At 60.6% G+C, this 229,943-nt stretch carries 203 protein-coding genes, 1 tRNA gene and 3 pseudogenes (2 of these 207 running past the window's edge); 122 read left to right on the plus strand and 85 right to left on the minus strand.

Translation table 11 applies throughout. The annotated features are described in order from the left end of the window. Positions 1-59, plus strand: the 3' end of a protein-coding gene (locus tag B0D71_RS07355; protein WP_103394201.1) for a helix-turn-helix transcriptional regulator. The gene continues 2,485 nt to the left of window position 1, outside the view; 59 of the gene's 2,544 nt are visible here — the last part of the coding sequence; its start codon lies beyond the left edge, outside the window; its stop codon occupies positions 57-59. 15 nt (positions 60-74) lie between these two features. On the opposite strand, the gene B0D71_RS07360 is transcribed toward B0D71_RS07355, so the two are convergent. Next, complete coding sequence (locus B0D71_RS07360; protein ID WP_103394202.1) at positions 75-872, minus strand: IclR family transcriptional regulator; 798 nt, start codon at positions 870-872, stop codon at positions 75-77. 162 nt (positions 873-1,034) lie between these two features. Here B0D71_RS07360 and hmgA point away from each other — a divergent pair, with 162 nt between their 5' ends. The 3 genes from hmgA to maiA are packed head-to-tail and all read left to right on the plus strand — an operon-like array spanning position 1,035 to position 4,295. Next, the gene (gene hmgA / locus B0D71_RS07365) at positions 1,035-2,339 is read left to right on the plus strand and encodes a homogentisate 1,2-dioxygenase (RefSeq protein ID WP_103394203.1); all 1,305 of its coding nucleotides are present in this window, start codon (positions 1,035-1,037) and stop codon (positions 2,337-2,339) included. Between the two features lie 3 nt (positions 2,340-2,342). Continuing rightward, a complete protein-coding gene (gene fahA / locus B0D71_RS07370; RefSeq protein WP_103394204.1) occupies positions 2,343-3,647 on the plus strand; it encodes a fumarylacetoacetase in 1,305 nt (434 codons plus the stop codon). Between the two features lie 12 nt (positions 3,648-3,659). Then, complete coding sequence (maiA, locus tag B0D71_RS07375) at positions 3,660-4,295, plus strand: maleylacetoacetate isomerase (protein ID WP_103394205.1); 636 nt, start codon at positions 3,660-3,662, stop codon at positions 4,293-4,295. Positions 4,296-4,411: 116 nt separating this feature from the next. On the opposite strand, the gene B0D71_RS07380 is transcribed toward maiA, so the two are convergent. Next, on the minus strand, positions 4,412-5,215 hold the full coding sequence (locus tag B0D71_RS07380) for a SirB1 family protein (protein WP_103394206.1): 804 nt from the start codon (positions 5,213-5,215) through the stop codon (positions 4,412-4,414). A gap of 182 nt (positions 5,216-5,397) precedes the next feature. On the opposite strand from B0D71_RS07380, the gene B0D71_RS07385 reads away from it, so the two are divergent. Beyond that, a complete protein-coding gene (locus B0D71_RS07385; protein WP_103394207.1) occupies positions 5,398-6,417 on the plus strand; it encodes a Glu/Leu/Phe/Val dehydrogenase family protein in 1,020 nt (339 codons plus the stop codon). Between the two features lie 186 nt (positions 6,418-6,603). Here B0D71_RS07385 and B0D71_RS07390 read toward each other — a convergent pair. Next, a pseudogene (locus tag B0D71_RS07390) lies at positions 6,604-6,843 on the minus strand (YebG family protein); the annotation flags it as partial. A gap of 275 nt (positions 6,844-7,118) precedes the next feature. Here B0D71_RS07390 and B0D71_RS07395 point away from each other — a divergent pair. After that, positions 7,119-7,619, plus strand: a complete 501-nt coding sequence (locus tag B0D71_RS07395; RefSeq protein ID WP_008000650.1) for a phosphate-starvation-inducible protein PsiE — start codon at positions 7,119-7,121, stop codon at positions 7,617-7,619. Here B0D71_RS07395 and B0D71_RS07400 read toward each other — a convergent pair. Both B0D71_RS07400 and B0D71_RS07405 read right to left on the minus strand, forming a co-directional pair. Next, a complete protein-coding gene (locus tag B0D71_RS07400; protein ID WP_103394209.1) occupies positions 7,616-7,933 on the minus strand; it encodes a DUF3509 domain-containing protein in 318 nt (105 codons plus the stop codon). The genes B0D71_RS07395 and B0D71_RS07400 overlap by 4 nt on opposite strands. A 310-nt stretch (positions 7,934-8,243) precedes the next feature. Continuing rightward, positions 8,244-9,620, minus strand: a complete 1,377-nt coding sequence (locus B0D71_RS07405; protein ID WP_103394210.1) for an L-serine ammonia-lyase — start codon at positions 9,618-9,620, stop codon at positions 8,244-8,246. A 135-nt stretch (positions 9,621-9,755) separates the two neighbouring features. Between B0D71_RS07405 and B0D71_RS07410 the strand changes: the two genes are divergently transcribed. Beyond that, complete coding sequence (locus B0D71_RS07410; RefSeq protein ID WP_103394211.1) at positions 9,756-10,703, plus strand: LysR substrate-binding domain-containing protein; 948 nt, start codon at positions 9,756-9,758, stop codon at positions 10,701-10,703. Between the two features lie 213 nt (positions 10,704-10,916). After that, positions 10,917-11,324, plus strand: coding sequence for an HPF/RaiA family ribosome-associated protein (locus tag B0D71_RS07415; RefSeq protein WP_007970346.1), 408 nt, complete (start codon positions 10,917-10,919; stop codon positions 11,322-11,324). 146 nt (positions 11,325-11,470) lie between these two features. Here B0D71_RS07415 and B0D71_RS32330 read toward each other — a convergent pair. Continuing rightward, positions 11,471-11,593: pseudogene (locus tag B0D71_RS32330) on the minus strand (hypothetical protein); the annotation flags it as partial. Further along, positions 11,592-11,711 (minus strand): annotated as a pseudogene (locus B0D71_RS07420) (sigma-70 family RNA polymerase sigma factor); the annotation flags it as partial. The pseudogenes B0D71_RS32330 and B0D71_RS07420, both read right to left, overlap by 2 nt. 137 nt (positions 11,712-11,848) lie before the next feature. Here B0D71_RS07420 and B0D71_RS07425 point away from each other — a divergent pair. The 6 genes from B0D71_RS07425 to B0D71_RS07450 all read left to right on the plus strand — a co-directional run bounded on the left by B0D71_RS07425 (position 11,849) and on the right by B0D71_RS07450 (position 18,289). Further along, positions 11,849-12,154, plus strand: a complete 306-nt coding sequence (locus B0D71_RS07425) for a DUF3649 domain-containing protein (protein ID WP_103394212.1) — start codon at positions 11,849-11,851, stop codon at positions 12,152-12,154. Further along, positions 12,151-13,731 carry a PepSY-associated TM helix domain-containing protein gene (locus B0D71_RS07430; RefSeq protein ID WP_103394213.1) on the plus strand — a complete coding sequence of 527 codons (1,581 nt, stop codon included), beginning with the start codon at positions 12,151-12,153 and terminating at the stop codon, positions 13,729-13,731. Before B0D71_RS07425 ends, B0D71_RS07430 begins: the two co-directional genes overlap by 4 nt. Next, positions 13,732-14,058: a DUF3325 domain-containing protein gene (locus tag B0D71_RS07435; RefSeq protein WP_103394214.1), complete on the plus strand. Its 327-nt coding sequence runs from the start codon at positions 13,732-13,734 to the stop codon at positions 14,056-14,058. It begins immediately after the preceding gene. A gap of 4 nt (positions 14,059-14,062) precedes the next feature. Continuing rightward, on the plus strand, positions 14,063-14,635 hold the full coding sequence (locus B0D71_RS07440; protein WP_103394215.1) for an RNA polymerase sigma factor: 573 nt from the start codon (positions 14,063-14,065) through the stop codon (positions 14,633-14,635). Continuing rightward, positions 14,632-15,621 (plus strand): FecR family protein, encoded by a 990-nt coding sequence (locus B0D71_RS07445; RefSeq protein WP_103394216.1) that lies wholly within the window; start codon positions 14,632-14,634, stop codon positions 15,619-15,621. Before B0D71_RS07440 ends, B0D71_RS07445 begins: the two co-directional genes overlap by 4 nt. A 238-nt stretch (positions 15,622-15,859) precedes the next feature. Then, on the plus strand, positions 15,860-18,289 hold the full coding sequence (locus B0D71_RS07450; protein WP_103394217.1) for a TonB-dependent siderophore receptor: 2,430 nt from the start codon (positions 15,860-15,862) through the stop codon (positions 18,287-18,289). A gap of 143 nt (positions 18,290-18,432) precedes the next feature. Here the strand turns inward: B0D71_RS07450 and B0D71_RS07455 are convergent, their stop codons facing one another. Then, on the minus strand, positions 18,433-19,308 hold the full coding sequence (locus B0D71_RS07455; RefSeq protein WP_103394218.1) for an AraC family transcriptional regulator: 876 nt from the start codon (positions 19,306-19,308) through the stop codon (positions 18,433-18,435). Positions 19,309-19,459: 151 nt separating this feature from the next. Between B0D71_RS07455 and B0D71_RS07460 the strand changes: the two genes are divergently transcribed. Continuing rightward, the gene (locus B0D71_RS07460; protein ID WP_103394219.1) at positions 19,460-20,362 is read left to right on the plus strand and encodes a DMT family transporter; all 903 of its coding nucleotides are present in this window, start codon (positions 19,460-19,462) and stop codon (positions 20,360-20,362) included. A gap of 12 nt (positions 20,363-20,374) precedes the next feature. Here B0D71_RS07460 and B0D71_RS07465 read toward each other — a convergent pair whose 3' ends face one another. Both B0D71_RS07465 and B0D71_RS07470 read right to left on the minus strand, forming a co-directional pair. After that, positions 20,375-20,884, minus strand: coding sequence for a DUF2165 family protein (locus B0D71_RS07465; RefSeq protein WP_103394657.1), 510 nt, complete (start codon positions 20,882-20,884; stop codon positions 20,375-20,377). Between the two features lie 192 nt (positions 20,885-21,076). Further along, positions 21,077-22,051, minus strand: a complete 975-nt coding sequence (locus tag B0D71_RS07470; protein WP_103394220.1) for a 2-hydroxyacid dehydrogenase — start codon at positions 22,049-22,051, stop codon at positions 21,077-21,079. 194 nt (positions 22,052-22,245) lie between these two features. On the opposite strand from B0D71_RS07470, the gene B0D71_RS07475 reads away from it, so the two are divergent. After that, positions 22,246-22,503, plus strand: coding sequence for a hypothetical protein (locus tag B0D71_RS07475; protein ID WP_103394221.1), 258 nt, complete (start codon positions 22,246-22,248; stop codon positions 22,501-22,503). A 148-nt stretch (positions 22,504-22,651) separates the two neighbouring features. On the opposite strand, the gene B0D71_RS07480 is transcribed toward B0D71_RS07475, so the two are convergent. The 5 genes from B0D71_RS07480 to norR all read right to left on the minus strand — a co-directional run bounded on the left by B0D71_RS07480 (position 22,652) and on the right by norR (position 27,152). Continuing rightward, entirely contained in the window at positions 22,652-23,401 is a 750-nt protein-coding gene (locus tag B0D71_RS07480) for a YkgJ family cysteine cluster protein (protein WP_103394222.1), read from the minus strand. A gap of 83 nt (positions 23,402-23,484) precedes the next feature. After that, positions 23,485-23,829 carry a hypothetical protein gene (locus tag B0D71_RS07485; protein ID WP_103394223.1) on the minus strand — a complete coding sequence of 115 codons (345 nt, stop codon included), beginning with the start codon at positions 23,827-23,829 and terminating at the stop codon, positions 23,485-23,487. A 145-nt stretch (positions 23,830-23,974) separates the two neighbouring features. Further along, positions 23,975-24,433 (minus strand): GNAT family N-acetyltransferase, encoded by a 459-nt coding sequence (locus B0D71_RS07490; RefSeq protein WP_103394658.1) that lies wholly within the window; start codon positions 24,431-24,433, stop codon positions 23,975-23,977. A 27-nt stretch (positions 24,434-24,460) separates the two neighbouring features. Beyond that, the gene (locus B0D71_RS07495) at positions 24,461-25,363 is read right to left on the minus strand and encodes a chemotaxis protein CheV (protein ID WP_103394224.1); all 903 of its coding nucleotides are present in this window, start codon (positions 25,361-25,363) and stop codon (positions 24,461-24,463) included. Positions 25,364-25,601: 238 nt separating this feature from the next. Continuing rightward, positions 25,602-27,152, minus strand: coding sequence for a nitric oxide reductase transcriptional regulator NorR (norR, locus tag B0D71_RS07500; RefSeq protein WP_103394225.1), 1,551 nt, complete (start codon positions 27,150-27,152; stop codon positions 25,602-25,604). A 156-nt stretch (positions 27,153-27,308) separates the two neighbouring features. Between norR and hmpA the strand changes: the two genes are divergently transcribed. Next, positions 27,309-28,490 carry an NO-inducible flavohemoprotein gene (hmpA, locus tag B0D71_RS07505; protein ID WP_103394226.1) on the plus strand — a complete coding sequence of 394 codons (1,182 nt, stop codon included), beginning with the start codon at positions 27,309-27,311 and terminating at the stop codon, positions 28,488-28,490. A 266-nt stretch (positions 28,491-28,756) separates the two neighbouring features. Then, complete coding sequence (locus B0D71_RS07510) at positions 28,757-29,266, plus strand: disulfide bond formation protein B (protein WP_103394659.1); 510 nt, start codon at positions 28,757-28,759, stop codon at positions 29,264-29,266. A 551-nt stretch (positions 29,267-29,817) separates the two neighbouring features. Here B0D71_RS07510 and B0D71_RS07515 read toward each other — a convergent pair. Continuing rightward, a complete protein-coding gene (locus B0D71_RS07515; protein WP_103394227.1) occupies positions 29,818-30,078 on the minus strand; it encodes a hypothetical protein in 261 nt (86 codons plus the stop codon). Positions 30,079-30,105: 27 nt separating this feature from the next. Between B0D71_RS07515 and cyoA the strand changes: the two genes are divergently transcribed. From cyoA to B0D71_RS07545, 6 genes are all read left to right on the plus strand, one after another. After that, a complete protein-coding gene (gene cyoA / locus B0D71_RS07520; RefSeq protein WP_103394228.1) occupies positions 30,106-31,041 on the plus strand; it encodes a ubiquinol oxidase subunit II in 936 nt (311 codons plus the stop codon). Positions 31,042-31,044: 3 nt separating this feature from the next. Then, entirely contained in the window at positions 31,045-33,075 is a 2,031-nt protein-coding gene (cyoB, locus tag B0D71_RS07525; RefSeq protein ID WP_103394229.1) for a cytochrome o ubiquinol oxidase subunit I, read from the plus strand. Between the two features lie 3 nt (positions 33,076-33,078). Continuing rightward, on the plus strand, positions 33,079-33,705 hold the full coding sequence (locus B0D71_RS07530) for a cytochrome o ubiquinol oxidase subunit III (RefSeq protein ID WP_056728483.1): 627 nt from the start codon (positions 33,079-33,081) through the stop codon (positions 33,703-33,705). After that, entirely contained in the window at positions 33,706-34,041 is a 336-nt protein-coding gene (gene cyoD, locus B0D71_RS07535; protein WP_008046747.1) for a cytochrome o ubiquinol oxidase subunit IV, read from the plus strand. Positions 34,042-34,052: 11 nt separating this feature from the next. After that, positions 34,053-34,940, plus strand: a complete 888-nt coding sequence (gene cyoE / locus B0D71_RS07540) for a heme o synthase (protein WP_103394230.1) — start codon at positions 34,053-34,055, stop codon at positions 34,938-34,940. 302 nt (positions 34,941-35,242) lie between these two features. Then, on the plus strand, positions 35,243-35,557 hold the full coding sequence (locus tag B0D71_RS07545) for a helix-turn-helix domain-containing protein (protein ID WP_103394231.1): 315 nt from the start codon (positions 35,243-35,245) through the stop codon (positions 35,555-35,557). Between the two features lie 59 nt (positions 35,558-35,616). Here the strand turns inward: B0D71_RS07545 and B0D71_RS07550 are convergent, their stop codons facing one another. Next, a complete protein-coding gene (locus B0D71_RS07550; protein ID WP_007970376.1) occupies positions 35,617-35,895 on the minus strand; it encodes a DUF3077 domain-containing protein in 279 nt (92 codons plus the stop codon). Between the two features lie 628 nt (positions 35,896-36,523). Further along, positions 36,524-37,942 (minus strand): aminotransferase-like domain-containing protein, encoded by a 1,419-nt coding sequence (locus B0D71_RS07555; protein WP_103394232.1) that lies wholly within the window; start codon positions 37,940-37,942, stop codon positions 36,524-36,526. A 148-nt stretch (positions 37,943-38,090) separates the two neighbouring features. On the opposite strand from B0D71_RS07555, the gene B0D71_RS07560 reads away from it, so the two are divergent. From B0D71_RS07560 to B0D71_RS07605, 10 genes are all read left to right on the plus strand, one after another. Beyond that, positions 38,091-39,191 carry an MFS transporter gene (locus tag B0D71_RS07560; RefSeq protein ID WP_103394233.1) on the plus strand — a complete coding sequence of 367 codons (1,101 nt, stop codon included), beginning with the start codon at positions 38,091-38,093 and terminating at the stop codon, positions 39,189-39,191. 42 nt (positions 39,192-39,233) lie between these two features. Further along, positions 39,234-40,514 carry an ATP-grasp domain-containing protein gene (locus B0D71_RS07565; protein WP_103394234.1) on the plus strand — a complete coding sequence of 427 codons (1,281 nt, stop codon included), beginning with the start codon at positions 39,234-39,236 and terminating at the stop codon, positions 40,512-40,514. 48 nt (positions 40,515-40,562) lie between these two features. Continuing rightward, positions 40,563-41,057: a RidA family protein gene (locus B0D71_RS07570; protein WP_102701083.1), complete on the plus strand. Its 495-nt coding sequence runs from the start codon at positions 40,563-40,565 to the stop codon at positions 41,055-41,057. A gap of 83 nt (positions 41,058-41,140) precedes the next feature. After that, positions 41,141-41,626 carry a cupin domain-containing protein gene (locus B0D71_RS07575; RefSeq protein WP_103394235.1) on the plus strand — a complete coding sequence of 162 codons (486 nt, stop codon included), beginning with the start codon at positions 41,141-41,143 and terminating at the stop codon, positions 41,624-41,626. Positions 41,627-41,915: 289 nt separating this feature from the next. Continuing rightward, positions 41,916-42,560, plus strand: coding sequence for a glutathione transferase (gene yfcF / locus B0D71_RS07580; RefSeq protein WP_103394236.1), 645 nt, complete (start codon positions 41,916-41,918; stop codon positions 42,558-42,560). 32 nt (positions 42,561-42,592) lie between these two features. Next, positions 42,593-43,933, plus strand: coding sequence for a KamA family radical SAM protein (locus B0D71_RS07585; RefSeq protein WP_103394237.1), 1,341 nt, complete (start codon positions 42,593-42,595; stop codon positions 43,931-43,933). 31 nt (positions 43,934-43,964) lie between these two features. After that, positions 43,965-44,837 (plus strand): branched-chain amino acid aminotransferase, encoded by an 873-nt coding sequence (locus B0D71_RS07590; protein ID WP_103394660.1) that lies wholly within the window; start codon positions 43,965-43,967, stop codon positions 44,835-44,837. A 21-nt stretch (positions 44,838-44,858) separates the two neighbouring features. Continuing rightward, positions 44,859-45,617 carry a TauD/TfdA family dioxygenase gene (locus tag B0D71_RS07595; RefSeq protein WP_103394238.1) on the plus strand — a complete coding sequence of 253 codons (759 nt, stop codon included), beginning with the start codon at positions 44,859-44,861 and terminating at the stop codon, positions 45,615-45,617. A 67-nt stretch (positions 45,618-45,684) separates the two neighbouring features. Next, positions 45,685-46,644, plus strand: a complete 960-nt coding sequence (locus B0D71_RS07600; protein WP_103394239.1) for a diiron oxygenase — start codon at positions 45,685-45,687, stop codon at positions 46,642-46,644. 14 nt (positions 46,645-46,658) lie between these two features. Beyond that, positions 46,659-47,459, plus strand: coding sequence for an N-acyl homoserine lactonase family protein (locus tag B0D71_RS07605; RefSeq protein WP_103394240.1), 801 nt, complete (start codon positions 46,659-46,661; stop codon positions 47,457-47,459). A gap of 107 nt (positions 47,460-47,566) precedes the next feature. On the opposite strand, the gene B0D71_RS07610 is transcribed toward B0D71_RS07605, so the two are convergent. From B0D71_RS07610 to B0D71_RS07640, 7 genes are all read right to left on the minus strand, one after another. Next, on the minus strand, positions 47,567-48,994 hold the full coding sequence (locus tag B0D71_RS07610) for an aminotransferase-like domain-containing protein (RefSeq protein ID WP_103394241.1): 1,428 nt from the start codon (positions 48,992-48,994) through the stop codon (positions 47,567-47,569). 383 nt (positions 48,995-49,377) lie between these two features. Beyond that, positions 49,378-50,082, minus strand: a complete 705-nt coding sequence (locus B0D71_RS07615; RefSeq protein WP_103394242.1) for a hypothetical protein — start codon at positions 50,080-50,082, stop codon at positions 49,378-49,380. Between the two features lie 238 nt (positions 50,083-50,320). Next, on the minus strand, positions 50,321-51,148 hold the full coding sequence (locus tag B0D71_RS07620; RefSeq protein ID WP_007984191.1) for an ABC transporter permease: 828 nt from the start codon (positions 51,146-51,148) through the stop codon (positions 50,321-50,323). Between the two features lie 7 nt (positions 51,149-51,155). Beyond that, positions 51,156-52,028: an ABC transporter permease gene (locus B0D71_RS07625; RefSeq protein ID WP_103394243.1), complete on the minus strand. Its 873-nt coding sequence runs from the start codon at positions 52,026-52,028 to the stop codon at positions 51,156-51,158. 10 nt (positions 52,029-52,038) lie between these two features. Further along, positions 52,039-53,151: an ABC transporter substrate-binding protein gene (locus tag B0D71_RS07630; protein ID WP_103394244.1), complete on the minus strand. Its 1,113-nt coding sequence runs from the start codon at positions 53,149-53,151 to the stop codon at positions 52,039-52,041. 89 nt (positions 53,152-53,240) lie between these two features. Beyond that, positions 53,241-54,332, minus strand: a complete 1,092-nt coding sequence (locus B0D71_RS07635) for an ABC transporter ATP-binding protein (RefSeq protein WP_103394245.1) — start codon at positions 54,330-54,332, stop codon at positions 53,241-53,243. A gap of 267 nt (positions 54,333-54,599) precedes the next feature. Beyond that, positions 54,600-55,505 carry a LysR substrate-binding domain-containing protein gene (locus tag B0D71_RS07640; RefSeq protein ID WP_103394246.1) on the minus strand — a complete coding sequence of 302 codons (906 nt, stop codon included), beginning with the start codon at positions 55,503-55,505 and terminating at the stop codon, positions 54,600-54,602. Between the two features lie 277 nt (positions 55,506-55,782). On the opposite strand from B0D71_RS07640, the gene B0D71_RS07645 reads away from it, so the two are divergent. The 4 genes from B0D71_RS07645 to B0D71_RS07660 all read left to right on the plus strand — a co-directional run bounded on the left by B0D71_RS07645 (position 55,783) and on the right by B0D71_RS07660 (position 60,910). Further along, complete coding sequence (locus B0D71_RS07645; protein ID WP_103394247.1) at positions 55,783-57,387, plus strand: 5-guanidino-2-oxopentanoate decarboxylase; 1,605 nt, start codon at positions 55,783-55,785, stop codon at positions 57,385-57,387. 81 nt (positions 57,388-57,468) lie between these two features. Next, positions 57,469-59,217, plus strand: a complete 1,749-nt coding sequence (locus tag B0D71_RS07650; RefSeq protein ID WP_103394248.1) for an amidohydrolase — start codon at positions 57,469-57,471, stop codon at positions 59,215-59,217. Continuing rightward, positions 59,214-60,158 carry a CobW family GTP-binding protein gene (locus tag B0D71_RS07655; RefSeq protein WP_103394249.1) on the plus strand — a complete coding sequence of 315 codons (945 nt, stop codon included), beginning with the start codon at positions 59,214-59,216 and terminating at the stop codon, positions 60,156-60,158. The genes B0D71_RS07650 and B0D71_RS07655 overlap by 4 nt, the downstream gene beginning before the upstream one ends. After that, positions 60,155-60,910 carry a class II aldolase/adducin family protein gene (locus B0D71_RS07660; protein WP_103394250.1) on the plus strand — a complete coding sequence of 252 codons (756 nt, stop codon included), beginning with the start codon at positions 60,155-60,157 and terminating at the stop codon, positions 60,908-60,910. Before B0D71_RS07655 ends, B0D71_RS07660 begins: the two co-directional genes overlap by 4 nt. 112 nt (positions 60,911-61,022) lie before the next feature. Here the strand turns inward: B0D71_RS07660 and B0D71_RS07665 are convergent, their stop codons facing one another. Further along, positions 61,023-62,543, minus strand: a complete 1,521-nt coding sequence (locus tag B0D71_RS07665; RefSeq protein WP_103394251.1) for a sensor histidine kinase — start codon at positions 62,541-62,543, stop codon at positions 61,023-61,025. Then, positions 62,540-63,259, minus strand: a complete 720-nt coding sequence (locus B0D71_RS07670; protein WP_103394252.1) for a response regulator transcription factor — start codon at positions 63,257-63,259, stop codon at positions 62,540-62,542. Before B0D71_RS07670 ends, B0D71_RS07665 begins: the two co-directional genes overlap by 4 nt. A gap of 272 nt (positions 63,260-63,531) precedes the next feature. On the opposite strand from B0D71_RS07670, the gene msrB reads away from it, so the two are divergent. Next, complete coding sequence (gene msrB, locus B0D71_RS07680) at positions 63,532-64,050, plus strand: peptide-methionine (R)-S-oxide reductase MsrB (protein WP_103394254.1); 519 nt, start codon at positions 63,532-63,534, stop codon at positions 64,048-64,050. A gap of 42 nt (positions 64,051-64,092) precedes the next feature. Further along, positions 64,093-64,800, plus strand: a complete 708-nt coding sequence (msrA, locus tag B0D71_RS07685) for a peptide-methionine (S)-S-oxide reductase MsrA (RefSeq protein WP_103394255.1) — start codon at positions 64,093-64,095, stop codon at positions 64,798-64,800. A 23-nt stretch (positions 64,801-64,823) separates the two neighbouring features. On the opposite strand, the gene B0D71_RS07690 is transcribed toward msrA, so the two are convergent. Beyond that, positions 64,824-65,741: a LysR family transcriptional regulator gene (locus tag B0D71_RS07690; protein WP_103394256.1), complete on the minus strand. Its 918-nt coding sequence runs from the start codon at positions 65,739-65,741 to the stop codon at positions 64,824-64,826. Between the two features lie 102 nt (positions 65,742-65,843). Between B0D71_RS07690 and B0D71_RS07695 the strand changes: the two genes are divergently transcribed. After that, positions 65,844-67,019 carry an aspartate aminotransferase family protein gene (locus tag B0D71_RS07695; protein WP_103394257.1) on the plus strand — a complete coding sequence of 392 codons (1,176 nt, stop codon included), beginning with the start codon at positions 65,844-65,846 and terminating at the stop codon, positions 67,017-67,019. 8 nt (positions 67,020-67,027) lie between these two features. Here the strand turns inward: B0D71_RS07695 and B0D71_RS07700 are convergent, their stop codons facing one another. The 3 genes from B0D71_RS07700 to B0D71_RS07710 form a co-directional block, all read right to left on the minus strand. Next, entirely contained in the window at positions 67,028-67,282 is a 255-nt protein-coding gene (locus tag B0D71_RS07700) for a Txe/YoeB family addiction module toxin (RefSeq protein ID WP_103394258.1), read from the minus strand. Further along, the gene (locus tag B0D71_RS07705; protein WP_103394259.1) at positions 67,279-67,533 is read right to left on the minus strand and encodes a type II toxin-antitoxin system prevent-host-death family antitoxin; all 255 of its coding nucleotides are present in this window, start codon (positions 67,531-67,533) and stop codon (positions 67,279-67,281) included. The genes B0D71_RS07700 and B0D71_RS07705 overlap by 4 nt, the downstream gene beginning before the upstream one ends. Positions 67,534-67,742: 209 nt before the next feature. Then, positions 67,743-68,225: a P-loop NTPase family protein gene (locus B0D71_RS07710; protein WP_103394661.1), complete on the minus strand. Its 483-nt coding sequence runs from the start codon at positions 68,223-68,225 to the stop codon at positions 67,743-67,745. Between the two features lie 95 nt (positions 68,226-68,320). On the opposite strand from B0D71_RS07710, the gene B0D71_RS07715 reads away from it, so the two are divergent. Beyond that, the gene (locus tag B0D71_RS07715; RefSeq protein WP_133160919.1) at positions 68,321-69,409 is read left to right on the plus strand and encodes a hypothetical protein; all 1,089 of its coding nucleotides are present in this window, start codon (positions 68,321-68,323) and stop codon (positions 69,407-69,409) included. Positions 69,410-69,411: 2 nt separating this feature from the next. Here the strand turns inward: B0D71_RS07715 and B0D71_RS07720 are convergent, their stop codons facing one another. Beyond that, entirely contained in the window at positions 69,412-71,328 is a 1,917-nt protein-coding gene (locus B0D71_RS07720; protein ID WP_103394261.1) for an alkaline phosphatase D family protein, read from the minus strand. 204 nt (positions 71,329-71,532) lie between these two features. On the opposite strand from B0D71_RS07720, the gene B0D71_RS07725 reads away from it, so the two are divergent. The 7 genes from B0D71_RS07725 to B0D71_RS07755 all read left to right on the plus strand — a co-directional run bounded on the left by B0D71_RS07725 (position 71,533) and on the right by B0D71_RS07755 (position 77,953). Further along, positions 71,533-72,513, plus strand: a complete 981-nt coding sequence (locus tag B0D71_RS07725; RefSeq protein WP_103394262.1) for a quinone oxidoreductase family protein — start codon at positions 71,533-71,535, stop codon at positions 72,511-72,513. Positions 72,514-72,526: 13 nt separating this feature from the next. Continuing rightward, complete coding sequence (locus B0D71_RS07730; protein ID WP_103394263.1) at positions 72,527-73,375, plus strand: TauD/TfdA dioxygenase family protein; 849 nt, start codon at positions 72,527-72,529, stop codon at positions 73,373-73,375. Positions 73,376-73,489: 114 nt separating this feature from the next. Continuing rightward, the gene (locus B0D71_RS07735) at positions 73,490-74,542 is read left to right on the plus strand and encodes a beta-keto acid cleavage family enzyme (protein WP_103394264.1); all 1,053 of its coding nucleotides are present in this window, start codon (positions 73,490-73,492) and stop codon (positions 74,540-74,542) included. 90 nt (positions 74,543-74,632) lie between these two features. Continuing rightward, positions 74,633-75,964 (plus strand): MFS transporter, encoded by a 1,332-nt coding sequence (locus B0D71_RS07740; RefSeq protein ID WP_103394265.1) that lies wholly within the window; start codon positions 74,633-74,635, stop codon positions 75,962-75,964. Beyond that, positions 75,961-76,623: a DsbA family oxidoreductase gene (locus B0D71_RS07745; RefSeq protein WP_103394266.1), complete on the plus strand. Its 663-nt coding sequence runs from the start codon at positions 75,961-75,963 to the stop codon at positions 76,621-76,623. Before B0D71_RS07740 ends, B0D71_RS07745 begins: the two co-directional genes overlap by 4 nt. After that, positions 76,620-76,946 (plus strand): Rieske (2Fe-2S) protein, encoded by a 327-nt coding sequence (locus B0D71_RS07750; protein WP_103394267.1) that lies wholly within the window; start codon positions 76,620-76,622, stop codon positions 76,944-76,946. Before B0D71_RS07745 ends, B0D71_RS07750 begins: the two co-directional genes overlap by 4 nt. Continuing rightward, on the plus strand, positions 76,943-77,953 hold the full coding sequence (locus tag B0D71_RS07755; RefSeq protein ID WP_103394268.1) for a YeiH family protein: 1,011 nt from the start codon (positions 76,943-76,945) through the stop codon (positions 77,951-77,953). The genes B0D71_RS07750 and B0D71_RS07755 overlap by 4 nt, the downstream gene beginning before the upstream one ends. A 335-nt stretch (positions 77,954-78,288) precedes the next feature. On the opposite strand, the gene B0D71_RS07760 is transcribed toward B0D71_RS07755, so the two are convergent. Beyond that, positions 78,289-79,323, minus strand: a complete 1,035-nt coding sequence (locus tag B0D71_RS07760) for an AraC family transcriptional regulator (protein WP_103394269.1) — start codon at positions 79,321-79,323, stop codon at positions 78,289-78,291. A gap of 356 nt (positions 79,324-79,679) precedes the next feature. Between B0D71_RS07760 and B0D71_RS07765 the strand changes: the two genes are divergently transcribed. The 8 genes from B0D71_RS07765 to B0D71_RS07800 all read left to right on the plus strand — a co-directional run bounded on the left by B0D71_RS07765 (position 79,680) and on the right by B0D71_RS07800 (position 91,701). Further along, a complete protein-coding gene (locus B0D71_RS07765; protein WP_103394662.1) occupies positions 79,680-80,246 on the plus strand; it encodes an RBBP9/YdeN family alpha/beta hydrolase in 567 nt (188 codons plus the stop codon). Between the two features lie 124 nt (positions 80,247-80,370). Continuing rightward, on the plus strand, positions 80,371-82,374 hold the full coding sequence (locus tag B0D71_RS07770; RefSeq protein ID WP_103394270.1) for a DUF1302 domain-containing protein: 2,004 nt from the start codon (positions 80,371-80,373) through the stop codon (positions 82,372-82,374). A 41-nt stretch (positions 82,375-82,415) separates the two neighbouring features. After that, positions 82,416-83,774: a DUF1329 domain-containing protein gene (locus B0D71_RS07775; protein WP_103394271.1), complete on the plus strand. Its 1,359-nt coding sequence runs from the start codon at positions 82,416-82,418 to the stop codon at positions 83,772-83,774. A gap of 167 nt (positions 83,775-83,941) precedes the next feature. After that, positions 83,942-85,033, plus strand: a complete 1,092-nt coding sequence (locus tag B0D71_RS07780) for a WD40/YVTN/BNR-like repeat-containing protein (RefSeq protein ID WP_103394272.1) — start codon at positions 83,942-83,944, stop codon at positions 85,031-85,033. Positions 85,034-85,049: 16 nt separating this feature from the next. Beyond that, entirely contained in the window at positions 85,050-87,569 is a 2,520-nt protein-coding gene (locus B0D71_RS07785; RefSeq protein WP_103394273.1) for an efflux RND transporter permease subunit, read from the plus strand. Positions 87,570-87,575: 6 nt separating this feature from the next. After that, complete coding sequence (locus B0D71_RS07790) at positions 87,576-89,354, plus strand: acyl-CoA dehydrogenase C-terminal domain-containing protein (RefSeq protein ID WP_103394274.1); 1,779 nt, start codon at positions 87,576-87,578, stop codon at positions 89,352-89,354. A 24-nt stretch (positions 89,355-89,378) separates the two neighbouring features. Further along, on the plus strand, positions 89,379-91,022 hold the full coding sequence (locus B0D71_RS07795; RefSeq protein WP_103394275.1) for a fatty acid--CoA ligase: 1,644 nt from the start codon (positions 89,379-89,381) through the stop codon (positions 91,020-91,022). Positions 91,023-91,353: 331 nt separating this feature from the next. Continuing rightward, positions 91,354-91,701 carry a potassium channel family protein gene (locus B0D71_RS07800; RefSeq protein WP_103394276.1) on the plus strand — a complete coding sequence of 116 codons (348 nt, stop codon included), beginning with the start codon at positions 91,354-91,356 and terminating at the stop codon, positions 91,699-91,701. Between the two features lie 47 nt (positions 91,702-91,748). Here the strand turns inward: B0D71_RS07800 and B0D71_RS07805 are convergent, their stop codons facing one another. The 7 genes from B0D71_RS07805 to B0D71_RS07835 all read right to left on the minus strand — a co-directional run bounded on the left by B0D71_RS07805 (position 91,749) and on the right by B0D71_RS07835 (position 99,078). Continuing rightward, positions 91,749-92,789 (minus strand): DMT family transporter, encoded by a 1,041-nt coding sequence (locus B0D71_RS07805; RefSeq protein WP_103394277.1) that lies wholly within the window; start codon positions 92,787-92,789, stop codon positions 91,749-91,751. A gap of 223 nt (positions 92,790-93,012) precedes the next feature. Further along, the gene (locus B0D71_RS07810; protein WP_007971952.1) at positions 93,013-93,234 is read right to left on the minus strand and encodes a formate dehydrogenase subunit delta; all 222 of its coding nucleotides are present in this window, start codon (positions 93,232-93,234) and stop codon (positions 93,013-93,015) included. Then, positions 93,231-96,107 carry a formate dehydrogenase subunit alpha gene (fdhF, locus tag B0D71_RS07815; protein WP_103394278.1) on the minus strand — a complete coding sequence of 959 codons (2,877 nt, stop codon included), beginning with the start codon at positions 96,105-96,107 and terminating at the stop codon, positions 93,231-93,233. The genes B0D71_RS07810 and fdhF overlap by 4 nt, the downstream gene beginning before the upstream one ends. Further along, a complete protein-coding gene (locus B0D71_RS07820) occupies positions 96,104-97,660 on the minus strand; it encodes a formate dehydrogenase beta subunit (RefSeq protein ID WP_103394279.1) in 1,557 nt (518 codons plus the stop codon). The genes fdhF and B0D71_RS07820 overlap by 4 nt, the downstream gene beginning before the upstream one ends. Next, complete coding sequence (locus tag B0D71_RS07825; protein WP_103394280.1) at positions 97,660-98,136, minus strand: formate dehydrogenase subunit gamma; 477 nt, start codon at positions 98,134-98,136, stop codon at positions 97,660-97,662. Before B0D71_RS07825 ends, B0D71_RS07820 begins: the two co-directional genes overlap by 1 nt. Positions 98,137-98,512: 376 nt before the next feature. Next, complete coding sequence (locus B0D71_RS07830; RefSeq protein ID WP_103394281.1) at positions 98,513-98,842, minus strand: hypothetical protein; 330 nt, start codon at positions 98,840-98,842, stop codon at positions 98,513-98,515. Between the two features lie 151 nt (positions 98,843-98,993). Continuing rightward, positions 98,994-99,078, minus strand: a tRNA-Leu gene (locus B0D71_RS07835). Between the two features lie 108 nt (positions 99,079-99,186). Between B0D71_RS07835 and queA the strand changes: the two genes are divergently transcribed. The 6 genes from queA (at position 99,187) to B0D71_RS07865 (ending at position 105,300) form a co-directional block, all read left to right on the plus strand. Then, on the plus strand, positions 99,187-100,251 hold the full coding sequence (queA, locus tag B0D71_RS07840) for a tRNA preQ1(34) S-adenosylmethionine ribosyltransferase-isomerase QueA (RefSeq protein WP_056721282.1): 1,065 nt from the start codon (positions 99,187-99,189) through the stop codon (positions 100,249-100,251). A gap of 14 nt (positions 100,252-100,265) precedes the next feature. Continuing rightward, entirely contained in the window at positions 100,266-101,381 is a 1,116-nt protein-coding gene (gene tgt / locus B0D71_RS07845) for a tRNA guanosine(34) transglycosylase Tgt (RefSeq protein ID WP_162488928.1), read from the plus strand. A gap of 43 nt (positions 101,382-101,424) precedes the next feature. Continuing rightward, complete coding sequence (gene yajC / locus B0D71_RS07850) at positions 101,425-101,760, plus strand: preprotein translocase subunit YajC (protein ID WP_007982729.1); 336 nt, start codon at positions 101,425-101,427, stop codon at positions 101,758-101,760. A 64-nt stretch (positions 101,761-101,824) separates the two neighbouring features. Then, a complete protein-coding gene (secD, locus tag B0D71_RS07855; protein ID WP_103394282.1) occupies positions 101,825-103,693 on the plus strand; it encodes a protein translocase subunit SecD in 1,869 nt (622 codons plus the stop codon). 9 nt (positions 103,694-103,702) lie between these two features. After that, positions 103,703-104,617, plus strand: coding sequence for a protein translocase subunit SecF (gene secF / locus B0D71_RS07860; RefSeq protein ID WP_103394283.1), 915 nt, complete (start codon positions 103,703-103,705; stop codon positions 104,615-104,617). A 134-nt stretch (positions 104,618-104,751) separates the two neighbouring features. Further along, positions 104,752-105,300 carry a glycine zipper 2TM domain-containing protein gene (locus B0D71_RS07865; protein ID WP_103394284.1) on the plus strand — a complete coding sequence of 183 codons (549 nt, stop codon included), beginning with the start codon at positions 104,752-104,754 and terminating at the stop codon, positions 105,298-105,300. Between the two features lie 329 nt (positions 105,301-105,629). Here B0D71_RS07865 and suhB read toward each other — a convergent pair whose 3' ends face one another. Further along, complete coding sequence (gene suhB, locus B0D71_RS07870) at positions 105,630-106,448, minus strand: type III secretion system regulator SuhB (protein ID WP_007982736.1); 819 nt, start codon at positions 106,446-106,448, stop codon at positions 105,630-105,632. Between the two features lie 146 nt (positions 106,449-106,594). Between suhB and trmJ the strand changes: the two genes are divergently transcribed. From trmJ to B0D71_RS07975, 21 genes are all read left to right on the plus strand, one after another. Then, positions 106,595-107,365, plus strand: a complete 771-nt coding sequence (gene trmJ / locus B0D71_RS07875; RefSeq protein WP_103394285.1) for a tRNA (cytosine(32)/uridine(32)-2'-O)-methyltransferase TrmJ — start codon at positions 106,595-106,597, stop codon at positions 107,363-107,365. Positions 107,366-107,367: 2 nt separating this feature from the next. Next, positions 107,368-108,144, plus strand: a complete 777-nt coding sequence (gene cysE, locus B0D71_RS07880; protein ID WP_103394286.1) for a serine O-acetyltransferase — start codon at positions 107,368-107,370, stop codon at positions 108,142-108,144. 254 nt (positions 108,145-108,398) lie between these two features. Continuing rightward, positions 108,399-108,890: a Fe-S cluster assembly transcriptional regulator IscR gene (gene iscR, locus B0D71_RS07885; RefSeq protein ID WP_003227911.1), complete on the plus strand. Its 492-nt coding sequence runs from the start codon at positions 108,399-108,401 to the stop codon at positions 108,888-108,890. A gap of 50 nt (positions 108,891-108,940) precedes the next feature. Further along, positions 108,941-110,155: an IscS subfamily cysteine desulfurase gene (locus B0D71_RS07890; RefSeq protein WP_008057730.1), complete on the plus strand. Its 1,215-nt coding sequence runs from the start codon at positions 108,941-108,943 to the stop codon at positions 110,153-110,155. 101 nt (positions 110,156-110,256) lie between these two features. Next, positions 110,257-110,643, plus strand: a complete 387-nt coding sequence (iscU, locus tag B0D71_RS07895; protein WP_007974006.1) for a Fe-S cluster assembly scaffold IscU — start codon at positions 110,257-110,259, stop codon at positions 110,641-110,643. A gap of 34 nt (positions 110,644-110,677) precedes the next feature. Then, positions 110,678-111,001 carry an iron-sulfur cluster assembly protein IscA gene (gene iscA / locus B0D71_RS07900; RefSeq protein WP_003227904.1) on the plus strand — a complete coding sequence of 108 codons (324 nt, stop codon included), beginning with the start codon at positions 110,678-110,680 and terminating at the stop codon, positions 110,999-111,001. An 8-nt stretch (positions 111,002-111,009) separates the two neighbouring features. Beyond that, complete coding sequence (gene hscB / locus B0D71_RS07905) at positions 111,010-111,531, plus strand: co-chaperone HscB (RefSeq protein ID WP_103394287.1); 522 nt, start codon at positions 111,010-111,012, stop codon at positions 111,529-111,531. 51 nt (positions 111,532-111,582) lie between these two features. After that, complete coding sequence (gene hscA / locus B0D71_RS07910; RefSeq protein ID WP_103394288.1) at positions 111,583-113,445, plus strand: Fe-S protein assembly chaperone HscA; 1,863 nt, start codon at positions 111,583-111,585, stop codon at positions 113,443-113,445. A gap of 2 nt (positions 113,446-113,447) precedes the next feature. After that, on the plus strand, positions 113,448-113,789 hold the full coding sequence (gene fdx, locus B0D71_RS07915) for an ISC system 2Fe-2S type ferredoxin (protein WP_060543107.1): 342 nt from the start codon (positions 113,448-113,450) through the stop codon (positions 113,787-113,789). 14 nt (positions 113,790-113,803) lie between these two features. Next, positions 113,804-114,004: a Fe-S cluster assembly protein IscX gene (gene iscX, locus B0D71_RS07920; RefSeq protein WP_007973999.1), complete on the plus strand. Its 201-nt coding sequence runs from the start codon at positions 113,804-113,806 to the stop codon at positions 114,002-114,004. Between the two features lie 88 nt (positions 114,005-114,092). Continuing rightward, positions 114,093-114,518 (plus strand): nucleoside-diphosphate kinase, encoded by a 426-nt coding sequence (gene ndk, locus B0D71_RS07925; RefSeq protein ID WP_007903599.1) that lies wholly within the window; start codon positions 114,093-114,095, stop codon positions 114,516-114,518. Positions 114,519-114,546: 28 nt separating this feature from the next. Then, on the plus strand, positions 114,547-115,695 hold the full coding sequence (gene rlmN / locus B0D71_RS07930; RefSeq protein WP_103394289.1) for a dual-specificity RNA methyltransferase RlmN: 1,149 nt from the start codon (positions 114,547-114,549) through the stop codon (positions 115,693-115,695). Between the two features lie 12 nt (positions 115,696-115,707). Beyond that, on the plus strand, positions 115,708-116,466 hold the full coding sequence (gene pilW, locus B0D71_RS07935; RefSeq protein ID WP_103394290.1) for a type IV pilus biogenesis/stability protein PilW: 759 nt from the start codon (positions 115,708-115,710) through the stop codon (positions 116,464-116,466). Beyond that, on the plus strand, positions 116,466-117,497 hold the full coding sequence (locus B0D71_RS07940; RefSeq protein ID WP_103394291.1) for a RodZ domain-containing protein: 1,032 nt from the start codon (positions 116,466-116,468) through the stop codon (positions 117,495-117,497). The genes pilW and B0D71_RS07940 overlap by 1 nt, the downstream gene beginning before the upstream one ends. 3 nt (positions 117,498-117,500) lie before the next feature. Then, entirely contained in the window at positions 117,501-118,610 is a 1,110-nt protein-coding gene (gene ispG / locus B0D71_RS07945; RefSeq protein ID WP_103394292.1) for a flavodoxin-dependent (E)-4-hydroxy-3-methylbut-2-enyl-diphosphate synthase, read from the plus strand. 37 nt (positions 118,611-118,647) lie between these two features. Further along, entirely contained in the window at positions 118,648-119,937 is a 1,290-nt protein-coding gene (gene hisS / locus B0D71_RS07950) for a histidine--tRNA ligase (protein ID WP_103394293.1), read from the plus strand. Positions 119,938-119,978: 41 nt separating this feature from the next. Next, on the plus strand, positions 119,979-120,620 hold the full coding sequence (locus tag B0D71_RS07955; RefSeq protein WP_103394294.1) for a YfgM family protein: 642 nt from the start codon (positions 119,979-119,981) through the stop codon (positions 120,618-120,620). Beyond that, positions 120,613-121,764, plus strand: a complete 1,152-nt coding sequence (bamB, locus tag B0D71_RS07960) for an outer membrane protein assembly factor BamB (RefSeq protein WP_103394295.1) — start codon at positions 120,613-120,615, stop codon at positions 121,762-121,764. The genes B0D71_RS07955 and bamB overlap by 8 nt, the downstream gene beginning before the upstream one ends. A 235-nt stretch (positions 121,765-121,999) precedes the next feature. Further along, positions 122,000-123,469, plus strand: a complete 1,470-nt coding sequence (der, locus tag B0D71_RS07965; protein ID WP_103394296.1) for a ribosome biogenesis GTPase Der — start codon at positions 122,000-122,002, stop codon at positions 123,467-123,469. Positions 123,470-123,591: 122 nt separating this feature from the next. Then, positions 123,592-124,740 carry a pyridoxal phosphate-dependent aminotransferase gene (locus B0D71_RS07970; protein ID WP_103394297.1) on the plus strand — a complete coding sequence of 383 codons (1,149 nt, stop codon included), beginning with the start codon at positions 123,592-123,594 and terminating at the stop codon, positions 124,738-124,740. Beyond that, positions 124,728-125,519 (plus strand): amidohydrolase, encoded by a 792-nt coding sequence (locus B0D71_RS07975; protein WP_103394663.1) that lies wholly within the window; start codon positions 124,728-124,730, stop codon positions 125,517-125,519. Before B0D71_RS07970 ends, B0D71_RS07975 begins: the two co-directional genes overlap by 13 nt. Positions 125,520-125,718: 199 nt before the next feature. Here the strand turns inward: B0D71_RS07975 and leuA are convergent, their stop codons facing one another. The 3 genes from leuA to xseA all read right to left on the minus strand — a co-directional run bounded on the left by leuA (position 125,719) and on the right by xseA (position 130,078). Further along, positions 125,719-127,398 (minus strand): 2-isopropylmalate synthase, encoded by a 1,680-nt coding sequence (gene leuA, locus B0D71_RS07980; protein WP_103394298.1) that lies wholly within the window; start codon positions 127,396-127,398, stop codon positions 125,719-125,721. A 475-nt stretch (positions 127,399-127,873) separates the two neighbouring features. Next, positions 127,874-128,695: a M23 family metallopeptidase gene (locus B0D71_RS07995; protein ID WP_103394300.1), complete on the minus strand. Its 822-nt coding sequence runs from the start codon at positions 128,693-128,695 to the stop codon at positions 127,874-127,876. 3 nt (positions 128,696-128,698) lie between these two features. Beyond that, positions 128,699-130,078 carry an exodeoxyribonuclease VII large subunit gene (xseA, locus tag B0D71_RS08000; protein ID WP_103394301.1) on the minus strand — a complete coding sequence of 460 codons (1,380 nt, stop codon included), beginning with the start codon at positions 130,076-130,078 and terminating at the stop codon, positions 128,699-128,701. A 193-nt stretch (positions 130,079-130,271) separates the two neighbouring features. Here xseA and B0D71_RS08005 point away from each other — a divergent pair, with 193 nt between their 5' ends. Further along, entirely contained in the window at positions 130,272-131,033 is a 762-nt protein-coding gene (locus B0D71_RS08005) for a sulfite exporter TauE/SafE family protein (protein ID WP_103394302.1), read from the plus strand. 112 nt (positions 131,034-131,145) lie between these two features. Here B0D71_RS08005 and B0D71_RS08010 read toward each other — a convergent pair whose 3' ends face one another. The 3 genes from B0D71_RS08010 to B0D71_RS08020 are packed head-to-tail and all read right to left on the minus strand — an operon-like array spanning position 131,146 to position 133,541. Next, positions 131,146-131,553, minus strand: a complete 408-nt coding sequence (locus tag B0D71_RS08010; RefSeq protein ID WP_103394303.1) for a DNA polymerase III subunit chi — start codon at positions 131,551-131,553, stop codon at positions 131,146-131,148. A gap of 8 nt (positions 131,554-131,561) precedes the next feature. Further along, positions 131,562-131,990 carry a DNA polymerase III subunit chi gene (locus B0D71_RS08015; protein ID WP_103394304.1) on the minus strand — a complete coding sequence of 143 codons (429 nt, stop codon included), beginning with the start codon at positions 131,988-131,990 and terminating at the stop codon, positions 131,562-131,564. 60 nt (positions 131,991-132,050) lie between these two features. Then, the gene (locus B0D71_RS08020) at positions 132,051-133,541 is read right to left on the minus strand and encodes a leucyl aminopeptidase (RefSeq protein ID WP_103394665.1); all 1,491 of its coding nucleotides are present in this window, start codon (positions 133,539-133,541) and stop codon (positions 132,051-132,053) included. A 404-nt stretch (positions 133,542-133,945) separates the two neighbouring features. Between B0D71_RS08020 and lptF the strand changes: the two genes are divergently transcribed. The 8 genes from lptF to pdxJ all read left to right on the plus strand — a co-directional run bounded on the left by lptF (position 133,946) and on the right by pdxJ (position 142,334). Further along, positions 133,946-135,064 (plus strand): LPS export ABC transporter permease LptF, encoded by a 1,119-nt coding sequence (lptF, locus tag B0D71_RS08030; protein ID WP_103394306.1) that lies wholly within the window; start codon positions 133,946-133,948, stop codon positions 135,062-135,064. Continuing rightward, entirely contained in the window at positions 135,057-136,118 is a 1,062-nt protein-coding gene (gene lptG / locus B0D71_RS08035; RefSeq protein ID WP_103394307.1) for an LPS export ABC transporter permease LptG, read from the plus strand. Before lptF ends, lptG begins: the two co-directional genes overlap by 8 nt. Positions 136,119-136,289: 171 nt before the next feature. Continuing rightward, entirely contained in the window at positions 136,290-138,089 is a 1,800-nt protein-coding gene (gene lepA / locus B0D71_RS08040) for a translation elongation factor 4 (protein WP_103394308.1), read from the plus strand. A gap of 5 nt (positions 138,090-138,094) precedes the next feature. Next, positions 138,095-138,949, plus strand: a complete 855-nt coding sequence (lepB, locus tag B0D71_RS08045; RefSeq protein WP_103394309.1) for a signal peptidase I — start codon at positions 138,095-138,097, stop codon at positions 138,947-138,949. Positions 138,950-139,133: 184 nt separating this feature from the next. Next, positions 139,134-139,823, plus strand: coding sequence for a ribonuclease III (gene rnc / locus B0D71_RS08050; RefSeq protein WP_007973960.1), 690 nt, complete (start codon positions 139,134-139,136; stop codon positions 139,821-139,823). Continuing rightward, positions 139,816-140,718 (plus strand): GTPase Era, encoded by a 903-nt coding sequence (gene era / locus B0D71_RS08055; protein ID WP_007973959.1) that lies wholly within the window; start codon positions 139,816-139,818, stop codon positions 140,716-140,718. Before rnc ends, era begins: the two co-directional genes overlap by 8 nt. A gap of 133 nt (positions 140,719-140,851) precedes the next feature. Further along, entirely contained in the window at positions 140,852-141,535 is a 684-nt protein-coding gene (recO, locus tag B0D71_RS08060) for a DNA repair protein RecO (protein WP_103394310.1), read from the plus strand. A 52-nt stretch (positions 141,536-141,587) separates the two neighbouring features. After that, complete coding sequence (gene pdxJ, locus B0D71_RS08065; protein ID WP_103394311.1) at positions 141,588-142,334, plus strand: pyridoxine 5'-phosphate synthase; 747 nt, start codon at positions 141,588-141,590, stop codon at positions 142,332-142,334. Between the two features lie 104 nt (positions 142,335-142,438). On the opposite strand, the gene mltF is transcribed toward pdxJ, so the two are convergent. Next, positions 142,439-143,899, minus strand: a complete 1,461-nt coding sequence (mltF, locus tag B0D71_RS08070; protein WP_103394312.1) for a membrane-bound lytic murein transglycosylase MltF — start codon at positions 143,897-143,899, stop codon at positions 142,439-142,441. A 285-nt stretch (positions 143,900-144,184) separates the two neighbouring features. On the opposite strand from mltF, the gene purL reads away from it, so the two are divergent. Continuing rightward, on the plus strand, positions 144,185-148,081 hold the full coding sequence (purL, locus tag B0D71_RS08075; RefSeq protein WP_103394313.1) for a phosphoribosylformylglycinamidine synthase: 3,897 nt from the start codon (positions 144,185-144,187) through the stop codon (positions 148,079-148,081). A 20-nt stretch (positions 148,082-148,101) separates the two neighbouring features. Further along, on the plus strand, positions 148,102-148,413 hold the full coding sequence (locus B0D71_RS08080) for a YqfO family protein (RefSeq protein ID WP_103394314.1): 312 nt from the start codon (positions 148,102-148,104) through the stop codon (positions 148,411-148,413). Between the two features lie 198 nt (positions 148,414-148,611). Here the strand turns inward: B0D71_RS08080 and nagE are convergent, their stop codons facing one another. The 7 genes from nagE to B0D71_RS08120 form a co-directional block, all read right to left on the minus strand. Further along, the gene (gene nagE, locus B0D71_RS08090) at positions 148,612-150,327 is read right to left on the minus strand and encodes an N-acetylglucosamine-specific PTS transporter subunit IIBC (protein WP_103394316.1); all 1,716 of its coding nucleotides are present in this window, start codon (positions 150,325-150,327) and stop codon (positions 148,612-148,614) included. Between the two features lie 29 nt (positions 150,328-150,356). Continuing rightward, positions 150,357-152,873 carry a phosphoenolpyruvate--protein phosphotransferase gene (gene ptsP / locus B0D71_RS08095; RefSeq protein WP_103394317.1) on the minus strand — a complete coding sequence of 839 codons (2,517 nt, stop codon included), beginning with the start codon at positions 152,871-152,873 and terminating at the stop codon, positions 150,357-150,359. Between the two features lie 153 nt (positions 152,874-153,026). Continuing rightward, the gene (locus B0D71_RS08100) at positions 153,027-154,049 is read right to left on the minus strand and encodes an SIS domain-containing protein (protein ID WP_103394318.1); all 1,023 of its coding nucleotides are present in this window, start codon (positions 154,047-154,049) and stop codon (positions 153,027-153,029) included. Continuing rightward, complete coding sequence (gene nagA / locus B0D71_RS08105; protein ID WP_103394319.1) at positions 154,030-155,136, minus strand: N-acetylglucosamine-6-phosphate deacetylase; 1,107 nt, start codon at positions 155,134-155,136, stop codon at positions 154,030-154,032. The genes B0D71_RS08100 and nagA overlap by 20 nt, the downstream gene beginning before the upstream one ends. 39 nt (positions 155,137-155,175) lie before the next feature. Further along, positions 155,176-155,907 (minus strand): GntR family transcriptional regulator, encoded by a 732-nt coding sequence (locus tag B0D71_RS08110; RefSeq protein WP_103394320.1) that lies wholly within the window; start codon positions 155,905-155,907, stop codon positions 155,176-155,178. 297 nt (positions 155,908-156,204) lie between these two features. After that, positions 156,205-156,708, minus strand: coding sequence for a L,D-transpeptidase family protein (locus B0D71_RS08115; protein ID WP_103394321.1), 504 nt, complete (start codon positions 156,706-156,708; stop codon positions 156,205-156,207). Positions 156,709-156,757: 49 nt separating this feature from the next. Further along, positions 156,758-157,306 (minus strand): NUDIX hydrolase, encoded by a 549-nt coding sequence (locus B0D71_RS08120; protein WP_103394322.1) that lies wholly within the window; start codon positions 157,304-157,306, stop codon positions 156,758-156,760. A gap of 147 nt (positions 157,307-157,453) precedes the next feature. Here B0D71_RS08120 and B0D71_RS08125 point away from each other — a divergent pair, with 147 nt between their 5' ends. From B0D71_RS08125 to tadA, 10 genes are all read left to right on the plus strand, one after another. Then, entirely contained in the window at positions 157,454-158,053 is a 600-nt protein-coding gene (locus tag B0D71_RS08125; protein WP_046040980.1) for a CoA pyrophosphatase, read from the plus strand. Positions 158,054-158,123: 70 nt separating this feature from the next. Then, positions 158,124-158,648, plus strand: coding sequence for a gamma carbonic anhydrase family protein (locus B0D71_RS08130; RefSeq protein WP_103394323.1), 525 nt, complete (start codon positions 158,124-158,126; stop codon positions 158,646-158,648). Then, a complete protein-coding gene (locus tag B0D71_RS08135) occupies positions 158,645-158,860 on the plus strand; it encodes a DUF1289 domain-containing protein (protein ID WP_103394324.1) in 216 nt (71 codons plus the stop codon). Before B0D71_RS08130 ends, B0D71_RS08135 begins: the two co-directional genes overlap by 4 nt. A gap of 132 nt (positions 158,861-158,992) precedes the next feature. Next, entirely contained in the window at positions 158,993-159,460 is a 468-nt protein-coding gene (locus B0D71_RS08140; protein WP_103394325.1) for a preQ0 transporter, read from the plus strand. A gap of 77 nt (positions 159,461-159,537) precedes the next feature. Then, the gene (gene purT, locus B0D71_RS08145) at positions 159,538-160,719 is read left to right on the plus strand and encodes a formate-dependent phosphoribosylglycinamide formyltransferase (protein ID WP_007982831.1); all 1,182 of its coding nucleotides are present in this window, start codon (positions 159,538-159,540) and stop codon (positions 160,717-160,719) included. A gap of 184 nt (positions 160,720-160,903) precedes the next feature. After that, positions 160,904-161,452 (plus strand): sugar ABC transporter ATPase, encoded by a 549-nt coding sequence (locus tag B0D71_RS08150; RefSeq protein ID WP_103394326.1) that lies wholly within the window; start codon positions 160,904-160,906, stop codon positions 161,450-161,452. Positions 161,453-161,682: 230 nt separating this feature from the next. Continuing rightward, positions 161,683-163,152, plus strand: coding sequence for an IMP dehydrogenase (gene guaB / locus B0D71_RS08155; RefSeq protein WP_102670162.1), 1,470 nt, complete (start codon positions 161,683-161,685; stop codon positions 163,150-163,152). 99 nt (positions 163,153-163,251) lie between these two features. Continuing rightward, positions 163,252-164,829 (plus strand): glutamine-hydrolyzing GMP synthase, encoded by a 1,578-nt coding sequence (gene guaA / locus B0D71_RS08160; RefSeq protein WP_008053207.1) that lies wholly within the window; start codon positions 163,252-163,254, stop codon positions 164,827-164,829. 200 nt (positions 164,830-165,029) lie between these two features. Continuing rightward, positions 165,030-166,406 carry a multicopper oxidase family protein gene (locus tag B0D71_RS08165; RefSeq protein WP_103394666.1) on the plus strand — a complete coding sequence of 459 codons (1,377 nt, stop codon included), beginning with the start codon at positions 165,030-165,032 and terminating at the stop codon, positions 166,404-166,406. After that, positions 166,406-166,903, plus strand: a complete 498-nt coding sequence (gene tadA / locus B0D71_RS08170; protein ID WP_103394327.1) for a tRNA adenosine(34) deaminase TadA — start codon at positions 166,406-166,408, stop codon at positions 166,901-166,903. Before B0D71_RS08165 ends, tadA begins: the two co-directional genes overlap by 1 nt. Before the next feature lie 131 nt (positions 166,904-167,034). Here the strand turns inward: tadA and cmoB are convergent, their stop codons facing one another. The 7 genes from cmoB to B0D71_RS08210 all read right to left on the minus strand — a co-directional run bounded on the left by cmoB (position 167,035) and on the right by B0D71_RS08210 (position 176,976). Next, the gene (gene cmoB, locus B0D71_RS08175; RefSeq protein ID WP_103394328.1) at positions 167,035-167,991 is read right to left on the minus strand and encodes a tRNA 5-methoxyuridine(34)/uridine 5-oxyacetic acid(34) synthase CmoB; all 957 of its coding nucleotides are present in this window, start codon (positions 167,989-167,991) and stop codon (positions 167,035-167,037) included. Further along, positions 167,988-168,731, minus strand: a complete 744-nt coding sequence (gene cmoA, locus B0D71_RS08180) for a carboxy-S-adenosyl-L-methionine synthase CmoA (protein WP_008053199.1) — start codon at positions 168,729-168,731, stop codon at positions 167,988-167,990. Before cmoA ends, cmoB begins: the two co-directional genes overlap by 4 nt. Positions 168,732-168,985: 254 nt before the next feature. Next, positions 168,986-169,621 (minus strand): lysoplasmalogenase, encoded by a 636-nt coding sequence (locus B0D71_RS08190; RefSeq protein ID WP_103394329.1) that lies wholly within the window; start codon positions 169,619-169,621, stop codon positions 168,986-168,988. Between the two features lie 2 nt (positions 169,622-169,623). Beyond that, positions 169,624-170,016 (minus strand): protease inhibitor I42 family protein, encoded by a 393-nt coding sequence (locus B0D71_RS08195; RefSeq protein ID WP_103394330.1) that lies wholly within the window; start codon positions 170,014-170,016, stop codon positions 169,624-169,626. Positions 170,017-170,232: 216 nt separating this feature from the next. Continuing rightward, positions 170,233-172,650 carry an endopeptidase La gene (lon, locus tag B0D71_RS08200; RefSeq protein WP_103394331.1) on the minus strand — a complete coding sequence of 806 codons (2,418 nt, stop codon included), beginning with the start codon at positions 172,648-172,650 and terminating at the stop codon, positions 170,233-170,235. A gap of 317 nt (positions 172,651-172,967) precedes the next feature. After that, the gene (locus tag B0D71_RS08205) at positions 172,968-175,379 is read right to left on the minus strand and encodes a glucose/quinate/shikimate family membrane-bound PQQ-dependent dehydrogenase (RefSeq protein WP_103394332.1); all 2,412 of its coding nucleotides are present in this window, start codon (positions 175,377-175,379) and stop codon (positions 172,968-172,970) included. Between the two features lie 214 nt (positions 175,380-175,593). Beyond that, a complete protein-coding gene (locus tag B0D71_RS08210) occupies positions 175,594-176,976 on the minus strand; it encodes a carbohydrate porin (RefSeq protein ID WP_103394333.1) in 1,383 nt (460 codons plus the stop codon). A gap of 362 nt (positions 176,977-177,338) precedes the next feature. Between B0D71_RS08210 and B0D71_RS08220 the strand changes: the two genes are divergently transcribed. Beyond that, the gene (locus tag B0D71_RS08220) at positions 177,339-177,569 is read left to right on the plus strand and encodes a VF530 family protein (protein ID WP_103394335.1); all 231 of its coding nucleotides are present in this window, start codon (positions 177,339-177,341) and stop codon (positions 177,567-177,569) included. A 2-nt stretch (positions 177,570-177,571) separates the two neighbouring features. Then, positions 177,572-178,213, plus strand: a complete 642-nt coding sequence (locus B0D71_RS08225; protein WP_103394336.1) for a Pr6Pr family membrane protein — start codon at positions 177,572-177,574, stop codon at positions 178,211-178,213. Positions 178,214-178,387: 174 nt separating this feature from the next. On the opposite strand, the gene B0D71_RS08235 is transcribed toward B0D71_RS08225, so the two are convergent. Further along, entirely contained in the window at positions 178,388-179,170 is a 783-nt protein-coding gene (locus B0D71_RS08235; RefSeq protein WP_103394338.1) for a siderophore-interacting protein, read from the minus strand. Beyond that, the gene (locus B0D71_RS08240) at positions 179,167-179,742 is read right to left on the minus strand and encodes a PadR family transcriptional regulator (protein ID WP_103394339.1); all 576 of its coding nucleotides are present in this window, start codon (positions 179,740-179,742) and stop codon (positions 179,167-179,169) included. Before B0D71_RS08240 ends, B0D71_RS08235 begins: the two co-directional genes overlap by 4 nt. Before the next feature lie 501 nt (positions 179,743-180,243). Here B0D71_RS08240 and B0D71_RS08245 point away from each other — a divergent pair. The 6 genes from B0D71_RS08245 to B0D71_RS08270 all read left to right on the plus strand — a co-directional run bounded on the left by B0D71_RS08245 (position 180,244) and on the right by B0D71_RS08270 (position 187,378). Beyond that, positions 180,244-180,732 carry a CS1 type fimbrial major subunit gene (locus tag B0D71_RS08245; RefSeq protein ID WP_103394340.1) on the plus strand — a complete coding sequence of 163 codons (489 nt, stop codon included), beginning with the start codon at positions 180,244-180,246 and terminating at the stop codon, positions 180,730-180,732. Between the two features lie 109 nt (positions 180,733-180,841). Next, positions 180,842-183,364, plus strand: a complete 2,523-nt coding sequence (locus tag B0D71_RS08250) for a CS1-pili formation C-terminal domain-containing protein (protein ID WP_103394341.1) — start codon at positions 180,842-180,844, stop codon at positions 183,362-183,364. 41 nt (positions 183,365-183,405) lie between these two features. Then, positions 183,406-184,668, plus strand: a complete 1,263-nt coding sequence (locus tag B0D71_RS08255; protein ID WP_103394342.1) for a hypothetical protein — start codon at positions 183,406-183,408, stop codon at positions 184,666-184,668. 59 nt (positions 184,669-184,727) lie between these two features. Continuing rightward, a complete protein-coding gene (locus tag B0D71_RS08260) occupies positions 184,728-185,471 on the plus strand; it encodes a pilus assembly protein (RefSeq protein ID WP_103394667.1) in 744 nt (247 codons plus the stop codon). Positions 185,472-185,534: 63 nt separating this feature from the next. Continuing rightward, a complete protein-coding gene (locus B0D71_RS08265) occupies positions 185,535-186,023 on the plus strand; it encodes a CS1 type fimbrial major subunit (RefSeq protein WP_103394343.1) in 489 nt (162 codons plus the stop codon). Positions 186,024-186,175: 152 nt separating this feature from the next. Continuing rightward, positions 186,176-187,378: a hypothetical protein gene (locus B0D71_RS08270; protein ID WP_240635684.1), complete on the plus strand. Its 1,203-nt coding sequence runs from the start codon at positions 186,176-186,178 to the stop codon at positions 187,376-187,378. A gap of 56 nt (positions 187,379-187,434) precedes the next feature. Here the strand turns inward: B0D71_RS08270 and B0D71_RS08275 are convergent, their stop codons facing one another. The 3 genes from B0D71_RS08275 to B0D71_RS08290 form a co-directional block, all read right to left on the minus strand. Next, complete coding sequence (locus B0D71_RS08275) at positions 187,435-192,096, minus strand: NEL-type E3 ubiquitin ligase domain-containing protein (RefSeq protein WP_103394345.1); 4,662 nt, start codon at positions 192,094-192,096, stop codon at positions 187,435-187,437. A gap of 169 nt (positions 192,097-192,265) precedes the next feature. Next, the gene (locus tag B0D71_RS08280; protein WP_103394346.1) at positions 192,266-195,388 is read right to left on the minus strand and encodes a transglycosylase domain-containing protein; all 3,123 of its coding nucleotides are present in this window, start codon (positions 195,386-195,388) and stop codon (positions 192,266-192,268) included. Positions 195,389-195,656: 268 nt separating this feature from the next. Next, positions 195,657-196,115, minus strand: a complete 459-nt coding sequence (locus B0D71_RS08290; protein WP_103394347.1) for an REP-associated tyrosine transposase — start codon at positions 196,113-196,115, stop codon at positions 195,657-195,659. Between the two features lie 428 nt (positions 196,116-196,543). Between B0D71_RS08290 and B0D71_RS08295 the strand changes: the two genes are divergently transcribed. Beyond that, entirely contained in the window at positions 196,544-197,965 is a 1,422-nt protein-coding gene (locus B0D71_RS08295; RefSeq protein ID WP_103394348.1) for an amino acid permease, read from the plus strand. Positions 197,966-198,114: 149 nt separating this feature from the next. Here B0D71_RS08295 and B0D71_RS08300 read toward each other — a convergent pair whose 3' ends face one another. Then, positions 198,115-199,239, minus strand: coding sequence for an OpgC family protein (locus tag B0D71_RS08300; RefSeq protein WP_103394349.1), 1,125 nt, complete (start codon positions 199,237-199,239; stop codon positions 198,115-198,117). Positions 199,240-199,484: 245 nt separating this feature from the next. On the opposite strand from B0D71_RS08300, the gene B0D71_RS08305 reads away from it, so the two are divergent. From B0D71_RS08305 to B0D71_RS08315, 3 genes are read left to right on the plus strand one after another with little or no spacing between them, the layout of a single operon-like run. After that, positions 199,485-199,859 (plus strand): GtrA family protein, encoded by a 375-nt coding sequence (locus B0D71_RS08305; RefSeq protein ID WP_103394350.1) that lies wholly within the window; start codon positions 199,485-199,487, stop codon positions 199,857-199,859. Continuing rightward, positions 199,856-200,797, plus strand: a complete 942-nt coding sequence (locus B0D71_RS08310; RefSeq protein ID WP_103394351.1) for a glycosyltransferase family 2 protein — start codon at positions 199,856-199,858, stop codon at positions 200,795-200,797. Before B0D71_RS08305 ends, B0D71_RS08310 begins: the two co-directional genes overlap by 4 nt. A 1-nt stretch (position 200,798) precedes the next feature. Then, complete coding sequence (locus B0D71_RS08315; RefSeq protein ID WP_103394352.1) at positions 200,799-202,307, plus strand: glucosyltransferase domain-containing protein; 1,509 nt, start codon at positions 200,799-200,801, stop codon at positions 202,305-202,307. A gap of 27 nt (positions 202,308-202,334) precedes the next feature. Here the strand turns inward: B0D71_RS08315 and B0D71_RS08320 are convergent, their stop codons facing one another. Beyond that, positions 202,335-203,954 carry an FMN-binding glutamate synthase family protein gene (locus tag B0D71_RS08320; RefSeq protein ID WP_103394353.1) on the minus strand — a complete coding sequence of 540 codons (1,620 nt, stop codon included), beginning with the start codon at positions 203,952-203,954 and terminating at the stop codon, positions 202,335-202,337. 60 nt (positions 203,955-204,014) lie between these two features. Then, the gene (locus B0D71_RS08325; protein WP_103394354.1) at positions 204,015-204,815 is read right to left on the minus strand and encodes a helix-turn-helix transcriptional regulator; all 801 of its coding nucleotides are present in this window, start codon (positions 204,813-204,815) and stop codon (positions 204,015-204,017) included. Positions 204,816-205,224: 409 nt separating this feature from the next. Between B0D71_RS08325 and B0D71_RS08330 the strand changes: the two genes are divergently transcribed. From B0D71_RS08330 to B0D71_RS08340, 3 genes are read left to right on the plus strand one after another with little or no spacing between them, the layout of a single operon-like run. Further along, positions 205,225-205,659: an NUDIX hydrolase gene (locus B0D71_RS08330; protein WP_103394355.1), complete on the plus strand. Its 435-nt coding sequence runs from the start codon at positions 205,225-205,227 to the stop codon at positions 205,657-205,659. 23 nt (positions 205,660-205,682) lie between these two features. Continuing rightward, positions 205,683-206,321 carry a LysE family translocator gene (locus tag B0D71_RS08335; protein WP_103394356.1) on the plus strand — a complete coding sequence of 213 codons (639 nt, stop codon included), beginning with the start codon at positions 205,683-205,685 and terminating at the stop codon, positions 206,319-206,321. Positions 206,322-206,323: 2 nt separating this feature from the next. Further along, complete coding sequence (locus tag B0D71_RS08340) at positions 206,324-206,821, plus strand: GNAT family N-acetyltransferase (protein WP_103394357.1); 498 nt, start codon at positions 206,324-206,326, stop codon at positions 206,819-206,821. Positions 206,822-206,997: 176 nt separating this feature from the next. Here the strand turns inward: B0D71_RS08340 and metR are convergent, their stop codons facing one another. Continuing rightward, positions 206,998-207,915: a transcriptional regulator MetR gene (metR, locus tag B0D71_RS08345; RefSeq protein WP_103394358.1), complete on the minus strand. Its 918-nt coding sequence runs from the start codon at positions 207,913-207,915 to the stop codon at positions 206,998-207,000. A gap of 117 nt (positions 207,916-208,032) precedes the next feature. Then, positions 208,033-213,267: a dermonecrotic toxin domain-containing protein gene (locus tag B0D71_RS08350; protein ID WP_103394359.1), complete on the minus strand. Its 5,235-nt coding sequence runs from the start codon at positions 213,265-213,267 to the stop codon at positions 208,033-208,035. Between the two features lie 218 nt (positions 213,268-213,485). Between B0D71_RS08350 and B0D71_RS08355 the strand changes: the two genes are divergently transcribed. Continuing rightward, the gene (locus tag B0D71_RS08355; RefSeq protein WP_103394360.1) at positions 213,486-214,520 is read left to right on the plus strand and encodes an alpha/beta fold hydrolase; all 1,035 of its coding nucleotides are present in this window, start codon (positions 213,486-213,488) and stop codon (positions 214,518-214,520) included. A 70-nt stretch (positions 214,521-214,590) separates the two neighbouring features. Here B0D71_RS08355 and aauR read toward each other — a convergent pair whose 3' ends face one another. The 7 genes from aauR to B0D71_RS08395 form a co-directional block, all read right to left on the minus strand. Beyond that, positions 214,591-215,919, minus strand: a complete 1,329-nt coding sequence (gene aauR, locus B0D71_RS08360) for a two-component response regulator AauR (RefSeq protein ID WP_103394361.1) — start codon at positions 215,917-215,919, stop codon at positions 214,591-214,593. After that, positions 215,916-217,817, minus strand: coding sequence for a two-component sensor histidine kinase AauS (gene aauS / locus B0D71_RS08365; protein ID WP_103394362.1), 1,902 nt, complete (start codon positions 217,815-217,817; stop codon positions 215,916-215,918). The genes aauR and aauS overlap by 4 nt, the downstream gene beginning before the upstream one ends. Before the next feature lie 221 nt (positions 217,818-218,038). Beyond that, complete coding sequence (locus tag B0D71_RS08375; protein ID WP_007975082.1) at positions 218,039-218,773, minus strand: amino acid ABC transporter ATP-binding protein; 735 nt, start codon at positions 218,771-218,773, stop codon at positions 218,039-218,041. Next, positions 218,770-219,441, minus strand: a complete 672-nt coding sequence (locus B0D71_RS08380) for an amino acid ABC transporter permease (RefSeq protein WP_103394363.1) — start codon at positions 219,439-219,441, stop codon at positions 218,770-218,772. The genes B0D71_RS08375 and B0D71_RS08380 overlap by 4 nt, the downstream gene beginning before the upstream one ends. Then, entirely contained in the window at positions 219,441-220,187 is a 747-nt protein-coding gene (locus B0D71_RS08385) for an amino acid ABC transporter permease (RefSeq protein ID WP_103394364.1), read from the minus strand. The genes B0D71_RS08380 and B0D71_RS08385 overlap by 1 nt, the downstream gene beginning before the upstream one ends. Before the next feature lie 195 nt (positions 220,188-220,382). After that, entirely contained in the window at positions 220,383-221,297 is a 915-nt protein-coding gene (locus tag B0D71_RS08390; RefSeq protein WP_103394668.1) for a glutamate/aspartate ABC transporter substrate-binding protein, read from the minus strand. Positions 221,298-221,651: 354 nt separating this feature from the next. Continuing rightward, positions 221,652-223,280, minus strand: a complete 1,629-nt coding sequence (locus B0D71_RS08395; protein WP_103394365.1) for a glucan biosynthesis protein D — start codon at positions 223,278-223,280, stop codon at positions 221,652-221,654. A 418-nt stretch (positions 223,281-223,698) separates the two neighbouring features. On the opposite strand from B0D71_RS08395, the gene B0D71_RS08400 reads away from it, so the two are divergent. Further along, positions 223,699-223,884 (plus strand): hypothetical protein, encoded by a 186-nt coding sequence (locus B0D71_RS08400; protein WP_103394366.1) that lies wholly within the window; start codon positions 223,699-223,701, stop codon positions 223,882-223,884. Positions 223,885-223,921: 37 nt separating this feature from the next. Here the strand turns inward: B0D71_RS08400 and B0D71_RS08405 are convergent, their stop codons facing one another. From B0D71_RS08405 to B0D71_RS08430, 6 genes are all read right to left on the minus strand, one after another. Then, complete coding sequence (locus B0D71_RS08405) at positions 223,922-224,212, minus strand: type II toxin-antitoxin system RelE/ParE family toxin (RefSeq protein WP_103394367.1); 291 nt, start codon at positions 224,210-224,212, stop codon at positions 223,922-223,924. Further along, on the minus strand, positions 224,190-224,438 hold the full coding sequence (locus B0D71_RS08410) for a CopG family ribbon-helix-helix protein (RefSeq protein WP_056721085.1): 249 nt from the start codon (positions 224,436-224,438) through the stop codon (positions 224,190-224,192). Before B0D71_RS08410 ends, B0D71_RS08405 begins: the two co-directional genes overlap by 23 nt. A 163-nt stretch (positions 224,439-224,601) precedes the next feature. Continuing rightward, positions 224,602-226,464, minus strand: a complete 1,863-nt coding sequence (locus tag B0D71_RS08415; RefSeq protein ID WP_103394368.1) for an NAD(P)-binding protein — start codon at positions 226,462-226,464, stop codon at positions 224,602-224,604. A 62-nt stretch (positions 226,465-226,526) separates the two neighbouring features. Continuing rightward, positions 226,527-228,011 (minus strand): APC family permease, encoded by a 1,485-nt coding sequence (locus B0D71_RS08420; protein WP_103394369.1) that lies wholly within the window; start codon positions 228,009-228,011, stop codon positions 226,527-226,529. A gap of 247 nt (positions 228,012-228,258) precedes the next feature. Then, positions 228,259-229,683, minus strand: a complete 1,425-nt coding sequence (locus B0D71_RS08425; RefSeq protein ID WP_103394370.1) for a gamma-aminobutyraldehyde dehydrogenase — start codon at positions 229,681-229,683, stop codon at positions 228,259-228,261. Between the two features lie 175 nt (positions 229,684-229,858). Continuing rightward, positions 229,859-229,943 carry the end of an ABC transporter permease gene (locus B0D71_RS08430; protein WP_102699051.1) on the minus strand. The gene runs 725 nt beyond the window's last position, so only the last 85 of its 810 coding nucleotides appear in the window; its start codon lies beyond the right edge, outside the window; its stop codon occupies positions 229,859-229,861.

Consider the following 229,943-nt stretch of genomic DNA (forward strand, 5'->3'; position numbering starts at 1 on the left):
AGCGTCGCACGCAAGCCGTGGCGATGGGCAAAAAACTGGGGTTGATCCTGCCTGCCTGATCGCCGCCGCTGCGTTCAGTTTGTCGATGCATCGGGCTCGAAGCCCATGCGCCAACTCACTGCCTGTGTGGCAGACAACAAACGCCGCGCCGCCGGGCCGTTTTCATCGGCGTGAAACAGCGACGTCGGCCCGACCACCGTCAGCACTGCCGCAACTTTGCCCATGGCGTTGAACACCGGTGCCGACAAGGCATCCACTCCAGGCATCAACAGCCCATGTACATGATGCAGGCCCCGTTGGCGGATCTGTTCGCACATCGTTGCGTAGGCCTGATCATCCGCCAAGGCGTGGGCGGTACCGCTTTGCAGTTCCTGTTCACGCAGGTCCATGGTTTCACGCGCAGGCAGATACGCACCGAAGACCAGTCCGGTCGAGGAGCTCAGCAGCGGCAACACCGAGCCCAGTTGTGTTACCACCGTCACCGCTCGCACCGCCGGTTCGATATGCACCACGGTCGCGCCCTGATTGCCCCACACCGCCAGAAAGCAGGTTTCATTCAGGTCATCGCGCAACTCGGCCAGGGGCAGGGCGGCCACTTTCAGCACGTCCATACTGTTGAGTGCCGCCAACCCCACGCGCAAGGCTTCGCGACCCAGGCCGTAGTGGTTGGTGGCGGCGTTCTGTTCGGCAAATCCGCTGGCGATCAGCGCCTGCAAATAGCGGTGAACCTTGCTCGCCGGCATCTGCACGTGTTCGGCCAGGCGCGACAGCGAAGTCGAGGGCGACAACTCGGCCAGAGCCTTGAGGATGTCAGTGCCAACCTCGGCCGAGCGGACTTTCTGTTTACCGTTGTTGTCGCTGGTTTTTTCCATGGTGGCTGGGATCCCGGGACGAATGGGCGTCTTTATAGCTTGACGGTCAATACCAATCAAATTACGTTATGCGTAATTGAATTACGATAAAAATAACCCGGGCAGGCCACGAACTCATCCAAAGAGTGACCGGCATTGCCGACTCCCTGTTCAGGAGGCTCCATGAACCCCGATTCAACGACGCCAGCGCTGGCTTACCTGTCAGGTTTCGGCAACGAATTCAGCAGCGAAGCGTTGCCCGGCGCACTGCCTGTCGGCCAGAACTCTCCACAAAAAGCCCCGTATGGTCTCTACACCGAACTGTTCTCCGGCACGGCTTTCACCATGGCGCGCAGTGAGGCGCGGCGGACCTGGATGTACCGCATTCAGCCGTCGGCCAATCACCCGGCATTCGTCAAACTGGACCGGCAACTAGCCGGCGGTCCGCTGGGTGAAGTGACCCCGAACCGTCTGCGCTGGAACCCGCTGGAAATTCCCGCCGAGCCGACCGATTTCATCGACGGTCTGGTGAGCATGGCCGCCAACTCGGGCGCGGAGAAACCGGCCGGAATCAGCATCTACAACTACCGCGCCAACCGTTCCATGGAGCGCGTGTTCTTCAATGCCGACGGTGAGCTGTTGCTGGTGCCTGAACTGGGGCGCCTGCGCATTGCCACTGAGCTCGGCGCGCTTGAACTGGAACCGCTGGAAATTGCCGTACTGCCACGCGGCCTCAAGTTCCGCATCGAACTGCTCGACCCGCAAGCCCGCGGTTATGTCGCCGAAAACCATGGCGCCCCATTGCGCCTGCCGGACCTGGGGCCGATTGGCAGCAATGGCCTGGCCAATCCGCGGGACTTCCTGACCCCGGTGGCGGCGTACGAGAACCTGCAACAACCCACCACGCTGGTGCAGAAATTCCTCGGTCAGTTGTGGGCGTGCGAGCTCAATCATTCGCCGCTCAACGTGGTCGCCTGGCACGGTAACAACGTGCCGTACAAATATGACCTGCGCCGTTTCAACACCATCGGCACCGTCAGTTTCGATCACCCCGATCCGTCGATCTTCACCGTGCTGACCTCGCCGACCAGCGTCCATGGCCTGGCCAACCTCGACTTCGTGATCTTTCCGCCGCGCTGGATGGTGGCCGAGAAAACCTTCCGTCCGCCGTGGTTCCATCGCAACCTGATGAACGAATTCATGGGATTGATCCAGGGCGAATACGACGCCAAGGCTGAAGGTTTCGTGCCCGGCGGTGCTTCGTTGCACAGCTGCATGAGCGCCCACGGTCCCGACGGAGAGACCTGCACCAAAGCGATCAACGCTGACCTCAAACCGGCGAAAATCGACAACACCATGGCGTTCATGTTCGAGACCAGCCAGGTGTTGCGCCCAAGCCGTTTCGCCCTCGATTGCCCGCAACTGCAAAACACTTACGATGCCTGCTGGGCTACGCTGCCCGCCACTTTCGACCCGACCCGGAGATAACCCATGACGCAGACTTCCATCACTCGCAGCTGGGTTGCTTCCGCCAACGGCCATGCGGATTTCCCCCTGCAAAACCTGCCGTTGGGCGTATTCAGCCGCAACGGCTTGGGACCGCGTAGCGGCGTGGCCATCGGCGAACACATCTTTGATCTGCAAGCGGCCCTGGAAGCCGGGTTGTTCGATGGCGCCGCGAAGGCTGCCGTCGAAGCGACCCGTGACGGCCAGTTGAATGCGTTCTTCGAACTGGGCCGCGAGGCTCGCGTCGCGTTGCGCGAGCGTTTGCTGGAACTGTTCGCCGAGCACAGCACCCTGCATGGCAAGATCGAAGCCCAGGGCGCGAAACTGCTGCCGCTGGCGGCGGATTGCGAGATGCACCTGCCAGCGAAAATCAACGATTACACCGACTTCTACGTCGGCATCGAGCACGCGCAGAACGTCGGCAAACTGTTCCGCCCCGACAACCCGCTGCTGCCGAACTACAAGTACGTGCCCATCGGCTACCACGGTCGTGCGTCGACCATTCGCCCGTCCGGTACCGATGTGCGCCGCCCGAAAGGCCAGACCTTGCCGGCCGGTCAGAGCGAACCGACGTTCGGTCCTTGCGCGCGCCTGGACTACGAACTGGAGCTGGGTATCTGGATCGGTCAGGGCAACGACATGGGTGACTCGATTGCCATTGGCAACGCCGCCGATCACATCGCCGGTTTCTGCCTGCTCAACGACTGGTCCGCTCGGGACATCCAGGCCTGGGAATACCAGCCGCTGGGGCCGTTCCTGTCGAAAAGCTTCATCACCAGCATCTCGCCGTGGGTCGTCACCGCCGAAGCGCTGGAGCCATTCCGTCGTGCCCAGCCTGCGCGTCCGCAAGGCGATCCGCAGCCGCTGCCATATCTGCTCGACAAGCGCGATCAGGCCGCTGGCGCATTCGACATCGAACTGGAAGTGCTGCTGCTCACCGAGGCCATGCGCGAGCAGAACCTGCCGGCCCATCGCCTGACATTGAGCAACACCCAGCACATGTACTGGACCGTGGCGCAAATGGTCGCGCATCACAGCGTCAACGGTTGCCAATTGCAGGCCGGTGATCTGTTCGGCTCAGGCACGCTGTCCGGGCCTGAGAACGGTCAGTTCGGCAGCCTGCTGGAAATTACCGAGGGCGGTAAAAAACCGATCGAGCTGGCCTCGGGCGAGGTGCGCAAGTTCCTGGAAGACGGCGACGAAATCATCCTGCGCGGACGTTGCCGCCGCGAGGGGTTCGCGTCCATCGGCTTCGGCGAATGCCGCGGCAAAGTGCTGCCGGCGCGCTGACAGGAGCAGGGCATGGAACTCTATACCTACTACCGCTCGACTTCATCGTACCGGGTGCGTATCGCGTTGGCGCTCAAGGGGCTGGATTATCAATCCTTGCCAGTCAACCTGATCGCGCCGCAGGGCGGCGAGCATCGGCAGTCGCCTTATCTGGGTATCAACCCGCAGGGCCGTGTGCCGGCCTTGCGCACCGATGAAGGCGAGTTACTGATCCAGTCTCCCGCGATCATCGAGTACCTGGAGGAGCGTTATCCACAGGTGCCACTGCTGTCCAGAGACCTGGCTGCCCGCGCTCACGAGCGCGGCGTGGCGGCGGTGATCGGCTGCGATGTGCACCCGCTGCACAACGTCAGCGTGCTCAATCGGCTGCGCCAGTCGGGCCACGACGAACCGCAGGTGGTGGAGTGGATCGGCCACTGGATCGGCCAAGGGTTGGCGACGGTGGAGCAGTTGATCGGCGATGACGGTTACTGCTTCGGCCCCGAGCCTGGGTTGGCGGACGTCTACTTGATCCCGCAGTTGTACGCGGCCGAGCGTTTCAACGTTTCCATGGAGGCTTACCCGCGAATCCGGCGAGTGGCGGCCTTGGCCGCAACGCATCCGGCATTCATCAAGGCGCATCCGGCGAATCAGCCAGACACCCCATAACGACTCACTCCGTCCCTATGTGGGAGCGGGCTTGCTCGAAAGCGGTCTGTCAGTCACATTGATTTGACTGACACTCCCTCTTCGCGAGCAGGCTCGCTCCCACACGGGTTTTGTGATCAGTGAACGATGGCGTTCGGCGGCAGATGCCCCAGCCGTTCCGTCAGGCGAATACGCTGGATCGGATCGTCGCTGAGCAGCAGCGCATGCTCAAGGTCGAAACGTTCGGCGTTCGGGCAGTCCAGCCGTTGGTACAGGCTGGCCCGGGCCAGATAGTCGGCAGCACTGGCGTTACCCAGTTCCAGGACGCGATCGGCGTCGATCAAGGCATTGATGAAATCGTCGTGGGACAGGTACAGCAGGCGCAGGTTGCGCGACAGCCGTTGCAGCATCTGCACTGGTTCGGCGGTTTCCAGGTGCTCGGCGCTGAGCTTCATGTTCGGGCCGTACTGGCGGTGCAACAATTCCCGGCAATCGTTCGGATAGAGGCGACGGCCGCCGCAGGGATCAAGCAAGTGGTCGGCGCCCGGCACCCGCAGCAGGAAATGCCCGGGGAAGTTGACCCCGACCATGGGAATCTCCAGGCCCCTGGCCAACTCCAGTGCAATCAGCCCCAGCGTCAAGGGTTGCCCTCGTCGACGTTCCAGTACTTTGTCGAGCAGCGCCACTTGCGGGCGCAAGGGGGTGAAGTCGTCCTGGGCGAAGCCAAGGTCGTTCATGCGCCGCAGCAGCGGCTGGGCCAGTTCGCTGACCGGCAACATCGGCAATCCGCCGCTGACCCTTTGTTGCAACGCCTGGAAATCGGCCAGCAGCGCCTGCGGCTTCACTTCGCTGTCATGTTCGACCGCAATCCACAGCGCCGCCTCGAACAGTGCGGGCGGTGAACGTTGCAAACAGGCAAAAAACGATTGGCGCGGGGTCATCAAAATCTCCGGGCAATGCCTCGTTTTAGCCCCCTCTCCGGCATTCGTCCAGTGCCGCGCAGGTCCAATACAGGATATTTCCGAAAGACTGTTTCGTGGCTGTGCTTATTCCTGTGCGCTTCTGCAATTTTTGGGCGCAGGCCTATACTGGCGTCTACAAGAAGTGATTCGGGAGCCTTACGATGTTCGCTCTCATGCAAAGCACTCGCCTTGAATCGCTGCATCTGAGCGTTGACTCGGTCACCGGGTTGAAGGCGGTCATTGCCATTCATAACAGCCGACTGGGGCCTGCCCTGGGGGGTTGTCGTTACCTTGCCTACCCCAGCGACGAGTCAGCGGTCGAGGACGCGGTGCGCCTGGCCCAAGGCATGAGCTACAAAGCCGCGCTGGCTGGCCTGGCCCAGGGCGGCGGTGTGGCGGTGATCGTGCGCCCGGCCCATGTGGAAAACCGCGCGGCACTGTTCGAAGCCTTCGGACGCTGCATTGAACAGCTCGAAGGTCGCTACATCACGGCCATCGACAGTGGCACTTCCGTGGCGGACATGGATTGCATCGCCCAACAGACCCAGCACGTCACCAGCACCACCTCGGCGGGGGACCCAGCGCCGCATGCGGCGATGGGTGTGTTCACCGGCATCCGCAGCACCGCCATGGCCCGGCTCGGCAGCGACAACCTCGAAGGTCTGCGCGTAGCTATCCAGGGCTTGGGCAATGTCGGCTATGCCTTGGCCGAACAGCTACACGCCGCCGGTGCCGAACTACTGGTCAGCGACATCGATCACGGCAAGGTGCAACTGGCCATGGAGCAACTCGGCGCGCACCCGATTGCCAACGATGCGCTGCTCAGCACACCGTGCGACATCCTCGCGCCTTGCGGGTTGGGCGGTGTACTCAACAGCCATTCCGTGTCGCAATTGCGCTGCTCGGCGGTGGCCGGTTCGGCGAACAATCAACTGACGCACCTGGACGTCGCCGACCAACTGGAGCGTCGCGGCATCCTCTACGCACCGGATTACGTCATTAACGCTGGCGGGCTGATCTACGTGTCGCTCAAGCACCGGGGTGAAGAACTGTCGACCATCACCGCGCACCTGTCGAAAATCAGCTCGCGCCTGACCGAGGTGTTCGCCCACGCCCAGGCGGAAAAGCGCTCCCCGGCACGAGTGGCCGATCAGTTGGCAGAGAAAGTGTTGTACCGGTGAGTCCGATGGGTTTTCCACAGGCATGAAAAAGGCCCTGAGCCATTCGACTCAGGGCCTGTTCAATTTGCGTTTTGCTTACTTGGCGGCTTTGGGAGCCTTGGCAGGTTTGGCCGGGGCAATTGGCTCAGCGGCTTCAACGACCTCGGTCACAGCGACGGGTTCTGCGACTTCTACCGGTGCGCTGAGCAGTTCGGACAGGGCGTCCGGCTGGCTCTTGAACGCCTTGGCGAATACATCGCGATTCTTCGCCATGTAGATCCCGGCTTCTTCCACTTGCTGCTCGGTCAGGGACGGAACGGCTTTTTGCAACACTTCAGCCAGCAATTCGGCCAGCTCGAGCATTTTGTCATGACGGTCAGCTTCGGCTTTATCCATGAACAAGCGCTCCAGATCTCGGCTGCTGCGGTATACCACTTCGACGGCCATTCACCACCTCACATGCCTTCACATTGGTTGTCGACTTCGACTACTGTATCTATATACAGCTAAAGGATAAGCGAAACCCTGTCTTTTGGGTAGTGGCTTTTTAATGTAGACCGGTTTCGGCATTTGTCAGGTGAGGCGCCACGAAGGTGCGACCAAACGCCACGGCGCGCAATCCAGAGCAGCTCGCCATCATGGGCTGGCCTTTTTTCTGCATGCAGAAAACCGTCACGTCAAACCCGCATCATCCGGTCGAATCGACCTAAGGAAGCATCATCGTGAAAATCAACTGGGCCGAAAAACTGCGGCAGAACGTGCATGAACTGGCCGAGTCACTGGGCAATCTGTTCGTCGAAACCTTTCACTACCTGGCGCTGTTCGCCATTGGTGCGGTGACCGCGTGGGCAGCGGTGATGGAGTTTCTCGGGATGATCGAAGAGGGGCACATCAAGATCGATGACATCTTGCTGCTGTTCATCTACCTGGAACTGGGGGCGATGGTCGGGATTTACTTCAAGACCAACCACATGCCCGTGCGCTTCCTGATCTACGTGGCGATCACCGCGCTGACGCGGCTGCTGATTTCCAACGTTTCGCACCACAACCCGCCGGACCTGGGGATCATCTACCTGTGCGGCGGGATTCTGCTGCTGGCGTTTGCGATTCTGGTGGTGCGTTACGCTTCGTCGCAGTTTCCTTCGGTGAAGATCGAGAACCCACACCGCAAAACAGGTGCGGGCTCCAGTGAACATCCGGAAGTCGAAAAGGGCGAGCTTTAAAGCCCCATGGCGGGTCGGGGGCGGCCTTTGGTTGGAGGTGGCGGCAGGCTGCGCGTGCCGCCATCGGTCATGGCTTCGAGGATGGCCACGGCGCTGTGGCCCTGTTCGATCGCAATGCCGAATTGAATGCTTTGAACCAGACGCTTGAGACGTTGCGGGTCATTGCGTTGTTCGGCGCTGATCATGCGTTTGGCCACTATGCGGCCACTGTTGGAAAGGGTCAGCATGATGTTGCCGTCCAGGCCCTGGATGCTCAGGTTGATCTGGTAATCCGCTGCAAAGGCATCGGTAATGAGCTGGAAAGGGTTGTCCATGATGCGTCACCGCCTGATTGAACGTGCAGTTGTTGACCGGCCGTGATCGGGTTGGTTCGCAATGCCAGACCACCGGCCATCTCGCCATCATTGTTCCAATCAGGATGTAGCAAGGGGCATGCCGACAAAATTGTCGGACAAAAAACACGTTCTGTAGGCGCGAGCCTGCTCGCGATGGTCGTCAACGATAACGCTTAAACCCAGACACCCCACGGTGCCTTCTGGTTTTTCGCGAGCAAGCTCGCTCCTACAGGGGGCCGCGTTTTCTGCACGTTTCAGGGCAATAAACCTCGACGTGCCTCCAAAGCGATCAACATTCCACCCAGTTCACCGCCAGCCCACCCCGTGACGTCTCCTTGTACTTGTCGTGCATGTCAGCACCGGTGTCGCGCATGGTGCGGATCACTCGATCCAGGGAAATGAAGTGTTGGCCGTCGCCGCGCAGGGCCATTTGCGTGGCGTTGATGGCTTTCACGGCGGCGATTGCGTTGCGCTCGATGCAGGGCACTTGAACCAGTCCGCCAACCGGGTCGCAGGTGAGGCCGAGGTTGTGTTCCAGGCCGATTTCGGCGGCGTTTTCCAACTGCTCAGGGGTGGCGCCCAGCACCTCGGCCAGGCCGGCTGCGGCCATGGCGCAGGCGGAGCCAACTTCACCCTGACAGCCAACCTCGGCCCCGGAGATCGATGCGTTTTTCTTGCACAGGATGCCAACGGCAGCGGCACCGAGGAAAAACGCAACCACATCGTCGTCAGACGCATCGGCATTGAATTTCATGTAGTAGTGCAGTACCGCCGGAATGATCCCCGCCGCGCCGTTGGTCGGCGCCGTGACCATGCGCCCGCCAGCGGCGTTTTCCTCGTTCACCGCAAGGGCGTACAGGTTGACCCATTCCATCGCTGACAAGGTAGAGGTGATGACATTCGGCTTGCCGATTTCCTGCAGGCTGCGATGCAGTTTCGCCGCTCGGCGTGGAACATTCAGACCGCCGGGCAGGATGCCTTCGTGGCGCAAGCCTTGCTCGACGCATTCACGCATCACCGACCAGATATGCAGCAGGCCCTGGCGGATCTCGGCATCACCACGCCATGCCCGTTCGTTGGCCATCATCAGTTCACTCACCCGCAGCCCGTGCTCGTTGCACAACTTGAGCAGCTCGGCGGCACTGGAAAAGTCGTAGGGCAGCACCACATCGCCAGCCGGTGCGATACCCGACTCGGCTTCGGCCGCTTCGATGATGAAGCCGCCACCCACCGAGTAATAGGTTTGCTCGAACAGTTCACCGGTTTCGCCGAAGGCTGTCAGGGACATGGCATTGGGGTGGTAGGGCAGGCTCTCGTCGAGCAGCAGGAGATCGCGTTGCCAATCGAAGGCAATGTCCGCAACGCCTGCCAGAAGCAACTGACCAGTTTCGCGCAGAGTGTTGATTCGGCTGTCAATGGTAGTGGGGTCGATGCTGTCGGGCCATTCGCCCATCAATCCCATGACGCAGGCGCGGTCCGTTGCGTGGCCGACGCCGGTCGCCGACAGAGAGCCGTAAAGGCGAATCTCCACTCGTCGCACGTCAGCCAGAAAACCATGATCGACCAGCGCTTGGGCAAAGGTCGCGGCGGCACGCATCGGACCGACGGTATGGGAACTGGACGGACCGATGCCGACTTTGAAGAGATCGAAAACACTGATAGCCATGCTAAAGCCTATACAAGCAATGGAAGAGGAATCGCCGCCATTTTTGTAGGACAAGCGCAATGTCGGCGATACTGCCCGTCAAGGTCCTACGTGACCAACGAAACTTCCTAAGACATCCTTTAGCAGGACTAAACGATGAGCCGTCAATTGCACGCCCAGACTTATGTCTGGTTGAACGTGTTTGCCTGTGCCGCGCGGCACCTGTCGTTCACCCGTTGCGCCGAAGAACTGCACATCACACCGGGGGCAGTCAGCCAGCAGATCCGCCAGCTGGAAGATCGCCTGGGCTTTCGCCTGTTTCATCGCCGCGCCCGCGGAGTGGAGTTGAGTGCCGAGGGCCAGCGTCTGGCCATCACCGTCAACGAGGCCTTTGGCAGCATCGACGCGGAATTGCGACGACTGGATGCGGGCATGATCAGCGGGATTCTGCGAGTGCGTTCGATTCCTTCGTTCCTGAGCAAATGGCTGACGCCGCGCCTGCCGCGTCTGCAACAGCGCTTTCCGGACATCCAGCTACGCCTGGTGGCCGAGGACAGCAGCGTGCCTTTGCATGAAGGCGACTTCGATCTGGCGATCGACTTGAACGACGGCAGCTACCCGGGCCTTTTATCCACAGCCTTGCTCGATGAGCAGATTTTTCCGGTGTGCGCGCCGAGTCTGTTGCGTGGTCGGCCGCCGCTGCATGGTCCGGCAGACCTGATGCATTTTCCCTTGCTTCACGACATCACCGCCTGGCGCGGCAGCTACGAGTACGCGGAGTGGGAGTTTTATCTCAATGCCATCGGCTTCGAGGGCGCGGATGTGCGGCGCGGGCATACCTTCAATCGCAATCACCTGACGATCGAAGCGGCCATCGCCGGGATGGGGGTGGCGATTGCCCGACGAACGCTACTCAACGACGAACTGGAACGTGGGGCGTTGATCGTGCCTTTCGGCCTGGCAGTGCCGAACCACAAGCGCTACATGTTGCTTTACGCACCTGGGGCGTTGAGCCATCCGGGTGTGCGCGCGGTGCACGATTGGTTGGTCGAGGAGGCGGGTGCTTTTCGCAGCTTGCACCCGTTGGGGGAGCGGCAAATGTGAGCAATTATTACGTAAGAGCAGGGCGACCCAACTCCCGACCTTAACAGCGCTTTTGCTCGTTGTCCGGTTTTTTTGCGTAGGAAAATTTATCTTTTTTCAGGGGTTGAATTGTTCAGCGTACAGACCGATTGTGTAAGTAAGAGGTCACGGTGATGACGCCCAAGGGCTTAGCTGACCGGCCTCTCGCGAGCTAGCTGAAATAAGGGATGAACTATGCAAATCCAAGTCAATAGCGATAACCATATTCAAGGCAGTAAACGACTGGAGGAGTGGGTACGTACGACCATTGAGAGCACGCTCGAACGCTACGAAGAGGACCTGACACGCGTTGAGGTTCATCTGCGGGACGAGAACGGCGACAAGCCGGGTCCCCATGACATGCGCTGCCAACTGGAGGCGCGGCCAAAAGGCCATCAACCGGTTTCCGTCACCCATAAAGCCTCCACCATGGAGCAGGCGATCGACGGAGCGGCAACCAAACTTGAACATGCGCTGGAGCATATGTTCGGCAAGTTACGCGGCAAACGAGCCAATGTGGTGCCCATCGAGAGTGGCGCCCATGCTGACCAGCTGCTGGAAGAGGAGTTTCTGGAAAACGAACAGGCGGCGCTTAACGGCTGACACCTGATTCACTTTTTACCTTCCCATGAGAACGGGCCTGCATTGCAGGCCCGTTTTGGTTTCAGGACTCACTGAGCTCAAGACTCACCGAAATCCTGTGGCGAGGGGGCAAGCCCCCTCGCCACAAAAATTTTGCTGTGTCTTAGTCAGGCTTTTGCTTCGACCGTCACCCAATACCGCGTAAAACGCCTCACCTTCACGGACAAGCTGATTTCCAGCAGGTCAAGAGTCCGCTCGCTATCGTCCAGTGGATAAGTCCCGGAGATCAGCTTTTTCTTCCTCGGACGGCACCACGGCTTCCGGCATCTGTGCCAGGGCGTCAAGGTAAGCGCGTTCCAGGTCTTGGCGGCGGTAGTGATTGAACAGCACACGCTTGGCGATGGTGGTGTGGACCTGCTTCCGGCAATCGGTGATCCGGAGCGGAATTCATCTGATCCTTTTGCGTATGAGAATATTTATCATTAATATTGCTGGCTTGCCGGCCCTGACGCTGTTGTGGCCTCACCCGGTTTCCAGGTCGAAACATGAACACCAAACTGCGCACACTTCCCGTTTCCTACCGATTGGCGGTCGCTTCGCGGGTGCTCGCTGCCGTGTTCGGCGGTTACCTCATCGCGGCGCTGACCAGTGTCAGCCTCAGCCTTTGGCTGCCGGTTGCTCGCGCCGAAGCGGTGGTGATCGGGATGATGACTTCGTTTCTGGTGTACTTGCTGGCCGTGATCTGGTGCTTTGCCTGTTGCAGTGCGTGGCGAGCCTGGTTCGGTCTGATGGTGCCGGGGCTGATGCTGGCAACGCTGGTCGGGTTGGCGTACGCGGTGGGCCATTCATGAAAGAGGGCTTTCGCCAGTCGATGTCCTGGTTGCATACCTGGGCGGGGTTGATTTTTGGCTGGCTGTTGTTCGCGATTTTCCTGACTGGCACGCTGGCTTACTTCAAGGACGAAACGTCGCACTGGATGCAGCCGGAAATTCCGTTTCGAGCCGTACCCGCCGAGACCAGCCTGGTCGTGGCTCAACACTATCTTCAGCAACACGCAGCCGGCGCCTCGCGCTGGCTCATTGAACTGCCTGGTGCCCGCAATCCTGGCCTGTCGGTGCACTGGGAGCAGGCGCCCGACAAACCGGGAGCGCGCGGCCCGCGTAGTGAACAGCGCCTCGATCCGCTCACAGGCGCGGTCGTGCAGCCCCGCGAGACCCTGGGCGGCGAATTCTTCTACCGCTTTCACTTCCAGTTGCAGATGCCCTATCCGTGGGGGCGCTGGTTGGCGACCCTCGCTGCCATGTTGATGTTTGTGGCACTGATCAGCGGCATCATCACCCACAAGAAAATCTTCAAGGACTTCTTCACCTTCCGTCCGCGCAAAGGCCGGCGTTCCTGGCTCGACGGGCACAACGCGGTGGGCGTGCTGGTGTTGCCGTTTCACTTGATGATCACCTACAGCAGCCTGGTGATTTTCATGATGATGGTGATGCCGGCCAGCATCCTGGCGGTTTACAAGGGCGACGCCCAGACCTTTTACCAGGAGGTGTTGCCTGAATCCGCAATCCCGCCAGCCGTGGACAACCCGGCTCAATTGCTGTCCCTGGCGCCGTTACTGGAGCAGGCGAGCCGGCTCAGAGCGGGTGGCCGGATAGCAGAAGTGACGGTGAACCACCCTGGCGATGCCAATGCTTCGGTCGTCATGGCGTTCGATGGGGCTGACCGTGTGGTTCACGATTTCGGCCGCTCCGTGACCTTCAATGGCGTAACGGGTCAGCAACTGGATGCGACGCCGGAGCGTACGCTGCTGGTCGCTTTCGCCGGCAGCTTTTTCGGTTTGCACATGGGCCATTTCGCCGGCCCGGTGTTGCGCTGGCTGTACTTCATCTGCGGCCTGGCCGGCACGGCCATGATCGGCACCGGGCTGGTGGTCTGGCTTGGCAAGCGTCAACTCAAACACGCCAAAAGCGCTGTGATGCCTTTCGAACTGCGGCTGGTAGAGGTGCTGAACATCGCCAGCATGTCGGGGCTGATGCTCGCGGTGGCGACTTTCTTCTGGGCCAATCGATTGTTGCCGGTGACCATGGCCGGGCGGGCAGATTGGGAGGTCAACGGCTTCTTTATCGTCTGGGGCTTGAGCCTGTTGCACGCCATGTTCCGTCGGGGCCGTGCGGCGTGGGTCGAGCAACTGGCGCTGGCAGCGTTGCTGTTTGGCGCGGTGCCGGTGCTGAACGCCCTGACCACGCCGTTTCATCTGGGGGTAACCCTGGCACAAGGCGACTGGAGCATGGCCGGGTTCGATCTGGCATGTCTGGCCGGCGGTCTGTTTTTCGCCTGGGCGGCCTGGAAAATACGGCGTTCGGGAATGACTCAAGCCGTCAACGCACAACGCCCGCCATCGATGGCGCTTGAACAGGAGGCGAACTGAATGTTGCTCGCCGCCTTGCTCTGTTACGCCGGATTGACCGCGCTGTGCTTATCGATGGACCGGCATCACGCCGATCTTTTTGGGCATAAACCGACACCGCGTCGGCGCCTCGGCCTGAAACTGCTCGGCTGGCTTTCGCTGGGTTTGTCGTTGTGGGCGGCAGTGGTGGCGGCAGGTTGGGGTCTGGGTGTGGTGCAGTGGTTCGCCGAGCTGATGCTCAGTGCATTGCTCCTGGTTTTACTGATGCCACACCGTCCGCGTCTGGTCTTGTCCCTGGCCGGGCTGAGTCTGCTGGCCAGCCCGATTACTCTGTTTGCGCAGTATTGATCCGATGATCACGCTTCCTCCCGAATCCCACGATATCGAGCGCGACGAACAACGCAGCGACCGTGCGCATTTTCTCCAGGTCTTTCTCTCCCAGCGTTCGCAAATGGAAGCGCTGGTGAGTCGTCGCGTCGGCTGCCGGGCGACAGCGGCCGACCTGGTACAGGACTTGTTCCTGCGATTCTGGCGGCGCCCGCTGGTACAGGTCGAGGAGCTCAGCACTTACCTGCTGCGCTGCGCCGGCAACATCGCCATCGACCATTTGCGCAGTGAGGGCACGCGAGTCCGCGCCAGTGAAGGCTTGATGGTCGAATCGCCGGACAGTCACGGCAGCGGACCGCAAGCGGCACTGGAGGCGGGCAATGATTTGCGTCACGTCGAAGCAGCGTTGCGCGCGTTGCCGGACCGCACGCGGCAGATCTTTTTGCTCAATCGCATTCACGGCCGTAAGTACGCGGAGATCGCCAAGGCCATGGGCTTGTCCCAAAGTGCCGTGGAAAAACATATGATGCGCGCCCTCGAGGCCTGCAAGGCCAGCCTCCGGGAACCCGAAACGCGTACGCCAGGGAAAGCACCGTGAACAACTTCCAACGCGTCATTCCGACGCCCGCTCAGGAGCAGGCCGCGCTGGCCTGGCTGAGCCTGTTGCATGACCAGCCAAGCAGCGGTGACCAGGCGACGTTCAGCCAGTGGCTGCAAGCGGACCCCGCTCATGCCGAGGCCTATGCCCGGGCGCAGGTCTTGTGGGAGCTGAGTGAAGGGCCGGCGCGCACGCTTGCCAATGAAGACGCTTTTGCCTTGCAGGGGTATCTCAACGCCATGGACAAGTCGCGGCGCAGCACGGTCGGGCGCTGGTCGGGTGCACTGGCGATGGCTGCGTGTCTGCTGTTGATGATCAGTCTCGGCACAGGCTGGCAGCCAATGCGCTGGATTGATGACCTGGGGGCGGACTACGTCTCGGCGCCGGGGGAAATCCGCACCGTCACCCTGGCCGATCAGTCGCAGGTGACACTGGATGCCGACAGTGCCATCGCCGTGGACTTCAGTCGCGGTGAACGGCATGTGCAACTGCGCCGCGGCGCCGGATTCTTCAGCGTCACCCATACCGGCGAGCCATTTGTGGTGGATGCCGAGCAGGGCCATGCGCGGGTCCTGGGCACGCAGTTCGAAGTCCGTTTGCAGCCCCACGGCGCGCAGGTCACGGTGTTGTCGGGACGGGTTGGCGTGACGGCGGACAAGAATGCCGAACAGCAAATTCTCAGCGCCGGCCAACAAGTGGCCTACGGCGAAGGTACGGCAGAAAAACTCCATGCGGTGGACAGCGAAGCGCAGTTGGCATGGCGCCAGGGCTGGCTCAATTACTACAAGGCGACGCTGGCCGATGTGGTGAATGACCTGAGCCGCTATTACCCCGGACGGATCGTGCTGCTTAACGATGAACTGGCGGCCCGCCGGGTCAGTGGCAGCTTTCCGAGCAGGAACCCGCAGGCGGTGTTGAGCTCGTTGCAGGGGGTGTTGGGGTTTGAGCAGCATCAGGTGTTGGGGCATCTGATTATTTTGCGTTGAGCCTATGGCCCTATCGCTGGCAAGCCAGCTCCTACAGGGTTTTGTGTTGTCCCCAACATTGTGACCGACTCAAAACCTTTAGGAGCTGGCTTGCCAGCGATGGGGCCGCAGGAGGCGCTACATAAAGCTGATTAAAAATATTTTCAAATTGTGATGAGGTAAACCTCAGCGCCATCCGTGTAGTGACTGAAACTGCGAGTCATTCGCATCCGTTGCGGTTCTACACAGGTCATGAGCAATGAAGTCCAGGGCAAAATCGGGTTCGGTCAAACAATGGTTGGGTGTGTCTGCGTTGAGCTTTTCCGCATTGGCGTTGTTGCCGCTGAGCGTGGCACTGGCCGCAGAGACGGGTAACAGCCAGCAACGTGGGCAATTCAGATTTTCCCTGACCGCCAAACCGCTGCCCCAGGCCTTGAGTGATTTCAGCCGGGTGACCGGCATCAGCGTCGTCTACACCGATGAAGCGCCGTACGGCCTCAATGCGCCAGCGGTCAATGGTCAAATGAGCGCCGAACAGGCCTTGCAGCGACTGCTCACAGGCTCGGGTTTGACGTTCCGCCGCACCGACGGCCATACCATGGCGCTGGAACCGCAGCCGACCGAAGGCGCTTTGAACCTGGGCGCGACCACCATCACTTCGGTGATGGATGAGTCCATGAGTTACCAGCCACCACCGACCTCATTGGTGATGCGCTCCTCGGCCCCGATTCAGGAAATCCCGCAGACCATCAACGTCGTCCCGGCCCAGGTCATCCGCGATCAGGCGCCGCGCAATCTCGATGACGCCCTGGCCAATGTCAGCGGCATCACCCAGGCAAACACCCTGGGTAGCACTCAGGATTCGGTGATGGTCCGTGGTTTTGGCGACAACCGGAACGGCTCGATCATGCGTGACGGCATGCCGATCGTGCAGGGACGTGGCCTCAACGCCAGCGTGGATCGAGTCGAAGTGCTCAAGGGGCCGGCCTCGTTGCTGTATGGCATCCAGGATCCGGGCGGCGTGGTCAATATGGTCAGCAAGAAGCCCGAGCTTGAGCAGTACAACGCACTGACTGCACGCGGTTCGAGCTATGACGACGGCAAGAACGGCAGCGGCGGCGGTCTCGACAGCACCGGGGCCCTCGGCGATTCCGGGCTGGCCTACCGCATGGTGCTGGACTATGAAGACGAAGATTACTGGCGCAACTTCGGTGTGCATCGCGAGAGCCTGATCGCGCCGTCGCTGGCCTGGTACGGCGAAAGCACCAAACTGCTGTTCGCCTATGAGCACCGCGAATTCCTCACGCCGTTCGACCGTGGCACGCTGATCGATCCACGGACCAACCATCCGCTGGACATCTCGCGCAACGAGCGTCTCGACGAGCCGTTCAACAACATGGAAGGGCGTTCGGACCTCTATCATTTCGAGGCCGATCACGAACTCAACTACAACTGGAAGGCCCATTTCGGCTACAGCTGGAACCGCGAAACCTACGACGCCAGCCAGGTACGCGTCACCGCCATCGACACCAAGAAGGGCACCCTGACCCGCAGCATGGACGGCACGCAGAACGCGATCAGCACCGACCGTTTCACCACTGCCAGCCTTGAAGGCAATGTCAATGTGCTCGGCATGCAGCATGACTTGCTGTTCGGCATCGATGACGAGTACCGCAAGATCTACCGTGAAGACCTGATCCGCCAGAAAAGCCGCACCCAGTTCAGCTACGTGAACCCGATCTACGGCCAGGAAGTGCCGGGCACCACTGTCAGCGCTCCGGACAGTGCGCAGACCGATGAACTGCGCAGCGATTCAATCTTCCTGCAGGACTCCATCCACCTCACCGACCAGTGGATTTTGGTGGGCGGTGCGCGCTTTCAGGCGTACGACCAATACGCTGGCAAAGGCGTGCCGTTCCACGCCAACACCGACAGCAACGGGCAGAAATGGGTGCCGCGCGCCGGTCTTGTGTACAAGTACACCGATGCTTTGTCGTTCTACGGCAGCTACACCGAATCGTTCAAACCCAACTCGACCATCGCGCCGTTGAGCGGCAGCAGCACCGTGCTTGACGGCGGCATCGCGCCGGAAGAAGCCAAGTCCTGGGAGCTGGGTGCCAAGCTGGATCTGCCAGGTCGCGTCACCGGCAACATTGCGCTGTTCGACATCAAGAAGCGCAACGTGCTGGTGGCCAACGCCGAAGGCCCCATCACCCTTTACAGCGCCGCCGGCGAGGTGCGTTCCCGTGGCCTGGAAGTGGACCTGAGCGGTCAGCTCAGCGATCGCTGGAGCATGATTGGCAGCTACGCCTACACCGATGCCGAAGTCACCGAAGACCCGGATTACAAAGGCAATCAACTGCAAAACGTGGCGAAGAACAGCGGCTCGCTGTCGGCCGTCTATGACTTCGGTACGATCGTCGGTGGCGACCAGCTGCGGGTCGGCGCCGGGGCGCGTTATGTGGGTGAGCGCGCGGGCAACGCGGTGAACGATTTCGACCTGCCGAGCTACACCGTGGCCGACGCGTTCGCTACCTATGACACTAAAGTCGAAGGGCAGCGGGTCAAGTTCCAACTCAACGTGAAGAACCTGTTTGACCGCACTTATTACACCTCGGCGGCGAGTCGGTTCTTTGTGTCGATGGGGGATTCGCGGCAGATTTCGCTGTCCAGCACGCTGGAGTTCTGACGACCGACCGCGTCATCGTTCATCGCGAGCAGGCTCGCTCCCACAGGGAAACAGGGTGATCACAAAACAGGGGAGCACCGCCAAACCGTGTGGGAGCGAGCCTGCTCGCGAAGGCGGCAAGTGTGGCGCCGAAGATCCCTGGCCTAGCGCAAAAACGCCTGCCGATACTCGCCGGGCGTTCCACCCAGAGCCTGGCGAAAGCGATTGGTGAAGTGGCTGGCACTGGAAAAACCGCAGGCCAGCGCAATCTCACCCAGCGGTTGTGAGGTGCTTCGCAGCAACTTCCGCGCCCGGTTCAAGCGCCGTGCCAGCACATACTGATGGGGCGGCAAGCCGAAACTTTCGCGGAACATCCGTGCGAAGTGGTATTCCGACAACGCGCACAACGCCGCCAATTGACCAAGGCTGATGGCCTCGTCCAGATGGTTGTCGATGTACTCCACCAGATGCCGACGCTGATGCGCAGCCACCCCACCTTTAAGGCGCAGGCCTTGCCGGACCTTGACCTGGCTGAGCAGGGCATGGCTGAGCAATTCGTGACCCAGGCTGCTGGTGAGCAGACGCTCGCCCGGCTCGTCCCAGTTCAGGGCGATCAACTGCCGAAAGCGCAAAGCTTGCTGCGGATCATCGAGAAAGGTCTGCTCGCGCAGCTGCATTTCCCGTGGCTCGCGATCGAGCAGGGTGACGCAGCCGAGGGCAAATTGTTCGGGGCTGAAATACAGGTGTGCCAAGCGAATGTCGCCATTGATCACCCAGCCTGACTGGTGGTCAGCTGGCAGGATGCACAGTTTGTCCGGCCCCCCCTTGTTGCCGGGCTGGTCGCGGCGAAAGGTGCCGGTGCCGCCGGCAATGTAGCAGGACAGCGTGTGGTGGCTGGGCGCTTCGTATTCCTGGGCGTCGTGGTGATTGCTCCACAAGGCTGCAGATAAGCCGTCACCGAGCTCGGCGCTGTGCTCGAGGCGAGCATTCGGCGAGCGGTTGAGGGCTTGAAAGACTTGTAGGGTATCCAGTGCAGCCATGATTGTTGCTCTCTAACACCTGCATCCAACGCCTTGCATCCTACTCCGTAGGCGTTCCCCTGCCAGCCTGTCGCCAGACAAAAGCGCAAGTTTATGCAAGTGCGCGTGGGCGTGACGCCGGACACTGGATACCTATTGAGGAGCCTTTGCCATGAACCTTTCTTTGTATTTGCTGACCGTGCTGATCTGGGGTACCACCTGGATAGCCTTGAAATGGCAGCTGGGCGTGGTGGCGATTCCCGTGTCGATCGTCTATCGCTTTGGCCTCGCTGCGCTGGTGCTGTTCGTGATCCTGTTGCTCAGCCGGCGTCTGCAAGTGATGAACCGTCGGGGGCACCTGATTTGCCTGGCTCAGGGCTTGTGCCTGTTCTGCGTCAACTTCATGTGCTTCCTCACGGCGAGCCAGTGGATCCCCAGCGGCCTGGTGGCTGTGGTGTTTTCCACTGCGACCCTGTGGAATGCCCTCAACGCGCGGGTGTTTTTCGGCCAGAAAATCGCCCGCAATGTGCTGATGGGCGGGGCGCTGGGCCTGCTTGGGCTGGGCCTGCTGTTCTGGCCGGAACTGGCCGGGCATACCGCCAGCCCGGAAACCTTGCTTGGCTTGGGCCTGGCCTTGTGCGGCACCTTGTGTTTCTCGGCGGGCAATATGCTTTCGAGCCTGCAACAGAAGGCCGGTCTCAAGCCGCTGACCACCAACGCCTGGGGCATGGCTTACGGCGCGGCGATGCTCTCGGTCTGGTGCCTGGTCAAAGGCATTCCCTTCGACATGGAAATGAGTGCGCGTTACATCGGCTCACTGTTGTACCTGGTGATTCCAGGGTCGGTGATCGGTTTCACCGCCTACCTGACACTGGTCGGCCGAATGGGGCCGGAGCGCGCGGCTTATTGCACCGTACTGTTTCCGGTGGTGGCGCTTAATGTCTCGGCGTTCGCCGAGGGCTATCAATGGACGGCACCGGCTTTGGTGGGGCTGGTGATGGTGATGCTGGGTAACGTGCTGGTGTTTCACAAGGCCAGGGCGAGCGCCAGCCCGGTGCCAGGTAAACTGGCATGAACCGAATGCCGTTTAACTATCCTTTACCGCTACCAGGTAGATCAGGCCGAGAAACATATATTGAATATTGTTTCGTGCCCAGTCAAAAGCATTGCGTTGAGCGGAATACTCTAGGTCGAACCATTCATTGAGTATGGTTACGTATAACGTCTGATAAGCAAAGATCGCAGTGCTTAAACCAATGATGGCGAATTTTTTTGCTTCATGGAACTCATCGCGCGGTGCATTGAGTTTTCGAAAGAGCTGATAAGTTCCAATCAGGCAGCTCAAGGTGAATATGGTCTCCAGTGTTATTAGCGCCCAGTAGAAACGGTGATGGAAAAGGCTGGAGTCGATCGCCCTGTAGTGTCTGGATTCATTGCCTTCGGTCGTGCTCATGCTGATGATTTTGCCGATGTATTCGGCGTATGCCGTATAGTCGGTAAAGTTGTTGATGAGGGTCGTGATTCCGAATAATGCCGCCAACATTACAAAGGTTAGTTTGCTCCGTCTTATTATGTCTGTGGTCGTGTTTTTATTCATGTTGTCGCTCTCCGAGTGCATGGCTAGTGCGTTTGTCTTGGTCGGAGTCTATATTCGGTAGTCACACGTTTGTGAGAGTCTTGAGTTGCAGGTTGTTTCGATTGTTTATTTGATGAAAGTACGGAAGTAACTGGAAGGATTTTCAAATTTGTTAATAGATGGGTACATCTGCCAAGACGTACCCGGGGTCTATCAGCCTTTCCACACTTGCGGGTTGACCAGGTCCTGCGGTCGCTCGCCCAACAGGGCGCTGCGCAAGTTGGCCAGGGCACGGTTGGCCATGGCATCGCGGGTCTCATGGGTGGCCGAGCCGATGTGCGGCAAGGTCACGGCGTTTTTCAGCTGGAACAGTGGTGACTCGGCCAGCGGTTCTTTTTCATACACGTCCAGCCCGGCACCACGAATGCGCTTGTTTTGCAGCGCTTCGATCAGTGCCGGTTCATCCACTACCGGGCCACGGGCGATGTTCACCAGAATGGCACTCGGCTTCATCAATGCCAGTTCACGATGGCTGATCAGGTGTCTGGTTTTCTCGCTGAGCGGCACCACCAGGCAGACGAAATCAGCTTCGGCCAGCAATTGATCGAGGCTGCGGTACTGTGCGCCGAGTTCTTGTTCCAGCTCGGTCTTACGGCTGTTGCCGCTGTAGATGACCGGCATGTTGAAACCCAGGCGACCGCGTCGGGCGATGGCTGCACCGATATTGCCCATGCCGACAATGCCCAGGGTCTTGCCGTGCACATCGCAACCGAACAGCGGCGCACCGACAGTGGCCTGCCATTGCCCGGCCTTGGTCCAGGCATCCAGTTCGGCAACGCGACGGGCGCTGCTCATCAACAGGGCAAACGCCAGGTCGGCGGTGCTTTCGGTGAGCACGTCCGGCGTGTTGGTCAGCATGATCCCGCGTTCGTTGAAGTAGGCCAGGTCATAGTTGTCGTAGCCCACCGAGACGCTGGACACCACTTCCAGCCTGGCGGCGTTTTCCAATTGGGCGCGGCCGAGTTTGCGACCGACGCCAATCAGGCCGTGGGCGTGGGGCAGGGCTTCGTTGAATTGGGCGTTGATGTCGCCGTTTTTCGGATTCGGCACGATGACGTCGAAATCTTGTTGCAGGCGTTCGACCATTTCCGGGGTGACGCGGCTGAATGCCAGGACAGTCTTTTTCATGAGAGGCGGGCTCGTCGGGCGGTGAAGAATGATGAGCACGCTAACATTCTTCACGGGATTTGTGCGAGTCGTCAGACGGTCAATGCAAGCTTGCAGCTTGCGCTGCTTCATCCAGTTATACTGCCGCACTTCTTATACTGTGGCATGCGGCCCGCTCACCGGGCCCGGCACTTCATGCACCACCCGGAGCTTTCATGACTTCCCCGAAACAACCGCCGGTCGCCGACGCCCTGAGCGACGTGCAGGCAGAGCTGCCAGACAGCGTCGACTCCAGCGCCGACAGCGAAACCAAAGCCGAGATCCCTGCATTCAAATTCCCGTTCAAGCCGGGTGAGCTGGCAGCCGCCAAGGGCTCCAACCAGCCGTGGTACAAGAACGGCGCCAAGAATGGTCACACCAAGACGCCAGGCATGGCGCCACCGGGGACGCGTCGGTCGATGGGCAAGCGCTGAGGTCTCCAGTGCCTGGCCTGCCGTCATCGCGAGCAGGCTCGCTCCCACAGTGGTTCTGTGTCGTGCACAAATTCCATGTTCACTGAAGATCCCTTGTGGGAGCGGGCTTGCTCGCGATGGGGCCATTGCTGGCGATAGATCTTTTCGATCAAGCCGCCCGCAACGAAATGAACGCATAGTTCGCCGGTGCATCCGTCATCACCTGTGCGCCAGCCGCCAGCACTTGCCCGGCAATGTCATCGCCGGACACATGAAACAGCCATTCGCTGCCCCACTCAGGTAAGGTTTGTCCCGCCAGGTCGTCGATGATCGCGGCAAATTCCGCCATATCCGGCAGATAAGCAGTAAACCCATCGCCCTTCAGGGCCGTCGTGCGAATGCCCAGCAAGGCACAAATCGCATCCTTCATCTGAATGTCATCGCGATCCGCCTGACGGGAACGCTGGATCAGTTCCGATAACTCCCGGTCGACCAGATTGCCACCGACTATCAAGTCCGGCCCTGTTTCCCATGACTCTGGCGGGCAATCCTTGGCGGCGGGGTTCAAGGGGATGTGCGGATTGATTTCCATTGGATAGATGCGACACACCAACGGCCGGCGTTCGTAGATGCGGCAGAGTTTGTCTTCGTCAAGATTTCGGCAGGGGCCGACATTGTAGGCGGCGAAGGTGATGGCCACGTACGCCTCGGATTCGCCGCTGCGCACCGCCGCCGAACGGCGTTCGGCGTGTTCCCGTTGTTGCGCCGGCAGACCCAGGCCATTGCCAAGAAACGCTTCCACCAGCACGATCACCTGACCGCCGTCGGCAGCCCACATCCGGGCTTCGCTCAAGGTCAGGGGCACATGGTGGTCGTTGCAGCATTTGCCGCAGCCTACGCAGGAAAACGTTGTATTCATCGAGTGTTTGTTCGCTTCACAGGGCATGAAACGGCGACAGATTGCCGCCACAAAAGCCGTTATCGAAGCAATTTATGCGCCACTCAGTTGGCTTTGCCGTCCGTGCGAATGGAGTCCCATTCGGTGACGTACGCGATTTTGCTCTTCTTGTTGTAGAGGCACAGTTCGGTGCCTTGGGCGCCCTTCATGTGTTTTTGCGGATACTGGCCCTGGAGCAGCAGCGCGGTGTAGCCGACCCGGTCATCGAACTGCGCAGCGGTGCCAACGGGTTTGACATCCTTCAGGCCGCTGGCCTTGGTGCAACCGGCGAGTACGGCTTTATTGTAGGTGGCCCAGGCGTCAGGGCTGGAGGCGTGGGCTTGGGTGGCGAGGGCGGTGAGGGCGGTGAGGGCGGCGAGGCAGAGAATAGACAGGGTTGCTGCTTTCATGGTTCAGGCATCCTTGGGGCAGTGGCCGAAAGGTGAGTATGCCTGAAGGTTTTGAAGTGGATGTGCCGGCCTCTTCGCGAGCAAGCCCGCTCCCACATTTGGAATGCATTCCCCTGTGTGCGGGCTTGCCCGCGAATACGATCTGTCAGTCAGGCACGGGCTCGCGCCGGATCGCGCGCATCCCGACGCGTTCATACAGCCGCCGCGCTCGAAGGTTGTCCTCCAGCACCTTCAGGTCGACGAAGCCTTCGCGCCGTTGCTGGAACACCTTGAACGCCTGCAACAACAATGCACGGCCCAAGCCTTGGCCCTGAAACCGTGGGTGCACCACCAGGTTCTTGATGTAGGCGCTGGTCCAGCATTGGCACACACCCACGATGCCTCCGGCATCCAGGGCAATGAAGCACAGCGCCGGGTCAAATTCCGGGTCGGTTTCGAACTGCCGTTGCCACATGTCCAGCGCGGCTACACGACCACCACCGTCGAGATAACCGAGCTCCATCAGCCGGTGCACGGCGGTGGCCAGTTCGGGACGGTATTCGCTCAGTTGCAGGCCGACCGGCCAATCGGGAGGCGGCACGATGACAGAGAGGTCGCGCCGCATCAGCCAGCAGAATTCTTCGGTCAACACTCAATAACCCTGTTCGGTGACAGCCTTGGCCGCGGTGATCAGGCACTGGGTCAATTCTGGCGAAGAGAACTTGGTCAACACCGCGTTCGCTCCCGCCAGTCGTGCTTTCTCGGCGTTCATCGCACTGTCCAGCGACGTGTGCAGCAGTACATAAAGATGCGCGAAATCCGGGGTTTCCCGCAGGGTACGGGTGAAGGCGTAGCCGTCCATCTCCGACATCTCGATGTCCGAGACGATCAAGTTGATCTGTTGCGCGGTGCCTTGCAGGTCCAGCAGGCAGTCGATGGCTTCCTTGGCGCTGCGGGCCGTATGGCATTGCAGGCCGAGGTTACGCAGGGTGTGCACCGATTGCTGCAGTGCGACCTGGCTGTCGTCGACCACCAGAATTCGTGCGCTGCCAAGTATTTCGGCGTCTTCCATGCTCAGCTCGGTCGGGGCGTGGTCGATCTCTACCGGAGCGATGCCGTGGATGACTTTTTCGATGTCCAGCACTTGCACCAGCGTGCCATCGACCGAAGTGACACCGGTAATGTAGGCGCGCCCGCCGCCCGAACCAAAGGGCGGCGGGCGGATGTCGGTGGTCAGGCAGTGGACGATCTTGCTTACGGCCTGCACGTGCAGGCCCTGCTTGGAGCGGCTGACGTCGGTGACGATCAGGCAGCCGCCGTTCGGGTCTTCCAGCGGGCGCTCGCCAATGGCGCGGCTGAGGTCGATCACCGACAGCGAGGCACCGCGCAGGGTGGCGATGCCTTTGACGTGAGGATGCGACTCCGGCAGCCGGGTCAGCGGCGGGCAGGGAATGATTTCACTGACCTTGAGCAGGTTGATCGCCATCAGCTTGCCGCTGCGCAAGGTAAACAACAGAAGCGAAAGTGAGTCTGCGCGGGCTTTGGTGGAGGACATATGAACCTTCTGTGGAAAAAGGTGGCGAGCGATCAGGGGATCGCCAATGACTTCGATGCCGGGTTATCGACCTGTCGGGGGCAGGCTTTAGGGTTGATGCCTCCATTGCCCAGCAAATGGTGATTCAAACTGTAGGAGCCGGTTTGCTGCGGGCGGCGTTCCGACGATGGCACCCTCAAGGACGCTATCGCCGGCAAGCCGGACTCCTACAAAACAATTCACACTATTCAACACCGGGTTACTTCATCCCCAACCGCTTGGCCATCCGCCCCAGGTTCGCCCGATCCAAGCCTAGCTCACGGGCCGCGCTTGCCCAGTTGTTGTTGTGCCGTTCCAGGCAGGCACCGATCAATTGGCGCTGATAACGCTCGGTGGCCTCGCGCAAGTCGCCGGTCACCATTGGCGTGACGGCGACGACGGGTTGCTCGGCAGCGGTTTCAACGCTGGCGTCGGGCAAGTCCAGGTCGGCGGCGCTCAGGCTCAGAATCCTCGGCCGCTCCTTGCAGTTGCCCAGGGCTTTCAAGGCGCTGCGGCCGATCAGGTGTTCAAGCTCACGCACATTGCCGGGCCAGTCGTAGGCCAGCAGCGCGGCCTGGGCATCGCTGTTCAGGCGCAGGCTGTTGAGGCCCATGCGCGAGCGGTTCTGCTCCAGGAAGTAACCGCTGAGCAGCAGCACATCGCGCCCGCGATCGCGCAGGGCGGGGACCAGCAGCGGGTAAACACTGAGGCGGTGATAGAAGTCGGCGCGGTAGCGGCCACTGCGAACTTCTTCGGCGAGGTCGCGGTTGGTCGCCGCGATCAGGCGTACGTCGACCTGATGCTCCTGGTCCGAACCCAATCGCTGCAGTTGACCGCTCTGCAATACTCGCAGCAACTTGGCCTGCACGGTCAGCGACAACTCACCGACTTCATCGAGGAACAGCGTGCCGCCATTGGCCAGTTCGAACTTGCCACGGCGGTCGTTCATCGCTCCGGTGAAGGCGCCACGGACATGACCGAACAACTCGCTTTCCACCAATGTGTCGGGCAGCGCGGCGCAGTTGAGGCTGATAATCGGTTTGTCGGCGCGGGGCGAGGCGGCATGGATGGCCTGGGCCACCAACTCCTTGCCGACCCCGGTTTCACCTGTGATCAGCACGGTCAGGTCGCTGCCGCCCACTAGACTGATTTCTTCGACCAGACGTTTGTGGGCCTTGCTCTGGCCAATCATTTCGCGATTCTGCTGGCCGCTGGCCTGGCGGTAGACCTCGGCGCGTTGATGTTCATCTTCGACCCGGTTGTTCAACCGCTCAATGCGTTCGGCGGCGTTGACCGTGGCGGCTGCGAGGCTGGCGAAGGCTTGCAGGGCATCCAGTTCGATCGGTTCGAAGCGCTCCGGATCAAGGGCGTCGAGGGTCAGCAGACCCCACGGGCGCTCATCGATGAAAAGGGGGCAACCCATGCAGTCGTGGACTTCCAGATGATCATCCAGGCCATCGACCAGGCCGTCATAAGGGTCGGGCAAGTTGCTGTCGGCAGCGAAACGGGTCGGGCCGGGGCTGCTGAGCAGCGCTTCGAAACGCGGGTGCTCGCTGACCTTGAAGCGCCGACCGAGGGTGTCGGTACTCAAGCCGTCAACGGCCAGCGGCACCAGCCATTCGCCGTCGAGGCGCAGCAGGGCGGCGGCGTCGCACGGTAGCAGCGCGCGCATGGCATCCAGCAGGCGGCGATAGCGCTCACCCTCGGGCAGTTCGCGGGACAGGTCGGAGACCAGGGGCAGCAGTGCGGTGAGCAAGGATTTTGCAGTCATAGTGACTCCGTGTAGTCGGTATGACTATAAGGTAGGTGGTGTCTAAATGACTATTTAGTTATTAACTTATTGATTTATAACGATTAAATAGTTGGCATGGAAACTGATAAGCATAGGGTAATCCGTTAGCAACCCAAGAAGACCAGGAGTCACCTTATGCTGAGCGTTCAAGACCGTGCCATCGTCAAATCCACCGTGCCGCTGCTCGAAAGTGGTGGTGAAGCGCTGATCACGCACTTCTACCGCATGATGCTCTCCGAATACCCGCAAGTTCGCCCGCTGTTCAACCAGGCCCACCAGGCCAGTGGTGACCAGCCGCGTGCCCTGGCCAACGGCGTATTGATGTATGCGCGCCACATTGACCAACTCGACCAGTTGGGTGACCTGGTGGCCAAGATTATCAACAAGCACGTGGCCCTGCAGATTCTGCCGGAGCACTACCCGATTGTCGGCACCTGCCTGCTGCGCGCCATCGCCGAAGTGCTGGGCGAAGAGATTGCCACCCCTGAAGTGATCGCAGCCTGGGGGGCGGCTTATGGGCAACTGGCGGACATCCTGATCGGTGCCGAAACCAGCATCTACGACCAGAAGGAACAGGCACCGGGCGGCTGGCGCGGGGCGCGGGAGTTCATCGTGGCGGGCAAAGTCGAGGAGAGCGCCGAGATCACCTCGTTCTACTTTGAACCCGCAGACAAAGGCCCGATCCTGGTGGCGGAGCCCGGCCAATATATCGGCATGAAACTGATCCTCGACGGTGAAGAGATCCGCCGTAACTACTCGCTGTCGGCGCTGGCGAACAATGGCCAGTACCGCATCAGCGTCAAACGTGAGGACGGTGGCCGCGCTTCCAACTTCCTGCACGACCAGTTGCATGTCGGCGCCAGCATCCAGCTGTTCCCGCCATCGGGCGAGTTCATCCTGACCGCCAGCGACAAACCACTGGTGCTGATCAGCGGCGGCGTCGGCATTACCCCGACCCTGGCGATGCTCGAAGCGGCGCTGGAGACCCAGCGGCCAGTGCATTTCATCCATTGCGCGCGCAACGGCAGCGTCCACGCGTTCCGCGACTGGATCGATGGCCTGGCCGAGCGTCACCCGCAACTCAAGCGCTTCTATTGCTATTCCGAGGATGACGGCGTGAGCCCGGCGGCGCACAAGGTCGGTTTGTTGAGCCAGCAGCAGTTGCATGCCTGGCTGCCGGAGCAGCGTGACGTGGATGCTTACTTCCTGGGGCCGAAAGGTTTCATGGCCGCGATCAAGCGTCACCTCAAAGCCTTGGGTGTGCCGGAGAAACAGAGCCGTTACGAATTCTTCGGGCCGGCTGCGGCGCTGGAGTAAGATCGAGTCACCTTCATCGCGGGCAAGCCCGCTCCCACAGGTTTTGTGTTGTTCACATTAATTTGGATCGACACAAATCCCTGTAGGAGCTGGCTTGCCTGCGATTGCTTCACCTCGGTCTTGAATAGAAAAACTCTGGAAAGTTAATCCCTTCTTAACCGCCTTATCGTCTATTCCCCTCGAATCCCCCACACATGCTCCAGACTCTCAAAGGTCCGGGCCAGCGTGTAGACTGGCGGGCAATCGAAATCTTCAAGGGAAACGCGATGAGCGATGAATCCATGCGGTTGGGGCGTGAACGGCGCTATCTGGTGTTGTTGGGTATCATTTGCCTGGCGTTGATCGGCGGTGCGCTGTACATGCAAATTGTTCTGGGCGAGGCGCCTTGCCCGCTGTGCATCCTGCAACGTTATGCGTTGTTGCTGATCGCGATCTTCGCCTTCATCGGCGCCGCCATGCGCAACCGTCGCAGCATCACGGTGTTCGAAACCCTGGTGGTGATCTGCGCACTGGCAGGCGTCGGTGTTGCCGGGCATCACGTCTATACGCAGTTCTATCCGGCGGTCAGCTGTGGCATCGATGTGCTGCAACCGATTGTCGATGATTTGCCGCTGGCGAAGATCTTCCCGCTGGGTTTCCAGGTCGATGGTTTCTGCTCCACGCCATACCCGCCGATCCTCGGTCTGTCGCTGGCGCAGTGGGCACTGGTCGCCTTTGTGCTGATCGTGGTGCTGGTACCTTTGCTGACGTCGCGTAACCGAAAAGCGCTGCGCTGACGTCATCTGTCGCCACATATTGTCGGACAAAAAAAGCCCCGGCCCTCGCAGAGAGGGCCGGGGCTTTTTTGTCTTGCCTGGCGCATTTCAGAGGTCAGGTAAAAAGGCCCTGATATGTGACAGCCAAGGGTGCGACACATGTGCGACATGTTGTCACAGAGTCGGTGTCGCAGGGCGTTCAAGGGCACCGGATTGGTACGTGGAAACGTAACGAAATTGGACTGTTTTGCAGGCTTGCGGTTTTTTCCGTTCCGAACGCGAACAGGCAGTTTTAACAGCGTCTGGCGAATGGCCAGAGCCCCCGTCATATCGGGCCTTGGACAAGGTCAAGGGCAGTGGAAAGAAACCCGATACTGTCTGAACTGTGGGTGGAAGGCCTACTTTTTTTGGTGTTTTTGTTGAGAATCAATTTCGATAAGATGCGCCACTTTTGCGAAAACGGTTAATGATTGTTGCCGGTTCGGATAAAAATTATTTCGGGATGAGACATGGTTTATAGGGCGTTACATATCTACAATCGCCCGCACTGAATTCCCGGCACTGCTCAAATCTTAACCAGGCATGAGCAGAAACAGGGTGTCGAGAGGTCTGGTGGCTTCATGCGATGCCCAGGTGTCGGAGCCTCCAACTATCCGCACCAAATGGAATTGGTCTGTAACAAGGCCTTTGACCACGAATTCGAATAAGAACTCACCGCACGCCCAGGATTTTTCGTACAGCGTCTGACGCACGACGGGCATGCCCTTATTCAATCCAAGAAAAATGCCAACCCTTGGCAGGGTGAAGTGTTGGCGATCAAAACCCAACTGCATTGCGCAAGCTGCTTTAGAGGTCGTGAGATGAGTAAAAACAGGTACCCCAGACTACTAGGCTTATTGCCGCTGATCGGCACGTTGTTGCTGTCAGGCTGCAACATGACCTTGCTCAATCCCAAGGGCCAGGTCGGTCTGGACGAGCGAAACCTGATCATCACCGCAACGCTGCTGATGCTGTTGGTCGTGATCCCGGTCATCGTCATGACCTTCCTGTTCGCCTGGAAGTATCGCGCGTCCAACACCAACGCCACCTACACCCCGAAATGGAACCACTCCACCAAGATCGAGATCGCGGTGTGGGCGGTTCCAATTCTGATCATCATTGCCCTGGGTTATGTCACCTACAAGTCGACCCACGCGCTTGACCCGTACAAACCGCTGGAATCCGACGTGAAGCCTGTGACCATCGAAGTGGTCGCGCTGGACTGGAAGTGGCTGTTCATCTACCCGGAACAAGGCATCGCCACGGTCAACAAGATCGTGTTCCCGGCGCACACCCCGATCAACTTCAAGATCACCTCCGACGCCGTGATGAACTCGTTCTTCATTCCTGCGCTGGGCGGCCAGATCTACGCGATGGCGGGCATGCAGACCAAACTGCACCTGATCGCCAACGAGAACGCTGAAATGGACGGTATCTCCGCCAACTACAGCGGCGCCGGTTTCACCGGTATGAAATTCAAAGCGATCGCAACTTCCCAGGAAGATTTCGACGCCTGGGTCAGTGAAGTCAAAAAGGCACCTAAACAGCTTGAACAAGCTGAATACGCAGCCCTTGCCAAGCAGAGCCAGAACAACCCAGTCGAGCTCTACTCCTCGGTCACGCCGAACCTGTTCCAGACCATCGTCGACAAGTACGAAGGCATGAAACCGGGTCCTAAGGTCAAGCACGAGAAGAAAGAGAAAGAAGTGGCCGCTACGGACATGGACTCGCATTCAGCTGCCGGGGCAGAGGAGTAAACGATGTTTGGTAAATTAAGTTGGGAAGCGGTCCCGTTCCACGAGCCGATCGTGATGGTGACCATCGCCATGATCGCGCTGGGTGGTCTGGCACTGTTTGCAGGTATCACTTACTTCAAGAAGTGGACCTATCTGTGGACCGAATGGTTGACGTCGGTCGACCACAAGAAAATTGGCGTGATGTACATCATCGTCGCCATGGTCATGCTGCTGCGCGGTTTTGCCGACGCCATCATGATGCGTACCCAGTTGGCCATGGCCACCGAGGGTTCGCCTGGCTACCTGCCACCTGAACACTATGACCAGATCTTCACCGCTCACGGTGTGATCATGATCATCTTCATGGCGATGCCATTCTTCACCGGCCTGATGAACCTTGCAGTGCCGCTGCAGATCGGCGCGCGTGACGTTGCCTACCCGTTCCTGAACTCCCTGAGCTTCTGGCTGCTGGTTTCCGGCGTGGTGCTGATCAACCTGTCCCTGGGCGTCGGCGAATTCGCCAAGACCGGTTGGGTTGCCTATCCGCCGCTGTCGGGCCTGCAATACAGCCCGGGCGTGGGGATGGATTACTACATCTGGGCGCTACAGCTATCCGGGCTAGGTACGACGCTGACGGGGGTCAACTTCCTGGCCACCGTGCTGAAAATGCGTACCCCTGGCATGAAGCTGATGGACATGCCGATCTTCACTTGGACCTGCACCTGGGCCAACGTCCTGATCGTGGCTTCGTTCCCGATCCTGACCGCTACCCTGGCGCTGCTGACGCTTGACCGTTACATGGATTTCCACATTTTCACCAATGAACTTGGTGGCAATCCGATGATGTACGTCAACCTGTTCTGGGCTTGGGGTCACCCTGAGGTGTACATCCTGATTCTGCCGGCATTCGGCATTTTCTCCGAAGTCATCTCGGCCTTCACCGGCAAGAAACTGTTCGGCCACCACTCGATGATCTACGCATCGGGCGCGATCTCGATCCTGGGCTTCATGGTTTGGCTGCACCACTTCTTCACCATGGGTTCGGGTGCCAGCGTCAACGCCTTCTTCGGTCTGGCGACGATGCTGATTTCCATCCCGACGGGTGTGAAGCTGTTCAACTGGCTGTTCACCATCTACCAGGGCCGTCTGCGTTTCACCAGCCAGGTTCTGTGGACCCTGGGCTTCATGGTGACCTTCGCCATCGGCGGCATGACCGGCGTACTGCTGGCCATCCCGGGTGCTGACTTCGTTCTGCACAACAGCCTGTTCGTGATCGCGCACTTCCACAACGTGATCATCGGCGGTGCGGTGTTCGGTTACATCGCAGGTTTCGCGTTCTACTTCCCGAAAGCGTTCGGCTTCAAGCTGCACGAAGGCTGGGGTAAAGCAGCGTTCTGGTTCTGGATCTCGGGCTTCTTCGTCGCGTTCATGCCGCTCTATGCACTGGGCTTCATGGGCATGACCCGTCGTCTGAACGCTACTACCAACCCTGAGTGGGTCCCGTACCTGTACGTGGCCATGTTCGGTGCGGTGATGATCGCTGCCGGTATCGCTTGCCAGCTGATCCAGCTCTACGTGAGTGTGCGTGACCGCAAGAAGCCAGAAAACATGTGCGAACACGGCGACCCGTGGAATGCACACACTCTGGAATGGTCGACCTCGTCGCCACCTCCGTTCTACAACTTCGCAGTGTTGCCGAAGGCCGATTGCATCGACCCGTTCACCGAAGCCAAGGAAGACGGTACCGCGTACAAGGCTCCAGCCAAGTACGAGCCGATCCACATGCCAAACAACACCGCCACCGGTGTGGTCATGGGCGCTCTGTTGACCGTGTTCGGTTTCGCAATGATCTGGCACATCTGGTGGCTGGCAATCGCTAGCCTGGCCGGCACCGTGATCTACTTCGTGATCCACGCCGCTCGTGATGATCAAGGCTATTACGTGCCGGTCGACGTGATCGAGCGCATCGAAGCCGAGCAGCACAAGCGTCTGGTTGCGGCAGGGAAAATCCCGGCCACCGCCACCCGTGTTGAAACCTCGTTGGAACAGGCTTAAACCATGTCGAACTTAGTGACCAATGCTGGACACACCCATGTCGATGGACATGGGCATGATGACCATCACCACGACTCGGGCGAGATGACCGTATTCGGTTTCTGGCTCTACCTGATGACCGACTGCATTCTGTTTGCGTCGATCTTCGCGGCGTACGCGGTACTGGTTAACAACGTAGCGGGTGGCCCGTCGGGCCACGACATCTTCGAACTGCCATACGTACTGGGCGAAACCGCTCTGCTGCTGTTCAGTTCGATCACCTACGGCTTCGCCATGCTGGCGTTCTTCCGTGGCAACAAGAAGCAGGTCCTGGGCTGGCTGGCCATGACCTTCCTGTTCGGTGCCGGCTTCATCGGCATGGAGATCAACGAGTTCCACATGCTGATCTCCGAGGGCTACGGCCCTAGCCGTTCCGGCTTCCTGTCCGGGTTCTTCACCCTGGTCGGCACCCACGGTCTGCACGTGACCAGCGGTCTGATCTGGATGGCGATCATGATGTATCAGGTGCAGAAAAACGGCCTGACGGCGACCAACAAGACCCGTCTGAGCTGCCTGAGCCTGTTCTGGCACTTCCTGGACGTTGTGTGGATCTGCGTATTCACCGTTGTTTACCTGATGGGGACTATGTAAATGGCTAACACACACTCCCATGACAGCCACGACGCCGGTCACGGCAGCGTCAAGTCCTACGGCATCGGCTTCATCCTGTCGGTGATCCTGACCCTGATCCCGTTCGGTCTGGTGATGTACCCGACGCTGCCGAAGTCGATCACCCTGATGATCGTCGTCGCGTTCGCAGTCATCCAGGTGCTGGTGCACCTGGTGTACTTCCTGCACCTGGACCGTTCGGCCGCGCAGCGTAACAACGTGATTGCGTTTGTTTTCGCCGCGATCGTGATTGTCCTGCTGGTTGGCTTGTCGCTGTGGATCATGTTCAGCATCCACACGTTCATGATGGCGAAGTGAGGTAGATCCGCATGTCCCTTAAGCACTTTATCCAAATCACCAAACCGGGGATCATTTTCGGTAACGTGCTTTCTGTGGCAGGCGGGTTCTTCCTGGCCTCGAAAGGGCATGTCGATCTGGCCGTGTTTCTGGCCGCCATGATCGGCACTTCCTTGGTCGTCGCCTCCGGTTGCGTGTTCAACAACTGCATCGACCGCGACATCGACATCAAGATGGAACGCACCAAGAACCGGGTGCTGGTCCAGGGCTTGATCTCCCTGAAACTGGCCCTGATCTATGCGACCGTCCTGGGTGTCGCTGGCGTTGCGCTGTTGTACAAGGTGGCCAACCCGTTGGCCGCGCTGTTCGCAGTCATCGGCTTCATCATCTACGTCGGCTTCTACAGCCTGTACCTCAAGCGCAAGTCGGTTCACGGCACGCTGGTGGGCAGTCTGTCGGGCGCGATGCCGCCGGTGATTGGTTACGTCGCCGTCAGCAACACCTTCGACATGGCCGCGCTGACCCTGCTGGTGATGTTCAGCCTGTGGCAGATGCCGCATTCCTACGCCATCGCGATCTTCCGCTTCAACGATTACCTGGCCGCATCGATTCCGGTGCTGCCAGTGAAGCGCGGAATCCAGGTGGCCAAGAAGCACATCCTGATCTACATCCTGGCCTTCCTCGTGGCGACCTTGATGCTGACCTTCAGCGGCTACGCCGGCATGAGCTACCTCGCCGTCGCCGCGGCCATGGGCATGTACTGGCTGTACATGGCCTGGACCGGCTACAAGGCAGTGGATGACACGGTCTGGGCACGCAAGCTGTTCGTGTTCTCGATCTTCACCATTACCGCGTTGAGCGTGATGATGTCCCTGGACTTCAAAGTGCCGACCGAGTTGCTGCTGACGTACGCGCCTTAAGCGTCGGATGCTGTAAAGAAAAGCCCCGCCTTCGAAAGAAGAGCGGGGCTTTTTGTTGGGGTAATTCTGGTGGGCCGTGCTGCCGCCAGTTTTAAGTACGACGCTGGCCCCCTGTGGGAGCGGGCTTGCTCCGGGCGGCGTTCCGACGAAGGCGGTGTGTCAGGCAGTATCAATTTTGAATGTGACGGCCTCTTCGCGAGCAAGCCCGCTCCCACCGGATCGGTGAGTATCAGCTATTTACCTTGTTGGTCTGACTATAGGTAAATTGCCTATAGTCACCTACCAACACCACGAGGTACCCCATGAAAAAACGCGACCTGTTTACAGAGTTGATGCAGGGCGTTGATGAGATGGCGGCTCAACGCGAAGGCAAGATTACATTACGCAATACGGTTGTGGAGGACATCCCTGCACCAGAGGTGGGGGCGAAAGAGATCGTTGCGCTACGGGAAAAGCTACACATGTCCCAGGCTGTTTTTGCCAAGCGAATTCGCACCAGTCCCAGCACCCTGAGAAACTGGGAGCAGGAAAAGTCGAAGCCCAACGCTCAGGCCGCCTTGCTGATCAGGTTGGTTGAGAAATTCCCGGATATGGTCGATCGACTGGCAGTCGTTTGATCACATCGTCGAGTATCTGAAAAACCCCGCGTTTCAAACGAAACGCGGGGTTTTTTCATTCATGCGCGGTTGTTACACGGTGCATCGAGCACCTTCACCACGTCATCGATAATTGCCTTACTCATGTCCTGCAAAAAATGTGAGGCCCAGGCGTGACGGTCGGAGTCGCGAACCATGGCGGCGTCTGAGGCGAGCAGTTTGGCCACGTGGAGCAGGTCGGAGGCGTGGTAGAGGGCTTCAATCACCGGGACACCGGCGTTGATGCGGAACAGCGGTTCGTTGGCGTGGTAGGAGAACGGGGTGAGGCCGATGGTTTTGAGGTCTTGGGGATTGGTCATTGGGCTTCACCTCCTGTTGGGCTGGAGGTTTGGGATGACCGGTGAAGCGGACAGGTCAATAGCGTGCATTGGCAATACTCCAGAAATCAAAGTAGAGCCGCCACGTTCGTTCTCAGGCGAATGGGTGGCAGCTATGCGCAGGCTGAGAAACCGGTTGCACGACCCGGCAGACCCGAAGGTCTCCCACGCACAGCCGCCATTGCACGAAATGCGGGCATAAAAAAACGCCAACAATCGTGATTTGGGCGCTAGTGCGCGTGCAGTTTACCCGGGTTCTCAGGCCCGGTCGCTGAATTGGCAGCGACGGGGGGCGAAGTTAGCCGGCAAGGATGAGGTCGGCAATCGTAGCGATCTGGTGGCCGGGGATGGCCGGGACACCACAACCCCTGTGGGAGCGGGTTTGCCCGCGATGGCGGTGTTTCAGGCGATATTGATGCTGGATGTGACGGCCTCTTCGCGGGCAAGCCCGCTCCCACAATGGTTAGTGGTCATCGCGGATACCGGGCACGACGCTGGTCCCCTGTGGGAGCGAGCCTGCTCGCGAAGGCAGTGTGTCAGGCGACATGGATATTGGCTGTGACGGCCTTTTCGCGAGCAGGCGCGCTCCCACAGGATCGGTGACTGTCAGTTATTTATTTTGTGTGTCGAGCAACCGGAAAAACCGCTCCCGCACCTGCAAGCTGTCGCTGTGCGCCACGTTGAAGCGCAGGAACTGACTGGCATTCGGCCCTTTGCTCAGCAAGGTGCCCGGCGCCAATACCATATTGTTCTCCAGCCCCTGGCGAGCCAGATTTTCGGCATGCAAGCCCTCCGGCAACCGCGCCCATATGAACACGCCTTCGCCGGGCAACGAGGAAAGTGAACAACCAGCCTGCGCCAACCAACCCGCCACACGACTATTGGACTCATACAACCGATCCACCGTGCGCCGCGCGTGTTTGGCATAGCTGCCATCGCTGAGCATGGTGCAGGTGATCTGCTCCGCCAGCTCCGACGTTACGCCGCCGCAGGCCATTTTCAGGGCAACCATCCGCGCCGCCAATTGCGGTGACAGCACGGTGTAGCTGACCCGGCTGTTGGCGGTCAGGGTCTTGGAGAAGCCCGACACATAACTCACGTTGTCCAGCCCGCTGGCGGCCAGGCGCGGGGTGCGGCGTTGCTGGATGTCGCAGTACAGATCGTCTTCGACGATGTGGAAGCCATGGCGGTGGCTCAGTTCCAGCAAGCGGTAGACCTGGGCCGGGGTGAACGAGTGGCCGGTGGGGTTATGCAGGGTGCTGTTGGTCATATACAGCACGGGTTTGTGGGCGATCAGCAGTTGCTCGAACGCGTCGAGGTCCATGCCGTCGCAATCCCGGGCGATGGTGATGACTTTGGCCCCGTGCAGCGCCAGGTTGGCGTGCATGTTGAAGTAGCAGGGATCGTCGAGCAGTACGGTGTCGCCGGGTTTGACCAGCAGGCGCATCAGCAGGTCGATGGCCTGCATGGTATTGGCGGTGGTGATGATCTGGTCCACCGGCGCTTCGATGCCGAAGGTCGCCAGTTTGACCCGCAAGGCCTGGCGCAACGGCAGATACCCACCGGCCACGCCGTACTCGCCCATGCGCAACGACGTTGCACGCAAGGTACTGCGCACGGCTTTCTGCAATTCTTCGGCGGGAAGCCACGAGGTCGGCAGAAAGCCGCAGCCAGGGCGCAGCGCGCCGTTGTCCAGCAACAAGGCGCGACGAATCACGCTGAGGGTGTCCTGAGGTTGCAAGTCCGGGCCGGTGCCACTTTTCAGCGCCGCTTCGGAGCGATGCACGTAATGACCTGAGCCCTGGCGAGACACCACCAGCCCCTTGGCCCGCATGCGATCCAGGGCATCGACCACAGTGGATTTGCCCACGTTCATCAAGTCGGAGAGTTCGCGAATCGGCGGCAGCTTGGCGCCGTGGGGCAAGCCGCCCGTGCTGATGGCCTGGGTCAGTTGATCGACGATCTGCTGCACCAGCGGCACGCCGGGCTGGAATTCAATGGCGGCAATGACTGCACGTTGAACCTGCATTTTACTGGTCTCTCCGGCAGTAAAGTTCGTTGGATTCTATACGAACTTGCCCTGATCAGGACAAGCCTCTCTCTCTACCATGCCCTTACAGACTTTTCTGAATGTCGGCCTTTGTCGGCGGGCCTTCACCCGGTTCCTGAGGTGCTGCATGAGTGTCGAAACAACGGTCGCGGTGGCTAAACCGGTCATTAACCTGCGGTTATTCACGATCCGGATCATCACCTCCGTCTCGCTGTTCGCGGTGTTGGGCAAGGCCAACGTCTGGCTCGACACCGCCACCAACAGCATCCTGGCCCTTGGTTATCGCGCCTTGTTGCTGCTGTTGCCCCTGACTTTACTGGTGCTTGGCCGTCGCTCCCTGAGCGTCACGCTGCTGTGTGCCGGCCTTGGCCTGGTGTTGCTGGCGCTGACCAGCAATCAAGGCATGGTGATGTTTGCCGCCGCACTGTTCGCCTACGGCATTGCCATTGCCGGTTACCTGATCAAAAGCGAAGCGGCGCAGACCAAGGAAGGCGCGGCCTACAACCGCGTGGCCATGAACATGGGCAGCCTGGTGGCCGGTTTGATCCTGCTGTCGCCACTGCTCACACCCACGATGTTTTTCCTCGGCGCGGCGGCGTTCGTATTGCTGTGCCTGCCGATCGCCCTTGGCGCGACCTTCACCACCGAACCGCTGGCGGCCCGCCCGGCCACTCAGGCCGCAAGCAACTGGGGCAACAAACTGCCCTGGGTGATTGCCGGGATCATCATGGGCATCAAGCTGTTCGGGGTGTTCTCGATCCTGCCCCAGGCGATCCTGCTCAAGACCGGCGAGCTGCCGGCCTGGTACGGCTTGATGCTGATCCTCAACAGCGCCGTGGTGGTCTTCGCCCAGGTGCCCGTGATGAAGCTGATCGAACGCACCGGACGCTTCAAGGTGCTCGCGGTGATCGGAATCATCGTCGGCGGGTTTGCGGTGCTGTCTTCGCCGGCGGCGTTCCACGTCGAAACCCTCGCCGGGGCACTGATCTGGGTAGCGCTGCTGTCGATCGCCGAATGCGCCTTCAGCTACCTCGATTACTTTTCGGTCAAGCAAAACAACATGTTCGTCAAGGAAGTGTCCCTGGGGGTAGGGGCCGGGCTGACTGTGTTGATCATGCGAGTGGTGCCGGCGCCGTACAACGCGCTGGTCCTCGCCGCCATCGGCGCCGGCGGGATCCTGGCCTGGTACTGGCTCAACCGTAAATCCAATGCGTCGCTGCATGACTGAGTCATCGCCGTCGCGGATTTCACTTTGCAGGTCGGGGGCATTATGAATACGACGTCATGCGTGGTAGTGGTCGGTTACAACGGTAATCGGGTTCACGACATCCAGAAACTGCGCGAGCTGTGCAAGTCGCTCTACAACGCCAGGCTCATCCTGCTGGTCGAAAAAATTCAGCCCCATGACGATCAGGTGGCCGATCACGTCTGCAGCACATCGCTGGCCGAGAAAGATGTGGCAACGTCCCTTGATCTGATAGTTGGGTGCCTGAATGCCGACAGCTGGAAGCTGATCGGCGTTCTGCCATTCTCCGATCGCGGCGTGCTGCTGGGAGCCGCGCTGGCCAGTCACTTCGGCCTGCCAGGCATTAGCCCGGACGAAGCGCGGGCGGGCTTGGACAAGCAGATCTTTCGCCGGCTCGAAGCAGCGGCCAGCAGCTCTCCTGAAGAATACCGACCGGTGTTTTCCGCGCGGGTCGAAAGCTTGTCGGAACTGCGCCAGCGCGTCGTCGAACTGGGCGGCAAGGGCTTCATCAAACCGGCCTGCGAAGGTGCGAGCCGAGGCTGCCGCGTCATCCATCACCCTTCGGAATGCGACGACGCCTGGCTCGCCCTGAAGCCCTACCGCGAAGGTGGCATCGTCCTTGAAGAGCTGGTGCAGAACGCCCGCGAATACAGTTGGGACTACGTGGCCGGCAGCACCTGGGTGACTGAAAAAACCACGACCGAAGGCGCCTACCGCGCAGAGATCCAGCAAGTCGTACCCGCACCGCTTCCGGCCGAGGTACAGGCGCGTCTGATGGCAGCCGGTCGGCATATGTCCGATTTGGTGTCCCGGGACAATGGTGCCTGGCACAACGAAGTATTCCTGCGCAGCGATAACCTGACCTGCGCCGTGGAAACCAACATGCGCCCCGGCGGCATGCACATCTGGGACCTGGCCAAGCGCGCCTTCGTCAATTTCGACCCGTGGGAGCGCTGGGTGCGCTGGGCGGTGGAAGGCAAGATCGAACAGCTTGAGCCAGTGGCCCGCGGCTACTGCGGCATTCGCCTACTCAAAGCACCGGCCGGCGGCATCTTGCGCTCGACGCCTGACATCGAGGCCCTGGCCCGCGCACTGCGTATCGATCTGGTGGAAGGCCAGTACGCCAAGCGTATCGGCGACTCGGTCAGCGCGCAGATCAAAGACAACTTCTCATTCATCGGCCACATCGTGCTGTTCAACGAACACTACGGGCAACTGAGCAACGACCTGTTGCGTCTGGCCGAGGTGATTGAGTCACGCATCGAGGTGACTTGCCTGGCACCGGCCACCCGCGCCGTGTGTTGAGCAGGCAAGCGCCAACGTTTTTGTATTTCTGATCAGGAGGTTCGATCAATGATCCAGCACATGACCTGCGATGAACGCTTCATCGCCCTGGCCAAAGAGTTTGGTTATGACATCTACGGCGAAAACACCGCAGGCGGGCATTACGCGCCGCTGATCCGTCATCACGATGAGCTGTACATCAGCGGCCTGGTGCCGCGCATGAATGGCAAGATCCATTACCCCGGCCGGGTAGGGCTGGACCTCAACATGGCCGATGCGCAAGCGGCCGCCAGCATCAGTGCGATGCGTGGGCTGGCGTTGATCGTCGATGCCATTGGTTCGCTGGACAAGATCAAGTCATTGATCCGGGTAACGGTCTATGTGAAGTCCACGGCGGACTTTGTCGATTTGAGCGAAGTGGCCAACGGCGCCTCGGATGTGTTCAGTCATGTGCTGGGCGATGCCGGTAAACATACACGCACTACAGTAGGTGTTTATCAGTTACCCAAGAATGCGGCGATAGAAGTGGACATGATTGCAGCCTTGCGTCCATCGGTATTGTAAGTTGTTGCCCGGCTTTACAGCGCTGAACTGTTAAATTAAGGTTTAGCGCTAAAGTATGGGAAGCAAGAAGAAGGGACGTGCGAATGGATAACTTTAAAGGTGCGTTTTATTCATATAAGGATTTTCGTCAAAGCCTGCATCATCGGCCGTTAAGTCCCAGGGTCTGGAAAGGCAGCGACCTGGCGGGTATGCGTCAGAGTCTTGAAGCCAGCGACGTCGATATTGTCGCGTTGGCTCACGACAGAAGCATCGAGGGCTGTGAAGTGACACCTGGGATGGCGATCGCCATGCAATGGCTGACCCCCGGCGTGACGCTCAACGGCCATGCCCATTCCTGGTGGCACCTGTTTGTCATCCAGTGCGGCAGCGGCGTGATGACCCTCGGCGATGCCGATGGCGTCAACGTCAACAGCGGCGACGTGTTGCTAGTACCGGCCTGGACCCGGCATGGCTTCGTCAACACCAGCAAATACGAGCCTCTGGCGATGCTGAACATGAGCAACATGCCGCAAATGGCATTGCTGTCGAACTTTGCCGACAGCCATGGCCTGATCACCACCCAGCCGTAATTCCCCCCACCAGCGCTTTTCCGTAGGAGCTGGCTTGCCAGCGATGGCGTTCTTGAGATCGCCATCGCCGGCAAGCCAGCTCCTACGGTTTTTTGTATCCGTCGAACACAATCCCGAGCCTGTCGTTCTAGTGCCAGCGAGATGCTGTTGGCCTGCGCGTTTACCCGCGTAAAACAACTTTCTGTATCGATTGAAACGGATAAATTCTGTATCTATCCAGCCTTCATTCAACTAACTACGATCACTTCAAATGCACGTTAATCCTTGCAGTCGGTAAATGGAGTGTTCTATGGAAAACAGGAAGCTAAAACTGTATGTCGGCGCCGATTATGTCAGCGCTTTTGCAATGTCGGCTTTTGTGGCGCTCAAGGAAAAGCAACTTTCATTTGAACTGATTACAGTTGATCTGAAAGCTCGCGAGAACTATCTGGTGGCTTATCGCGATCTTTCGTTGACATGCAAAATTCCAACCTTGGTTCACGAAAGTTTTGCCCTCTCGGAATCTTCAGCGATTGCCGAATACCTCGAAGAGCTCTCCCCGGGGCATAAAAAACTTTATCCACAGGACTTCCAGCAACGCGCCCGTGCCCGTCAATTGCAAGCCTGGTTGCGCAGTGACTTGCTGGTGGTGCGCAAGGAGCGGCCGTTTGACCTGGTGTACTTCGGCAAGAAAAACACCGCACTGTCCGATGAGGCCCAAGCCGCCGTCGAGCGCCTGTTCTTCGTCGCCGACCATTTGCTGGAAGAGGGTGCCGAGCATCTGTTCGGTGACTGGAGCATTGCCGACACCGACCTGGCAATCATGCTCAACCGACTGGTTGCCAACGGTGATCCGGTGCCGGCACGGCTCGCGGCGTATGTGCGTCGCCAGTGGGACCGTGACAGCGTCCGGGCGTGGATGGACATAGAGCGCAAAGCGCCGGCCATCGCCTAACAACACTCAGGGCAATCACCAGGAGCGCGGCCATGCAAGGACTGTCGGAGCACGAACGCTACAAACCCTATAACTCACGCACCATCCGCGATACACCTTACTGGCACAAGCTGACGCCGGCGCTGCAGGAAGCCATGATCGTGGTGGCCCGGGTCATGCCGTTTCGCACCAACGAATACGTGCTGGGCACGCTGATCGACTGGAACAACATTCCGGACGATCCGATTTTCCGCATGACCTTCCCCCACAAGGACATGTTGCTGCCGGACGAATATGCCTCGCTCAAACAATTGATCGAAGTGGACGACAGTACTGCGATCAAGCGCCGGATCGAGGCGATCTGGTTGCGCATGAATCCGCATCCGGCCGGGCAGTTGACCCACAACGGTGTCACCCTCAACGGCAAAGTCCTGCCGGGCATCCAGCACAAGTACCGCGAGACCGTGCTGTTTTTCCCCGGTGCCGGTCAGACTTGTCACGCGTACTGCACCTTCTGTTTCCGTTGGGCGCAGTTCATTGGTGAGGAAGAACTCAAGTTCAATGCCCGTGAATCCCAGGAGCTGGTGAGTTACCTGAAGGTGCACACCGAAGTGACCGACGTGCTGATTACCGGTGGCGATCCGATGATCATGAACACCCGCTCGCTCGCCGGTTACATCGAGCCGCTGCTGGAGCTGCCGCACCTGAAAAGCATCCGCATCGGCACCAAGTCCGTGGCGTACTGGCCGCAGCGGTTTGTCAGCGACAAGGATGCGCCAGAGCTTCTGGAACTGTTCCAGCGCATCGTCGCGGCGGGGAAAAACCTGTCGATCATGGGCCATTACAACCACCCGGTGGAGATCCGCCAGGCCATCGCCCGCCAGGCTATCGAGCGCATTCGCTCGACGGGCGCGACGCTGCGCATGCAGGCGCCGGTGATCCGCCACATCAACGAAAACCCCGCCGATTGGGCGGCGCTGTGGACCGAAGGCGTGCGGCTCGGGGCCGTGCCTTATTACATGTTCGTCGAACGTGATACCGGCCCCAGCCACTACTTCGCGATGCCACTGGCCCGGGCCTTCGAGATCTTCCAGGCCGCGTACCGCACGGTATCGGGGCTGGCGCGAACGGTACGCGGGCCGTCCATGAGCACCTTCTACGGCAAGGTGTTGATCAACGGCATCGAGACCGTCGCCGGGGAAAAAGTCTTCGTCTTGCAGTTCCTCCAGGCACGCAATCCGCAATGGGTGTTGCGCACGTTCTACGCGCGCTTTGATCCGCAGGTCACCTGGTTCGACGACATGCAACCGGCCTTCGGCGAGCGTTCGTTCTTCTTTCAGAACGAGCTCACCGCCGTGCCGGAATTGATACCCGTGTTGCTGGAAACGGCGTAGGAAAAATCACGAACAATGGGGAGATATGGAAATGAGCAGTATCCCGTTTGATCAGCGCGAGGGTGTTATCTGGCTCGACGGCGAGTTCGTCGAGTGGTCCCGGGCGCAGTTGCATGTGCTGACCCATGGCCTGCATTACGCGAGCACCGTGTATGAAGGCGAACGGGTCTACAACGGCAAGATCTTCAAGCTGCGCGAGCACAGCGAGCGGTTGTTTCGCTCGGCGCATCTGATGGACTTTGCCATCCCCTATGAGCGGGCTGAACTGGAAGCGGCCAGCCACGAACTGCTGCAACGCAACCAGGTCGTCGACGGTTATCTGCGCCCGGTGGCGTGGCGCGGCAGTGAAATGATCTCCACCTCGGCGCGTTTCAACCGTGTGCATGTGGCCATCGCGTGCTGGCAGTGGCCGAGCTATTTCGACCCGGTGGCACGCATGGCCGGCATCCACTTGAAAACCGCGACCTGGCGTCGCCCGCCGCCAAGCAGCAGCCCGTTCGAAGCCAAGGCCTCCGGGCATTATCAGATCGCCACGCTGAGCAAGCACGATGCCGAGAACACGGGTTACCACGATGCGCTGATGCTCGACTGGCGCGGCCACGTCGCCGAAGCCACCAGCGCCAATGTGTTCTTCGTCAAAGGCCGGACCTTGCACACGCCGATCCCGGATTGCTTCCTCAACGGCATCACCCGCCAGACTGTGATCGAGCTGGCCAAGGCGCTGGACTATCAGGTCGTCGAACGCACGATTTTGCCTACGGAGCTTGGCGACTTCGATGAGTGTTTTCTCACCGGCACTGCCGCCGAAATCACCCCGGTGCAGAGCATCGATGAACAGCGCTATCGACCGGGCGGCGCCTGCCGCGACTTCATTGGCGCCTACACCTCAACCGTAAACGCCTGATCACCTGCCAGGAATCTCACCATGTCAGATCAAGGGATTGTTGCGTCTCAACCTTGCATTTCACTCGGCCATCGTCACGAAGAGCTGTCGACGTTGGGCTGGACAGTGCTGACCCCCGATGAATTTGCCGATGATGTCGTAGGCACCTTGTGCGAATTCGGCCCGATCATTCCGCAGTTCAATGGCCAGATGGCCTTTCCCATCACCCGCAAGCCGGGTTACGAAGACTTGCCTTATTCCCAGAGCATGAATGGCATCGGCCCGCACACCGAAGCACCGGTGTACGGGCCGCCACCACGTTATCTGGCGTTGCATTGCCACAAACAGGCCGCGTGCGGGGGCGGGCACACCGGCTTAGTGGACGGCTATGAATTTCTCAGATCCCTGGAACGCAGCGAACCGCAGCTGCGTGAGTGGCTGGATGACACGCCGGTAGAGTTTGTCGCCACTGCCAAACCGGGCGAACCGGGACAACGGCGGGTCAAGGAATACATCCTCACGCCTACGGAGGACGGGGATATTTTCCGTTTCAGCTACAACCAGTTTCACTACGGCGATGTAAACCCTTCGAAGGAAGCTCTACAACAATCCCTGGTCGCCAACAGCACCTCGCCGCTGGCCAGGTTTGCCGTGCTCGGCGAGGCGTACTTCGTCGAGTACAACATTCCGGTGCTGATTCCCGACGGATGCCTGCTGATTTGGGACAACTGGCGCATGATCCATGCCCGCAGTCGTTACACTGATCCGGCGCGCAACCTGACCCGCTATTGGCTGGCCTGATTTTTCCGGCGCCCTTCATTCTTTTGGCGTACCCCTTGGCGGGTACGCGTCTTACAGGTATCGCGTCATGCAAACAGCAATCGAGATCGCCCAGGTCGATCATCAACTGATCGTGCGGCTCAACCAGGCCTGGACCAAGCGCGCCACGGTGTGTTCGCCGCAAAGGGGACAGGTCGACGAAGTGTTCGACCCGGCGCGCCCGGATTACCCGGAGTGCATGGTGCCGTTCTTTCATCACCCGAAATTCCAGGCCCTGAGCGATGAGCTTAAAAGCAGCGTGGTGACCTGGGGCTGGATCGGCTACAACCTGCGCACCGTCACGGCCGAGGAGCATGTGGTCAACCCGGCGCTCAGCGTCATCGCCAATCAGTATCTGGGCAAGGACGACTGGCATTTTCGCGAGGCCATGCAACAGACCCTGATCGACGAGCACTACCACACGCTGATGCACCTGCGCGCCATCGAGCGGACCAAGCTGGAGCGAGCGCTGGATCAGGATCTGGACTTGCCACCCTCCGTCACTTACCTGCGCCTGAAGGCCTTGCGTGAAGCACTGCCCGAGCAATGGCAGCGGGATCTGGCGGCGATCACCTTTGCGGTGGTGGCCGAGATCAGCGTCAACGCTTATCTGGACTTGCTGGCGGACGACCAGACCATCCAGCCGCAGAACCGTCGCGTGGCCGAGATGCACAACCGCGACGAATATGCCCACAGCAAGGTGCTGGCCGAAGTGGCCAAGGTCATGTACGCGAACATGCAGCCCATCCAGCGGGAATTTTTCGCACGCAACCTGTCGGTGGCGCTGAGTGCTTTTATCGCCCAGGACTACTCGATGTGGGAGGCGATTCTGACGCAGCTCGGGGTCGAGGAGGCGGCGCTGATCATTGCCGACACCCGTGAGAGCAACAAGAACGCGACCATCATGCGTGACTACAGCGGTCTGCATAAATTGGCCCATGACCTGGGCATCAGCGACCAGATCGATTTTGACTTCCGTCCGACCCTCAAAACCACGGCAGTCGCCTGAACCCGGAGGTGACTATGTCCGCTCCTTTGTACGAAGTGTTCGCTATCCGTGTCGGCGCAAACGCCCAGCGCACCGCCAAAGAGAATTTTCTCTACGACGCCTGCTGCGGTGATCCGAATGCGCCGATGCCGCTGGATTATTACTTCTGGGTTATCCGCAACGAGCAACAGGTGATCGTGGTCGACACCTGTTTTCAACCAGCCACCGCAGAGCGGCGCAATCGTCAGATGTACCGCCTGCCGGAAGAATCCCTGCGGCAACTGGACATCGACCCGGCGCAGGTCGAGCACCTGATCCTTACCCATTTGCATTGGGACCATGCTGGCAACCTCGGACTGTTTCCGAAGGCGACCGTGCATTTGCAGGAAGCGGAATTGCGTTTTTGCACCGGGCCGAAAATGGTCCATCGTACGGTGAACAAAACCTACGAGGTCGAGGACGTGATGTCGGCGCTGCCGCCGCTGTTCGAAGGGCGGATGCGTTTGCACACAGGCGTTGTCGAGGTGCTTCCCGGCGTGACTCTGCACCCGGTGGGTGGGCATACGCCCGGCAGCCAGGTGGTGCGGGTGAATACTCAGCGCGGCTGGATTGTGCTGGCCTCGGATGCCGCGCACCTGTGGGTAAACATTCGTGCGCGCAGCCCGTTTCCGATTCTCGATGACCTGGCGCAAACCCTCGAAGCCTTCACCGAGATCGACCGCCTGGCCGACAGCCCAGACCACGTCATCCCTGGCCACGACCCGCTGATCGCCGAGCGTTTCCCGCACTGGAATGACGACCCGCATATCATTTGCCTGCACCAGAATCCAATCTGAAGACCACGCCCCAACCTGCGAGCCTGCTCGCGAAGGCGTCAGTACATTCAAAGTCGATGTGACTGATACACCGCTTTCGCGAGCAGGCTCGCTCCCACAGGGACGGGTTAGCCCTGATTTTTCAGGATGCGCCCCAATGTCTGTAGTGCTTCATCAATCCGCGGCGAATACGGCGCGCCACAGCCAATGCGCACAAAGTGATCGAAGCGATTGGCATTGGAAAAGATATCCCCAGGAGAAATCTGGATGCCGACTTTCAGCGCCTCCTGAAAAAAAACCATGGAGGAATGTCGGCGAGGCAGTTCCACCCATAACAGCGTGCCGCCTTGGGGGTGGGTCACGCTGGTGCCGATGGGAAAATAGCGGCTGATCGCTGTGCTCATCTGCTCGCGCTGTACCGTCAGGGTCTTCCTCAACCGCCGCAGGTAACGTTCGTAGGACGGTGTGCGCATGAATTCGCTGACCGCCAATTGCGATAACACCTCACACCCCCGCGACTGCGTATGTTTGAGCATCTCCACGCGGTCGTGCCATTTGCCGGCGCTGATCCAGCCCAGGCGCATGCCCGGTGCCAGGGTTTTGTTCAGCGAGGCGCAATAGATCACGTTGTCGGTGCGGTCCCAATGCTTGAGCGTGGACAGCGGCTGCTCGCTGTCCACCAGGTCGCCGTAGGTGTCGTCCTCGATCAGCACGGTGTTGTGCTCGGCGCACAGTTTCACCAGCCGTGCCTTGTTGGCGTCGGGCATGATGCTGCCCAGCGGGTTTTGCAGGTTGGGGACGACGATCAATGCCTTGATCCGTTCGGGGCCCTGAAGCAGCAGTTGCAGGGCCGCCAGGTTGAGCCCGGTGTGGGCCGAGGCCGGGACTTCCAGCACGCGCAGGTTCAGGCTCTCGAGAATTTGCAGCAGACCGTAGAACGTCGGCGACTCCACGGCCACGGTGTCGCCGGGGCGGGTGACCGCACGCAAGGCCAGGTTGATCGCTTCCGTGGCGCCGTTGGTGATCACGATCCGTTCGGGGGCCAGATGGGTCTTGCTGGCCAGAGCCCGCCGGGCAAGGATGTTGCGCAATGCGCCGTTGCCGCAGGTCGAACCCGCGGCACCAAGCAGGTAGGCGTCGGAGCGCATTGTCTTGATCATGTTGTCTTGCAAGGTCTTCAGCGGATACAGCTCAGGCGCGCAGTAGGCGCTGGCGAAGTTGACCTTGATCGTTGAGTGCTGACTGGCCTTGAGCACCGCGCAGACCTGTTCATGAATGCCGGCATAGAGGCTGGTATCCAGTGCTGGCGCCAAGGCCGGGGCGGGCTTGGGCGCGGAGTCGGGCTGGCGAATGTAGTTGCCGGAGCGCGGCCGCGCTTCCAGCACGCCGTAGTCCTCCAGTTCCCGGCACACCTGGACGGCGGTCGACAGGCTGACGGCGTGTTTTTCCATCATCAAGCGGATCGAGGGCAAGCGTTCACCGGTTTTCAGGGTGCCGCTGCGGATCGCGTCCAGGTAATGGTTGGCTAACTGGCGATACAAGGGGGGCGTGTTCATGATGACCTCAGCAGTTGCACCACTGAGGTCTGGGCTGGAAAGTGAGTTGACGCTCCCCGCAGGCGGACCCGTGGTGCTCATGGGTGAAGGGAAGTGTTGTTCTGCGTCGATACTGGAAGAGTAATCGTGGATTTGCCCGAATCACGGGCAATAAAAAGCCCCGCACGGATGGCGGGGCTCTTGAGTCAGTCGTTGCGGACTGTATGGCGAGGGGGCCTGTGGCGAGGGGGCTTGCCCCCGTTCGGCGGCGAAGCCGTCGCAAAAGCGGTGAACGCGATGTATCTGATAGAACCCTATGGCTGGTTATGGGGCCGCTTCGCGGCCCAACGGGGGCAAGCCCCCTCGCCACGGGTAAACCTCATCAAGAATGAGGGTGTGTCTTTTTACTGCGCAGCGATGCTGTAGCCATCGAACGCCGTCTGCTGCTGCAGGGCGGTGATGATGTTCTTGCGGTTGACCGCTTGCTCGGCGCCGCTGTTGTCCAGGAACGTCTCGCTTTCCAGCTCCGCTTCGTCGCCTTCGCCAACGAAAGTGAATCCAAGGAACTCCAGGGCTTCACGGTCGACGTTCAGGCGCGAGCGCGGGGTGCGCAGCGGCAAGGTGACGCTGACGCCGTCCTTGCTGATAGTGAACACTTCGATTTCTTTCTTGGTCTTGGCGGCCTTGCTCTTGCCGCCGCTCGGGTTGCTGATGGCCTGGTGCGTCTGGTTCAGCACCTTCAGGGCCAGGCCGTAGACGATTTCCTGGAACGCCGGATCGTCCTTGAAGCTGGACAGGATGCGGCTGATCGGGAATTTGCTGCTCAGGTCTTCCAGGGCGGCGATGTCCGCCGCCTCGGCGTCCTTGAGCTGCTTGAGCTGGCCCATCAGTTCGTAGGCTTTGTCATCGTCGAAACTGTCGTGGGCCTGGCGGATTGCAGCGCGCAGGCCGCGGATCTGGTCGCTTTCGCGGGTGGACTGGAAAGCGTCCAGCACCATCTCGCTGATGGTTTTCGCCTGGGGTACGTGTTGTGAAAGATTGATGGAGTTTTCGTATTCCGCTTTGGACGACAAGGTAACTACGGATTCAGCGGTGTTGGAATCGGACATTGAAATTTCACTACTTCTTTGAACTTGAATAGGGGCGAGAAAGCCCGGGGGCTTTTTCAGGCCGACTAATCTATTGGACCGGGGCGGCGTTGTCACGGGCGAACAGGCGGCTGGTCAAGTTTTGGTCCTTTGTGGGAGCGAGCTTGCTCGCGATGGACGTCAACGATAACGCGTTCATCCTGGATGAACGCGGTGTTCTTGAAACCATCGCGAGCAGGCTCGCTCCTACGGGTTGAGATCAGGAATGCTGCAGCTTCTGCGCCCGTTTATCCGCCAGATGCTGCACCACCAACCGGCCAATCAACACCAGCAAGGTCAGACTGATCAACAACACCGAAATCGCCGCGACGCTCGGGTCGACGTTATCGCGCAAGCCGCTCCAGATGCGTTTGGGCAAGGTATCGACGTTGACGCTGGTGATGAACAGCGTCACCGCCACCTCTTCCCACGACAGGGCGAAACCCAGCAGGGCGGTGGAGGCCAGGCCCAGTTTCAGGTTCGGCAGAATCACCATGAAGGTGGTCTGCATCAGGCTGGCGCCGAGGTTGCGCGAGGCCAGTTCGATGCGCCGGTCAATCTGGCTCAAGGCAACCAGCATGGTTACCACGCCGTACGGCACCACCATGATCACGTGGGCAATCACCACGCCAGTCAGGGTGTCGTAGCCCATGCCCGGTGCGAAGCGACCGAGTTTGGTCTCCATGAAGTACAGCACCAGCGCGGAAATCACCGGCGGAATCGCCATCGGCAACAGCACCAGGCCAATCAGCGCCGTGGCCCATTTTGAGCGCATGTACCAGATGCCGAGGCTGAAGCTGGCGGCCAACAACGTGGCAATAATGCTGGTGGCAAAAGCGATGGTCAGGCTCTGGCTGATCGCGTGGAACCAGTCAGGGTTGCTCACCAGTGCCTCGTAGTGACGCAGCGACCAGTTGCCTTCAGGCATCGACAGGAAGCGTTTGCTGGTGAACGACACCGGAATGACCGTCAGCAGCGGGAACAGCATGAAGGCCATGGCGACCACGGCCAGCAACCGGGTACTCAGGCTTGTGCGATGGGTATTCATAGTGATCTCAGCCTACCAGTCGGTTCACGCGGGTCATTTTCAACAGCACCCAGATCAGCGCGCTGACCAGGGCCAGCAACACCACGCTCAATGCAGCCCCCAGGCCCCAGTTGCTGGTCTGGAACATTTGCAGGAACACGTATTCGGCGATCATCACCGTTTGCCCGCCACCCAACAGCACCGGGGTGATGAAGAAGCCCAGGCAGAACACGAAGACCATGATGAAGGCGCCGAGAATGCCCGGCAGTGTCTGCGGCAACAGCACTTGCCAGAAGGTGCGCAAGGCGCCCGCACCCAAACCGCGAGACGCCATGAGCACACGTTGATCGAGTTGACGCATGGTCGACAACAGCGGGAACACGGCGTACGGGATCATCACGTGGAGCATGCCGATGACCACGCCTATCTCGTTGCGGCTCAGTTGCAGCGGCTGATCGATCAACCCCATGCCCATCAACCCGTTGTTGAGCACACCGTTGCTGCGCAGGGCGATCAGCCAGCCGAAGGCCCGCACCAGCACGGAAATCCAGAACGGGATGAAGATGCAGATCTCCACCACGCGCTGCCAGAACGGCGGGCTGAACACCCAGCAGTACGCCAGCAGATAACCGATCATCAGGGCCAGGCCGCTGACGGTCAGGCACAGGCGCAGGGTGCGCCAGAGCATCTCGTGGATCGCCGGGTCCGTGGCGATGCGCTGGTATTGCTCGATACCCGGCGTCGGCAGCGAGAAGCTCCAGCCGACCACGCCGAGAAATGGCAACACGTAGAACACCAGCAGCAACACCGGCAGGGGGAACAACAGCAAGCCGCGCTCCAGGCCTGGCGAACTGAAGCGGGGCTTGGGGCTGGTCAGGGTTGAGGTCAGGGTCGTAGTCATGATCACAGGCTCACTTGGACAACCGCGTCAGATACTCTTCCAGAGCCTCGGAGTAGTTGTCGGCGTACCACTGGGCGTTAAGAGCGATCTGCTTCTTCAGGTTTTCTTCCGAGGCGCAGTTCGCTTCCACTTGCTTGGCCGACATGAGTTTTTCCGTGGCGCTGTTGGACGGGCCGTTGCCCAGCAGCTCGAACAGCTTGAGCTGGCCTTCAGGCTGCAACGCTTGCTGGATGAACTGCATGGTTGGCTGGGTGCCGCCCGGGTTGCCGTTGAGCACCGCCCAACTGCTGGAGTTGATGAAGCCGTTGTCGAAGCTCCAGCGCACGCGGTTGTCGGTGTCTTCGCTGAGCAGTTTGGCGCGGGTGTGCCAGATCGCCCCGACCGACACCTCGCCGTCGACCATCAGTTGCTGGCTCTCGGCCCCCGAGCTCCAGAACGACAGCACGTGAGGCTTGATCTCGTCGATCTTCTTCATCGCCCGTGGCACGTCCAGCGGGTACAACTGATCAGCCGGAACGCCGTCGGCCAGCAACGCCGCTTCGAGCATGCCGTTCATCCATTTGTACAACGTGCGTTTACCGGGGAATTTCTTCACGTCCCAGAAATCCGCCCAGGTCTTCGGCCCGTTCTCGCCGAACTTTTCGCTGTCCCAGGCCATCACGTAGCTGAACTGATAGCTGGCGATGCCGAAATCCGAGGCGAGGGCCGGGGCCACCTGATCGCGCTTGATCACGTTGTAGTCCAGCGGTTGCAGGATCTTTTCCCGGCCCAGCACGATGGCGCTGTAGCTCTCGACGTCGACCACGTCCCAGCTCGGTTGACCGCTGGCCAGTTGCGAGCGGATTGCGCCCTCGGTCGGGCCGGCGCCGTCGATGCGCACCTGGATGCCGGTGTTCTTGGTGAAGGTGTCGGTCCATGCCGAACGGAACGCGTTCAGGGCATCGCCACCCCAGTTGACCACCACCAGCGGCTTGTCCGCCGACCAGCTGATGCCGCTGCGCAGCGCCAGTGGCACGGCGGCCAGCAGGCCCATGGCCTGGATGAAGGTGCGACGGTTGATGTGACCGTCACGGGCCTTTTCGATAAGCACTTCGATGCAGTCTTGTTGGTGATCCTGGCGCATGGACAAGTCCTCAATCGGCGGGTGCCTCTGCGAGCACCGGCCTTTTTGTTTTGATTGGAAGAGAGCTTTGTGACGCAGTTTTCTGGGGTTCAGGCCTGTAGCAGGAAGCTTTGCTGCACCGGCCAGCTCAGCCACACCGGGGCACCGCTTTGCATCAGCGCGCCTGGGTGATTGCCGGGCACGGACAGGTTGATCGGCAGCGTATCGCCGCCGACCTTGAGCGCCAGGTGGGTGCTGGAACCCTGGTAGACCTTGTCGGTCAGTTGCGCGGGCATCACGTTGTAGCCGTCGCGTGCCGGGCAGTCGCTGTGCAGTTCCATGTGCTCGGGGCGCACGGCCAGAACGATCGGGGCATTGCTCAACGCGTTCGGCGCCTGGGCATGCAGCACGCTGGTACCGCAGCGGCCGCTGGCGGTCTGGCCGTTGCGGGTCAGGTTGTCCAGCGGGAACAGGTTCATCTTGCCGAGGAACTCGGCGACGAAGCGGCTCTCGGGGCGGTTGTAGATGTTTTCCGGGGTGTCGACCTGGGTCAGCTTGCCGTGGTTGAAGATCGCGATGCGCGAGGACAGCGCCAGGGCTTCGTTCTGGTCGTGGGTGACGAACACGAAACTGGTGCCGACCTGACGGTGGATGCGTTGCAGCTCGGTTTGCAGCTGTTCGCGCAGGTTCTTGTCGAGGGCTGACAGCGGCTCGTCGAGCAGCAGCATTTCCGGTTCGAACACCAGCGCCCGGGCAATCGCCACGCGCTGCTGCTGGCCGCCAGACATCTCGGCCGGCTTCTTGTGCATGTGCGCGCCGAGGCCGACCACTTCGAGGATGTGCTTGACCCGGCGGTTGCGTTCTTCGGCCGGGACTTTGCGGATGCGCAGCGGGTAGGCGACGTTGTCGGCCACGGTCATGTGCGGGAACAGTGCATAACCCTGGAACACCATGCCGTAGTTCCGCTTCTCGGCGGAGCGCTTGATGATGTCGACGCCTTGCTCCATCAGCTTGCCCGACGTCGGGCTGAGGAAGCCGGCCAGGATCATCAGCAAGGTGGTCTTGCCCGAGCCGGACGGACCCAGCAGGGTAAGAAATTCGCCTTTGCGAACGTCGAGATCGACGTTATCCAGCGCCGCGAAACGGCCGTAATACTGGCTGATACCTTGAGCGCTGAGCTGAATCGCTGAACGGCTGGACACAATGAGGTTCCTCTTTTTATTGCCCATAAGACGTACGAGGACGGATGCGAATCCGAAATGGGCTTTGAGGCTTATTATTGTTAAAAATATCGCTACATCAATGGAATTATTTTGCTCGTATTGGTTAGTTTTTTTACCCAATTAACACAGCCTTTGTAGGAGCGAGCTTGCTCGCGATGGTCGATAACGATGATGCGAAAAACCTGACACACAACGGTGCTCTCTGGTTTTTCGCGAGCAAGCTCGCTCCTACAGGGGGATGTGTTGTTACAGCGTGTCCTGCCAGGTCTGGTGGGATGACTGCAGCTGGGTCTTGACCCAGTTGCTGAAGGCCTGGACCACCGCGCGGTCCGCCTTCTGTGGGTCGGAAGCCAGGTAGTAGCCACGGTGCAAATCGATGGTGATGTCGAACGGTCGCACCAGCAGCCCCTTGGATAACGCATCGCCGCTGATCAGGTTGTCGCCGATGGCGATGCCCTGGCCGGCGATGCACGCCGACTGCGCGCAGTGCGCGTCGGAAAACAGGATGCCGCTGCCCGCGTTGACGCCGGAAGCGCCGGCGGCGGTCAGCCACACGCGCCAGTCCGAATAGTCGGTCATGTGCAGCAATGGGTAGTTGCTCAGTTCCTGCGGGCTTTTCAGGCCGCTCAAGGCGTTGATCAAGCGCGGGCTGCACACCGGGAAAAAGCGCAATGCGACGATTTCTTCAACATTCATTTCCGGCCAGTCGCCAATCCCGTAGGCGATGAACAGGTCGACGGTGGGGTTGTTGACGTCGTCCGGTGTGCGCGGGGAGATCAGCTGCAATTGCACTTGCGGGTACTGCCGCAAGAAGGCGCCGATGTGGTGGCACAGCCAATAGGTGGCGAACCCCGGCGCGCAACTGACACACAGCCGCCCGGAAATTTCCTGGTCGTCGACCAACTGCCCGGCGTCCAGCAGGTTCAACAGAATCCCGTGCACTTCCCGCGCATAGCGTTCGCCCTGATACGTCAGGCCAATGCCCCGGCCAATACGCTCGGTCAGGGCAAAACCAACGCACTCCTCAAGCTTGCTGATCTGGTGGCTGATGGCGCTGCGGGTCAGGTTCAGTTCACGGGCTGCGATCGACACGCTGCCTGTGCGGGCAACCGCATCCAGCGCGCGAAGGGCTGTCATCGAAGGAAAACGCATAATTCATCCCGTTGAAAGTTGAAAGACGTGGGCCAGCCCCTGTGGCGAGGGAGCTTGCTCCCGTTGGGTCGCGCAGCGGCCCCAAACGCTCTTTTGCGCCTGCTGCGCAGTCGAGCGGGAGCAAGCTCCCTCGCCACGGGTTCACCTTTGGTCTTGCATATGGTGACGTAAATCGAACAGTCAGGCCAAAAAAAATCGATTGTTGTATCGGTTGATTCAACAATACTAGCCCCATTCGTCGTTGGGCCGATGTGGCCCTTTATTCAAGAGGTGCTGCATGACCCGTTGTGCCGAGGCGCTCGTTCAGTTGCTGGAAGGCTATGGTGTTGAAACCGTCTTCGGCATTCCCGGCGTGCACACCGTCGAGTTGTATCGTGGCCTGCACGGCAGCCGCCTGCGCCACATCAGCCCGCGCCACGAGCAGGGCGCCGGCTTCATGGCCGACGGTTATGCCCGTGCCAGTGGCAAGCCTGGCGTGTGCTTCATCATCACCGGCCCCGGCATGACCAACATCATCACCGCCATGGGCCAGGCCTATGCCGACTCGGTGCCGATGCTGGTGATCTCCACCTGCAACCGTCGTGAGCACTTGCGCCTGGGCCATGGTCACCTGCATGAACTGCCGGACCAGCGCGCACTGGTCGCCGGGGTCTGCGCCTTCAGTCACACCTTGCAGCATCCGTCGCAATTGCCTGAAGTGCTGGCGCGAGCCTTTGCCTTGTTTGGCTGCACGCGGCCGCGACCGGTGCACATCGAGATTCCACTGGATGTGCTGGACATGTCTGCCGACGATCTGGACCTGCGCCCGCGCTCGTTGCCTGCCGCACCAGCCCCTGCGTCGAACAGCATTGATGCAGCGGTTGCGCTGATCAGCAACGCGAAGCGTCCATTGATTCTGGCCGGTGGCGGCGCGCGCCGGGCGGCTGAAGCCCTGGCTGCACTCGCCGAACGCCTGCAGGCCCCCGTGGCGCTGACCACCAACGCCCGTGGTTTGCTGTGCGCCGAACATCCGTTGCTGCTCGATGGCGTGCTGTCGTCGGCCCATGGTCGCGAACTGATCGCCGAGGCTGATGCAGTGCTGGCAGTCGGCACCGAACTGGGTGAAACCGATTACGACTTTTTCGGCCTCGGCCCGGTGACGTTCAACGCGCCGCTGATTCGTCTGGACATCGACCCGCTGCAAATCCTCGGCGTACAAGCGGCCACGGTCGGTTTGCTGGGTGATGCCGAACAGGGCTTGCTCGCGCTGTTGGAACGCCTGCCGCAACGCGAGGCCGATGCCACTTGGGCGAGTGAGCGAGTGGCTCGCGTCAATGCCATCGAACACGCCGGCTGGAGCGCCAAACAATCACGTATGCAAGCCTTGCTCGATACCGTCCGTGATCACCTGCCGCAGCCACTGATCGTCGGCGATTCGACGCAACCGGTGTACCAGGGTGCCCTTGGCTACCGCGCGCCAACCCCCAACAGTTGGTTCAACGCCGGCAGTGGCTACGGCACCCTCGGCTACGGTTTGCCCGCCGCCATCGGCGCCAAGCTTGCCCAGCCATTGCGCCCAGTGGTGGCCTTGGTCGGCGATGGTGGCTTGCAGTTTTCCAGCGCCGAACTGATCGCCGCCAAAGAGGCCGGCGTCGGCGTGATCCTGCTGCTGTGGAACAACAGCAGCTACGCGGAAATCCGCGATTACATGAACGCCAAGGCGGTGCCGTTGTTGGGGGTGGACATCCTCACGCCGGACTTCGCCGCCCTCGCGCAAAGCTGTCACGTGGCCCATCACCGGGCACGCGACCTGGACGGTTTGCGCGAGCTGCTCGGGCAACTCGACAACATCAACGAACCGGTGATGGTCGAGGTCGACGCCACAACGTTTCTGGCTGACTAAAACAACAACAATTTTTCAGGTCGCCGACGCGCACAACGTCAGGTCGACCTTCCAATCTCCCTGAACTCAAAGGTGGCTTACATGGCTGAGTCCGATAATTTTTCCTCTACCCATTCCGTGCAGGGGACCTATGCCGACCTGATCCTCGCCAACGGCCGAATCTACACCCAGGACCCGGCCAACCCGTGGGCCGAGGCCGTGGCGATTCGCGACGGCAAGTTGATCGGCGTTGCCAGCCTCGGCCAGATCGAAATGTTCAAGGGCCCGAACACCCGCGTGCATGACCTGCAAGGCGCGTTCTGCATGCCGGGCCTGCACGACATGCACACTCACCCAGACCTCGCCTTGGCGCCGCGCTATGCCGATGACCTCGATGTAGGCATCGAAGACCCGACCCCGGAACAGCTGCGCGAAAGCATCCTCGCCTACGCCGACAGTCATCCCGGCGACGGCTGGATCTACGGTCAATACTGGGTGCGCTACACCTTCCGCGAAGCCGGTCTGACCCCGGGCCGCGAGTGGCTCGACAGCGTCATGCCGGACCGCCCGGTGGCGCTGCTCGACCGAATGTGGGGCACCATGATGGTCAACTCCAAGGCCCTGGAGCTGGCCGGCATCGATGGCAACACCTCTGACCCGCGCAACGGCTATTTTGAGCGTGACGAACTGACCGGCGAGCCCACCGGCCTGATGATCGACGGCGCCTACGCGATGATTCACGCCGCCATGCCGCCGACCCCGGTCAGCGTGCTGCGCCGCGCCTACCGCGATGGCGTGCACTTCCAGAGTTCGCGCGGCGTCACGGCGAGCAAGTACGTGCACGTCTGCGAACAGCGCTTGCAGGCCCTCAAGGAGCTGGACGACAGCGGCGAACTGACCGTGCGCATCGAGGCGGCGATCAGTTGGCAGGACGACATCTTTCCAGTACGTCGCCGCTGGGAGCTGCTCGCCGGTGAACGTCACTACTACCGCAGCGCGCGCCTGAGCGCCAACGCGGTGAAGTTCCATTTCGACGGTACCGTGGAGCCGAAGTCTTCGTACCTGTTGACCCCTTGGCCGCAAGAAAAAAGCTGGCGCGGCAAGCTCAATCTGACTCCGGAACACATCACCGACATGGTGGTGGACATGGATCGCAAGGGTATCCGCGTGATCGCTCACTGCACGGGTGACGGCGCCTCCGACGTGTTCCTCGATGCCGTGGCCGAGGCCCGTCGTCGCAACGGTTTCAGCGGTGTACGTCACCAGTGCGCCCACAGCACCTTGCTGCATCCCGGCAACCTGCCGCGCTTCAAGGAACTGAATGTCATTGCCGAATTCTCCCCGGCGGCCTGGTACCCGACGCCGTTCGCCAGTGGCGCGCGTTCCGGTTACGGTCAGGAACGCCTCAAGCGTATCTACGACTTCAAGGGCGTGCTCGCTGCCGGCGGTACTGCGGTGATGGGCACTGACTGGCCGGTGGCATCCATCGACCCGTGGCTGGCGCTGGAAACCATGATCACCCGGCAGAACCCGTGGAACGACGACCCGGCCTGCTTTGGCGACCCGATCAGCCTCGAACAGGCGCTGACCGTGATCACCAGCAACGGCGCCATCGCCATGGGCCTGGAACACAGCACCGGCAGCCTGCAGGTGGGCAAGGCGGCGGATCTTATCGTGATCGACCGTGACCTGTTCGCCGAGCCTGCGCGCAACTACATCCACAAGACCCAGGTGCTGCTGACCTTCGTTGAGGGGCAACTGGTCTACGACCGCCATTCGACGCTCGAAGCCGTCGGCCTCAAGGCCGTATGGCAGGGCGAACCACCGGTGCTGGAGGGCAAGGCAGAATGACTTCCCAACGCATCGCCGTGACCGTCGTCTCGGGCTTCCTCGGCGCCGGTAAAACCACGCTACTCAACCGCATGGTGCGCCGTGCCGAAGGCAGTCGGCTGGCGGTGATCGTCAACGACTTCGGCGAGCTGAACATCGATGCGGCGATCGTCTCGGAAGTCACCGACGCGGTGTACAGCCTGCAAAACGGCTGCATCTGCTGCACCGTGCAGGAAGACTTGCTGGCGCAGCTTGGCAGCCTGGCGCAGCTTGAACCAAGGTTGGAGCGCATCGTCATCGAGTGCAGCGGCGTGTCCGACCCGCAGCGCATCGTGCAGACCCTGGCTTATCCACAGCTGCGCAGCCAGATGCAACTGGACATGGTCATCACCGTGGTCGATGCCACTCGCCATCTGCAACTCGATGGCGAGTACGCGCGACTGGCCCGGGCGCAGGTGGCCGCCGCCGACTTGCTGCTGTTGAACAAGACCGATCTGGTCGACGAGGCGCAGTTGCAGGCATTGCGCGAGGCGTTGGGGCTCAGGACGCGAGTGCATGAAAGCGTGCAGGCGCAATTGCCGGATGCGCTGTGGCTCGATACCGACCTGGAGCTTGAGCCGCGCACAGTGAAACCGCTGACACGGGTGTCCGATGGCGATCACGGCGAGATGTTCAGCAGCTGGTTGTGGCAGAGCGACTCGGCGCTCGATGCTGAAGGTTTGCGTGGCTGGTTGCAGGCGTTGCCCAACGATGTGTTCCGGGTCAAAGGGCTGGTCAAGCTGGCGCAGGGCAGCAAGGCGCATTGGCTGCAACACGTCGGCACGCGCAGTCAGTTTCTGCCGGCCACGGATGAAGCGCAGGCGGTCACCACACGCCTGGTGTTTATCGCCCGCCGTGGATTCGATGGTTGGGAAGCGTTGGGGCAGGGGCTTGAGGCCTGCAGTGTGAAGGTGAGTGCATGAATCCGACCGAACAACGGTTGCGTGAAGAACTTGCCGCCTGCTATCGACTGGTTGCGCACTTTCGCATGACCGACCTGATCTTCACCCACATCTCGGTGCGCATTCTGGGGCCGGAGCATCACTTTCTGATCAACCCTTACGGGTTGATGTTCGATGAAATCACGGCGTCGAACCTGGTGAAGATCGACCTCGATGGCCACGCGGTCGAGCCGTCACCGTACCCGGTCAACCCGGCCGGTTTCGTGATCCACAGCGCCATCCACGGTGCCCGTGACGATGCGCAATGCGTGCTGCACACCCACACCAAATCCGGGTGCGCGGTGGCGGCGTTGAAGTGCGGGTTGTTGCCGGTGAACCAGATCTCGATGGAGTTCTATGGCCGGGTCGCATACCACGACTATGAAGGCGTGGCGCTGGATTTGAGCGAGCAAGAGCGCCTCGTACAGGATATCGGCGACAAGCCGGTGTTGATGCTGCGCAACCATGGTTTGCTGACCGTCGGCGAAACCGTAGGCCAGGCGTTCATGCGCATGTACTACCTGGAGAAGGCTTGCGACATTCAGTTGGCGGCCATGGCTGCCGGTGAGTTGGTACTGCCATCAGACGAGGTTTGTGCGCATACCGAGCGGCAATTCAATGACCCGGGGCGACCGCTGGAAGAGGGTGAACTCGCTGACCCGGATGCCATGCAACTGGCTTGGGCGGCGTTGTTGCGGTTGCTGGAACGGGTGGCTCCGGAGTATCGCGACTGATCTGAATCCTCGGTTGATTGTGCTGGCCTCATCGCTGGCAAGCCAGCTCCTACAGGGGATGTGTGGCAACGCAGAACAATTGTAGGAGCGGGCTTGCCCGCGATGGCGGCCTTCAGGCCTGCCGCGGGGTATTCAGGTTCATCGACCGCACTGCCAACGCAGTCGCCGTTTCCTCATCGATCGGCAACGAAAAACGAAACGTCGCCCCACGCCCCGGCACATCGATCAACTGAATCTCGCGCCCGTGCAATTGCAGGATGCGATGCACGATCCGCAGCCCCAACCCGCCATCACGCCGTGCGCCGCCGATATTGAACGGGCGCAGGAACAGGCCTTCGCGCAGTTCCGGGGCAATGCCGGGGCCAGTATCGCTGACCGTGACTTCGATGAATGACCCTTGTGGACACAGGCCCAGTTCGACCTCGCCACCGGCCGGGGTATGGCGCAGGGCATTGTCGAACAGATTGGTCAGCACCCGCTCGATCAACCCCAGATCTGCGCAGGCCGCCGAGGCATTCGGCGCGAACGTGGCCTTGAGTTCGACTCTGCGCGCTTCGGCCGTGAGTTCGAATTTCTGGAAGATGTCCTGGGCCAGGTCGGTCAGGGAAAAACGCTCCAGTACCGGTTGCACAAAGCCGTGTTCCAGCCGCACCAACTCCAGCAGCGACTGCGCCAGACCACCGACCTTGCGGCTCTGGTCCAGCGCGATGCCCAGATAGCGACGGCGGTCGGCGGGGGACAGCGTGGCGTCCTTGAGCGACAGGGTTTCCAGATAACCGTGTAGCGAGGCCAGCGGCGTGCGCAAGTCGTGGGAGATGTTCGCCACCAGTTCGCGGCGTTCCTGATCCTGGCGGGTCAACGAACGCCATTGTTCGCCCAGGCGTGCCTGCATCTGCCGGAACGTGGCATCGAGCACGGCGATTTCATCGTGGCTCGCGGTTTTTTCCACGGCGACAGGCAGGGCCGGTGTGACTGGAACGCCGTCGATGTCGAACTGGCTGACCGTTTCGGTCAAACGGCGCAATGGCCGGGTGATCAGGGCAAACGCGGTGAGACCGGCAATCAGGCACAGCAGTGCCACCAGGCCGATGGACAACAGCGCTGTGTTGAGCGCCGCGCTGGTCGCGCCGCGTTCGGCCAGGCGGTCGTGATCCTCACCGAGCAACACCACGTAGAGATAACCGGCCGGCTTGCCGTCAACCTTCAGCGGCGCGGCGCTGAACACCTTGCGCGCATCGACGCTGCGCGGGTCGTCGCCGAGAATCGGCAGGGCATCACCCCGCAGCAGGCGCTGGATCGGCGTCAGGTCGATCCGTTCGCGACGGATGCGGCCCTCGGGCGCGGCGCTGCCGACAATCTTGCCTTCGGCGTTGAGCAGGTACACCTCGACGCTCGGGTTGACCTGCATCAGTTTGCTGAACAGATCGCGCACGGCGTTGGGCATCAGGCCCTCGGTGTCCATCAACACCGTGTCATTGGCGATGTGCTGCGCCAGGTCCCGGGACAAGCCTTGCACCACTTCCTGCTCATGCATCTGGTTGGAGCGCACCTGCATCCACGCCGAGGTGCCGCAGCACACCAGCAGCAGCACGGCGAACACCAGGGACAGGCGTTGCGTCAGGGTCAGCCTCATGGCTGCGGCTCCTCACCGGTGGCGAATTTGTAGCCGCGCCCCCAGACCGTGAGGATGCGCACCGGTTGCGCCGGGTCGGCTTCGATCTTGGCGCGCAGGCGGTTTATGTGGGTGTTGACCGTGTGTTCGTAGCCTTCATGGCTATAGCCCCACACGGCGTTGAGCAGGTCCATGCGCGAAAACACCTTGCCGGGCTGGCGGGCGAAGAAGTACAGCAAGTCGAACTCCCGGGGCGTGAGGTCCAGGCGTCGTCCGTCGAGGGCCACTTCGCGGGTGATCGGGTCGATGGCCAGGCCGTCAATGAGCAGGCTGCCGGCGTCCATCTTCAAGTTTCGCGCCATGGCATCGACCCGGCGCAGCAACGCCTTGACCCGGGCCACCAGCTCAAGCATGGAAAAGGGCTTGGCCAGGTAGTCGTCGGCACCCAGTTCAAGGCCGAGAATCCGGTGCACTTCGCTGGAGCGCGCACTGGTGATGATGATCGGCGTGTAGCGCGCCATGGCGCGGGCGCGGCGGCAGATTTCCAGGCCGTCGACGCCGGGCAGCATCAGGTCGAGAACCAGCGCATCCCAGTTGCCTTGCTGCAGCAGGCGCATGCCTTCGTCGCCATCGGCGCTGTGCACCACCTCGAACTGCTCATCGCGAAGATGCAGGCAGATCAGGTCGGCGATATGCATATCGTCCTCGACCACGAGGACGCGTTTGGTCTGTTCCATCCAGGTCAATCCTTCTGCACATTGTGCGTAGTGCCCCTGTAGGAGCGAGCTTGCTCGCGAAAAACCTGAGGACGCCGCGGGGCGTCAGGAATCCCGCGTCATCGTTGGCCTCCATCGCGAGCAAGCTCGCTCCTACAGTAGTGGCATGCGCATTGTGCGGGTTTTTCGGCGCCCGAGTTATCACGAATTGTTTAACTTCCCGTGAGGATTTGGCGATCACCCAAAGCCTAGGCTGTGTTCCATGAAACACCCCTGGATTTTGGGAGACGAGCATGTTTTCACGACGGCAATTTCTTCTAGCGAGCGGCGGGCTGGGCATGACGGCCCTGGCGATTGGCCTGTTGCCGAAGCTTTCCACAGGCACTGCATTGATCAGCGAGGCCAGCGCGGCCGAGGCGTTCGAAGTGACCCACAGCGACAGCGAATGGCACGCGATCCTGAGCGACGAGCAGTACGACATCCTTCGCGAAGAGGGTACCGAACGGGCCTACAGCAGTCCGTTGAACAACGAGCACCGCGACGGCACTTTCGCCTGCGCCGGTTGCGACCTGCCGTTGTTTTCCTCGGCAACCAAGTTCGACAGCCGCACCGGCTGGCCGAGTTTCTGGGCGCCGCTGGACAAGGCCGTGGCCACTCGTCAGGACCGTGCGTTCGGCATGGTCCGCGAGGAAGTTCACTGCCGGCGCTGCGGCGGGCACCTGGGTCATGTTTTTGATGACGGTCCGAAACCCACCGGTCTGCGTTATTGCATGAACGGCCTGGCGATGAAGTTCGAGCCCCGTACCGTCTGATTTTTGGCAGCCTGCCCCTTGGATTATTCAGGAGTTCCCTACATGAAAAACCTGCTCACCTGGCGCCGTTCGCTGTTGGCACTGGCCACCGTCGGCGTCATCGGCTCGTGCTCGGCGTTATCCTTCGGGGGGGCTGAAGAAGGCGTCGTTATTCCGCCGCCGTCACTCGACGAAATCACCCAGGCCCACAGTGAAACCGCCGTCTTTGCCGGTGGCTGCTTCTGGGGCGTTCAGGGGGTGTTCCAGCACGTCAAAGGTGTGAAAAATGCAGTTTCCGGTTACGCCGGTGGCGCGGCCAACACGGCGCAGTACGAACGTGTCAGCAACGGTAATACTGGCCATGCGGAATCGGTCGAAGTGACTTTCGATCCGAGTCAGGTCAGTTACGGCACCTTGCTGCAAATCTATTTCTCGGTGGCGCACAACCCGACCGAGCTCAACCGCCAAGGACCGGACACCGGCACTCAGTACCGTTCGGCTATATTCACCAAAAGCGCAGAGCAGCAAAAAATCGCGCAGGCCTACATCAACCAGCTCGACACAGCCCATGCTTTCGACAAACCGATCGTGACCAAACTCGAATCCTTCAACGGTTTCTACCCGGCGGAGGAGGAGCATCAGGACTTCCTGACCGAGCATCCGACCTATCCGTACATCGTGATCAATGACTTGCCGAAAGTGGCGCAATTGAAGCAGCTGTACCCGGATCGCTATCAGGAACAGCCGGTGCTGGTGAAGGCGGGGATGTAAATGGCGATCAGAGACGGCATGGCCTATTCGGCCGACGGGTGCTTGCCCCACCTCTGTACGGCGAATTCGACGAAACGGCGCAGTTTCGGCAAACGGTGGCGATCCTGGGCGTAGACCAGGTGCATCGGCCGGCTGGGTGGGCAGTATTCAGGCATCAAGGCCAGTAGCTTGCCGTCCTTGAGGTCCTGCTCGACCAAGGCGTCGGGCATCATCACGATGCCCATGCCGGCTCGTGCCGCTTGATGCAGTCCGGCCGAACTGTTGATCAGCATCGGCCCGCTGACCCCCACGCTGACTTCGCCATCGGGACCGGCCAGGCGCCATTCCTTTTGCACCGATTGCCAGTCATCCCCGGCCGGATAGGCAAAGGACAGGCAGTCGTGCTGACGCAGGTCCTCAGGTGTCTGCGGCGTGCCCCGGCGGACCAGATATTCGGGTGAGGCGCACATGGTCAGGGTGTAGTCGATCAGCGGGCGGGCGATCAGGTTGGAGGGCTCCAGCGCGCCGAGGCGAAACGCCACATCCAGACCATTTTCCAGCAGATCCGGGCGGCGGTTGGTCAGTACCACGTCGAGTTTCACCCGCGGGTTTTGCAGGCTGAACTCACTCAGTGCCGGCGCCAGGCGCTCGGTGCCGAAGGTCAAGGGCGCGGTGATGCGCAAAATGCCGCTCGGTTCGTCGACAGCCTGTTCGGCCAGTCGCTCGGAATCGGCCACCAACCCCAAGACTTCCAGGCAGCGCTGGTAGTACGCGGCCCCGAACTCGGTCAGCCGCTGGCGTCGCGTTGTGCGATTGAGCAGGCGCACACCCAGCCGTTGCTCCAGGGCCTTGAGGTGGTTGCCGACCATGGTCGTGGACATTTCGCACTGCAAGGCGGCGGCGGTCATGCTGCCGGTCTCCACCACTTTGACGTAGACGGTCATCGCCTGGAACAGATCCATTATCAAGCTCAGCTTTTAAATGATTGAAGTTTTACGGTGTTTATCCAGCTCTGGTGGCTAACCATACTGCAAAAACACCGACCCTTGCTGGAGCTTGATGTCATGACCGCCGCCTGCCTGATGAGCACTTACCAACCCCTGGCCCTGAGCTTCAACAAGGGCCTGGGCACTCGCCTGTGGGATCAGGCCGGGCGCGAATACCTGGATGCGGTTGCCGGTGTGGCGGTGACCAACGTCGGCCACTCCCACCCGAAAATCGTTGCCGCGATTACTGAACAGGCCGGGTTGCTGCTGCACACGTCGAACCTCTACAGCATCGACTGGCAACAACAGCTGGCGCAGAAACTGACGCGGCTGGCGGGCATGGACCGGGCGTTTTTCAACAACTCCGGGGCCGAAGCCAACGAAACCGCACTGAAAATCGCCCGGCTGCATGGCTGGCACAAAGGCATCGAGCAGCCGCTGGTGGTGGTCATGGAGAACGCGTTCCATGGCCGCACCCTCGGCACCTTGTCCGCCAGCGATGGCCCGGCGGTGCGCCTGGGGTTCAACAAGCTGCCGGGGGATTTCGTCAAAGTGCCGTTCGGCGATCTCGACGCGCTGGACAAGGTGCAACAGGCCCACGGTTCGCGGATCGTGGCGATCCTGATGGAGCCGATCCAGGGCGAAAGCGGCGTGCAACTGGCACCACCGGGCTATCTCAAGGCCGTGCGCGAACTGTGCAACCGGCACTCGTGGCTATTGATGCTCGATGAAATCCAGACCGGCATCGGCCGTACCGGCCAGTGGTTCGCGTTCCAGCACGATGGCATCGTCCCGGACGTCATGACCCTGGCCAAAGGCCTGGGCAATGGCGTACCCATCGGCGCTTGCCTGGCCCGTGGCAAGGCGGCCGAACTGTTTACGCCAGGCAGCCACGGCAGCACCTTCGGCGGTAATCCGTTGGCCTGTCGGGTCGGATGCACCGTGCTGGATATTGTTGAAGAACAGGGGCTACTGGAAAACGCCCGGCTTCAGGGCGCGCATCTGCTCGACAGACTGCACGCAGAGTTGGCAGGCAATCCGAACGTGTTGGTGATTCGTGGCAAGGGTTTGATGATCGGCATCGAGCTCAAGCAACCGATCCGCGACCTGAGCCTGATCGCCGCCCGGGATCATGGCTTGCTGATCAACGTCACTCGGGGGAAAACCATTCGCCTGCTGCCGCCGTTGACCATTGATGAGCGGGAGGTGGAGATGATTGTCAGAGGGGTGAGTCGGGTGGTGAAAGCGAGCTGAGGCTCTGCTCAGTAATGGTATCTGCACATCACGACGCGTATTTCGCCGTCTTCCACGGCGTAGACCAGACGATGCTCCGCCGTAATCCGGCGTGACCAGAATCCGCTCAAGTTATGCTTGAGCGGTTCGGGTTTTCCAAGGCCGTCGAAAGGCTCGCGCTGGATAGCTTTTATCAACAAGTTGATACGTTTGAGTCCTGCTTTATCGTTCTGCTGGAACCAGAGGTAATCTTCCCAGGCTTCAGGAGTGAACTCGATTTTCATTCTTCAATCAGTTGCCTGGTTTTGGATTTGCCCGCTCGCAGGTTACCGATTGATTTGATCAGGCGTTCAGCGTTGGCAGGGGAGCGCAGCAGATAGGCTGTCTCTTCGAGAGCGTTGTATTCGGCCAATGACATCATCACGACCGGCTCGCCTTTCTGACGGGTGACCAGTAGCGGGGCGCGATCTTCATTCACCCGGTCCATGGTTTGCGCCAGGTGTGCCCGAGCGTTGGTGTAGTTGATGGTTTCCATGTGATTGTCCTCGCTTGATGCAGAGAACGTACAGAAATGAGTACATGTTGGCAAGGCGATACCTACGAGTGGTTGTTAGGTGAACAGTGCATCCACGCTTGTATCGAGTATCGCCGAATGTTCCTCAGGGCGTTTCCGTGAAAGATGTAATCCCGTTCTGAGCTACATGACATCCATAAGGGGTTATGTCCGACCACCGCTTCGAAAACTTACGAGTGATGAACCAGCGCCGCGGTTTCCTCCCGACCCACCAACCGGATTTTCGTACCGAAAAACCCTTCAAACAACCGCCGATGCGCAGCAAATCCACTTGAGTCATCACGGGTGCGATAGCTGCCCGCCCACTCCAACAATGCCACCAACCGTTCATCATCCTGTGTTTCCCGCCGCCGAATGTTGGCAACGCACTCATCGTCATCGACACACAGCCAGATCAACGCCGTGGCGCGGTGGAGGATTTCGCTGGCGATCCAGCCGTAAACCCCTTCGATCACCCAGCGCTCCTCATCGGCTGCGATTCGCGCCATGGCCAATGCCTGTGAGCGGGGGCGGGCGATGCTGTGCGGGTCCGACAGCCAATGGATAGAATCCAGATCGACCCATGGCACTTGCAGGTGGCCGGCCAGTCGTTCGGCCAGCCAGCTCTTGCCGGCCCCGGAATTGCCGATGATCAGGGTGCGGGTCAGGTCCAGTTCGTGTGTGCTGTGGAATTTCATCTTCATTCGCTGGAGTCCCGCCGGGTGAACCCGCAGAATCGATGCTCACTCAAGGGAAAGGAGCTCCATCAGTGTGGATTCGAATGCTGCCGTTCGTGATGCTGGGCATGGTTTCAGGCGCAAATGCTACGACAGAGAAGCCGGGCATTGCCGGGCATTACACGCTGCAGGCCAGGGAAATCGACTCGAAGCTGGTGCTGGAGCCTGATAACACCTTTGAGGCCTTCATCGAATACGCCGGAGCCGAAGGTTCCGCCAAAGGTCACTGGAAGCAGGTCGACAATACCCTGACCTTGACCAGTGACGCCGTCGAACCGCCCGCTGAAAACCTGTTGTTCAATTTAAGCCGTACCCACAGTCTGGCAGACCTGCAGGACACGCATCAGCCCGACGGTGGCGACAGGTTCAAACAGGCGCAAAACCATTATGTGCTGAACTTGCGCTACGCCCGCTCCAGCCCCGTGCCGAGCATCGCCCCGGTGATGGTGACGTTCGAGTTCAATCAGGGACCGGCCACCCAACTGTTGTGGAATAACGCGGTGGGCCGACAGCTCTACTTGCCGTATTCCGAACAACGAACCCTGACCCGGATCGGTTTGCAAAGCCGTGCCGACCAACCGCCACAATGGTTTGCCATCGACCCCGTGACCCGCACGCTTTCCTTGAGCTGGAAGGTCGATCGCACCACCGGTCAAATGACTTATGACAAACCGGATCAGCTTGGCCTGGCACAGTCGCAACAGTTTTTTCGCAACGCCCCCAAAGCGCTGGCGCAGATTGATCGCAACTACATCCTGACCCTGATCTACGGAGTGACCGCCGAACCACCGGCGATCACGCCTGTGGATATCTATTGGTCGTTCGACGATGGCTCGGAGCAAAACCAGCGCTGGGCCGATTCACGGCAACAGCAATTGCTCATGCCGGCCCCGGCGGGCAAGGCCCTGAAAAGACTTGGTGTGAAGTTGAGCGGCGATCAGAGCCCGCAATGGTTCGATGTCGCGGCGGACAGCCGGGCAATCGACCTGATGTGGGACGAACGCGTCAAGCCCGAGCAGATGCGCGATTTGTCCGGCGTCTTCAAGACCCTGGAACTGGAGGTCAAGGGCGATTGCCTGGCGGTGGACCTGGGTAATGGTCTGGCGTGTTATCGCCCATAGGTTCAGTCATTGTGCTCGGGGGCAATCATCCGGGTCTTCGGTGCGCCGTTCGAGTTGTGCTGATAGATGGTCTGTGGTTGGCCCAGGTCATTGAAAAACACTTGTCCTATGCCCGCCGAGTTCCACAGCCGCTCACCGGCTTCGGCGTGTTCCGGGACATGCGGCACGATGCGCATGCGTCGCCGTTTGGTCAGCCAGTTCAGCGGCGAACGTGGCGAGTACAGCCAGCGGTTGAGGCGGTCGAACCACTCAAGCAGGGTGGCCGGGAATTCGTTCTTGATGCCGCTGCTGGTGATCTGCCAGATGCGCGGCCCGGCCTTGCGGTGGCGGATCAGCACTTCGTAGACGAAGGAGTAATGCACGTCGCCCGACAGCACCACGTAGTTACCCGGTGTGCGCGAGTGGCGGAAAATGTTCAGGATCACCTGTGCCGCACCGCGATGGGCCATCCAGTTTTCCGCGTCCACCAGCAGTGGATAACCGCACCAGCTGAATACCCGTTGCACGGTTTCAATCAGCTTGACGCCGAAGATCGGTGCCGGTGAAACGATGATCGCGCTCGGGTGGTCCAGCAGTTCCTGCTGCAGTTCGCTGAGGGCTTCCCAGTCGAGCAAACCGGACGGTTGCTTGAGGTTCATTTCGCTGCGCCAGCGCCGGGTGCGGGTGTCGATCACCACGATGGCGGGGGTGGTGGGCAGCAGGTAATGCCAGTGCTGAAACTTCAGCAGATCATTGATCAAGTCATCCTGAACTGTGCTGTCGAGGTGACGCTCGTGTGTGCTGGCGCTCAATGCACCGGCCTTTTCCAGCACGGCAGTGAACGCATCCGGATTGTTGCCCCAGCCCTGGCACAGCATGTACGCCAGCAGCGCGTTGCCGATGATGCGCCGCGAGAACGGATGGCCGTAGGCCGTTTCCTCCCACTGCGCACTAAGGTTCCAGTCATCGGTGATGTCGTGGTCGTCGAAAATCATCAGCGTCGGCAGATGCGCCATGGCTCGTGCGACGTTGCCCAGGCCTGCCTTGAAGGCATCGATGCGCGTCTGTTCAAGGGCGTATCGCTGCAGCCTTTGCGGCGTCAGTGTGGGTGCCTGGGGCGCGATCAGGGTCCAGGGCGTAGGTGACCAGACCAGCAAATACATGGCCATGACTTCGGCGAAGGTCACCAGATGGTTGTCGGCACTGCTGCTGGTGAAAATCGGCTTGCGCGCGCCACCGAAAAAACGCTCGCGCAGGGTTTCATTGCTTTGCAGCGCCGGCAGCAGATCGGCACGGTGGTAGTAACTGGCCGGGTGCTCGTAGAGCCGGGCGCTGTCGCTGACCACGGCGCCTTCGAGGTGCTCGCCGAACAGGCCCAACCGCTCGATCAAGGCGTGAATCGCCCGCAACATCGGCCCCGCCACATCGTCGGCGTAGACCTGATCGCCGGTCATCATCAGCAGTGCCGGGCGGTCCGTGGAGGCGTGTTCTTGCGCCAGCAACTGGTCGACGCAGAGCAGGCCGTCTGTCGCCGGGTGATGAGGCTTGCGGCAGGAGCCGTGGAGCAACTGATCGACCCGTGCGCGCAGGACGAAGTTCGGGCAACGGGCAGCGCCGTATAGCAGGTGCGGCGCCCAATCCGCGATACCTGCCCCTTCAACCAACAAGTCATATTCGATCAACTCGTCGCAGGGCAGGGCGCCTTCCAGATGCACATCGATCAAGTGCACATACGCATGAGCCCCTACCGGAATCACCGTACATTGCCCGGCATCGAGACGGATATCGCCGACGCCCTGCAGGCGCAAGGTCAGCGCCAGCGCCCGGGAGCCCACCAGCCACAGCACCAGCCGCGTGGGCTCCAGGCGCCGCAGCAACGGGCCGGCCAGGACGGGTGGCAGGGCTGGGTGATCGTCGGGCAGTGGCAGTGTTTCGGACATCCGCGGTCAAGGCTCTTGGGTATCGAGGCGGGCGATGATAGCGCAGGTGACAATGGGACCGGCTAGAACGATCCCGTTTCTGCCTGTCACCAAATGAAAAGCCATTGTCGTCTGATGAGAAGCGTCTCAACAGGCCTCGTCCTACAGTCCAATCAGCGCAATTCGATGCAACACGCCCATATTGCAGATTGGAGAATAAGAAAAATGGCCAAAGCCGTACGCTTTTACGAAACCGGTGGTCCCGAAGTTCTACGTTATGAGGACGTCGAAGTCGGCGAACCCGGTCCCGGCCAGGTTCGGCTTCGTCATGTGGCAGTCGGCCTGAACTATGCCGACACCTATTTCCGTAACGGTACCTATGCGATCCCGCTGCCTAACGGCATGGGCGTCGAGGCCTCTGGCGTGGTCCAGGCCGTTGGTGAAGGGGTCACCAATGTCGAGGTCGGTGATCGCGTCACCTACACCGGTTTTCTCAACACCCTCGGCGCCTACAGCACCGAGCGCCTGATCCCGGCCGCGCCGCTGATCAAGCTGCCGGAAACCATCAGCTTCGAGACCGCTGCCGCGATGACCATGCGCGGTTTGACGTCCTCGTACCTGATGCGCCGTATCTACGACTTCAAGGCTGGCGACAGCATCCTGTTGCATGCCGCCGCTGGCGGTGTCGGTCTGATCGTTTCGCAGTGGGCCAAGTTGCTGGGCCTGAACGTGATCGGCACGGTTTCGACCGAGCAAAAGGCGGAAATCGCCCGGGCTCACGGTTGCGACCATACGATCAATTACAGCCATGAAGACGTCGCCGCTCGCGTTCGCGAGTTGACCGACGGCGTGGGCGTCAACGTGGTGTTCGACAGCGTTGGCAAAAACACCTTCGAAGGTTCCCTGAATTCGCTCAAGCGCCGTGGCCTGATGGTTTGCGTCGGCACCGCGTCCGGCCCGATCCCGGCTTTCGATCCGGTGATGCTGGCGATGAAAGGCTCGCTGTTCCTGACCCGTCCGGCCCTGGCCGACTACATCAGCGACCCTGCGGAAAAAGCCGCCTTGGCCGGCGAGCTGTTCGACCACGTCGGCAGCGGCCGGATCAAGATCGAGATCAACCAGCACTACGCGTTGCAGGATGCGGTGCAGGCTCATCGCGACCTTGAGTCACGCAAGACCACTGGCTCGTCGATTTTCGTCATTTAAGGAGTTGCCAGCCATGAAAGTCGAACAATTGAGCTGCACCATCGGCGCCGAACTGATCGGCGTCAATCTGGCCGACGCCGTCCATGACGACGGCCTGTTTGCCGAGATCCGCGCCCAGTTGCTCAAGCACCGCGTGGTGTTCCTGCGTGACCAGGACATCACCCGCGCCGAGCACGTGGCCTTCGCCCGGCGCTTCGGCGAGCTGGAGGATCATCCGGTGGCCGGCAGTGATCCGGAGCATCCGGGCCTTGTGCAGATCTACAAGAAACCGGACCAGCCGGCGGACCGCTACGAAAACTCCTGGCACAGCGACGCCACCTGGCGCGATGCCCCGCCGATGGGCTGCGTATTGCGTTGCCTGGAGTGTCCACCGGTGGGTGGTGACACCATGTGGGCCAACATGGTCGAGGCCTACGCACGTTTGCCCGAAGACGTGAAGGTGAAGATCGCCGACCTGCGCGCCCGCCACAGCATCGAAGCGAGTTTCGGTGCGGCGATGCCGATCGAAAAACGCCTGGCTCTCAGGGAGAGGTTCCCGGATGCCGAACACCCGGTGGTGCGCACTCACCCGGAAACCGGCGAGAAGGTGCTGTTCGTCAACGCCTTCGCCACCCATCTCAGCAACTACCACACCCCTGAGCGGGTGCGCTTCGGCCAGGACGCCAACCCGGGCGCAAGCGATTTGCTGCGCTACCTGATCAGCCAGGCGTACATCCCCGAGTATCAGGTGCGCTGGCGCTGGAAGCCCAACAGCATCGCGATCTGGGACAACCGCAGCACCCAGCATTACGCCGTCATGGACTACCCGCCATGCCATCGCAAGATGGATCGCGCCGGGATCATCGGCGACAAGACGTTCTGATCGAACGCCACCTGCATCTGCACTCACAGCATCCGCACTCGTAAACACGTCTGCCCGGCTCGACCCCGGGTGGACGGGACAATCATAAGAACTGGCCTAAGAACTGGAGTAACCATGCAATTCTTCGACGATTCCCTGCACCCCGAAAACATGGAAAAGGTAGTCATTACCGTGGCCCCGTACGGCCCGGAGTGGATGCCTGAAGACTTCCCGGAAGACATCCCGTTGACCATGGATGAGCAAGTCCAGAAAGCGGTCGAATGCTATGAAGCTGGCGCCACTGTGCTGCACCTGCATGTGCGCGAACTGGACGGCAAGGGCTCCAAGCGTCTGTCGAAGTTCAACGAGCTGATCGCCGGTGTACGTGAAGCCGTGCCGGACATGATCATCCAGGTTGGCGGCTCGATTTCCTTCGCCCCGGAAAGCGATGGCGAAGCAGCCAAGTGGCTGTCCGACGACACCCGCCACATGCTCGCCGAGCTGACGCCGAAGCCGGATCAGGTCACGGTCGCGATCAACACCACCCAGATGAACATCATGGAGCTGCTGTATCCGGAGTACCTGGAAGGCACTTCCCTGGCCAACCCGATGGTCCAGGCGGCCTACAGCGAAATGACCGTACCGGCAGGCCCGGCCTGGGTTGCCGAGCACCTCAAGCGCCTGATGGACAACGGTATCCAGCCGCACTTCCAGCTGACCGGCATGCACGCCATGGAAACCCTCGAGCGCCTGGTGCGCAAGGGCATCTACAAGGGCCCGCTGAACCTGACCTGGATCGGCATCGGTGGCGGTTTCGACGGCCCGAACCCGTTCAACTTCTTCAACTTCATCCACCGCGCGCCGGACGGTTGCACCCTGACCTCCGAATCGCTGCTCAAGAACGTCATGCCGTTCAACACCATGTCGATGGCCATGGGCATGCACCCGCGTGTGGGCAATGAAGACACTATCATTGACCACAAGGGTGATCGTTTCGGCTCGGTTGCGCAGATCAAGCAAACCGTGCGCATCGCTCATGAGCTGGGTCGCGAAATCGCCACCGGCAAAGAAGCCCGCGAGATCTACCGCATCGGCGTGCAGTACGAAACCATCGAGGAAACCCTGTTGGCCAACGGCATGGCCCCCAACCGCAAGGCTGGGCAGAAAGGTGTGCCGCAACGCGGCTGACGGACAGGCGAGCAGGTGGCCGTGACCGCTCGCTCGCCTTACTGCAACACGCTTGATAACAACAATAAAACGAAGCTTTGAGGAGGCTGCATGGCCTTTCACCCAATCGCCGCCGACGGTGACGACGCAGGTTGCGTCGGCGTTGCGCGCCAATATGCCTGGATCGTCTTTGCACTGACGTTCGGCCTGTTGATTTCCGATTACATGTCGCGTCAGGTGCTGAACGCGGTGTTCCCGCTGCTCAAGAGCGAGTGGGCGTTGAGCGATGGACAGCTCGGTTTGCTCAGCGGCATCGTTGCCCTGATGGTCGGCCTGCTGACGTTTCCCCTGTCGTTGATGGCCGACCGCTTTGGCCGGGTCAAGAGCCTGGCGCTGATGGCATTTCTGTGGAGCCTGGCGACCCTCGGTTGCGCGTTGGCGCAGGACTACCAGCAGATGTTCATCGCGCGGTTCATGGTCGGCGTCGGCGAAGCCGCCTACGGCAGCGTGGGCATCGCGGTGGTGATTTCAGTGTTCCCCAAACACATGCGCGCCACCCTGGCCAGTGCCTTCATGGCCGGCGGGATGTTCGGTTCGGTGCTGGGCATGGCTTTGGGTGGCGCCATCGCGGCCAAGCTGGGCTGGCGCTGGTCGTTCGCCGGCATGTCGTTGTTTGGCCTGGTGTTGGCGGTGCTCTATCCGTTGATCGTCAAGGAAGCGCGCATCGCTCCGCAACGTGCCGCGCAGATTGCGAACAAGACGGCTGCCGCGGTCAAGCGTCCGCTGCGCACGTTGTGGTCCAGCCGTTCGGTGGTGGCGACCTACGTCGCCAGCGGCTTGCAGTTGTTCGTCGGCGGTACGGTGATGGTGTGGATTCCCAGCTACCTCAATCGCTACTACGACATGCCTACCGACAAGGCCGGCGGCATGGCGGCGATCATTGTGCTGTGCAGCGGTGCAGGAATGATCCTGTGCGGCATGTTGAGTGATCGTCTGTGTCGCAACTCGCCGGAGCGCAAGGTCGCCTTGGCCATCGGTTTTTGTCTGGGCAGCTGCTTGCTGCTGTCGGCAGCTTTCGCCCTGCAGGCCGGACCGGTGCAACTGCTGCTGATTTGCCTGGGCATGCTGATTGCCACGGGTACCACGGGCCCTGCCGGTGCGATGGTCGCCAACCTGACGCATTACTCGGTCCACGGTACGGCGTTCGCCACGCTGACCTTGGCCAACAACATGCTGGGGCTGGCACCGGGGCCGTTTCTCACCGGTCGGGTGTCCGACCTGATAGGTCTGCATGCCGCGTTTCAACTGGTGCCACTGGTCAGCCTCGCGGCGGCAGCGGTGTTCTTTTATGCCAAGTGTCATTACCACAAAGATATTGCCCGCCTTCAGGGTCAGAGCGTGCCTGACCCTATCGTTGAAGCCGGGATAGAGGTGAAGTTGTGAGTCGTCGTTTACGTATTGATGTGTTTTTCGATTTTATCTGCCCCTGGTGCCTGATCGGCAAACGCCAACTGGAGCATGCGCAGGTACAGTTTCGCAGCCGTCACCCGGATGTGCAGATCACCACGGTGTGGCATGGCGTGCAGTTGCTGCCGCAGATGCCGGTACAAGGTGAACCCTTCGCCGAGTTCTACCGCAAGCGCCTGGGCAATGCCGACGCCATGACTATGCGTCAGGCCCAGGTCCAGCAGGCGGCCAAGGCGGCCGGGTTGAACATCGACCTCACCCGCATCGAGACAATGCCCAACACCGCAGACGCCCATCGTTTGTTCGAGCGTGCCAGTGAACTGGGCAATGCGGCTCAGCGGGAAATGTTGCTCGAACGACTGTTCGCCGCCTATTTCAACAAACGCGAAAACCTCGGTTGCCGCGAGACCTTGCTGGCCATTGCCCGCTCCTGTGGCATCGATGCGGAGGCGCTGGTCGCTTGCCTGAAGGGCGACGCCACACCCTTCGAAGGATCCCCCGACGCGACCAGTGGCGTGCCGAGTTTTCTGTTCGACCGCCGTATCACGGTGATCGGTGCACAACCTGCCCAGGCACTGCTTGGGGCCATGAACGAAGCCCTCAAGGAAAACGAGCGCGAGCGGCAGCCAGCATGACCCGGCGCATTCCCGTGCCAGTCGGCAAACACCCGCAGGCCGGTGGCCGGGCGCTGTTCGAGTTCGAAGACAAAAGCCTGGCGTTGTTCAACATCGACGGGCAGATGTTTGCCATCGACGACAGCTGCCCGCATCAGGGCGCCTCGCTGTGTGGCGGGCGTCTTGAGGGCCGGGTGATTCAATGCTGCGCCCATGGCCTGCGCTTCGATTTGCACAGCGGCTACCTGCTCAATTCCAAAGCCGTAAAAGTCACGAGCTACCCGGTCGAGATCATCGACGGCCAGGCGTTCATCGTCATCGCAACCGAGGAGTCCGCGCCATGAGCGCCATTGCTCTCACCCGCATCCACAGTCGCACGCGCGAACTGGCACCGGGGTTCATCGTCAGTCTGATCGTGGCGGCCGCCGCCTCGTTTCTGTCCGAGCACTACGGTGCGCCGGTCATGCTGTTCGCCCTGCTGCTGGGCATGGCCCTGAATTTTCTCGCCGATGACGGTCCGTGCAAGGCCGGTGTCGAGTTCACTGCGCGTACGGTGCTGCGCATAGGCGTGGCGCTGCTGGGCATGCGCATCACCCTGGAACAAATGGCGGCGCTGGGCTGGAAGCCGATAGCGCTGGTGGTGATCCTGGTGGTGGTGACCATCAGCGTGTCCGTGATCGCCGCGAAGTTTCTGGGTTTCTCGCGGCTGTTCGGCATGCTCACTGGCGGCGCGACGGCGATCTGCGGCGCTTCGGCAGCCTTGGCGCTGGCGGCGGCGTTGCCGAACCATCCGCAGAAAGAGCGGGCGACCTTGTTCACTGTGATCGGCGTGTCGGCGTTGTCGACGATGGCGATGATCGTCTATCCGATGATCGCCAACTGGCTGCAGCTGTCGCCGCAGGTGGCGGGCGTGTTCCTTGGGGCCACGATCCACGACGTCGCCCAAGTGGTCGGCGCCGGCTACGGCATGTCGACCGAGACCGGTGACACCGCTACCGTGGTTAAACTGATGCGCGTTGCCATGCTCCTGCCGGTGATCGTCACTGCCGCGATGATCACCCGTATGCAAGGCGCTGACCCGACCGGCAAACGCCCGCCACTGTTGCCGTGGTTCGCCGTCGGCTTTCTGATTCTGGCCTGCATCAACAGCACCGGCTGGATCGCTCCGGCGGTGCAAGGCGGGGTCAATGAGTTGTCGCGCTGGTGCCTGGTGATTTCCATCAGTGCCCTGGGCATGAAGACCCGGCTCAAGGAACTGGCCGCGGTCGGGATCAAGCCGATTCTGCTGATGGTCGGGGAGACGGTGTTCCTCGTCGTGCTGGTGCTCTTGTTGTTGCGCTGGGGGCTCTGAACATCGGCCAGGATTAAAACCTGTAGGAGCGAGCCTGCTCGCGATGAACCTGAGAACGCCACGGGATGTCAGGTTCCCCGCGTTATCGTTGACCACCATCGCGAGCGAACTCGCTCCCACAAGGATTGCAGCTCCAATCTCGCGCTTTCGCGGCGACTGTACCAGCAGTCGCCGTTTTTTTTACTGGTTTGGACTCGGACGCGGTCGCTTGTAGGCGCTGGCTTGCCAGCGATGGTCGTTAACGATAACGCGTGCGAACTGGTTAAACGCGGCGCGCTGGAGTCCATCGCCAGCAGGCTGGCTCCTACATGAAGAACCTTTTTTGTGTGCTCGACTCAGGATTCTTTCGGGCCTGCGACAGGTTTTGCCGTGGATTGTTTTTGCGCACGCCATGAAGCCGGCGGCATACCAAACTGACTGATAAACCACCGCGTAAACGAACTCGCCATCGAGTACCCGAGCATGTCGGCAATCCGACTGAGCGAGTAGTTCGGGTTGTCCAGATAACGCAGCACCAGGTCGCGGCGTACGTCGTTGATCACGTCATTGAACGCACAGCCGTCGTCCTTGAGGCGGCGTTGCAGGGTGCGTACGTTCATGCCCTGGCTCTGGGCGATCTGTTCGATGGTGGCGCGGCCCATGGGCAGCAGCAGGTAGATGGCCTTGCGCACTTCGAACAGCATCGAGGTGCCTTCGTGGCTTTGCAGTGAGTCGAGGTAGCTCTGGGCGTAGCGCGCCATCGCCGGGTCGGCGTTGGGGTTGGTCATGTCGAGGCTAGCGTCGGAGCAGACGATGCCGTTGAACTCGCTGCCGAACTCCAGTTTGCAGCCGAACAGACGGCGGTGCAGGTGCAGATTGTCCGGCGGCTGGTGCATGAAGTTGACGCTGTAGGGGTGCCAGTGTGAGCCGAGCAGGGCCGCGCAGAGGCGGAACATCACGCCGATGGCCAGCTCCGTGGCCTGGCGGCTGGGCATGGGTGTTTCGGTGACCACCTCTTCGCGGATGATCACCATCTTGCCGGCCTCTTCAATGAATATGGCCAGCGAATCATTCATCAGGTGCCGGTAATGCACCACCACCTGCAAGGCATCGCGCAGGGTGCGCTGGTGGCTGAGCAGCAGGCTGACCACGCCAAAGTCCGAGAGCTGGCGCGACTCGGCCATGCTCAGGCCGAAGGTCTGGCAGCCGCTGGCGGCGGCCGAGTCTTCCAGCAAGCGAACGGCGGCATCGATATGGATACGGTGTTCAGGGGCTAGCAGTTGGGCCCTGCTCAAGCCGACAGCGGCCAGCACGTCGCGCGGGTTGAACCCCAGGTATTGGGTGACCTCCAGGTAGTTGGTCAAGACGGCGGCGCGAACAAGCTTGGTCATGCGAAGGTCTTCCCTGTGCCGATGGCGATTGGCGTGAGCGTGGCGACTATATCCAGCGTATCAACAGTTGAACAGTTGTCATGTCGTTGATGGTTTTCATGCTGTGCGGTCCCCAATCCTCTGCGCTGCGCGCAGCCATCAGCGCTCATCCGTTGATTACAGTGACCCTGCGCCAACCTGCGGGTTTTTTCGACCAGTGGTCGAGCTGTCCGGATGTCCGACAATTTGTCATCAAAAGAAAAGTGCCTGACGTCCAATGTAAAGCGCTTCGGGTGGGCGAACTTTAATGTCGACTCTACAAAAAGCCCCTGGCGAAAACAGCCAGTCGAGTTATCGAGAAAGCGAAGGTGTTGACCGTGGACAAACTGCAAACTGCCGCCACCGTTCTGATCGTCCCGGGTCTGCGCGAGCACGTGGCCGAACATTGGCAAACCTTGCTGCAAGCCCGGCTGGGCAAAGTGCGTAGCGTGCCGCCACTGGAGACCGACAAGCTCGATTGCATGGCCCGTGTGCGGGCGATTCAACACGAACTCGAACAGATCGAAGGCCCCGTGATTCTGGTGGCCCACAGCGCTGGTGTGCTGATGGTCGCGCACTGGGCAGCGCACTACAGTCGCCCAATCAAGGGCGCTTTATTGGCCGCGCCACCGGACCTCGATGCGGTCTGGCCGGCAAACTATCCATCTTCCGAAACCCTGCGTAACCAGGGCTGGAATCCTCTGCCACAAGGCCCGCTGCCATTTCGCAGCATCGTGGCCGGCAGCACCAACGATCACCTTGCCACGCTGCCTGCGGTCGCCCGCATGGCAGAAGGCTGGGGCGCCGAATTGCTCAATCTGGGCGATGTCGGCCACCTCAATCCGGCCGCAGGATTTGGCCACTGGCAGCAAGCCGAAGCACTCATCCTGGAGCTGGACCGCTAGTACAAGGAGCTGGACCGGCAGTACGCCACCGGCATTTGCCCTCATTCCTTAAACGCAAATCCATCGAGGCTTGCGTGAGGGCGGCTGCGCTAAAAACAAATACAAAAAGGGCGGAGACAACGCAATGCACAACAACAAGAGTCACGGCTTCACCGCAGCACGCTACACCTTGCTGGCCTCGGCCATTCTGGCCGTGATCGCGCCGGCGGCCCATGGGGTCGAGCTCGATCTGGGCAACCCGGACTGGACTGCGCGTCTGGATAACACCGTGAAGTACAACTACGGCGTGCGCACCGAAAGTGCCGACAAGCGCATGTTGGGAACGCCGAACAACAACGACGGCGATTACAACTTCCGCAAGGCCGGCACCAACATCACCAACCGTATCGACCTGTTGACCGAAATGGACGTGGTCTACAAGAACGCCATGGGCTTTCGCGTCAGCGCCGCCACCTGGTACGACAAGGCCTATGACAACACCGGTTCCAACTCCAACCCGTTCGTCAACGGCAATGGTTCGACGTCGGGCCTGATCGCCAACGACCCGCGCCTGGCACCGGTCACCCATGACAACGTCGGCAATGGCAGCTCGCACCTGAGCAATTATGCCCAGCGCTACTACAGCGGTCCTTCGGGGGAAATCCTCGATGCCTTCGTGTTCTACAGCACCGAAGTGGGCGAGGAGTCGATGCTCAGCGTCAAGGCCGGTCAGCACAACGTGTTCTGGGGCGAGACCATTCTCAACCCGGTGCACTCGGTCAGCTACGGCCAGTCCGGTCTCGACCTGGCCAAGCTTGCTGCCTCGCCAGGCACTGAAGCCAAGGAACTGTTCGTCCCGCGCAACCAGTTGTCGATGTCGTTCACCGTCAACCCGGAATTGACCGTCGGTGCCCAGTACTTCCTCGATTGGGACGCCGCGCGTCTGCCGGAAGCCGGTACCTACTACGGTGGTTCCGATCTGGTCGGCTTTGGTGCGCAATCCTTCCTGCTCGGCAACACCAACGCCGTGGTCCCTGGCAGTCCGCTGGGTTGTGGCCTGGCGCCGTGCAACGCGTTGACCAACGTGCGTCGTGGCCATGACCTGACGCCGGGCAGCAGCGGCGACTGGGGCGTCATGGCCAAGTGGTCGCCGGCCTGGCTGGATGGCACTCTCGGCGTCTACTATCGCGAGACGTCGGAAATCCTGCCGCAAGCCTGGCTGGATGCCCGGGGCATCAGCTCGGCCAACCCCAACGGCACCCGTCCGGCAGGGCAAGTGCCTGCGGTGGTCAACACCCTCAATTCGCTGGACACCGCCACCTATCAACTGGCCTATGCCGACAACATCAAGATCTTTGGCCTGAGCCTGTCCAAGGACGTCGGCGGGATCAGCGTTGGTTCGGACCTGAACATCCGTCACAACATGCCGCTGGCCAGTATCCCGGCGATCGTCAGCACCAACAGCCCGCTGGGCCTGGGCAAGGGCCTCGGCTTGCTGCCTGCGCGTTCAGATGCCACCGGTGTGATCTACGACACCCCGCACCGCGGCGACAGCATGAGCGCCACCGGCGACACCCTGCACTGGACGCTCAACGGTCTGATGACCCTGCCGAAAACGCCGGTGTTCGATCAGGCAACCGTGCTTGCCGAGTTGTACTACAGCAACCTGCTCAAGCTCGATAGCAAAAACGAAGCACTCTACAAGGGCAAGGACAGCTATCGCGGCATCGATGCGCCGACTCGTGACAACTGGGGTCTGGCAGTCAACTTCACACCGACCTGGTACCAGGTGTTCCCCGGTGTCGACCTCAACGCACCGATGTCGGTCAACGTTGGTCTCGATGGTGTGTCGCCGGTCTCCGGTGGCGGTGCCAAGGACACCGGCAACTATGCCGTGGGCATCGGTGCCGTTGTGTACAACAAATACTTTGTCGACCTGAAGTACGTGGACTCCTTCGGCCAGACCGACAAGTGCAACGTCAGCGGCGTGAGCACCGGCCCGAAAGGCGGTGACGGCTCCACCCCGAACGCCTTCAGCGGCAACGAAAACTACGCCTGTTATGCCGGCGGCTACTCGTCCTTTTCCGGAGGTGGTGCCACGACCGAGGACCGTGGCGCCGTGTACCTGACGATGAAAACAACATTCTGATTCACCACTGATTTGCTCAATGCAAGCAGGAGAATAACAACATGAAATTTGTAAAAACCGTGTTGGCCGCGTCCTTGGCCATGGTCTTCGCCGCTCAGGCACAGGCTGCTGTTTCAACCCAGGAAGCTGCCAAACTGGGCACCAGCCTGACACAGGTAGGGGCTGAAAAAGCCGGGAACGCTGATGGTTCCATCCCTGCCTATGCCGGTGGTTTGACCACGCCGCCGGCCAGTTTCAAAGCCGGCGACAGCATGCGTCCGGATCCGTTTGCCAGTGAAAAACCGCTGCTGGTGATCGACGGCAAGAACGTCGATCAATACAAGGGCCTGCTCACGGCAACCACGGTAGAACTGGCCAAGCGTTTCCCGACGTTCCGTGTCGACGTGTTCCCGACGCACCGCACCGTTTCGTTGCCTCAAGCGATTCTGGATAACGGCGTGAAGAACGCCAGCGGCGCCAAGTCCCTGGAAGGTGGCCTGGCCATCGACAACGTGTTGCCGGGCGTGCCGTTCCCGATTCCGCAGACGGGCAACGAAGCGATGTGGAACTTCCTGCTGCGTTATCAGGGCGTGAGCATCAGCTCCAAGTACGACTCCTGGAACGTCGACTCCGCCGGCGTGCCGAGCCTGGCGACCACCGGGCAAGCGAACATCTCTTACCCGATCTACGAAAACCTCTCGCAGCCGATCAGCAGCGCCGACGTGTACTACCAGATGAAGCTGGCGTACACCGGCCCGGCGCGCCGAGCTGGCGAGGCGGTGATGCTCAAGGACGCCGCCAACCCGCTGCAGCAACCACGCCGCGCCTGGCAGTACTTGCCGGGGCAGCGTCGAGTGAAACTGGCGCCGAGCCTGGCCTACGACACGCCTAACCCGGGGACCGCCGGCGCGGGCACCTACGATGACGTGTTCGTGTTCAACGGTGCGCTGGATCGCTACGACTGGAAGCTGGTGGGCAAGCAGGAAATGATCGTGCCCTACAACACCTACAAGCTGACCTATGTGCAGGATCCGAAGTCGCTGACCACTGCTAACCACCTCGCACCGGACTTCGTGCGTTGGGAAAAACACCGCGTGTGGGTCGTCGAAGGCAACCTCAAGGCCGGTGCCCGTCACATCTACGCCAAGCGCCGCTTCTACCTCGACGAAGACAGCTGGACCGCTCTGGCCTCGGATCAATACGACGCCCGTGGCCAGCTCTATCGCGGTTCCTTCGCGTTCCTGAGCCAGAGCTATGACAAACAGGTTCCGGACTCCACGCCCTTCATGATCTACGACCTGGTCGGTGGCTCCTACAACATCAACGGTGTGGTCGGCCCTTACGGCGGCATCAAGTACATCGAGCCGCTCTCCAAGGCGCAGTGGTCTTCGGAATCGCTGGCCGGCGCCGGTATTCGCTAAGCCAACTGCACGATCCACTGTAGGAGCGAGCCTGCTCGCGATGGACCAGAGGGCGACGTGGGCATCCAGAAAGCACGCGTCATCGTTAACGACCATCGCGAGCAGGCTCGCTCCCACATGAGTTGCACAGCGCAAGGTGTGGCGCGGTTTTCCGATGAGGACGCAGTATGTGTTCGTATAAAAATAATATGTTGCAGCTGGCGTTCGGCGTTGTGCTTTGCCTGTCGCAGGGCATCACCCAGGCGGCCGATTACGTCGATGTGCTGGACCTGCCCGCCAGAGTCAGTGCCTTGGCGATCAACAGCCCGTTGTCCGGCATGACCCGCGCCGGCGGGCGCGTGATCACCGTCGGTCAGCGTGGCCATATTCTGTTTTCCGATGATGCCGGCAAGCATTGGCAGCAGGCCGTCGTGCCGGCCAGTGCCGATCTCACGGCAGTCAATTTTCCGACCGCCACCCAGGGCTGGGCGGTGGGCAATGACGGCGTGGTGCTGCACAGCAGCGACGCCGGCGCGACTTGGCAAAAGCAACTCGACGGTCGTCAGATCGGCGCCTTGCTGGTCAAGCATTACACGGCGCTGGCCAGCGCCGAACCGGGCAATGAGCAATGGCCGCTGCTGGTCGCCGAGGGCCAGAAGCTGGTCGATCAAGGTGCGGACAAACCGCTGCTCGACGTCTGGTTCGCCAACGACAAAACCGGCTATGTGGTCGGCGTGTTCAACCTGATCCTGCGCACCGACGACGGCGGCCAGAGCTGGACCCCGTTCCAGGACCGCACCGACAACCCCCAGGGTTTCCATCTCAACGCCATCGCCTCCACCGGTGACGCGTTGTACATCGCTGGCGAGCAGGGCCTGCTGCTCAAGTGGGACGGCAGCGCCCAACGCTTCAATGCCGTGCCGACGCCGTATCAGGGCAGCTTTTTTGGCGTGCTCGGCAAGCCCGGCGAAGTGCTGGTCTACGGCCTGCGCGGCAACGTGCTGCGCAGCAGCGACGGCGGCCAGAGCTGGACCGCACTGGACAGCGGCCTGCACGTCAGCATCACCGCGGGCCTGATCGATGCCCGTGGCAACTACCGCCTGTTCACCCAGGGCGGGCAGATGCTGGTCAGCCAGGGGACGGGCGCGCAGATGCATCTGGTGCGGCAACCGGCTCCGACGCCGGTCGCCGGCGCGACCCAGTCCACCGACGGCGCACTGGTGCTGGCCGGTAGCCGTGGTACCCGGACGTTGTCCGCCGACCCAGCCCTCGAACCCTAAAAGCGAGAACCCAGACATGGGCAATATCAAACAAGACGCCATGCCGGTGATCCGCGATGTGCGTGATTTCGATCATCGCTCCGGCAACCTCCTCGAACGGCTGGTGTTCAACTTCCGCCCGCTGTTCATGCTGCTGATGGCGCTGGCCACCGTGGTGCTGGGCTTCATGGCGGTGACTCGCCTGGAGTTGCGCCCAAGCTTCGAAAAAATGATTCCGCAGAGCCAGCCGTACATCCAGAACTTCCTGGAAAACCGTGCTTCCCTGCGCGGGTTGGGCAACTCGGTGCGGGTGGTGGTCGAGAACACGAAGGGCGATATTTTCGACCCCGAATACCTCGACGTACTCAAGCAGGTCAACGACCAACTGTTCCTCACCGAAGGCGTCGACCGTGCGTGGATGAAGTCGCTGTGGAGCCCGGCGGTGCGCTGGACCGAAGTCACCGAGGACGGTTTCCAGGGTGGCCCGGTGATGCCCGACACCTATTCAGGCCAGCCTGAACAGATCGAACAGCTGCGCCAGAACATCTCCCGCGCCGGTATTGTCGGCAGCCTGGTGGCCAGCGACTTCAAGTCGACCATGCTGATCGTGCCGCTGCTGGACAAAGCCGCCGCCGGTGGTCAGCGCATCAACTACCACGCCTTCTCGCAGATGCTCGAAGAGCAGTTGCGCGACAAGATCGAATACGCCGGCGACAGCGCTGCGCGCAAATCCGGGGTAGAAGGCAGCGGCCATTACAAGGTGCGGGTGATCGGCTTCGCCAAACTCATGGGCGACCTGATCGACGGCCTGATCCAGGTGATGATGTTCTTCGGCCTGGCCGTCGTTACTTCGCTGATCATTATCTACGCCTACACCCGTTGCGTGCGCAGCACCCTGCTGGTGGTCGGTTGCTCGCTGATTGCGGTGGTCTGGCAACTGGGCATCGTCGCCTGGCTCGGCTATGCCATTGATCCGTACTCGGTGCTGGTGCCGTTTTTGATCTTTGCCATCGGCGTGTCCCACGCCGCGCAGAAGATGAACGGCATCATGCAGGACATCGCCCGTGGCACCCACAAGCTGATCGCTGCGCGCTATACCTTCCGCCGCCTGTTCATTGCTGGTGTCACCGCATTGCTGGCCGATGCCGTGGGCTTCGCCGTGCTGATGCTGATCGACATCCCGGTGATCCAGGACCTGGCGATCACCGCCAGCATCGGTGTCGCCGTGCTGATCTTCACCTCGCTGTTGCTGATGCCGGTGGCACTGTCCTATGTCGGTGTGGGCGCAAAAGCGGCCGAGCGTGCGCTGAAAATCGACAACCGCGCCGAGAAGCACAAAGGCTTCGGCAAACTGTGGGACGCGCTCGATCGCTTCACCACCGCCAAGTGGGCCACGGGCGCCGTGCTGGTCGCGGTGTTGATGGGCATTGGCGGCTATGTGGTCAGCCTGAACCTGAAGATCGGCGACCTGGAAAGCGGGGCGCCAGAGCTGCGCGCCGACTCGCGCTACAACCGCGACAACGCCTACATCACCCAGCATTACGCGCTGTCCAGCGACCTGTTTGCGGTAATGATCAAGACCGCGCCGGAAGGCTGCCTGAACTACAAGACCCTGGTCCTCGCCGATCGCCTTGCCTGGGAACTGCAACAGTATCCGGGCGTGCAGGCGACCGCTTCGCTGGTCAACGCGGTGCGGCAGATCACCGCCGGCACCTACGAAGGCAACCCCAAGCTCAACAGCATCCAGCGCAACCAGGACGTGCTCAACTACGCCGCCCAGCAAGCCTCGGTCAACTCGCCGGAGCTGTTCAATACCGACTGCTCGCTGATGCCGGTGATCACCTTCCTCAAGGACCACAAGGCCGAAACCCTCGACGCCGTGGTGGCGATTGCCGACAAGTTCGCCAAGGAAAACAGCACCGAGGATCGCCAGTTCCTGCTCGCCGCCGGCACTGCCGGGATCGAGGCCGCGACCAACATCGTGGTCCGTGAAGCCAACCGCACCATGCTGCTGTACGTCTATGCGGCGGTGACGCTGTTCTGCCTGATCACCTTCCGCAGCTGGCGGGCCACGCTGGTGGCGTTGTTGCCGCTGGTGCTGACCTCGATCCTCTGCGAAGCCTTGATGGTGGCCATGGGCATCGGCGTGAAAGTCGCGACCCTGCCGGTGATCGCCCTCGGGGTGGGTATCGGCGTGGACTACGCGTTGTACCTGCTCAGCGTGCAACTGCACTTCCAGCGCCAGGGCTTACCGCTGTCCCAGGCCTACCGCAATGCCGTGTCCTTCACAGGCCGGGTGGTCGGGCTGGTGGGCATCACCCTCGCCGCCGGCGTGGTGTGCTGGGTCTGGTCGCCGATCAAGTTCCAGGCCGACATGGGCATCCTGCTGACCTTCATGTTCCTGTGGAACATGCTCGGCGCGCTGATCCTGATTCCGGCCCTGTCCTATTTCCTGTTGCGCGAACGGGCACCCAAGCGCGGTTCTGTTGCGGCCACCGAAACCACTGAATCCACTGAACGTCCCGGCATGTCGCATGCCGTGACCACTTCCGAGTAAGCCAAGATGTCTGATTACAAAGCACCCCTGCGCGACATGCGCTTCGTACTCAACGAGGTTTTCCAGGTGTCCCGGCTGTGGGCGCAATTGCCCGGTCTGGCCGATGTGATCGATGAGGAAACCGCCGCCGCCATCCTCGAAGAGGCCGGCAAGATCAGCGGCGAAGTGATCGCGCCACTGAACCGCGCCACCGACGAGCAGGGCTGCACCTGGAGCAATGGCTCGGTCACCGCGCCAGACGGTTTTGCCCAGGCCTATCAAGCCTTCGCCGGAGGTGGTTGGGTGGGTGTCGGCGGTGATCCGCAGTACGGTGGCATGGGCATGCCCAAGGCGATTTCCGCGCAGGTCGAAGAGATGGTCAACTCGGCCAGCCTGTCGTTCGGCCTGTACCCGATGCTGACCGCCGGCGCGTGCCTGTCGATCAAGGCCCACGCCAGCGAAGAACTCAAGCAACGCTATCTGCCGAACATGTACGCCGGCATCTGGACTGGTTCGATGTGCCTGACCGAAGCCCACGCCGGCACCGACCTGGGCCTGATTCGCACCCGCGCCGAGCCACAGGCTGACGGCAGCTACAAGGTCAGTGGCAGCAAGATCTTCATCACCGGCGGCGACCACGACCTGACCGAGAACATCATCCATCTGGTGCTCGCACGCCTGCCGGATGCACCGGCGGGGCCGAAAGGCATCTCGCTGTTCCTGGTGCCTAAAGTGCTGGTCAACGCCGACGGTTCGCTGGGTGAACACAACGCGCTGTCCTGCGGTTCCATCGAACACAAGATGGGCATCAAGGCCTCCGCTACCTGCGTGATGAACTTCGACGGCGCCACCGGCTGGATCGTCGACGCGCCGAACAAAGGCCTGGCGGCGATGTTCACCATGATGAACTACGAGCGTCTGGGCGTGGGCATCCAGGGGCTGGCGCAGGGCGAGCGTTCGTACCAGAACGCCGTTGCATACGCCCGTGATCGTCTGCAAAGCCGTGCACCGACCGGCGCGCAGAACAAGGACCACTCCGCCGACCCGATCATCGTCCATCCGGACGTGCGCCGCATGCTGTTGACCATGAAAGCCTTGAACGAAGGCGGCCGTGCGTTCTCCAGTTACGTGGCCCTGCAACTGGACATCGCCAAGTACAGTGAAGACGACATCACCCGCACCCGCGCTCAGGAACTGGTATCGCTGCTGACACCGGTCGCCAAGGCCTTTCTCACTGACATGGGCCTGGAAACCACTCTGCACGGCCAGATGATTTTTGGTGGCCATGGCTACATCCGCGAGTGGGGCCAAGAGCAACTGGTGCGCGACGTGCGCATCACCCAGATCTACGAAGGCACCAACGGCATCCAGTCCCTGGACCTGGCCGGGCGCAAGATCGTCGGCAGCGGCGGGGCGCTCTACCGTTTGTTCGCTTCGGAAATCCGCAACTTCACTGCCAGTGCCTGTGCTGACCTCGACGAGTTCACCAAGCCGTTGAACGCCGCCGTCGACACTCTCGACGAACTGACCGCGTGGCTGCTGGACCGTGCGCAAAACAACCCGAACGAAATCGGCGCAGCCTCGGTCGAGTACCTGCACGTGTTCGGCTACACCGCTTACGCCTACATGTGGGCGCGCATGGCCAAGGCCGTCATGAGCGGCGATGCCGAGGACGATTTCTACACCAGCAAACTGGCCACCGCGCGTTTCTATTTCGCCCGGTTGTTGCCGCGTATCCACTCGTTGAGCGCATCGGCCAAGGCCGGCAGTGACTGCCTCTACGAGCTGCAAGCCGATCAGTTCTGATCGAAAGGACAAGGAACCTTAAACATGATGGCGACAAAAATAATCCCGCCCGCCGACGGCGCCTATGCCTATCCCTTGCTGATCAAGCAACTGTTGCTGTCCGGCGTGCGCTACGAGCCAGGCCGGGAAATCGTCTACGCCGACAAACTGCGCTACAGCTACCAGACCCTCAACAAGCGCATTCGCCGCCTGGCCAATGCGCTGACCGCAGCCGGGGTCAAGGCCGGTGACACCGTGGCCCTGCTCGACTGGGACAGCCACCGCTACCTGGAGTGCTTCTTCGCCGTGCCGATGATCGGCGCGGTGCTGCACACGGTGAACATTCGCCTGTCGCCGGAGCAGGTGCTGTTCACCATGAACCACGCCGAGGATGACTTGGTGCTGGTGCATGATGATTTCCTGCCGCTGGTCGAGCAGATTCACGGTCGGCTGGAAACCGTAAAAGGCTACCTACAGCTCACCGATGAAGAGGCGACCACGACCTCGCTGCCGGTGCTTGGCGAGTATGAACACCTGCTGTCCCTGGCCTCGGACCAGTACGACTTCCCCGATTTCGACGAGAACTCGGTGGCCACGCTGTTCTACACCACCGGCACCACCGGCGACCCGAAAGGCGTGTACTTCAGCCATCGGCAACTGGTGCTGCACACCCTCAATGCGGTTGGCACCCTGGGCGTCTATCAGGGCCAGCCGCTGCTGCGCTCCGATGATGTGTACATGCCCATCACGCCGATGTTCCACGTGCATGCCTGGGGCGTGCCGTATGTCGCGACCCTGATGGGTATCAAGCAGGTCTACCCCGGCCGCTACGAGCCCAACAGCCTGGTCAGGCTGTACCGCGAAGAGAAGGTGACCTTCTCCCACTGCGTGCCGACCATTTTGCAGATGATCCTCAACTGTGAGGAAGGCAAGGCAACCCGTTTCGACGGCTGGAAAATGCTCCTGGGCGGCAGCGCCCTGACCCTCGGCGTCGCCAGCGAGGCCAACGCCAAAGGCATGGTGGTGCACGCCGGTTACGGCATGTCCGAGACCTGCCCGTTGCTGTGCCTCACGTACCTGCGTGACGAAGACCTTAAGCTGTCCGCCGACGCGCAACTGCCGATCCGCATCAAGACCGGCACGCCGGTGCCGATGGTCGACCTGAAAATCATCGACGCCGACGGCAACGACGTGGCCCATGACGGCGAGTCCCTTGGCGAGATCGTGGTACGCGCACCGTGGTTGACCCAGGGCTATCTCAAAGCCCCGGACAAAGGCGCGGAGCTGTGGCACAACGGCTGGCTGCACACCGGTGACATGGCCTCGATCGACAAGCTCGGCGGCGTGGAAATCAAGGACCGGATCAAGGACGTGATCAAGACCGGCGGCGAGTGGATCAGCTCCCTGGAACTGGAAAGCCTGATCAGCGAACACCCGGGCGTGATGTCCGTCGCTGTCGTGGGCATTGCCGACGAACAATGGGGCGAGCGGCCGATGGCGATGGTGGTGGGGGAGCCGGGGCACTTCCTCGACCGCAAGATCCTCGAGACGCACCTGCAAGCCTTCGTCGACGGCGGGCGCATCAACAAATGGGCGATCCCCAAGCAGTTCAAGTTCGTCGCCGAAATCCCCAAGACCAGCGTCGGCAAGATCAACAAGAAGCTGATTCGGGAAAGCGAAGTGAACTGAGGGATATTCCTGCCGCTGCCGCTGCCGCTGCCGCTGCCGCTGCTGTTGTTGTTGTAGGAGCGAGCCTGCTCGCGATGGACTCGAGAACGCCGCGTTTAACCGGTAAACACGCGTAATCGTTAACGACCATCGCGAGCAGGCTCGCTCCTACAACGAATCCAACAGCAGGCGGTTTCTGGATAGTTTGCGGGGTGTCATCTTTGTCATAGTCCTGCGCTCGCCAGCGATAACGCCCCGTTGGTCGCAGTTTTCAGCACTTGTGCCAAGCTGAACGGGGTATTTCCGCCGCGCATTCAAATGCCGGTCAGGCAAACCCCAGGAAGCCCACGACATGAACCTCAACCATGCAGCAAACGTCCGCCACGAGTTCTACAAAGCCGTTTGGTTCTATTTCAAAGTGGTGTGGCCGATCTTCTCGATACTGCTGTTAGTGATGATTGCGTTTGGCCTCATCATCGCCCAGCTGGAAGGGTGGAGCCCTGATGACGGTGTCTACTTCGCCTTCGTAACCGGCCTGACCATCGGTTACGGAGAGCTCGTGCCCAAACTCGGCGTCTCGCGAGTGTTGGCAGTGCTGCTGGGTTTCAACGGCGTCCTGATGACGGCGACATTCGCGGCGATCAGTGTCCGGGCCATTGAAGTGACCGTGACGGCGTCACGAAAGAAGGAAGTCGAGTAGGGATTTGAAGGTCGCGACCGGTTTTAAATGACCGCAGCCTGCGGGGCTCAGTGCGAGTGCCGGTGATGGATGTCGGGAAAGTGCGGGTGACTGTGGACGATCGGTGAGTGTTGGTGAACATGGCGGTGCGGTTGTACACCATCCCACTCAAAGTCATGTTCATGCTGATGATGCTCATCATGGACGTGCTTGTGGTCATGGGTTTGCGGCTCGTGCCGATGTTCGTGTGAGTGGCTCTCGGTCAGATGAATCCAGACCCCAAGCCCCATCAGGCCGGCAGCGATCCAGAACACCCAGGTCACGGTTTCACCGAAGAACAGGATGGCTATCGCGGCTCCCAGGAACGGCGCCGTAGAAAAGTACGCCCCGGTCCGCGCCGTACCAAGCCCGCGCAACGCCAGGACGAACAGCACCAGACTGACGCCATACCCCAAAAAGCCCACCAGCAGGGTTGGCCCAAGAAGCAACCATTCAGGCAGGTGCATACTCAGCGCGATCCCCAGCGCGCAATTGACGGCGCCGGCCACCAGCCCTTTAGTGCCGGCAATAAACAACGCATCCGACGCAGACACCTTGCGGGTGAGGTTGTTATCAATGGCCCAACAAAAACAGGCCAGCGCCACCGCGACGGGCCCCAACCAGCCATGCACCTCTGCCGAAGTGCGAGGCCATGCCAGCAACACGCCCCCGGCGACAATGGCCACCATGCCCGCAACAATGCGCCGGTCAGCGTTCTCCCTGAACACCACCCATGCCATCAGGGCAGTTAACACCGCTTCAAGATTCAGCAGCAGTGATGCAGTGGTGCCAGAGGTGAGGGTGAGTCCAAACATCAATGCAACCGGCCCCAGCACGCCACCGAACACAATGGCGCCGATGAACCACGGCCATTCGGGGGCTGTCAGGCCGGTCGGCTGCCAGCCACGATCACGGATCAGGCGGGTCAGCGTCAGCCCGACGCCGCTGCCCAGGTAAAGCAGGCCGGCGAGGAGGATAGGGGACACATTCAAGCCTAGCCACTTGGCCAAGGGCGTGCTGGCGCCGAACAGGGCAGCAGCGCCCAGGGCGTAGAGAATGCTTTTGGTCATTGTGGTTCCGGGGCTCAGGGGAGGCAGTCGTGAACAGGATACGCTCAGTGCGGGAAATGAGGGCCTGTGGCCTGTCGACACAACACAATCCCCTGTGGGAGCGGGCTTGCTCGCGATGGCGGTGTATCAGCCAGCAAAAATGCTGAATGTTAAGCCCTCATCGCGAGCAAGCTAGCTCCCACAGTTTTTTCAGCCAGCAGGCCGCAGACAATCATCCAGGGATCTAAGCCTCCCAACCCGCACCACTCACCGCCGCCTGCACCAGCGGGTGTAAATCCGCCCCTTTATGCTCGGTCTGCCAGGCCAGCAACTCCTTGCGCATGCTCGGCGCCCAGTACATCTGCAGATGATTACGCACGCTGAGCACTGCCTGTTGTTGATCCGGCTGGCTGGCAAAGTACTGGGCGATCTGGTTGGCCATCTTGATCAGGTTGTCGGTGCTCATCGGCGTACCTCCGCTTTGGCGCCACGGCCCCGGTCCTTGAGCAGACGATGCTGTTCATCGCTGAACTCCTGGAAGCGTTTTTGCCACTCCGAAGGGTGGTAGACGCGGCTGACTTCGACGGCGGTGACCTTGTACTCCGGACAGTTGGTGGCCCAGTCGGAGTTGTCGGTGGTGATGACGTTGGCGCCGGATTCCGGGAAGTGGAAGGTGGTGTACACCACGCCTGGGGCGACCCGTTCGGTGATCCGCGCACGCAACACGGTCTGCCCGGCGCGGCTGCCGATGCCGACCCAGTCACCCTCGTTGATGCCACGACTCTCGGCGTCGTTCGGGTGGATTTCCAGGCGGTCTTCGTCATGCCAGGCGACGTTTTCGGTGCGTCGGGTCTGGGCGCCGACGTTGTACTGGCTGAGGATGCGCCCGGTGGTCAGCAGCAGCGGATAGCGAGCGTTGACCTTTTCCTCGGTGGGCACATAGCCGGTGAGCATGAAGCGCCCTTTGCCGCGCACGAACTCCTCGATGTGCATGGTCGGCGTGCCGTCCGGTGCCTCGGCGTTGCATGGCCATTGCAGGCTGCCATGGCGATCCAGTTCGGCGTAGCTGACGTTGGTGAAAGTCGGCGTCAGGCTGGCGATTTCATCCATGATTTCCGAAGGGTGCCGGTACTTCATCGGGTAACCCAGGGCGTTGGCCAGGGCCACTGTGCCTTCCCAGTCGGCCTTGCCGCCCAGCGGCTCCATGACCTTGCGCACCCGGGAGATGCGTCGCTCGGCGTTGGTGAAGGTGCCGTCCTTTTCCAGGAACGAACTGCCCGGCAGGAACACATGGGCGAACTTGGCGGTTTCGTTAAGGAAAATGTCCTGCACCACTATGCATTCCATGGCCGACAGAGCCGCGGTGACGTGCTGGGTATTGGGGTCGCTCTGGGCGATGTCTTCGCCCTGGCAATACAGGCCCTTGAAGCTGCCGCCCAAGGCTGCCTCGAACATGTTGGGGATGCGCAAGCCCGGATCGGGTTGCAGGGTGACGTTCCAGGCCTGCTCGAACTGCGCTCGTACCACCTCGTTGGAGACGTGCCGGTAGCCGGGCAACTCGTGGGGGAACGAGCCCATGTCGCAGGAGCCCTGCACGTTGTTCTGCCCACGCAACGGGTTCACGCCCACGCCTTCGCGACCGATGTTGCCAGTGGCCATGGCCAGGTTGGCAATGCCCATCACCGAGGTACTGCCCTGGCTGTGTTCTGTGACGCCCAGGCCGTAGTAGATCGCCGCGTTGCCACCCGTCGCATACAAGCGCGCGGCGGCACGGATGTCGGCAGCGGCGACACCGCAGACAGGGCCAAGGGCTTCCGGCGAGTTTTCCGTGCGGCTGACGAACTCGCTCCACTGGGCGAAATCGCCAGGCTCACAACGGGCATCGATAAAGTCTTGGTTGAGCAGTCCTTCAGTCACGATGACGTGGGCCAGTGCGTTGAGCATGGCCACGTTGGTGCCGGGGCGCAGGGCCAGGTGATACTCGGCGCGGGCATGCACCGTGTCCACCAAATCGATGCGCCGTGGATCGATGACGATCAGCCGCGCACCCTCACGCAGACGGCGCTTGAGCTGGGAGGCGAACACCGGGTGGGCGTCGCTGGGGTTGGCGCCCATCACCAGGATCACGTCGGCCTGCATCACCGAGTCGAAACTCTGGGTGCCGGCGGACTCACCAAGGGTTTGCTTCAGGCCATAACCGGTCGGCGAGTGGCAGACCCGCGCGCAGGTGTCGACGTTGTTGTTGCCGAAGGCGGCGCGCACCAGTTTTTGCACCAGATAGGTTTCTTCGTTGGTGCAGCGGCTGGAAGTGATGCCACCGATGGAGTCGCGGCCATATTTTTGCTGCAACCGACGGAATTCGCTGGCGGCGTAGGTCACCGCTTCATCCCAGCTGACTTCCTGCCACGGGTCGCTGATGTGTTTGCGGATCATCGGTTTGGTGATGCGATCCGGGTGGGTCGCATAGCCCCAGGCAAAGCGCCCTTTGACGCAGGAGTGGCCGTGGTTGGCCTGGCCGTTCTTGTCCGGAACCATGCGCACCAGTTGGTCGCCTTTCATCTCGGCGCGGAACGAGCAGCCCACGCCGCAATAAGCACAGGTGGTGATCACGCTACGTTCGGGCTGACCCAGTTCGACCACGCTTTTTTCCATCAGGGTCGCGGTGGGGCAGGCTTGCACACAGGCGCCGCAGGACACGCATTCGGAGTCGAGGAAGTTATCGCCACCGGCAGCCGCGACTCGGGATTCAAAACCGCGCCCGGTAATGGTCAGGGCAAAGGTGCCCTGGGTTTCTTCACAGGCGCGCACGCAGCGGTTGCAGACGATGCACTTGCTCGGGTCGTAGTCGAAGTAGGGGTTGGACGTGTCCTTCACCTCGGCCAGATGGTTGTCGCCCTCATAGCCGTAGCGCACTTCCCGCAGGCCGACCTGACCGGCCACGGTTTGCAGCTCGCAGTTGCCGTTGGCCGAGCAGGTCAGGCAGTCCAGCGGGTGGTCGGAAATGTACAGTTCCATGACGTTGCGCCGCAGGGTTGCGAGCTTTGGCGTCTGGGTGTGCACGCTCATGCCTTCGCTGACCGGCGTGGTGCAGGACGCCGGATAACCGCGCATGCCGTCGATCTCCACCAGGCACATGCGGCAGGAGCCGAAGGCTTCCAGGCTGTCGGTGGCACAGAGTTTGGGGATGGTGGTGCCGAGCAACGCGGCGGCGCGCATCACCGAAGTGCCTTCGGGCACGCTGATGCTGCGGCCGTCGATGTTCAGGGTGACTTGCACCTGGCTGTCGCGAGCGGGCGTGCCCAGATCGATATCGGTGTTCGGGTCGAAGAGAGTGATCATTGCTCGGCCTCCGAGGCTTGCAGACCGAAGTCAGCGGGGAAGTGCTTGAGGGCGCTGGCCACGGGATAAGACGTCATGCCGCCCAACGCGCACAGCGAACCGTATTGCAGGGTGTCGCACAGGTCCTTGAGGATGATCACCTGCGCAGCGCGACTGTTCTGGTCGGGCGCGGCCAGCAGGCGGTCGATCACCTCGACGCCACGGGTCGAGCCGATACGGCAAGGCGTGCATTTGCCACAGGATTCCTCGGCGCAGAACTGCATCGCGAAGCGCGCCATGTGGGCCATGTCCAGGGTGTCGTCAGCCACCACCACACCACCGTGACCGAGCATCGCACCGATGGCGGTGAAGGCTTCGTAATCCAGCGGCGTGTCGAATTGCCCCGGCGGCACCCAGGCGCCAAGAGGGCCGCCCACCTGCGCAGCCTTCAGCGGCCGACCACTGGCTGTCCCGCCGCCGTAGTCTTCCACCAGCTCCCGCAGGGTCAGGCCAAAGGCCCGTTCCACCAGACCGCCGCGCCGCACATTGCCCGCCAGCTGGAAGGGCATGGTGCCCAGGGAACGGCCCATACCGTAATCGCGATAGAACTGCGCACCCTTGGCCAGAATCAGCGGCACCGAGGCCAACGTCAGCACGTTGTGCACCAGCGTCGGCAAGCCGAACAACCCCTGCAACGCGGGAATCGGCGGCTTGGCGCGGACGATCCCGCGCTTGCCTTCGAGGGAGTCCAGTAGCGCGGTTTCTTCACCGCAGATATAAGCACCGGCACCGACACGCACTTCCATATCGAAGGCCTGGCCGCTGCCGCCGACATTGGCGCCCAGGTAACCGGCAGTTCGGGCGATGTTCAACGCTGCACGTAGCGTGGCTACGGCATCCGGATATTCCGAGCGCACATAGATGTAGCCGAAGGTGGCGCCGACGGTAATGCCGGCAATCGCCATGCCTTCGATCAACAAGAAGGGGTCGCCTTCCATCAACATGCGGTCGGCAAAGGTGCCCGAGTCGCCTTCGTCGGCGTTGCAGACGATATATTTCTGCGCCGCCTGAGTGCTGCGCACCGTGCGCCATTTGATCCCGGCGGGGAAGGCCGCGCCGCCACGGCCGCGCAGGCCTGAGTCGAACACCGCAGTCGCGGTCTGCTCGCCGCCAAGGGAGACGGCGCGGGTCAAACCCTCGAAGCCACCGTGGGCGCGGTAATCATCCAACGACAGCGGCCGGGTAATACCGGCACGGGCGAACAGCAAGCGTTGTTGAGTCTTCAGATAAGGCAATTCTTCCACCAGGCCCAAGGCTAGTGGATGAGCGGATGGATCGGCCAGCGCGTCAAGCACCGACGGCACATCGGCCGGCGTCAGCGGGCCAAAGCCGATACGACCTTGCGGGCTGTCCACTTCCAGCAGCGGTTCCAGCCAATACAAGCCGCGGGAGCTGGTGCGTTGCAGCTCCAGCGGCAGATTGCGCTCGTGGGCCTGAGTGATCAGTGCTGTGGAGACCTCATCGGCACCCACGGCACGGGCCAGCGAATCACAAGGCAGATAAAGAGTCGGCATCACGCATCCTCCCGACAAGCATCGAGCAACGCATCCAGCCGCTCGGCACTGAGCCGCGCATGCACCCGACCATCCAGCTCCAAGGCAGGCGAACAGGCGCAGGCACCCAGGCAATACACCGGACGCAAACTGATGCTGCCGTCGGCGCTGCTACCGTGATCGTCCAGTTGCAGACGCTCGCGCAACTGCGCGGCCAACTGCTCGGCGCCACGGCTCTGGCACGACTCGGCCCGGCACAGCCGCAGGATATGCCGCGCGGGCGGCGCGGTACGGAAGTCATGGTAAAAACTGATCACCCCACGCACCTCGGCCTGGCTCAGGTTGAGGGCATGGGCAATCTCGGGGACGGCGGCATCGGGGACGTAACCGATGCGCTCCTGAATATCATGAAGAATGGGCAACAGCGCACCCGGGGTGCCCTTATGGCGCTCCAGCAGACTGTTGACCACAGGCAGGTGCAACATCTCATCAGGCATTCAGCAATCCTCACGGTCACGGACAAACCAGAAGGTCGTCGGTCGTCCGAAAGTGTCGGCTGCGGCACTCACACCACGTCACGGTATCGTGGCAATTTCAGGCCGGTGGCCAGGGCACCCTGAGTGGGCATCTTGTTGTGCCCGATGCGGTCTTCGCCACACCTCTACTGGGCATAAAGGGCAGCTTGCCACGCGGCTGTTGATCGAACTGCACCAAAGCGACGTGCTCGGTTCTGCCTACGACTATCCATTAAGTCTAGATGAGTGCCGCAAGGGGCGTTCACACACTGGTCTAATGCCTGAAGGGCTTGTCGAAGGCTGATGTATAGCAAGCATTACAGGGCAGAAGAAGCCTCAGAACCGTAGACCCCTCCACTCATTGAATGTCCTTCAGATAATCCTTGAGCGCGATGAGCGGGGCATCAAGCTGCTCCATAGTCTGAATAGTGCCAAGTTCAGTCGCCAACCTCCCCAACTCCCGCCCCAACGGCTTATCCACACCCCCAACAGCAGCCAACGCCAACCCCACACACTCACCCACCTTCACCTGAATCGCCTCAACATCCCCCCGACGCACCAGCAACTCAAACACATCCCGCTGGTAGTCACCCATTACCAGATCGTCACGCAAAATCGGGCTTGAATCTTCCGATTCATAAGCCAGTTTGAGGGAGAAGAGGGCGACGGTTTCCAGGTGTAATTCCATGAGGGGAATCCTTGTGAAATGTTCCGGCGGTGCGGGTGGCGTTGAAGGGCAGGATCAAAAGCATCGCCGGCAAGCCGGCTCCTACGGGGGGCGTGGTTGCTTTTCTATAGGCGAAAAAAAAGGCCTTGCTAAGCAAGACCTTTCTTAATTTTGGTGCCCCGAGGGAGACTCGAACTCCCACTCCTTTCGAAAACGGATTTTGAATCCGCCGCGTCTACCAATTCCGCCATCAGGGCTCAATGGCGGCGAAGTATAGAGATGAGATAACCGCTGGTCAATCAGGTACATGGAGAATTTTTGATATTTCCGCTAGACTTCCCGGCCCTGCTAGACGACACCCCATCATGCGCGTTGCTGACTTTACCTTCGAGCTCCCTGATTCGCTGATCGCCCGCCATCCGCTGGCCGAGCGGCGCAATAGTCGCCTGTTGACCCTGGATGGGGTCAGCGGCGCCTTGGCACACCGTCAATTCACTGATTTGCTGGAGCATTTGCGTCCCGGCGACTTGATGGTGTTCAACAATACCCGGGTGATTCCGGCGCGGCTGTTTGGCCAGAAGGCTTCCGGCGGCAAGCTGGAAATCCTGGTGGAGCGGGTGCTGGACAGTCATCGCGTGCTGGCCCATGTGCGTTCCAGCAAGTCGCCCAAGCCTGGGTCGAAGATCCTCATCGACGGCGGTGGCGAGGCCGAGATGCTGGCGCGGCACGATGCGTTGTTCGAGCTGGGCTTTGCCGAAGAGGTGTTGCCGCTGCTCGACCGCGTCGGGCACATGCCGCTGCCTCCTTATATAGACCGCCCGGATGAAGGCGCCGACCGCGAGCGTTACCAGACGGTCTACGCCGAGCGTTTGGGCGCGGTGGCGGCGCCGACGGCGGGGCTGCATTTCGATCAGGTGCTGATGGAGGCGATTGCCGCCAAGGGCGTCGAGACTGCGTTCGTGACCCTGCACGTCGGCGCTGGCACGTTCCAGCCGGTGCGGGTGGAGAAGCTCGAAGACCACCACATGCACAGCGAATGGCTGGAAGTCGGCCAGGACGTGGTCGATGCCGTTGCCGCCTGCCGCGCTCGCGGTGGTCGCGTGGTGGCCGTGGGGACCACCAGCGTGCGTTCCCTGGAAAGTGCCGCCCGCGATGGCGTGCTCAAGCCGTTCAGCGGCGATACAGACATTTTTATCTACCCTGGCCGGCCGTTTCATGTGGTCGATGCCCTGGTCACCAACTTCCATTTGCCCGAATCCACGCTGTTGATGCTGGTTTCGGCGTTCGCCGGTTATCCCGAAACCATGGCCGCCTATAAGGCCGCCGTCGACAACGGGTACCGCTTTTTTAGCTACGGTGATGCGATGTTCATCACGCGTAATCCTGCGCCGACTGCCCCTAAAGAATCGGGCCCCGAGGAAACTGTATGAGTCGCACCTGTCGTATGTCTTTCGAGCTGCTGGCCACTGATGGCAAGGCTCGTCGCGGTCGTTTGACCTTCCCGCGCGGTACCGTCGAGACCCCGGCCTTCATGCCGGTGGGCACCTACGGCACGGTCAAGGGCATGCTGCCACGGGATATCGAGGCGACTGGCGCTGAAATCATTCTGGGCAACACCTTCCACCTGTGGCTGCGCCCGGGCACGGAAGTGATCAAGAAACACGGCGACCTGCACGATTTCATGCAGTGGAAAGGCCCGATCCTGACCGACTCCGGCGGTTTCCAGGTGTTCAGCCTGGGCGCCATGCGCAAGATCAAGGAGGAGGGCGTGACCTTCGCTTCTCCGGTCGACGGCGCCAAGGTGTTCATGGGCCCGGAAGAGTCGATGCAGGTCCAGCGTGACCTGGGCTCCGACATCGTGATGATTTTCGACGAATGCACGCCGTACCCGGCTGACGAAGACGTCGCGCGTATTTCCATGGAGTTGTCCCTGCGTTGGGCCAAGCGTTCGAAAGAAGCCCATGGCGAGAATACGGCGGCGCTGTTCGGCATCGTCCAGGGCGGCATGCACCAGGACCTGCGCATGCGCTCCCTGGAAGGCTTGGACAAGATCGGTTTCGACGGCCTGGCCATCGGCGGCCTGTCGGTGGGCGAGCCGAAGCACGAGATGATCAAGGTGCTGGATTACCTGCCGGGCATGATGCCGGCTGACAAACCTCGTTACCTTATGGGTGTTGGCAAGCCGGAAGACTTGGTTGAGGGTGTGCGCCGCGGTGTGGACATGTTCGATTGCGTGATGCCAACCCGTAATGCCCGCAATGGGCATCTGTTCATCGATACCGGCGTGCTGAAGATCCGAAACGCGTTCCATCGCCATGATGATTCGCCGCTCGATCCGACCTGCGATTGCTATACCTGCCAGAACTTCTCCCGCGCTTATCTGCATCACCTGGACAAGTGCGGCGAAATGCTGGGAAGCATGCTCAATACCATCCATAACTTGCGTCATTATCAAGTGCTTATGGCTGGTTTGCGCGAGGCTATTCAACAGGGTACATTGGCCGCCTTTGTCGATGCCTTCTACGCCAAACGCGGGCTACCTGTTCCGCCTTTGGACTGAGTTTTCTGACCCCAAGATTCAACATTTGCAACTGGAGTGCTAAATGAGCTTTTTTATCTCGAATGCCATGGCTGATGCTGCTGCACCTGCTGCAGGCCCAATGGGTGGCGGTTTTGAGTGGATTTTCCTGGTCGGCTTCCTGGTCATCTTCTACCTGATGATCTGGCGTCCACAGGCCAAGCGCGCCAAAGAGCAGAAAAACCTGCTGAGCAGCCTGCAAAAGGGCGACGAAGTTGTGACCACTGGCGGTATCGCCGGCAAGATCACTAAAGTGGCCGACGATTTCGTCGTTCTGGAAGTTTCCGACACCGTCGAAATGAAATTCCAGAAAGGCGCCATCGCCGCCACGCTGCCAAAAGGCACGCTGAAAGCGATCTAAGTTTCAACTTCATCTTCAATCGACGGGGCGCGCAAGGCGCCCCGCGTCATAAACGGGCGGCGTGATGCTGAACAAATATCCTCTGTGGAAATACATTCTGATCCTGGCGGTGCTGGCGGTCGGTCTGATTTATTCCGCTCCCAATCTTTATCCTGATGACCCGGCCATTCAGGTCAGCGGTGCAAGCACTGCGCTGCAGGTCAATCAGGCTGATCTGGATCGCGTGAGCGCTGCGCTCAAGGAATCCGGGATCAACGTCAAGGCTGCCACGCTGGCTGCCGGCGGCAAGGGCGGGCTGATTCGCCTGACCAAGGCTGAAGACCAGCTGCCAGCCAAAGACGTTGTACGCAAGGCATTGGGTGATGACTACGTCGTCGCGCTGAACCTGGCACAAACCACCCCGCAATGGCTGCGCAACCTCGCTGCGCACCCGATGAAGCTGGGTCTGGACTTGTCCGGTGGTGTGCACTTCCTGCTGGAAGTGGACATGGACAAAGCCCTCGACGCGCGCCTGAAAGTCTACGAAGGCGACGTCAAGAGCCTGTTGCGTAAAGAAAAACTGCGCTATCGCAGCCTGCCGCAACTCAACGGTGCCATCCAGCTGGGCTTCGCTGATGAAGACAGCCGTGAACAGGCCCGTGTGCTGATCCGCAAGAACTTCAACGATTTCGACATTGTTCCGGCCGACCTCAATGGTCAACCGGTGCTGCGTCTGGCGATGACCCCGGCCAAGCTGGCGGAAATCCGCGAATACTCCATCAAGCAGAACTTGACCACGGTACGTAACCGCGTCAACGAGCTGGGTGTTGCCGAACCGATCGTTCAGCGTCAGGGCGCCAACCGCATCGTGGTTGAGCTGCCGGGCGTGCAGGACACCGCAGAAGCCAAGCGTATCCTCGGCAAGACGGCTAACCTGGAGTTCCGTCTGGCCGCTGAGCCTGGTGCTTCGAAAGCCACTTCCGAATCCTTCGAGTTCCGTGAGGGTAAGCGTCCTCCTGCGCTGATCGAGCGTGGCCTGATCATCACCGGTGACCAGGTGACTGACGCCAAGGCTGGCTTCGGCGAGCACGGCACGCCGGAAGTGAACATTCGTCTGGACGGTCACGGCGGCGAGCTGATGAGCCGTGCGACCCGTTCGAACGTCGGTCGCAGCATGGCGGTGATCTTCATCGAGCAGCGTCCGGTTACCACTTACACCAAGCAGATGGTCAACGGCGTCGAGAAAGACGTGCCGGTCCAGACCTTCAAGGAAGAGAAGAAGATCATCAGCCTGGCGACCATCCAGTCGCCGCTGGGTGCGCAATTCCGCATCACTGGCCTGAACGGCCAGGGCGAGTCGTCCGAACTGGCGCTGCTGCTGCGTGCCGGTGGTCTGGCTGCACCGATGTACTTCGCTGAAGAACGCACCATCGGCCCGAGCCTGGGTGCGGACAACATCACCAAGGGTATCGACGCTTCGCTGTGGGGCATGCTGTTCGTCTCGCTGTTCATCATGGCCATCTACCGTTTCTTCGGCCTCATCGCCACCGTCGCTCTGGCGGTGAATATGGTGATGCTGCTGGCCCTGATGTCGCTGCTGGGTGCAACGCTGACCCTGCCGGGTATCGCCGGTATCGTGTTGACCATGGGTATGGCGGTCGACGCCAACGTGCTGATCTTCTCGCGGATCCGTGAAGAGATCGCCGCCGGCATGACCGTGCAGCGCGCAATCAACGAAGGCTTCGGTCGGGCATTCACCGCGATTCTCGACGCCAACCTGACCACCTTGCTGGTCGGCGGCATCCTCTTTGCCATGGGCACCGGCCCGGTCAAGGGCTTCGCAGTGACCATGTCCCTCGGGATCTTTACCTCGATGTTCACGGCCATCATGGTGACCCGCGCGATGGTCAACCTGATCTTCGGCGGTCGTGACTTCAAGAAGTTGTGGATTTAAGGGGCTGCCATGTTACGTACAATCAACTTCATGGGCGTTCGCAACTTTGCGTTCGGCGTCACATTGTTCCTTACCGCACTGGCATTGTTCAGTGTCTTCCACAAAGGCATGAACTGGGGCCTGGACTTCACCGGCGGTACGCTCATCGAGCTGACCTACGAACGTCCGGCCGATGTCACCAAGGTGCGTGAGCAACTGGTTACCGCCGGTTATCACGAAGCCATCGTGCAGAACTTCGGTGCAACCACCGACCTGCTGGTGCGCATGCCTGGCGAAGACCCGCAACTGGGTCACCAGGTGGCTGAAGCCTTGCAGAAGGTCGGCGGCGAGAACCCGGCGACGGTCAAGCGCGTCGAGTTCGTCGGCCCGCAGGTGGGTGAAGAGCTGCGCGACCAGGGTGGCCTCGGCATGCTGATGGCGCTGGGCGGCATCCTGATCTACCTGGCGTTTCGCTTTCAGTGGAAGTTTGCGGTCGGTGCGATCGTGTCCCTGATCCACGACGTGATCGTGACCATCGGTATCCTGTCGTTCTTCCAGATCACCTTCGACCTGACGGTGTTGGCGGCGGTACTGGCGATCATCGGTTACTCGCTCAACGACACCATCGTGGTATTCGACCGGGTTCGTGAGAACTTCCGTGTACTGCGCAAGGCCAGCCTGATCGAGAACATCAACATCTCGACCACGCAAACCCTGCTGCGGACCATGGCGACTTCGATCTCCACCTTGTTGGCGATCGCGGCCCTGCTGTTCTTCGGTGGCGATAACCTGTTCGGCTTCTCCATCGCCCTGTTCATCGGTGTTCTGGCGGGTACTTACTCGTCGATCTACATCGCGAACGTGGTGCTGATCTGGCTGAACCTGAGCACGGAAGACCTGATTCCTCCGGTCAATACCGAGAAGGAAGTTGACGACCGTCCTTGAAGGGCTCTTTATCCCAAGGCAGTCCCTCAGCGGTGTAGTCCAAAAAGGCGCGAGTTGAACTCGCGCCTTTTTTTGTGCTCCAAGGCTGGGAGAAGCGCGGACACGTTCCGCATGTGATGGTCCAGGAGGTTCATGTGAACAAGTCGATGCTGGTTGGTGCTGTACTGGGTGCTGTCGGTGTGACTGCCGGGGGTGCTGTGGCCACCTACAGCCTGGTTAAAAGCGGCCCGGAGTACGCACAAGTACTCGCCGTTGAGCCGGTCAAGACACAAATCAAGACTCCACGTGAAGTGTGCAAGGATGTAACGGTCACCCGGCAGGCGCCGGTGAAAGATCAACATCAGATCGCCGGTACGGTGGTCGGTGCATTGGCAGGTGGTTTGCTGGGTAATCAGATCGGTGGCGGCACCGGCAAGAAGATCGCCACGGTCGCGGGCGCTGTCGGTGGTGGTTACGCCGGTAACAAGGTGCAGGAAGGCATGCAAGAGCGTGATACCTACACCACGACCCAGACCCGCTGTAACACGGTTAACGACATCAGTGACAAGGTCGTAGGCTACGACGTGCGGTATTCGCTGGATGGCAAGGAAGGCAAGGTGCGTATGGATCGTGATCCAGGCAACCAGATTCCGGTGGATAAGGAAGGCAAGTTGATCTTGTCTCAGAATGAGCCGGCTCAGTGATTTGCTGAAACCGGATTAAAAAGAAGCACCCTGCGGGGTGCTTTTTTGTGCCCACGATTTATTGCTGATTTGTAGGAGTCGGCTTGCTGGCGAAAGATGCCGCGCGGTTTGTCAGATGCACCGCTATCGCTGGCAAGCCAGCTCCCACAAGGGCGTGGGGGTTGCCGGCTCCTACAGGAGGTTGGGTGTTGCTGGCGATAGTGGTGTAGCAGTCGACATCAATAGTGAATGTCAGATCGAATCGCCAGCAAGCCGGCTCCTACAAAGGCCGCCTGAATTTCGGGCATAAAAAAAGCACCCCGAAGAGTGCTTTTTCTGTCGCTGGAAGCTTAGCGCTTCAGCGAGGCCGGCAGGTGCGGCTGGATCGCCGTCAGAACTGCCTTGAAGCATTTGGTGTTGCCGGCAACGACGTGGCCTTTTTCGAGGAAGTCGTGACCGCCGGTGAAGTCGCTCACCAAACCGCCAGCTTCCTGGATCAGCAGGGCGCCTGCAGCCATGTCCCACTCGGACAGGCCCGACTCCCAGAAGGCGTCGAAACGGCCGGCGGCCACGTAGGCCAGGTCCAGGCTCGCCGAACCTGCGCGGCGGATGCCGGCGGTCTGGCCAACCAGGGCGCGGAACATGCCCAGGTAGTTGTCGAGGTTGTCCATTTGGTCGTCACGGAACGGGAAGCCGGTACCCAGCAGGGCGCCGTCCAGGCTGGTGCGACCGCTGACGCGCAGGCGACGACCGTTCAGTTGAGCGCCGCGACCACGGCTGGCGGTGAATTCTTCCTGGCGAACCGGGTCCAGAACAACTGCGTGCTCAAGACGACCGCGGTATTTGCAGGCGATGCTGACAGCGAAATGAGGGATGCCGCGCAGGAAGTTGGTGGTGCCGTCCAGTGGATCGATGATCCACAGGTACTCTTCGCCTTCGATGCCGGTGCCGGCGTGCATGCCGGTCTCTTCACCCATGATCGAGTGATTCGGGTAGGCCTTGCGCAGGGCGTCGATGATTTTCTGTTCGGCGGCGCGATCCACCTCGGATACGTAATCCTTGGCGTCTTTTTCGTCGACCTTGATGGTATCCAGGCGCTCGATGGAGCGGAAGATCAATTCACTGGCGCTGCGGGCGGCGCGCAGCGCGATATTCAGCATGGGCTGCATGGATGTGTCACCTAAGGTTGTTAAAGAAAGCCGGGCATTCTATCAGAAAGTTTCTACAGGAGAAGGACGACGTTCGCTTTCATGGCTTAACGGTAGGTTCAGCTGTAAGATTCGGCTCCCGATTATTGTGTTCGAGAGCGCCTCCCTTGCTGCAAAACATTCGTGTCGTCCTGGTCAATACCAGTCATCCGGGCAATATCGGCGGGGCTGCGCGTGCCATGAAGAACATGGGCCTGTCGCGGCTGGTGCTGGTCGAGCCGCGCCTGTTTCCGCATCACGAGGCCGATGCCCGTGCCTCCGGTGCCGGTGACATCCTTGAAAACGCGCAAGTCGTCGCCACCTTGGAAGATGCCTTGGTCGGCTGCAACCTGGTGCTCGGCACCAGCGCTCGTGACCGCCGAATTCCCTGGCCGCTGCTCGATCCCCGCGAATGCGGAACGAAGGTGGTCGAGGAAGCCGGGCAGGGTGCGGAAATCGCTTTGGTATTCGGTCGTGAAGATTCCGGCCTGACCAACGAAGAGCTGCAGCGATGTCATTATCACGTGCACATCCCATCAGACCCTGAGTTCAGTTCGCTGAACCTTGGGGCGGCGGTGCAGGTGTTGGGTTATGAAGTGCGCATGTCCTGGCTGGCGGCCCAAGGTCAGCCGAGCAAGGTCGAGAAGGAAGAAGTGGCTTCGGTCAAAAGCGCTGAGCTGGCGACCATGGACGAGCTGGAGCGATTCTATGAGCATCTGGAGCAAACTCTGGTGGCCATCGAATTCCTCGATCCGGAAAAGCCACGGCACTTGATGGCGCGCCTGCGCCGGTTGTACGGACGTAGCTCGGTCAGCCGGGCGGAAATGAATATTTTGCGTGGCATCCTCACGGAAACCCAGAAAGCGGCCCGTGGTGAGCTCCTTAAGCGGAAGGATTAATGATGTTTGAGCGTTTGCGTGAAGATATCCAGAGCGTATTCCACCGAGACCCGGCGGCGCGTAACGCTTTTGAAGTCCTGACTTGCTACCCCGGCATGCATGCCATCTGGATACACCGTTTGTCGGCAATGCTGTGGCGCGCGGACCTGAAATGGCTGGCGCGGTTGGTGTCGAACTTTGGTCGCTGGTTGACCGGGATCGAGATTCATCCGGGGGCCAAGGTTGGTCGTCGCTTCTTCATTGACCATGGCATGGGCATCGTTATCGGTGAAACCGCCGAGATCGGCGATGACGTGACTATTTATCAGGGTGTGACCCTGGGTGGTACCAGTTGGAATAAAGGCAAGCGCCACCCCACGTTGGGCGATGGTGTAGTAGTCGGGGCGGGCGCGAAAGTGCTCGGTCCGTTTACGGTTGGTGCCGGGGCCAAGGTCGGTTCCAATGCCGTTGTGACTAAAGAAGTGCCGCCGGGTGCCACTGTGGTGGGTATTCCGGGGCGAATCATCGTCAAACCCGATGTCGAGCTGGACGCCAAGCGCAAGGCCATGGCTGAGAAGATCGGCTTCGATGCCTACGGCGTGACTGAAGATATGCCTGACCCGGTGGCTCGCGCCATTAACCAGTTGCTCGATCACCTGCAGGCGGTCGATGGTCGTCTGGAGGGGATGTGCGGGGCGTTGAAGGATCTGGGCAGTAATTACTGTGCGAAAGATTTACCTGAGCTGCGCGAAGAAGACTTCGCCTGTGTGAAGGACAAGGATCAGAGCCAGGTCAGCTAAACCGCGTCGCTCTCTTCGCGAGCAGGCTCGCTCCCACAGCTGACCGAGCTGTTCAGGCGGGCGCGGTCCAATGTGGGAGTGAGCCTGCTCGCGATGAACGATAACTCGGTACCGCTGGCTGTTCCGGGCCAGTCTTTGCTATGATGCGGCCGCTCTTTTGCGGGTAAACCTGACTAAAGTACTAGGTCTTATAGTTGACTTAAATACTCGGGAATTGCATACTCGCCTCATTCCGAACTCCGTGGTAATTGTCCATGCGACTGACTACAAAAGGCCGATACGCCGTGACCGCCATGCTTGACCTGGCGTTGCACGCGCAGCACGGGCCCGTGTCCCTGGCCGATATCTCCGAGCGCCAAGGCATCTCCCTGTCCTACCTCGAACAGCTTTTCGCCAAATTGCGCCGCAGCAATCTGGTGTCCAGCGTCCGCGGTCCAGGCGGCGGTTACCAGCTGTCCCGCGACATGCAGGGCATCCAGGTCGCCCAGGTGATCGATGCGGTGAACGAATCGGTCGATGCCACCAAATGCCAGGGCCAGGGTGATTGCCATTCCGGTGACACTTGCCTGACTCACCACTTGTGGTGCGACCTGAGCCTGCAAATTCACGAATTTCTGAGCGGTATCAGCTTGGCTGACCTTGTGACTCGCCGTGAGGTGCAAGAAGTAGCCCAGCGTCAGGATCAACGCCGTTGCAACAGCAAGGCGCCACGCCTGGACAAGATTGAAGCGTCCGCCGTCGAATGACAGCCACAGAGCTAACGGCACGCCAGCCAGCCTGATTTAGGAGATAGTCCATGAAATTGCCGATTTACCTTGATTACTCTGCGACTACCCCGGTTGATCCGCGTGTCGCGCAAAAGATGAGTGAATGCCTGCTGGTCGACGGAAACTTCGGTAACCCGGCGTCCCGTTCCCACGTGTTCGGCTGGAAAGCTGAAGAGTCCGTCGAAAACGCTCGTCGTCAGGTGGCCGACCTGGTCAACGCCGATCCGCGCGAAATCGTCTGGACCTCCGGTGCCACCGAATCCGACAACCTGGCAATCAAGGGTGCGGCGCATTTCTATGCCACCAAAGGCAAGCACCTGATCACCACCAAGATTGAGCACAAGGCTGTCCTCGACACCATGCGCCAACTGGAGCGTGAAGGCTTCGAAGTGACCTACATCGAGCCGCGCACTGACGGCCTGGTGACCCCGGAGATGATCGAAGCCGAATTGCGCGACGACACCATCCTGGTTTCAGTCATGCACGTGAACAACGAAATCGGCACCATCAACGACATCGCAGCGATCGGCGAACTGCTCCGTTCCAAGGGCATCCTGTTCCACGTCGACGCCGCTCAGTCCACCGGCAAGGTCGAGATCGACCTGCAGAAGCTGAAAGTCGACATGATGTCCTTCTCCGCCCACAAGACCTACGGTCCTAAAGGTATCGGCGCCCTGTACGTAAGCCGCAAGCCGCGCGTACGTATCGAAGCGACCATGCACGGTGGCGGCCACGAGCGCGGCATGCGTTCCGGCACCCTGGCGACCCACCAGATCGTCGGCATGGGTGAAGCTTTCCGTGTAGCCAAGGAAGACATGGCTGCCGAGAACGTACGCATCAAGGCCCTGAGCGACCGTTTCTACAAGCAGGTCGAGCATCTGGAAGAGCTGTACGTCAACGGCAGCCTGACCGCCCGCGTTCCGCACAACCTGAACCTGAGCTTCAACTACGTTGAAGGCGAGTCGCTGATCATGGCGCTCAAGGATCTGGCGGTTTCGTCCGGTTCGGCTTGCACCTCGGCTTCGCTTGAGCCTTCGTACGTACTGCGCGCCCTGGGCCGCAACGACGAACTGGCACACAGCTCGATCCGCTTCACCTTCGGCCGCTTCACCACCGAAGAAGAAATCGATTATGCCGCGCAGAAAGTCTGCGAGGCCGTTACCAAGCTGCGCGCTTTGTCGCCGCTGTGGGACATGTACAAAGACGGCGTCGATATCTCGAAGATCGAGTGGGCGGCACACTAAATAAAGAAGCCGCCGGATGCAGGTCCTGTAGCAGCGCGGCGGTACATGCAGCGTAACTACAGGGTCTCAAGAGCGGCCCTGATGAGTGAGGATTGAGAATCATGGCTTACAGCGAAAAGGTCATCGACCACTACGAAAACCCGCGCAACGTCGGCAAGATGGACGCGGAAGATCCTGATGTCGGCACCGGCATGGTCGGCGCTCCGGCGTGCGGCGACGTGATGCGCCTGCAGATCAAGGTCAACGACGCCGGTATCATCGAAGATGCCAAGTTCAAGACCTACGGCTGCGGTTCGGCTATCGCTTCCAGCTCCCTCGCCACCGAGTGGATGAAGGGCAAGACCCTGGACGAAGCGGAAACCATCAAGAACACCCAGCTGGCTGAAGAACTGGCCCTGCCGCCAGTGAAAATCCACTGCTCGGTACTCGCTGAAGACGCCATCAAGGCGGCTGTTCGCGACTACAAGCAGAAGAAAGGCTTGATCTGATTTTCGAGTTTTGGCGACGAGTAAGGAGTCACCGATGGCTATCAGCATGACAGAAGCGGCTGCTCGACACGTGCGGCGCTCCCTCGACGGGCGCGGCAAAGGTGAAGGGATTCGTCTGGGTGTTCGCACCACAGGTTGTTCCGGTCTTGCCTACGTGCTGGAGTTTGTCGACGAGGTGGTTGCAGAGGATCAGGTGTTCGAAAGTCACGGCGAAAAAGTGATTATCGACCCGAAAAGCCTGGCTTACCTGGACGGCACCGAGCTCGATTTCGTCAAGGAAGGGTTGAACGAAGGCTTCAAGTTCAACAACCCCAACGTGCGCGGTGAATGTGGCTGCGGCGAAAGCTTCAACATCTGAGGCTTGTCGTGGGTACTCCTTGTCATTTCGCTTTATTTGAGCTGCAACCGAGTTTCAATCTGGACCTCGACCAGCTGGCTACGCGCTACCGTGAGTTGGCGCGCGGCGTTCATCCGGACCGCTTTGCCGACGCTTCCGAGCGTGAGCAGCGGCTGGCCCTGGAGCAGTCGGCGAGCCTCAATGAGGCCTACCAGACACTCAAGAGTCCGCCCAAGCGCGCGCGCTACCTGCTTGCTCTGAATGGTGGCGAGTTGCCGCTGGAAGTCACGGTGCACGACCCGGAGTTCCTGTTGCAGCAAATGGAGTTGCGCGAAGAGCTCGAAGACCTGCAGGACAGCGCCGACCTCAATGGCGTTGCCGTCTTCAAGCGTCGCCTGAAGGCTGCCCAGGATGAACTGAACCAAAGCTTCGCAGCTTGCTGGAACGATGCGGCGCAACGTGAACAGGCCGAACGCCTGATGCGGCGCATGCAGTTCCTCGACAAGCTCACCTACGAAGTGCGCCAGTTAGAAGAGCGCCTCGACGATTAACCCAGTGCCGCTCCGGTCGCACGCCTGATATACAGATAAGTCCTGATAACGATGGCCCTACTGCAGATCGCCGAACCCGGCCAAAGTCCTCAACCGCACCAGCGTCGTCTGGCTGTGGGGATCGACTTGGGCACTACCAATTCGCTGGTCGCTGCATTGCGCAGTGGTCTTTCCGAGCCGCTTGCCGACGCAGAAGGGCGGGTCATCCTGCCGTCTGCCGTGCGCTATCACGCCGATCGCGTCGAGGTTGGCGAATCCGCCAAACTGGCTGCCGCTACCGATCCCTTGAACACTGTGCTGTCGGTCAAGCGCTTGATGGGTCGTGGTCTGTCCGACGTCAAGCAGCTGGGTGATCAGTTGCCGTACCGCTTTGTCGGTGGCGAGTCGCACATGCCGTTCATCGAGACGATCCAGGGCCCGAAAAGCCCTGTCGAAGTCTCCGCCGATATCCTCAAGGTCCTGCGTCAGCGCGCTGAAGCGACCCTGGGTGGCGAGTTGGTGGGCGCGGTGATCACTGTTCCGGCCTATTTCGACGACGCTCAGCGCCAAGCCACCAAGGACGCGGCCAAGCTGGCCGGTCTGAACGTGCTGCGCTTGCTCAACGAGCCGACTGCGGCCGCTGTGGCTTACGGCCTGGATCAGCATGCCGAAGGCCTGGTTGCGATCTACGACCTGGGCGGCGGCACCTTCGATATTTCGATTCTGCGCCTGACCGGTGGTGTCTTCGAAGTCCTGGCTACCGGCGGCGATAGCGCCCTGGGCGGCGACGACTTCGACCACGCGATCGCTCGCTGGATCATCGAGAGCGCTGGCCTGTCCGCCGACCTCGATCCGGGCGCGCAACGCAACTTGCTGCAAACCGCCTGTGCGGCCAAGGAAGCCCTGACTAACGCTGCGGCCGTTGAAGTAGCCTATGGCGACTGGAAAGCCGAGCTGACCCGCGAAGCCTTCAATGCGCTGATCGAACCGATGGTCGCTCGCAGCCTGAAAGCCTGCCGCCGCGCAGTGCGTGATTCCGGTATCGAGCTGGAAGACGTGCATGCCGTGGTCATGGTCGGTGGTTCAACTCGCGTGCCTCGCGTTCGCGAAGCCGTCGCCGAAGCCTTCGGTCGCCAGCCGCTGACCGAAATCGATCCGGATCAAGTGGTGGCCATTGGTGCTGCGATCCAGGCCGATACCCTGGCCGGCAACAAGCGTGATGGCGGCGAACTGCTGTTGCTGGACGTGATCCCGTTGTCCCTGGGGCTGGAAACCATGGGCGGCCTGATGGAGAAGGTGATTCCGCGCAACACCACCATTCCCGTCGCCCGCGCCCAGGATTTCACCACTTACAAAGACGGCCAGTCGGCCATGGCCATCCACGTATTGCAGGGCGAGCGCGAGCTGATCAGCGACTGCCGCTCCCTGGCACGCTTCGAATTGCGCGGTATTCCGGCGATGGTGGCCGGCGCGGCGAAGATTCGCGTGACCTTCCAGGTCGATGCCGACGGTCTGCTCAGCGTTTCCGCACGTGAGCTGGGTTCGGGCGTCGAGGCCAGCATTCAGGTCAAGCCGTCCTACGGTCTGACCGACGGCGAAATCGCCAAGATGCTCAAGGATTCCTTCCAGCACGCCAATGACGACAAGGTTGCCCGCGTATTGCGTGAGCAGCAGGTCGACGCCCAGCGTCTGGTTGAGGCCGTGCAGGCTGCGCTTGAAGTCGATGGCGAGCGCTTGCTCGATGCCGAAGAGCGGATGGTCATCGACATGCAGGTGCAGGAATTGACCGAACTGATGAAAGGCACCGATGGTTACGCCATCGAGCAACAGACCAAGCGTCTGTCGCAAGTGACCGATGCTTTTGCCGCCCGTCGTATGGATTCGACCGTGAAAGCCGCTTTGGCGGGCCGCAACCTGAATGAGATTGAGGAATAACGATGCCGCAGGTCATTTTTCTGCCACACGAGAAGTTCTGCCCTGAAGGCATGGTTGTTGAGGCCGAAACCGGTACCTCTATCCTCGAACTGGCCCACGAACACCACATCGAGATGGAAAGTGCTTGCGGCGGCGTCTGCGCCTGCACCACTTGCCACTGCATCATCCGCGAGGGTTTCGACTCGCTGGAAGAGGCCGACGAGCTGGAAGAAGACTACCTTGATAAGGCTTGGGGTCTTGAGCGTGAGTCCCGTCTGGGCTGCCAGGCCAAGGTCGGTACCGAAGACCTGACGGTCGAAATCCCGAAGTACTCGCTCAACCACGCAGCCGAAGCACCGCACTGATTCAAGGAATTGTCATGAAACTCAAGTGGACTGATGTGCTGGAGATCGCGATCCAGCTAGCCGAAAGCAAGCCCGACGTGGACCCTATGTCGGTCAACTTCGTCGATCTGCGTAAATGGGTAATGGAATTGCCCGATTTCGACGATATGCCTGAGCATTGTGGCGAAAAGATCCTGGAGGCCATTCAGGCCCACTGGATCGAAGAACGCGACTGAGCCACGCCGCAGGTTAGGCAATACCCGAGAACCCGCGTATAATTCGCGGGTTTAATTTTTCGTAAATTACCGTTTCTGGAGTTACACCATGGCTGTTCAACGTACTTTCTCCATCATCAAGCCTGACGCCGTTGCTAAAAACGTTATCGGCGAGATCACCACTCGTTTCGAAAAAGCTGGCCTGCGCGTTGTAGCTTCGAAACTGAAGCAGCTGTCCAAAGCCGAAGCTGAAGGCTTCTACGCTGAGCACAGCGCTCGTGGTTTCTTCAACGACCTGGTTGCTTTCATGATCTCCGGTCCGGTTGTCGTTCAGGTTCTGGAAGGCGAGAACGCTATCGCTCTGAACCGTGAGCTGATGGGCGCTACCAACCCTAAAGAAGCTGCTGCCGGCACCATCCGTGCTGACTTCGCTGACTCCATCGACGCCAACGCTGTGCACGGTTCGGACTCCGAAGCCGCTGCCGCTCGCGAAATCTCGTACTTCTTCGCAGCTACTGAAGTAACCACTCGCTAAGCATTGGCTTAAGAGTGAAGGTGAATCCATGACTACATCGACTGTAAAAACTAACCTGCTGGGTCTGACTCAGCTGGAAATGGAAAAATTCTTCGACTCAATCGGGGAGAAGCGTTTCCGTGCCGGTCAGGTAATGAAATGGATTCACCACTTTGGTGTCGATGATTTCGACGCCATGACGAACGTCAGCAAGGCCTTGCGCGAAAAGCTCAAGGCTGTTGCTGAGGTCCGTGGTCCGGAAGTGGTCAGCGAGGACATCTCCAGCGACGGCACCCGCAAGTGGGTGGTGCGCGTGGCGTCCGGCAGCTGCGTCGAGACCGTGTACATTCCCCAGGGCAAACGCGGCACCTTGTGCGTTTCGTCCCAGGCAGGCTGTGCCCTGGATTGCAGTTTCTGCTCCACCGGCAAGCAAGGCTTCAACAGCAACCTCACCGCCGCCGAAGTCATCGGCCAGGTGTGGATTGCCAACAAATCCTTTGGCAGCGTCCCGGCAACCGTCGACCGTGCCATCACCAACGTGGTGATGATGGGCATGGGTGAGCCGCTGCTGAACTTCGACAACGTCGTCGCGGCCATGCATTTGATGATGGACGACCTGGGCTACGGCATCTCCAAGCGCCGTGTGACCCTGTCGACCTCCGGCGTGGTGCCGATGATCGATGAGCTCTCCAAGCACATCGACGTCTCCCTGGCGTTGTCCCTGCACGCACCGAATGACGCATTGCGTAACCAATTGGTGCCGATCAATAAGAAGTATCCGCTTAAGATGCTGCTCGAGTCGTGCCAGCGCTACATGTCGAATCTCGGCGAAAAGCGCGTGCTGACCATCGAATACACCTTGCTTAAAGATATCAATGACAAGGTCGAGCACGCGGTGGAAATGATCGAGCTGCTCAAGAACATCCCGTGCAAGATCAACCTGATCCCGTTCAACCCGTTCCCGCATTCCGGGTACGAGCGTCCGAGCAACAACGCCATTCGTCGTTTCCAGGATCAGCTTCATCATGCCGGTTTCAACGTCACCGTCCGCACCACCCGTGGTGAAGACATCGACGCGGCCTGTGGTCAATTGGTAGGGCAGGTGCTGGATCGCACCCGTCGCAGCGAACGTTATATCGCCGTGCGTGAATTGAACGCCGACAGCGATGTTGCTTCGAGCACTGCGAACAACAATTAAGAGAGGATCTCTATGTCCCTGCGCTTTGCGCTGCTTTTGCTGTTGGCCAGCCTGTGTGCTGGCTGTGTGCTTTCGGGTGACTACAACCCGATGAAGACCAGCAAGGGCCGTGATGAAGCGCGGGAGGCGTATGTGCAACTGGGCATCGGTTATCTGCAGCAGGGCATGACCGAGCGCGCAAAAGTGCCGTTGAAGAAGGCGTTGGAGCTGGATGGCTCCGATGCGGATGCCAATGCGGCTCTGGGGCTGGTGTTCCAGGCTGAAATGGAGCCGGAACTGGCCGATGAGCATTTCCGCAAGGCGCTGTCTTCCCGTCCCGCCGATGCGCGAATCCTGAACAACTACGGCAGTTTTCTGTTTGGGCAGCAGCGTTACAAGGAAGCCTACGAGCGCTTTGAGCAAGCCGCCGCCGATACCCTGTATCCTGAGCGTTCACGGGTATTCGAAAACCTCGGCATGACCGCTTCGATGCTGGGGAAGCGCGAGCTGGCCAGGCAGCAACTGGAAAAAGCCCTGCGCCTGAACCGCCAACAACCTCGTGCATTGCTGGAAATGGCTGAGTTGTCTTACGAAGACAGGCATTATGTGCCCTCGCGTGACTACTACGATCGTTTTAGCCTGCTTGCCGAGCAAAATGCACGTAGTCTATTGCTCGGCGTTCGGCTGGCAAAAGTGTTTGATGATCGCGACAAGGCCGCAAGTAAAGGCCTGCAACTAAAAAGACTCTATCCCGGTACGCCGGAATATCAGCAATACCTGTCGGAGCAATGATGAAAGCGGCGCATCCCGAAGTTGTAGCAGCGAATCGCGTTAACCCCGGTGAGACCTTGCGCCAGGCCCGCGAAAGCAATGGCTGGTCGCTGGCCGAAGTGGCCCTCAAGCTCAACCTCACCACTACTTCCCTGAGCAATCTGGAAGCCGGCGCTTTCGACAAGCTGCCCGGGCATACTTTTGCCCGTGGTTATATTCGCGCCTATGCCAAATTGCTTGGAATGGATCAGGCCGTACTGGTCCAGCAATTCGATCAATCCACCGGTACCGATTCCCAGGGCAGCAGTGTTCACAGCCTGGGTCGTATCGAAGAGCCGGTCCGGGTTTCCCACACCATTTTGCGTATCGTCAGCTTGTTGTTGCTGGTGGCAGTGATTGGCGGCGGTTTTGTCTGGTGGCAAGATCAGACCTCGATGCGCACCAAGGATCTGATCGGTCTGGCACCAGAGCATGTCGAAGTCGAAGGTGCCGACGGTACGACACAGATTCATCCGCTGGACGAGCCGGAGGACCAGGCCGTCGCGGAAGGTCAGACCGAAGGCGGAACCGCCCTTGCGCTGCCACAGGCCGACGCTCCAGCCGAAGCGCCGGTGGAAGCTCAGGCGACTGCACCAGCCGCCCCCGCAGCACCGACCACTCCAGCCGCGCCCGCTCACGTTACCGCACCTGTTGTCGCAACGCCGGTGGCTCCAGCAGCGCCGGCACCTGCCGTTCCGGCCCCGGTGGTGACTGCGCCAGTAGCCCCGAGCACTCCAGCTCCTGTTCCTGCGGCAGCCGCGCCAGTGGCTGGTCAAGGCCAGGTTCAGGTGCAGTTCACCGCCGATTGCTGGACACAAGTGACCGACGGTAGCGGCAAGGTGCTGTTCAGCGGTCTCAAGCGCAAGGGCGACAGCCTGGCAGTCAATGGCAAACCACCGTTCGCCGTGCGCCTGGGCTTTGCCCGTGGCGCCCAGGTCAGTTACAACGGCCAGTCGGTTGATGTTGCTCCGTTCACCAGTGGCGAGACTGCTCGCCTGAAGTTGGGTCAATAAGTCATGCACGGCGAATCTCCAATCAAACGTCGCGAATCCCGCAAGATCTGGGTCGGTAACGTGCCTGTTGGCGGCGATGCGCCTATCGCTGTGCAGAGCATGACCAACAGCGACACCAACGATGTCGCGGCCACCGTCGCGCAAATCAATCGTCTGGAAGCTGCCGGCGTCGATATCGTGCGGGTCTCCGTACCGGACATGGACGCCGCCGAAGCCTTCGGCAAGATCAAGCAACTGGTCAAGGTGCCGTTGGTTGCCGATATTCACTTCGACTACAAGATCGCTTTGCGCGTAGCCGAACTGGGTGTCGATTGCCTGCGGATCAACCCGGGCAACATCGGTCGCGAAGACCGCGTGCGTGCGGTGGTCGATGCCGCCCGTGACCGCGGGATTCCGATCCGTATCGGCGTGAACGCCGGTTCCCTGGAAAAAGACCTGCAAAAGAAATACGGCGAGCCGACTCCGGCGGCGCTGGTCGAGTCTGCCTTGCGTCACGTCGAGCACCTCGAACGCCTGAACTTCCAGGATTTCAAGGTCAGCGTGAAAGCCTCCGATGTGTTCATGGCCGTCGAAGCGTACCGCCTGCTGGCCAAGGAAATCGTCCAGCCGCTGCACCTGGGCATCACCGAAGCCGGTGGTTTGCGTTCGGGCACGGTGAAATCCGCCGTGGGCCTCGGTATGCTGCTCGCCGAAGGGATTGGCGATACTATCCGCATCTCGTTGGCGGCCGACCCGGTCGAGGAAGTGAAAGTCGGCTACGACATTCTCAAGTCCCTGCACCTGCGCTCCCGTGGCATCAACTTCATCGCCTGCCCGAGCTGCTCGCGGCAGAACTTCGATGTGGTCAAGACCATGAACGAGCTGGAAGGGCGCCTCGAAGATCTGCTGGTGCCGCTGGATGTAGCGGTGATCGGCTGCGTGGTCAACGGCCCGGGCGAAGCCAAGGAAGCCCATATCGGCTTGACCGGCGGCACGCCGAACCTGATTTACATTGATGGCAAGCCGTCGCAGAAACTGACGAATGACAATCTGGTGGATGAGCTTGAACGCTTGATCCGCCAGAAAGCGGCCGAAAAGGTCGAAGCTGACGCTGCCGTTATTGCGCGCGGCTGATCCTGACTGAAGAGCCGAACGAATTTAAGGATTTAAAGTGAGCAAGTCTCTGCAAGCCATTCGTGGCATGAACGATATCCTGCCCGAACAGACTCCCCTGTGGCGTCATTTCGAAGGCACCGTTTCGCGCCTGCTGGATAACTACGGTTACAAGCAGATCCGCATGCCGATCGTCGAGTTCACCGAGCTGTTCAAGCGCTCCATCGGTGAAGTAACCGACATCGTCGAAAAAGAGATGTACACCTTCGACGACCGCAACGGCGACTCCCTGACCCTGCGCCCTGAAGGCACGGCGGCTTGTGTGCGCGCAGTGCTGGAGCACGGCATCACCGGTGGTGGCCAGGTTCAGAAGCTCTGGTACATCGGCCCGATGTTCCGCCACGAGCGTCCGCAGAAAGGCCGTTATCGCCAGTTCCACCAGATCGGTGTCGAAGTGTTCAACCTCGACGGTCCGGACATCGACGCCGAGCTGATCGTGCTGACCTGGCGCCTGTGGGGCGAACTGGGCATCCGCGATGCGGTGAAACTCGAGCTCAACAGCCTGGGTACCAGCGAATCCCGTGGTCGTTACCGCGAAGCGCTGGTCGAGTTTCTGTCCCTGCATCTGGACAAACTGGACGAAGACAGCCAGCGCCGTCTGAAGACCAACCCGTTGCGCGTCCTGGACACCAAGAACGCCGAGACACAGGCGATTCTGGTCGATGCGCCGAAAATGGCCGACTACCTCGACGAAGAATCCCGTGTGCATTTCGAGGGCCTCAAGGCTCGCCTGGACGCCGCGGGCATTCCCTACGTGATCAACCCGAAGCTGGTTCGTGGGCTGGATTACTACAGCAAGACCGTTTTCGAATGGGTCACCGACAAACTCGGCGCCCAGGGCACCGTGTGTGCCGGTGGTCGTTACGACGGCCTGGTCGAGCAGATGGGCGGCAAGCCGACCGCTGGCGTTGGTTTCGCCATGGGTATCGAACGCCTGGTGCTGTTGCTGGAAACCCTGGAACAGATCCCGGAAGAGATCTCCCGTCAGGTCGATGTCTACCTCTGCGCCTTCGGTGAAGCTGCCGAACTGGCTGGCCTGACCCTGGCCGAGCGCGTTCGTGACCAGTTGCCCAACCTGCGCCTGCAAGTGAATGCCGGCGCCGGCAGTTTCAAAAGCCAGTTCAAGAAGGCCGACAAGAGCGGTGCGCTGTATGCGCTGATCCTCGGTGACGACGAAATGGCCCAGCAAGTGGTAGGTTTCAAACCCCTGCGTGGCCAGGGCGAACAACAAAGCATTGCCTGGGATGCGCTTGCTGCACACCTGGCCACCTGCGTCGTGCAGGGTTGAAGCTGTCTAAACAGCCGAATTAGCGATTAAGGAGTATTGGGGTGTCGAGTACCGAAGACGAACATTTGATGGAATTGAAGGAATGGTGGTCACGCAACGGTAAGCCCCTGGTCACTGGCGGCCTGTTGGCGCTGGTCATCGTGTTCGGCTGGCAGGCGTTCCACAAGTATCAGAGCAATCAGTCGCAAGGCGCCTCGATTCTCTATCAGCAATTGCTCGAAACCACGCTGACGCCTGACGGCAAGCCTGATGCGGCCCGTGTTTCGGACCTGGCCGGCAAGCTCAACAGCGAATTCGGCGGCAGCGCCTACGCGCAGTACGGCAGCCTGTTCGTGGCCAAGGTTGCGGTCGACAGCGGCAAGCTGGACGACGCGGCCAGCGAGCTCAAAGCCATTGTCGACAAACCGGCCAACCCGGCACTGGGCGAAATCGCCCGTCAGCGTCTGGCTCAGGTATTGGGCGCGCAGAACAAGGCCGACGAAGCGCTGAAGCTGCTCGAAGGCGATGCCGACAAGGCATTCCTGGCCACTCGCGAAGAGCTCAAGGGCGACCTGCTGGTGCAGCTGGGCCGTACCGAAGAAGCGAGCGCGGCGTATCAAAAAGCCAAGGCGGCACTGTCGGATGAAGCGGCGGTCGGTGGCCTGCAAATCAAGCTGGACGACCTGGCCAAAGGGGATGCGTGACGTGATCCGTTGGAAACATGCAGCATTGCTGGCTCTGGCCTTGTTGGCCGCGGGTTGCAGCAGCAACAGCAAAAAAGAATTGCCTCCGGCCGAGTTGACCGACTTCAAGGAAGAAGTGGTTCTGCACAAGCAATGGAGTCGTTCGATCGGTGACGGTCAGGGCGAAACCTACAACATGCTGGTTCCGGCCATCGATGGCGATACCATCTATGCCGCCGACGTCACTGGCGTGTTGATGGCGATGGATCGCAACACCGGCGACGTCAAATGGAAGAAAGATCTCGAGTTGCCTGTCTCCGGCGCCGTTGGCGTAGGTTACGGTCTGGTCACCATCGGTACGATCAAGGGTGAAATCGTTGCCCTGGACGCCATCAACGGTGAAGAGAAGTGGCGCGCTCGCGTGTCCAGCGAAGTGCTGGCTCCGCCAGCCAACAACGGTGACGTTGTGGTGGTTCAGACCCAGGACGATCGTCTGATCGGCCTGGATGCCTCCACCGGTAACCGCCGCTGGATCTACGACAGCACGCCTGCGGTACTGACCCTGCGTGGCACCAGTGCGCCGATCGTGACCAACCGCCTCGCGGTGGCTGGCCTGTCGACCGGTAAAGTGGTTGCCCTGGACATCTCCAACGGCGTACCGGTGTGGGAACAGCGCGTAGCGATCCCGCAAGGTCGTTCGGAACTGGAGCGTGTGGTCGATATCGACGGTGGTCTGCTGCTGTCGGGTGAGACACTGTATGTCGCCAGCTATCAGGGGCGCGTTGCCGCTCTGGACCTGCAAAGCGGCCGTCAGCTCTGGCAGCGTGATGCTTCCAGCTACGCCGGTGTCGCCCAGGGTTTTGGCACCGTTTATGTGAGCCTGTCTTCGGGCACCGTTGAAGGCGTCGACGAGCGTTCCACCACAGCCTTGTGGAGCAACGATTCGCTGGCCCGTCGTCAACTGTCGGCCCCGGAAGTGTTCTCCAGCTACGTTGCAGTCGGTGACCTGGAAGGTTACCTGCACCTGCTGAGTCAGGTGGACGGTCGTTTCGTCGGCCGCGAGCGCATCGACAGCGACGGCCTGCGTGCCCGTCCGCTGGTGGTGGGTGACACGATTTATGTGTATGGCAACAGCGGCAAACTGGAAGCCCTGACCATCAAGTAACAACTATGCTTGGGGTTAACACCCCCAGGCAGCTTCACCGTTTGCAGAACTGTAGGAGCGAGCCTGCTCGCGATGGACGTCAACGATTACATTGGCGGCCTGGATAAACGCGGTGCCTAGGCGTTTTTCGCGAGCAGGCTCGCTCCCACAAAAACGCGAACAGTGTTGCCCCGAGCACCAGCCGCTGCCTCGCAGCGGCTTTTGTATTTTCTGAAATAACGAAGTGGAGAGCCGCATGGTTCCCGTAATCGCCTTGGTGGGCCGACCAAACGTCGGCAAGTCCACCTTGTTCAACCGCCTGACCAGGACTCGTGACGCCATCGTCGGCGACTTGTCCGGTCTGACCCGTGATCGCCAGTACGGTGAGGCCAAGTGGCAAGGGCGTTCCTACATTCTGATCGACACCGGCGGTATCTCCGGTGACGAACATGGTATGGACGAAAAGATGGCCGAGCAGTCGCTGCTGGCCATCGAAGAAGCGGATGTCGTTCTGTTCCTGGTAGATGCCAAGGCCGGCTTCACCGCCGCCGACCAGATGATCGCCGAGCATTTGCGCAAACGTAACAAGCGTTCTCACGTGGTAGCCAACAAGGTCGACAACATCGACCCGGAAATGGCCCGCGCCGAATTCGCCCCGCTGGGCATGGGCCACGCGATCCCGATCGCCGGTGCCCACGGCCGTGGTATCACCCAGTTGCTGGAAGCGGCGCTGAGTGAATTCCCGAAAGACGAAGACGAGCTGGAAGAAGGCGAGGAAGAAATCGTCGCTGAAGGCGAGGAAGCCAAGCGCATTCCTGGTCCGAGCGAAAAAGACGGGATCAAGATCGCCATCATCGGCCGTCCGAACGTCGGCAAGTCGACCTTGGTCAACCGTATGCTCGGTGAAGACCGGGTAATCGTCTATGACCAACCTGGCACCACCCGCGACAGTATCTACATCCCGTTCGAGCGTAACGACGAGAAGTACACGCTGATCGACACCGCCGGTGTGCGCAAGCGCGGCAAGATCCACGAAGAAGTCGAAAAGTTCTCCGTGGTCAAAACCCTGCAAGCGATCAAAGACGCCAACGTGGTGATCTTCGTGATGGACGCCCGCGAAGGCGTGGTTGACCACGACCTCAACCTGCTGGGTTTCGCCATTGAGTCGGGTCGTGCGCTGGTGATCGCGATCAACAAGTGGGACGGCATGACGCCGAGTGAGCGTGACTTCGTGAAGGTCGAGCTGCAACGTCGACTGTTCTTCGTCGACTACGCCGACATCCACTTCATCTCGGCCCTGCACGGCACTGGCGTGGGTAACCTCTACGCGTCGGTACAGAACTCGTTCAAGTCTGCGGTCACCCGTTGGCCGACCAGCCGCCTGACCCAGATCCTCGAAGATGCGGTCAGCGAGCACCAGCCGCCAATGGTTAACAGCCGCCGGATCAAGCTGCGTTATGCCCACCTCGGTGGCGCAAACCCGCCGATCATCGTGATCCACGGCAACCAGATCGAGAAAGTGCCGAAGTCGTACGTGCGCTATCTGGAAAACACTTACCGCCGTGTTCTGAAGCTGGTCGGTACGCCGATCCGCATCGAGTTCAAGGGTGGCGAGAACCCGTACGAAGGCAACAAGAACACGCTTACCGACCGCCAGGTCAACAAGAAGCGTCGCTTGATGTCGCACCACAAAAAGGCCGACAAGAAGCGCCGCGACAAGCGCTGATTCAGGTTTTTCCTGTGGGAAGAAGAGGGCGCCGATGGCGCCCTTTTTCATGCCTGCCGTTTGGGCTATCCTCGGACTCCCCCGCGCCGCCGTAGAGCCGGGTGTAGAGCAGGGAACCACCGATGATCACCAGTAAGCTGCCGAATGTCGGCATCACTATCTTCACGCAGATGTCTCAGCTCGCGGCACAGACCGGCGCGCTCAATCTGTCCCAGGGCTTTCCCGATTTCGCGGCCCCGCAGGCCCTGTGCGATGCGGTCGGCCGGCATATCGCTAGCGGCCATAACCAGTACTCGCCAATGACCGGGCTGCCGGTGTTGCGTCAGCAAATCGTAGCGAAGATCGCCCGCAGTTATGGCGCGCAAGTGGATGTGGATACTGAGGTCACGGTTACCCCCGGCGCGACCGAGGCGATTTTCTGTGCCATTCAGGCGGTTATCCACAGCGGTGACGAAGTCATTGTGTTTGACCCGGCATACGACAGCTACGAGCCCTCGGTAGAGCTGGCCGGCGGTCGTTGCGTGCATGTGCAATTGGGCCTGAACGATTTCAGTATCGACTTCGAGAAGCTTGCCCAGGCACTGAGCCCGCGCACGCGGATGATCATTCTCAACACCCCGCACAACCCTAGTGGTGCGTTGATCAGCCGTGCCGAACTCGACCAGTTGGCAGCGTTGATCCGTGATCGCGATATCTATGTGATCAGCGACGAAGTCTACGAGCACCTGGTGTATGACGGCGTGCCCCACGTCAGCGTGTTGGCCCATGAAGAGCTGTATCAGCGTGCATTCGTGGTCAGCTCCTTCGGCAAGACCTACCACGTAACAGGCTGGAAAACCGGCTATGTGGTCGCACCACCGGCCCTGACGGCGGAATTGCGCAAAGTGCACCAGTACGTGAATTTCTGTGGCGTGACGCCGCTGCAACATGCCTTGGCCGATTACATGGCCGAGCATCCTGAACACGTTGAAGAGCTGCCGGGTTTCTATCAAGCCAAGCGCGATCTGTTCTGCGATCTGCTGGCGCCATCGCGTTTCAGTTTTACCCGGGTGACCGGCACCTATTTCCAGCTGGTCGATTACTCGCAGATCCGTCCGGACCTCAATGACGTCGAGATGGCCCTGTGGATGACGCGCGAGCATGGCGTGGCCAGTATTCCGATTTCCGTGTTCTACCAGACGCCGCCAGAAGGCCAGCGCCTGGTGCGGCTGTGCTTTGCCAAGCGCGAGGAGACCCTGCGTGAAGCAGCGGAAAAACTATGCGTGATCTGAGTGCCTTGCCGAACCTGAACGTGGCGCTTATCCAGACATCCCTGGCCTGGCACGATCGCCAGGCCAACCTTGAGCATTTCGAGCCATTGCTGGAGCAGGCTCGCGGCGCCGACTTGATCATCCTCCCGGAGATGTTCACCACCGGTTTTTCCATGGAGTCCGAGACCCTCGCGGAAGCGGAAAACGGCCCGACCAGCAAATGGCTTCGGGCTCAGGCGGCGAAGCTTGATGCGGTGATAACCGGCAGCGTGATTGTTCAGGCCGCCGACGGCAGTCATCGCAATCGTCTGTTGTGGGCACGCCCGGACGGTGAGGTGCTGCATTACGACAAGCGCCACCTGTTCCGCATGGCTGGTGAGCACAACCACTACACCCCCGGCGAGCGCCAGGTGCAGTTCGAGCTCAAGGGCTGGCGAGTCAGGCCACTGATTTGCTACGACCTGCGTTTCCCGGTGTGGAGTCGTGATGCTCAGGACACCGACCTGCTGCTGTACACCGCGAACTGGCCGGGTGCGCGGCGCCAGCACTGGAATCGTTTGTTGCCGGCACGGGCGATCGAGAACCTGTGCTATGTGGCGGCGGTGAATCGCATTGGCACCGATGGCAAAGGTTTTGCCTATACCGGTGACAGTCAGGTGCTGGATTTCCAGGGTGAGACATTGCTCAGTGCGGGGGAGGCTGATGGCGTGTTCAAGGTGGTGCTGGATGCATCGGAACTGGCGGCATACCGCACGCGGTTTCCGGCGAATCTGGATGCCGATACCTTCGAGTTCACTTGATCCCCCCTTTTCTGTCTGACAGGGCCTCATCGCGAGCAAGCTCGCTCCCACATTTGAATGCATTCCCATGGGTTTTCGCGTCCCCCTGTGGGAGCGAGCTTGCTCGCGATAGGGCCGTAACAGGCAATGTAAAAAGCACCGGCAAACAAAAAGGCCCCGAGGTTCGCACCCCGGGGCCTTTTGCTGTTCGGCTAACAGCTTACGCCGCTTTCGCTTCCGGCTGGCTCAGCGAGCGGTTCAGCGCGCTGAACAGGGCCTTGAAGCTGGCGGTGGTGATGTTTTCGTCGATGCCGACGCCATGCACCGCACGCTCACCATTCACACGCAGTTCAATGTAGGCCGCTGCCTTGGCATTGGTGCCCGCGCCGATGGCGTGCTCGTTGTAATCCATGATTTCCACCGGTACCGGCAGGCCGGCCACCAGCGCTTCGAGGGCACCGTTGCCCTTGCCGCGCCAGTGCAGGTTGGTTTCGCCCTGGCCTTTGCTGGCCACTTCCACTTCGACGGCACTGTGACCGTTTTCTTCCTGCAGGCGATGGCTGACCAGCGCGTACGGGGTGTTGGCCTGCAAGTACTCGCTGTGCAACAGCGCGTGGATTTGCTGGGCGGTCATTTCCAGGCCCAGGCGATCGGTTTCACGCTGCACGACCTGGCTGAACTCGATCTGCATGCGACGTGGCAGGCTGATGCCGTATTCCTGCTCCAGGAGGTAGGCGATACCGCCCTTGCCCGACTGGCTGTTGACGCGGATGACTGCCTCGTAGCTGCGGCCGATGTCGGCCGGGTCGATCGGCAGGTACGGGACTTCCCACAATGCATCGGATTTCTGCTGGGCGAAGCCCTTGCGGATTGCATCCTGGTGCGAGCCGGAGAACGCGGTATGTACCAGGTCGCCGACGTACGGGTGACGCGGGTGCACCTGGATCTGGTTGCATTCTTCGACGACTTTGCGCACGCCGTCGATGTCGGAGAAGTCCAGTTGAGGGTCGAGACCCTGGGTGTACATGTTCAGGGCCACGGTCACCAGGTCGACGTTACCGGTACGCTCGCCGTTGCCGAACAGGCAGCCTTCGACACGGTCGGCACCGGCCATCAGGCCCAGCTCAGTGGCCGCAACGCCAGTACCACGGTCGTTGTGGGTGTGCAGGCTGATGATCACGCTGTCACGACGGTTGATGTGACGGCCGAACCATTCGATCTGGTCGGCATAGATGTTCGGGGTCGCGCATTCGACGGTGGCCGGCAGATTGAGGATCATCTTGTGCTCGGGCGTCGGGTTCCAGACTTCGATCACCGCATCGCAGACTTCCTTGGCGAACTCCATTTCGGTCGCGCTGAAGGTTTCTGGCGAGTACTCGAAGGTCCACTCGGTGTCCGGCTGCATGGCCGCGTACTTGACGAACAGCTTGGCCGCGCTGACGGCGATGGCCTTGACCCCGTCCTTGTCCTGGTTGAAGACAATGCGGCGGAAGGAAGGGGAGGTCGCGTTGTACAGGTGAACGATGGCTTTCTTCGCGCCGCGCAGAGATTCGAAGGTGCGCTCGATCAGGTCTTCACGACCCTGGGTCAGCACCTGGATGGTGGTGTCGTCCGGGATGTGGTTGCCTTCGATCAGGGTGCGAACGAAGTCGAAGTCGGTTTGCGAGGCGGCCGGGAACGATGCTTCGATTTCCTTTACGCCGACCTGCACCAGGGTTTTCCAGAAGCGCAGCTTCTTGACGGCGTCCATCGGTTCGATCAGCGACTGATTGCCGTCGCGCAAGTCGGAGCTGCACCAGATTGGTGCGGTGGTGATGGTTTTCGATGGCCAGGTGCGGTCCGGAATGTCGATGGTCGGGAACGCGCGGTATTTCGAAGACGGGTCTTTGAGCATGCTCATCAGGAAATCCTTATTGTGTGGGCCGAAAAAAGGCGGCCTGCCGGTGGATCAAAAGTTCTTGGACTAACGCTTGGGACGAGGCACCACGATTCAGCCCGGCAGTCGCGCACTGACGAGGCAAAGGCTGCGGTGCTGGCGGAGCTGAATGAGCGTGTGAGAGGTTTTCATGCCTTCAACCCTAACCGCGAGGGGGGAGGTTGGCAAGCGGTCGAAAAAAATTGAGAGGAATACTCGTGGGTGGGTGTTTGGCGAGATTTTATTGCTTCAAATGGTTTTTATGATCTTGTTATTTGCGCGAGGTTTGAGCGGTGCGCAATTGGAGAAAGCGAGATTTCAGGGGGGAGAGGTCGGGGACAACCCTGGATTTTTTCGCTGACTGGAATGCCGTCTTCGCGCAAGCCCGCTCCCACAGGGATTGCGCTGTACCTGTGGGAGTGGGCTTGTTCGCGCAGAGGCCATCAGCCTCGGCGAGGGATCAGGGCTGAAACGCACCAATGAAAATAGCCGGATCGACTCGTGCATCGTTCAGGCTGACATTCCAGTGCATATGTGGCCCAGTCGCGCGGCCCGTCGCGCCGACCTTGCCGACCACGCCACCGCGCGCCAGTTGTTGCCCTACCTTCACGTCGATTTTCGACATGTGGCAGAACATGCTAATGAAGCCCTGGCCGTGGTCGACGAACACCGTGTTGCCGTTGAAGAAGTAGTTGCCGATCAGAATCACCTTGCCGGCAGCCGGGGTCTTGATCGGTGTACCGGCCGGCACGGCGAAGTCCAGCCCGGCGTGAGGATTGCGCTCCTCTCCGTTGAAAAAGCGGCGCACGCCGAACTTGCTCGACAGCGGCCCGTTCACCGGCTTGTCCAGCAACAGGTTGCTCGGGGTATTGGGGCTGAACGTGCGGTAAGCGGCTATCTGCTCGGCCAGTTCACGCTCGATGCGCTTGAGATTCTCCGGGTCCGGATTGACCTGTTGGGTGTTTTTCAGGGTGATGCGCTGTTCCGGGTAATTCTTGTTGCCAACCGTAAAACTCAAATTGCGACCGCCGCTGCTGACCGATTGAGCCCCCGGCTTGACCGTCAGCGGCACGCCGACGATGGCCAGCCAGTTGTTCTGTTCCTTGACCACCAGCACGGGTTTGCCCTGGTAAGTGGCCTTTGGCGCCTGGGCCGATGCGCCCAGGTCCAGCACGGCAACGCCGCCCGGCACCGGTTTGTTCAGCAGGCGGGTGATGTAGCTGTCGGCGTGGGCGTTGAAGGTCAGGCACAGCAACAGCAATGAAGCCAGGAAACGCGGCATGGATCAATCCAGTAAAGAAAGGGTGACAGGTGTCAGGTGATTGTCTTCGACCCGCACTTGCAGTTCGCCTTCGCCCAGTTTTGCCTTCAGGCGCTGGCCGGTATGGGTTTGCGCGGCGTTGCGGATCGCGTTGCCGCGTTCGTCCAGCAAAATACTGTAGCCGCGGCCGAGGGTCGCCAGCGGACTGACCACGTGCAGTGTCTGCATCTGGCTGTGCAATTGCAGGCGACGGTTCTTCAGCCCTTCGCGGATGGCGCGTGGCAGGCGTTCGGCCAGGCTGTCGAGGCGCTGGCGCAGCATTGCCAGCTGCCGGCCCGGATGTTGTGCGGCCAAACGGGTTTCCAGGCGGATCAAGCGTTCGCGACGGGTGTTGAGGCTGCGCTCGAAGGCGCGGCGCATGCGCATGTCCAAGTCATCCAGGCGCTGTGCTTGCTGGCGCAGGCGCTCGCCGGGATGACGCAGGCGCCGGGAAATGCCTTCCAGGCGCAGGCGTTCGCGCATCAAGCGGTCACGCATGCGCATCACCAACCGTCGATGCAGGCTTTCGACCCGACGCACCAGATCGCTGGAGTCCGGCGCCAGCAATTCGGCGGCAGCGGAAGGGGTGGGCGCGCGAACGTCGGCCACGAAGTCGCTGATCGACACGTCGGTCTCATGGCCGACCGCGCTGACAATTGGCGTCACGCAAGCATCTACGGCGCGGGCTACGGCTTCTTCGTTGAAGCACCAGAGGTCTTCCAGTGAACCGCCGCCTCTGGCCAGGATCAGTGCGTCGAAACCGCGGGCATCGGCCAGTTTCAGGGCGCGCACAATCTGCGCGGTGGCTTCGCGGCCCTGTACGGCGGTGGGGATCAGCGTCAACTGCACCTGCGGTGCACGACGGCGGAACACGCTGATGATGTCGCGGATCACCGCCCCGGTGGGCGAACTGATGATGCCAATGCGTTGTGGGTGCGCCGGCAGCGGGACCTTGCGTTCGGCACTGAACAGGCCTTCGGCGCTGAGCTTTTCCTTGAGTGCATCGAAGGCCAGGCGTAAGGCGCCATCGCCGGCCGGCTCCACGGTGTCGAGGATCAGCTGGTAATCGCCGCGTCCCTCGAACAGCGAGACCTTGCCGCGCACTTTGACCGCCAGGCCGTCCTTCAAGGCCTGGCGAACCCGTGCCGCGTTCTGCCGGAACAGTGCGCAACGCACCTGGGCGCCGCTGTCCTTGAGGGTGAAATACACGTGGCCGGACGCCGGGCGGGCGAGGTTGGAGATTTCGCCTTCGACCCAGATGTTGCTGAACACGTCTTCGAGCAACACCCGCGCGCGGCCGTTGAGCTGGCTGACGGTCAGGACTTCGCGGTCCAGGCCGAGTCTTGCAAAGGGATCTTTAATCATGGGGCGCAGTTTAAAGGCATTCCATGAACAATCTCCATGACCCCGCATAAATCCCTTGTGTGAGCGGGCTTGTTCGCGAAGGCGGTAGGGCATTCGAGGTCATCGTTGAAAGTGAATCCGTATTCGCGAGCAAGCTCGCTCCCACAGAGGGTAAAGTCGCGGGGGGGTATTCAAGGATGACAGGAGATTTACCGTGTTTGAGTTGTTGAACCAATGGCCTTTCGGCCCGCTGGACTGGCTGGTCATCGGCGCGGGCATCGCCCTGGCCTACATCGTGTTCGGCATCGCCGGTTTCGGCACTGCGCTGGTGGCCGGGCCGATCCTGATTCTGTTCATGCCACTGTCGAAGATCGTACCGTTGCTGGTGCTGCTCGATTTTGTCGCGGCATTCGGCAATCTGCTGCCTTCGCGGCGGGATGTGGCCAGGCCGGAGCTGTTGCGGTTACTGCCCTGCATGGCGGTGGGCTGCACGCTGGGAGTGATTTTCCTGCTGAACCTCAAGTCCGACCTGTTGCTGCTGTTGATGGGGTTGTTTATCAGCGCCTATGCGATTTACAGCCTGTGGATCAACGCCCGACCGACGCAACTGTCCGCCCTGTGGGCGCTGCCGATGGGGACCGTGGGCGGAATGTTTGGTGCGTTGTTTGGCAGCGGCGGCTTTCTCTATGCGATCTATCTGAACAGCCGATTGCCCAAGGAAGCGGCCCGCGCGACGCAAAGTGCGTTGATCAGTTGCAGCACCGTGGTGCGTTTGAGCCTGTTTGCAATCGCCGGGGTGTATGCCGATTTGCCGTTGCTGGTGCTGGCGGTGTGTCTGTTGCCGGCCATGGCGCTGGGGTTGTGGGCGGGACGGCGGTTGACCATGAGGCTGTCCCGCGAGGCGTTCGTGCGGCTGGTTACGTGGTTGGTGTTGGTCAGCGGAATTGCGTTGATCGGACGTTACTTGAGCACCTGAGCAAACTTGTTTCGCTCTCTGTAGGAGCCCGGCTTGCCGGCGATAGCGTCCTTGAGGGCGCCATCGCCGGCAAGCCGGGCTCCTACAAAAACGGTTCGTGTACAGGCTGAGGTCAGTCGTTGTACTGGCTCAACAACCGCTCCAGCCGTGCACTGAGGCGGCGTTTGATTTCGGTCTCGATGTGCGGCGCGAAATCGTCGATCACGTCTTGCATGATCAACTGCGCGGCGGCGCGCAGTTCGCTGTCCAGGTGCAACAGGTCATCCGGGCTTTTGCTGACGGCAGGCGCCGGTGCAGCAGCGATGACCGGTTCAACGATGGGGGCGGAGGCTGTCGGTTCGACGGGTGGTGAAGGCTCGCTCACGGCGTCGAACAACATGGGAATCTGTTCCTGATCACCGTCCTCGACCGTGTCGGTCAGTAGGGGCGGTTGCAGGTTGTCATCGCCGAGCAATTGGCGGATCGACTCAAGGTCGTCCAGCAGGTGCGCGGACTGTTGCAGCGGTTTTGGAGTGTCCATTGGAAGGCTCAGAGTCGCTGTAAACGGTGATCTTGCAGAGGATAGCCCTGTTCGCGGTAGAAACGGAAACTCTCCCGCGCGGCCTGGCGAATCGTCGGGTCTTCCACGACCACTTCCGCCACGCGGGCGAAGCGCTGGGCGAAGGTCGGGACTTTCAGGTCGAGATTGACCAGCAGGTCCTGATGCTGACCGCAATCGTCACCCAGACCCAGGACAATCAAGCCGTCCGGCTCGCTTTCGGCGGGGCCGTGGGGCACGAAGCTTTCACCCTTGAACGTCCAGAGGCGTGCGTCGAGATCATTGCGCTGGGCGGCGTCACTGCAATGCAGGTAGACACGGTGACCCATGCGCCAGGCTTTTTCGGTGAGCTTGCAGGCGAAATCCAGCCGTGCCGAAGGATCGGCGCTGGGCAGGATATAGAAGTCGACTTTGGTCATTGCGGTTCCTGAGCCCTTGGCGGCGCAGCCCGAAAGCAACGTCGCCAAGGGTCATTGGTTTCAGGCTTTGGCGCGGTCCAGCAGGTATTGGGTCAGCAATGGAACCGGACGGCCAGTGGCGCCCTTGTCCTTGCCGCCGCTGGTCCAGGCCGTACCGGCGATGTCCAGGTGCGCCCAGTTCAGGTTCTTGGTGAAGCGCGACAGGAAGCAGGCGGCGGTGATGGTGCCGGCTTTCGGGCCGCCAATGTTGGCGATGTCGGCGAACGGGCTGTCCAGTTGTTCCTGATACTCATCGAACAGCGGCAGTTGCCAGGCACGGTCGTCGGCAGCCTTGCCGGCGCTCAGCAGTTGGCCGATCAGTTCGTCGTTGTTGCCCAGCAGGCCCGAGGTGTGGGAACCCAGGGCGACCACGCAGGCACCGGTCAGGGTCGCGATGTCGATGACTGCTTGCGGCTTGAAGCGCTCGGAGTAGGTCAGGGCGTCGCACAGCACCAGACGGCCTTCGGCGTCAGTGTTGAGGATTTCCACGGTCTGGCCGCTCATGGTGGTGACGATGTCGCCAGGGCGCGAAGCGTTGCCACTCGGCATGTTCTCGGCGCAGGCCAGGATGCACACCAGGTTGATCGGCAGCTTCAGTTCGAGCACGGCACGCAGGGTGCCGAACACGCTGGCGGCGCCGCCCATGTCGTACTTCATTTCATCCATGCCGGCGCCCGGCTTGAGGCTGATACCGCCGGTGTCGAAGGTGATGCCTTTGCCGACCAGTGCGTAAGGCTTCTCGGATTTCTTGCCGCCGTTGTATTGCATGACGATCAGGCGCGGTGGCTGGGCGCTGCCCTGGCCTACGGCGTAGAACGAGCCCATGCCCAGTGCCTTGATCTTCTTCTCGTCGAGGACTTCGACTTTCAGGTCCTTGAACTCTTTGCCCAGGTCTTTGGCCTGTTCACCGAGAAAGGTCGGGTGGCAGATGTTTGGCGGCAGGTTGCCCAGATTACGGGTGAAGGCCATGCCGTTGGCGATGGCGGTGGCATGGGTCACGGCGCGCTGCACTTCAGCCTGGGCGGCCTTGATGGTCAGCAGGGTGATTTTCTTCAGGGCGCGGGGTTCGGCTTTCTGGCTCTTGAACTGGTCGAAGGAGTACTCGCCGTCCACCAGGGTTTCGGCCAACAGGCGGGTCTTGCCATAGCTGTCGCGGCCTTTGACGACCACTTCATCCAGAGCCAGCACCGCATCGCTGCCGCCAAGGCCTTTGAGGGTATTAAGGATGCCGGCGATGATTTTGCGGAAGGGGCGGTCACCCAGTTCGTCGTCCTTGCCCACGCCCACCAGCAGCACGCGCTCGGCCTTGAGGTTCGGCAGGCTGTGCAGCAACAGGCTCTGGCCAACCTTGCCGGCCAGATCGCCGCGCTTGAGCACAGCGCTGATGGCGCCGCCGCTCAATTCGTCGAGTTGTTTGGCAATGGCGCCGAGCTTGCGGCCTTCGCCGACGGAGACCACGAGAGTGGCGGTCTTCAACGTTTCCGGGTTGACGCTTTTTACAACCAGTTCCATGTCCGGGTCCCTGAATTGATGGTTATCACGCATGCGCCCGACACCTTATGTGCGTCGATTGCTTATATATAACAAGGCGCCAGGATCGACCGGCGACAAAGGCCGCAGTTTGAACCTCGCTACCAGCGGCTGACAACCCTCGGTTGTACGATCTTCGCGGTTTTGTCGGTCACTGTAGGAGCGAGCTTGCTCGCGAAGAACCCAAGACCACCGCAGGGTTTCAGGTTCTTCGCGTTATCGTTGGCGACCATCGCCAGCAAGCTGGCTCCTACATGCATTGCGAAGTGACAGGCGCACCCAATCACAGGATAATGCGCCATCTTTTTCGGCGGCTCTGTCTTGCGGGCTGTCCGATACGTTTGCTTGTTTGGCCGCCTTAGCCTGACAACCCTGGAGTGTCTGGTTTGATCGTCTTCCGTTATTTATCCCGCGAAGTCCTGTTGACCTTGAGCGCCGTCAGCGCCGTGCTGCTGGTCATCATCATGAGCGGTCGCTTCATCAAATACCTCGCCCAGGCGGCCTCGGGCCTGCTGGATCCGGGGTCGCTGTTCCTGATCATGGGTTTTCGCCTGCCAGGGTTCCTCCAGCTGATCCTGCCGCTGGGGCTGTTTCTCGGGATCCTGTTGTCCTACGGGCGCCTGTACCTCGAAAGCGAAATGACCGTGCTCTCGGCCACCGGCATGAGCCAGCAACGGCTGGTCTGGATGACCATGTTTCCAGCCACCCTGGTTGCACTCGTGGTGGCATGGCTGAGCCTGAGCCTGGCGCCACAGGGGGCCAACCAGTTTCAACTGCTTTTGAACAAGCAGGATGCCCTGACCGAATTCGATACCCTGGAGCCGGGGCGCTTCCAGGCCCTGCGCGACGGCACCCGGGTTACCTACACCGAGCGCATGTCGGATGACCGCGTCAATCTGGGTGGCGTGTTCATCTCGCAAAAGAACATCAGTTCCAACAACAAGGATCGCGGGATTTCGGTCCTGGTGGCGGAAAAGGGGCGTCAGGAAATTCGTCCGGACGGCAACCGTTACCTGATCCTGGATAACGGCTATCGCTATGACGGTAGTCCGGGTCAGGCTGACTACCGGGCGATCAAGTACGACGAGTACGGTGTGTTGCTGCCAAAACCCGACGTCAGCGACGAAGTCACCGACCGTGACGCGATGCCGACCAGTACGTTGATCGGCAGTGAAGACATTCGCGCGCGCGCCGAATTGCAATGGCGCATATCGCTGCCTTTGCTGGTGTTCATCGTGACCCTGATGGCGGTGCCGCTGTCGCGGGTCAACCCACGTCAGGGCCGGTTCCTCAAATTACTGCCGGCGATTCTTCTCTATATGGCGTACCTGACCATCCTGATTGCTGCCCGTGGTGCCCTTGATAAGGGCAAGATCCCCGCGGTGGTGGGTTTGTGGTGGGTGCACGGGATTTTCCTGGCCATCGGCCTGGGCTTGCTCTATTGGGAGCCCTTGCGCTTGAAGCGGGCGAGTCGCCGCAGCGCGCTGGAGGTGGCCCGTGGTTAAGCTGGATCGCTACATTGGTAGCAGCGTGTTCATGGCGATTCTGGCGGTGCTCGGGATCATTCTTGGTCTGGCGACACTGTTTGCCTTCATCGACGAAATGGGTGAAGTCAGCGACACCTACACCCTGGTCGATGCACTGAGTTACGTGTTGTTGACGGCTCCGCGTCGGATGTACGAAATGCTGCCGATGGCCGCGCTGATCGGTTGCCTGATCGGTCTGGGCAGTCTGGCCAGCAACAGTGAATTGACAATCATGCGCGCCGCCGGTGTGTCGATCGGGCGGATCGTCTGGGCGGTCATGAAGCCGATGCTGGTATTGATGCTGGCCGGTTTGCTGATCGGCGAGTACGTCGCACCACCCGCTGAAACCGCCGCGCAGGCCAATCGCTCGCTGGCCCAGGGCAGCGGCGATGCACAAAGCGCCAAGCATGGTTTGTGGCACCGCCAGGGCGATGAGTTCATTCACGTCAACTCGGTGCAACCCAACGGCATCTTGTACGGCGTGACCCGCTATCGTATCGACAGCGAGCGGCACATGCTTTCGGCGAGCTTCGCCAAGCGTGCCGAGTTCGACACGGATCACTGGCAGTTGACGGACGTTACGACCACGGTGTTCCACGAGCGCAGCACTGAAGTGGTGACGCACCCGGTCGAGCGTTGGGGCGTGGCCTTGAGTCCGCAATTGTTGAGCACTGTGGTCATGGTGCCAGAGTCATTGTCGATCAGTGGCCTGTGGAGTTATATCCACTACCTGGCGGACCAGGGCTTGAACAACAGCCGCTACTGGCTGGCATTTTGGGTCAAAGTGTTGCAGCCGCTGGTGACTGCCGCCCTGGTGTTGATGGCGATTTCCTTCATCTTTGGTCCGCTGCGTTCGGTGACCCTGGGTCAGCGGGTGTTCACCGGCGTGCTGGTGGGCTTCACCTTCCGCATCGTTCAGGATCTTCTGGGGCCTTCGAGCCAGGTGTTCGGCTTCCCACCGTTGCTTTCGGTGCTGGTGCCGGCGGGTATTTGTGCCGTGGCGGGGCTCTGGTTGCTGCGTCGAGCCGGCTGACGGCGGGCATTTTCCGACCGTTTTGACGATAAAAAACGCCCTTGCCGCCAGGCCGGGGCGTTTTTGTATGCACCGTCTGACCTGTGAACGTGACGCTGGCACCGTGGATCAGGTACAATTCGCGGCTATTTTTCGGCGGGCATTGCCTGCAGCCTTTTTGAGTGTTGATCCGTGAGTGATTTGAGTCATATCCGCAATTTCTCCATCATCGCCCACATTGACCATGGCAAGTCGACGCTGGCCGATCGCTTCATCCAGATGTGTGGCGGCCTGGCCGAGCGCGAAATGGAAGCCCAGGTCCTGGACTCCATGGACCTCGAGCGCGAGCGCGGGATCACCATCAAGGCGCACAGCGTTACTTTGTATTACAAAGCCAAAGACGGTATCAACTACCAGCTGAACTTCATTGACACCCCCGGCCACGTTGACTTCACCTATGAGGTGAGCCGTTCGCTGGCTGCCTGTGAAGGCGCGCTGCTGGTGGTCGATGCCGGTCAAGGCGTTGAAGCGCAGTCGGTTGCCAACTGCTACACGGCGATCGAACAGGGCCTGGAAGTGATGCCGGTGCTGAACAAGATCGACCTGCCGCAGGCCGATCCGGACCGTGTTAAAGAAGAAATCGAAAAAATCATCGGCATCGATGCCACCGACGCGGTCGAGTGCTCGGCCAAGACCGGCCTGGGCGTCGACGCAGTGCTCGAGCGCCTGGTCGCCACCATTCCTGCACCGACCGGCAACTACGAAGATCCGCTGCAAGCGTTGATCATCGACTCCTGGTTCGACAACTACCTGGGCGTTGTCTCCCTGGTTCGTGTGCGCCACGGCCGCGTGAAGAAGGGCGACAAGATCCTGGTCAAATCCACCGGCAAGATCCACCTGGTGGACAGCGTCGGTGTATTCAACCCGAAACACACCCCGACCGCGGACCTCAAGGCCGGCGAAGTGGGCTTTATCATCGCCAGCATCAAGGACATTCACGGTGCGCCAGTGGGCGATACCCTGACCTTGAGCTCGACGCCAGACGTCGACGTGCTGCCGGGGTTCAAGCGCATTCAGCCGCAGGTGTACGCCGGTCTGTTCCCGGTCAGCTCCGACGACTTCGAAGACTTCCGCGAGGCGCTGCAAAAGCTCACCCTCAACGATTCGTCGCTGCAATACACGCCGGAAAGCTCCGACGCACTGGGCTTCGGCTTCCGTTGTGGCTTCCTCGGCATGCTGCACATGGAAATCATCCAGGAGCGCCTGGAGCGCGAGTACAACCTGGACCTGATCACCACGGCGCCGACGGTAATCTTCGAGCTGCTGCTCAAGACTGGCGAGACGATCTACGTCGATAACCCGTCCAAGCTGCCGGACCTGTCTTCCATCGAAGACATGCGCGAGCCGATCGTGCGCGCGAATATTCTTGTGCCGCAAGAGCACCTGGGTAACGTCATTACCCTGTGCATCGAAAAACGTGGTGTGCAGGTCGACATGCTGTTCCTCGGCTCCCAGGTACAAGTGACCTACGACTTGCCGATGAACGAAGTGGTGCTGGACTTCTTCGATCGCCTGAAATCCACCAGTCGCGGCTATGCTTCTCTGGACTACCATTTCGATCGTTACCAATCGGCCAGCCTGGTGAAACTGGACGTGCTGATCAACGGCGACAAGGTCGATGCCCTGGCGCTGATCGTGCACCGTGACAACTCGCACTACAAAGGTCGCCAGTTGACCGAGAAGATGAAAGAACTGATTCCGCGGCAGATGTTCGACGTGGCAATCCAGGCCGCCATTGGTGGGCAGATTGTGGCGCGGACAACCGTCAAGGCGCTCAGAAAGAACGTATTGGCCAAATGCTACGGTGGTGACGTCAGCCGTAAGAAAAAGCTGCTGGAAAAGCAAAAGGCCGGTAAGAAACGCATGAAGCAGGTCGGCAACGTGGAAATCCCACAGGAAGCCTTCCTTGCAGTGCTCAGGTTGGATAGTTAGGTCCTATGTCACTAAATTTCCCGCTGTTGCTGGTCATCGCCGTGTTTGTCTGCGGCCTGTTGGCGTTGCTCGATCTGTTGATCCTGGCCCCGCGTCGGCGTGCCGCCATCGCTTCCTATCAGGGCAGCGTCAGCCAGCCTGATAGGGTCGTGGTCGAGAAACTGAACAAAGAGCCGCTGCTGGTTGAATACGGCAAGTCGTTCTTCCCGGTGTTGTTCATCGTGCTGGTGCTGCGTTCGTTCCTGGTGGAACCGTTCCAGATTCCTTCCGGTTCGATGAAGCCAACCCTGGATGTCGGCGACTTCATTCTGGTGAGCAAGTTTTCCTACGGGATCCGCTTGCCGGTGATCGACAAGAAAGTCATCGAAGTCGGTGATCCGCAGCGTGGCGATGTCATGGTGTTCCGTTATCCGAGCGATCCGAACGTCAACTACATCAAGCGTGTAGTGGGTCTGCCGGGCGACACGGTTCGTTACACCGCCGACAAGCGTCTGTTCGTCAACGGCCAATCGATTGCCGAGCAACTGGTCGGCTCCGAGCCGGGCACGCTGGGCAGCGCTGAGCTCTACAAGGAAAAACTCGGTGCGGCCGAGCACATGATCCGCAAGGAAATGAGCCGCTACCGCGCAATGCCGGACCATTCGTGGACCGTGCCCGCCGGGCACTACTTCATGATGGGTGACAACCGCGACAACTCGAACGACAGTCGCTATTGGGATGATCCAAACATTCCCAAGGATCTGCTGGGCATGGTTCCCGACAAGAATATCGTCGGCAAGGCCTTCGCGGTCTGGATGAGCTGGCCGGAACCCAAACTCAGTCACCTGCCGAATTTCTCGCGGGTTGGCCTGATCAAGTAATCAAACACGGCGCTGTTGAACACAGCGCCGAATGCATTTCTGGAACCGGCACAATGGGCGCCAGAGGCATGAAAACAATGATATTCAGGACGTTATTTTTGAACACAGCGTTAATTGTCCCAAGCCTGCGCCGCCTCACGGCGATGGCAGTGCAATCCAGCCACGAACTCAGCGTGGGTAAACCGTGAGCGTCTCCTTAAGCCGTCTAGAGCGTCAGCTCGGCTACACCTTCAAGGATCAGGAACTGATGGTCCTGGCCCTGACTCACCGCAGTTTTGCCGGGCGTAACAACGAACGCCTGGAATTCCTCGGTGACGCCATCCTCAACTTCGTTGCTGGCGAGGCGCTGTTCGAGCGTTTCCCGCTGGCCCGCGAAGGCCAGTTGTCGCGTTTGCGCGCGCGTTTGGTGAAGGGTGAGACCCTGGCCGTACTGGCTCGTGGTTTCGATCTTGGCGAATACCTGCGCCTGGGTTCCGGCGAGCTGAAAAGCGGTGGTTTCCGTCGCGAGTCGATTCTGGCCGATGCCCTCGAAGCGCTGATCGGTGCGATCTACCTCGATGCCGGCATGGAAGTGGCCCGCGAGCGTGTGCTCGCCTGGCTGGCCGGAGAGTTCGAAGGCCTGACGCTGGTCGACACCAACAAAGATCCAAAGACCCGCCTGCAAGAGTTTCTGCAGTCCCGTGGTTGTGAGCTGCCGCGTTACGAAGTGGTGGATATCCAGGGTGAGCCGCATTGCCGGACGTTCTTCGTCGAATGCGAAATCATCTTACTGAATGAAAAAAGCCGAGGTCAGGGTGTTAGCCGTCGTATTGCCGAACAGGTAGCGGCCGCCGCAGCACTGATTGCCCTGGGTGTGGAGAATGGCAATGACTGATACAAACGCAACTCGCTGTGGCTATGTTGCCATCGTCGGCCGTCCGAACGTGGGCAAGTCCACGCTGCTGAACCACATCCTGGGTCAGAAGCTGGCGATCACCTCGCGCAAACCGCAAACTACCCGTCACAACATGCTCGGCATCAAGACCGAGGGTGATGTGCAGGCGATCTACGTCGACACCCCTGGTATGCACAAGGGTGGCGAGAAGGCCCTGAACCGCTACATGAACAAGACCGCTTCGGCGGCGTTGAAAGACGTCGACGTGGTGATCTTCGTGGTCGACCGCACCAAGTGGACCGAAGAGGACCAGATGGTTCTCGAGCGCGTCCAGTACGTGACCGGCCCACTGATCGTGGCGCTGAACAAGACCGATCGCATCGAAGACAAAGCCGAGCTGATGCCGCACCTGAGCTGGTTGCAGGAGCAGCTGCCGAATGCGCAGATCATCCCGATTTCTGCGCAGCACGGGCACAACCTCGATGCGCTGGAACGCGTGATTGCCGAGCACCTGCCGGAAAACGACCACTTCTTCCCGGAAGACCAGATCACCGACCGCAGCAGCCGCTTCCTCGCCGCCGAGCTGGTGCGCGAGAAAATCATGCGCCAGATGGGCGCCGAGCTGCCGTACCAGATCACCGTTGAAATCGAAGAATTCAAGCAGCAGGGCAAGACCTTGCACATCCATGCCTTGATCCTCGTCGAGCGTGACGGCCAGAAGAAAATCATCATTGGCGACAAGGGCGAGCGCATCAAGCGCATCGGCACCGAAGCGCGCAAGGACATGGAGCTGCTGTTCGACTCCAAGATCATGCTTAACCTGTGGGTCAAGGTTAAGGGTGGCTGGTCCGATGACGAGCGTGCGTTGCGTTCGTTGGGTTACGGCGACTTGTAATACACCGCAGCCCCCCCTGTAGGAGCGAGCCTGCTCGCGATGGACTTGAAAGCGCCGCGTTCATTCAGAAAGCCCGCGTTATCGTTATCCACCATCGCGAGCAAGCTCGCTCCTACAGGTCATTGAGAGCTCCATGTCCCAACCCATCCCCCAACCCGCCTACGTCCTGCACTCCCGCGCCTACCGCGAAAACAGTGCGCTGGTGGATTTCCTGACGCCGCAAGGGCGTTTGCGGGCGGTGTTGCGCAGTGCGCGGGGCAAGGCCGGGACGCTGGCGCGGCCATTCGTGCCGCTGGAAGTGGAGTTTCGGGGCAAGGGCGAGTTGAAGAATGTCGGGCGCATGGAAAGTGCCGGTGTTTCCACCTGGCTCAATGGCGAGGCGCTGTTCAGTGGCCTTTACCTCAATGAGTTGCTGATTCGCCTGTTGCCCGCCGAAGATCCGCACCCCGCTGTGTTCGATCACTACGCCGCCACTTTGCTCGCCCTGGCCGAAGGTCGGCCACTGGAGCCCTTGCTGCGCTCCTTCGAGTGGCGCTTGCTGGATGACCTGGGTTACGGCTTTTCCCTGAGCGTCGATATCCATGATGAGCCGATTGCGCCGGACGGCCTCTACCGTTTGCAAGTGGATGCGGGGCTTGAACGTGTCTACCTGCTGCAACCGGGGCTGTTCAATGGCGCTGAACTGGCGGCCATGGCCGATGCCGACTGGTCCGCACCCGGCGCGCTGTCAGCTGCCAAGCGCTTGATGCGTCAGGCGCTGGCGGTGCATCTCGGGGGTCGGCCGTTGGTTTCCCGCGAGTTGTTTCGAAAACCGTAAATTCCCCATGTATGCTGTGCACCGAACTTTCTCTTCTTCTGGAGCGTTTTCCGTGACCACCAGCACCCGTATTCTTCTTGGCGTGAACATCGACCACGTTGCCACCCTGCGTCAGGCCCGGGGCACCCGTTACCCGGACCCGGTCAAGGCAGCACTGGATGCGGAAGAGGCGGGCGCTGACGGCATCACCGTGCACCTGCGCGAAGACCGTCGGCACATTCAGGAACGCGACGTGCTGCTGCTCAAGGACGTGCTGCAAACCCGCATGAACTTCGAAATGGGCGTCACCGAAGAAATGATGCAGTTCGCCGAGCTCATTCGCCCGGCGCACATTTGCCTGGTGCCGGAAACCCGTCAGGAACTGACCACCGAAGGTGGCCTGGACGTGGCGGGGCAGGAAGCGCGGGTCAAGGCGGCGGTTGAGCGGCTGTCGAAAATCGGTTCTGAAGTGTCGCTGTTCATTGACGCCGATGAACGCCAGATCGAAGCCTCCCGTCGCGTGGGTGCGCCGGCCATCGAGCTGCACACCGGTCGTTACGCCGATGCCGAGACGCCGACCGAAGTCGCTGAAGAACTCAAGCGCGTGGCCGATGGCGTGGCCTTTGGCCTGGCCCAGGGCCTGATTGTCAATGCCGGCCATGGCCTGCACTATCACAATGTTGAAGCCGTGGCGGCGATCAAGGGTATCAACGAGCTGAACATCGGCCATGCGCTGGTGGCCCACGCATTGTTCGTTGGCTTCAAGTCGGCAGTTTCGGAGATGAAGGCGCTGATTTTGGCGGCGGCGCTCAAGGGCTGACATCGGCGGCGCTACCATCGCTGGCAAGCCAGCTCCTACAGAATCATGCGAGACCCTGTAGGAGCTGGCTTGCCAGCGATGGCGATCTTGAAGACGCCAAGGAGTTAGAGCGGCGCAGGCTCTTGCGCTGGCTTGCTCTTGTCGATCCCCGGCACAAGCAGTTTGCCTTCGGCGACCTGATCGCCTTCAAGCTGCGGCTGCGTGACCCAGGTCAGGATGTCGTAGTAGCGACGGATGTTCGCCACGAAGTGCACCGGTTCGCCGCCACGGGCGTAGCCGTAACGGGTCTTGCTGTACCACTTCTTTTCCGACAGACGCGGCAGGATTTTCTTCACATCCAGCCATTTGTTCGGGTTCAACCCTTCCTTGGCCGCCAGTTTGCGCGCGTCATCCAGGTGACCGCTGCCGACGTTATAGGCTGCCAGGGCAAACCAGGTACGGTCCGGTTCCTGAATCGAATCGTCGAGCTGGTCTTTCATATAGGCCAGGTACTTGGCGCCGCCCATGATGCTCTGTTTGGGGTCCAGGCGGTTGGACACACCCATGGCCTGCGCGGTGTTCTGGGTCAGCATCATCAGGCCGCGCACGCCGGTCTTTGACGTGACGGCCGGCTGCCACAGCGACTCCTGGTAGCCGATGGCCGCCAGCAGCCGCCAGTCGACTTTCTCTTTCTTGGCGTACGACTTGAAGTGCTGTTCGTACTTGGGCAGGCGTTGCTGCAAGTGCTGGGCGAACGTGGTTGCGCCCATGTAGCCGAGGACGTCGACATGCCCGTAATAGCGGTCCTTGAGGCGTTGCAGGGTGCCGTTTTTCTTGACCTTGTCGAGGTATTCGTTGATTTCGTTGAGCAGGCTGTTGTCGTCGCCCGGCGCAACGGCCCAGCTCTGGTTGCTGGCGTCGCCGAGATCGAAGGCGACCCGGATGTTGGTGAAGTACACCTGGTTCATCGCCACTTCGTTGGAGTCGACCAGGGTCAGGTCGATCTGACCTTCATCCACCATGCGCAGGAGATCGACGACCTCGACTGCGTCTGACTCTTCGTATTCGATGCCAGGAAATTTCTGTTTCAGCTGCGCCAGTTGTTCGGCGTGGGTGCTGCCCTTGAGCACCATGATTTTCTTGCCCACCAGATCCTTCGCATCGGTCGGCCGTGACTGGCCGTTGCGGTAGATGACCTGCGGGGTGACTTCCAGATAGGAGTGCGAGAAGCGCACCTGCTGCTTGCGTTCTTCGCTGCTGACCAGGCCGGCAGCCGCCAGCACCGGGCCGTTGGGCTTGCCTACCTGGTTGAACAGGTCGTCGAGGTTGTCGGCGGTCTCGATCTTGAGCTCGACCCCCAGATCGTCGGCGAAGCGCTTCACCAGCTCGTATTCGAAGCCGGTTTCACCGTTGCGATCCTGAAAATAGGTGGCGGGGCTGTTTCGGGTAACCACCCGCAGCACACCATCCTCCTTTACGCGCTCAAGCGTGTTGGGTTTATCAACACAGCCACCGAGCATCAGGAAGAGTCCGGTTGCGATCAGCCATTTGGCGTACCGCGGACGCAAAGCCGTTGGGGAAAACATCTGCGCAGTATACGCAAAGGACCACGGGCGCCATATCTCGACAGCGAGGGGGTTGTCTGCTAGAGATCACAAAACCGACCGAAACCCCGCAGGAATGGGCCTTGTCTGCATTTTGTTACAGTAAAAATAAGCTGTCATCACACGCCCGATTAACCTGACTTTCGAGGCAGAAACACAGATCGACACCCGAGTGCAACCGTGCGTAGCGTTTCGGGTGATGTCGCGGCCTGTTTAGGCTAGAATGCACGGCCTCAAAGCACACCCCTTCCCGAGGCTGTCCCGAAGATGTTGATCCTGCGCGGCGCTCCTGCCCTTTCTGCCTTTCGCCACAGCAAGCTCCTTGAGCAACTGAGCCAAAAGGTTCCGGCTGTCAGTGGCCTGTATGCTGAATTCGCTCACTTCGCCGAAGTTACCGGCGTCCTGAACGGCGACGAACAGCAGGTGCTTGCGCGCCTTCTGAAGTACGGTCCAAGTGTTCCGGTACAAGAACCGACCGGTCGTCTGTTTCTGGTGCTGCCACGTTTCGGCACCATCTCGCCGTGGTCGAGCAAGGCCAGCGACATCGCCCGCAACTGTGGCCTGGCGAAAATCCAGCGCCTGGAGCGCGGCATTGCGTTCTACGTGGCCGGCCAGTTCAGTGACGCTGAAGCCCAGTTGATCGCCGACGGTCTGCACGACCGCATGACCCAGATCGTCCTGGGCAACCTCGAACAGGCCGCCGGCCTGTTCAGCCACGCCGAACCGAAACCCCTGACCGCCATCGACGTGTTGGGCGGCGGTCGTGCCGCGCTGGAAAAAGCCAACACCGAGCTGGGCCTGGCCCTGGCCGAAGACGAGATCGACTACCTGGTCAACGCCTTCGTCGGCTTGAAGCGCAACCCGCACGACATCGAACTGATGATGTTCGCCCAGGCGAACTCCGAGCACTGCCGTCACAAGATCTTCAACGCCAGTTGGGACATCGACGGCCAGAGCCAGGAAAAAAGCCTGTTCGGCATGATCAAGAACACCTATCAGATGCACAGCGAAGGTGTCCTGTCGGCTTATAAGGACAACGCTTCGGTGATCGTCGGCTCCGTGGCCGGTCGCTTCTTCCCGGACCCGGAAACCCGCCAGTACGGCGCGGTGCAGGAGCCGGTGCACATCCTGATGAAGGTCGAGACCCACAACCACCCGACCGCGATTGCCCCGTTCCCGGGCGCGTCCACTGGTTCCGGTGGCGAGATTCGCGACGAAGGCGCGACCGGTCGTGGTGCCAAGCCGAAGGCTGGCCTGACCGGTTTCACCGTATCCAACCTGCAGATCCCGGGCTTCGAACAGCCATGGGAAGTGCCATACGGCAAGCCTGAGCGCATCGTTACCGCGCTGGACATCATGATCGAAGGCCCGCTCGGCGGCGCTGCGTTCAACAACGAATTCGGTCGTCCGGCCCTGACCGGCTACTTCCGTACCTTCGAACAATCGATCACCACCCCGCACGGTGACGAGGTTCGCGGTTACCACAAGCCGATCATGCTGGCGGGCGGCATGGGCAACATCCGTGAAGAGCACGTCAAGAAAGGCGAGATCCTGGTCGGCTCCAAGCTGATCGTGCTCGGCGGCCCGGCGATGCTGATCGGCCTGGGCGGCGGCGCGGCTTCCTCCATGGCCACCGGCACCAGCTCGGCAGACCTGGACTTCGCTTCTGTACAGCGCGAAAACCCTGAGATGGAACGTCGCTGCCAGGAAGTCATCGACCGTTGCTGGCAACTGGGTGACAAGAACCCGATCAGCTTCATCCACGACGTGGGTGCGGGCGGTCTGTCCAACGCCTTCCCGGAACTGGTCAACGACGGCGACCGTGGTGGCCGTTTCGAACTGCGCAACATTCCAAACGACGAGCCGGGCATGGCCCCGCACGAAATCTGGTCCAACGAATCCCAGGAGCGCTACGTTCTGGCGGTCGGCCCGGCGGATTTCGAGCGCTTCAAGGCGATCTGCGAACGCGAGCGTTGCCCGTTCGCCGTGGTCGGCGAAGCCACTGCCGAACCGCAGCTGACCGTGACCGACAGCCACTTCGGCAACAGCCCGGTGGACATGCCACTGGAAGTGTTGCTGGGCAAGGCTCCACGCATGCACCGTTCGGTGGTTCGTGAAAATGAACTGGGCGACGATTTCGATCCGTCGACCCTCGACATCGCCAACTGCGTCGAGCGCGTCCTGCATCACCCGGCCGTGGCCAGCAAAAGCTTCCTGATCACCATCGGCGACCGCACCATCACCGGCCTCGTGGCCCGTGACCAGATGGTCGGCCCTTGGCAGGTTCCGGTGGCTGACGTTGCCGTTACCGCCACCAGCTTCGACGTCTACACCGGTGAAGCCATGGCCATGGGCGAGCGTACTCCGCTGGCACTGCTGGACGCCCCGGCGTCGGGCCGCATGGCCATCGGCGAAACCCTGACCAACATCGCCGCTTCGCGCATCGGCAAGATCTCCGACATCAAGTTGTCGGCGAACTGGATGTCGGCGGCCGGTCACCCGGGTGAAGACGCGCGTCTGTACGACACCGTGAAAGCGGTCGGCATGGAACTGTGCCCTGAGCTGGGCATCACCATTCCGGTGGGCAAGGACTCGATGTCCATGGCCACGCGCTGGAACGATGAAGGCGTGGACAAGTCCGTCACTTCGCCAATGTCCCTGATCGTGACCGGTTTCGCGCCAGTGACTGACATCCGTCAGACCCTGACCCCGCAACTGCGCATGGACAAGGGCACCACCGACCTGATCCTGATCGACCTCGGTCGTGGCCAGAACCGCATGGGGGCCTCGATCCTCGCCCAGGTTCACGGCAAGCTCGGCAAGCAGGCTCCGGACGTCGATGACGCCGAAGACCTGAAAGCCTTCTTCGCGGTGATCCAGGGCCTCAACGCCGACGGTCACCTGCTGGCTTACCACGACCGTTCCGACGGCGGTCTGCTGACCAGCGTTGTCGAGATGGCGTTCGCCGGTCACTGCGGGCTGAGCCTGAACCTCGACGGTCTGGCAGAAACTTCGGCCGACATCGCCGCGATCCTGTTCAACGAAGAGCTGGGTGCCGTGATCCAGGTTCGCCAGGACGCCACCCCGGACATCCTCGCGCAGTTCAGCGCTGCCGGTCTGGGTGATTGCGTATCGGTGGTCGGCCAGCCGATGAACAACGGCGAGATCAGCATCACCTTCAATGGTGACACCGTGTTCGAAGGCCAGCGTCGTCTGCTGCAACGTCAGTGGGCCGAGACCAGCTACCAGATCCAGCGTCTGCGTGACAACGCCGACTGCGCCGAGCAAGAGTTCGACGTGCTGCTGGAAGAAGACAACCCGGGTCTGAGCGTCAAGCTGAGCTACGACATCAACCAGGACGTCGCCGCGCCTTACATCAAGAAAGGCATTCGCCCACAGGTTGCCGTACTGCGTGAGCAGGGCGTCAATGGCCAGGTGGAAATGGCGGCCGCGTTCGACCGCGCCGGTTTCAACGCGATCGACGTGCACATGAGCGACATTCTGGCCGGCCGTGTCGACCTGAACGAGTTCAAGGGCATGGTCGCTTGCGGCGGTTTCTCCTACGGCGACGTACTGGGTGCCGGTGAAGGCTGGGCCAAGTCCGCACTGTTCAACAGCCGTGCCCGCGATGCGTTCCAGGGTTTCTTCGAACGCAACGACAGCTTCACCCTCGGCGTGTGCAACGGTTGCCAGATGATGTCCAACCTGCACGAGCTGATCCCGGGCAGCGAGTTCTGGCCGCACTTCGTGCGTAACCGTTCCGAGCAGTTCGAAGCCCGTGTAGCGATGGTGCAGATCCAGGAGTCGAACTCGATCTTCCTGCAAGGCATGGCCGGTTCGCGCATGCCGATCGCCATCGCCCACGGCGAAGGTCATGCCGAGTTCGCCAGCGAAGAAGCATTGCTGGAAGCCGACCTGTCGGGTTGCGTGGCGATGCGTTTCGTCGACAACCACGGCAAGGTCACCGAAAGCTACCCGGCCAACCCGAACGGCTCGCCGCGCGGGATCACCGGTTTGACTAGCCGCGACGGTCGCGTGACCATCATGATGCCGCACCCGGAGCGCGTGTTCCGCGCCGTGCAGAACTCGTGGCGTTCGGACGACTGGAACGAAGATGCACCGCTGATGCGCATGTTCCGTAATGCTCGCGTCTGGGTGAACTAAGAACGGGTTAACTGATAGCCGTGTACAAGCTCAGCTTCTTTGTTCCAACGAGTCACGTCGAAGACGTGAAAATCGCCGTATTCGCCGCCGGTGGCGGTCGAATCGGTGACTATGACCACTGTGCGTGGCAGGTGCTTGGCACTGGTCAGTTTCGCCCACTGGACGGCAGTCAGCCGTTCATTGGCGAGGCAGGGCAGGTCGAGCAGGTCGAGGAATGGAAGGTCGAGCTTGTGGTGGCCGATGAGTTGATTCGCTCTGTGGTGGCGGCTCTGAAACAGAGCCATCCCTACGAGACGCCGGCTTATGAAGTGTGGCGGCTGGAGGATTTCTGATTCTCTGGCTGCTGAAATGAGAAACCCGCTGAAAGAGATTTCTGCGGGTTTTTTGTGGCCTGGAGATTGTGTGGTGATAGTCAGGACCTCATCGCTGGCAAGCCAGCTCCTACAGGGTTGGGTGCAAGCTCTGACAACACGCATGTTTTCTGTAGGAGCTGGCTTGCCAGCGATGGTGGCCTGTCAGGCACCGAAGATTTAAACCTTCGCACTCACCTCGCTGCGATTGACCAACACTTCCAACGCATCACTCAGGCTCGGTGCCTTGTCGCCGATCAACAGATGCCAGATGCCGCCTTCCAGCTGACTCACACCCTGGCAACCCAGCGCTTTCAAACCACATTCCGACAAGCCTTTGCCATCGGCCAGTTGCAGGCGGATGCGGGTCATGGCGATGCAATCGAGTTGCAGCACATTGTCGCCACCACCCAGGGCATTGAGCCATTGCTGGGCCTCGGGTGTCGCCACGGCGGCAGGTTTCGGCGCGTCGACTTCTGCGGCTGGCGACGACACGATGGCGCGACCCAGCGCCGGCATCGCCAGGCGAATCTCATCGGCAATGGCATCAGCCATCGGCCCGACCACCACCTGCAAACTCCCGCCCTTGCCCGGACGCACCACGGCCATGGCGCCGAGCGCCTTGAGATCGGTATCCGAAGCCTTGTTGCGATCCACCATGTCCAGGCGCAAGCGCGTGGTGCAAGCACCGACGGTGATCAGGTTCCCGGCACCGCCCAGGGCCTTGATGTAAGCCCCGGCGCGTTCATTGTCGGCCACCGCAACCTGCGGGGCGGCAGCGTTGGTTTCGCGGCCCGGTGTCTTCAGGTCGAAGCGGCGGATACAGAAATCGAACACCACGTAATAGATAACGGCATACGCCAGGCCCACCGGGAACACCAGCCAGCCGTTGGTGGACTTGCCCCAGCCGAGGACCATGTCGATGAAGCCGCCGGAAAAGGTGAAGCCCAAATGGATGTTCAGCGCATTGGTGATGGCCATCGACAGGCCAGTCAGCAACGCATGCAGCACAAACAGCAGCGGCGCAAGGAACATGAAGGCGAATTCGATCGGCTCGGTCACGCCGGTCAGGAACGCGGTCAGTGCCATCGACAAGAAGATCCCGCCCATGATCTTGCGGCGTTCCGGCAGGGCGTTGCGGTACATCGCCAGGCAGGCGGCGGGCAGGCCGAAGATCATCATCGGGAACATGCCGGTCATGAACTGGCCGCCCTTCGGATCGCCGGCGAAGTAGCGCGACAGGTCGCCGGTCACCAGTGCGCCGGTGGTGGGATCGGTGAAGTTGCCGAACACGAACCACGCCATGTTGTTGAGGATATGGTGCAGGCCGGTGACGATCAGCAGGCGGTTGAACACGCCGAAGATGAACGCACCGAAGCTGCCGCTTTCCATCATCAACGTACCGAAGCTGTTGATGCCGTGCTGGATCGGCGGCCAGATGTAGCCGAAGACGACACCCAAACCGACGGCGGCGAACCCGGTGACAATCGGCACGAAGCGTCGGCCACCGAAGAACGCGAGGTACTCCGGCAGCTTGATGTCCTTGAAACGGTTGTACAGCGCGCCGGCCATGAGACCGCTGACGATCCCGGCGAGCATGCCCATGTTGATGCTCGGATCGAGCACCTTGAGCGTGGCGATCATGACCAGGTAACCAATCACCCCGGCGAGGCCCGCCGTACCGTTGTTGTCCTTGGCGAAACCGACCGCGATGCCGATGGCGAAGATCATCGCCAGGTTGGCGAAGATCACTTGGCCGGCATCGTGGATGATCGCGATGTTCAGCAGGTCGGTATCGCCCAGGCGCAGCAACAGGCCGGCAATCGGCAGGATCGCGATCGGCAACATCAGCGCGCGGCCAAGGCGCTGCAGGCCTTCAATGAAAAGTTGGTACATGGCGCTTCTCCGTGGATTCTTGTTGTTCTTTAGCTCAGAGGCCAATGCTGATGACAGGCATGACGCACCGCGCTGGCGCTGCTCAGCTTGAGCAGGCCCTGGCTGATGCGCCGGCATTCGCTGGCGTCGAGATGACGCACGCGGTCCTTGATTTCACCGATCTGTACCGGGCTCACCGACAACTCGCTGACCCCCAGGCCGATCAACACCGGCGTGGCCAATGGATCGGACGCCAGTGCGCCGCACACGCCCACCCAACGGTTGTGCTGCGCCGCACCGGCGCAGGTCTGGGCGATCAATCGCAACAGGGCCGGGTGCAGCGCATCGACGCGCGCGGCGAGACCGGCATGGTCGCGGTCCATGGCCAGGGTGTATTGCGACAGGTCGTTGGTGCCGATGGACAGGAAGTCCGCATGCTCGGCCAGTTGTTCGGCCAGCAGCGCGGCGGCCGGCACTTCAATCATCACGCCCAGCTCCGGGCGTTGCGCCAGGCCGAGTTCACCGCACAAGGCGTCGAGGCGCTGGCGGATGTGCAGCAGCTCATCGACTTCGGTGATCATCGGCAGCAGGATCCGGCAGCGTGACAACGGGTTGAGGTGCAGCAGCGCGCGCAGTTGCTGGTCGAGCAGTTCGGGGCGAACCTGGGCCAGGCGAATGCCGCGCAGGCCGAGCACCGGATTGGCTTCTGCGGGCAGTGGCAGGTAGTCCAGTTGCTTGTCGCCACCGACGTCGATGGTGCGGATGATCACCGACTTGTCGCCCATGGCATCGAGCACGGCCTGATAGGCGTGGTGTTGTTCCTGTTCGTCCGGGGCGGTGTGGCGGTCGACGAAGAGAAACTCGGTGCGCAGCAAACCGACGCCGTCGGCGCCATTGGCCAAAGCGTCTGCCGCCTCCGTGCTGGAGGCCACATTGGCGGCGACTTCGATGCGCAGGCCGTCGCTGGTCAGCGCGGGCGTATGCGCCTGGGCCTGTTGTTCGGCCCGGCGTTGTTGCTGTTGTTGCTGCAACTGGCGCACATCGGCCAGGCGCTGTGTACTGGGTGTCAGTTCGAGACGGCCGCCATCGGCGTCCAGCACTACCGCTTGCCCCTGCTGCTGATCAAGCAAGGTCGAGCCCAGTGCGACCATGCACGGCAGGCCTTTGCCCCGGGCCAGAATCGCCACGTGGGAGGTCGCGCCGCCTTCGGCCATGCACAGCCCGGCGACGCCTTGCTGGCTCAGTTGGAGCAAATCGGAGGGTGTCAGTTCATGGGCGGCGACGATGGCGCCGGCCGGTACGTCGTAATGCCAGGTATCGCCGAGCAATACGCGCAGCACCCGTTGCTTGAGGTCGCGCAGGTCGTTGGCGCGTTCGGCCAGCAGCGTGCTGCCGGTTTGTTGGAGGACCTCGCATTGCACGTCGATGGCCTGGCTCCAGGCGTGAGTCGCGGCCGTGCCCTGGGCGACGGATTGATTGGCGGCGTCTAGCAAGGCCGGGTCTTCGAGCAGCGCCAGGTGTGCGGCGAAAATCGCCTCCTCCGCAGTGTCCTTGTGTTTTTTTGCCTGGGCCAGCGTGTGTTCGATTTCGCTGCGCACCTGATTCAGTGCCGCATCCAGAACCTGCCGTTGTTGCTGCTGATCATGATGGCCGGCATCCACTGGCAGGCTGATCGCATTCAGGCGAAACAGCGGCCCGCCGACCAGGCCGGGCGCCGCGCAGACACCCTGCAATACACCGGCTTCGACGGGGCGATTGCGTTGGGCCATCGTGGCTGGCGCGGCGGCGTGTCTGTCTTCGGCCAGGGCTGTGGATAGCGCGGTCAACAAGGCTTGCAGCGCCGCTTCGGCGTCCGGGCCCTGGCAACTGACCTGGACTTGCGCCTGCTCGCCGACGGCCAGCCCCATCAGGCCGATCAGGCTGTCGCAGGTGGCCGACTTGCCGGCGAAATGCAGCTGCGATTTGCTTTTGAAACCCTGCGCGGTCTGGCGGATCAACGCAGCCGGCCGCGCATGCAGACCGCCACGGTGAGCAATGCGCACATGGCCGACAATCTCGACGCCGACAAACTCGGCATCGACCTGCGCGCTCGACGTCTGTCGACGAATGATGTGCAGCAGCGGCTCGCCCACTTTCACCGATTTCAACGTGATGGGCCGTGCCTGGAAGTCCTGGCTGTTGGTGAGGATCAACAGGCTGACCAGGCTCTTGCACTGTTGCGCGACCTTGTCCAGGTCGTAGCGCAGCAGCGGCTGGCCATTAGTGACACGCGCGCCTTCCTTGACCAGCATCGAAAAACCCTGGCCCTGCAATTCGACCGTGTCGAGGCCCAGGTGCAGGAGCAATTCCGCGCCGTTGTCGGCACGCAGGGTTACCGCGTGACCGGTGCGGGCGACATGCACCACTACGCCGGCGCAGGGGGCGTGGAGCGTGTCGTTGAGCGGGTCGATGGCGATGCCGTCACCCATGGCGCCGCTGGCAAACACCGGGTCCGGGACTTTGGCGAGCGTGAGCACCGGGCCGCTGAGCGGGGCGCTTAAAGTCAGCTCTTTATTGTTGTTATGCATGGCTCGGTCTCATAAAAAATGCAGTTCGGATCAACGTGCTTCTCTGTAGGGGCGAGCTTGCTCGCGAAGAACCTGAGAACAACGCGTGCATTCAGGAAGAACGCGTCATCGTTGACGTCCATCGCGAGCAAGCTCGCTCCTACAGGGGGGCGTTCAGTGCGTACGAGTGACTTTGCTCAGGTGCCGCGGTTGGTCCGGGTCCATGCCTCGGGCTACGGCCAGGCCGGCGGCCATCACGTAGAAACTCTGGATCGCCAGAATCGGGTCGAGGGCGGGGTGTTCGGCGCGGGTCAGGGTCAGGTCGCGTTCGAGTACGTCATCCGGTGCGGCCAGCAGGACACGGGCACCGCGTTGGCGCATGTCGGCGGCCAGGCTCAGCAAACCGGCCTGTTCGGCACCCCGTGGGGCAAACACCAGCAGCGGGTAGCTGTCGCCGATCAAGGCCATCGGACCGTGACGGACTTCGGCGCTGCTGAAGGCTTCGGCCTGGATCGCCGAGGTCTCCTTGAACTTGAGTGCCGCTTCCTGGGCGATGGCGAAACCGGCGCCACGGCCGATCACCATTAGCCGCTCGCAATCGCGCAAGGCGTCGATGGCCAGGCTCCAGTCCTGTTGCGCGGCATCGCGCAGGCCATCAGGCAAGGCAGAACCGGCCTCGAGCAGTTCGGCGTCTTCTTTCCAGTGGCCAATCAATCGGGCGCTGGCGCTGAGGGTGGCGATGAAGCTCTTGGTCGCGGCAACACTGCTTTCGGTGCCGGCACACAATGGCAGGCTGAATTCGCAGGCGGCTTCCAGCGGTGAGTCTTCGGCATTGACCAGCGATATGCTCAAGGCACCGCGCTTGCGCAACAGACGCAGGCTGTTGACCAGGTCCGGGCTTTGCCCCGATTGCGAGAAGGCGAATGCCACCTGGCCGCTGACCTTCAGCGGCGCCTGCTGCATGGTCACCACCGACATCGGCAACGACGCCACCGGGATGCCCAGCAGTTGCATGGTCAGGTAGGCGAAGTAGCTGGCGGCGTGGTCGGAGCTGCCGCGTGCCACGGTCATGGCCACTTGCGGCGGCTGACGGCGCAGGCGTCCGGCAATCTCGATCATCTGCGGGTCGAGATGCTGCAATTGGGCTTGCACGGCCTCGAACGAGGACAGCGCCTCTTCAAGCATTTTTGAAGTCAATGTCTTCTCCTTCGACCATGACGGCGGTCAGTTTCAGTGAGCGATCCAGCCGCACGCAGTCGGCCCAGGCCCCGGGTTGCAGGCGCCCGCGTTCGGTGATGCCGAGGTAATCGGCGGGGAATTGCGACAGGCGCTGGGAGGCTTCGGCGATGGGCAGGCCGATTTTCACCAGGTTGCGCAGGGCCTGATCCATGGTCAGGGTGCTGCCGGCCAAGGTGCCGTCGGGCAGGCGCACGCCGCCCAGGCATTTGGTCACGGTGTGGCTGCCGAGTTTGTATTCGCCATCGGGCATGCCAGCGGCGGCGGTCGAGTCGGTGACGCAATACAGGCACGGGATCGAGCGCAGGGCCACGCGGATGGCGCCGGGGTGCACGTGCAGCAAGTCCGGGATCAGTTCCGCGTACTTGGCGTGGGCCAGTGCGGCACCGACGATCCCCGGCTCACGGTGATGCAGCGGGCTCATGGCGTTGTAGAGGTGGGTGAAACTGCTGGCGCCGGCCTCCAGCGCGGCGACGCCTTCCTCGTAACTGCCCAGGGTGTGGCCGATCTGCATGCGGATGCCGCGACCGCTGAGGTCACGGATCAAGGCATCGTGACCGGCGATTTCCGGAGCAATGGTAATCACCCGGATCGGGGCGAGCGCCAGGTACGCTTCGACTTCGGCCATTAGCGCCGTGTGAGCGAAGTTCGGTTGCGCGCCGAGCTTGCCGGGGTTGATGTACGGGCCTTCAAGGTGCACGCCGAGCACCCGGGCGCAGCCCTTGGACCGCTGCTCACAGAATTCACCGACGGCTTTGAGTACGCTGGAAATCTCTTCGCTCGGTGCGGTCATGGTGGTGGCCAGCAGCGAGGTGGTGCCGAAGCGTACATGGGTTTTGGTGATGGTTTCGAAGGCCTGCGTGCCTTCCATGATGTCTTTGCCACCGCCACCGTGAACGTGCAGGTCGATGAAACCCGGCAGCAGGTACGGCAGATCGTTGTCCGCCGGATCGCAGGGCACGCCTTCGATCGACACGACTTTGCCGTGTGCGTGGACCAGTCGGCCGCGAACCCAGCCGTGGGCGGTGAGGATGTTGTCTTCGGACATGATCGGTTCTCTGGTTTGGCGGTTTCGCGGTGCAGCGTTCTAGCGGCGAAGTTCTGCCACAAAGTCGTAGTAGTCGTTGCGGCAATAGGTATCGGTGACTTCGATGGGCGTGTTGTCCTCCAGGTAGCCGACACGGGTCATCAGCAGCATCGCGGTGCCGGGGGCGATGCCGACCAGCGCGGCGAATTCGTCCGAGGCGTTGATCGCCTGGATATGCTGCAAGGCGCGGACAATCGGTTTGCCGATGCCGTCGAGGAATTCGTAGAGGGAGTCGCCGACCATTTGCGGCTTGGCAATGATCGAGGCGGGCAGGGTGCTCATCTCGATGGCCATGACCGTGTCGTCGGCCTTGCGCAGGCGTTTGAGGCGCGCAACTTTGTCGTTGGGCGACAGGCCGAGGCGGATCAGTTCTTCGTGGGTCGGCAGGGTGATTTCTCGCTCCAGCCATTGTGAGCTGGGCACGAAACCCTTGAGACGGAGCATTTCACTGAAGCCGGAAAGGCGCGACAACGGTTGTTCAAGGCGCGGCGTGATGAAGGTGCCGGAGCCCTGGTTACGACGGATCAGGCCTTGTTCGAACAACACTTCCAGCGCCTTGCGGGCGGTGACGCGGGAGATGCCCAGGGTTTCGCTCAGATTGCGCTCCGAGGGCATGGCCTGTTCGGCTTTCCACTGGCCGGCATGGATCGCCGCTTCCAGATTGCGTGCCAGTTGCAGGTACAGCGGCGTGGGTTGGGTGTCGTCGGGGCGCAGGGCCTGTAGGTCATTCATGTAGGCATTGTCCGATGCGGATGTGGGATTGTTGTCGCTCGGTTGTGGGGCGAAACCTAATACCACTTGAATACCATGTCAACGCCAGTGCAGGGCTGCAGGTGCAGGAAGGCGCGTGGGCTGCTGCCATCGGGAGGGAGGTTGCTATCAAGTGGTATTAAAGGAGGGGCGTTCAGGCGCAAAAATCGCAGCCTGCGACGGCCTCTACAGGAGGGAGTGGTATCACCTCTGTAGGCGCCGCCGCAGGCTGCGATCTTTTGAGTTTATTTTTTGATGCCGACCAATGGTCGTGGGGAATTACGGGCGAATTTCGATCATCGTGCCGTCCGGCACCAGGTTCCAGACTTCGCGCATGTCCATGTTGCGCATGGCGATGCAGCCGTCGGTCCAGTCCAGGGTGTGGAACAGGTCTTCCGGGGTGTCTTCGGTGTCCGGGGTGCCGTGGATCATGATCATGCCGCCGGGCTCGACGCCTTCACGGCGTGCGCGGGCCGAGTCGCTGATGTTCGGGTAGGAAATGTGCATCGCCAGGTTGAATTTATCACTGACCTTGCGCCAGTCGACCCAATAGAAGCCTTCCGGGGTGCGTTTGTCGCCTTCCATCAGCTTCGGGCCCTTGGGGCGCTTGCCCAGGGAAATGCGATAGGTCTTGAGCGGCTTGCCGTCATTGATCAATTGCAATTGATGGGAAGACTTGAGAACCAGGATTTTCTCGATGACCTTGCCGTTCAGGGTTTCCACGGCAGAAGCCTGGGACACCGTGATGAACGACAAGCAGAACAGGGCAAGCAACCAGCGCATTGAAACGATTCCCCAGGAGGTGTCGCGACTATTTATTTATAGATGTTTTTTAGTTGGCAGGCTGAGCAAGCGGAGGGATCGATTCAGACCGTACGGGATAGACCTCGGTCCGCCGGTCAGCGAAGAAGCATTCTAAGGTACGGCCCACTGTGCGGAAAGCCAGCTCATCCCATGGAATGTCCGCTTCGTCGAATAGTTGCACTTCCAGGCTCTCGGGGCCGGCAGAAAAATCCAGGTCCGCCAGCTCGGCACGGAAGAACACATGCACCTGGCTGATGTGTGGCACGTCGATCAGGGTATAGATGCTCAGGTTGCGCACCCGGGCGCAGGCTTCTTCGGCGGTTTCGCGAATGGCCGCCTGCTCGATGGTCTCGCCGTTCTCCATGAAACCGGCGGGCAGGGTCCAGTAACCGCGGCGTGGCTCGATGGCCCGCCGGCACAACAACACCTGGGTGCCCCAGGTCGCCACGCAGCCGGCGACGATGTTGGGGTTCTGATAGTGAATGGCCTGACAACTGTCGCAGACAAAACGCAGGCGTGAATCGCCTTCGGGAATGCGTTGGGTTACCGGGTTACCGCACTGGCTGCAAAATTTCATGCTGGGGTTCCTGAATGCTGGGCCTATCTTGGCGTGCGGCGGTGTCTGTCGGCAAGTTGTCGTTTCGCGACATGGGGCTGTTGCGGGGGTTGGGCGACCGCAGCGATTGGTGCATGATGCCGGGTAAGGCACAGATCGAGAACACTCATGCTGGACGAGCTACTGCATCGGGTTAGTAACCACACTCCACGCACGCTGGAGACCGACCGTCGTTTTCCCGAAGCCGCGGTGCTGGTGCCCATCACTCGCAGTGACGAGCCTGAGCTGGTGTTGACCTTGCGCGCCAGCGGCCTGTCGACCCATGGCGGCGAAGTCGCCTTCCCCGGCGGGCGCCGTGACCCGGAAGACCCCGATCTGATTTTCACCGCCCTGCGTGAAGCCGAGGAAGAGATCGGCCTGCCGCCGGGGCTGGTCGAGGTAATCGGACCGCTCAGCCCGCTGATCAGCCTGCATGGCATCAAGGTCACGCCCTATGTCGGGGTGATTCCGGATTTTGTCGAATACCGGGCCAACGATGCCGAGATTGCCGCGGTGTTCAGCGTGCCCCTGGAATTCTTCCGCAAAGACCCCCGCGAACATACCCATCGTATCGATTATCAGGGCCGCAGTTGGTATGTGCCGAGCTATCGCTTTGGTGAATACAAGATCTGGGGGCTGACGGCGATCATGATCGTCGAGTTGATCAACCTGCTGTATGACGCCAAAATCAGCCTGCACCAACCTCCCAAAAGCTTTATCAATATCTGAAGCCATCATTCGAATGGCCTGAATCCGGATTTTGCTGAAAAAGCCTGCCTGAGCCTTGAGGAATACAACAATGAAATACCGCCTGGGCGACGCCCGCGTCGAAACCCATCCACAGAGCTGGGTCGCCCCCAATGCCGTGCTGGTGGGCAAGGTCAAGCTGGAAGAAGGCGCCAACGTCTGGTTCAACGCCGTACTGCGCGGCGATAACGAGCTGATCCTGATCGGCAAGAACAGTAACGTCCAGGACGGCACCGTGATGCACACCGACATGGGCTACCCGCTGACCATCGGCACCGGCGTGACCATTGGCCACAACGCCATGCTCCACGGCTGCACCGTGGGCGATAACAGCCTGATCGGTATCAACGCGGTGATTCTCAATGGCGCGAAGATCGGCAAGAACTGCATCATCGGCGCCAATTCGCTGATCGGCGAAGGCAAGGAGATTCCGGACGGATCGCTGGTCATGGGCTCGCCCGGCAAAGTGGTGCGTGAATTGACCGAGCAGCAAATCAAGATGCTGGAGGCCAGCGCGGCTCACTACGTGCACAACTCACAGCGTTATGCCCGCGACCTGGCCGAGCAGGAACAATGACCGCCACCGAACGCCCGGTGGCATCGCCCTGCGTGAATATCTGTGCGCTGGACGACGACGATATCTGCACCGGTTGCCAACGCACGGTGGAGGAGATTACCCGCTGGAGCCGCATGGACAACGACGAGCGGCGCAAGGTGCTGGGGTTGTGTCATGAGCGGGCCAAGGCCAGTGGGCTTGTATGGATGATCGGGGCAAAACCGCGGTTGTAGGAGCGAGCCTGCTCGCGATGGACTCAAGAATGCCGCGGGGAACCAGATTTCCCGCGTTATCGTTAACGACCATCGCGAGCAGGCTCGCTCCTACAGTATTGTGTGCGTCAAATTGCCAGGTATTTCCCGCTCATGTTCTTCCTGATCGCCTACATCAGCAGCGTCGTGCTGATCAACTTTGCCTTCTCCACCGCGCCACACCTGGACATTATCTGGTCGGCCTGGGGCGGTCTGGTATTTATCCTGCGCGACATGGTGCAAGCCCGGTTCGGGCATGGCGCTCTCGTGGCGATGCTGGTGGCGCTGGTGTTGTCCTATGTCACCTCCGATCCGTCCATCGCCCTTGCCAGCGCCACGGCCTTCGCGGTTTCCGAGTGCATCGACTGGCTGGTATTCAGCATCACCAAGCGCCCGCTGCATGATCGCCTGTGGATAAGTTCGGCCCTGAGCATTCCCCTCGATACCTTTATCTTTTTCGGCATGATCGACGCACTGACACCGGGAGTGATCCTCACCGCCCTGGGCTCGAAATTCGCCGGCGTCACCGCCGTGTGGCTGATCATGGCGTGGCGCCTGCGCAAACAGGCTGTCGTCAGCTGAAGTTCATGTAAAATGCCGCGCTTTCTCCCCATGGGAAGCGCGCTTCCCTCGATGATCCGCTTCTTGAGGACCTTCAGATGACCCGTATCGGAACTCCATTGTCGCCCACCGCGACCCGCGTATTGATGTGTGGCTGTGGCGAGTTGGGCAAGGAAGTGGTGATCGAGCTGCAACGCCTGGGCGTTGAAGTGATTGCCGTGGATCGCTACGCCAACGCGCCGGCCATGCAGGTGGCGCACCGCAGCCACGTGATCAACATGCTTGATGGCGCTGCCCTGCGTGCCGTGATCGAAGCCGAGAAGCCACACTTCATCGTGCCGGAAATCGAAGCCATCGCCACCGCGACTCTGGTGGAGCTGGAGGCCGAAGGCTTCACCGTGATTCCGACCGCCCGCGCCGCGCAGCTGACCATGAACCGCGAAGGCATCCGTCGCCTGGCCGCCGAAGAGCTGGACCTGCCGACCTCGCCGTACCACTTCGCCGACACCTTCGAGGACTACAGCAAGGCCGTCGAAGACCTCGGTTTCCCGTGCGTGGTCAAGCCGGTCATGAGTTCCTCGGGCAAGGGCCAGAGCCTGCTGCGCAGCGTCGATGACGTGCAGAAAGCCTGGGACTACGCCCAAGAAGGTGGTCGTGCCGGTAAAGGCCGGGTGATCATCGAAGGCTTCATCGATTTCGACTACGAAATCACCCTGCTGACCGTGCGCCACGTTGGCGGTACCACCTTCTGCGCGCCGGTCGGCCACCGTCAGGAGAAAGGTGACTATCAGGAATCGTGGCAGCCACAAGCCATGAGCCCGATTGCCCTGGCTGAATCCGAACGTGTTGCCAAAGCCGTGACCGAAGCCCTGGGTGGCCGTGGTCTGTTCGGCGTCGAGCTGTTCATCAAGGGCGATCAGGTATGGTTCAGCGAAGTCTCGCCGCGCCCACATGACACCGGTCTGGTGACCCTGATTTCCCAGGACCTGTCGCAGTTTGCCCTGCACGCACGGGCCATTCTCGGTCTGCCGATCCCATTGATCCGTCAATTCGGGCCATCGGCCTCGGCGGTGATTCTGGTAGAAGGGCAGTCGACCCAGACCGCGTTCGCCAACCTGGGTGCTGCCCTGAGCGAGCCGGATACCGCGCTGCGCCTGTTCGGCAAGCCTGAAGTCAACGGCCAGCGCCGCATGGGCGTGGCCCTGGCGCGCGACGAGTCGATCGAAGCCGCCCGCGCCAAGGCGACCCGTGCTTCGCAGGCGGTTGTCGTCGAGCTGTAAAAACCTCTGTGGCGGGCCTATAACTTCTATGGGCATCGCGCCATTGCTTTACCTGTAGGAGCGAGCCTGCTCGCGATGGACTTTAGAACGCCGCGGGGAACCAGACTCCCCGCGTTATCGTTTACGACCATCGCGAGCAGGCTCGCTCCTACAGGTCATTTATCAAAGCTCCAGGCCTGTACCCATGAATTCGCAAAGCATCATCGTCCCGAAAATCTCCACCCTGCCGGTGCACGAGCCCCGGGCGCGGGCGATCGTGCGCTGGCTGGTGCGCAAGAACATCATTCAGGAAGAACTGACGACCTGTGGCCGCACCGGCAACCGCATGGGCTACGCCATCGCCGAAGGCGCGCGCAATGTGGTCCTGCACCCGGAGGCCCTGCCGTTCGGCGAAGCGGTCAATGGTCTGGAGATCGTCACCAAGCGCTGCATCTATACGCCAGCCAAGGGTTTTCTTGGCGAAGCAGGCTGCGCCGAGTGTCGCAAGGAAGTCGGTGAAGCCCTGTTCGAAAGCCTGGAAGACTGGATGCCGGGGCGTACCGATAACTTCACGTGTCCGGAATGCGGGCATGAAGACGACATCAACGGCTTCCTGTTCCTGCAGGAATGCGGTTTCTCCAACCTCGGTTTCATCTTCAATAACTGGGCCGAAGCCGGGTTCAAGCAGGGCTTTCTCGACGAATTCGCCGATTGGCTGGATCAGCCTGTCAGTTGGGTGAAAGTGGAACTCTGATGATCTTGTGGGAGCGAGCCTGCTCGCGATGGACTCAAGAACACCGCGGGGAATCAGACTCCCCGCGTTATCGTTAACGACCATCGCGAGCAGGCTCGCTCCTACAGATTATTTGGCGGTGGATACCCCGTTGATCACTGCTTCGATAATAGACAGAGTTTTACATTGAACCCGAGGGGGTGTCTGACTATAATGGCGCGCTTCCATTTTCCCGCTCGGGAGCCCCCGCGATGCTGCGTATCAGCCAAGAAGCTCTGACATTCGACGACATTCTCCTAGTGCCCGGTTATTCCGAGGTGCTTCCTAACGAAGTCAGTCTCAAGACCCGCCTTACCCGTGGCATCGAGCTGAATATTCCACTGGTCTCCGCCGCCATGGACACCGTCACTGAAGCCCGTCTGGCAATCGCCATGGCTCAGGAAGGTGGTATCGGTATCATCCACAAGAACATGACCATCGAGCAGCAAGCTGCCGAGGTGCGCAAGGTCAAGCGTTACGAAGCCGGTGTGGTCAAGGACCCGATCACCATCGTTGCCGACGCTACCGTGCGTGAGTTGTTCGAACTGACCCGCATGCACAACATCTCCGGTGTCCCGGTGCTGCACAACGGCGACCTGGTCGGCATCGTCACTTCCCGTGACGTGCGTTTCGAGAACCGCCTGGAAGCCACCGTCCGTGAAGTGATGACGCCTAAAGAACGTCTGGTCACGGTCAAGGAAGGCGCCGACAAGAACGATGTTCGCGAGCTGCTGCACAAGCACCGCATCGAGCGCGTGCTGATCGTCGACGACAAATTCGCCCTCAAGGGCATGATGACCGTCAACGACATCGAGAAAGCCAAGGCTTACCCGCTGGCCAGCAAGGACGATCAAGGTCGTCTGCGCGTCGGCGCAGCCGTAGGTACCGGTAAAGACACCGGTGACCGCGTTGCAGCCCTGGTCGCTGCCGGCGTTGACGTGGTGGTGGTCGACACCGCTCACGGTCACTCCAAAGGCGTGATCGACCGCGTTCGCTGGGTCAAGCAGAACTTCCCTGAAGTGCAGGTCATCGGCGGCAACATCGCCACCGGCGCTGCCGCCAAGGCCCTGGCCGAAGCCGGCGCTGACGCCGTCAAGGTCGGTATCGGCCCTGGCTCGATCTGCACCACCCGTATCGTCGCCGGTGTCGGCGTGCCGCAAATCAGTGCCATCGCCAACGTCGCCGCTGCCCTTGAAGGCACTGGCGTTCCGTTGATCGCCGACGGCGGCATCCGTTTCTCCGGTGACCTGTCCAAGGCCATCGTGGCCGGTGCTTCCTGCGTCATGATGGGTTCGATGTTCGCCGGTACCGAAGAAGCGCCGGGCGAGATCGAACTGTTCCAGGGTCGTTCGTACAAGGCTTATCGCGGCATGGGTTCGCTGGGCGCCATGTCCCAGGCTCAAGGTTCCTCCGACCGTTACTTCCAGGACTCCTCGGCAGGCGCCGAGAAACTTGTTCCGGAAGGCATCGAAGGACGTGTTCCGTACAAGGGCACCCTGAGCGCGATCATCCACCAGTTGATGGGCGGCCTGCGCTCCTCGATGGGCTACACCGGTAGCGCCAACATCGAAGAAATGCGCACCAAGCCCGAGTTCGTGCGGATCACCGGTGCTGGCATGGCCGAATCCCACGTCCACGACGTGCAGATCACCAAGGAAGCGCCAAACTACCGCGTAGGTTGAGCCTTCAAGCAACAAGCTAAGCAACCGGGGCTGTTTTATTCAGCCCCGAGTTGTTTCTGAATCACGACTGTTTCTGAATGACTTAGACGAGACTGAATCATGGCCCTCGATATTCACGCTCACCGCATCCTGATCCTCGACTTCGGTTCCCAGTACACCCAACTGATCGCCCGCCGCGTGCGTGAAATCGGTGTGTACTGCGAACTGCACCCGTTCGACATGGACGAAGATGCGATCCGCGAATTCGCACCTAAAGGCGTCATCCTCGCTGGCGGCCCAGAGTCGGTCCACGAAGCCAACAGCCCTCGCTGCCCACAAGCGGTTTTCGACCTGGGCGTGCCGGTCTTCGGTATCTGCTACGGCATGCAGACCATGGCCGAGCAACTGGGTGGCAAGGTTGAAGGTTCCGAGCTGCGTGAGTTCGGTTATGCCCGCGTTGACGTGGTCGGCAAGAGCCGCCTGCTCGACGGCATCGAAGACCACATCGACGCCGACGGCCTGTTCGGCCTCGACGTATGGATGAGCCACGGTGACAAGGTCACCCGCATGCCGGAAGACTTCCACATCCTGGCCAGCACCCCGAGCTGCCCGATTGCCGGCATGTTCAGTGACGAGCGTCGCTACTACGGTGTGCAGTTCCACCCGGAAGTGACCCACACCAAGCAGGGCGGTCGCATCCTGTCGCGCTTCATCCTCGACATCTGCGAGTGCGAAGCGCTGTGGACCCCGTCGAAGATCGCTGAAGACGCCATCGCCCAGGTTCGCGCCCAGGTCGGCACTGACAATGTCCTGCTCGGCCTGTCCGGCGGTGTGGACTCGTCCGTGGTTGCCGCGCTGCTGCACAAGGCCATTGGCGATCAGCTGACCTGCGTGTTCGTCGACAACGGCCTGCTGCGTCTGCACGAAGGCGAGCAAGTGATGGCCATGTTCGCCGAGAACATGGGCGTCAAGGTGATCCGCGCCAACGCCGAAGAGCAGTTCCTCGGCAACCTGGCCGGCGAAGCCGATCCGGAGAAGAAGCGCAAGATCATCGGCCGTACCTTCATCGACGTGTTCGATGCCGAATCCTGCAAGCTGGACAACATCAAGTACCTGGCCCAGGGCACCATCTACCCGGACGTGATCGAGTCGGCTGGCGCGAAAAGCGGCAAGGCCCACGTGATCAAGTCGCACCACAACGTGGGCGGCCTGCCGGAAGAAATGAACCTCAAGCTGGTTGAACCGCTGCGTGAGCTGTTCAAGGACGAAGTCCGTCGTCTGGGCCTGGAGCTGGGCCTGCCGTACGACATGGTCTACCGCCACCCGTTCCCGGGCCCGGGCCTGGGCGTGCGTATCCTCGGTGAAGTGAAGAAGGAATACGCCGACCTGCTGCGTCGTGCCGACCACATCTTCATCGAAGAACTGCGCAAGGCCGACTGGTACCACAAGGTCAGCCAGGCGTTCGTGGTGTTCCAGCCAGTAAAATCGGTTGGCGTTGTTGGCGATGGTCGTCGTTACGCCTGGGTCGTGGCCCTGCGTGCCGTGGAAACCATCGACTTCATGACCGCGCGTTGGGCACACCTGCCTTACGAACTGCTGGAAACCGTTTCCGGCCGCATCATCAATGAAATCGAAGGCATCTCCCGCGTCACCTACGACGTGTCGAGCAAGCCGCCAGCGACCATTGAGTGGGAATGATCCCGCGCCAGCCCTGAGGGCTTGATCGCTGGATGAAAAGCCGTGTGAACCTGAGTTCACACGGCTTTTTGCATTGTTGCGGACCCTTCCTGCGGCCCGTCGTCACGCCCGCTTTGCTGTTTCTTTCACAACTGCGGGTGTATCGTATTCGCCTTTTGCGGGCCCAGGGCCTGCCGCGTTCAAGTGAGGTAGTTGAGTTCATGTCGTTTACCCGTCGCCAAATCCTCGGTGGCCTGGCCGGTCTTGTTGTCGTTGGCGTGGGGGCCGGTGGTGCGTCGCGTTACTGGCTGGGCAAGATGGCCGACGCGGATGCCGGGCACGACTATGAGCTGATTGCCGCACCGCTGGATGTCGAACTGGTAGCGGGGCACAAGACACCGGCCTGGGCGTTCGGCCCCTCGGCGCCGGGCACCGAATTGCGCGTGCGCCAGGGTGAATGGCTGCGGGTGCGCTTCATCAACCACCTGCCGGTCGCCACCACCATTCACTGGCATGGCATTCGTCTGCCGCTGGAAATGGACGGTGTGCCTTACGTGTCACAATTGCCGGTGTTGCCCGGCGAGTACTTCGACTACAAATTCCGCGTTCCGGATGCCGGCAGCTACTGGTATCACCCGCATGTGAACAGCAGCGTAGAACTCGGCCGTGGCCTGGTTGGCCCGTTGATCATCGAGGAGCGCGAGCCAACTGGCTTCAAATACGAAAAGACCTTGAGCCTCAAGAGCTGGCATGTCGACGACGTCGGCAATTTCGTCGAGTTCAGCATTCCCCGTGAAGCGGCCCGTGGCGGTACGGCGGGGCGCCTGGCGACCATCAACGGTGTGCCGCAGGCAGTGATTGATTTGCCGGCGGGGCAGATCACCCGCGTGCGCATACTCAACCTCGACAACACCCTGACCTATCGCCTGAACATTCCCGGTGTCGAAGCGCAGATCTATGCGCTGGACGGCAACCCCATCGAGCCGCGTCCACTCGGCAAAGAGTACTGGCTCGGTCCGGGCATGCGCATTTGCCTGGCGATCAAGGCGCCAGCGGCCGGTGAGGAATTGTCCCTGCGCAACGGTCCGGTGCGCTTGGGCACCTTGCGTTCGGTGGCCAATACCGACGCGCCTACCGAGTGGCCTCCAGCACTGCCAGCCAACCCGATCGCCGAGCCAGACCTGGCCAATGCCGAGAAACTCAACTTCAATTTCGAATGGGTCGGCTCAGTGTCGGTCAACGTCGACAACGGCAAGCCGCCGAGCCTGTGGCAGATCAACGGCAAGGCCTGGGACATCACTGACAAGACCTGCGCCGACCGCCCGATTGCCAAGCTGGAGAAGGGCAAGAGCTACATTTTCGAATTGAAGAACATGACTCAATACCAGCATCCGATTCACCTGCACGGCATGAGCTTCAAGGTCATCGCCTCGAACCGGCACAAGATCATTCCGTACTTCACCGACACCTACCTGCTGGGCAAGAACGAGCGCGCACAAGTGGCGCTGGTGGCGGATAACCCTGGTGTGTGGATGTTCCATTGCCATGTGATCGACCACATGGAAACCGGCCTGATGGCCGCCATCGAGGTGGTGTGATGCGTCAGATTCGACCTGCCGCAATTATCGACCGTAGCCGTGATCGGGATTTCATGCGCGAAGCGCTGGCGCTGGCGGCTCAAGGTGCTGCCCTCGGCGAAGTGCCGGTGGGCGCGGTACTGGTGCAGGATGGGGAAATCATCGGTCGCGGTTTCAACTGCCCGATCAGTGGCAGCGACCCGAGCGCCCACGCCGAGATGGTCGCGATCCGCGCCGCCGCCCAGGCCGTGAGCAACTACCGCCTGCCGGGCAGTACGCTGTACGTGACGCTGGAACCGTGCAGCATGTGCGCCGGGCTGATCGTGCATTCTCGGATTGCGCGGGTGGTATACGGTGCGCTGGAGCCGAAGGCCGGGATCGTGCAGAGCCAGGGGCAATTCTTTACCCAGGGCTTTTTGAATCACCGGGTGTTGTATGAAGGCGGGGTGTTGGCGGAGGAGTGCGGGGCGGTGTTGAGCGAGTTCTTCAAGGCCCGGCGCGCCAAACCTTCAGACTGAACACCGACCCCCTGTAGGAGCGAGCCTGCTCGCGATGGTGGATAACGATAACGCGGGCTTTCTGAATGAACGCGGCGCTTTCAAGTCCATCGCGAGCAAGCTCGCTCCTACAGGGATCTCCATGGTTACAGCTATTTGCGGGCGACAATCACCGCACGCATCGGCGCCGGTAGCCCTTCAATCGTCTTGCTGTGATCTTCCGGATCGAGGAAGTCACTCAGCGACTGATACTTCATCCACTCCGTCCCGCGCTGTTCCTCGACCGTGGTGGTGCTCACATCAACGCACTTCACATCGGCGAACCCGGCACGGCGCAACCACAACTCCAGCGCCGGCACCGACGGCAGGAACCACACGTTGCGCATCTGCGCGTAGCGGTCTTCCGGCACCAGCACCTGATGTTTGTCGCCTTCGACCACCAGCGTCTCCAACACCAGCTCACCGCCCTTGACCAGGCAATCCTTCAGCGCCAGCAAATGCTCGATGGGCGAACGGCGGTGGTAGAACACACCCATGGAAAATACCGTGTCGAAGCCTTCGAGGTTCGGCGGCAGGTCTTCGAAAGGGAAGGGCAGGTGCCAGGCATTTGGTTCGGACAGATAACGTTGCACCGCCTGGAACTGGCAGAAGAACAGCCAGTTCGGATCGACACCGATCACGCTGTCGGCACCGGCGCCGAGCATGCGCCACATGTAATAGCCGTTACCGCAGCCGACATCGAGGATGCGTTTGCCTTTCAGGTCCAGGTGGGGAGAGACCCTCGACCACTTCCAGTCCGAGCGCCATTCGGTGTCGACGTGCACGCCGAACAGGTCGAACGGCCCCTTGCGCCATGGCGACAGGCCCATCAGCGCCGTGCGCATTTGCGCGCGGGTCTCGTCGCTGCAATCGGTGTCGAGCTTCAAGCCGTTGAGCAAATCGACTTCGCTCGGCTGGATCTGCGGCAGAGCGTCCAGCGCGCTTTGCCAGCGTTCCAGGTCGCCGTGGCCCTTCTCCATTTTCTTGTCGAGTTGCGCTTGCAGAGTGTTGGCCCAATCGGCCAGAGGGGTTCCGGCCAGTCGGCGGGCGAGGGGAGACAGATCAATCATGGCAAGGCAATCAACGAGGCAAAGTTAAGACACTGGAACCACGGCACGACTTTCGAGAATCCGGCGGCCAGCAGGCGTTCGCGGTGTTCTTCGAGGCTGTCGGGCTTCATGACGTTTTCGATGGCGCTGCGCTTCTGGGCGATTTCCAGTTCGCTGTAGCCGTTGGCGCGTTTGAAGGCGATGTGCAGATCGGTCAGCAGTGCGTGTTCCTGCTCGTCTTCGAAGCGCAGTTTTTCCGAGAGGATCAGGGCTCCGCCGGGCAACAACGACTGGCGGATGCGCGACAGCAATGCCGTGCGCTGGTCCGGGGCGATGAATTGCAGGGTGAAGTTCAGCGCGACCACCGAGGCCGGCTGGAACTCCAGGGCGAGGATGTCGCCCTCGATCACTTCGACCGGCAGCAACTCCTGGAACATCGAATCCTGACCGTTGAGGTACTCGCGGCAGCGTTCGACCATTGCCGCCGAGTTATCCACAGCGATCACCCGGCAACCGTCGGTGCGCACGTGGCGGCGCAGGGCCTGGGTCACGGCACCCAGCGACGAGCCCAGGTCGTAGAGCACGCTGCCCGGTTGGGCGAACTGCGCGGCGAGCACGCCGAGGTTTTCCACGATGGTCGGATAACCCGGCACCGAGCGCTTGATCATGTCCGGGAACACCCGCACCACGTCCTCGTTAAAGGCGAAGTCAGGCACCTGGGCCAAAGGCTGGGCGAAAAGGCGATCGGGTTCTTTGCTCACGGCGGTTCCAGCGGTGTAGGTGGAAAAGGCCGGCATTTTAGCCAAGTTGGCGCGGGGATGCGCGGGTTGTCTGATAAAGCGGTGGGCTGATGCAGTTTGAATGCTGACAGGGCACTTGTGGCGAGGGGGCTTGCCCCCGTTCGGCGGCGTAGCTGCCGTAAATCTGGCTAGTCGGGTGTATCTGAAACTATTCGATTGAATGGTTTTGGGGCCGCTGCGCAGCCCAACGGGGGCAAGCCCCCTCGCCACAGGGGTTAGCGTGATCTTTGGGAAAATGCCGACGCTGTGATCCCCCATTGCCCCAACCAGTAGCTGAGAATAATCACATAAGGCGCCGCATCGAACGGCACCACAAACCGGCTGATGCCAATCACACTGTCGGAGAACACAAAAGCCACCGCACCTGCCGCCGCCAACAGCGCCGAACGCTTGGGTACATCACTGCCGAGCCTTGCGAGCGCGCGCCAGAGCATGGCGCTGATCGCCAGCCCGTAGACGATCACCGGAACCAGCAATGGCCCCAGTCCATGACTGATCAGGATTCCCAGCAGCACGGCACCCACACTGAGGGCAACGATCAGCGGCAGGAGCGCCGGGCGCCGGCAATCGCTCAGGTAGGCTTTCAGATACGCCAGGTGGGCGACCAGAAAGGCGCCCAGGCCAAACACGAACAAGTCCCCCGGCCATGCCAACAACACGTCGCCGACCAGAGAGAAAATCAACCCTAGGCTGATCCAGCGCCGATACTCGCCTGGCGGTGCGTCATGCAGCCAGCCGAGCAGGGCCAGCACCGGCAACGGCTTGACCAGCAGGCACAGCAGGGAGGCATGTACGCTCACGCCATAAAGAAAGGTCACTGCGCCCATCAGCGCCAGAATCAGCCAGCCCACGGTCAGTTCACCGAGATCGCGCAGTCGAACGAATCCACCGGCAACACTTCCGGCGCCCATGGCTGTTGCGAGGTCAGGCGCAAGCGTCCGGTACCGGTCGCGAAGGCTTGAAAACGCCAGGTCGAGACCCCGGCTGAACCTACGATTCCGGCATCTTCCGGGTTTCGATAAACCTCTGGCCCCAGGGCGTGCAAGACCCCGCCGGCCGAATCCTGGATCGCCCAGCGATAGCCCGTGGTCGGATTGCTCGGCAGGGTCAGGATCAGGTTTTGCCCATTGCTGAGCTGCACCGGGCATTCGCTTTGTTTTTCCACGGTCACGTTGTGTGCAGGTTGCGTGGCGCACGCGGCCAGCAAGGCGAGGGCGAGGGGGGCAAACAGGCGAATGGGGGACATAAGGTCAGTGGCTCCGGTGTTCACGACGAACGGCGAGCATAACCGAGATGCGACAAAGTGTGACAGTTACCGGAGGGGGCGGTGGCAGGGCTGACGCAATCGCTGGCAAGCCAGCTCCTACAGGGTTCTGTGGTGAGCACAACCTGTGTGAACACCGCCGCCCCCCGTAGGAGCTGGCTTGCCAGCGATAGCGCAGGTACAGGCGCTACAAAGGCATCAGAACAACACCTTCGCCACATCCGCAAAGCGCTTGGCAAAGTGCACGGTAATACCTTCCCTCAGATACTCCGGCAATTCCTCGAAACTGCCCCGGTTCGCCTCTGGCAGAATCAGCTCGAAAATCTTCTGTCGCCGCGCCGCAATCACCTTTTCCCGCACCCCGCCAATCGGCAGTACATGCCCGGTCAACGTCAGTTCGCCAGTCATGGCCACGCCTTTTTTCGGCGGTTGATTGCGTGCCAGCGAGAGCAGGGCACTGGCCATGGTCACGCCGGCACTCGGGCCGTCTTTCGGCGTGGCGCCTTCCGGTACGTGCAGGTGCACGAAGGCTTCGTCGAAGAACTTCGGATCGCCGCCATAGGACTTCAAGTTCGAGCTGACGTAGCTGTAGGCGATTTCCGCCGACTCTTTCATCACGTCGCCCAGTTGCCCGGTGAGCTTGAACCCACGGTTGAGGGTGTGGATGCGCGTGGCTTCGATCGGCAGGGTTGCGCCGCCCATGCTGGTCCAGGCAAGGCCGGTGATCACACCGACACCCGACAGCACCTGCTCATTGCGGAACACCGGTTTGCCGAGGGAGGTTTCGAGGTCTTTCGGGCCGAGCTTGATCACGGCATTCGGGTCGTCGAGCAGTTTCATCACCGCTTTGCGCACCAGTTTGCCGAGGTTTTTTTCCAGCTGACGCACGCCGGCCTCACGGGCATAACCGTCGACCAACGCCTTGAGCGCGCTGTCGCTGATGCTCAGGCTGCCCTTGGACACGCCGGCTTTCTCAAGCTGCTTGGGCCACAGGTGACGCTTGGCGATGGCGACTTTTTCTTCGGTGATGTAACCCGACAGGCGAATCACTTCCATCCGGTCCAGCAGCGGGCCGGGAATCGAATCGAGGGTGTTGGCGGTGCAGATGAACAGCACTTTCGACAGGTCCAGACGCAAGTCCAGATAGTGGTCGAGGAATTCGACGTTCTGCTCTGGATCGAGGGTTTCCAGGAGCGCCGAGGCCGGGTCGCCCTGGTAGCTCTGGCCCATTTTGTCGATCTCGTCGAGCATGATCACCGGGTTCATCACTTCGACGTCTTTCAACGCCTGCACCAGTTTGCCCGGCTGCGCGCCGATGTAGGTGCGGCGATGGCCCTTGATCTCGGCTTCGTCGCGCATGCCGCCAAGGCTAAAGCGATAGAACGGCCGGCCCAGGGATTCGGCGATGGACTTGCCGACGCTGGTCTTGCCCACGCCCGGCGGCCCTACCAGCAACACGATCGAACCGCTGATCTCGCCTTTATAGGCCCCGACCGCGAGGAATTCGAGGATGCGGTCCTTGATGTCGTCGAGGCCGGCGTGGTGCTTGTCCAGCACCTTGCGTGCGTGCTTGAGGTCGAGCTTGTCCTCGCCGTAGACGCCCCACGGCACCGAGGTCGCCCAGTCGAGGTAGTTGCGAGTGACCGCATACTCGGGCGAGCCGGTTTCGAGCACCGACAGCTTGTTCATTTCCTCTTCGATGCGTTTCTGCGCCTGGCTCGGCAGCACCTTGCCGGTCAGCCGTTGTTCGAACTGTTCGAGGTCGGCGCTGCGGTCGTCCTTGGTCAGCCCGAGCTCCTGCTGGATGACCTTGAGTTGTTCCTTCAGGAAGAACTCGCGCTGATGTTCGCCGATCTTTCGGTTAACTTCGGCGGAAATCTCTTTTTGCAGGCGTGCGACCTCGACTTCCTTGCGCAGCATCGGCAGGACTTTCTCCATGCGCTTGAGCATGGGCACGCAGTCGAGCACTTCCTGCAGCTCACTACCGGTGGCCGAGGTGAGCGCGGCGGCGAAGTCGGTCAGCGGCGACGGATCGTTGGGGCTGAAGCGGTTGAGGTAGTTCTTCAGCTCTTCGCTGTACAGCGGGTTGAGCGGCAGCAGTTCCTTGATCGCGTTGATCAGCGCCATGCCGTAGGCCTTGACCTCGTCAGTCGGCTCGGTGGGCTGGTGCGGGTATTCGACTTCCACCAGGTACGGTGGGCGATGGTGCTTGAGCCAGGTCTTGATACGTACGCGGGTCAGGCCCTGGGCGACGAACTGCAGCTTGCCGTTTTCGCGGCTGGCGTGGTGCACCTTGACCAGGGTGCCGTAGAGCGGCAGGGCCGAGGTGTCGAAGTGGCGCGGGTCTTCCTGGGGCGTGTCCATGTAGAACAGGGCCAGGGAGTGGTGCTCGGACTTGGCCACCAGGTCGAGTGTCTCGGCCCACGGCTCTTCGTTGACGATGACCGGCAGGACCTGGGCCGGGAAGAACGGTCGGTTGTGGATCGGGATGATGTAGACCTTGTCCGGCAGATTCTGGCCGGGCAGGGCCAGGCCTTTGCCGGGTTTGTGGTGCGGGGCATTTTCCGGGTCGGCGTATTCGCTCGGGTCTTCGGGGAATTCCTGCTGGTCGCTCATGGGGGCACCTGCGCAATGGGTATGGGTCTTAGATGGGGCAGGTTGGCGGTGGTTTCAACGGTCATTTTCTGCAACGGGGTGTTTCGCAGACGTGTTCAGCGCAGAGACAGGTTAGCTGGATTTGGGCACGACGCGTTCAACTGTGGGAGCGAGCCTGCTCGCGAAAGCGGTGTGTCAGACACATTTTCATCGACTGGCATGGCCTCTTCGCGAGCAGGCTCGCTCCCACAGGAGGGCGGGGGCGTATTGAAATCTGCGGCCACAAAAAAAGGCGACGCCTATGAGGGCGTCGCCTTTGTTTTTGCTGCCGCTAAAACTTACTCGGGCAGTTTGTACGCAATCACATAGTCACCCATTTTGGTGCCCAGTGAGCCGTGGCCACCGACGACCAGCAGCACGTACTGCTTGCCGTCCTTGCCGGTGTAGGTCATCGGCGTAGCCTGACCGCCAGCCGGCAGGCGCGATTTCCAGAGCTCGTTGCCGGTGTTGACGTCATAGGCGCGCAGGTATTGATCCAGCGTGCCACTCAGGAAGCCGACGCCGCCGGCGGTGACCATCGAGCCGCCCATGCTTGGCACGCCAAGTGTGAGGCCGATGGGCAGAGGCGAGCTGTCGCGGCTGGTGCCGTTCTTGCGCTTCCACACGACTTTGCTGGTGGTCAGGTCGATACCGGCCACGTAGCCCCAGGCCGGAGCCTGGCACGGTACGCCGAACGGCGACATGAACGGGTGCATGATCACCGCGTAAGGCGCGCCCGTGTTCGGTTGTACGCCCGCTGTTTCGCTCTCGCGCTTGCTGTCGGCCGCGACTTCGGCGCGAGGCACCATTTTCGAGACGAAGGCCATGTAGTTCGGGCTGGTGAACAGCATCTGGCGAACCGGGTCGACCGAAACGCCGCCCCAGTTGAAGACACCGACGTTACCCGGATAGATCAGGCTGCCCTGTTCCGACGGCGGGGTGTACTGACCTTCGTAACGCAGTTCCTTGAACTGGATGCGGCACAGCATCTGGTCGAGCGGGCTGGCGCCCCACATGGCTTTTTCGGTCAGTTCCGGGGCCAGCAGGTTCAGGTCCGAACGAGCCTGAGTCGGCGCGGTGTGGTCACCTTTTACGGCACCTTGCGGAACCGGAATCTCCTTGATCGGGATGATCGGCGTGCCGTCACGACGGTCGAGGACGTACAGGCTGCCCTGTTTGGTCGGGGCGATCAGCGCAGGTTTCACGCCGTCGGCGGTTTTCATGTCCAGCAGGGTTGGCTGGCTGCCGACGTCCATGTCCCACAAGTCATGGTGAGTGAACTGGTAGTTCCAGCGCACCTTGCCGGTGGCCAGATCCAGCGCGACCAGGCCGGCACTGAACTTCTCGGCGCCCGGGGTGCGGTCTGCGCCCCACTGGTCAGGGGTCTGGTTGCCCAGTGGCAGGTAGACCATGCCGAGTTTTTCGTCGACGCTGGCCAGCGACCACATGTTGGCCGAGTTGCGGCTGTAGTGTTCGCCCTCTGGCAACGGTTCGGTCGCGTCGGGATTGTTGCTGTCCCAGTTCCACACCAGATGACCGTCGTGTACGTCAAAGGCCCGGATCACGCCGGATGGCTCGTTGGTCGACTCATTGTCGGTGACGTGGCCGCCCATGATCACCAGGTCACGGGTGATCGCTGCTGGCGAGGTGGAGTAGTAGCCACCGGGGGTGAAGGGGCCGATGCCTTGAGTCAGGTCAACCACGCCGTTTTTACCGAAGCCTTCGCAGATCTTGCCGGTGTCGGCGTTCAGGGCGATCAGGCGCGCATCGGCGGTTGGCAGGTACAGGCGACGCGGGCAGGCCTGGGCGACGGCTTTGCCGGCCTCGGAAATCACTGCGGAGGCAGCGTTTTCAGACTTGGCGTAGGCCGCTTCGTCGTAGTACGACACGCCACGGCAGGTCATGTGGGCGAACCCCTTGAAGCCCACCGGGCTCTTGATCTGCGGGTCGAAACGCCACAGCTCCTTGCCGGTGTCCGGGTCCAGCGCCAGCACCTTGCTATGGGCGGTGCAGGCATAGAGCATGCCGTTGGCCTTGAGCGGGGTGTTTTCGTTGGTCAGTTCCACCGGGTCATCGGCGGTTGGCAGATCGCCGGTCTGGATGCGCCAGGCTTCTTGCAGCTTGCCGACGTTGGCCGGGGTGATCTGCTTGAGCGGCGAGTAGCGGTCACCGAATTCGCTGCGGCCATAGGCCTGCCAGTCGCCTTCGGGCATCTGCGGCGCGGTGCTGGTCATGTCCGTGGTGTCGCGGCCCAGTTCGCCGAAGGTTTCGCCCGGATGGGTGAACTGGCTGGCCACGGCGGTGGCGCCGGCCAGGACCACGGCCACGCTCAAGGCGCCAGTGCCCATGGGCGCAGGGCCGTTGATCAGCAATGGACGACGCAACCACGGCAGCAGCAACACGACGCCGAGGGCAAACCACAGCGCCAGGCGCGGCACCAGTTGCCACCAGTCGAGGCCAACTTCCCACAGCGCCCACAGGGTGCTGGCGAACAGCACGAGTGCGTACAGGCCCAGCGCGGCACGGCGTGCGGCGATCAGCAGGATGCCGGTCAGCGCGATGCCGATACCGGCCAGCAGGTAATACAGCGAGCCGCCAAGCATGCTCAGCTTGATCCCCCCGGCCAGCATGGCCAGGCCCATCAGTAGAAGCAGAATGCCGAGCAGGGTCGGCCATAGACGGCTTCGACTCAAGGCACTATCAGTGCTCATAGTGTGATTCTCCGTGACGTTTCATAGAGTCCCGCGCAAGTTCACTGTAGATGACGATCGTGCGCGGGCATGGTTCATAAACCTGACGCATTCCCTGTAGGAGCGAGCCTGCTCGCGAAAAACCCGAGAACGCCGCGGGGTGTCAGGCTCGCAGCGTTATCGTTGACGTCCATCGCGAGCAGGCTCGCTCCTACAAAGGGTTTTGTGGTGTTTTTTAGAACGACGACTGGACCTTGATCCCGCCAATCAGCGCGTCATCGACCTCGTTCACGCCACCGGGATGGCGGATGTATTGCAGGTTCGGGCGCACGGTCAGCCAGTGGGTCACGTGCACGCCGTAATAGAGCTCGGCGCTGTATTCGGTGTCCTGGGGCGGCAGGTAGGACGTATTGTCGTAGTCGAAAACGGCGTTGGCCTGGTTGGTCGCCTCGGCATTCTTGCGATAGGCCGGGTTGACGTGGACGCGAGCCATGGCGAAACCGATGTCGTCCCGGGCGCGCGCGTCGAACAGGCCTTTGTAGACGAGACCGGCCTGGACGTAGTTGTCGATGGCGTTGGTCTTCTTGTCGTGCATCGTGCCGTTGGCGAACAGGCTCAGACCGCGAGAGTGGTCGCTGGCGAGGCTGGTGACCTGCTGCTGAAGGCCCAGCCACACGCCGTGTTTGCTCGACGCGCTGCGATAGGCTTCGCCACTCAGGGCGGCAGGCTGGCCATTGCTGTCCTTGTAGACGTCGGTGGCGTGGGCGCTGCTGTAGTAGTAACCGGCGCGGTATTCACCCGGCAGGCCATTGAATTTCGGTGTCCACACCAGTTCCACCGGCAGGATCGCGCCCTGGGTGCCGCTGCCGCTGAGCTTGAAGCCGTTGTCGCGATCAAGGTTCGACGGGTTCTGCTCGTACGCGCCGACCTGTGCATAAAGCTCCGGTGTCAGGTGATATTTGACCCGCAGCGCCCACTGGCTGACCGGCCAGTTGTACCAGATGTCGCCCGCCCAGTTGCCGACCTGGGAACCGCAGAACGCCAGGTTCTGGAAGTCGCAGGGGAAACTGTTGAAATCTTCGCCTTCGCCGAAACGGCCGACCTTGATGTCGAGTTTTTCATCGAGGAATTTCTGCTGATACCACATCTGCGTGAGGCGCCAGGTCTGGCCGCGGCCCCAGACTTCCTGGGCCGAGGTGAAGCCGCCGACACGCGGGTCGTTGATCCGGTCGTTGCTGATGTTGTTGCCGCTGCGTTCGGTGATGGTCAGCTGGAACTCGGCGTCGTCCCAGCCGAGGATTTTCTGTAGATCCAGATGCGTACCGAGGCCGAACTGGTCGCTGTAACGCGCAGTGCGATCGTGGTCGTAGCCGCCGTGTAGGTTGCTGCCCATTTCACCGGTGTAATCGACTTTGAAGTCGTAACCTTTTTCCGCAAGTTCGGTGCGCGTGCCGTTCCAGTCGCCGAGCATCCACGGTGAGTCGCTATCGAAGGCAGGCGCTGCTTCAACGCATGAGGCAAGGCCCAGGGCGGTGAGGCCACCGATCAGGGGCAGGATGTTTCGGTGGGCAGCAGTTGTAAAGACAGCGCTGTCTCGCAAAGATTTAAAGTCAGGCATAGAGACGGAGTTCTTGATCTTTTTCTGGGGGTAAACGGAAAGCAGCAGGCGTGAAGTGAGCAGCAGAAGCGTTTCAGCAGGCGGCGGGTGCAAGGATAATGTTCTGTTACAAATAGAGAAAGGGCTTTTGCTGACATGCATCCTTTCGGATTCGGTAACAGTTGTAGGAGCGAGCTTGCTCGCGATGGTCGTGAACGATATCGCGTCAAACCAGATACCCAGCGGCGTCGTTGCGTTTTTCGCGAGCAAGCTCGCTCCTACAGGATTCCAAGATCACCTACATTTAACAGATCGCTTCCACCCGAAGAAACCCTCGGCTAAGGTGCGCGGCTTCCCCATTCCAACATCGCTGAAGGCCCGGCATGACCGAACACAACACTGACCCGCTGCACGGCGTGACGCTGGAACAGATCCTCAACGCGCTGGTTGAACATTACGAGTGGTCGGGGCTGGCCGAACGCATCGATATCCGCTGCTTCAAGAGCGACCCGAGCATCAAGTCGAGCCTGACATTCCTGCGTAAAACCCCGTGGGCGCGGGAGAAGGTCGAACGCCTGTACGTGAAGTTGATGCGCTCCAAACGACCGCTTTGAACATGGCCAACCCGTCCGGGTTTCGCCGTCACTTTGTGGCCGTGGCTGCCATGCTCGGCTGGGCGGGATTGAGCATCCAGATGTACCTGATTTTCCATTCGCGCTGGACGCTGGGCGCCAGCCTCATCGGTGGGCTGATGAGTTTTTTCAGCTACTTCACCGTGCTGAGCAACACGCTGGTGGCGACCGTACTGACCTGTGAATGGACATCCCGCGAGTCAGCCGTGCGCCGCTGGTTCCTGCAGCCTTGGGTCAGCAGTGCGATTGCGGTGAGCATCGCCGTGGTGAGCCTCGCCTACAACCTGCTGCTGCGCCACTTGTGGCATCCCGAGGGCTGGCAATGGCTGGCCGATGAGCTGTTGCACGACATCATGCCGTTGCTGTTTCTGGGGTATTGGTGGCGATACGTACCCAAGGGCACATTGCGCCTGTGGCATATCGCGGTGTGGGTGATTTATCCGCTGCTGTATTTCGCCTATGCACTGTTGCGCGGGCATTTGCTGGCGGTTTATCCGTATCCCTTCGTGGATGTGGACAAACTGGGTTATCCACAGGTGTTCATCAATGCCGGCGGGTTGTTGGCGGGGTTTGTGGTGATTGCGTTGCTGGTGATCGGGCTGGATCGCTGGCGCGCTCGGAAGTGAGCGCGGATATGGCGGTGTGGAATGCTTTTTGTGGCGAGGGGGCTTGCCCCCGTTGCGCTGCGCAGCAGTGCTAAAACCTGCAACGAGGTTTTATCTGAAACACCGTACGCGCAGATTTTACGACTGCTTCGCAGCCGAACGGGGGCAAGCCCCCCCGCCACAATGTGATGCCAATCACTCCTCGGCGCTGTCATCCAGTTTCCAGTAACCCACCGCCTTGACGAACTGTTCGTCCAGCCCGTGCTCATCCAGCAGCACCCGTCGAATCTGCCGCGACACTTTGCTCTCGGTCGCCACCCACGCGTACAGGCTGCCGGTCGGTACCTGGATCTGGCGCACGGTGCTCAACAAATGATCTTTGCCGCCTTCGCGCAGCACCCAGATCACATTGACCTCTGCCGCGCTGTGCAGCACTTGCTGCTCCTTGCCGTTCTCCACTTCGACGATCACCAACGCACGGCGGTTCGCCGCCAGGCCTTCCAGGCGCCGGGCGATGGCGGGCAGGGCGGTTTCGTCACCGATCAGCAAGTAGCTGTCGAAGATGTCCGGCACGATCATCGAACCCCGCGGCCCGCCGATGTGCAGGAACTGCCCCGGTTGGGCTTGCGCCGCCCAGGTCGAGGCCGGGCCGTCGCCGTGCAGCACGAAGTCGATGTCCAGCTCCAGGGTATCGAGGTCGTAGCGGCGTGGGGTGTAGTCGCGCATCTCAGGCAGTGGACCGTTGTCCTTGCCGGCGCCCAGCACCAGGGTTTCCAGTGCCGCAGCCTGCTCGGCATTCTGCGGGAACAACAGTTTGACGTGATCGTCCGTGCCCAGGCTGACGAACCCTGCCAATTCAGGGCCGCCCAAGGTAATCCGGCGCATGCGCGGGGTCAGGTCGACCACCCGCAGCACTTCCAGGCGACGGCGTTTGATTTCGTGCATGACACGGTGAATGGTGGTGATCACTTCAGTCATTCGGCTTTCTCCTGGGCAGTTTGAACGGCAGGGCCGTCGACGATGGCTTTGGCGGTGTCGTTGAGCAGGGTGGCGACACGCTGGATTTCTTCCGCGCTCCAGCGGCCGTGGTGCAGTTGCAGGGCGTGGCGCAGGTTGTGCACCGCCTCGTGGATTTCGGGCGGGCGATCATGGCCGCGCAGGGAGCGTTTGCTGACATCGATGCGCACGCGTACACCTTCAAGGGCAACGGCTTGCTCGGCCAGGGATTGACGCCCGGCGTCAGTCACGCAGTAGCGTTTCTTCCCGCCTTCAGCGTCGCCCAGAATCATTTCGCTCTCTTCCAGAAAGGTCAGAGTCGGGTAAATCACGCCAGGGCTGGGGCTGTAGGCACCGTCGAACATGCCTTCTATCTGGCGGATCAGGTCGTAGCCGTGGCAAGGCTGTTCGGCGATCAGCGCCAGCAACAGCAATTTCAGGTCACCCGGGGCGAAGACCCGGGGGCCGCGACCACCGCGCTCGCGTCCGGGGCGTTTCTCGAAGCCGTCGCGGCCATCGCCGTGTTCGCGGTGGGGGGAATGATGGTCTCTCATTTCTGCTTTCTCTCGTCGTGTTTAGATACAACTTAAGATATATCTTAAGGCGAAAGCAAGCCCCCCCGACCGGTGGCCGCCCTGAGGGTCAAGCCGATGAGCCAGCCAAAATCGCAAAAATAGTGGTCATCAATGCGGGTGAAAAAACTGAAATTAGTGTTAACTCTCTAATGTTGTGTTTTGGCCTATTAAATGCGGGACTTGTAGTATTGGTCTTACGGATGTAATTTCGTTAGTATCTGCGATCCATTGTCGTTAGTGTCTGGTTTGTAGTCTTTCTCTTACAGTCAGACATTCCATTTTAAATTATTTCAGGTTTTTTCTTTCTAGGCTGGTAGCACTTTGGCTACGCACTCGCAGGAACTTGCCTGCTTACTTTCAAGAAAAATTGATTGATCATCTTTCGGCGTTGAAAGTTCAGCTGAGCAAATAGCTGCTCGTGACGGTTTTGCTCAACTTGAACTTTCTGCGTTAATCCTTTTAAAAGACAGGTACTGAAAGATGTTCAAGAAAATCGCGTTCGCTGCTCCTTTGGCTGTTCTGGCACTGAGTTCTTCCGCCGTATTTGCCGCGGGCGAAGCCCGTCATTCCATCAACCTTGTCGCTCATGTACCCACCAATGGTTTCTACGTGGTGCCGGTCGATCCGGACCTGATCAACAAGGACCAGAGAATGGATTACGTGCCAAGCAAGGGCACCATGGATGAGGTCAACGGTTTCTTCGACGTACGCAACAACAATGGCTCGGTGCACGCCAGCCTTGAAAGTGTGCCGAAGCTGATTGGCGGTGCCGCCGAGATCGGCCTTCAAGTGTCGCTCAACAATGTCGTCCTCACGACAACTCCGCAAATGGTTGTCGGCGAGACTGAATCGAATGTCAACTATCGTGCTCCACTGAACATCAAGGCGCTGGGTACTACCTTTGCACCAGGTGATTACACCGGCGCGGTCACCATGATGTTCGATGCGGTTCCTCCGGTTGCACTTTGAACTTGATCAAGAGTCGTAAGCACTTACTTATATAAGTAACGTGACCGGCCGGCAATGTTGAAAAGTTGCCGGTCGGGATTCAACTTCTTTGTTATTAGAGTACTCGTTCATGTTCCCGATGACGCCCATCGCGGCAGCGCTCGCGTTGCTGTTATGTAGCAGTGCATTTGCGGCGCCCACCTCCGTTGACAATACACCGCGAAGTTTGCTGGCCCAGGCCAAAGGCTTGCCGGCAGAGTTCGAGGAGCATTTTTTCGACGTTCCGTTGGCGGTTCGGGTCGAACTCGATCAGCAACCGCTCGGCGAGGCGATGATTGTGTTGTCCCGCGATGACCGGGTGACGTTGCTCGACTTCACCGACACCAGTGAAAGCCGATTCGGTGCCGGGGAGCGCGAGATCTGGGCCGACATCCTCAAGCCTGGCGTGGCCTTGGGTGCCTGTACAGGGCAATGCCCGGAACAAATGCTGGCGGTGCACTACAACCTGGAAAATTCATTGCTGTCGATCGTCACTGAAAATGCCGAGCGCGACAGCGAAGCCAAACGTTATTTCGACCAACCCGAAGGCGGCAGCAGCGGCCTGATGGTGCGTAACCAACTCAATCTCAACGGTGGCCAGGACCAAGACCTGGGCGGCCGTTTCGGTCTGGAGGCCAGCGGCAGCCTGGGCAACTGGAGCCAGACCTTCAACATGCAACTGGCGCGCCTGGGTGGGCCGGACGACAAGACCTACCACGCCGTGCATGAGCTTTTCACCCAGCGCGAACTGGAAGGCAGCTTTTTCCGCCTGGGCTACTTCACGCCCAATTCCGAAGGCCTGACCCGCCAGCCCCGTTCGTTCGGCACCAGCCCCGACACCGCCGTGGGCGTGATGTATGGCAGCTCCGATAGCCTGGCCATCGACAGTCCGAAACCCAGCGTGTACCCGGTTTACGTCACGGCCAACCGCCAGGCGTCGGTGGAGATCTATCGCGAAGGCCTGTTGATCAACACGCAGTCGGTCCCGGCGGGTTTGCAGACCCTCGACACACGGCCATTGCCCGGCGGCATTTACGAAGTGGAAGTACGACTGATCGAGGACGGTCAAATCACCTCGACCACTCAAGAGCTGATCTACAAGCCGAGCAACTGGCGCAACCACGATGATCGCTGGCGCTACAACCTGTTCGCCGGCCAGGAAAGCAAACTACTGAGCAACTGGGATCAACAAAGCAGTGGCGATGCCACGGCGGGCGCCTCGATCAACTATCTGCTGCACCCACGGGTGATTCTTGGCCTGTCGGCACGCCAGGTGCGGGAAAAGCTCCAGTACGGCAGCTCGATCGACTGGACCCTGGGCAACAGCACCAGTGTCTACGCCAACCTCTACCAGACCGAAGACCACGGCACCGGTGCCGACCTGCAAGGGCTGTACAACTATGGCTCTGGCAGCCTGGTGATCAGCCACAACCGTAGCTGGCTCGACACCACCAACACCTACGAAACACTGCCCGACGGCACCCGCGTGCGCCAACGCAATGTGTTCACCGGCCAGACCAGCAACTCGTCGCTGGCACTGAACCACCGCATCAGCCGCAAGAATTCGCTCAGCGCGCGGGTATCTCACAGTGAGGGCAACGTCGAAGGTGTCGGCATGGACCTCGGCTGGACCCAACGGACCCAGCTGTTTGGCAGCGATGCCAATTGGCGCCTGTCGTTGTTCGACCGTCCGGGCAGTTACAGCAGCGGCGATGCGCGCAATCGCGGGGTCGACCTGAGCATCAACATGGCCCTCGGTGGTCCCGGCCAGCAGATTTCCGGGAGCATCGGCAGTCGCACCGCCCGTGAGGGGGGGCGCGATAACAACGCCTCGCTCGGTTACCGCAAAGACTTGCAAGACCACGTGCTGCAGAGTGTTTCGGTGACCGCGCTCACCGACACCTATGGCGTCGGCCTGTCGAGCCTGGCGAACTTCCGTACCGACGTAATCAATGGTGACGGTTTTATCCAGCGTTCGTCCTTCAACAACAAATTCACCGGTGGCGTGAACCTCGACAGCACGCTAGTGGTCGGCGCGCAACGCATGGCATTGACCAGCCAGCACCAAGGGCGCGGCGCCGGGATGATCGTTGACGTCGAGTCCGACATCGACGGTATCGCCTTGCGCGCCGACGACCTCAGTGGCGGCAGCGCAGCCCTGCGGCCGGGGCGCAATTTCATTCCGCTGACGGCCTACAAAAACAGTTCGGTGAGTTTCGACTTCGAAGGCAATCACGTGCCGGCGGCCAGCATCGAACCTTCGCGCACCCGCTATCACCTGAACAAGGGGGGCGTTGAGTACCGCAAGTTGCGGGTGATGAAAACCCTGACCGTACTCGGACGTTTGCTCGATCCGCAGGGGCGACCGCTCAAGGGTCACCACGTGATCAACCACGCCAGCCGTGGGGTCAGCGAGGTCGATGGCTTCTTCTCGATGGAAATGAACGCGGGTTCACCGACCCTGGAGGTGCGTTATGCCGACCAGTTGCTGTGCCAGTTCCGCCTCGATACCGACAAACACCGCAGTGAAAACAACGTGCTGATGATCGGTGATTTGCGCTGTTCGCCGGACACCCTGGCGGATGCCACCCACAACGCGGAGACAGCGGGCTGAGTGGCCCGCCGTTGAATCTGGTTATCGGAGGTTTGGCTTACATGAACGTCTCGCGTTCTTTCGTTTCACGTGCGGGCCATTGGTGGGCGGTGGCCTTGCTTGCGTGTGCCATAGCCAGCCCGGTCGAGGCCCAGGTGGCGACGATCACGGCGTTGTTCAAGCCGGATTCGGCGCATCCGCACCTCAACAAATTCACCAATACCACGGCGCCCAGCGGGTACTGTCAAAGCCATGCGCAACAGTGCGAGAGCGACGATTTATTCAGTTTGCAGGTGCCGGTTCAATTCCATTCACGTGCGCCGATCCTGGCTAATCATCCATCCCAACGGCAAGGGGCGATGTTAAAGGCACCGGCGAATTGGCGAGACCTGACGGTGATAAACGAAGCGACCGGCGACCCTCAAATGGTCCGGATACGCATCGCTGGCATTGGCTCGCGCGCAGTCACCGATGACGTGAAGGAGCTGGTGGGCGGGGCCGAGAATTACCAGATTGCCCACAATCGTTTATGGGGCTCGAGTTGGGTGTATGCACCACGACCTTGCGATTTCACCGGCAGTGGTTTTTACAGCACCAATTTCTACGAGTTTTTCTGGAAAACGCCCATGGTAGGGGCCTGTGCAAAACAGGCGAAATATGACGTCCCGTGGTTGCGCTTCGATTACCTGGATTTCGCCTATGAGCTTGAAACCCCTAATCCGCTGAATATGTCCTCGGGGCACTACACCGGCTCGCTGACTTACACCATCGGCCCCAACGGCGATTTCGATTTCGGCGATGTGTTGATACCGACCGACTCGGTGTTGACCCTGAACTTCAACCTCGACGTGCAACACACCCTCAAGGTCGACATCCCGCCCGGTGGCGAAAAGGTCCAGTTGGTCCCGGCCGGTGGCTGGAAAAGCTGGCTGCAGGCAGGGCGCAAACCGGTGCGGTTGTTCCGTGACCAGACCTTCCACATCTCGGCGTCGTCGCGTTTCAAGATGTATTACGAATGTCAGGCCTGGGTCACTCTCGATTGCACGATCAAGGATGCGCTCGGCAGGCGACAGGTGGAGCTGCAGGTCTTCGTCAGCCTGCCCAATGGCTTGACCGACCCGTCCGGCCAGCCGGTCAGACATAAGCGACTCAAGGCCGGACCTGAAGGTGCGCAAATTTTCCAGCCTGGTTTCTACGTGGACAGGGCGCCTGGCGTTCTGCACTTCGAGGTGCCAAAGGATGAGGTGGAGTGGATGCTTCAGCAACCCAATGTGGCGAGCCCCTACACCGGCTCTGTCACCGTGATCTGGGATTCGGAAATCTGATGGGCCGCCTATCGATGGGCCGCGCCTGTGTTGTGTTCAATGTCATGAGGTTCAAGGGTATGAAACGTCTGTGGTTGCTGTTGGGTTTGAGCGGGTTTTCTCTGGCGGTTCAGGCCGGTCCGCAGATCAACGTCGGAACGGTGTACGACTATCTGGACAGCGACAAGAGCACTTATCTCAAGCGCGTTTACAACAGCGGCGACAGCACCGCGTTCGTCAAGGTCAACATCCTCGAAATCGTCTATGACGCCGATGGCAGCCACCGTGAAATACCGGTCGAACCACAAACCGATGGCAGCAGTCGCAATGGCTTGATGGCCAGCCCGGCGCGTCTGATCGTCCCTGCCAAAGGCATGCAGGGCACACGCTTGCTGCTCATGGGAGACCGTGACACCGAGCGCTATTTCCGTGTGCGCTTCGTGCCGGTGGTACCAGAAAAGGAAGACGATTTTGCGGTGTCCAGTGAAGAGCGCGACACCTACAAGGAGAACCTGTCGGCGGGGGTCAACGTCATGACCGGCTTCGGCACGGTGTTTTTTGTCCGCCCGAAGAACAGCCGTTTCGACAGCGTGATCGATGACAGTGCCGGTGTTTATCGACTGCGCAATAACGGCAACACCGTGGTGGTGATCGATGAGTTTCGCAACTGCTCGCTGAAAAATGAAACCGAGTGCGAGCCGACCACCAAGCATCACGTTCTGGCGGGCAAGTCGTTCGAGTTCGAGAAGAAACCCGGTCGGGAATACCGCTTCAACCTGATCGAAGGCGCCGACAAAAAGGCGTTGCGCATTGCCAGCCAGTAACACCGCCCAAGGCGAGTCGCGCGGGAAGACTCGCCGCTTTTTTTCACGCAACAGGTAACTGACATGATCAAGCAATCGGCCTTCGCCCTGTGTGTGGGCGTGATGACGTGTGCCCAGGTTTTCGCGGCACGGGAAGAGCGCACGTTCGAGGTGTGGGCGGATATTCCGACCCTGGGCTTTTACGTGATACCGGCCGAGACGAACTGGATTCATCTCGAACAGACCCTGCCGTGGAATCGCAACACGTCGAGGCTCGACGGGTTGCGCAAGCATTTCGACGTCAAGCACGACACCAGTGCGATCGAAGCGCGGCTGGACGCCGAGCCCTATCTGTTCAACGGGCGTGAAGACCAGAACATCTACCTGAGGGTCAGCTTCAACGGTCAGGAGCTGAGCCACGATGCGACGCCGCGCCAGGTGGTGTCGGCAGCGCAGGCCATGTCAGGCGGGCGTTTTCCTCTGGAAATTCAGCCGAAGGTGCCGGTCGGTGGCTATAAGCCGGGCACTTACTACGGAACGGTTCAGTTGATTTTCAGTGCTGCTGCACCCTGATCCCTTTTCGTTATGCCGGGTTTTTCAGCGTTTGAATGTCGAGTGGATATCGACCCTCCCAGGGAACAGGGCGGGGTTATCGGAGGTGGGTACAGATGAGCGTTATAGGTTTTTTGTTTTCAACGAGGCGTCCTTGGTTATGGACTCTTTTGATGGTGTGGTGGCTGATGCCCCAGGCGTTGGCGCAGGATGTTTCAATCACGGCGTTGTTCAAGCCTGATTCGGCTCATCCGCATCTCAATCAATTCAAGAACACCACGCCACTCAGCGGTTACTGCGAGCGATACCCGGGACAATGTGTCGAAAATCAGACGTTCAGCCTGCAAGTGCCGATTCAGTTCAATTCCAGCCGAGCGATCCCGGCCAACCATGCGTCGTCGCGCCAGGGCGCAACCTTCAAGGTGCCGGCGCAATGGCGCGAGCTGACGGTTCGTCATGAGTCCGGAGAGGTGGAGACGGTAAAAATGCGCATTACCGGCGTGGGCTCCAAATACGTGACAGAGGATGTGATGGAATTGGTGGGGGGCGCCGACGATTACAGGCTTGCGCACAACCTCCTATGGGGATCGAGCTGGGTGAACACCCCGGCGCCCTGTCTTTACAGTGGTGTGGGTTACTACGCTACCAACTACTACGGTTTTTTCTGGAAAACTCCGGTTGAGGCCGCGTGTGACAAACAGGCGAAATTCAATGTTCCGTGGATGCGTTACGACTTTCTGGATTTTTCCTATGAGCTTGTCACGCCGAATCCGTTGGGCATGTTGGCTGGCAACTATACGGGCTCGTTGACCTATACCGTCGGCCCCAACGGCGACTTCGACTTCGGCGATGTCATGCTGCCGAGCACTCCGGTGTTGACGATGAATTTCAACCTCGACGTCCAACACACGCTCAAGGTCGATGTCCCACCCGGAGGCGAGAAAGTCCAGTTGGTCCCAGCCGGTGGGTGGCAGAGTTGGTTGCAGGCGGGGCGCAGACCGGCGCGTTTGTTCCGTGACCAGACCTTCAATATCTCGGCCTCCTCGCGTTTCAAAATGCAGCTGGAGTGTGAATGGTGGGGCACTGTTTACGATTGCCTGCTCGATGACCGGGTGTCCAGGCGAGGCGTGGAACTGCAGGTCTATGTCACCCTGCCCAATGGCCTGACCGACATGAGCGGGCAACCCGTCAGGCACCGGCGTTTGCGAGCGGGCGCGGCCAATGCGCTGTATTTGCAGCCGGGTTTCTACGTCGACAGAGCACCGGGTGTTCTGCACTTCGAGGTGCCGGAAAGACAGATGCAATTCATGCTGGCACCCGGTGCAGGTCCCTTCTACAAGGGCAAGGTCACGGTGATCTGGGATTCGGAAATCTGAAGTCAGGCGGCCAGCACATCCAGCATCAATGCCGCCTGACACTCACGTTTCCGCTTTTACTGGCCGGCGCGCCTCATGGCAGTACGGGTCAAGCTTCTCGACAGTTCTTTCTCGGCGTCGCCCAGGTCGACCAGTAATCGGTCGAAAACCGTATCGCTGAACGGCTCATCGGCAAAGACCACGGTGTCCGGTACCGGAAGGTCGTTCATCAGTTCCCTGAGTTGGCTGCGCAATGCGGCGCGCTGAATGTCAGAGGTCGACTCGACCCATGCTCGCTGTGTATCGCGCAAGGTGTCGAGTTGGTTTGACAAGCGCTGATAGCGACGCGTGTTGGTTTCCAGCGGGTTCGCATAGCGTTCGTTCAAATGGTTTTGCCAGAAATCCTGTTCGAGCATTCGGTCCACCAGACCATCGCCTTCGCCCAGCGCCAATACCGTCTCATACGCTTGATCGATCATTGCGTCAGTGACACCGGACACTGGTCGGTACAGCATGCCCTTCGATTGCCAGGGCAAGTCGAGGCGCTCTGCCAATCCGGTCTGATAGGCCAGGTAGACCTCGACTTCGTCCGGGTTACCGCCACGACTGGCGACATCGGCACGGGCAACGTCGTTGACCTGTTCCAGCCGTGCGGCGCCTTTGGCCAGGGTCACCAGTTTCTGTTCGAGCTGAGCCGGGTCGGTGGAATAGGCATGGGCCTCGTAGGCGAGCACATGGACGCCCATGTGATTGAACAGCTGCGTACCGGCGTCGGCGCAATCCACCGGCGCGATGGCCATGGTGAACAGCTTTTCCCGCAGAGGTGTGTCGACGTAGACGGCATCGAGCATGCGCCAGACACGCTGCACCAGTTGATCCCGGGCCGTGCCGCCGGCCCGGTAGTCGGCAGAAAGCCGGGTATCGAGCAGCACGTTCAGGAAGCGCTCGGCCTCGGGCTCACCGACCAGTTCCGACCACAGATTGGCCCGGTCGACGCCCCAGCCGGGTACATCGTTCCAGTGTTTCGCGCTGTAGTCCGAGCTGACCACCCACTCGGCCATGCTGTTGGAGGGCACGATGGGCTCCGGGGGCAGTGCCACCGAGCGACGGATGGCCTGGTAGCGAACCTGGTTGAGTTCCGACAGATTGCCGACACCCAGCCGGGTTCGCCCCACGACCCAGGCATGCGCTGAGCCGGGAACCACTTCGGGAATCAGGCTGATCGGATTGTCCCGAAGATCCAGCAGAAAACCGCGAGGCCTGGTTTTACTCAACGTACCTTCGGGCCAGGTGGTAATTGCCGTGTTCCGAAGCCCTACGACCTTCAACCGGGGCATGCGTGAAATGTCGATGGGCTTGCCCAGCGGGTTCTTGTCGAGACGCAGAATCTCCAGATAGGTCAGGTGTTTCAGTTGCTCGACGGCGGCGTCGTCCAGCACGATTTTATTGTCACTCAAGCGCAGACGTTCGAGCCGATGCAGGGCGCCGAAGTTTTCCGGCAGGGTCGTCAGGAAGCATCGGTTGGCGCTGAGTTCGCGCAGATTGGGGAAGTCCTTCAGCAAGCCGTTCGACGTGCTGGAAAAGCGTGTGTTATCGAGCTTCAGGATGGTGATCTTGTCCAGAAAGCTTTGTAGCTGCGGCCGTTCTGGCCATGCATTGCTCAGGTTTCGGGGCAAAAGAAGTGGATCGTGTGACAGATCCAGTGCATAGCCATGCGGATCGGTACGGCTGCCGAGTTCGGTGTTTTTTCGCTCGAAACAGGCGAGCAAACACCGGGCAATGTGTTGCCGAGCGCCGCGTAACGGTATCGGATTGTCGGCATCCAGCCCGGCGGCCTGCGCGCGCCAGAGATCGATCAGATTACGCAGTTGGTTGAGATCGTTTTCCTGTTCTTCCAGGAGCCTCATCGGCTCACCCCGTTCAATCAGGGCACTGGCGAACGTATCGACCTCGGCATCGCTGAAGTGCGGATAAAGGTCATGAATGCGTTCGTGCACTGTTTGGCCCTCCCGGCTCAACCCACTTCCACGCACCAACAACGTCGTTTCAAACTCGGCCACCGGGCGCACGGGCGGGGTGGCAAGCACCTTCCGACGTTCACTGGGCGGGGCCGATTTGACCATGACCCATTGGCGGAACATGTCGCCGTCACTCGGTTTGTAGCCCAGGCTGTTTTGCCCATTCTCCTGCGTGGCCTGCAGCACGGCTTCGAAAAAGTCATCCGCTTCATGGATCGTCTGATCCTCGCCATCACGCACCTGATACTGCCCGGCATCGTCGCGAATCAGCACCCGCACCTTTGTTGCGTCATCGGGGCCGACGCTGTAACGCAGCTCGCCATCGAATGTTCCCTGACGAATTTCCAGGCGCAGGTCGCCGAAGGTATCGGTGTTGAAGCGCAAGGTGCCCAGCACCAGGCGCTCGGTGTCGGGCGTGATTGATGCACTCGGGTACAGACCCTGGGCCGCTCGTACTGCTTGCGTTTCGAATTGCAGCTCTCGTGCCTGGGTCCTCAGGCGCAGCGGCAGGCGGTTTTCTTGTGTGATCCGCTGACGTTCCGCGGCGCTGGCATGCGCATGGATTTGTTCGGCAACGGTCGCCGGCAGCTCGGGGAAGTCGCTGAACAGCGGCGCGATTTCAGGGGATAACGCAGCGGGTGCAATGGGCGGTGAAGCCAGGCGTTGCAGGGTATCGGTCAGCAGCGGTGGTGGCGGGGTGTTTTCAACATGCACCCTGCGCAGCACGGCTTCATCGGTGCCGCTGATCTGGCGAATCTGCTCCAGTTGTTCATCGTTGAAACCCTCGGTGCTGTGACCGAGGCGGCGCATCAGGGTCGAGCCTTCCCACTCGCGCGGATTCTCCGTTTCGCAGACCCAGGCGCCTTGGCCATTGTGGCGAAGGGTCGGGGTGTAGGCATCGAAACGCTGCGGATGGCGGATGTGCTGTTGCCCGGTGACCGGGTCTTCCAGTACTTCGAAATGTTGATCGTCCAGGCGCAAGATGCGTCGGCCCTGATGCTGGTGAATGCCCTGGTCATCAGGCCGGGCGTCCGCGGGCAGATCCACGTCGGTTCGCTGATAAGGGCTGAGGTCGGGGTTCCACAAGCGCGTCTCACCGTTTGCCAACTGCACCGGTTTCAGGCCTTCGAAGAACGGCGAGAGCTTCGCCCGAGCGACATTGCCGACGGCGCCTGCCGCCGCGAACGCGCCCAACTGGACGACGCTTTCCAGCACACCAAGGGTTTGCTCACCGGCCTCGACCACGCGTCCCTCGGCCAGGTCGACCAGCCCCTCGACCACGCCATCCGTCAGTTGATAGGCCGTGTACGCCAGCATCAATTGACCCAGGCCGGGCACCAGTGGCGTCGCCACCAGCAAGGCAATGTTGAGAATGTCGGCGAGCATCTTTTCCAGGTTGTCCCACCACGCCCAGCGGGCCATGCGGTCGGCGTATTCGGTGGCGATGGCGATTTCCCGGGCATCGTTGAACACCTTGTTGAGGGTCTGCCGGTAGCGGTAGCCCCATAGATCATTGTTGAAGGTCGTCTCGCGGTCGATCTTGATGCTCGACACGCTGAATTGCAGATCGGGTTTATCCACAGGGGTTTCGCGCCAGCTCGGCAAGCTGGAACTGCCGGGCACCGGCTGCCATTTCACCGTGCTCAGACGCGCGTTCAACCCGGCAAAAAAAATGCCGCGTTGCTCATGGGGCACGAATTGGCTGAAGAACCGTTGATAGCTGTTGGCGGATGCGTCATCGCGCAACTGGCGCGTCAGTTCAGCCATGAATTCGAGTGACGAGGGGTATTGCTTGAGCGGGTGCAGCGGATCCTGGGGAACATAGGCAATCACCGGGACCGGGCCGCTGGCGCTGGATGCATCCGCCGCGATCAGGATGATGCCGCTCAGGCGCGTGTCCATCATTGCCAGGTTGTAATAGTCGACGGGTTGGCCGTTCCACTTCAGTTGTGAACGGTCGTCGAGCATGCCTTGCACGACGTCATAGGCAGCCTGATCGATGTCGTTCTTCATCAGGGCCATTTGCGCGGCGACATTCAGTGCGCTTTTCTGGCTGAGAATGACTTTTTGGCGCAGGACATTGCTCGCCGCCTTGTCGGCCGGCAGTAAAACGTCTTTCAGGTGCTGTTGGTAGCGGGTGCCGATGTCCAGGTCGCGACACAGTGACTTGAACTGCTTGATGCTCAGTTTGTACTTGAGCGGTTTGACGTTGAAATGCCCGCGTGCGTCGGGGCGGGTGATGAACTCCGAGTCCTGGGTGAACGCCTCGTCACGGGAGAAGTTGTGCAGGGCGGCATCCAGCAGCGAGACGGTACGGCTGGTGGTTCCGCCGGAAAAGTCATGCACCCACCAGGCCGTCTTCACCGGGGCATACAGCCGCAGCCAGGTTTCCTCGACATCGTCTTCGACGCCGAAGCGGTCCTTCAGTGCCTGTTGCAACACGGGTTTGGCGAAGGCGTAGACATCCTGCAGTTCGCTCAGGGCCCGGTCGACATCGTTTTGCGCGGTCCAACCGAGTTTGACGTCCTTTTTCAAGCGCTCCTGTAGCGTCTGTGCAGCGTCCGCCTGCCAGGCGGGAAGGGTCACGCGGTCGGCCTTCAGCGCAGTGATACGAGACAGTGAGGCTTCTGATAGCCAGGAAGGGATGGTCTGCCTGACCAGGTCGAAATGGATGCTTTGATCCGTCGGGTCGTTGGCGGGCGGGTTGGAAGTCTGGTGCATGGTTTGATCGTCCGTTGATCATGGATGGAGCGATCAGACTAGGCAGGCACCTTACGTAAAAAAAGCGCAAAAACAGGTTCGGAATGACCTCGATTTCGTCCCGAACCCGGTAAAAAACAGGAGTGAAAAATACATGGTTACCGCCACGCGCGTATCTGTCGATCCGTGCCTAGCGGCGGGCGGTTGCCTCGGTTGCCGAGGTCGGCTGGCACATTGTGTGGGTGCCCGGTTGCAGGTACGGCGTCAGAATCGGGGCCATGCCTTTGAGCACCTGCACCGGCAACGCCGAGGTGAAGGTGAAACTCTCCGCCGAGCGGCCCGGCACGAACGCCGTCAGTGTGCCGAAATGGTGTTCGCCGATGTAGAACACGAAGGTGGCTGTGCGGTTGAGCGACTTCGAACTCAGAATCCGTCCGCCGGAACCGATGGCTTCGATGCGGTTGTCACCGGTGCCGGTCTTGCCGCCCATGGCCAGCGGGCTGCCGTCCGGCAGTTTGAAACTGCCGGCTACGCGTTTGGCCGTACCGGCATCCACCACTTGCGAAAGGGCTTCGCGCATGGCCGTCGCCACCTCGGACGGCATCACCCGTTTGCCGACGTCCGGGTCGTTGATCAGTTGGGTTTCATACGGGGTGTTCGCGGCGAAATGCAGGCTGTCGATGCGCAGGGTTGGCATGCGCACGCCATCGTTGAGGATGGTGCCGATCAATTCCGCCAGGGCTGCCGGGCGGTCGCCGGAGCTGCCGATGGCGGTGGCCAGTGACGGCACCAGGTGGTCGAACGGATAGCCGACTTTCTGCCAGCGCTGGTGGATGTCGAGGAATGCCTCGATCTCCAGCATGGTGCGGATGCGACTGTCACGGGCGCCCTTGTGCCTGCTTTTGAACAGCCAGCTGTAGACCTCCTGGCGCTCGAACTGGCTGGCTTTGACGATGTCGCTCCACTCGGCGTCGGGGTGGTTGAGCAGGTAGCCCATCAGCCACAGGTCCAGCGGGTGAACCTTGGCGATGAAACCCTGGTCCGGTAAGTCGTAGGCGCCGGGGCTGTAGGCTTCGTAGAGTCTTGTAAGACGCTCGTCAGTGAGTTTTTCCGTGAGCTTGGCGCCCTTGAGGTGCGAGCGCACGAAGCTGTTGAAGCTTTCCTGGCTGGCCTGTGGCAGCAGGTAGCGATGTACGGCGGCCATGCGGATCGGCGTCGGGCGCATGCTGTCCAGGAAGGTGTCGAGCCGTTCCTGGGTGTCCTTGTTTCGGTACTTCTTCCAGAACTTGAGCAGGAACGAAGTACCTTCGCGGTCGGCGAACGAGGCCAGGTATTCCTGGCGTCGCGGGTCGCGGTCGTCCAGGAACAGTTCGGCACGGTTGTTCGGGCCGGAGTAGGTGGTATAGCGCACCAGGTCACGCATCAGGCGAATGAACGGCAGGTTGATCGACTCGCGCAGGGCATCGCGCAGGGTCGGTATCCGGCCGTTGTCCTCTTTGCGGAAGTTATGGAACACATGCAGGCCGCCACCGGTGAAAAACGCCTCGCCGGGGCTGGCCGAGTATTTGCGGTCCAGGGCGGCGCCGAGCATTTTTTGCAGGTCGCGGTCCTTGTTCTCGATCAGGTAATCGACCGCCCAACGGCTCAGGCGATCCTGATCCGGCACGTCGACTTTCTTCAGTTCCGCAACCGCCATGCCGGCGTATTTGTCGTGTAGCTCGGCGATGATTTGCAGGTAGGTGGTCATCACGCGCATTTTCGCGGTGGATCCCAGTTCCAGCTTGCTGCCTTCGTTGATGTCGAAGGGCTGGTCGGTGCTGTCGGTCTGCACCCGCACCCGCGAGCCGTCCGGGGTCAGTTCGAACAAGGTGAAGCTGTAGCGTACCTGGGTGGTGCTGGTCGGCGTCAGCAAGCGTTCGCCCATCAAGCCGATTTCCGCGGCATAGGCCGGGTCGGCCAGTTTTTTCAGGTACTCGGTGGCCTGGGTTTGCAGCTCGCCTTGCAGGGTGCTGGTGGCGGACAGGTCGAGGCGGTCGAGGTCATACAGCGGGCGATTGAGCATGCCGGCCAGACGGCTGCGCGCGACGCTGATGCCTTTGTTGGTTTCGATCGGTTGCATGGTCGGCTGGGTGGCCCAGTCGCGGTAGGTCACTTTGCTAGCCAGGGCAGCGGCGGCGAACGGCGCGTCGATCACATTGTTTTGCGCCAGCAGGCGAATATGGCTGTCGGTGAGGTCGGCCAGCTCATCGTGACCCTTGGTCAGATAATGAGAAGGGCGGCGCTGGGCGATCATCAGCGACAACATTTCACGCAGGACCAGGCCTTTTTCCGCCATGGTTTTTGGATCCGTTGCAGTGCTGGTCAGGGCTGCGTTGGCCTGGTTGAAGTCGGATCCATACCACACGCGCAAGCCCTCAGCCATGCCATGCACTTCTCCATGGCCCGGTACGGCCGACAGCGGCACGCTGTTGAGGTAGTCGCGAACCACGTTCTGCCGGGCTTCGAGGGTTTGTGGCCCGGCCTGATAGGCGCGTACGGTGGCGGAAATCATCTGGCGAATTTTTTCCGCACCGTTGACCGTCAAGCCATCGGGGGAATGCCGGTATTTCTCCAGTTGCGTGGCCAGGGTACTGCCACCGGCGGATTGGCCGGGCACGTGCAACATCTTGGCCACCTGCGACCACGCCGCCATGCCGAACCGCGGCCAGTCTACCGCCGGGTTGGCCAGCGGTTGTTTGGGGTCGAGCAGGAAGCGGTTCTCGATGAACAGCAGGCTGTTGACCACCACCGGTGGGATCGAGGCAAAGGTTGCATACAGCTGCTGCGGGTAGTTGTACTGGTACAGCGGTGCTGCGCGGCAATCGGTAATCGACAGCCCGGCCTGGATTTTCTCGGCATATGGCACGAACAGGCCCTTGTCGCTGTATTTCAACAGCTCTGGGGAAAAGCGGGTTTGCGCCTCAACGACGAAATCGCGCTTGATCAGGCGCGGCAGGAATTCATCCAGCGAGCTGTAGCCCAGGCGCCGATCGAACGGGCCGTCGCCCGGATAGCGAATCGCATCGCTGGGACCTGGTTTGAGCTCATAGTTCAGTGACGCAGCGTATTTGCTGACTTCCCGGGCCTGAAACCTCGAGGTGCGCATCTCCCTCATGGCGGCCAGCCCCACGACAATCGCAATAATTAACAGTAAGAGCCAGAACGCTCCCCATCCGTGCCTGGAACGACGGGGTTTTTCAGGTAACGGCGCTTCATCCACACCTTCAGTCGGGACCACGGTTTTACTCGAATCGGTTTGCCACAAAGCGCCCATAGTCGACTGATCCATTCACGCAGATTGATCGGACTTGACTGAAGCTTAGACGGTGGTTGGCGAGGGTGAAAAAAATGTGAAGGGCAGAATGTCGGGCGATAGCTGTTTTTTTGTGGCGAGGGAGCTTGCTCCCGCTGGGTTGCGAAGCAGCCCCACCCCCTGCAATGGCGCTTCGTCTGATAAATGGGGATAGGCTGGATTGCGCCTGCTGCGCAGGCGAACGGGAGCAAGCTCCCTCGCCACAGGGGGATCAGGCGGCCATTTGATTTCAGAGCCAACACGCATCCCAGAGCGGGTAGTCGCCAATCTTATCTACAAGCCCCGCCCTGAGTGGGTTGGCAACAATGTAGCGGGCGAACGGTAGAAGATCTTCCCCGTCGCGAATGGCCCGGTCGTGGTAGCCGGTTTGCCAGAAAGCGCCGCGTTCGTTGATCGCTCTGTTGATCGTTAGCGTGCTGCGGGATTTTATGGCCTGCATCAGCTTTGCCAGCGTTTGCTGTTCAAGTTGTATTAACCAGTGGAAGTGGTCCGGCATGATGACCCAGGCCATTGAGTTGATCCATTTTTGATCATGGGCTCGCCTGAACTTCTCAACTAAAAGGCGCCCAAGCCGCCAATCCGCGAACATTCGACGGCGCTGATGCACGACTGTGGTTATCAAATAGCCCCGTCCGGGTTCTGAATATCGTCCACGGCGTAGTAGATGCGAGTTTGGATGTGGAGGCATTCCGTTGCTCCCTTTGGCGTTTATCTAAATACGCTAGCTCCTTGTTTTCTTACGTGTATCTGTCTTGGCTGAATGAAATTTCTCTGGTTTTTGAAGGACTCAAAGCAACGTGTGGCGAGGGAGCTTGCTCCCGCTCGGCTGCGTAGCAGTCGTAAAACGAATGCAGGGGAGTGCTTCGCACTCCAGCGGGAGCAAGCTCCCTCGCCACGGGCTGAAATGCTTGATTTAGAGCTTTCACGGCTTTGGCAGGGGCATGACGATGCACCATTGTTGTGCAATACTCGGCGCCGTTTTTCCCACTGATCTTGCGGGTTTTTCCTACAGGACGGCGTTGCCCACGAGGCGGGCCGGTTCGGGAAGCGATGGCTTATCGGTCTGCGCTTCGCCACTCGGTGGCCATATCCAATAACAAGACGAGGTTGTCCCCCATGCCAGTAGGCAATCACCTGCCCCAAGGCGAGACCGCTCAGGGCGGTCCGCTCAAACGTGAACTCGGCGAGCGGCATATTCGCCTGATGGCACTCGGTGCCTGTATCGGCGTAGGCCTGTTCCTGGGCTCGGCCAAGGCCATCGAAATGGCCGGTCCGGCCATCATGCTGTCTTATATCATCGGCGGTCTGGCGATCCTGGTGATCATGCGCGCCCTCGGCGAGATGGCGGTGCACAACCCGGTCGCCGGCTCGTTCAGCCGCTACGCCCAAGACTACCTCGGCCCCTTGGCGGGCTTCCTGACCGGCTGGAACTACTGGTTCCTGTGGCTGGTGACTTGCGTCGCGGAAATCACTGCCGTGGCGGTGTACATGGGCATCTGGTTCCCTGATGTACCGCGCTGGATCTGGGCGCTCGCGGCGTTGATCAGCATGGGCTCGATCAACCTGATTGCGGTCAAGGCCTTCGGTGAGTTCGAGTTCTGGTTCGCCCTGATCAAGATCGTCACCATCATTGCGATGGTGTTCGGCGGCATCGGCATCATCGCCTTCGGTTTCGGCAACGATGGCGTGGCCCTGGGGATTTCCAACCTGTGGGCCCACGGTGGCTTCATGCCCAACGGCGTACAAGGCGTGTTGATGTCCCTGCAAATGGTGATGTTCGCCTACCTCGGCGTGGAGATGATCGGCCTGACCGCCGGTGAAGCGAAGAACCCGCAAAAGACTATCCCCGATGCCATCGGCTCGGTGTTCTGGCGGATTCTGCTGTTCTACGTCGGTGCGTTGTTCGTGATCCTGTCGATCTACCCGTGGAACGAAATCGGCACCCAGGGCAGTCCGTTCGTGATGACTTTCGAGCGTCTGGGCATCAAGACGGCGGCGGGCATCATCAACTTCGTGGTGATTACCGCTGCGCTGTCGTCCTGTAACGGCGGCATCTTCAGCACCGGGCGCATGCTCTACAGCCTGGCGCAGAACGGCCAGGCCCCGGCCGGGTTCGCCAAAACGTCGAGCAATGGTGTGCCGCGACGTGCGCTGCTGCTGTCGATCGGCGCGTTGCTGCTGGGTGTATTGCTCAACTATCTGGTGCCGGAAAAGGTGTTCGTCTGGGTGACGGCGATTGCCACCTTCGGCGCGATCTGGACCTGGGTGATGATCCTGCTGTCCCAGCTCAAGTTCCGCAAAGGCCTGAGCGCCAGCGAGCAAGCAGGGCTGAAGTACCGCATGTGGCTGTACCCGGTGAGCTCCTACCTGGCGCTGGCGTTCCTGGTGCTGGTGGTCGGCCTGATGGCGTACTTCCCGGACACTCGGGTGGCGCTGTATGTGGGGCCTGCGTTCCTGGTACTGCTGACGGTGCTGTTCTACGCGTTCAAGCTGCAACCGACGAATGTTTCGCAAGGTGCGGCGCGTTCGGTTTCGTAAGACGTAATGCTGAAACTTGTAGGAGCGAGCTTGCTCGCGATGGTCGTTAACGATTACGCGTGTTTACTGGCTAAATGCGGCGGTCTTGAGTCCATCGCGAGCAAGCTCGCTCCTACATAAGACAGTCCAGGGACCGGGGCCTTTTCATATCACGCGGGCACCGTTTGCAGCGATCGATTCAATCGCTTGTTGAACTCAAGCCACATCGCCAGCAACGCCATCAACCCTGCCCCCACCAGCGCCGTGAAGATCTGCATGGCAAAAGCGTCGTCGGTCAGCGCATTGACCATGTCCGCCAAGGGTGCCAGCAACACACCCAGACAGAAAATCTCCAGCGAGAAACGGCCCATGCGGCAACTTTGTTGCGCCAGCCAGTTTTGCGTCCATCCGCTGTCGGGAATCAGTTTCGCCGTGACGTAGGCCAATGCGAGGAAATGCAGCAGGCGCACCGGGGACAGGTCGGTCTTGCTGATGGGATACAGGACGTTTTGCAGGCTCGCCGGTACCACGGCATCGTGTATGTCCGGCCAACGCCAGAGGACGGTCAACACACCCGCGACCATGGCATACAGCGCTGCACCGACAAACAACGGCCGGCGCAGCAGTGGGCGAGTTTCGGGCACGCGCGGGCGCTGGCTATGAATCGCAGTGGCGCCGCCGAGTACGAACAGCAACTGCCAGGCAACCGGGTTGAAATACCACACGCCATCCTTGATGGCCGCGAGGTTCCAGCCCGCCAGTGGCACCATCAGATACAGCGCCACTGACATCGCGACCACTACCCAGGCCTTGCGCACCAGTATCGGCAGCACCAGGGGCAAGCCCGCCAACAGCACGATGTACAGCGGTAACGGGTCCATCAGGTTTGGCTTGAAGCGCAACAGCAGTTCATCGATCAGGGCCTGCTGGGGGTTGCTGATGAAGTGGTGCATGCCCATTTCTTCTACAAGATCCCGTGTTTCCACGTGGCTGTTGGCGAAAAACACAATGCCCATCAGCATCGCCAGCAGGAAGATGTGCACCACGTAGAGCACCCATGCCCGGCGCAGGATTTTTACGCAGGCGATCAGAAAGCCTTCGCGTGCCAGGACTTTGCCGTACGCCAGCACCGCCGCGTAACCGGCCAGAAACACGAAAACTTCGGCCGCATCGCTGAAACCGAAGTTACGCAGGGTGATTTGCCCCAAAGGGTTGTGGGGCACGTGATCCCAAAAGATGAAGATCAGTGCCAGACCACGAAAAAAGTCGATCCGGTGATCGCGCGCTAACGTCATGACAGCAGGCTCGTAACAGCGGGTGAAAATAGGATTGGCCGCGAGTGCAAAAGGTCGCGCGCCCAAGCGGCGGCGCGCAGGGTGGACTGATTCGCGGACAATTGCAAAACCGGCATATTACCGGATGTCTCGGTTGTTGCCTCAAGGCTTAACCGCTGGTCTGAAAGGTCCGTCAACCTGCGATTTCTGACAGTAGACAGGCTCAAATACTCATGAGTGCAACGTTCTTAAAACGGGAGCCTCACATGAGACTGTTGTGGAAGGGGCTGTCCAGTTACACGGTGATCGGGGTCGCCAACACCCTGATTCACTGGCAGGTCTTTTTCCTGCTGAGCGTGGCGGCCGGCCTCAGTCAGGCGCTCAGCAACCTGGCAGCCTTCTGCGTGGCTGCGTCGTTTTCTTTCTACATGAACGCGCAATTTACCTTCGCCGGCAGTGCCTCGGTCGGCGGTTATCTGCTGTTTGTTTCGGGCATGGGGGCATTGAGCCTGGGTGTCGGCCATCTGGGCGACATCTGGCGATTGCACGGTTTGCTTACTGTGGCCCTGTTTTCGGCGTTGAGCCTGGTGTTCGGTTTCCTGTATTCCAAATACGTGGTGTTTCGCGAGCGTGATCAATGAAAATCTCGCTCATTGTCCCGGTGTTCAACGAAGAGCAGTCCATCAACCTGTTTTACCAGGCCGTGCGCCGTGAGCTGGTGCTGCGCGACACCGAGGTTGAAATCGTCTTTATCAACGACGGCAGTTCCGATCGCACGGCCGAGCAGGCTACGGCACTGGCCCAGGCGGATGATCAGGTCATGCTGATCAATTTCTCGCGCAACTTCGGCAAGGAACCGGCACTGTTTGCCGGCCTGGAGCACGCCAGCGGCGATGCCGTGATTCCCATGGATGTCGATCTGCAGGACCCGATCAGTGTCATCCCGTTATTGGTCGAGCAATGGCAAATGGGCGCCGACGTGGTACTCGCCAAACGCCGCAATCGGGATGTCGATGGCTACCTCAGGCGCCATAGCGCGTCGATTTTCTACCATGTGCTCAATCGCATCGCCTATACCCGCATCGAGGAAAACGTCGGTGACTTCCGGCTGATGGATCGCAAGGTGGTCGACGTGATCCGCTCCCTGCCCGAGCACCAGCTGTTCATGAAAGGTGTGTTGTCGTGGGCCGGGTTCAACACCGTGGTGGTGGAGTTCGAGCGGGCGGGAAGGGTGGCGGGGAGCAGCAAGTTCAATGGCTGGAAGCTGTGGAACCTGGCACTGGAAGGCGTGACCTCGTTCAGTACAGTACCGCTGCGCTTGTGGACCTACGTGGGTGGTGGCCTTTCGATTTTCGCGGTGCTTTACGCGGTGTACATGGTGCTGGACAAGATTTTCTTCGGCAACAGCGTCCCCGGTTATCCGTCGCTGATGACCGCGATCCTGTTTCTCGGCGGCGTGCAACTGATCGGCATCGGCATCCTCGGCGAGTACATCGGTCGCATCTACATCGAGGCCAAGCACCGGCCGCGCTATGTGATCAAGGACATCGTCGGCGGTAAAGACCGGGGCGGGCGCTAGCATGGGCCGGTTCGGTGACTTCTTCGTTCGTGAGCTCAGTCGGCATCAGGTCTGGCGGTTTTTTCTGCTCGCAACCTTGGTGTATGTCCTGCCGTTGATCCTTGCGGATTACCCCTACATCGATGACAACTGGCGCTCGCTGGCGGCGGGCATGGCCTGGTCCGAGCAGGGGCGACTGTTCACCCAACTGTTCTACAACGCGCTGACCTTCAGTCATGCCGCGCCAAACATCTTTCCTTTGCCGTTGTTGATCGCCACGCTGGCCATGGCGGCGGCGCTGACCAGCCTGACGTTCCATTACTTCCGCCAGCCTGGCATCGCTTGTTGCCTGGTGCTGTTGCCGCTCTGGTACAACCCGTTTTTCCTGCAGAACCTGTCTTATCAATACGACGGTCCCGCCACGGCTCTGAGCCTGGTGGCGGTGATCTACGCGATCACCTTTCGTCACCCTTGGCGCAGCGTGCAGTGGTTGGTGCCGTCGCTCCTGATTGCCCTGGCGCTGGGGCTGTATCAGATCAGCCTGAATGTGTTCCTCGGGTTGTGTTGCCTGGAGTTGCTCAGGGCCGCCAACGACAAAACATCCCCGGTGCCCTGGCGCGACCTGCTGGGCTGGAAAGCCGCCCAGCTCATCCTCGGCGGTTTGATCTACAGCGTCAGCGCTTATCCGTTCATGGACGCCAATCGCACGTTGCTGCTGGACGGGACGGCGCATCCGTTATTGCAGATCCAGATCAACATTGCCCGGGTCCTGGAAAAGGTCGTGTTGCTGTTCCATGGCGGATGGCTCTGGGTATTCGGCGGGTTGCTGGTATTGGCGATAGCCGGGGCGGTGCGGCTGGGACTGAACGTAGCGGCGCGCCAGGATGGTGGGCCGAAGAAGCTGTTGATCGGCCTGATGTGTTTGCTGACAGTTCCGGTGGTGACGCTGCTGGTGTCCGGTGTGGCGTTGTTTTTCCGCGACTTCAACGAAGGCGCCCGCACCTTGATGGGCTTCGCCGTGCTGCTGGTATTGCTGTGCTATTTGAGTCATCTGGCGCTGGCGTCGATCCATGAGCGACTGCCGCTGCTGTTGATGATTCCTCTGCTGGCCATGCTGTCGTTGTCGTTCGCCTATGGCCGGGTGCTGACGGTGCAGAAAACCTTTGCGTCCACGGCGCTGGCCGGTCTTGCGTACGACATCGCCAGCCACCCGTCGCTGCGCGAGGCCAGGCGGATCTACATATCGGTGAGTTATTCCGACTATTGGTTAGTGGCGGCGGCAGGCTCATTCAAGCAGTTGCCGGTGCTGCACTACCTGCTCAACACCGACTTCTACATGCTGGCCGAGAATTTGCCGAAAGCGGGCATCATCAATGTGGTGGCGGAGCGGGAGCGGCGCAACGCGACGCGGGTTGGCTATCAAGGCTATCCGGCGCTCGTGGACAGTCTGTTCTACCGGATTTACCTGATCGGGGATTACGGTTTTATCGTCATGAAAGAGCCGACCCCGACCCAATCGCTGCGTTGGTGACGTGCGATTTCGATCGGGGCGGCGAGGTTATGCCGCTTCTATTTCACTGGGCTCGAAACTGTCGGCCCGGGCCATCTGCCACATCCGTGAGTAGAACTCGCCGTTCACTTCACCGGTCAGCAATTCCCCCGGTTTGAGGAACACATGCAACTGCGAGAACAGCTTGATCTCGGTCGCCGACATGCGTCGCACCAGATGCTTGGCCGATAACTGCGACGGGTGTTCGAGGCCGGCGGCGGCGAGCATTTCCGCCAGGGCCTTGAGGGTGTTGCGGTGGAAGTTGAATACACGCTGGGCCTTGTCCGGCACCACCAGCGCGCGCTGGCGCAGGGTGTCCTGGGTGGCGACGCCGGTCGGGCATTTGTTGGTGTGGCAGCTCTGCGACTGGATACAGCCGATGGCGAACATGAAGCCGCGTGCCGAGTTGGCCCAGTCGGCGCCGATGGCCAGCACGCTGGCGATGTCGAAGGCGCTGACGATCTTGCCGCTGGCGCCGAGTTTGATCTTGTCCCGCAGGTTCAGGCCCACCAGGGTGTTGTGCACGAACAGCAAGCCTTCGCGCATCGGCACGCCAATGTGGTCGGTGAACTCCACCGGCGCGGCGCCAGTGCCGCCTTCCTTGCCATCGACCACGATGAAGTCCGGGAGGATGCCCGTCTCCAGCATGGCCTTGGCAATGCCCATGAACTCCCACGGATGGCCGAGGCAGAACTTGAAGCCCACCGGTTTGCCGCCGGACAACTCACGCAGTTGCGCGATGAAATGCATCATTTCGATGGGCGTGGAAAACGCACTGTGGCGCGACGGTGATACGCAGTCTTCGCCCATCAGGATGCCGCGGGTTTCGGCGATTTCCCGGGTGACCTTGTGCTTGGGCAGGATGCCGCCATGGCCGGGCTTGGCGCCCTGGCTCATCTTGATTTCGATCATCCGCACTTGCGGCGTCCGGGCTTGCGCCGCGAAGCGCTCCGGGTCGAAGCGACCGTCGCTGGTACGGCAGCCGAAATAGCCGCTGCCCAGTTCCCAGGTCAGGTCGCCGCCGTTTTCCCGATGATAGGGGCTGATGCTGCCTTCGCCGGTGTCATGGGCGAAATTGCCGAGCTTGGCGCCCTGGTTCAAAGCGCGGATGGCATTGGCACTGAGGGAACCGAAACTCATGGCAGAAATGTTGAACACCGACGCTGAATACGGCTGGGTGCACTGCGGGCCGCCGACCGTGACGCGGAAACTGCTCGGGTCGCTCAATGGCGCCGGGCGCATGGAGTGGCCGATGAATTCGAAACCCGACTGGTACACGTCAATCAGCGTGCCGAAGGGTTTGTCGGCGGTTTCGTTCTTGGCCCGGGAATAGACCAGCGAGCGCTGGGCCCGGGAGAAGGGCAGGGCGTCGCTGTCGGATTCGAGCAGGTACTGGCGGATTTCCGGGCGGATGCCTTCGACCAGATAACGGATATTGCCGAGGATCGGGTAGTTACGCCGCACTGCGTGCGGACTTTGCAGCAAGTCGAACAGGCCGATCAGGCTGAGGACGGCAGTGACAGCGGTAATCGGCCAGAGCCAGTCGTATTGAAGAAACGGCAGGCTGGCGAGGGTGAAGATCACGCAGAAGGCAAAGAAGGCGTAGCGGCTCAGGAGTGACAGGCTCATACGGTTTCCTTGGGTTCGGACTCAATCAAGACCCGTAGAAGCCGGCTCCTACAGGATTTTTCAGGCATTTTGTGCCTGCAGAAAAATCGCAAACAGCTCGGACTGGGATTTGATCCCCAGCTTGCTGTACATGTGTTTCTTATGGACTTTCACGGTTTCGACAGAGATTTCCAGCTTACGGGCGATTTCTTTACTGGAGCAACCGCTGAGCATCAAACGCCCGACATCCAGCTCTCGGGCCGTCAACTGCGCGCCTTTGAGTTGCTGCACCGAAGCCTCCAGTTGCACCCGCCAGTCGACTTGCGGTGGTGCGGGGGCCAAGGGCACGACTTCATTGATTTCATAGGGTAGACGCTGACGCAACAGGCCGAGCACCCACGGCTGGATCAACGACAGCAAGGCGATCTGCTGGCCGCTGAAGCGCTGCGTGCTGCCCAGTGACAGGCACAGCGTACGGTCGCCTTCGAGCTGGCAATTGAACTGGATTTCATCGGCCACCACATTCAGACGAAAGTAGCGCTGATAGTACTCGGTCAACTCAAAGTGCTCCGGCGCCACTTCCCACAGGCGAAACAGCCCGCTGCGCGATTGCTCGCGGCAGGCGATGTAGAAGGGGTCGAGCAGGTACAGGCCACGCAGGTAATCCTGGAACAACGGGTCAGGGCTGCCGTCCTCGCCGGGACATTCGGCAAACACCTGCGGGCGCTGATCAGCGCTGAAAAGCAGGGCCACCCAGCTGTCGAAGGGCACGTACTGATCCAGCAAACGCACAAGCTGGGTCCAGAAATTGGGCTTGTCCAGGGCGTCGATCAGTTGCCCCACCGAACGGTGCCAGGCGATGTCGTCCAACGAGAGTGTCATGCCTCTATCCCTTTCGTGTTGCCCCGCGGTGTGATTCCCGCCCGGTTGCTTGCTGCGCATACTGGCGCACAGGCACCGGGCGGGCAATCTTTCTGCCGTTCGGCCCAAAACAAGGAACCCCAATGAAGATCGAACTCGCCAATTGGCAGGCCGTGACAACCACACGGCTTACAGATTGGTGTGGTGTACCTGGCAGTGTTGACCGGCGGTTTCCGTCGGCAGCCACCGGAGCTGGATTTCCGGGAAACGGTGTAAAGGAAACTGTAGGAGCGAGCTTGCTCGCGATAAACCTGAGGGCGCCGATGGGCATCTGGTTTACGCGTTTTCGTTCACGACCATCGCGAGCAAGCTCGCTCCTACAGGGCGGACATGTGATCCTTGCCGTTTTTCAGTCAAAGGCCTTCTCTTTATGTCGACGTTTTCCATGCCGGCCATCGGGACCCTCCGCATCGCCGCCGCCCTGTTGATCGGCCCAGACGGCCGCACGTTGCTGGTGCGCAAGCGTGGCACCACGGCGTTCATGCAGCCGGGTGGCAAGATCGAGCCCCATGAGCTGCCGGTCCATGCCCTGGCCCGGGAGCTGGATGAAGAACTGGGTCTGGACATTGACCCGGCGCAGGCTGTTTACCTCGGTCACTTCTCGGCACCGGCCGCCAACGAGCCAGGCCATGTCGTAAACGCCGACATTTTTCAGCTGTGCATTGATGTCGACGTGACACCTGCAGCGGAGATCGAAGAAGTGATCTGGATCGACCCGGCGACCGATGGCGGTGTCAGCCTGGCGCCATTGACACGGGACCTGATCCTGCCGTTTTATCGAGCATCGCTGACCGCGATCGCCTGATCATTACGCAAAGGACTTCGCCCATGATCCCGCTTCAAGACTTGCTGATTTTTGCGGCTGCCGCGTTGCTGATGGTGCTGACGCCAGGGCCGAACATGATCTACCTGATCTCCCGGTCGATCTGCCAGGGGCGCAAGGCCGGGGTGATCTCGTTGCTCGGGGTAGTTGCCGGATTCTTCGTGCACCTGTTCGCCGCGGCCGCCGGTTTGACGGCGGTGTTCCTGGCGGTACCGATGGCCTATGAAGTGTTGAAGTGGGCCGGTGCGCTGTACCTGCTGTGGCTGGCCTGGCAGGCGGTCAAACCCGGTGCGCGCTCGCCGTTCGAGGCGCAGCAGTTACCCCCGGATTCGTCGCGCAAGCTGATCACCATGGGCTTTCTGACCAGTGCCCTGAACCCGAAAATCGCGGTGTTCTATCTGTCGGTGTTTCCGCAGTTCATCACGCCGGAGCACGGCTCGGTGTTCAGCCAGAGCATCATCCTCGGCCTGACCCAGATCAGCGTCAGTTTCTGCGTCAACCTGCTGATCGCGATGTTTGCCGCGGGCATCGCCTCGTGGTTCGTCAACAATCCGACGTGGCTGGCGATGCAGCGTTACTTCATGGGCTTCGTGCTGTCGGCGCTGGCGCTGCGGCTGATGCTTGAGCAAAAACGGATGGCCTGAGCATGTGGATCGAACGACTGGATGCCAGCCATGCGCTGGACTATCGGGCGCTGATGCTTGAAGCCTACGACCTGCACCCGCAGGCCTTCACCTCGAGTGTGCGCGAGCGGGCGGCGATGCCGCTTGGCTGGTGGGAGTCGCGCCTGACGGGCAAGCTGGACGTGGTGCTAGGGGCGTTCGAGGAAGGCCGGTTGGCCGGCATTGTCGGCCTCGCGTTCGAGCCTCGGGAAAGAGCCCGGCACAAGGTGACGCTGTTTGGAATGTACGTGACTGCCAAGGTTCGCCAGCGCGGGCTCGGCTATAAACTGGTTCAGGCCGCCTTGGCCGAGGCGCAGAACCATGCGGGTGTGCGCCTGATCCAGTTGACCGTCACCGCCGGCAACGACGCTGCGTTCAACCTTTACCAGCGTTGCGGTTTCGTCCAGTTTGGCCTGGAACCGATGGCCGTGCGGGTGGGGGAGGATTACTTCGACAAGCTCCATATGTGGCGCGAGCTCTGAAGCCAGCGCAATCCCCTGTAGGAGCCGGCTTTTGTGGCGAGGGGGCTTGCCCCCGTTGGAGTGCGAAGCGCTCCCCTGCATTTCTTCAGACACATTGCGCTTGCAGTTTTCGCGACTGCTTCGCAGCCGAACGGGGGCAAGCCCCCTCGCCACAAAGATCGCATCGTCTGATGGACTTATCGAACTGCGCTAACCCCGTCGAGCGTCGAAAACGACGTGTCCTTGGCCGTCAGCAAGAAGTCACGCATGTATGGCGCATCGAGCATGTCGGCACGGATCGCCGCATACAGTGTGGCGAACAGGCCTTTCTCACCCAGCCGCTTGGCCTTCACATAACCCCGTGAGCTGTATTCATGCAGTGCCCAATGGGGCATGCCGCACACGCCGCGACCGCTGGCCACCAGTTGCATCATCATCACCGTCAGTTCCGAGGTGCGGACCTGGGCCGGTTCGATGTCGGCGGGTTCCAGGAAACGGGTGAAAATGTCCAGCCGGTCCCGCTCCACCGGGTAGGTGATCAAGGTTTCCGGGAGCAAGTCATCGGGGACGATATAGGCCTTGCCGGCCAGGCGGTGCTGGTTGGCCACTGCCAGCATCGCTTCATACGTGAACAGCGGTACATAGGTGATCCCGGCCAGGTCCACCGGATCGGAGGTCACCACCAGGTCCAGATCGCCACGGGCCAGGGCCGGCAGCGGGGCGAAGGAGAAGCCTGAGGCCAGGTCCAGTTCGACTTCCGGCCAGGCATCGCGGAACTGGTCGATGGTCGGCATCAGCCACTGGAAGCAGCTGTGGCATTCGATAGCCATGTGCAAGCGCCCGGCGGTGCCACCGGCCAGCCGGCTGATGTCACGCTCGGCCGCGCGCAGCAGCGGCAAGGTGGCGTCGGCCAGTTGTAGCAGGCGCAGACCGGCGCTGGTGAAGCGCACCGGTTTGGTCTTACGCACGAACAGCGGCATGCCCATGCGTTCTTCCAGCTCCTTGAACTGGTGGGACAGGGCCGACTGGGTCAGGTGCAGGCGATCGGCCGCATCCACTAGGCTGTCGGCTTCGCGCAGGGCGTGCAGGGTCTTGAGGTGACGGATTTCAAGCACCGGGGGCTCCATGAGAAAAACTTGTCGATAATTCGAAAAGGTTGAGTTTGTCTCATGTTGATGCCGCTGTCGACCATCCGCACGGCGGAGCACATTGCGTGCTCCGCCGTGGCTGCTTCACAGCGTGGAAAAGTGTTTGTTGCCCAGCGGTTTGCCAATGTCACCGCGCCAGATCGCCTCGACCGTACCGCCACTGGCGGCCACGTCTTTCTGCCATTGCAGGCCGAGGTTACGTTGTGACGGCAATTTCAGATGGCCTTTGACGAAGTCGCTGAATTGCGGTTTGGCCGAGGTGTAGTGGAAGTGGGCGTACCACAGGGTTTGCGCCGGTTCGCTGCGCAGGTCGCGTACCTCGTACTCCTGCAGGAAATCCCGTCGTCCGTCGGTGCGCTTGCCCAGATCGCGCAGGCTTCCTTCCTTGCGAATGTCCACCACCCGCTGTTCAAGCAGATAGTCCAGATAGCCTTCGGTCGGGGTTTTGCTGTTGATGCTTTGATCGATGCGCAGGTTGCGCCCGGTGCGCAGCATCTCATCGGCCCGATTGCGCAATTGCAGCGCTACGGCATCGCTGGGGGACAAGCGTTCGATGGCCCGGGCACGCATGGTCAGCTCGGTGGCCTCGCTGCCCATCATGTGTTCGAGGTCGACCGGTAGCATGTCCTGCCGTGCGTAGCCTTCGACTTTGCGGGTGTAGGCGTTTGCCGCCTCCAGCCTTTTCCTGGCTTCTGCCAACAATGGCCCGACATCGGTCGGCAGTGCCGGCTGTACGGAACCCGCTGGCTCGCTGAGGCGATATTTGCCACTGGAGCGCGGCAACCAGGTTTCCGTGCGGCCATCGACCCCGGCGATGGTGAAGCGCTTTTCTCGGGTGACAGCGTCGGTGCTGGCGATACCGATCAGCAACTGGTTGTCTTCGGTCTCGAACAATTGCTGTCCGGGCCGGCCTTCTTTGGGCACCACCGAAGGGCGCGTCCTGATAGCTTGGCGTGCAAAATCTTCAACCTTGTCCAGGTTGTCCAGAAACGCAGTGACGTGTTCCAGGTCCAGATGCTGCGGATAGCCGAGTGACCAGGCACCCAGCTGGCGACGGAACTCGGTATAAGTGGCCAGGCAGTCCTCGAGGACTTTGTTGCGCTGACTGACGCTGGCGCTCACGTGTGGCAGTTGGTGTTGCGTCAGCAAGGCGCGGCCGACCTTGTTGCGGGCGGTTTTCAACTGCAAGTGGAAGTACATCCAGGACAGGTCGGTCACCGCCTCATAGTGGGTGATGATTTCCAGGGTGTGCGCCGTTTTCAGATAGAAGTGATTGGCGTCGCTGAACTTCTCATTCATGGTCGCCATGTCGTGTGCCATCTTCGCTTTCTGCGTCCGGTTAGTGATCCGGCGGTTCCAGCGATTGGCTTCTTCGACGGTCACATGGACTTGATCGAAGTCTTTGAGAAAGGCTAGGCGAACTTCCTTGCGTTGCGCCATGAGCTGCACATGGGCGGTGGTATCGCTGCCCGGTGTAGCGTCCGAGCGGGCGATGAATTGTTCGATACGGTCGAGGTACTCCAGCAGCCGTTCCTTGAACAGACTGATCCGTCGCACCGAGCGATCGACGATGATCCAGGCGCAGCGGCTTTGAAGGTCTTCGATGTGCGCGCGTTTGCGGCCATGGCTGTACAGCATCAGCTCATCGAGATTCAGGTATTGGGCCTGGGCGATGTCGATATCGTTCGCGCAGGCGACATCGGCTCGGGCACGAAAGGCCGGGCGCTGGTCGAGTGGGAGGCTAAAGTAGTGCTCCAGCGTCTGGTTGCTGCTGCGGGTCTGGGTATCGAGTCGTCGCGAGTAGGCGTCGGCGGTATGGGTCAGGGTCAACTGCCGACGCAAGGCGCGGTCCGTCCACCAGCGCGGCAGCCAGCGGCGAATGGCGGCAGGCCAGAGCGGGTCGAGCCCGTCGGCCATGTGCCCGAGCACGGCACCGCCGCCTGCGCCACCGCCTTCGATCACGGTGCCGTACACCTGATAGTGAGTGTTCCACTGACCTGCCTCATCGAGGGCGATCGGCTGTTTGTAGGTCCGCGTAGACGTGCCGCTCAAGCGCCAGCGCGGCGGATTGTCCGCCAGTTCGATGCGGTAGATACGGCCCTGGCTGAGCATGAAGTTGCCGTCGGCGTGTCGATACACGTTGCGATAAAGGCCTTCGGTGCCCGGCTGCAGGCCCGCGAGGGACATCGGTTTTTCGTATTCATAACCCTTGAAGCACTCCAGGGACCGCCGCGCCTGGTGTTGCGTCGATACCTGCAAGGCCCGCGGGCTTTTGCCCAGTGCCCGCCACTGACGACTACGCGTGGCGACGCGGGCGACAGCCGGGGTGGCGGTGGTGCCGGGGAGAATGTCCATGGCCGCGTCGATCAGCGACAACAGCACCGCTTCCACCTCGGCCAGACCATGGCCGACATCACCGCGCAGGAAGGCCGCCACCGCCAGGTTGGCGCTGTTCCAGGCGTCGTACAGGGCGATGCCCGTACCGACGAAGGGCAGCATGCCCACGGCCATTTTCAGGTAGTTGAACATTGCGCCGGACTGCAAGGCGACGCGTTCCAGGTACAAAGCGTCATTGGAGCGCGATGTTGCCCGATGGGCTTCCAGCAAACGGCCCATGTGCACATTCAACAGGTGCGCTGCCAGCGAGGTGCTGGCTGGCCAGGACGTACCGACGCCGATCAACCCGTCGAAGTTTTTCAATCGGGCTTGGTTGATCCGACTGACGTGGTGGGTCAAATCCCCCTTCAAGGCACGACCGGCCAGGTAGTTGACCATCGGGCCGCGCAGGCAATCGTTGAACAGGCGCATCCTTGCCTGCTCAAGGTTGTCGAACTGGCGCAGAAAAACGCCGTCGGGACTGTCTGGCAGATACAGCAGGGTCAGGCCGCTGATGTGCTCCACGATAAAGGTGACGCCGGACAATGTGCTGGGCCCCTGGGCGTCGGTGTCCTTGCCGCCCACGGTCAGGTGCGCGGGAAGCAATTCGATGCGCTTGCCGTCGCTCGCAAAGGCTTCAGGGCTGCTGGCGTCGATGGCGATTTCCAGCACACGCTGGCCGTTGGTATCGATGTCCTTTGCCAGCACGGCGAATTCGCCTTGCAGGCGAAGCATCAGGCGCCAGGGTTCACTCAGGCATTCGCGCCGATATTCATTACTGAACGCCGATGCCGTCGAGGGACCTAGGAACGTCTCACGGATCAGCGTTTCATATTTCCCGGCCAGATCCAGCTCGGTGACCAGTTTGCGCAGCCAGGACGTAGTGAGGGTGCTTTTCAGTTTTTGCCGTTGTGTGGCGTCGCCACCGTTGACCTCGACCTGCATGAACGACAGTCGCCACCCCATTTGCTGATCGATGTTGCTCAGCGCCAGGTCGCCGAGGGACAGCTTGCTGCGCTGTTCGCTGGCGACCAGTACATTCTGCTGAGGGGTGCCTGGTGCGGCGCCTTCCATGACTACTTTGCGCCAACTGGTTGAATCTGGAACGTCGAGCCGCACCTCCACCTGTTGAGTGAGTTCGAAGTCCTGGCGCAGTCGGGCGTCGATAGCCTTGTTGGCAAAGGCTTCCCGGGGCGGCAGCTCGCGTTCGAACCACTCGTGGGAGCGCTGCATCGCGGCGACACAGGACTTGAACTGTGTCTTGAGGCGGTCACGCTGCACGGTGGACAGTTCGCTATGCCACGACGGCAATTGCGCGGCCAGCGCACTGCTGTGGTTTTGTTCGACGATGCGTGCGTACACCCATTCCCGGGCGGCGGATTGAGGGACGGTCAGGCGGGCGAGGGTCTGTTCGCACAGTTTTTCCAGTTCGGCCGCACGCTGGCTGGCACGAGGCGCAACGGGATTGGCCGCGATGATCCGGCCCGCCTGTTGTTCACAGCTGTGAAGCTGGGTCTGCAGGGCGTATTCAAACGGCGGGCCACTGAGCGGCAAGATGTGCAGTGTGAGGGTCTGGTCGTTGGCTGGGCGTTTGAACAGTGACTGTTCCAGCTGCTGCCTGGAGGCAAAGCGTTGCAGTCCGCCGAAGCGTCCGGGCCAGTAGAGCAACAGGCTGTCGGTCGAATGCGCCAGCAACGCCGAGGGTTTGGCAAACAGCAGAACGCCGTCCAGTTCCTCGGTTTGCGTGCGGCGGGTGTCGCCTTCGGTGTCCGTTGCCGACAGTTCCAACCGCGCGACCACCAGGTCGGCCGCACGGGGCTGATCGGGGGCATCCAGCACTACGGTGAGCCACTGATGTTCTTCACTGTTGATCTGATTCAGGCTCAATTGCAGTTCGGCTTCGGCGCGCAAGCCGTCCTGGCGTGCCTGGTGCAGGGCGGCGTAATGCGGGCCTGGCTGGTGGCGCAGCTCCAGCCATTTGAGGTCATCGGCTGTGTCCAGCAGCGCCGCTGCGGCGGTGCTGCTGGCCTGCTCGGCAGCGGTGAGGGCGTCGAGTTGCTGTTGCAGGCGTTGTAGACGCGGATCGTCGGCAGCACCGGTAAAATCATCGCCGAGCAACGCTTCCAGTGCAGCCCGTTGTTGGGCCAGTGCTCGGTGACGCGCACTCAGCGGGATATCGGGGCTTAGCTGGCCGAACAGGGCAGCGCTGTCGTTTGCCTCCACCCACGACAGCTCGGGGGGCGCGGCCAGCACGGCAGCATTGCCGGGCCTGTCGACGGGGGCCACGAACAAGCGGGATAACAGGGCTTCAGCGCTGGTGTGCAGCACCTTCGTGTCGAGGACGGTGTAATCGACCCTGGCCATGTTCGTCGACAGCCGGGGGTGATCGAACCGTTGCGGTTGATGTTCGATCAACCAGCGCTCCAGTTCATTACGGCTTTGAAAGGTCATCCAGGCGGATGAATGTGAAGGCAGGTACAACAACTGAGCGACCGGCCGATCGGCATCCCGGGTGATGACCAATGCCCCGGACAGCGCGACAGACAGGCCTTTTTCATCCTTGAGTTTCAGTTGTTCGATAGACATGGAGGGTTGGTCAGGCGTTGTTGGTTGCTCTGGCGGGTCGATCATCGCCATCAGCATGTTGACCTGCCCGGCATCCAGGATGCCTTGGGCAAACGCCCATTGGCTCGACGTCTCGAAATGCTGGCGATACAAGTGGATAGCCTGTGCCCGGCGCGAACGATCGGTGCCGAGCGCGCGTGAGCTCCACCAATCGGAGTCGAGGTGGGCTTGCGGGCTCTGCGCCATGAGGGTGAGCCACTGGTCGCAGCATTCATCCCAGCGTGCTGCTGCGCTCAGGCTCAGGCCTTGATCCGGGTTCGCGGGCAAAGGGAAGGTAAGGCCGAAATCGGCCGCAAGGGGGGTGGTTTCGTCAACCATGACGATGAGTCTCCAAAAGGCCGGGCCGTGCCGGCGGTACGGACATTAGGAGGCAGTCGACAGGCGCTTGGGTGGTACATAGTTATTGTGAGGTTGGGTCCGGCGCGGGATGACCGCTCGGCACTCTTCATCAAACTGTCATGGAACTGTGGCAGCGCGCTTGAACAAACTTCATCAGACTCGCGCTCTACTGGGGTTCTGCGTTTTGGTGTTTTTTCATGGGTGTTTCATTCTTCTCACGAATCGTTTTCCTGGCCGCGCTGTTGTTCGGCCTGCCGTCCCTGGCGGCTTCGCGTTGTGACGTCAATGTTCCGACCGAACGGGTGGATCTGGCCCAGGTAAGCCTGGCGTACCAGAGCATCGGCCGTGCGTCGGACCCGGCCTTGCTGCTGGTGATGGGCCTGGGCGGACAGTTGATTCACTGGCCGGACGAGGTGGTGGTCGCCCTGTGCCAGCAGGGCTTTCGGGTGATCCGCTATGACAATCGCGATGTCGGCCTGTCGACCTGGCGGCAAGCTCCGGCCGAAGCCAACCTGACCTTCGAAGTGCTGCGCTACAAACTTGGATTGCCGGTGTCGTCGCCGTACTCGCTGACCGACATGGCCGACGATGGCCTGGGTTTGATGGACGCCTTGCACATCGATCAATTCCACGTGTTGGGCGCCAGCATGGGCGGGATGATCGCCCAGCACATGGCGGCCATGGCACCGCAGCGGGTCGAGAGCCTGACCCTGATCATGACCAGCTCCGGGGCCGAAGGCTTGCCGGCGCCGAATGCGGCGCTGGTGCAGTTGTTATCCCGGCGCGGCGCGCCGAATCGCGAAGTGGCCCTGGAGCAGCAGGCCGACTTGCTGGCGGCGCTGGGCAGCCCGATGGTGACCGACGATCGTCAGGCGCTGCTGCATCAGGCAGCGCAGTCTTATGACCGGGCGTTCAATCCCGAGGGCGTGAAACGCCAGATCATGGCCATTCTCGCCGAGCCGAGCCGGGTGGCGCTGCTCAACCAGTTGCGGGTCCCGGCGCTGGTGGTGCATGGCACGGCCGACCCGCTGCTGCCCGTGATGCACGGGGTGCATCTGGCGGCGCATCTGCGTGGCAGTCAGTTGATCCTGATTCCGGGCCTGGCCCATCGCTTCCAGGAGGCGTTCAAGGCGCCGTTGCTGGCGGCGGTGTTGCCGTACTTGCGCGAGCACCGTGAAGACACCTCGCACTGGGCGCAGATCGAGCCTGTGGCCGATCGCAACCTTCTCTAACCTTCCTATGATCTGTGGGAGCGAGCTTGCTCCCACAGGACAACGCTTTTATCCCTGAATGCGTTTTCGTTTAATGGCTCAGGCCGTACTTTTTCACTTTGTCGAACAGCGTGGTCTTGGCCATGCCCAGTTCCAGGCTGGCCTGGGTCAGGTTGCCGCCGCTGCGTAGCAAGGCATCGCTGAGCAGATTGCGCTCGAACGCTTCCACCGCTTCGGCAAAGGCCAGGCCCTGGTTGCCGCCGCCGGCACCGGGTTTCTTGAACGCCGGCAGGCCCAGGGCAAAGCGCTCGGCGACGTTGCGCAGTTCACGCACATTACCTGGCCAGTCGTGGCTCATCAGGTTGGAGACGGTCTGGTTGTCCAGCTCCGGCACCGCGCGGTCAAAGCGCAGGGAAGACTGCTGCAAAAAGTGTTCGAACAGTTGCAGGATGTCCTCGCGCCGTTCGCGTAGGGGCGGCAGTTCCAGGGTCACCACATTGAGGCGGTAATACAGGTCGCTGCGGAATTCGCCGGCCTTGCTCGACTCGACGAGGTCGGATTTGGTCGCCGCGATCACCCGGCAATCCACCGCCACGCTCTGGTTCGAACCGAGGCGTTCGAGGGTGCGTTCCTGCAACACCCGCAGCAGTTTGATCTGCAAGGGCAGGGGCATGCTTTCCACTTCGTCGAGGAACAGCGTGCCGCCGTCGGCGTGTTCGATCTTGCCGATCCGCCGTTTGCCCGCACCGGTGAAGGCGTTGGCCTCGTGGCCGAAGATTTCGCTTTCGAAGAGGTTTTCCGGCAGGCCGCCGCAGTTCAGGGCGACGAACTGCTTGGTGTGCCGCCTACTGAAGTCATGCAGGCAGCGCGCAACCAGTTCCTTGCCGGTGCCGGTCTCGCCTTCGATCAACACGTTGGCCGAGGTGTCGGCGACATTGGCGATCAGTTCCCGCAGGTTTTGCATGGCCGGCGAGCGACCGATGATCCGCCCTTCGAGGGAGTCGCGCTCGGCCAGTTGCCGGCGCAGCGACGTCACCTCCCGCGCCAGGCTGCGTTGCTCCAGCGCGCGGCGGGCCACGTCCACCAGGCGCTCCGGGGAGAAGGGTTTTTCCATGAAGTCGTAGGCGCCTTTCTGCATCGCGCCGACGGCCATGGAGATGTCGCCGTGCCCGGTGATCAGCACCACCGGCAGGCTGCGATCACGCGCCTTGAGTCGTGTCAGCAGTTCCAGGCCATCGATGCCCGGCAGGCGAATGTCGCTGATGACGATGCCGGCAAAGTTGTCGCCGACCCGCTCCAGGGCTTCTTCGGCGCTGCCCACGCCAATGCAGGGAATGTCTTCCAGGGTCAGCGCCTGTTGGCAACCCAGCAACACATGGGGGTCGTCTTCGACGATCAATACACTAAGGTCGTTGTTCATATTGGCTCGGCGGGAGTGGGGCTTACCAACGGTAAACTGAGGACGAATGTAGTACCACCGCTGGACGGGTACTCGACACCCAGGTGACCACCGGTGGCGGCGGCCAGGCTGGCGGAAAGGGTCAGGCCGAGGCCCAGGCCCTGTTCGCCGGGCTTGGTGGTGAAGAACGGTTCGAACAGGTGCTTGCGTGCTTCGGCGTCGATGCCATGGCCGTTATCACGCACGCGCAGGCGGTATTTGCCATCGAACTCTTCGCCTTCGAGCCACAGTTCGGGTTGCGGCTGCGCTTGCATCGCATCCAGGGCATTGCCGATGAGGTTTACCAGAATCTGCTCCAGACGGGTTTGGTCGATTTTCACCTGCACATCGGTGCAGTCGCGGTGTAACTGCAGCTGAATGTTTTCCACCCGGCCGCCAAGTAATTGCAGAGCCGCATCCACCGCTTTGCCCAGGCAGGCCTGGCCCTTGTCGTCCCCGCGGCGGGCGAACGAGCGCAGGCTGGCGGTGATCCGGCCCATGCGATCGATCAGTTCATTGATGGTCTTGAGGTTGGTGCTGGCCACGTCGAGCTGGCCGCGTTCGAGGAAGCGCACGGTATTGCCGGACAAGGTGCGCAGCGCCGCCAGCGGCTGGTTCAGTTCGTGGGCGATGCTGGTGGACATCTGGCCGATGGCCGCGAGTTTCCCGGCCTGTACCAGTTCATCCTGGGCGCGGCGCAAGGTCTCTTCGGCCTGCCGGCGTTCGCGGATCTGCCCCTTGAGCCGTTCGTTGCTGGCGCGCAGGTCGGTGGTGCGTTCGGTAATCCGACGCTCCAACTGATTGTTGGCTTCCTGCAAGGCTTCCCGGGCCGCGAGGCGGGTGGCGATCACCTTGCGCCGCTCGTTCCAGGCGATCAACAGAAAGGCGCAGAGGGCAAAGGCGATGGCCACCAGAATCCCCTGGTTGATCGCTTCTCGGCGCAAGTCCTGGAGTGGCGTGAGCAGGGTGAAATTCCACGGCGTATCGCTCAAGGGCCGGGTTTGCGACAGGTAGCTGATGTTCTCATCGTCGGACACCAGCTCGCTGTTGGCCGGGAACGTGAGTTTTTCCACGCCTTCGGACAGGGTTTCCCTGGCCAGCGGTTGCAGTTCGTTGAGCGGGAACCAGTAGTACTGCAGGCTGCGGGCGAGTTTTTCCTTGGTTTCTTCGCTCAGCGGCACCACCGATTTCAAACGCCGGGCCGGATCGCTGGACAGAATGATGATGCCGTTCTCGTCGCTGACGAAGGCTTCCAGGCGCGCCCGCTGCCAGCGTTCTTCCATGGCTTCCAGGCGTACCTTGACCACCGCGACGCCGATGATCTTGCCGTGTTCTTCCAGGCCATGGGCCAGGTAATAACCGGGTTCGCCGTTGGTGCTGCCGATGCCATAGAACCGCCCCGGCTGGCCGCGCACGGCGTTCTGGAAATAGGCGCGGAAGGACAGGTCTTCACCCAGGTAACTGTCGACATCGCGCCAGTTACTGGTGGCCATGACGCGGCCGGTGGTGTCCATCACGTAGATGGCCCGACTGCGGCTGCGCCGGTTCAGGCCTTCGAGGTAATCGTTGACCGTTTGCCGGTGTTCCGGAGTCGGGTCGGCCAGCAACTGCGAAACACTGGTTTCGAGTTCCAGCAGGCTGGGCAGGTAGGTGTATTTGCTGATTTCGCTTTCGACGGCACGGGCGTGCAGTTCCAGCTGGCGCTGGCCGTTTTCGCCGAGGCTGCGGATGCCGTAGTGCTCACTGATCCAGAAGCCGATATAGCCCAGTCCGATCATCATGGCGATGATCAGCGGTGGCAGGAACAAATGGCGAATCAGACGGGGTTTCACGGCGAGTGATGGCGACGCTGCGCGATAAAGATTGGGGTCGCATTTCATCACAGATGCCTTGGGTCAACCACAACACAAATCTGAACCTTGCACTGCTCCCTGTAGGAGCCGGCTCTGTGGTGAGGGGGCTCGCCCCCGTTCGGCTGCGAAGCAGTCGTAAACACTGTGCATGCGGTTCGACTTTGCAATGCAGGGGCCGCTTCGCGACCCAACGGGGGCGAGCCCCCTCGCCACAAAAGCCCGCTCCCACAGAAGGAGCGGTGTTTTTCTTAGTGCTGCAAGATCTTGTTGAGGAAGTGCTGTGTGCGCTCGGCACGGTGGCTGATGTCGCCGAAGAACTCTTCTTTCTTGCAGTCTTCGATGATCTTGCCGGCGTCCATAAAGATGACGCGGTCGGCCACTTTACGGGCGAAGCCCATTTCGTGGGTCACGCACATCATGGTCATGCCCTCGTGGGCCAGTTGCACCATCACGTCGAGTACTTCGTTGACCATTTCCGGGTCGAGCGCCGAGGTCGGTTCGTCGAACAGCATGACGATCGGGTCCATCGCCAGCGCACGGGCAATCGCCACACGCTGTTGCTGGCCGCCGGACAGTTGGCCCGGGTGCTTGTGGGCGTGGGCCGAGAGACCGACACGCTCAAGCAGTTGCAGGCCTTTCTTGGTGGCTTCTTCCTTGCTGCGGCCCAATACCTTGATCTGCGCGATGGTCAGGTTTTCGGTGATGGTCAGGTGCGGGAACAGTTCGAAGTGCTGGAACACCATGCCTACGCGCGAACGCAGTTTCGGCAGGTTGGTCTTCGGGTCGGCGATGGAGGTGCCGTCGACCACGATGTCGCCTTTCTGGAACGGTTCCAGGGCGTTGACGCACTTGATCAGGGTCGATTTGCCGGAACCGGATGGCCCGCACACCACGATCACTTCGCCTTTTTTGACCTCGGTGCTGCAATCCGTCAGTACCTGGAAGTCCCCATACCACTTGTTGATGCTTTTGATAGAGATCATACGGCGAACCTTTTTTGCAGACGCTTGACCAGCAGCGAGGCGGAAAAGCTGATGATGAAGTACACGAGACCCGCGAAAATCAGGAACTCATTGGAACGGCCAATGATGTCGCCACTGGCGCGCGAAGCATTGAGGAAGTCCACCAGGCCGACGGCGTAGACCAGCGAGGTGTCCTGAAACAGGATGATGCTCTGTTGCAGCAACAGCGGTGTCATCTTGCGGAATGCCTGCGGCAGGATGATCAGGCGCATCATCTGGCCGTAAGTCATGCCCAGTGCCTTGGCAGCACCCATCTGGCCCTTGGGAATCGACTGCACACCGGCGCGGACGATTTCGCAGAAGTACGCCGCTTCGAACATCATGAAGGCCACGATGCACGAGGCGAATGCGCCGATCGGCGTGTCTTCGCCGGTGATCCAGCGCAGCACGAACGGTACCGCCAGGTAGAACCAGGTGATCACCAGCAGCAACGGGATCGAGCGGAAGTAGTTGACGTAGGCGCCGGCCAGGTTCGAAAGCAGCTTGTTGTGGGACAGACGGCACAGCGCCAGGATCGTGCCGAGGATGATGCCGCCGATCACGCCCATGACCATCAGCTTGAGGGTCATGACCATGCCGTTCCACAGGCCCGGCAGGGACGGGATGATGCCCGAGAAGTCGAATTCCATCATTTACCCCCTACGGAGATCAGGCCCGGTACGGCGACTTTCTTCTCGACCAGACGCATCAGCAACATCAGGCTCATGTTCAGGGTGAAGTAGATCAGCGTTGCCAGGGTGAAGGCTTCGAACAGGTTGGCGGAGAACTCGGCGGTTTGTTTGGTCTGCGCGAGCAATTCCATCAAGCCGATCAGCGAGGCCACGGAAGTGTTCTTGAAAACGTTCAAAAACTCCGAGGTAAGCGGCGGAATGATGATCCGGTAGGCTTGGGGCAGCAGCACGTTCCAGTAGATCTGCGGCAGCTTGAAACCCATGGCGCGGGCCGCGGATTCCTGGCCTTTTGGCAGGGCCTGGATACCGGTGCGCACCTGTTCGCAAACACGCGCCGTGGTGAACAGGCCCAGGCACACGACGACGCTGAGGAAGGCCGAGGTGGTCGGGTTCAGATCCTGCTTGTACCACTCTTGCAGGTCCGCCGGCAGCAGATCGGGTACCAGGAAGTACCAGATGAACAGCTGAACCAGCAGCGGCACGTTACGGAAGAGTTCGACGTAGCAGGTGGCGATGCCCGATACGATGCGGTTCGGCACGGTGCGCATGACGCCCAGGATCGAGCCCAGTGTCAGGGCGATGATCCAGGCCGCGATGGCGATGCCGATGGTCCAGCCCAGACCGGTCACGTACCAGTCGAGATAGGTCTCGCTGCCCACGCCGGTGGACTTGAAGAACACGCCCCAGTCCCAGTTGTAATTCATTAGGGTCTCCCCTCGGATTCGATCGATGTACAAGTACCCGCCTGGGGGAAGCTCCGTTCCCGCCCGACCTTGAGAGTCAGGCACACGCGCTCGGCTCGACAGCCACCGGTTCGAGTGTTTCCAAAAAATGCCAGCAGGAAGTGACAACCTCCTGAAAGGGCATGGGCCCTCTCAGGAGATAAGGTTAGTCAGAAATCAGGACTTCTTGTCGTCAGCCGCTTTGTCGGTCGGATTGGCGATCAGGGCCTTGAGCTCGTTGCTCATCGGGAAGTTCAGGTTCAGGCCTTTTGGCGGGATTGGCTGCATGAACCATTTTTCGTAGATCTTGTTGATCTCGCCCGATGCGTAGGTGGCCTTGATGGCGTCATCCACAGCCTTTTTGAACGGCTCGTCGCCTTTGCGCACCATGCAGCCGTAGATCTCGTAGGACTGTGGAGTGCCGGTTACGGCCCAGTCACTTGCCTTCTTGGCCTTGGCCGCTTCACCGGCCAACAGGGCGTCGTCCATCATGAAAGCTACGGCACGGCCGGTTTCCAGCATCTGGAACGACTCGCCGTGGTCTTTGGCGGAGATGACGTTCATGCCCATCTGCTTGTCGGCGTTCATCGCCTTGAGGATGCGTTCGGACGTGGTGCCGGCGGTGGTCACGACGTTCTTGCCGGCCAGGTCAGGGAAGTCCTTGTACTTGGAATCTGCCTTGGACAGCAGACGAGTACCGATTTCGAAGATGCCAACGGAGAAGTCAACTTGCTGCTGACGCTCGACGTTGTTGGTGGTGGAGCCGCACTCGAGGTCCACGGTGCCGTTCTGCACCAGCGGGATGCGGGTTTGCGAAGTCACCAGGTTGTACTTGACCTGGAGGTTCGGCATGTCGAGGTCTTTTTTCAGGGCCTCGACGACTTTCAGCTGGATGTCGTGGGAGTAGCCGACCGGTTTGCCGGAAGCGTCCGCGATATAGGAAAACGGAATGGAAGCGTCGCGATGGCCCAGGGTGATGGTGCCGGACTCTTTGATCTTCTTCAGGGTGCCGGTGAGTTCGGCGGCGAAAACCGGAGTGCTGATCAGAGCGGCAGCAATGGCTGCGCCCAGGATATGGGGAACGATGCGCATCAAATTTTCCTCGACATTGTTTTTTTTATGGAGCCAGTTCATCGGCCCTTTTGTGCTGCAAAACACCTGAGCGCTACGATGAGTGAGCGCAAAGGACATTCGTCGAAGAAGTGTAGAGCATGACTCGTGCCAGACCAGTGCGAATAGGTCAAATCATTGATTTATAAGGAAATTAAATATTTATGGCGCGAAAGTTGAAGCTGAATGATCCGGTTAACCGAACCGACCCGCAGGTCGCGTTCGGAAAACCGAATGGCTGATTGCCTGCATCGCTTCCTGTAGGAGCCGGCTTGCCGGCGATAGCGGTCTCGAGATCGCCATCGCCGGCAAGCCGGCTCCTACGGGGAGGATATGTCAGGGATATTTGCGCTTGTCCGGCGCGGGCGGGAAGTACTGGTACAACCAGGTCTCACTCAGCGTGCGGTCGTTGGTGCGGATGAACAGGCGCAGCTCGACGGGTTCCACGCTGTCATTGGTCGGGTACCAGTCAAACAGGACACGGTAACCCTTGATGTCATCGAGTTTCAGGATGCTGAAATCCTTGACCTCGCCGTTCGAGCAGGTAACGACCGGCTCGATGCCCGCGCCTTCAGGCAAACGGTCCAGGCCGCCGCCCGTGAAGTCCACGGCGAAACGACGGGCCCAGACTGGCGGGTAATGCTCGCCTGGCGCCCAGCCCTCGGTGAAACCGCCCATCCCGGAACGGGTGGCGTTTACCCGTGCCAGTGGTGTGCCGACCGGCGGCAGTGCGCTCCAGTAGAGCTTGTAGCCGTAATTCAGCGAGTCGCCGGCCGCCACCGGTTTCTTCGGGGTCCAGAAGGCGACGATGTTGTCCATGGTTTCGCCGGTGGTGGGGATTTCCAGCAGGTCGACCGAGCCTTCGCCCCAGGCGGTGGTCGGCTCGACCCACAGGCTCGGGCGACGGCTGTACCAGTCGACGGTGTCCTGGTAGCTGGCGAACTCGTGATCGGTCTGCACCAGGCCGAAACCTTTCGGGTCCTTGTCGGCGAAGGCATTGAATTGCAGGGTCGCCGGGTTATTCAGCGGACGGCAGATCCACTCGCCGTTGCCGCGCCACATGGCCAGGCGATCGGAGTCGTGGATTTGCGGGTGAATGGTGTCGCACATGCGGCGCTCGTGGGTGCCGCAGCTGAACATGCTGGTCATCGGCGCAATGCCCAGTTGATCGATGGCGGTGCGTGCATTGACGTGGGCGTCGACCTCCATCACCACGCGCTCGGCCTGGCAGTCGATATCGAAGCGGTAGGCACCGGTGGCGCTCGGCGAGTCGAGCAGGGCGTAGACCACGAAGCGGGTGCTGTCCTTGTCCGGTGTCTCGAACCAGAACTTGGTGAAGTCAGGGAACTCTTCGCGCTTCTTGGCGTAGGTGTCGATGGCCAGCCCGCGGGCCGACAAGCCGTACTGGCCAGTGGCGTCCACCGCACGGAAGTAACTGGCGCCGAGGAAGGACACGACATCGTGCTTGTCCAGTTCCGGGGCCTTGAACAGCTTGAAGCCGGAGAAACCCAGGTCGCCCTTGAGCTGTGCGGTGTCGACCGTGGTGTTTTCATAGTTGAACAGCGACGGGCGGAAATGCACCTCACGCGCCTGGCGGGTCTTGGGATCGACGCTGTACATGCGCACCGGCTGCTTGAACCCCATGCCGACGTGGAAAAACTGCACATCCAGCTGACCGTTCAGGTCATTCCACAAAGAGTGGTTGGCGTCGTAGCGGATCGCATTGAAGTTCTGCGGCGTCATGGTCGCCAGGGTCGGCGGCAACTGTTGCTTGGTGTCCTGGTAGCGATTGCTGGCGAGCTGCTTGGCCTGGAGTTTCAGCGCCTCGAAGTCGAACGCGGTGGCCTCGCCATCAGCGGTGCCGCCGCTGGCGGCCCAGGCCTGGGCGGCCAACAGGCCCGTGGCGGACAAGCCGGTGTAGGCCGCGATGGCCATGGAGGCTTTGAGCAAATTCCTGCGGTGCATAAATACAACCTGTCGTGAGCAATCCCGCGCCGTTCCTGGCACGTGCTGGATCAGAAATATCGGTTCGGACATGCCTTCGGCCAAACGCAACGGACTTTTACACAGATGCCGGCTAGCTTAAACCGTTCGATTGCAGAGCAAAATTGATTGATGGCACGACGCTGGCTCGGCAATGAAACAAGACATGTCGGGAAACAATTCCGACAGGGGGTTCTGATTTAGAGGGCATTTCTGCTTTTTTTGACTAATTACTCTAAAAACCACTTTTCAGCGCCCGGAATATTTCTATTCTGTGCACATGACCGGTTCATGCCCTTCTGGCCGGTGCGGTTCAGTTGGCACGAGGCGCTGCTGAAAAAGGGTTAGGGCGATGCGGTTTGTTGCAGTTTTCTTTGACGTATAGAGAAGGACATCGTCCATGTCGAAAGTACAGAACATCACCGAAATGTTGGGAATCTTTCCGTGTCTGGCCCTGGGGCGCCGAAGACGCCGGCTCAATAGCGAGGAAATGAAGTTGGTGGAGCGCTATCGGGAGTTGTCGGAGAACGACAGGATTGCGATGAGGTATCTGGTGGATGCGATGAGGAGTGTTTCGCGGTTTTGAAGAAAAGGGGCATCTCGTCCTAGCTGGATGCCCTCATCTACCAATCCTCAGAGCGTTCGGATCGCTGATGCAACACGCGCAGAACTTGTACTTGGCCTTGGGAAAATCGGTAAGGGGCGATAAAGGGAAAACGGCCAAGTACCAATTCTCGGACATCGGGCATGCCTGAAGGCCTGCCCGAACCGGGAAACTGTTCCAACAATTCAAAGGATTGCAAAATCGTGGAAATGATTTCGAGAGCGGGTTTTACGCCAACTACCTTTCGGTAGTGCTCGTGGATGGCATCGAGATCGCTTTCGGCTTTTTCAGTCAGTACTACGCTCGGCACGTTTTGCCCACTTAGCCTTCACGGCATCCAGGTCGGTGAGTTTCCCCGCGTCGGCATCGGCGATGCCGTCACTGATGGCTTGCAGATGCCAGGACTCGGCTTCCACATATCGAACCAATGCACGCTTGAGATGGTACTGACGATCTCTGTCGGTCGCCGCAGCCAATAAATCCAGCTGCTGTGCCAATTGTTCTTCGACACGAAAAGACAAAACGGGTGAGGCCATGATGGCTCTCCTAAGGTGTATACGCTGTAAACGACGTAAACACCCTAGGCCGAGTCGGGATTTTCGTCAACCGCAGCGCGCATGGGCTGTACGAAACTCTAGTGTGGTCAACACCAATGGGAGAGAGGGATGTGTTGCCGGATGCTAATGCATCGGAATGCGGTTAACCCACTTCCCCCACCGCCCGATACGCCTCATCGATCGCCGCATGGGCATACGCGCTCCAAGCCGCGTCCGAGTTGGCGATGCTCACCCGTCCTACTGGCTGACGCGCCAGATTCATCAGTTTCTCGCTCTCATCGGCATCGTCGTACAGGCTGTTGGAGAAGTACGCGTAGCCGTGTGACCAGCGGTTGACGGTGATGGCGAGGATGTCGGTTTCGTGGTTGAAGCCGCCAGGGCCGAGCATGCGTTGCAATTGATCGCGCAGTTGCGCTTCCAGTTGCTCGAAGCTCTGGCCGTACAAACGGCCACGGCCGGCGCGGGCCTGGTCGCGGGCGTTCATGCCGCTGTTGGGGCTGGTGGGCACGTAGACCATGTGCAGGCCAATGGGTTGTGTCGGGTCTTTCGGGTGATCGTAGCCGCCCATGCTCACCGGGTAGTCGAGTTTGATGCGGCTGTAGGGTTGGGTCGCGGCGTAGATTTCATGCACGCCGAGCTTCTGGAATGACTGCCAGTTGCGGATCACCACCTTGGTGTAGACCAGCGGGAACTTCACGTTCTGGCTCAGGGCGTGGGATTGTTCGGCCGGCAGGTCGCGCAGCAGGTACGGGATGATCATGTTGTAGCAGGCCATGATGCAGTGTTTGCCGCGCACCTGGCTGAGCTGGCCGCCACGGCTGTAGCCGACGTTCACGCCACTGCCAACGTTGCGCACGCTCACCGCTGTGCTGTTGAGGCGAATGCGCACCGGGGCTTTGGCCTGGTCGAGTCTGGCGTAGTCGAAAGGGGCGAGGACGATATCGTCCATGGTGTGCCCCGGCGCCACGGCCGGGATCAGGCTGCGCACCAGCAACCGGGCCAGCGAGGCGTTGCCGTCAGGGAAGTGGTAGATGTAGGGCTCTTCCATTTCCGCCTGGGCTTCTTCGCTGATTGGTTCCAGATTCATCGCGCTGAAACCTGGGAAACCGACCGAGTAGGCGTCGGACGCGGCGACCGCGTCGATGCTCAGGGCCATGAAATCGTTGGTGCGGCTCTGGAAATACTTCACCGCTTGTGCCGACAGGCCTACATCCTTGAGCAGGAAATCCTGGTAACTGGTGGCTTCCAGGTGGGCGGTTTTTTCCTCAGTGGTTTTGCCGGGCAGGTAATCCTTGGGCGTCATGTGCAAAGCGATCAACGCCTGGCGGTCGGCTTCCGGCAGCGGGAAGTCGTTGATGAAATCCGGGATAGCGCGGGCGTGCAACTGGTCGGGAGCGATGTCGTCGGCCACCATCGGCGTCGGGTCGCCGGTCACCAGTTTGTCTTCGCCGAAGTTTTCCTTGTCGAAGAACACCCCGCGGGACAGGCCCAGGCCCGGGTAGAACTGGCGATCAAAGGCTGTCTCGAAGCGCTTGATGTTCACCCCGAGATTCTTCAGCAGACCGTTCACTTCCTTGCTGTACAGATGGTTCGGCGACTGGAAGGCTTCACTGCCGCCGTAGCCGATGATCATACGACCACCGGCGGAGAATTCGTTGCGCTTGGCGTGACCGCCGAAGTCGTCGTGGTTGTCCAGAATCAGGATGCGTGCTTTCGGATGTTTCTCACGGTAGAACCACGCCGCGGACAGACCGCTGAGGCCGCCTCCTACCACCACCAGGTCATATTCCTCGGTGATCGGCAGCTTGTCGGTGTCGAAGACCTTTTTCTCCCAGCCCATCTGGTGGGCAATTTCGAACGAGCCGACGTGGCTGCCCCGCAGGCCGGTGAGGGCCGGTGGGTAATAGCGCCCGTCGGGGGCGGCCTGGAGAAGTTGCAGAGGGGTCATGCCGGCAGCGATGGTGACAGCGACGCCGTTGAGAAAGTCGCGGCGGGTGATATCCATGTTCAATCCTTGTAGGTTTTTTAGATCGCCCCGGCACCACAACGGCACCGGGGCGAATGCCGTTACCGGCTGACTTTCCAGGCATCGCCCGCAGGGGCAGTGCCGTGGTCATAGGGTTTGGCGATCCACATGTAGAGCAGGCCCAAACCGATCACGATGGCGGTACTCAGTACCATCGCGTAGTTGATGTACCACGCAGCGTCCGGCGTACGTGGCCAGGCCATGTTGATGATGGCACCGACACCATAGACCAGCGCGCCGATGTTCACCGCCCAGCCCCAGGCGCCGAGGGTGAATTTGCCGCTCGGCTTCCAGCCTTTCATGCGCGCATACAGGGCTGCGAGCACGATCATCTGGAACGCCAGGTAGATGCCAATCGCCGCGAAGCTGACGATGGTGGCGACAGCGTCCTGCAGGAAGAAGCCGAGGATGATGATCAGTGCTGGCAGGACGCCAGACACGAACAGCGCGGCAACAGGAACCTGAGTCGTAGGGGAAATCTTCTTCAGCAGTCGGCTGCCGATGACCATTTCATCACGGGCGTAGGAATACAGCAGGCGACTGGCCGCCGCTTGCAGGCTGATCACGCAGGAGATGAAGGAAATCATCACCACACCCATCACGACTTTCGAACCCACCGGCCCGAACGCGTTGTTGAGGATGGTGGTGACCGGGTCCTTGTCGGTGCCGTTGATCACGGCCTGCATGTCTGGCACGGCCAGGATCAGCGCCAGGCAGGCGAACATCGCCGCGATGCCGCCGATATAGATGGTCATGCGCATGGCCACCGGGATTTTCTTGCTCGGGTTCGGGGTTTCTTCGGCCACGTCGCCGCAGGCCTCGAAGCCGTAATACAGGAACATCCCCGCCAGCGACGCGGTGAGGAACGCCGGCAGGTACGAGCCGTCGACGCTGATATCGAAGGTGTTGAACAACACGCTGATCGGTTGATGACGCTCGAAAATCAGTAGGTAAACGCCCACGATGACTGCACCGACCAGTTCGCAGAGGAAGCCGAACATGGCGATCCGCGCCAGCACCTTGGTGCCGCTGAGGTTGACCAGGGTGGCGAACAGCGTCAGGAACAGGGCGATGATGATGTTGGTGTTGTTGCTCGGCTCAAAGCCCATCATGGCGGCGAGGTACGGACCGGCACCCACGGCAACCGCCGCGATGGTCACGCACAGCGCGATGGAGTAGATCCAGCCAACCATCCACGCCCAGCGCTTGCCCACCAGGCGACGGGCCCATGGGTACACGCCGCCGGAAATCGGGAACTGCGAAACCACTTCGCCGAAGATCAGGCACACCAGCAACTGGCCGCAACCGACCAGCAGGTACGCCCAGAACATCGGCGGCCCGCCCGCGGCCAGGCACAGGCCGAACAGGGTATAAACCCCTACGACCGGGGACAGGTAAGTGAAGCCGAGGGCGAAGTTTTCCCACAGGCTCATGCTGCGATTGAAGTTGGAGGTGTAACCCAGTTTGCGTAGCTGCTCGGCATCGCTGTCGGCAACGGCCGTAGAGAGATCGGGTGATGCACTCATGTGTGTTTGCTCCGGAAAATCGGCAGATTTCGGATGTCCGAAACCGTGGCGGGGCTTTGGGAGCGCCGCCCGGATCGGTGGTTATTGTTTTGTTTTCTTGGGGGGTGCCTGTTGGTGCTGGTGCCGGCTTCTTCCTTGAATTTGCGGTGACGCCATCGCTGGCAAGCCAGCTCCTACAGGTTTTTTGGTGTACGCCAATCACATGAACGACCAAAACCCTGTAGGAGCCGGCTTGCCGGCGATGCTTTTAATGCTTGAACATCACATGCCTTACGACGGTGTAGTCCTCCAGCCCGTACATGGACATGTCCTTGCCATAACCGGACAGTTTCTGACCGCCGTGGGGCATTTCGCTGACCAGCATGAAGTGCGTATTCACCCAGGTGCAGCCGTACTGCAAGCGCGCCGACAGGCGATGGGCGCGGCCAACGTCGGCGGTCCACACCGACGACGCCAGGCCGTAGTCCGAGTCGTTGGCCCAGCCCAGTACTTGAGCTTCATCGCTGAATTTGGTCACTGACACCACCGGTCCGAACACTTCGCGACGGACAATTTCGTCATCCTGCTGCGCGTCGGCCAGCACGGTCGGTTCGAAGAAGTAACCGTTGCCCTCGACCGCCTTGCCGCCGGTGATCAACCGAATGTGTGGCTGGGCGATGGCGCGCTCGACGAAACTGGCCACGCGGTCGCGGTGTTGCGCGGTGATCAGCGGACCGAGTTCGGTCGATGGATCATCCTGCAAACCGTACTTGATGCTGCTGACGGCGGCGCCGAGCTTCTCGACGAACTTCTCGTAGATGCCTGCCTGGGCATAGATGCGGCAGGCGGCGGTGCAGTCTTGCCCGGCGTTGTAGAAACCGAAGGTGCGTATGCCTTCGACGGCGGCATCGATGTCGGCGTCGTCGAAGATGATCACCGGGGCCTTGCCGCCCAGTTCCATGTGCATGCGTTTGACGCTGTCGGCGGTGCTGGAAATGATGTTCGAACCCGTGGCGATCGAACCGGTCAGCGACACCATGCGCACTTTCGGGTGAGTGACCAGCGGGCTGCCGACGCTAGGACCACGACCGAATACCAGGTTGAGTACACCGGCCGGGAAGATCTCCGACGCCAGCTCGGCCAGGCGCAGGGCGGTCAGCGGCGTCTGCTCCGACGGCTTGAGCACCACGGTATTGCCGGCGGCCAGGGCCGGGGCGATTTTCCAGGCGACCATCATCAGCGGGTAGTTCCACGGCGCGATGGAGGCGATCACGCCCACCGGGTCGCGGCGGATCATCGAGGTGTGGCCCGGCAGGTACTCGCCACCGGCCGAACCGCTCATGCAGCGGCTGGCGCCGGCGAAGAAACGGAACACGTCGGCAATCGCCGGAATCTCGTCGTTCAGCGCAGCGCTGTAAGGCTTGCCGCAGTTGTCCGATTCCAGTTTGGCCAGTTCTTCGCCGTGGGCTTCGATGGCGTCGGCGAGCTTGAGCAGCAGCAGGGAGCGCTCTTTGGGCGGGGTCTGCGACCAGCTGTCGAACGCGGCGTCGGCGGCACGCACGGCGGCATCGACCTGGGCTTCGCTGGCTTCGTTGATTTCCACCAGCACACGGCCGAGCGCCGGGTTGAACACCGGTTGGGCCGGGCCTTCGCCGGTGAGCAATTGGCCGTTGATCAATAATTTGGTTTGCATGGCTCTGTCCTCACTAACACTTGTATTTTTCTGCTGAAACCTTGCCCCTGTAGGAGCGAGCTTGCTTGCGATGGACGTGAACGATGACGCGTTCAGTCTGGTTAAGCGCGGTGTGCTTGCGATCATCGCGAGCGAGCTCGCTCCTACAGGGGATCGGGTTCCTTCAGTTATTCGGTTATTTGCCGCCACTACCCGCAACGCTTTCGCCGCCCCGGGTCAGGTAATAGGCACCAAGGATCGGCAACATGGTCACGATCATC

This window comes from Pseudomonas laurylsulfativorans, from assembly GCF_002906155.1.
In the GTDB taxonomy this organism is placed as follows: Bacteria; Pseudomonadota; Gammaproteobacteria; order Pseudomonadales; family Pseudomonadaceae; genus Aquipseudomonas; species Aquipseudomonas laurylsulfativorans.

What these genes read in the sequence shown, in the direction of transcription:
- B0D71_RS08385 (WP_103394364.1), bottom strand. Translation starts at nt 220,187, where the DNA reads ATGAATTACAACTGGGACTGGGGCGTGTTCTTCAAGTCCACCGGCGTG.
- B0D71_RS07825 (WP_103394280.1), bottom strand. Translation starts at nt 98,136, where the DNA reads ATGCCTGATGAGATGTTGCACCTGCCTGTGGTCAACAGTCTGCTGGAG.
- xseA (WP_103394301.1), bottom strand. Translation starts at nt 130,078, where the DNA reads ATGATTAAAGATCCCTTTGCAAGACTCGGCCTGGACCGCGAAGTCCTG.
- B0D71_RS07760 (WP_103394269.1), bottom strand. Translation starts at nt 79,323, where the DNA reads ATGACCAAGCTTGTTCGCGCCGCCGTCTTGACCAACTACCTGGAGGTC.
- B0D71_RS07740 (WP_103394265.1), top strand. Translation starts at nt 74,633, where the DNA reads ATGGCCTTTCACCCAATCGCCGCCGACGGTGACGACGCAGGTTGCGTC.
- B0D71_RS07640 (WP_103394246.1), bottom strand. Translation starts at nt 55,505, where the DNA reads ATGCGTTTTCCTTCGATGACAGCCCTTCGCGCGCTGGATGCGGTTGCC.
- B0D71_RS08315 (WP_103394352.1), top strand. Translation starts at nt 200,799, where the DNA reads ATGGGCCGGTTCGGTGACTTCTTCGTTCGTGAGCTCAGTCGGCATCAG.
- B0D71_RS08020 (WP_103394665.1), bottom strand. Translation starts at nt 133,541, where the DNA reads ATGGAACTGGTTGTAAAAAGCGTCAACCCGGAAACGTTGAAGACCGCC.
- B0D71_RS07585 (WP_103394237.1), top strand. Translation starts at nt 42,593, where the DNA reads ATGCAAGGACTGTCGGAGCACGAACGCTACAAACCCTATAACTCACGC.
- B0D71_RS08320 (WP_103394353.1), bottom strand. Translation starts at nt 203,954, where the DNA reads ATGAGCCTGTCACTCCTGAGCCGCTACGCCTTCTTTGCCTTCTGCGTG.
- B0D71_RS08325 (WP_103394354.1), bottom strand. Translation starts at nt 204,815, where the DNA reads ATGACACTCTCGTTGGACGACATCGCCTGGCACCGTTCGGTGGGGCAA.
- B0D71_RS08205 (WP_103394332.1), bottom strand. Translation starts at nt 175,379, where the DNA reads ATGAGCACTGATAGTGCCTTGAGTCGAAGCCGTCTATGGCCGACCCTG.
- B0D71_RS08150 (WP_103394326.1), top strand. Translation starts at nt 160,904, where the DNA reads ATGAATTCGCAAAGCATCATCGTCCCGAAAATCTCCACCCTGCCGGTG.
- B0D71_RS07460 (WP_103394219.1), top strand. Translation starts at nt 19,460, where the DNA reads ATGAACCTTTCTTTGTATTTGCTGACCGTGCTGATCTGGGGTACCACC.
- B0D71_RS08010 (WP_103394303.1), bottom strand. Translation starts at nt 131,553, where the DNA reads ATGGACACTCCAAAACCGCTGCAACAGTCCGCGCACCTGCTGGACGAC.
- B0D71_RS08125 (WP_046040980.1), top strand. Translation starts at nt 157,454, where the DNA reads ATGCTGGACGAGCTACTGCATCGGGTTAGTAACCACACTCCACGCACG.
- B0D71_RS08210 (WP_103394333.1), bottom strand. Translation starts at nt 176,976, where the DNA reads ATGCCTGACTTTAAATCTTTGCGAGACAGCGCTGTCTTTACAACTGCT.
- B0D71_RS07970 (WP_103394297.1), top strand. Translation starts at nt 123,592, where the DNA reads ATGATCACCAGTAAGCTGCCGAATGTCGGCATCACTATCTTCACGCAG.
- B0D71_RS08260 (WP_103394667.1), top strand. Translation starts at nt 184,728, where the DNA reads ATGAAACGTCTGTGGTTGCTGTTGGGTTTGAGCGGGTTTTCTCTGGCG.
- B0D71_RS07470 (WP_103394220.1), bottom strand. Translation starts at nt 22,051, where the DNA reads ATGAAAAAGACTGTCCTGGCATTCAGCCGCGTCACCCCGGAAATGGTC.
- purL (WP_103394313.1), top strand. Translation starts at nt 144,185, where the DNA reads ATGTTGATCCTGCGCGGCGCTCCTGCCCTTTCTGCCTTTCGCCACAGC.
- aauR (WP_103394361.1), bottom strand. Translation starts at nt 215,919, where the DNA reads ATGAACAACGACCTTAGTGTATTGATCGTCGAAGACGACCCCCATGTG.
- B0D71_RS07360 (WP_103394202.1), bottom strand. Translation starts at nt 872, where the DNA reads ATGGAAAAAACCAGCGACAACAACGGTAAACAGAAAGTCCGCTCGGCC.
- ndk (WP_007903599.1), top strand. Translation starts at nt 114,093, where the DNA reads ATGGCTGTTCAACGTACTTTCTCCATCATCAAGCCTGACGCCGTTGCT.
- B0D71_RS07630 (WP_103394244.1), bottom strand. Translation starts at nt 53,151, where the DNA reads ATGCGCCAGGATCACCAACAAGACTGCATCGAAGTGCTTATCGAAAAG.
- B0D71_RS07405 (WP_103394210.1), bottom strand. Translation starts at nt 9,620, where the DNA reads ATGGCTATCAGTGTTTTCGATCTCTTCAAAGTCGGCATCGGTCCGTCC.
- norR (WP_103394225.1), bottom strand. Translation starts at nt 27,152, where the DNA reads ATGACTGCAAAATCCTTGCTCACCGCACTGCTGCCCCTGGTCTCCGAC.
- B0D71_RS07610 (WP_103394241.1), bottom strand. Translation starts at nt 48,994, where the DNA reads ATGAACACGCCCCCCTTGTATCGCCAGTTAGCCAACCATTACCTGGAC.
- B0D71_RS08415 (WP_103394368.1), bottom strand. Translation starts at nt 226,464, where the DNA reads ATGGATATCACCCGCCGCGACTTTCTCAACGGCGTCGCTGTCACCATC.
- B0D71_RS07410 (WP_103394211.1), top strand. Translation starts at nt 9,756, where the DNA reads ATGAGCCGTCAATTGCACGCCCAGACTTATGTCTGGTTGAACGTGTTT.
- cyoE (WP_103394230.1), top strand. Translation starts at nt 34,053, where the DNA reads ATGTCCCTTAAGCACTTTATCCAAATCACCAAACCGGGGATCATTTTC.
- hscA (WP_103394288.1), top strand. Translation starts at nt 111,583, where the DNA reads ATGGCCCTACTGCAGATCGCCGAACCCGGCCAAAGTCCTCAACCGCAC.
- B0D71_RS08290 (WP_103394347.1), bottom strand. Translation starts at nt 196,115, where the DNA reads ATGCCTCCACATCCAAACTCGCATCTACTACGCCGTGGACGATATTCA.
- B0D71_RS08225 (WP_103394336.1), top strand. Translation starts at nt 177,572, where the DNA reads ATGGCCAACCCGTCCGGGTTTCGCCGTCACTTTGTGGCCGTGGCTGCC.
- B0D71_RS08335 (WP_103394356.1), top strand. Translation starts at nt 205,683, where the DNA reads ATGATCCCGCTTCAAGACTTGCTGATTTTTGCGGCTGCCGCGTTGCTG.
- iscU (WP_007974006.1), top strand. Translation starts at nt 110,257, where the DNA reads ATGGCTTACAGCGAAAAGGTCATCGACCACTACGAAAACCCGCGCAAC.
- mltF (WP_103394312.1), bottom strand. Translation starts at nt 143,899, where the DNA reads ATGTTTTCCCCAACGGCTTTGCGTCCGCGGTACGCCAAATGGCTGATC.
- B0D71_RS07545 (WP_103394231.1), top strand. Translation starts at nt 35,243, where the DNA reads ATGAAAAAACGCGACCTGTTTACAGAGTTGATGCAGGGCGTTGATGAG.
- B0D71_RS08420 (WP_103394369.1), bottom strand. Translation starts at nt 228,011, where the DNA reads ATGAGTGCATCACCCGATCTCTCTACGGCCGTTGCCGACAGCGATGCC.
- recO (WP_103394310.1), top strand. Translation starts at nt 140,852, where the DNA reads ATGTCCCAACCCATCCCCCAACCCGCCTACGTCCTGCACTCCCGCGCC.
- yfcF (WP_103394236.1), top strand. Translation starts at nt 41,916, where the DNA reads ATGGAAAACAGGAAGCTAAAACTGTATGTCGGCGCCGATTATGTCAGC.
- secF (WP_103394283.1), top strand. Translation starts at nt 103,703, where the DNA reads ATGTTACGTACAATCAACTTCATGGGCGTTCGCAACTTTGCGTTCGGC.
- B0D71_RS08400 (WP_103394366.1), top strand. Translation starts at nt 223,699, where the DNA reads ATGTCGAAAGTACAGAACATCACCGAAATGTTGGGAATCTTTCCGTGT.
- B0D71_RS08255 (WP_103394342.1), top strand. Translation starts at nt 183,406, where the DNA reads ATGAACGTCTCGCGTTCTTTCGTTTCACGTGCGGGCCATTGGTGGGCG.
- B0D71_RS07575 (WP_103394235.1), top strand. Translation starts at nt 41,141, where the DNA reads ATGGATAACTTTAAAGGTGCGTTTTATTCATATAAGGATTTTCGTCAA.
- B0D71_RS07830 (WP_103394281.1), bottom strand. Translation starts at nt 98,842, where the DNA reads ATGGAATTACACCTGGAAACCGTCGCCCTCTTCTCCCTCAAACTGGCT.
- B0D71_RS07720 (WP_103394261.1), bottom strand. Translation starts at nt 71,328, where the DNA reads ATGTCCGAAACACTGCCACTGCCCGACGATCACCCAGCCCTGCCACCC.
- B0D71_RS08380 (WP_103394363.1), bottom strand. Translation starts at nt 219,441, where the DNA reads ATGGAATTCGACTTCTCGGGCATCATCCCGTCCCTGCCGGGCCTGTGG.
- B0D71_RS07940 (WP_103394291.1), top strand. Translation starts at nt 116,466, where the DNA reads ATGAAAGCGGCGCATCCCGAAGTTGTAGCAGCGAATCGCGTTAACCCC.
- B0D71_RS07490 (WP_103394658.1), bottom strand. Translation starts at nt 24,433, where the DNA reads ATGCGGCGCGACCTCTCTGTCATCGTGCCGCCTCCCGATTGGCCGGTC.
- B0D71_RS07450 (WP_103394217.1), top strand. Translation starts at nt 15,860, where the DNA reads ATGAAGTCCAGGGCAAAATCGGGTTCGGTCAAACAATGGTTGGGTGTG.
- B0D71_RS08330 (WP_103394355.1), top strand. Translation starts at nt 205,225, where the DNA reads ATGTCGACGTTTTCCATGCCGGCCATCGGGACCCTCCGCATCGCCGCC.
- B0D71_RS07725 (WP_103394262.1), top strand. Translation starts at nt 71,533, where the DNA reads ATGGCCAAAGCCGTACGCTTTTACGAAACCGGTGGTCCCGAAGTTCTA.
- B0D71_RS07975 (WP_103394663.1), top strand. Translation starts at nt 124,728, where the DNA reads ATGCGTGATCTGAGTGCCTTGCCGAACCTGAACGTGGCGCTTATCCAG.
- B0D71_RS08425 (WP_103394370.1), bottom strand. Translation starts at nt 229,683, where the DNA reads ATGCAAACCAAATTATTGATCAACGGCCAATTGCTCACCGGCGAAGGC.
- cyoB (WP_103394229.1), top strand. Translation starts at nt 31,045, where the DNA reads ATGTTTGGTAAATTAAGTTGGGAAGCGGTCCCGTTCCACGAGCCGATC.
- iscX (WP_007973999.1), top strand. Translation starts at nt 113,804, where the DNA reads ATGAAACTCAAGTGGACTGATGTGCTGGAGATCGCGATCCAGCTAGCC.
- B0D71_RS07480 (WP_103394222.1), bottom strand. Translation starts at nt 23,401, where the DNA reads ATGAATACAACGTTTTCCTGCGTAGGCTGCGGCAAATGCTGCAACGAC.
- B0D71_RS08130 (WP_103394323.1), top strand. Translation starts at nt 158,124, where the DNA reads ATGAAATACCGCCTGGGCGACGCCCGCGTCGAAACCCATCCACAGAGC.
- B0D71_RS07440 (WP_103394215.1), top strand. Translation starts at nt 14,063, where the DNA reads ATGATCACGCTTCCTCCCGAATCCCACGATATCGAGCGCGACGAACAA.
- B0D71_RS08235 (WP_103394338.1), bottom strand. Translation starts at nt 179,170, where the DNA reads ATGACTGAAGTGATCACCACCATTCACCGTGTCATGCACGAAATCAAA.
- lepB (WP_103394309.1), top strand. Translation starts at nt 138,095, where the DNA reads ATGTCACTAAATTTCCCGCTGTTGCTGGTCATCGCCGTGTTTGTCTGC.
- B0D71_RS08115 (WP_103394321.1), bottom strand. Translation starts at nt 156,708, where the DNA reads ATGCGCTGGTTGCTTGCCCTGTTCTGCTTGTCGTTCATCACGGTGTCC.
- B0D71_RS08110 (WP_103394320.1), bottom strand. Translation starts at nt 155,907, where the DNA reads ATGAATGACCTACAGGCCCTGCGCCCCGACGACACCCAACCCACGCCG.
- secD (WP_103394282.1), top strand. Translation starts at nt 101,825, where the DNA reads ATGCTGAACAAATATCCTCTGTGGAAATACATTCTGATCCTGGCGGTG.
- fdx (WP_060543107.1), top strand. Translation starts at nt 113,448, where the DNA reads ATGCCGCAGGTCATTTTTCTGCCACACGAGAAGTTCTGCCCTGAAGGC.
- bamB (WP_103394295.1), top strand. Translation starts at nt 120,613, where the DNA reads ATGCGTGACGTGATCCGTTGGAAACATGCAGCATTGCTGGCTCTGGCC.
- pilW (WP_103394290.1), top strand. Translation starts at nt 115,708, where the DNA reads ATGTCCCTGCGCTTTGCGCTGCTTTTGCTGTTGGCCAGCCTGTGTGCT.
- B0D71_RS07455 (WP_103394218.1), bottom strand. Translation starts at nt 19,308, where the DNA reads ATGGCTGCACTGGATACCCTACAAGTCTTTCAAGCCCTCAACCGCTCG.
- B0D71_RS07550 (WP_007970376.1), bottom strand. Translation starts at nt 35,895, where the DNA reads ATGACCAATCCCCAAGACCTCAAAACCATCGGCCTCACCCCGTTCTCC.
- B0D71_RS07475 (WP_103394221.1), top strand. Translation starts at nt 22,246, where the DNA reads ATGACTTCCCCGAAACAACCGCCGGTCGCCGACGCCCTGAGCGACGTG.
- B0D71_RS08280 (WP_103394346.1), bottom strand. Translation starts at nt 195,388, where the DNA reads ATGGGCGCTTTGTGGCAAACCGATTCGAGTAAAACCGTGGTCCCGACT.
- B0D71_RS07385 (WP_103394207.1), top strand. Translation starts at nt 5,398, where the DNA reads ATGTTCGCTCTCATGCAAAGCACTCGCCTTGAATCGCTGCATCTGAGC.
- fdhF (WP_103394278.1), bottom strand. Translation starts at nt 96,107, where the DNA reads ATGATCACTCTCTTCGACCCGAACACCGATATCGATCTGGGCACGCCC.
- B0D71_RS07700 (WP_103394258.1), bottom strand. Translation starts at nt 67,282, where the DNA reads ATGAAAATCGAGTTCACTCCTGAAGCCTGGGAAGATTACCTCTGGTTC.
- B0D71_RS07690 (WP_103394256.1), bottom strand. Translation starts at nt 65,741, where the DNA reads ATGGATCTGTTCCAGGCGATGACCGTCTACGTCAAAGTGGTGGAGACC.
- rlmN (WP_103394289.1), top strand. Translation starts at nt 114,547, where the DNA reads ATGACTACATCGACTGTAAAAACTAACCTGCTGGGTCTGACTCAGCTG.
- B0D71_RS08340 (WP_103394357.1), top strand. Translation starts at nt 206,324, where the DNA reads ATGTGGATCGAACGACTGGATGCCAGCCATGCGCTGGACTATCGGGCG.
- B0D71_RS08270 (WP_240635684.1), top strand. Translation starts at nt 186,176, where the DNA reads ATGGTGTGGTGGCTGATGCCCCAGGCGTTGGCGCAGGATGTTTCAATC.
- B0D71_RS08140 (WP_103394325.1), top strand. Translation starts at nt 158,993, where the DNA reads ATGTTCTTCCTGATCGCCTACATCAGCAGCGTCGTGCTGATCAACTTT.
- B0D71_RS07650 (WP_103394248.1), top strand. Translation starts at nt 57,469, where the DNA reads ATGGCTGAGTCCGATAATTTTTCCTCTACCCATTCCGTGCAGGGGACC.
- B0D71_RS07430 (WP_103394213.1), top strand. Translation starts at nt 12,151, where the DNA reads ATGAAAGAGGGCTTTCGCCAGTCGATGTCCTGGTTGCATACCTGGGCG.
- yajC (WP_007982729.1), top strand. Translation starts at nt 101,425, where the DNA reads ATGAGCTTTTTTATCTCGAATGCCATGGCTGATGCTGCTGCACCTGCT.
- msrB (WP_103394254.1), top strand. Translation starts at nt 63,532, where the DNA reads ATGTTTTCACGACGGCAATTTCTTCTAGCGAGCGGCGGGCTGGGCATG.
- msrA (WP_103394255.1), top strand. Translation starts at nt 64,093, where the DNA reads ATGAAAAACCTGCTCACCTGGCGCCGTTCGCTGTTGGCACTGGCCACC.
- maiA (WP_103394205.1), top strand. Translation starts at nt 3,660, where the DNA reads ATGGAACTCTATACCTACTACCGCTCGACTTCATCGTACCGGGTGCGT.
- B0D71_RS07595 (WP_103394238.1), top strand. Translation starts at nt 44,859, where the DNA reads ATGTCAGATCAAGGGATTGTTGCGTCTCAACCTTGCATTTCACTCGGC.
- B0D71_RS07995 (WP_103394300.1), bottom strand. Translation starts at nt 128,695, where the DNA reads ATGCCGCGTTTCCTGGCTTCATTGCTGTTGCTGTGCCTGACCTTCAAC.
- B0D71_RS08295 (WP_103394348.1), top strand. Translation starts at nt 196,544, where the DNA reads ATGCCAGTAGGCAATCACCTGCCCCAAGGCGAGACCGCTCAGGGCGGT.
- B0D71_RS08305 (WP_103394350.1), top strand. Translation starts at nt 199,485, where the DNA reads ATGAGACTGTTGTGGAAGGGGCTGTCCAGTTACACGGTGATCGGGGTC.
- iscR (WP_003227911.1), top strand. Translation starts at nt 108,399, where the DNA reads ATGCGACTGACTACAAAAGGCCGATACGCCGTGACCGCCATGCTTGAC.
- B0D71_RS07510 (WP_103394659.1), top strand. Translation starts at nt 28,757, where the DNA reads ATGAGCGATGAATCCATGCGGTTGGGGCGTGAACGGCGCTATCTGGTG.
- B0D71_RS08375 (WP_007975082.1), bottom strand. Translation starts at nt 218,773, where the DNA reads ATGATCTCTATCAAAAGCATCAACAAGTGGTATGGGGACTTCCAGGTA.
- B0D71_RS07590 (WP_103394660.1), top strand. Translation starts at nt 43,965, where the DNA reads ATGAGCAGTATCCCGTTTGATCAGCGCGAGGGTGTTATCTGGCTCGAC.
- B0D71_RS07415 (WP_007970346.1), top strand. Translation starts at nt 10,917, where the DNA reads ATGCAAATCCAAGTCAATAGCGATAACCATATTCAAGGCAGTAAACGA.
- B0D71_RS07400 (WP_103394209.1), bottom strand. Translation starts at nt 7,933, where the DNA reads ATGGACAACCCTTTCCAGCTCATTACCGATGCCTTTGCAGCGGATTAC.
- B0D71_RS07890 (WP_008057730.1), top strand. Translation starts at nt 108,941, where the DNA reads ATGAAATTGCCGATTTACCTTGATTACTCTGCGACTACCCCGGTTGAT.
- B0D71_RS07560 (WP_103394233.1), top strand. Translation starts at nt 38,091, where the DNA reads ATGAGTGTCGAAACAACGGTCGCGGTGGCTAAACCGGTCATTAACCTG.
- B0D71_RS07425 (WP_103394212.1), top strand. Translation starts at nt 11,849, where the DNA reads ATGAACACCAAACTGCGCACACTTCCCGTTTCCTACCGATTGGCGGTC.
- B0D71_RS08135 (WP_103394324.1), top strand. Translation starts at nt 158,645, where the DNA reads ATGACCGCCACCGAACGCCCGGTGGCATCGCCCTGCGTGAATATCTGT.
- B0D71_RS07660 (WP_103394250.1), top strand. Translation starts at nt 60,155, where the DNA reads ATGAATCCGACCGAACAACGGTTGCGTGAAGAACTTGCCGCCTGCTAT.
- B0D71_RS07615 (WP_103394242.1), bottom strand. Translation starts at nt 50,082, where the DNA reads ATGTCCGATTCCAACACCGCTGAATCCGTAGTTACCTTGTCGTCCAAA.
- B0D71_RS07750 (WP_103394267.1), top strand. Translation starts at nt 76,620, where the DNA reads ATGACCCGGCGCATTCCCGTGCCAGTCGGCAAACACCCGCAGGCCGGT.
- B0D71_RS08220 (WP_103394335.1), top strand. Translation starts at nt 177,339, where the DNA reads ATGACCGAACACAACACTGACCCGCTGCACGGCGTGACGCTGGAACAG.
- B0D71_RS08310 (WP_103394351.1), top strand. Translation starts at nt 199,856, where the DNA reads ATGAAAATCTCGCTCATTGTCCCGGTGTTCAACGAAGAGCAGTCCATC.
- B0D71_RS08265 (WP_103394343.1), top strand. Translation starts at nt 185,535, where the DNA reads ATGATCAAGCAATCGGCCTTCGCCCTGTGTGTGGGCGTGATGACGTGT.
- B0D71_RS08350 (WP_103394359.1), bottom strand. Translation starts at nt 213,267, where the DNA reads ATGGTTGACGAAACCACCCCCCTTGCGGCCGATTTCGGCCTTACCTTC.
- B0D71_RS08195 (WP_103394330.1), bottom strand. Translation starts at nt 170,016, where the DNA reads ATGTCCCCCATTCGCCTGTTTGCCCCCCTCGCCCTCGCCTTGCTGGCC.
- B0D71_RS07380 (WP_103394206.1), bottom strand. Translation starts at nt 5,215, where the DNA reads ATGACCCCGCGCCAATCGTTTTTTGCCTGTTTGCAACGTTCACCGCCC.
- B0D71_RS07570 (WP_102701083.1), top strand. Translation starts at nt 40,563, where the DNA reads ATGATCCAGCACATGACCTGCGATGAACGCTTCATCGCCCTGGCCAAA.
- hmgA (WP_103394203.1), top strand. Translation starts at nt 1,035, where the DNA reads ATGAACCCCGATTCAACGACGCCAGCGCTGGCTTACCTGTCAGGTTTC.
- B0D71_RS07530 (WP_056728483.1), top strand. Translation starts at nt 33,079, where the DNA reads ATGTCGAACTTAGTGACCAATGCTGGACACACCCATGTCGATGGACAT.
- nagE (WP_103394316.1), bottom strand. Translation starts at nt 150,327, where the DNA reads ATGTACCAACTTTTCATTGAAGGCCTGCAGCGCCTTGGCCGCGCGCTG.
- B0D71_RS07790 (WP_103394274.1), top strand. Translation starts at nt 87,576, where the DNA reads ATGTCTGATTACAAAGCACCCCTGCGCGACATGCGCTTCGTACTCAAC.
- B0D71_RS07810 (WP_007971952.1), bottom strand. Translation starts at nt 93,234, where the DNA reads ATGAGCACCGACAACCTGATCAAGATGGCCAACCAGATCGCCCAGTAC.
- nagA (WP_103394319.1), bottom strand. Translation starts at nt 155,136, where the DNA reads ATGTCCGAAGACAACATCCTCACCGCCCACGGCTGGGTTCGCGGCCGA.
- B0D71_RS07485 (WP_103394223.1), bottom strand. Translation starts at nt 23,829, where the DNA reads ATGAAAGCAGCAACCCTGTCTATTCTCTGCCTCGCCGCCCTCACCGCC.
- ptsP (WP_103394317.1), bottom strand. Translation starts at nt 152,873, where the DNA reads ATGCATAACAACAATAAAGAGCTGACTTTAAGCGCCCCGCTCAGCGGC.
- B0D71_RS07465 (WP_103394657.1), bottom strand. Translation starts at nt 20,884, where the DNA reads ATGAATAAAAACACGACCACAGACATAATAAGACGGAGCAAACTAACC.
- B0D71_RS07565 (WP_103394234.1), top strand. Translation starts at nt 39,234, where the DNA reads ATGAATACGACGTCATGCGTGGTAGTGGTCGGTTACAACGGTAATCGG.
- B0D71_RS07695 (WP_103394257.1), top strand. Translation starts at nt 65,844, where the DNA reads ATGACCGCCGCCTGCCTGATGAGCACTTACCAACCCCTGGCCCTGAGC.
- B0D71_RS08395 (WP_103394365.1), bottom strand. Translation starts at nt 223,280, where the DNA reads ATGCACCGCAGGAATTTGCTCAAAGCCTCCATGGCCATCGCGGCCTAC.
- B0D71_RS07670 (WP_103394252.1), bottom strand. Translation starts at nt 63,259, where the DNA reads ATGGAACAGACCAAACGCGTCCTCGTGGTCGAGGACGATATGCATATC.
- purT (WP_007982831.1), top strand. Translation starts at nt 159,538, where the DNA reads ATGACCCGTATCGGAACTCCATTGTCGCCCACCGCGACCCGCGTATTG.
- B0D71_RS07495 (WP_103394224.1), bottom strand. Translation starts at nt 25,363, where the DNA reads ATGTCCTCCACCAAAGCCCGCGCAGACTCACTTTCGCTTCTGTTGTTT.
- B0D71_RS07755 (WP_103394268.1), top strand. Translation starts at nt 76,943, where the DNA reads ATGAGCGCCATTGCTCTCACCCGCATCCACAGTCGCACGCGCGAACTG.
- der (WP_103394296.1), top strand. Translation starts at nt 122,000, where the DNA reads ATGGTTCCCGTAATCGCCTTGGTGGGCCGACCAAACGTCGGCAAGTCC.
- B0D71_RS07730 (WP_103394263.1), top strand. Translation starts at nt 72,527, where the DNA reads ATGAAAGTCGAACAATTGAGCTGCACCATCGGCGCCGAACTGATCGGC.
- ispG (WP_103394292.1), top strand. Translation starts at nt 117,501, where the DNA reads ATGCACGGCGAATCTCCAATCAAACGTCGCGAATCCCGCAAGATCTGG.
- hmpA (WP_103394226.1), top strand. Translation starts at nt 27,309, where the DNA reads ATGCTGAGCGTTCAAGACCGTGCCATCGTCAAATCCACCGTGCCGCTG.
- B0D71_RS07775 (WP_103394271.1), top strand. Translation starts at nt 82,416, where the DNA reads ATGAAATTTGTAAAAACCGTGTTGGCCGCGTCCTTGGCCATGGTCTTC.
- B0D71_RS07665 (WP_103394251.1), bottom strand. Translation starts at nt 62,543, where the DNA reads ATGAGGCTGACCCTGACGCAACGCCTGTCCCTGGTGTTCGCCGTGCTG.
- B0D71_RS08410 (WP_056721085.1), bottom strand. Translation starts at nt 224,438, where the DNA reads ATGGCCTCACCCGTTTTGTCTTTTCGTGTCGAAGAACAATTGGCACAG.
- cyoD (WP_008046747.1), top strand. Translation starts at nt 33,706, where the DNA reads ATGGCTAACACACACTCCCATGACAGCCACGACGCCGGTCACGGCAGC.
- B0D71_RS07795 (WP_103394275.1), top strand. Translation starts at nt 89,379, where the DNA reads ATGATGGCGACAAAAATAATCCCGCCCGCCGACGGCGCCTATGCCTAT.
- B0D71_RS08245 (WP_103394340.1), top strand. Translation starts at nt 180,244, where the DNA reads ATGTTCAAGAAAATCGCGTTCGCTGCTCCTTTGGCTGTTCTGGCACTG.
- B0D71_RS07515 (WP_103394227.1), bottom strand. Translation starts at nt 30,078, where the DNA reads ATGCAGTTGGGTTTTGATCGCCAACACTTCACCCTGCCAAGGGTTGGC.
- B0D71_RS07620 (WP_007984191.1), bottom strand. Translation starts at nt 51,148, where the DNA reads ATGAATACCCATCGCACAAGCCTGAGTACCCGGTTGCTGGCCGTGGTC.
- B0D71_RS08390 (WP_103394668.1), bottom strand. Translation starts at nt 221,297, where the DNA reads ATGCGCATCGTTCCCCATATCCTGGGCGCAGCCATTGCTGCCGCTCTG.
- cmoB (WP_103394328.1), bottom strand. Translation starts at nt 167,991, where the DNA reads ATGATTGATCTGTCTCCCCTCGCCCGCCGACTGGCCGGAACCCCTCTG.
- cysE (WP_103394286.1), top strand. Translation starts at nt 107,368, where the DNA reads ATGTTTGAGCGTTTGCGTGAAGATATCCAGAGCGTATTCCACCGAGAC.
- B0D71_RS07820 (WP_103394279.1), bottom strand. Translation starts at nt 97,660, where the DNA reads ATGCCGACTCTTTATCTGCCTTGTGATTCGCTGGCCCGTGCCGTGGGT.
- guaA (WP_008053207.1), top strand. Translation starts at nt 163,252, where the DNA reads ATGGCCCTCGATATTCACGCTCACCGCATCCTGATCCTCGACTTCGGT.
- B0D71_RS07600 (WP_103394239.1), top strand. Translation starts at nt 45,685, where the DNA reads ATGCAAACAGCAATCGAGATCGCCCAGGTCGATCATCAACTGATCGTG.
- era (WP_007973959.1), top strand. Translation starts at nt 139,816, where the DNA reads ATGACTGATACAAACGCAACTCGCTGTGGCTATGTTGCCATCGTCGGC.
- B0D71_RS07655 (WP_103394249.1), top strand. Translation starts at nt 59,214, where the DNA reads ATGACTTCCCAACGCATCGCCGTGACCGTCGTCTCGGGCTTCCTCGGC.
- leuA (WP_103394298.1), bottom strand. Translation starts at nt 127,398, where the DNA reads ATGAGCATGCTCAAAGACCCGTCTTCGAAATACCGCGCGTTCCCGACC.
- B0D71_RS08300 (WP_103394349.1), bottom strand. Translation starts at nt 199,239, where the DNA reads ATGACGTTAGCGCGCGATCACCGGATCGACTTTTTTCGTGGTCTGGCA.
- lon (WP_103394331.1), bottom strand. Translation starts at nt 172,650, where the DNA reads ATGAGCGACCAGCAGGAATTCCCCGAAGACCCGAGCGAATACGCCGAC.
- B0D71_RS08165 (WP_103394666.1), top strand. Translation starts at nt 165,030, where the DNA reads ATGTCGTTTACCCGTCGCCAAATCCTCGGTGGCCTGGCCGGTCTTGTT.
- B0D71_RS08275 (WP_103394345.1), bottom strand. Translation starts at nt 192,096, where the DNA reads ATGCACCAGACTTCCAACCCGCCCGCCAACGACCCGACGGATCAAAGC.
- B0D71_RS08120 (WP_103394322.1), bottom strand. Translation starts at nt 157,306, where the DNA reads ATGAAATTTTGCAGCCAGTGCGGTAACCCGGTAACCCAACGCATTCCC.
- cyoA (WP_103394228.1), top strand. Translation starts at nt 30,106, where the DNA reads ATGAGTAAAAACAGGTACCCCAGACTACTAGGCTTATTGCCGCTGATC.
- B0D71_RS08250 (WP_103394341.1), top strand. Translation starts at nt 180,842, where the DNA reads ATGTTCCCGATGACGCCCATCGCGGCAGCGCTCGCGTTGCTGTTATGT.
- aauS (WP_103394362.1), bottom strand. Translation starts at nt 217,817, where the DNA reads ATGAAATGCGACCCCAATCTTTATCGCGCAGCGTCGCCATCACTCGCC.
- B0D71_RS07645 (WP_103394247.1), top strand. Translation starts at nt 55,783, where the DNA reads ATGACCCGTTGTGCCGAGGCGCTCGTTCAGTTGCTGGAAGGCTATGGT.
- iscA (WP_003227904.1), top strand. Translation starts at nt 110,678, where the DNA reads ATGGCTATCAGCATGACAGAAGCGGCTGCTCGACACGTGCGGCGCTCC.
- B0D71_RS07785 (WP_103394273.1), top strand. Translation starts at nt 85,050, where the DNA reads ATGGGCAATATCAAACAAGACGCCATGCCGGTGATCCGCGATGTGCGT.
- B0D71_RS07705 (WP_103394259.1), bottom strand. Translation starts at nt 67,533, where the DNA reads ATGGAAACCATCAACTACACCAACGCTCGGGCACACCTGGCGCAAACC.
- B0D71_RS07735 (WP_103394264.1), top strand. Translation starts at nt 73,490, where the DNA reads ATGCAATTCTTCGACGATTCCCTGCACCCCGAAAACATGGAAAAGGTA.
- fahA (WP_103394204.1), top strand. Translation starts at nt 2,343, where the DNA reads ATGACGCAGACTTCCATCACTCGCAGCTGGGTTGCTTCCGCCAACGGC.
- tgt (WP_162488928.1), top strand. Translation starts at nt 100,266, where the DNA reads ATGTCTTTCGAGCTGCTGGCCACTGATGGCAAGGCTCGTCGCGGTCGT.
- B0D71_RS08015 (WP_103394304.1), bottom strand. Translation starts at nt 131,990, where the DNA reads ATGACCAAAGTCGACTTCTATATCCTGCCCAGCGCCGATCCTTCGGCA.
- B0D71_RS07805 (WP_103394277.1), bottom strand. Translation starts at nt 92,789, where the DNA reads ATGACCAAAAGCATTCTCTACGCCCTGGGCGCTGCTGCCCTGTTCGGC.
- B0D71_RS07780 (WP_103394272.1), top strand. Translation starts at nt 83,942, where the DNA reads ATGTGTTCGTATAAAAATAATATGTTGCAGCTGGCGTTCGGCGTTGTG.
- B0D71_RS07625 (WP_103394243.1), bottom strand. Translation starts at nt 52,028, where the DNA reads ATGACTACGACCCTGACCTCAACCCTGACCAGCCCCAAGCCCCGCTTC.
- guaB (WP_102670162.1), top strand. Translation starts at nt 161,683, where the DNA reads ATGCTGCGTATCAGCCAAGAAGCTCTGACATTCGACGACATTCTCCTA.
- suhB (WP_007982736.1), bottom strand. Translation starts at nt 106,448, where the DNA reads ATGCAGCCCATGCTGAATATCGCGCTGCGCGCCGCCCGCAGCGCCAGT.
- B0D71_RS08355 (WP_103394360.1), top strand. Translation starts at nt 213,486, where the DNA reads ATGGGTGTTTCATTCTTCTCACGAATCGTTTTCCTGGCCGCGCTGTTG.
- B0D71_RS07555 (WP_103394232.1), bottom strand. Translation starts at nt 37,942, where the DNA reads ATGCAGGTTCAACGTGCAGTCATTGCCGCCATTGAATTCCAGCCCGGC.
- B0D71_RS07800 (WP_103394276.1), top strand. Translation starts at nt 91,354, where the DNA reads ATGAACCTCAACCATGCAGCAAACGTCCGCCACGAGTTCTACAAAGCC.
- B0D71_RS08240 (WP_103394339.1), bottom strand. Translation starts at nt 179,742, where the DNA reads ATGAGAGACCATCATTCCCCCCACCGCGAACACGGCGATGGCCGCGAC.
- B0D71_RS07605 (WP_103394240.1), top strand. Translation starts at nt 46,659, where the DNA reads ATGTCCGCTCCTTTGTACGAAGTGTTCGCTATCCGTGTCGGCGCAAAC.
- B0D71_RS07435 (WP_103394214.1), top strand. Translation starts at nt 13,732, where the DNA reads ATGTTGCTCGCCGCCTTGCTCTGTTACGCCGGATTGACCGCGCTGTGC.
- B0D71_RS07770 (WP_103394270.1), top strand. Translation starts at nt 80,371, where the DNA reads ATGCACAACAACAAGAGTCACGGCTTCACCGCAGCACGCTACACCTTG.
- tadA (WP_103394327.1), top strand. Translation starts at nt 166,406, where the DNA reads ATGCGTCAGATTCGACCTGCCGCAATTATCGACCGTAGCCGTGATCGG.
- queA (WP_056721282.1), top strand. Translation starts at nt 99,187, where the DNA reads ATGCGCGTTGCTGACTTTACCTTCGAGCTCCCTGATTCGCTGATCGCC.